Annotated in this window: 199 protein-coding genes, 6 pseudogenes and 1 riboswitch (2 of these 206 only partly in view); of the genes and pseudogenes, 127 read left to right on the plus strand and 78 right to left on the minus strand. The window is 71.2% G+C overall.

Features of this window, described 5'->3' with window-relative positions; genetic code table 11:
* A protein-coding gene (locus ACFYZZ_RS00250) for a hypothetical protein (protein WP_389169519.1) crosses the window boundary here: on the plus strand, positions 1-257 show its 3' end. 889 nt of this gene lie to the left of the window's left edge; 257 of the gene's 1,146 nt are visible here — the last part of the coding sequence; the start codon falls outside the window, past its left edge; it ends in the stop codon at positions 255-257.
* Positions 258-796: 539 nt separating this feature from the next.
* Here the strand turns inward: ACFYZZ_RS00250 and ACFYZZ_RS00255 are convergent.
* The 3 genes from ACFYZZ_RS00255 to ACFYZZ_RS00265 form a co-directional block, all read right to left on the minus strand.
* Complete coding sequence (locus ACFYZZ_RS00255; protein ID WP_389169521.1) at positions 797-1,243, minus strand: hypothetical protein; 447 nt, start codon at positions 1,241-1,243, stop codon at positions 797-799.
* A gap of 72 nt (positions 1,244-1,315) precedes the next feature.
* Complete coding sequence (locus ACFYZZ_RS00260; RefSeq protein WP_389169523.1) at positions 1,316-1,945, minus strand: protein-L-isoaspartate O-methyltransferase; 630 nt, start codon at positions 1,943-1,945, stop codon at positions 1,316-1,318.
* A 171-nt stretch (positions 1,946-2,116) separates the two neighbouring features.
* Entirely contained in the window at positions 2,117-2,590 is a 474-nt protein-coding gene (locus ACFYZZ_RS00265; protein WP_389169526.1) for a DUF2267 domain-containing protein, read from the minus strand.
* A 17-nt stretch (positions 2,591-2,607) separates the two neighbouring features.
* Between ACFYZZ_RS00265 and ACFYZZ_RS00270 the strand changes: the two genes are divergently transcribed.
* Entirely contained in the window at positions 2,608-3,180 is a 573-nt protein-coding gene (locus ACFYZZ_RS00270; RefSeq protein ID WP_389169529.1) for a YceI family protein, read from the plus strand.
* Between the two features lie 567 nt (positions 3,181-3,747).
* Here the strand turns inward: ACFYZZ_RS00270 and ACFYZZ_RS00275 are convergent.
* Both ACFYZZ_RS00275 and ACFYZZ_RS00280 read right to left on the minus strand, forming a co-directional pair.
* Entirely contained in the window at positions 3,748-4,455 is a 708-nt protein-coding gene (locus tag ACFYZZ_RS00275; RefSeq protein ID WP_389169532.1) for a rhodanese-like domain-containing protein, read from the minus strand.
* A gap of 83 nt (positions 4,456-4,538) precedes the next feature.
* Complete coding sequence (locus tag ACFYZZ_RS00280; RefSeq protein ID WP_389169534.1) at positions 4,539-5,228, minus strand: hypothetical protein; 690 nt, start codon at positions 5,226-5,228, stop codon at positions 4,539-4,541.
* Positions 5,229-5,526: 298 nt separating this feature from the next.
* Between ACFYZZ_RS00280 and ACFYZZ_RS00285 the strand changes: the two genes are divergently transcribed.
* From ACFYZZ_RS00285 to ACFYZZ_RS00300, 4 genes and pseudogenes are all read left to right on the plus strand, one after another.
* Entirely contained in the window at positions 5,527-7,521 is a 1,995-nt protein-coding gene (locus ACFYZZ_RS00285) for an aconitate hydratase (RefSeq protein WP_389171929.1), read from the plus strand.
* 177 nt (positions 7,522-7,698) lie between these two features.
* Positions 7,699-8,178 (plus strand): Hsp20/alpha crystallin family protein, encoded by a 480-nt coding sequence (locus ACFYZZ_RS00290; protein ID WP_389169536.1) that lies wholly within the window; start codon positions 7,699-7,701, stop codon positions 8,176-8,178.
* Positions 8,179-8,291: 113 nt separating this feature from the next.
* Positions 8,292-8,408: pseudogene (locus ACFYZZ_RS00295) on the plus strand (hypothetical protein); the annotation flags it as partial.
* Positions 8,409-8,543: 135 nt separating this feature from the next.
* Positions 8,544-8,756, plus strand: coding sequence for a hypothetical protein (locus ACFYZZ_RS00300; RefSeq protein ID WP_389171932.1), 213 nt, complete (start codon positions 8,544-8,546; stop codon positions 8,754-8,756).
* A 23-nt stretch (positions 8,757-8,779) separates the two neighbouring features.
* On the opposite strand, the gene ACFYZZ_RS00305 is transcribed toward ACFYZZ_RS00300, so the two are convergent.
* From ACFYZZ_RS00305 to ACFYZZ_RS00330, 6 genes are all read right to left on the minus strand, one after another.
* A complete protein-coding gene (locus ACFYZZ_RS00305) occupies positions 8,780-9,622 on the minus strand; it encodes a hypothetical protein (RefSeq protein ID WP_389169539.1) in 843 nt (280 codons plus the stop codon).
* 240 nt (positions 9,623-9,862) lie between these two features.
* Entirely contained in the window at positions 9,863-10,492 is a 630-nt protein-coding gene (locus ACFYZZ_RS00310; RefSeq protein ID WP_389169542.1) for an ATP-binding protein, read from the minus strand.
* Positions 10,493-10,777: 285 nt separating this feature from the next.
* Positions 10,778-11,422 (minus strand): hypothetical protein, encoded by a 645-nt coding sequence (locus tag ACFYZZ_RS00315; protein WP_389171935.1) that lies wholly within the window; start codon positions 11,420-11,422, stop codon positions 10,778-10,780.
* A gap of 2 nt (positions 11,423-11,424) precedes the next feature.
* A complete protein-coding gene (locus ACFYZZ_RS00320; protein ID WP_389169544.1) occupies positions 11,425-11,580 on the minus strand; it encodes a hypothetical protein in 156 nt (51 codons plus the stop codon).
* A complete protein-coding gene (gene ligD, locus ACFYZZ_RS00325; RefSeq protein WP_389169547.1) occupies positions 11,577-12,596 on the minus strand; it encodes a non-homologous end-joining DNA ligase in 1,020 nt (339 codons plus the stop codon). Before ligD ends, ACFYZZ_RS00320 begins: the two co-directional genes overlap by 4 nt.
* A 137-nt stretch (positions 12,597-12,733) precedes the next feature.
* Entirely contained in the window at positions 12,734-13,345 is a 612-nt protein-coding gene (locus ACFYZZ_RS00330) for a DNA polymerase ligase N-terminal domain-containing protein (protein ID WP_389169550.1), read from the minus strand.
* Positions 13,346-13,859: 514 nt separating this feature from the next.
* Here ACFYZZ_RS00330 and miaB point away from each other — a divergent pair.
* Genes miaB through ACFYZZ_RS00345 form a run of 3 tightly spaced genes read left to right on the plus strand, consistent with a single transcriptional unit; the run spans position 13,860 to position 16,436 of the window.
* Positions 13,860-15,386 (plus strand): tRNA (N6-isopentenyl adenosine(37)-C2)-methylthiotransferase MiaB, encoded by a 1,527-nt coding sequence (gene miaB / locus ACFYZZ_RS00335; protein ID WP_389169552.1) that lies wholly within the window; start codon positions 13,860-13,862, stop codon positions 15,384-15,386.
* A gap of 35 nt (positions 15,387-15,421) precedes the next feature.
* Entirely contained in the window at positions 15,422-15,712 is a 291-nt protein-coding gene (locus ACFYZZ_RS00340) for a hypothetical protein (RefSeq protein ID WP_389169555.1), read from the plus strand.
* Positions 15,713-15,722: 10 nt separating this feature from the next.
* The gene (locus ACFYZZ_RS00345) at positions 15,723-16,436 is read left to right on the plus strand and encodes a class III extradiol dioxygenase subunit B-like domain-containing protein (protein WP_389169557.1); all 714 of its coding nucleotides are present in this window, start codon (positions 15,723-15,725) and stop codon (positions 16,434-16,436) included.
* 305 nt (positions 16,437-16,741) lie between these two features.
* Here the strand turns inward: ACFYZZ_RS00345 and ACFYZZ_RS00350 are convergent, their stop codons facing one another.
* Together ACFYZZ_RS00350 and ACFYZZ_RS00355 are read right to left on the minus strand one after the other, a co-directional pair.
* Positions 16,742-17,014 carry an antitoxin gene (locus ACFYZZ_RS00350; RefSeq protein WP_389169560.1) on the minus strand — a complete coding sequence of 91 codons (273 nt, stop codon included), beginning with the start codon at positions 17,012-17,014 and terminating at the stop codon, positions 16,742-16,744.
* A 25-nt stretch (positions 17,015-17,039) separates the two neighbouring features.
* Complete coding sequence (locus tag ACFYZZ_RS00355) at positions 17,040-17,315, minus strand: hypothetical protein (protein WP_389169562.1); 276 nt, start codon at positions 17,313-17,315, stop codon at positions 17,040-17,042.
* Between the two features lie 175 nt (positions 17,316-17,490).
* On the opposite strand from ACFYZZ_RS00355, the gene miaA reads away from it, so the two are divergent.
* The 6 genes from miaA (at position 17,491) to hflX (ending at position 25,822) form a co-directional block, all read left to right on the plus strand.
* Positions 17,491-18,429: a tRNA (adenosine(37)-N6)-dimethylallyltransferase MiaA gene (miaA, locus tag ACFYZZ_RS00360; RefSeq protein ID WP_389169565.1), complete on the plus strand. Its 939-nt coding sequence runs from the start codon at positions 17,491-17,493 to the stop codon at positions 18,427-18,429.
* Between the two features lie 108 nt (positions 18,430-18,537).
* Positions 18,538-19,050, plus strand: coding sequence for a hypothetical protein (locus ACFYZZ_RS00365; protein WP_389171937.1), 513 nt, complete (start codon positions 18,538-18,540; stop codon positions 19,048-19,050).
* Between the two features lie 71 nt (positions 19,051-19,121).
* The gene (gene dapF, locus ACFYZZ_RS00370) at positions 19,122-20,021 is read left to right on the plus strand and encodes a diaminopimelate epimerase (protein WP_389169567.1); all 900 of its coding nucleotides are present in this window, start codon (positions 19,122-19,124) and stop codon (positions 20,019-20,021) included.
* A 282-nt stretch (positions 20,022-20,303) separates the two neighbouring features.
* Positions 20,304-22,532, plus strand: a complete 2,229-nt coding sequence (locus ACFYZZ_RS00375; protein WP_389169570.1) for a RelA/SpoT family protein — start codon at positions 20,304-20,306, stop codon at positions 22,530-22,532.
* A gap of 128 nt (positions 22,533-22,660) precedes the next feature.
* Positions 22,661-24,199 carry a M1 family metallopeptidase gene (locus tag ACFYZZ_RS00380; RefSeq protein ID WP_389169573.1) on the plus strand — a complete coding sequence of 513 codons (1,539 nt, stop codon included), beginning with the start codon at positions 22,661-22,663 and terminating at the stop codon, positions 24,197-24,199.
* A gap of 132 nt (positions 24,200-24,331) precedes the next feature.
* A complete protein-coding gene (gene hflX, locus ACFYZZ_RS00385) occupies positions 24,332-25,822 on the plus strand; it encodes a GTPase HflX (protein WP_386575928.1) in 1,491 nt (496 codons plus the stop codon).
* A gap of 66 nt (positions 25,823-25,888) precedes the next feature.
* Here hflX and ACFYZZ_RS00390 read toward each other — a convergent pair whose 3' ends face one another.
* Together ACFYZZ_RS00390 and ACFYZZ_RS00395 are read right to left on the minus strand one after the other, a co-directional pair.
* A complete protein-coding gene (locus tag ACFYZZ_RS00390; protein ID WP_389169576.1) occupies positions 25,889-27,085 on the minus strand; it encodes a trypsin-like serine peptidase in 1,197 nt (398 codons plus the stop codon).
* A 135-nt stretch (positions 27,086-27,220) separates the two neighbouring features.
* Entirely contained in the window at positions 27,221-28,453 is a 1,233-nt protein-coding gene (locus ACFYZZ_RS00395) for a trypsin-like serine peptidase (protein WP_389169579.1), read from the minus strand.
* 290 nt (positions 28,454-28,743) lie between these two features.
* Between ACFYZZ_RS00395 and ACFYZZ_RS00400 the strand changes: the two genes are divergently transcribed.
* From ACFYZZ_RS00400 to ACFYZZ_RS00415, 4 genes are all read left to right on the plus strand, one after another.
* Positions 28,744-30,216, plus strand: a complete 1,473-nt coding sequence (locus ACFYZZ_RS00400) for a diaminobutyrate--2-oxoglutarate transaminase family protein (RefSeq protein WP_389169582.1) — start codon at positions 28,744-28,746, stop codon at positions 30,214-30,216.
* A 166-nt stretch (positions 30,217-30,382) separates the two neighbouring features.
* Complete coding sequence (locus ACFYZZ_RS00405; protein WP_389169585.1) at positions 30,383-32,293, plus strand: IucA/IucC family protein; 1,911 nt, start codon at positions 30,383-30,385, stop codon at positions 32,291-32,293.
* A 66-nt stretch (positions 32,294-32,359) separates the two neighbouring features.
* Positions 32,360-33,169 carry a GNAT family N-acetyltransferase gene (locus ACFYZZ_RS00410; RefSeq protein ID WP_389169588.1) on the plus strand — a complete coding sequence of 270 codons (810 nt, stop codon included), beginning with the start codon at positions 32,360-32,362 and terminating at the stop codon, positions 33,167-33,169.
* 224 nt (positions 33,170-33,393) lie between these two features.
* Complete coding sequence (locus ACFYZZ_RS00415; protein ID WP_389169591.1) at positions 33,394-35,370, plus strand: ATP-dependent DNA helicase; 1,977 nt, start codon at positions 33,394-33,396, stop codon at positions 35,368-35,370.
* A 141-nt stretch (positions 35,371-35,511) separates the two neighbouring features.
* On the opposite strand, the gene lexA is transcribed toward ACFYZZ_RS00415, so the two are convergent.
* Entirely contained in the window at positions 35,512-36,291 is a 780-nt protein-coding gene (gene lexA, locus ACFYZZ_RS00420) for a transcriptional repressor LexA (protein ID WP_094216449.1), read from the minus strand.
* Positions 36,292-36,864: 573 nt separating this feature from the next.
* Between lexA and nrdR the strand changes: the two genes are divergently transcribed.
* From nrdR to ACFYZZ_RS00435, 3 genes are all read left to right on the plus strand, one after another.
* Positions 36,865-37,416 carry a transcriptional regulator NrdR gene (nrdR, locus tag ACFYZZ_RS00425; RefSeq protein ID WP_389169593.1) on the plus strand — a complete coding sequence of 184 codons (552 nt, stop codon included), beginning with the start codon at positions 36,865-36,867 and terminating at the stop codon, positions 37,414-37,416.
* A 162-nt stretch (positions 37,417-37,578) separates the two neighbouring features.
* Positions 37,579-40,473: a vitamin B12-dependent ribonucleotide reductase gene (locus ACFYZZ_RS00430; RefSeq protein WP_389169595.1), complete on the plus strand. Its 2,895-nt coding sequence runs from the start codon at positions 37,579-37,581 to the stop codon at positions 40,471-40,473.
* Positions 40,474-40,574: 101 nt separating this feature from the next.
* Entirely contained in the window at positions 40,575-41,363 is a 789-nt protein-coding gene (locus ACFYZZ_RS00435; protein WP_389169598.1) for a DUF2785 domain-containing protein, read from the plus strand.
* Between the two features lie 3 nt (positions 41,364-41,366).
* Here the strand turns inward: ACFYZZ_RS00435 and ACFYZZ_RS00440 are convergent, their stop codons facing one another.
* A complete protein-coding gene (locus ACFYZZ_RS00440; protein ID WP_389169600.1) occupies positions 41,367-41,966 on the minus strand; it encodes a TerD family protein in 600 nt (199 codons plus the stop codon).
* Between the two features lie 85 nt (positions 41,967-42,051).
* On the opposite strand from ACFYZZ_RS00440, the gene ACFYZZ_RS00445 reads away from it, so the two are divergent.
* The 3 genes from ACFYZZ_RS00445 (at position 42,052) to ACFYZZ_RS00455 (ending at position 44,366) form a co-directional block, all read left to right on the plus strand.
* A complete protein-coding gene (locus ACFYZZ_RS00445) occupies positions 42,052-42,657 on the plus strand; it encodes a YdbC family protein (protein WP_386575916.1) in 606 nt (201 codons plus the stop codon).
* A gap of 128 nt (positions 42,658-42,785) precedes the next feature.
* A complete protein-coding gene (locus ACFYZZ_RS00450; protein WP_386575915.1) occupies positions 42,786-43,445 on the plus strand; it encodes a histidine phosphatase family protein in 660 nt (219 codons plus the stop codon).
* A gap of 12 nt (positions 43,446-43,457) precedes the next feature.
* Positions 43,458-44,366, plus strand: a complete 909-nt coding sequence (locus ACFYZZ_RS00455) for an ADP-ribosylglycohydrolase family protein (RefSeq protein ID WP_389169603.1) — start codon at positions 43,458-43,460, stop codon at positions 44,364-44,366.
* A gap of 169 nt (positions 44,367-44,535) precedes the next feature.
* Here ACFYZZ_RS00455 and ACFYZZ_RS00460 read toward each other — a convergent pair whose 3' ends face one another.
* A complete protein-coding gene (locus ACFYZZ_RS00460; RefSeq protein ID WP_389169606.1) occupies positions 44,536-46,083 on the minus strand; it encodes an MFS transporter in 1,548 nt (515 codons plus the stop codon).
* A gap of 185 nt (positions 46,084-46,268) precedes the next feature.
* Here ACFYZZ_RS00460 and ACFYZZ_RS00465 point away from each other — a divergent pair, with 185 nt between their 5' ends.
* The 3 genes from ACFYZZ_RS00465 (at position 46,269) to ACFYZZ_RS00475 (ending at position 48,377) form a co-directional block, all read left to right on the plus strand.
* On the plus strand, positions 46,269-46,892 hold the full coding sequence (locus ACFYZZ_RS00465; protein WP_389169608.1) for a TetR/AcrR family transcriptional regulator: 624 nt from the start codon (positions 46,269-46,271) through the stop codon (positions 46,890-46,892).
* Between the two features lie 82 nt (positions 46,893-46,974).
* Positions 46,975-47,676, plus strand: coding sequence for a ribonuclease HII (locus ACFYZZ_RS00470; RefSeq protein WP_389169611.1), 702 nt, complete (start codon positions 46,975-46,977; stop codon positions 47,674-47,676).
* Between the two features lie 68 nt (positions 47,677-47,744).
* Positions 47,745-48,377, plus strand: coding sequence for a hypothetical protein (locus ACFYZZ_RS00475; protein ID WP_389169614.1), 633 nt, complete (start codon positions 47,745-47,747; stop codon positions 48,375-48,377).
* A 264-nt stretch (positions 48,378-48,641) separates the two neighbouring features.
* On the opposite strand, the gene ACFYZZ_RS00480 is transcribed toward ACFYZZ_RS00475, so the two are convergent.
* Together ACFYZZ_RS00480 and ACFYZZ_RS00485 are read right to left on the minus strand one after the other, a co-directional pair.
* Positions 48,642-49,262: a hypothetical protein gene (locus ACFYZZ_RS00480; protein WP_386575907.1), complete on the minus strand. Its 621-nt coding sequence runs from the start codon at positions 49,260-49,262 to the stop codon at positions 48,642-48,644.
* A 286-nt stretch (positions 49,263-49,548) separates the two neighbouring features.
* Positions 49,549-51,714: a RecQ family ATP-dependent DNA helicase gene (locus ACFYZZ_RS00485; protein ID WP_389169616.1), complete on the minus strand. Its 2,166-nt coding sequence runs from the start codon at positions 51,712-51,714 to the stop codon at positions 49,549-49,551.
* 176 nt (positions 51,715-51,890) lie between these two features.
* Between ACFYZZ_RS00485 and ACFYZZ_RS00490 the strand changes: the two genes are divergently transcribed.
* From ACFYZZ_RS00490 to ACFYZZ_RS00520, 7 genes are all read left to right on the plus strand, one after another.
* Complete coding sequence (locus ACFYZZ_RS00490; protein ID WP_389169618.1) at positions 51,891-53,447, plus strand: DUF4192 domain-containing protein; 1,557 nt, start codon at positions 51,891-51,893, stop codon at positions 53,445-53,447.
* A gap of 248 nt (positions 53,448-53,695) precedes the next feature.
* Positions 53,696-55,915 (plus strand): glycogen debranching N-terminal domain-containing protein, encoded by a 2,220-nt coding sequence (locus tag ACFYZZ_RS00495; RefSeq protein ID WP_389169620.1) that lies wholly within the window; start codon positions 53,696-53,698, stop codon positions 55,913-55,915.
* A gap of 129 nt (positions 55,916-56,044) precedes the next feature.
* Positions 56,045-56,803 carry an NUDIX domain-containing protein gene (locus ACFYZZ_RS00500; RefSeq protein ID WP_386575904.1) on the plus strand — a complete coding sequence of 253 codons (759 nt, stop codon included), beginning with the start codon at positions 56,045-56,047 and terminating at the stop codon, positions 56,801-56,803.
* Positions 56,804-56,905: 102 nt separating this feature from the next.
* Entirely contained in the window at positions 56,906-59,311 is a 2,406-nt protein-coding gene (locus ACFYZZ_RS00505; RefSeq protein ID WP_389169622.1) for an ATP-binding cassette domain-containing protein, read from the plus strand.
* A gap of 162 nt (positions 59,312-59,473) precedes the next feature.
* Positions 59,474-60,361 (plus strand): FadR/GntR family transcriptional regulator, encoded by an 888-nt coding sequence (locus ACFYZZ_RS00510; protein ID WP_389169625.1) that lies wholly within the window; start codon positions 59,474-59,476, stop codon positions 60,359-60,361.
* Between the two features lie 435 nt (positions 60,362-60,796).
* The gene (locus tag ACFYZZ_RS00515) at positions 60,797-62,338 is read left to right on the plus strand and encodes an RNA polymerase sigma factor (protein WP_389169628.1); all 1,542 of its coding nucleotides are present in this window, start codon (positions 60,797-60,799) and stop codon (positions 62,336-62,338) included.
* Positions 62,339-62,460: 122 nt separating this feature from the next.
* Positions 62,461-63,321 carry a serine protease gene (locus ACFYZZ_RS00520; RefSeq protein WP_389169630.1) on the plus strand — a complete coding sequence of 287 codons (861 nt, stop codon included), beginning with the start codon at positions 62,461-62,463 and terminating at the stop codon, positions 63,319-63,321.
* A 102-nt stretch (positions 63,322-63,423) separates the two neighbouring features.
* Here ACFYZZ_RS00520 and ACFYZZ_RS00525 read toward each other — a convergent pair whose 3' ends face one another.
* A complete protein-coding gene (locus tag ACFYZZ_RS00525; protein ID WP_389169631.1) occupies positions 63,424-63,654 on the minus strand; it encodes a hypothetical protein in 231 nt (76 codons plus the stop codon).
* A 440-nt stretch (positions 63,655-64,094) separates the two neighbouring features.
* Here ACFYZZ_RS00525 and ACFYZZ_RS00530 point away from each other — a divergent pair, with 440 nt between their 5' ends.
* The 6 genes from ACFYZZ_RS00530 (at position 64,095) to ACFYZZ_RS00555 (ending at position 71,060) form a co-directional block, all read left to right on the plus strand.
* Complete coding sequence (locus tag ACFYZZ_RS00530) at positions 64,095-66,218, plus strand: type IIA DNA topoisomerase subunit B (RefSeq protein WP_389169634.1); 2,124 nt, start codon at positions 64,095-64,097, stop codon at positions 66,216-66,218.
* Positions 66,219-66,504: 286 nt separating this feature from the next.
* A complete protein-coding gene (locus ACFYZZ_RS00535) occupies positions 66,505-67,026 on the plus strand; it encodes a DUF1453 domain-containing protein (protein WP_389169637.1) in 522 nt (173 codons plus the stop codon).
* A complete protein-coding gene (locus tag ACFYZZ_RS00540) occupies positions 67,023-68,174 on the plus strand; it encodes a histidine kinase (protein WP_389169639.1) in 1,152 nt (383 codons plus the stop codon). The genes ACFYZZ_RS00535 and ACFYZZ_RS00540 overlap by 4 nt, the downstream gene beginning before the upstream one ends.
* On the plus strand, positions 68,171-68,854 hold the full coding sequence (locus ACFYZZ_RS00545) for a response regulator (protein ID WP_389169642.1): 684 nt from the start codon (positions 68,171-68,173) through the stop codon (positions 68,852-68,854). The genes ACFYZZ_RS00540 and ACFYZZ_RS00545 overlap by 4 nt, the downstream gene beginning before the upstream one ends.
* A 68-nt stretch (positions 68,855-68,922) precedes the next feature.
* Positions 68,923-69,471, plus strand: coding sequence for a DUF485 domain-containing protein (locus ACFYZZ_RS00550; protein WP_389169645.1), 549 nt, complete (start codon positions 68,923-68,925; stop codon positions 69,469-69,471).
* Entirely contained in the window at positions 69,468-71,060 is a 1,593-nt protein-coding gene (locus tag ACFYZZ_RS00555; protein WP_389169647.1) for a cation acetate symporter, read from the plus strand. The genes ACFYZZ_RS00550 and ACFYZZ_RS00555 overlap by 4 nt, the downstream gene beginning before the upstream one ends.
* 49 nt (positions 71,061-71,109) lie before the next feature.
* Here ACFYZZ_RS00555 and ACFYZZ_RS00560 read toward each other — a convergent pair whose 3' ends face one another.
* A complete protein-coding gene (locus tag ACFYZZ_RS00560) occupies positions 71,110-71,802 on the minus strand; it encodes a response regulator (RefSeq protein WP_116128939.1) in 693 nt (230 codons plus the stop codon).
* A gap of 159 nt (positions 71,803-71,961) precedes the next feature.
* Between ACFYZZ_RS00560 and ACFYZZ_RS00565 the strand changes: the two genes are divergently transcribed.
* The 3 genes from ACFYZZ_RS00565 (at position 71,962) to ACFYZZ_RS00575 (ending at position 74,793) form a co-directional block, all read left to right on the plus strand.
* Entirely contained in the window at positions 71,962-72,777 is an 816-nt protein-coding gene (locus ACFYZZ_RS00565; protein ID WP_386575892.1) for an ABC transporter ATP-binding protein, read from the plus strand.
* Complete coding sequence (locus ACFYZZ_RS00570; protein ID WP_389169651.1) at positions 72,767-73,645, plus strand: ABC transporter permease; 879 nt, start codon at positions 72,767-72,769, stop codon at positions 73,643-73,645. The genes ACFYZZ_RS00565 and ACFYZZ_RS00570 overlap by 11 nt, the downstream gene beginning before the upstream one ends.
* An 86-nt stretch (positions 73,646-73,731) precedes the next feature.
* On the plus strand, positions 73,732-74,793 hold the full coding sequence (locus ACFYZZ_RS00575; protein WP_389169654.1) for an ABC transporter substrate-binding protein: 1,062 nt from the start codon (positions 73,732-73,734) through the stop codon (positions 74,791-74,793).
* Positions 74,794-74,814: 21 nt separating this feature from the next.
* On the opposite strand, the gene ACFYZZ_RS00580 is transcribed toward ACFYZZ_RS00575, so the two are convergent.
* The 4 genes from ACFYZZ_RS00580 to ACFYZZ_RS00595 all read right to left on the minus strand — a co-directional run bounded on the left by ACFYZZ_RS00580 (position 74,815) and on the right by ACFYZZ_RS00595 (position 79,558).
* Complete coding sequence (locus tag ACFYZZ_RS00580; RefSeq protein WP_389169657.1) at positions 74,815-75,495, minus strand: response regulator; 681 nt, start codon at positions 75,493-75,495, stop codon at positions 74,815-74,817.
* The gene (locus ACFYZZ_RS00585) at positions 75,492-77,183 is read right to left on the minus strand and encodes an ATP-binding protein (RefSeq protein WP_389169660.1); all 1,692 of its coding nucleotides are present in this window, start codon (positions 77,181-77,183) and stop codon (positions 75,492-75,494) included. The genes ACFYZZ_RS00580 and ACFYZZ_RS00585 overlap by 4 nt, the downstream gene beginning before the upstream one ends.
* Positions 77,184-77,305: 122 nt before the next feature.
* Positions 77,306-78,247 carry a sucrase ferredoxin gene (locus tag ACFYZZ_RS00590; protein WP_389169663.1) on the minus strand — a complete coding sequence of 314 codons (942 nt, stop codon included), beginning with the start codon at positions 78,245-78,247 and terminating at the stop codon, positions 77,306-77,308.
* 54 nt (positions 78,248-78,301) lie between these two features.
* Complete coding sequence (locus ACFYZZ_RS00595) at positions 78,302-79,558, minus strand: citrate synthase (RefSeq protein WP_389169665.1); 1,257 nt, start codon at positions 79,556-79,558, stop codon at positions 78,302-78,304.
* Positions 79,559-79,671: 113 nt separating this feature from the next.
* Between ACFYZZ_RS00595 and ACFYZZ_RS00600 the strand changes: the two genes are divergently transcribed.
* Both ACFYZZ_RS00600 and ACFYZZ_RS00605 read left to right on the plus strand, forming a co-directional pair.
* On the plus strand, positions 79,672-80,835 hold the full coding sequence (locus ACFYZZ_RS00600) for a citrate synthase/methylcitrate synthase (RefSeq protein WP_389169668.1): 1,164 nt from the start codon (positions 79,672-79,674) through the stop codon (positions 80,833-80,835).
* Between the two features lie 123 nt (positions 80,836-80,958).
* Entirely contained in the window at positions 80,959-82,026 is a 1,068-nt protein-coding gene (locus ACFYZZ_RS00605) for a CobW family GTP-binding protein (protein WP_389169671.1), read from the plus strand.
* On the opposite strand, the gene ACFYZZ_RS00610 is transcribed toward ACFYZZ_RS00605, so the two are convergent.
* Positions 82,023-84,482 carry a DNA topoisomerase (ATP-hydrolyzing) subunit A gene (locus tag ACFYZZ_RS00610; protein ID WP_389169674.1) on the minus strand — a complete coding sequence of 820 codons (2,460 nt, stop codon included), beginning with the start codon at positions 84,480-84,482 and terminating at the stop codon, positions 82,023-82,025. The genes ACFYZZ_RS00605 and ACFYZZ_RS00610 overlap by 4 nt on opposite strands.
* 262 nt (positions 84,483-84,744) lie before the next feature.
* Here ACFYZZ_RS00610 and ACFYZZ_RS00615 point away from each other — a divergent pair, with 262 nt between their 5' ends.
* The 4 genes from ACFYZZ_RS00615 to ACFYZZ_RS00630 all read left to right on the plus strand — a co-directional run bounded on the left by ACFYZZ_RS00615 (position 84,745) and on the right by ACFYZZ_RS00630 (position 89,590).
* Positions 84,745-86,157 (plus strand): M16 family metallopeptidase, encoded by a 1,413-nt coding sequence (locus ACFYZZ_RS00615; protein WP_389169677.1) that lies wholly within the window; start codon positions 84,745-84,747, stop codon positions 86,155-86,157.
* Positions 86,154-87,542: a M16 family metallopeptidase gene (locus tag ACFYZZ_RS00620; protein WP_389169679.1), complete on the plus strand. Its 1,389-nt coding sequence runs from the start codon at positions 86,154-86,156 to the stop codon at positions 87,540-87,542. Before ACFYZZ_RS00615 ends, ACFYZZ_RS00620 begins: the two co-directional genes overlap by 4 nt.
* A 222-nt stretch (positions 87,543-87,764) precedes the next feature.
* Positions 87,765-87,928: riboswitch (cyclic di-AMP (ydaO/yuaA leader) on the plus strand.
* A 12-nt stretch (positions 87,929-87,940) separates the two neighbouring features.
* Positions 87,941-88,696, plus strand: a complete 756-nt coding sequence (locus ACFYZZ_RS00625; protein WP_389169682.1) for a M23 family metallopeptidase — start codon at positions 87,941-87,943, stop codon at positions 88,694-88,696.
* Positions 88,697-88,894: 198 nt separating this feature from the next.
* Complete coding sequence (locus ACFYZZ_RS00630; protein WP_386575878.1) at positions 88,895-89,590, plus strand: GntR family transcriptional regulator; 696 nt, start codon at positions 88,895-88,897, stop codon at positions 89,588-89,590.
* Positions 89,591-89,773: 183 nt separating this feature from the next.
* On the opposite strand, the gene ACFYZZ_RS00635 is transcribed toward ACFYZZ_RS00630, so the two are convergent.
* On the minus strand, positions 89,774-90,055 hold the full coding sequence (locus ACFYZZ_RS00635; RefSeq protein ID WP_071381868.1) for an HPr family phosphocarrier protein: 282 nt from the start codon (positions 90,053-90,055) through the stop codon (positions 89,774-89,776).
* Positions 90,056-90,232: 177 nt separating this feature from the next.
* Here ACFYZZ_RS00635 and ACFYZZ_RS00640 point away from each other — a divergent pair, with 177 nt between their 5' ends.
* From ACFYZZ_RS00640 to ACFYZZ_RS00680, 9 genes are all read left to right on the plus strand, one after another.
* The gene (locus tag ACFYZZ_RS00640; RefSeq protein ID WP_389169684.1) at positions 90,233-93,097 is read left to right on the plus strand and encodes a GNAT family N-acetyltransferase; all 2,865 of its coding nucleotides are present in this window, start codon (positions 90,233-90,235) and stop codon (positions 93,095-93,097) included.
* A gap of 18 nt (positions 93,098-93,115) precedes the next feature.
* Positions 93,116-93,529 carry a hypothetical protein gene (locus ACFYZZ_RS00645; RefSeq protein ID WP_389169686.1) on the plus strand — a complete coding sequence of 138 codons (414 nt, stop codon included), beginning with the start codon at positions 93,116-93,118 and terminating at the stop codon, positions 93,527-93,529.
* 1 nt (position 93,530) lies between these two features.
* Positions 93,531-94,127 (plus strand): DUF5998 family protein, encoded by a 597-nt coding sequence (locus tag ACFYZZ_RS00650; protein ID WP_386575876.1) that lies wholly within the window; start codon positions 93,531-93,533, stop codon positions 94,125-94,127.
* Positions 94,127-95,320 carry an alkaline phosphatase family protein gene (locus ACFYZZ_RS00655; protein WP_389169689.1) on the plus strand — a complete coding sequence of 398 codons (1,194 nt, stop codon included), beginning with the start codon at positions 94,127-94,129 and terminating at the stop codon, positions 95,318-95,320. Before ACFYZZ_RS00650 ends, ACFYZZ_RS00655 begins: the two co-directional genes overlap by 1 nt.
* Before the next feature lie 45 nt (positions 95,321-95,365).
* Complete coding sequence (locus ACFYZZ_RS00660; RefSeq protein ID WP_389169691.1) at positions 95,366-96,016, plus strand: thymidine kinase; 651 nt, start codon at positions 95,366-95,368, stop codon at positions 96,014-96,016.
* A gap of 227 nt (positions 96,017-96,243) precedes the next feature.
* Positions 96,244-97,452 carry an ROK family transcriptional regulator gene (locus ACFYZZ_RS00665; RefSeq protein WP_389169692.1) on the plus strand — a complete coding sequence of 403 codons (1,209 nt, stop codon included), beginning with the start codon at positions 96,244-96,246 and terminating at the stop codon, positions 97,450-97,452.
* 395 nt (positions 97,453-97,847) lie between these two features.
* A complete protein-coding gene (locus tag ACFYZZ_RS00670; RefSeq protein ID WP_389169696.1) occupies positions 97,848-98,051 on the plus strand; it encodes a lasso RiPP family leader peptide-containing protein in 204 nt (67 codons plus the stop codon).
* 17 nt (positions 98,052-98,068) lie between these two features.
* Entirely contained in the window at positions 98,069-99,952 is a 1,884-nt protein-coding gene (locus ACFYZZ_RS00675) for an albusnodin/ikarugamycin family macrolactam cyclase (protein WP_389169698.1), read from the plus strand.
* Positions 99,952-100,782, plus strand: a complete 831-nt coding sequence (locus ACFYZZ_RS00680) for a lasso peptide biosynthesis B2 protein (RefSeq protein WP_389169701.1) — start codon at positions 99,952-99,954, stop codon at positions 100,780-100,782. Before ACFYZZ_RS00675 ends, ACFYZZ_RS00680 begins: the two co-directional genes overlap by 1 nt.
* 197 nt (positions 100,783-100,979) lie before the next feature.
* Here ACFYZZ_RS00680 and ACFYZZ_RS00685 read toward each other — a convergent pair whose 3' ends face one another.
* Complete coding sequence (locus ACFYZZ_RS00685; protein ID WP_389169704.1) at positions 100,980-101,138, minus strand: hypothetical protein; 159 nt, start codon at positions 101,136-101,138, stop codon at positions 100,980-100,982.
* Positions 101,139-101,636: 498 nt separating this feature from the next.
* A complete protein-coding gene (locus ACFYZZ_RS00690) occupies positions 101,637-102,428 on the minus strand; it encodes a VOC family protein (RefSeq protein ID WP_389169706.1) in 792 nt (263 codons plus the stop codon).
* A 316-nt stretch (positions 102,429-102,744) separates the two neighbouring features.
* Here ACFYZZ_RS00690 and ACFYZZ_RS00695 point away from each other — a divergent pair, with 316 nt between their 5' ends.
* Positions 102,745-103,596: a sulfurtransferase gene (locus tag ACFYZZ_RS00695; RefSeq protein WP_389169709.1), complete on the plus strand. Its 852-nt coding sequence runs from the start codon at positions 102,745-102,747 to the stop codon at positions 103,594-103,596.
* A gap of 62 nt (positions 103,597-103,658) precedes the next feature.
* Here the strand turns inward: ACFYZZ_RS00695 and sepH are convergent, their stop codons facing one another.
* The 3 genes from sepH to ACFYZZ_RS00710 form a co-directional block, all read right to left on the minus strand.
* The gene (sepH, locus tag ACFYZZ_RS00700) at positions 103,659-104,699 is read right to left on the minus strand and encodes a septation protein SepH (RefSeq protein WP_389169712.1); all 1,041 of its coding nucleotides are present in this window, start codon (positions 104,697-104,699) and stop codon (positions 103,659-103,661) included.
* 526 nt (positions 104,700-105,225) lie between these two features.
* Positions 105,226-106,545 carry a D-arabinono-1,4-lactone oxidase gene (locus ACFYZZ_RS00705; RefSeq protein ID WP_389169715.1) on the minus strand — a complete coding sequence of 440 codons (1,320 nt, stop codon included), beginning with the start codon at positions 106,543-106,545 and terminating at the stop codon, positions 105,226-105,228.
* Positions 106,505-107,743, minus strand: coding sequence for an MFS transporter (locus ACFYZZ_RS00710; protein WP_389171940.1), 1,239 nt, complete (start codon positions 107,741-107,743; stop codon positions 106,505-106,507). Before ACFYZZ_RS00710 ends, ACFYZZ_RS00705 begins: the two co-directional genes overlap by 41 nt.
* Positions 107,744-107,912: 169 nt before the next feature.
* Between ACFYZZ_RS00710 and ACFYZZ_RS00715 the strand changes: the two genes are divergently transcribed.
* Complete coding sequence (locus tag ACFYZZ_RS00715; RefSeq protein WP_389169718.1) at positions 107,913-109,040, plus strand: ferrochelatase; 1,128 nt, start codon at positions 107,913-107,915, stop codon at positions 109,038-109,040.
* Positions 109,041-109,048: 8 nt separating this feature from the next.
* Entirely contained in the window at positions 109,049-109,864 is an 816-nt protein-coding gene (locus ACFYZZ_RS00720) for an inositol monophosphatase family protein (RefSeq protein ID WP_389169721.1), read from the plus strand.
* Positions 109,865-109,953: 89 nt separating this feature from the next.
* Here the strand turns inward: ACFYZZ_RS00720 and ACFYZZ_RS00725 are convergent, their stop codons facing one another.
* Positions 109,954-110,127 (minus strand): hypothetical protein, encoded by a 174-nt coding sequence (locus ACFYZZ_RS00725; protein WP_186581674.1) that lies wholly within the window; start codon positions 110,125-110,127, stop codon positions 109,954-109,956.
* A 413-nt stretch (positions 110,128-110,540) separates the two neighbouring features.
* Between ACFYZZ_RS00725 and ACFYZZ_RS00730 the strand changes: the two genes are divergently transcribed.
* The 4 genes from ACFYZZ_RS00730 (at position 110,541) to ACFYZZ_RS00745 (ending at position 114,093) form a co-directional block, all read left to right on the plus strand.
* Positions 110,541-111,194, plus strand: a complete 654-nt coding sequence (locus ACFYZZ_RS00730; protein ID WP_003993508.1) for a response regulator transcription factor — start codon at positions 110,541-110,543, stop codon at positions 111,192-111,194.
* Between the two features lie 6 nt (positions 111,195-111,200).
* Entirely contained in the window at positions 111,201-112,469 is a 1,269-nt protein-coding gene (locus tag ACFYZZ_RS00735) for a sensor histidine kinase (protein WP_386575860.1), read from the plus strand.
* A gap of 393 nt (positions 112,470-112,862) precedes the next feature.
* Positions 112,863-113,159, plus strand: a complete 297-nt coding sequence (locus ACFYZZ_RS00740; protein WP_005481602.1) for a DUF4193 domain-containing protein — start codon at positions 112,863-112,865, stop codon at positions 113,157-113,159.
* 13 nt (positions 113,160-113,172) lie between these two features.
* Positions 113,173-114,093 (plus strand): hypothetical protein, encoded by a 921-nt coding sequence (locus ACFYZZ_RS00745; protein ID WP_389169723.1) that lies wholly within the window; start codon positions 113,173-113,175, stop codon positions 114,091-114,093.
* A gap of 16 nt (positions 114,094-114,109) precedes the next feature.
* Here the strand turns inward: ACFYZZ_RS00745 and ACFYZZ_RS00750 are convergent, their stop codons facing one another.
* Positions 114,110-114,598, minus strand: coding sequence for a DUF3093 domain-containing protein (locus ACFYZZ_RS00750; RefSeq protein ID WP_389169726.1), 489 nt, complete (start codon positions 114,596-114,598; stop codon positions 114,110-114,112).
* A 112-nt stretch (positions 114,599-114,710) separates the two neighbouring features.
* Between ACFYZZ_RS00750 and ACFYZZ_RS00755 the strand changes: the two genes are divergently transcribed.
* From ACFYZZ_RS00755 to ACFYZZ_RS00795, 9 genes and pseudogenes are all read left to right on the plus strand, one after another.
* Entirely contained in the window at positions 114,711-115,295 is a 585-nt protein-coding gene (locus tag ACFYZZ_RS00755) for a PaaI family thioesterase (protein WP_389169729.1), read from the plus strand.
* A 23-nt stretch (positions 115,296-115,318) separates the two neighbouring features.
* Positions 115,319-115,870: a dUTP diphosphatase gene (gene dut / locus ACFYZZ_RS00760; protein WP_386575952.1), complete on the plus strand. Its 552-nt coding sequence runs from the start codon at positions 115,319-115,321 to the stop codon at positions 115,868-115,870.
* 1 nt (position 115,871) lies between these two features.
* Positions 115,872-116,633, plus strand: coding sequence for a DUF3710 domain-containing protein (locus ACFYZZ_RS00765; RefSeq protein ID WP_386575855.1), 762 nt, complete (start codon positions 115,872-115,874; stop codon positions 116,631-116,633).
* Positions 116,634-117,123: 490 nt separating this feature from the next.
* Positions 117,124-117,917: pseudogene (locus ACFYZZ_RS00770) on the plus strand (hypothetical protein); the annotation flags it as partial.
* Positions 117,918-117,995: 78 nt separating this feature from the next.
* Positions 117,996-118,688 carry an ABC transporter ATP-binding protein gene (locus ACFYZZ_RS00775; protein WP_386575854.1) on the plus strand — a complete coding sequence of 231 codons (693 nt, stop codon included), beginning with the start codon at positions 117,996-117,998 and terminating at the stop codon, positions 118,686-118,688.
* A gap of 126 nt (positions 118,689-118,814) precedes the next feature.
* Complete coding sequence (locus tag ACFYZZ_RS00780) at positions 118,815-121,373, plus strand: ATP-binding protein (protein ID WP_389169732.1); 2,559 nt, start codon at positions 118,815-118,817, stop codon at positions 121,371-121,373.
* Positions 121,367-122,086, plus strand: coding sequence for a response regulator (locus tag ACFYZZ_RS00785; protein WP_389169734.1), 720 nt, complete (start codon positions 121,367-121,369; stop codon positions 122,084-122,086). The genes ACFYZZ_RS00780 and ACFYZZ_RS00785 overlap by 7 nt, the downstream gene beginning before the upstream one ends.
* A gap of 43 nt (positions 122,087-122,129) precedes the next feature.
* Positions 122,130-122,528: an OB-fold nucleic acid binding domain-containing protein gene (locus ACFYZZ_RS00790; RefSeq protein WP_389169737.1), complete on the plus strand. Its 399-nt coding sequence runs from the start codon at positions 122,130-122,132 to the stop codon at positions 122,526-122,528.
* A 3-nt stretch (positions 122,529-122,531) separates the two neighbouring features.
* On the plus strand, positions 122,532-123,299 hold the full coding sequence (locus ACFYZZ_RS00795) for a DUF3159 domain-containing protein (protein ID WP_389169739.1): 768 nt from the start codon (positions 122,532-122,534) through the stop codon (positions 123,297-123,299).
* Between the two features lie 77 nt (positions 123,300-123,376).
* Here ACFYZZ_RS00795 and ACFYZZ_RS00800 read toward each other — a convergent pair whose 3' ends face one another.
* Together ACFYZZ_RS00800 and ACFYZZ_RS00805 are read right to left on the minus strand one after the other, a co-directional pair.
* Entirely contained in the window at positions 123,377-124,045 is a 669-nt protein-coding gene (locus ACFYZZ_RS00800; protein ID WP_389169742.1) for a potassium channel family protein, read from the minus strand.
* Positions 124,045-124,716, minus strand: a complete 672-nt coding sequence (locus ACFYZZ_RS00805) for a potassium channel family protein (RefSeq protein WP_386575848.1) — start codon at positions 124,714-124,716, stop codon at positions 124,045-124,047. Before ACFYZZ_RS00805 ends, ACFYZZ_RS00800 begins: the two co-directional genes overlap by 1 nt.
* Before the next feature lie 436 nt (positions 124,717-125,152).
* Between ACFYZZ_RS00805 and ACFYZZ_RS00810 the strand changes: the two genes are divergently transcribed.
* Together ACFYZZ_RS00810 and ACFYZZ_RS00815 are read left to right on the plus strand one after the other, a co-directional pair.
* Positions 125,153-127,201, plus strand: a complete 2,049-nt coding sequence (locus tag ACFYZZ_RS00810) for an APC family permease (RefSeq protein ID WP_389169745.1) — start codon at positions 125,153-125,155, stop codon at positions 127,199-127,201.
* A 114-nt stretch (positions 127,202-127,315) separates the two neighbouring features.
* Complete coding sequence (locus tag ACFYZZ_RS00815; protein ID WP_389169746.1) at positions 127,316-128,644, plus strand: class I SAM-dependent RNA methyltransferase; 1,329 nt, start codon at positions 127,316-127,318, stop codon at positions 128,642-128,644.
* Positions 128,645-128,718: 74 nt separating this feature from the next.
* Here ACFYZZ_RS00815 and ACFYZZ_RS00820 read toward each other — a convergent pair whose 3' ends face one another.
* The 4 genes and pseudogenes from ACFYZZ_RS00820 to ACFYZZ_RS00835 form a co-directional block, all read right to left on the minus strand.
* Positions 128,719-129,654 (minus strand): hypothetical protein, encoded by a 936-nt coding sequence (locus ACFYZZ_RS00820; protein WP_389169749.1) that lies wholly within the window; start codon positions 129,652-129,654, stop codon positions 128,719-128,721.
* 46 nt (positions 129,655-129,700) lie between these two features.
* Positions 129,701-130,693, minus strand: a complete 993-nt coding sequence (locus ACFYZZ_RS00825; protein ID WP_389169751.1) for a hypothetical protein — start codon at positions 130,691-130,693, stop codon at positions 129,701-129,703.
* Between the two features lie 78 nt (positions 130,694-130,771).
* Positions 130,772-131,344: a DNA/RNA non-specific endonuclease gene (locus tag ACFYZZ_RS00830; protein ID WP_389169753.1), complete on the minus strand. Its 573-nt coding sequence runs from the start codon at positions 131,342-131,344 to the stop codon at positions 130,772-130,774.
* 12 nt (positions 131,345-131,356) lie between these two features.
* A pseudogene (locus ACFYZZ_RS00835) lies at positions 131,357-131,545 on the minus strand (RHS repeat-associated core domain-containing protein); the annotation flags it as partial.
* Between the two features lie 519 nt (positions 131,546-132,064).
* On the opposite strand from ACFYZZ_RS00835, the gene ACFYZZ_RS00840 reads away from it, so the two are divergent.
* Positions 132,065-132,883, plus strand: coding sequence for an SDR family NAD(P)-dependent oxidoreductase (locus tag ACFYZZ_RS00840; protein WP_389169755.1), 819 nt, complete (start codon positions 132,065-132,067; stop codon positions 132,881-132,883).
* On the opposite strand, the gene meaB is transcribed toward ACFYZZ_RS00840, so the two are convergent.
* The 4 genes from meaB to ACFYZZ_RS00860 all read right to left on the minus strand — a co-directional run bounded on the left by meaB (position 132,877) and on the right by ACFYZZ_RS00860 (position 138,476).
* The gene (meaB, locus tag ACFYZZ_RS00845; RefSeq protein ID WP_389169758.1) at positions 132,877-133,878 is read right to left on the minus strand and encodes a methylmalonyl Co-A mutase-associated GTPase MeaB; all 1,002 of its coding nucleotides are present in this window, start codon (positions 133,876-133,878) and stop codon (positions 132,877-132,879) included. The two genes, ACFYZZ_RS00840 and meaB, sit on opposite strands and share 7 nt — an antisense overlap.
* A 5-nt stretch (positions 133,879-133,883) precedes the next feature.
* Positions 133,884-136,058: a methylmalonyl-CoA mutase gene (scpA, locus tag ACFYZZ_RS00850; RefSeq protein WP_389169761.1), complete on the minus strand. Its 2,175-nt coding sequence runs from the start codon at positions 136,056-136,058 to the stop codon at positions 133,884-133,886.
* Positions 136,058-137,863, minus strand: a complete 1,806-nt coding sequence (locus ACFYZZ_RS00855; protein ID WP_389169764.1) for a methylmalonyl-CoA mutase family protein — start codon at positions 137,861-137,863, stop codon at positions 136,058-136,060. Before ACFYZZ_RS00855 ends, scpA begins: the two co-directional genes overlap by 1 nt.
* Positions 137,864-137,972: 109 nt before the next feature.
* Positions 137,973-138,476 carry a MarR family winged helix-turn-helix transcriptional regulator gene (locus ACFYZZ_RS00860; protein ID WP_389169766.1) on the minus strand — a complete coding sequence of 168 codons (504 nt, stop codon included), beginning with the start codon at positions 138,474-138,476 and terminating at the stop codon, positions 137,973-137,975.
* 97 nt (positions 138,477-138,573) lie between these two features.
* Here ACFYZZ_RS00860 and ACFYZZ_RS00865 point away from each other — a divergent pair, with 97 nt between their 5' ends.
* A complete protein-coding gene (locus tag ACFYZZ_RS00865; protein ID WP_389169768.1) occupies positions 138,574-139,089 on the plus strand; it encodes a YceI family protein in 516 nt (171 codons plus the stop codon).
* Here ACFYZZ_RS00865 and ACFYZZ_RS00870 read toward each other — a convergent pair.
* On the minus strand, positions 139,070-140,878 hold the full coding sequence (locus tag ACFYZZ_RS00870) for a hypothetical protein (protein ID WP_389169771.1): 1,809 nt from the start codon (positions 140,876-140,878) through the stop codon (positions 139,070-139,072). The two genes, ACFYZZ_RS00865 and ACFYZZ_RS00870, sit on opposite strands and share 20 nt — an antisense overlap.
* 195 nt (positions 140,879-141,073) lie before the next feature.
* Here ACFYZZ_RS00870 and ACFYZZ_RS00875 point away from each other — a divergent pair, with 195 nt between their 5' ends.
* The 4 genes from ACFYZZ_RS00875 (at position 141,074) to ACFYZZ_RS00890 (ending at position 143,919) form a co-directional block, all read left to right on the plus strand.
* A complete protein-coding gene (locus tag ACFYZZ_RS00875) occupies positions 141,074-141,493 on the plus strand; it encodes a cell division protein SepF (protein WP_389169774.1) in 420 nt (139 codons plus the stop codon).
* A gap of 117 nt (positions 141,494-141,610) precedes the next feature.
* On the plus strand, positions 141,611-142,891 hold the full coding sequence (locus tag ACFYZZ_RS00880) for an AAA family ATPase (protein ID WP_389169777.1): 1,281 nt from the start codon (positions 141,611-141,613) through the stop codon (positions 142,889-142,891).
* A complete protein-coding gene (locus tag ACFYZZ_RS00885; RefSeq protein WP_389169780.1) occupies positions 142,888-143,232 on the plus strand; it encodes a nucleotide pyrophosphohydrolase in 345 nt (114 codons plus the stop codon). Before ACFYZZ_RS00880 ends, ACFYZZ_RS00885 begins: the two co-directional genes overlap by 4 nt.
* Positions 143,233-143,433: 201 nt before the next feature.
* Entirely contained in the window at positions 143,434-143,919 is a 486-nt protein-coding gene (locus ACFYZZ_RS00890; RefSeq protein WP_386575791.1) for a DUF6099 family protein, read from the plus strand.
* A gap of 33 nt (positions 143,920-143,952) precedes the next feature.
* Here ACFYZZ_RS00890 and ACFYZZ_RS00895 read toward each other — a convergent pair whose 3' ends face one another.
* Positions 143,953-144,111: a hypothetical protein gene (locus ACFYZZ_RS00895; protein WP_389169781.1), complete on the minus strand. Its 159-nt coding sequence runs from the start codon at positions 144,109-144,111 to the stop codon at positions 143,953-143,955.
* Positions 144,112-144,320: 209 nt separating this feature from the next.
* Here ACFYZZ_RS00895 and ACFYZZ_RS00900 point away from each other — a divergent pair, with 209 nt between their 5' ends.
* Positions 144,321-145,244 (plus strand): LLM class F420-dependent oxidoreductase, encoded by a 924-nt coding sequence (locus ACFYZZ_RS00900; RefSeq protein ID WP_389169784.1) that lies wholly within the window; start codon positions 144,321-144,323, stop codon positions 145,242-145,244.
* A gap of 124 nt (positions 145,245-145,368) precedes the next feature.
* Positions 145,369-145,893, plus strand: a complete 525-nt coding sequence (locus tag ACFYZZ_RS00905; RefSeq protein WP_389169786.1) for a hypothetical protein — start codon at positions 145,369-145,371, stop codon at positions 145,891-145,893.
* Here ACFYZZ_RS00905 and ACFYZZ_RS00910 read toward each other — a convergent pair.
* From ACFYZZ_RS00910 to ACFYZZ_RS00920, 3 genes are all read right to left on the minus strand, one after another.
* Positions 145,890-146,432, minus strand: a complete 543-nt coding sequence (locus ACFYZZ_RS00910; protein WP_389169788.1) for a GNAT family N-acetyltransferase — start codon at positions 146,430-146,432, stop codon at positions 145,890-145,892. The two genes, ACFYZZ_RS00905 and ACFYZZ_RS00910, sit on opposite strands and share 4 nt — an antisense overlap.
* A gap of 53 nt (positions 146,433-146,485) precedes the next feature.
* A complete protein-coding gene (locus ACFYZZ_RS00915) occupies positions 146,486-146,860 on the minus strand; it encodes a VOC family protein (protein WP_389169790.1) in 375 nt (124 codons plus the stop codon).
* A gap of 174 nt (positions 146,861-147,034) precedes the next feature.
* Positions 147,035-147,964, minus strand: coding sequence for a D-alanyl-D-alanine carboxypeptidase family protein (locus tag ACFYZZ_RS00920; RefSeq protein ID WP_389169792.1), 930 nt, complete (start codon positions 147,962-147,964; stop codon positions 147,035-147,037).
* A 178-nt stretch (positions 147,965-148,142) separates the two neighbouring features.
* On the opposite strand from ACFYZZ_RS00920, the gene ACFYZZ_RS00925 reads away from it, so the two are divergent.
* From ACFYZZ_RS00925 to ACFYZZ_RS00935, 3 genes are all read left to right on the plus strand, one after another.
* Positions 148,143-149,084, plus strand: a complete 942-nt coding sequence (locus tag ACFYZZ_RS00925; protein ID WP_389169795.1) for a hypothetical protein — start codon at positions 148,143-148,145, stop codon at positions 149,082-149,084.
* Between the two features lie 125 nt (positions 149,085-149,209).
* Positions 149,210-150,688: a 3' terminal RNA ribose 2'-O-methyltransferase Hen1 gene (locus ACFYZZ_RS00930; RefSeq protein WP_389169797.1), complete on the plus strand. Its 1,479-nt coding sequence runs from the start codon at positions 149,210-149,212 to the stop codon at positions 150,686-150,688.
* Complete coding sequence (locus ACFYZZ_RS00935) at positions 150,685-153,228, plus strand: polynucleotide kinase-phosphatase (protein WP_389169800.1); 2,544 nt, start codon at positions 150,685-150,687, stop codon at positions 153,226-153,228. Before ACFYZZ_RS00930 ends, ACFYZZ_RS00935 begins: the two co-directional genes overlap by 4 nt.
* 50 nt (positions 153,229-153,278) lie before the next feature.
* Here ACFYZZ_RS00935 and ACFYZZ_RS00940 read toward each other — a convergent pair whose 3' ends face one another.
* Entirely contained in the window at positions 153,279-154,169 is an 891-nt protein-coding gene (locus tag ACFYZZ_RS00940; protein ID WP_389169802.1) for a hypothetical protein, read from the minus strand.
* Positions 154,166-155,311, minus strand: a complete 1,146-nt coding sequence (locus ACFYZZ_RS00945; protein ID WP_389169805.1) for an SPFH domain-containing protein — start codon at positions 155,309-155,311, stop codon at positions 154,166-154,168. Before ACFYZZ_RS00945 ends, ACFYZZ_RS00940 begins: the two co-directional genes overlap by 4 nt.
* 143 nt (positions 155,312-155,454) lie before the next feature.
* Between ACFYZZ_RS00945 and ACFYZZ_RS00950 the strand changes: the two genes are divergently transcribed.
* From ACFYZZ_RS00950 to ACFYZZ_RS00960, 3 genes are all read left to right on the plus strand, one after another.
* A complete protein-coding gene (locus ACFYZZ_RS00950; RefSeq protein WP_389169807.1) occupies positions 155,455-156,678 on the plus strand; it encodes an arginine deiminase in 1,224 nt (407 codons plus the stop codon).
* 105 nt (positions 156,679-156,783) lie between these two features.
* Positions 156,784-157,812: an ornithine carbamoyltransferase gene (gene argF / locus ACFYZZ_RS00955; RefSeq protein ID WP_389169809.1), complete on the plus strand. Its 1,029-nt coding sequence runs from the start codon at positions 156,784-156,786 to the stop codon at positions 157,810-157,812.
* 112 nt (positions 157,813-157,924) lie between these two features.
* Positions 157,925-159,370: an amino acid permease gene (locus tag ACFYZZ_RS00960; RefSeq protein ID WP_389169811.1), complete on the plus strand. Its 1,446-nt coding sequence runs from the start codon at positions 157,925-157,927 to the stop codon at positions 159,368-159,370.
* On the opposite strand, the gene ACFYZZ_RS00965 is transcribed toward ACFYZZ_RS00960, so the two are convergent.
* A complete protein-coding gene (locus ACFYZZ_RS00965; protein WP_389169814.1) occupies positions 159,330-159,782 on the minus strand; it encodes an ATP-binding protein in 453 nt (150 codons plus the stop codon). The two genes, ACFYZZ_RS00960 and ACFYZZ_RS00965, sit on opposite strands and share 41 nt — an antisense overlap.
* A gap of 296 nt (positions 159,783-160,078) precedes the next feature.
* Between ACFYZZ_RS00965 and ACFYZZ_RS00970 the strand changes: the two genes are divergently transcribed.
* The 4 genes from ACFYZZ_RS00970 (at position 160,079) to ACFYZZ_RS00985 (ending at position 164,391) form a co-directional block, all read left to right on the plus strand.
* A complete protein-coding gene (locus ACFYZZ_RS00970) occupies positions 160,079-160,906 on the plus strand; it encodes an enoyl-CoA hydratase family protein (protein WP_389169817.1) in 828 nt (275 codons plus the stop codon).
* A 2-nt stretch (positions 160,907-160,908) separates the two neighbouring features.
* A complete protein-coding gene (locus ACFYZZ_RS00975) occupies positions 160,909-163,290 on the plus strand; it encodes a bifunctional salicylyl-CoA 5-hydroxylase/oxidoreductase (RefSeq protein ID WP_389169819.1) in 2,382 nt (793 codons plus the stop codon).
* 49 nt (positions 163,291-163,339) lie between these two features.
* A complete protein-coding gene (locus tag ACFYZZ_RS00980; RefSeq protein WP_389169821.1) occupies positions 163,340-163,843 on the plus strand; it encodes a hypothetical protein in 504 nt (167 codons plus the stop codon).
* Between the two features lie 143 nt (positions 163,844-163,986).
* Positions 163,987-164,391, plus strand: a complete 405-nt coding sequence (locus tag ACFYZZ_RS00985) for a hypothetical protein (protein WP_389169823.1) — start codon at positions 163,987-163,989, stop codon at positions 164,389-164,391.
* 31 nt (positions 164,392-164,422) lie between these two features.
* On the opposite strand, the gene ACFYZZ_RS00990 is transcribed toward ACFYZZ_RS00985, so the two are convergent.
* Together ACFYZZ_RS00990 and ACFYZZ_RS00995 are read right to left on the minus strand one after the other, a co-directional pair.
* The gene (locus ACFYZZ_RS00990; protein ID WP_389169825.1) at positions 164,423-165,265 is read right to left on the minus strand and encodes a PaaX family transcriptional regulator C-terminal domain-containing protein; all 843 of its coding nucleotides are present in this window, start codon (positions 165,263-165,265) and stop codon (positions 164,423-164,425) included.
* A 15-nt stretch (positions 165,266-165,280) separates the two neighbouring features.
* Positions 165,281-166,873, minus strand: a complete 1,593-nt coding sequence (locus tag ACFYZZ_RS00995) for an AMP-binding protein (protein WP_389169827.1) — start codon at positions 166,871-166,873, stop codon at positions 165,281-165,283.
* A gap of 117 nt (positions 166,874-166,990) precedes the next feature.
* Between ACFYZZ_RS00995 and ACFYZZ_RS01000 the strand changes: the two genes are divergently transcribed.
* Together ACFYZZ_RS01000 and ACFYZZ_RS01005 are read left to right on the plus strand one after the other, a co-directional pair.
* The gene (locus ACFYZZ_RS01000; RefSeq protein WP_389169830.1) at positions 166,991-168,127 is read left to right on the plus strand and encodes an acyl-CoA dehydrogenase family protein; all 1,137 of its coding nucleotides are present in this window, start codon (positions 166,991-166,993) and stop codon (positions 168,125-168,127) included.
* The gene (locus tag ACFYZZ_RS01005) at positions 168,124-168,522 is read left to right on the plus strand and encodes a RidA family protein (protein ID WP_389169833.1); all 399 of its coding nucleotides are present in this window, start codon (positions 168,124-168,126) and stop codon (positions 168,520-168,522) included. The genes ACFYZZ_RS01000 and ACFYZZ_RS01005 overlap by 4 nt, the downstream gene beginning before the upstream one ends.
* Positions 168,523-168,537: 15 nt before the next feature.
* Here ACFYZZ_RS01005 and ACFYZZ_RS01010 read toward each other — a convergent pair whose 3' ends face one another.
* Positions 168,538-168,732 carry a DUF5999 family protein gene (locus ACFYZZ_RS01010; protein ID WP_386575767.1) on the minus strand — a complete coding sequence of 65 codons (195 nt, stop codon included), beginning with the start codon at positions 168,730-168,732 and terminating at the stop codon, positions 168,538-168,540.
* A gap of 234 nt (positions 168,733-168,966) precedes the next feature.
* On the opposite strand from ACFYZZ_RS01010, the gene ACFYZZ_RS01015 reads away from it, so the two are divergent.
* Complete coding sequence (locus ACFYZZ_RS01015) at positions 168,967-169,392, plus strand: DUF6299 family protein (protein ID WP_389169835.1); 426 nt, start codon at positions 168,967-168,969, stop codon at positions 169,390-169,392.
* Between the two features lie 67 nt (positions 169,393-169,459).
* Here the strand turns inward: ACFYZZ_RS01015 and ACFYZZ_RS01020 are convergent, their stop codons facing one another.
* The 4 genes from ACFYZZ_RS01020 to ACFYZZ_RS01035 form a co-directional block, all read right to left on the minus strand.
* The gene (locus ACFYZZ_RS01020) at positions 169,460-169,651 is read right to left on the minus strand and encodes an acyl-CoA carboxylase epsilon subunit (protein ID WP_389169838.1); all 192 of its coding nucleotides are present in this window, start codon (positions 169,649-169,651) and stop codon (positions 169,460-169,462) included.
* 11 nt (positions 169,652-169,662) lie between these two features.
* On the minus strand, positions 169,663-171,207 hold the full coding sequence (locus ACFYZZ_RS01025) for an acyl-CoA carboxylase subunit beta (RefSeq protein WP_389169841.1): 1,545 nt from the start codon (positions 171,205-171,207) through the stop codon (positions 169,663-169,665).
* A gap of 32 nt (positions 171,208-171,239) precedes the next feature.
* Positions 171,240-171,674 carry a hypothetical protein gene (locus ACFYZZ_RS01030; protein WP_389169843.1) on the minus strand — a complete coding sequence of 145 codons (435 nt, stop codon included), beginning with the start codon at positions 171,672-171,674 and terminating at the stop codon, positions 171,240-171,242.
* A 122-nt stretch (positions 171,675-171,796) separates the two neighbouring features.
* Positions 171,797-172,582 carry a BTAD domain-containing putative transcriptional regulator gene (locus tag ACFYZZ_RS01035; RefSeq protein WP_389169846.1) on the minus strand — a complete coding sequence of 262 codons (786 nt, stop codon included), beginning with the start codon at positions 172,580-172,582 and terminating at the stop codon, positions 171,797-171,799.
* 411 nt (positions 172,583-172,993) lie between these two features.
* Here ACFYZZ_RS01035 and ACFYZZ_RS01040 point away from each other — a divergent pair, with 411 nt between their 5' ends.
* The 6 genes from ACFYZZ_RS01040 (at position 172,994) to fabI (ending at position 178,252) form a co-directional block, all read left to right on the plus strand.
* Complete coding sequence (locus ACFYZZ_RS01040) at positions 172,994-174,001, plus strand: DUF2156 domain-containing protein (protein WP_389169849.1); 1,008 nt, start codon at positions 172,994-172,996, stop codon at positions 173,999-174,001.
* A gap of 28 nt (positions 174,002-174,029) precedes the next feature.
* Positions 174,030-174,179 (plus strand): hypothetical protein, encoded by a 150-nt coding sequence (locus ACFYZZ_RS01045; RefSeq protein ID WP_386575759.1) that lies wholly within the window; start codon positions 174,030-174,032, stop codon positions 174,177-174,179.
* A 316-nt stretch (positions 174,180-174,495) separates the two neighbouring features.
* The gene (locus tag ACFYZZ_RS01050) at positions 174,496-175,611 is read left to right on the plus strand and encodes a fatty acid desaturase family protein (RefSeq protein ID WP_389169852.1); all 1,116 of its coding nucleotides are present in this window, start codon (positions 174,496-174,498) and stop codon (positions 175,609-175,611) included.
* A gap of 151 nt (positions 175,612-175,762) precedes the next feature.
* The gene (locus tag ACFYZZ_RS01055; RefSeq protein WP_389169854.1) at positions 175,763-177,130 is read left to right on the plus strand and encodes an MFS transporter; all 1,368 of its coding nucleotides are present in this window, start codon (positions 175,763-175,765) and stop codon (positions 177,128-177,130) included.
* Between the two features lie 28 nt (positions 177,131-177,158).
* The gene (gene fdxA / locus ACFYZZ_RS01060; protein WP_386575755.1) at positions 177,159-177,488 is read left to right on the plus strand and encodes a ferredoxin; all 330 of its coding nucleotides are present in this window, start codon (positions 177,159-177,161) and stop codon (positions 177,486-177,488) included.
* Positions 177,485-178,252 (plus strand): enoyl-ACP reductase FabI, encoded by a 768-nt coding sequence (fabI, locus tag ACFYZZ_RS01065; protein WP_389169857.1) that lies wholly within the window; start codon positions 177,485-177,487, stop codon positions 178,250-178,252. Before fdxA ends, fabI begins: the two co-directional genes overlap by 4 nt.
* A gap of 14 nt (positions 178,253-178,266) precedes the next feature.
* Here fabI and ACFYZZ_RS01070 read toward each other — a convergent pair whose 3' ends face one another.
* The 13 genes and pseudogenes from ACFYZZ_RS01070 to ACFYZZ_RS01130 all read right to left on the minus strand — a co-directional run bounded on the left by ACFYZZ_RS01070 (position 178,267) and on the right by ACFYZZ_RS01130 (position 191,336).
* Positions 178,267-178,830, minus strand: coding sequence for a dihydrofolate reductase family protein (locus ACFYZZ_RS01070; protein ID WP_389169860.1), 564 nt, complete (start codon positions 178,828-178,830; stop codon positions 178,267-178,269).
* Positions 178,831-179,000: 170 nt separating this feature from the next.
* Positions 179,001-180,278: a serine--tRNA ligase gene (serS, locus tag ACFYZZ_RS01075; RefSeq protein ID WP_389169863.1), complete on the minus strand. Its 1,278-nt coding sequence runs from the start codon at positions 180,276-180,278 to the stop codon at positions 179,001-179,003.
* Positions 180,271-181,758 (minus strand): APC family permease, encoded by a 1,488-nt coding sequence (locus ACFYZZ_RS01080; RefSeq protein ID WP_389169866.1) that lies wholly within the window; start codon positions 181,756-181,758, stop codon positions 180,271-180,273. Before ACFYZZ_RS01080 ends, serS begins: the two co-directional genes overlap by 8 nt.
* Before the next feature lie 101 nt (positions 181,759-181,859).
* Positions 181,860-183,080, minus strand: coding sequence for a beta-ketoacyl-[acyl-carrier-protein] synthase family protein (locus ACFYZZ_RS01085; RefSeq protein ID WP_389169869.1), 1,221 nt, complete (start codon positions 183,078-183,080; stop codon positions 181,860-181,862).
* A complete protein-coding gene (locus ACFYZZ_RS01090; protein ID WP_020942802.1) occupies positions 183,080-183,310 on the minus strand; it encodes a phosphopantetheine-binding protein in 231 nt (76 codons plus the stop codon). Before ACFYZZ_RS01090 ends, ACFYZZ_RS01085 begins: the two co-directional genes overlap by 1 nt.
* Before the next feature lie 67 nt (positions 183,311-183,377).
* Positions 183,378-184,385, minus strand: a complete 1,008-nt coding sequence (locus ACFYZZ_RS01095; RefSeq protein WP_389169872.1) for a beta-ketoacyl-ACP synthase III — start codon at positions 184,383-184,385, stop codon at positions 183,378-183,380.
* Positions 184,386-184,567: 182 nt separating this feature from the next.
* Positions 184,568-185,536, minus strand: a pseudogene (locus ACFYZZ_RS01100) (VlmB-like protein); the annotation flags it as partial.
* Positions 185,533-186,081 carry a flavin reductase family protein gene (locus ACFYZZ_RS01105; protein WP_389169874.1) on the minus strand — a complete coding sequence of 183 codons (549 nt, stop codon included), beginning with the start codon at positions 186,079-186,081 and terminating at the stop codon, positions 185,533-185,535. The gene ACFYZZ_RS01105 and the pseudogene ACFYZZ_RS01100, both read right to left, overlap by 4 nt.
* On the minus strand, positions 186,078-186,611 hold the full coding sequence (locus ACFYZZ_RS01110) for a hypothetical protein (protein ID WP_386575742.1): 534 nt from the start codon (positions 186,609-186,611) through the stop codon (positions 186,078-186,080). Before ACFYZZ_RS01110 ends, ACFYZZ_RS01105 begins: the two co-directional genes overlap by 4 nt.
* A 19-nt stretch (positions 186,612-186,630) precedes the next feature.
* Positions 186,631-187,113, minus strand: a complete 483-nt coding sequence (locus ACFYZZ_RS01115; protein ID WP_389169877.1) for a type II toxin-antitoxin system RatA family toxin — start codon at positions 187,111-187,113, stop codon at positions 186,631-186,633.
* A gap of 2 nt (positions 187,114-187,115) precedes the next feature.
* Positions 187,116-188,420 (minus strand): aspartate aminotransferase family protein, encoded by a 1,305-nt coding sequence (locus ACFYZZ_RS01120; protein WP_389169879.1) that lies wholly within the window; start codon positions 188,418-188,420, stop codon positions 187,116-187,118.
* Between the two features lie 114 nt (positions 188,421-188,534).
* Positions 188,535-189,677, minus strand: coding sequence for an acyl-CoA dehydrogenase family protein (locus ACFYZZ_RS01125; RefSeq protein ID WP_389169882.1), 1,143 nt, complete (start codon positions 189,675-189,677; stop codon positions 188,535-188,537).
* A 27-nt stretch (positions 189,678-189,704) separates the two neighbouring features.
* Positions 189,705-191,336: an aldehyde dehydrogenase family protein gene (locus tag ACFYZZ_RS01130; protein WP_389169883.1), complete on the minus strand. Its 1,632-nt coding sequence runs from the start codon at positions 191,334-191,336 to the stop codon at positions 189,705-189,707.
* A 161-nt stretch (positions 191,337-191,497) separates the two neighbouring features.
* Between ACFYZZ_RS01130 and ACFYZZ_RS01135 the strand changes: the two genes are divergently transcribed.
* From ACFYZZ_RS01135 to ACFYZZ_RS01190, 12 genes are all read left to right on the plus strand, one after another.
* Positions 191,498-191,797 (plus strand): acyl carrier protein, encoded by a 300-nt coding sequence (locus ACFYZZ_RS01135; RefSeq protein WP_097251870.1) that lies wholly within the window; start codon positions 191,498-191,500, stop codon positions 191,795-191,797.
* An 11-nt stretch (positions 191,798-191,808) separates the two neighbouring features.
* A complete protein-coding gene (locus tag ACFYZZ_RS01140) occupies positions 191,809-197,496 on the plus strand; it encodes an SDR family oxidoreductase (RefSeq protein WP_389169886.1) in 5,688 nt (1,895 codons plus the stop codon).
* A gap of 53 nt (positions 197,497-197,549) precedes the next feature.
* On the plus strand, positions 197,550-199,154 hold the full coding sequence (locus tag ACFYZZ_RS01145) for a fatty acid--CoA ligase (RefSeq protein ID WP_389169889.1): 1,605 nt from the start codon (positions 197,550-197,552) through the stop codon (positions 199,152-199,154).
* 157 nt (positions 199,155-199,311) lie between these two features.
* Positions 199,312-200,304, plus strand: coding sequence for an LLM class flavin-dependent oxidoreductase (locus tag ACFYZZ_RS01150; protein ID WP_389169892.1), 993 nt, complete (start codon positions 199,312-199,314; stop codon positions 200,302-200,304).
* A gap of 29 nt (positions 200,305-200,333) precedes the next feature.
* Positions 200,334-201,101, plus strand: coding sequence for a thioesterase II family protein (locus ACFYZZ_RS01155; RefSeq protein WP_389171943.1), 768 nt, complete (start codon positions 200,334-200,336; stop codon positions 201,099-201,101).
* 149 nt (positions 201,102-201,250) lie between these two features.
* Positions 201,251-202,720 (plus strand): MFS transporter, encoded by a 1,470-nt coding sequence (locus ACFYZZ_RS01160; protein WP_389169894.1) that lies wholly within the window; start codon positions 201,251-201,253, stop codon positions 202,718-202,720.
* Positions 202,721-202,877: 157 nt separating this feature from the next.
* The gene (locus tag ACFYZZ_RS01165; RefSeq protein ID WP_389169897.1) at positions 202,878-204,071 is read left to right on the plus strand and encodes a cytochrome P450; all 1,194 of its coding nucleotides are present in this window, start codon (positions 202,878-202,880) and stop codon (positions 204,069-204,071) included.
* A 345-nt stretch (positions 204,072-204,416) separates the two neighbouring features.
* The gene (locus ACFYZZ_RS01170; protein ID WP_389169899.1) at positions 204,417-205,625 is read left to right on the plus strand and encodes a cytochrome P450; all 1,209 of its coding nucleotides are present in this window, start codon (positions 204,417-204,419) and stop codon (positions 205,623-205,625) included.
* Positions 205,626-206,006: 381 nt separating this feature from the next.
* Positions 206,007-206,132, plus strand: a complete 126-nt coding sequence (locus tag ACFYZZ_RS01175; RefSeq protein ID WP_389169902.1) for a hypothetical protein — start codon at positions 206,007-206,009, stop codon at positions 206,130-206,132.
* A gap of 200 nt (positions 206,133-206,332) precedes the next feature.
* Positions 206,333-207,283, plus strand: a complete 951-nt coding sequence (locus ACFYZZ_RS01180) for a diacylglycerol/lipid kinase family protein (protein ID WP_389169905.1) — start codon at positions 206,333-206,335, stop codon at positions 207,281-207,283.
* A 62-nt stretch (positions 207,284-207,345) separates the two neighbouring features.
* Positions 207,346-207,714 (plus strand): nuclear transport factor 2 family protein, encoded by a 369-nt coding sequence (locus ACFYZZ_RS01185; RefSeq protein WP_386575725.1) that lies wholly within the window; start codon positions 207,346-207,348, stop codon positions 207,712-207,714.
* Positions 207,715-207,811: 97 nt separating this feature from the next.
* Positions 207,812-209,380: an MmgE/PrpD family protein gene (locus ACFYZZ_RS01190; protein WP_389169908.1), complete on the plus strand. Its 1,569-nt coding sequence runs from the start codon at positions 207,812-207,814 to the stop codon at positions 209,378-209,380.
* Between the two features lie 20 nt (positions 209,381-209,400).
* On the opposite strand, the gene ACFYZZ_RS01195 is transcribed toward ACFYZZ_RS01190, so the two are convergent.
* Entirely contained in the window at positions 209,401-209,805 is a 405-nt protein-coding gene (locus ACFYZZ_RS01195; protein ID WP_389169911.1) for a hypothetical protein, read from the minus strand.
* Positions 209,806-210,045: 240 nt separating this feature from the next.
* On the opposite strand from ACFYZZ_RS01195, the gene ACFYZZ_RS01200 reads away from it, so the two are divergent.
* Together ACFYZZ_RS01200 and ACFYZZ_RS01205 are read left to right on the plus strand one after the other, a co-directional pair.
* Positions 210,046-211,941 (plus strand): galactose oxidase-like domain-containing protein, encoded by a 1,896-nt coding sequence (locus tag ACFYZZ_RS01200; protein WP_389169914.1) that lies wholly within the window; start codon positions 210,046-210,048, stop codon positions 211,939-211,941.
* Between the two features lie 116 nt (positions 211,942-212,057).
* Positions 212,058-214,370, plus strand: coding sequence for a Dyp-type peroxidase (locus ACFYZZ_RS01205; protein WP_389169917.1), 2,313 nt, complete (start codon positions 212,058-212,060; stop codon positions 214,368-214,370).
* A 4-nt stretch (positions 214,371-214,374) separates the two neighbouring features.
* Here the strand turns inward: ACFYZZ_RS01205 and ACFYZZ_RS01210 are convergent, their stop codons facing one another.
* Together ACFYZZ_RS01210 and ACFYZZ_RS01215 are read right to left on the minus strand one after the other, a co-directional pair.
* Entirely contained in the window at positions 214,375-215,667 is a 1,293-nt protein-coding gene (locus ACFYZZ_RS01210; RefSeq protein ID WP_389169920.1) for an NB-ARC domain-containing protein, read from the minus strand.
* A complete protein-coding gene (locus ACFYZZ_RS01215) occupies positions 215,667-216,431 on the minus strand; it encodes a GntR family transcriptional regulator (RefSeq protein ID WP_389169923.1) in 765 nt (254 codons plus the stop codon). The genes ACFYZZ_RS01210 and ACFYZZ_RS01215 overlap by 1 nt, the downstream gene beginning before the upstream one ends.
* 325 nt (positions 216,432-216,756) lie before the next feature.
* Here ACFYZZ_RS01215 and ACFYZZ_RS01220 point away from each other — a divergent pair, with 325 nt between their 5' ends.
* The 9 genes from ACFYZZ_RS01220 (at position 216,757) to ACFYZZ_RS01260 (ending at position 226,838) form a co-directional block, all read left to right on the plus strand.
* Entirely contained in the window at positions 216,757-218,037 is a 1,281-nt protein-coding gene (locus ACFYZZ_RS01220; protein WP_389169925.1) for an extracellular solute-binding protein, read from the plus strand.
* A gap of 91 nt (positions 218,038-218,128) precedes the next feature.
* Entirely contained in the window at positions 218,129-219,127 is a 999-nt protein-coding gene (locus ACFYZZ_RS01225; RefSeq protein WP_389169928.1) for a carbohydrate ABC transporter permease, read from the plus strand.
* Entirely contained in the window at positions 219,124-219,954 is an 831-nt protein-coding gene (locus ACFYZZ_RS01230; RefSeq protein WP_386575717.1) for a carbohydrate ABC transporter permease, read from the plus strand. The genes ACFYZZ_RS01225 and ACFYZZ_RS01230 overlap by 4 nt, the downstream gene beginning before the upstream one ends.
* 8 nt (positions 219,955-219,962) lie before the next feature.
* The gene (locus tag ACFYZZ_RS01235; protein ID WP_389169930.1) at positions 219,963-221,450 is read left to right on the plus strand and encodes a glycoside hydrolase family 3 protein; all 1,488 of its coding nucleotides are present in this window, start codon (positions 219,963-219,965) and stop codon (positions 221,448-221,450) included.
* Between the two features lie 191 nt (positions 221,451-221,641).
* A complete protein-coding gene (locus ACFYZZ_RS01240) occupies positions 221,642-222,661 on the plus strand; it encodes a phytanoyl-CoA dioxygenase family protein (RefSeq protein ID WP_389169932.1) in 1,020 nt (339 codons plus the stop codon).
* Positions 222,658-223,956: a DUF6271 family protein gene (locus ACFYZZ_RS01245; protein WP_389169934.1), complete on the plus strand. Its 1,299-nt coding sequence runs from the start codon at positions 222,658-222,660 to the stop codon at positions 223,954-223,956. Before ACFYZZ_RS01240 ends, ACFYZZ_RS01245 begins: the two co-directional genes overlap by 4 nt.
* Positions 223,953-225,161: a type III PLP-dependent enzyme gene (locus ACFYZZ_RS01250; protein WP_389169937.1), complete on the plus strand. Its 1,209-nt coding sequence runs from the start codon at positions 223,953-223,955 to the stop codon at positions 225,159-225,161. The genes ACFYZZ_RS01245 and ACFYZZ_RS01250 overlap by 4 nt, the downstream gene beginning before the upstream one ends.
* 1 nt (position 225,162) lies before the next feature.
* Positions 225,163-225,666: a GNAT family N-acetyltransferase gene (locus ACFYZZ_RS01255; RefSeq protein WP_389169940.1), complete on the plus strand. Its 504-nt coding sequence runs from the start codon at positions 225,163-225,165 to the stop codon at positions 225,664-225,666.
* Complete coding sequence (locus tag ACFYZZ_RS01260) at positions 225,666-226,838, plus strand: MFS transporter (protein WP_389169942.1); 1,173 nt, start codon at positions 225,666-225,668, stop codon at positions 226,836-226,838. The genes ACFYZZ_RS01255 and ACFYZZ_RS01260 overlap by 1 nt, the downstream gene beginning before the upstream one ends.
* 54 nt (positions 226,839-226,892) lie before the next feature.
* On the opposite strand, the pseudogene ACFYZZ_RS01265 reads toward ACFYZZ_RS01260, so the two are convergent.
* Positions 226,893-227,066, minus strand: a pseudogene (locus ACFYZZ_RS01265) (helix-turn-helix domain-containing protein); the annotation flags it as partial.
* A gap of 17 nt (positions 227,067-227,083) precedes the next feature.
* A pseudogene (locus tag ACFYZZ_RS01270) lies at positions 227,084-227,220 on the minus strand (TfoX/Sxy family protein) (its annotated part continues 46 nt past the right edge of the window); the annotation flags it as partial.

Below are 227,220 nucleotides of genomic sequence, written 5' to 3' on the forward strand. Positions count from 1 at the left end.
CGCCGCTGCGCTCGGTGTGCTTCCCGCTGCTCGGCTCCGGCCGCGGCGGACTGACGTACGACGTCAGCCTGGCCGCCGTATGGGCCGCCGTGGAGGCGGAGTTGGCCCGTGGGGCCGGGTGGGACGTCCACTTCCTGGTGCGTACGCCCGCGGCGGCGGCGCTCGTGGAGCGCATACCCGCCGGGATCCGACCACCCCACGACCCACGGCCGCCCGGCCGCCCCGATGGAATGGGAGAAGACCCCCGCTCCGCATGAGGGGTGCGGGGGTGGGCGAGCGGGTGCGAGGGGGGAGCCCGCTCGCCCGAAGTTCCGCTGTGGAAGGCTGCCCTTGGCGCCGTGTGGCATGGCCCTTGTCGTTCAGAAAGGTGACATTCAGTTATATTCGTGTCATAACAAGATTTTCAGTGCTCTCTACGTTTGCCTCTTCACATCTCCCTTGATCGCACACGCGTGACGGAAGGTGTGATGGCTTGTGATGCGAAGGATTGCTGTTTCATCGCTTGTGCTGGGAGCGGTGAGTCTTGGTCTGGCGTGTCAGTTGTCGGGGCCCGTAGCTGCAGCTCAGGAATCAACGGGCGCCGCACTGTCAGGAAGTACGTCCGCGAAAGTGCAGCGGAACGTGTCCCCGGCCGGGGTTCGCGGGATTGTCAGGGCGAGGAACGGCTTGAGTATCCGCGCCCAACCGACGAGCCTCTCTGCCGAGTTGGGCCATTACTCATGGGACGACCGGATCAGCATTGACACCGGGGCCACCGGGGCACGCGGGAGGTCTCACCCAAGGCGGGGGGACGGCCTCACCGCGCCAGTGTGTCGGCCACCTCCAGGTCCGGCAGGTCGAGCGAGCAGATCCGTTCGGCCTCGTCGGCGGGGATGCCGAACTGGCGCAGGAGGCCACGGACGACCAGGCCCGCGGACGTCGCGTCGTCGCGGTCGGGCTGCGCGTGCAGCAGCGCGCCCAGTGCCAGCGCGGCGCCCGCCGTCACCGCCGGCGCGAGGTCCAGGTCCTCCACCTCGAAGCGGCCCGCGTCCACGGCGGCGCGGATGTCGTGGAACGCGCGGGGCGCCAACCCGCGGTCGGACTGGGTCAGTTCGAGTCCGTGGTGCAGCAGGATCCGGCTCAGCTCCGGATGCCGGCGGTGCAGCCGGCCGGTCATGCGGAAGCTCTGGGCGACCTCGTCCTCGTCCGCCCCGACCAGCACGTGGCCTGGCGCGGAGACGCTCCGCCCGCGGACCCGCTGCACGTCATCGACCGCATCCGGGGCGCCCACCACTGAGCAGGCAACAGCGGGCCTTCCTCGGCTCCCTCCACGTCCTCAGCGCAATTCCGCATCGTCCAGTGCGAAGCCGTACCGTCCCTGCAACCGGACGAAGCGCGCAGAGGTCACCACCCGCGGCTGCTCAAGACCCGACGCGGTGCGTTCGAAGCACACCACCTCCTCGTGCCCGCCCGGCCCGATCGGCTGTACGAGGCGGCCGCCCTCGCGTACCTGCGCGACCAGCGGCGGGGGCACCTCCGGGAACGCGGCCGACACGAGGACCGCGTCGTACGGAGCCAGGTCCGGCACGCCCGCGCTGCCGTCGCTGACCCGCAGCTCCACGTTCCGTACGCCGTGCCGGGCGAGATTCGCGCGCGCCTGCCGGGCGATGCTCGGCCGCACCTCGACGCTGACCACGTCGGCGGCCAGCCGGGCCAGCAGCGCGGTCTGGAAGCCGAGGCCCGTACCGACTTCGAGGACATGCTCGTTCCCGGCCAGACCGAGGCTCTCGATCATCATGGCGGACAGCGACGGCTGCGTGGTGACCTGGCGCTGCCCGATCGAGACAGGGACGTCCCGGTAGGCGGCGGCCACCTCACCGGCCGGGACGAATCCCGCACGGGGCGTCGTGCCTACGGCTTCGAGCAGTCGCTCGTCCCTGATCCCGGCGGCTCTGAGGGCTCGCACGAGATCGTCGGGCCCCCTCGGACCGGACACAGAACTCATGGGCGGATCACCACCACCAGGCTAGGCGCCCGCTCCGGGAAAACAGCGGGCAAGGGGATGGAGACGAGGCCCTCGGACTCGGGGTTGCCGTTCTCGGCGCCACGGCGATCTCATCGCAAGGAGTCGCCGGGGTCACCGCGGTGCGAAGCCGGCTTCTTCGATGCCGACCACCGGCCAGTGGACGACACGGCCCGGCGGTGCGTCGAGGTCCTCGCACAGCAGCACAAGTTCCGTCGCCCCGTCCGGAACACCGGACAAGTTCAGCGGTGGTGGACACGTTCCCCGCGTCCTCGGTGTACCAGGGCGGAAGACGGTGATGGTCCGTCCTGGAAGACGGGGCTCTCCAGCGTTCGGCGATCTCGTACGGCAGCTGGGCGGCGAGCTTTCCGCCGGTCCGGCGGGGATGCACTCGGCGAGCGTTGCAAGAGCTGCGCTCGTCGCCCTTTCTGCAGCGCCACGACTGTCCAGCCGCGCCCGTGCCTGCACCCGGCCGATGAACTCCTCGTGGCGCCTGTCCCGCCACCTCCTGCCCGGATCCGCGCGACCCCGCCATTGCGGGTAACCAGGGGCGCCTTCCGTTAGGCGGGTCCCGAAACCCAGGATCATCACGTAAAGTCACTAACGTGACAGTGAGTGATGGCGTGTACGCCTTCGGGCCACCGACCGGCCGCCTGACGATCAGGACCAGCCGTGCCGGGCTGGGGCGGAGAGCGGGACACGACCTTGCGATCGAGGCCACTCGTTGGGCCGGGGACGCGGTGGTCGTCACCAGCGATCCAGGGAAGTCGTCGGTGACCGTGACGGTCGAGACCGGGTCGCTGAACGTACGTGAGGGAACGGGGGGAATCAAACCGCTCACCGACGCCGACCGCGCCGAGATCAAGCAGACACTTGAGAGTGAGCGGCTGCTGCACGCCGCGGACCACCCGACCATCACCTTCCGCTCCACCGCCATCACGGGAACGCCCGACGACTTCGAGATCACGGGGGACCTGACCATCAAGGGCCGAAGCCATCCGGTCACGGTGCACGGCGGCAGCGACGGCGATGGCCAGGTGTGCGGCTGGGCCACGCTCGCCCAGTCCACCTGGGGGATCAAGCCGTACACCGCGTTTATGGGTGCGCTGAAGGTGGCCGACGAGGTCCGGATCGAGTACGCGGTGACCGAGCTGCAGCCGCCACCCGGGCCGGCGTAAGGGGCGTGGTGGGAAGCCCGGTTCGATACGGCAGCTCCATCACTGCCAGGCGCAGGCCAGGTGCCTGCCGGCCGCAGAGTTCGCTGTACGGTGGCGCGGCTCGGGGCATGGTCGCCCCGCCGATGGCGGCGGCGACCCGGGTCCTGCCCTGGTGCATGGCCAGGATCTCCTCCGCCGCGTGCGCCAGGCTGCCCGGGTGCTGCCGCAGTTGCCGTCACGAGCAATGTCCCGGGACGGTGCCTTGGCCAACTGACGCCACTCGCCCCTCCAGTTCCTCTTCGACGGCTTCGGGCCGGGCGGCCACCTCGTCGACGAAGCCCCAGAAACCGCTCGTGCTCCTCCGGCTGCGGCAGTGCTTGCATCCGATGACGAGACGGCGACTGCGGTTGCCGTCGGAAGGCTGACGGATTACGAAGTAGCGCCGGACGTCCTCGATGTCCGCCGGACGTCCTCGATGTCGTGGACCTGCTCCTGCTCGACTCGGGGCGGTACGCGATGTAGATGTCACCTCGCTCGATGACGTCGTTCCCCATGTGCACGCCCGGTTTGCCGAGGTCGCGGTGCCGGTCAAGCCGTCATGGCGGGGTGGGCGCGGACCGCTTGCTCGCCGGACGTGCGGTCCATCAGTCCCAGCAGGCGTCCTTCCGGGTCGGTGACGACGATGGTGTCCACTCCGGCCTTCGCCATGCGCTCCAGGAGCGGACCAAGCGGCTCGTTGGCCCTTACGGTCGCGGGTCCCGGGCGCATCACCTGCTTCACGCCGACACCCGGGTGAGCCTCGGCCTCACGGCGCCGCAGCAGACCGGTGACCACCTGGTCGTCATCCACCACAACGCCCACGGCCTGCCCCGCCTCACGCATGCGGTCCAGCACCAGACCAGCCGGCGCATCGGCCCGGCAGGTGACCACCGTGCGCCGTGCCACGTCCCCCGCCGACAGACTCTCTGCCGCCGGGCCTTCGGTGGGCAGTCCGGCCGCCAGCCAGTCCGCCTTGCCCGGAACATAGTCGTAGACCTGGCGGAAGCCGAGCTGTTCCAGCTGAGCGGCGGCCCGTGGGCTCATGTCGCACAGCCAGTCCCAGCAGTACACGACCACCGGCCGGTTCGGATCCAGCCGGTTCCGTGCCTCGCGGTCCAGATCCCGCAGCCACAGGTGTACCGCCCCGGGCAGGTGCGCCTGCTCGTATTCCTCGCGTGGCAGCACCTCGACCAGCTGCGCCTGCTCCTCCTCGACGAGCCGGCGCACCTTCTGTCGATCCATCACACGTGTCGGCATCGCTCCCACCTCCTCGGTTTTCGGCTCCGTGGTGACCGTCGACCGCGGTCGGCCGTTGTCCAGGCCGCACCGAAGGGTGAGGATCATCGCTTCCCGGGGACGGCAGGCCGCTCTGGGCGCGTGATGTCCTGCGGCGACGCCGCACTGTCCGCCTCATGGCCGAAGCGCAGCGAGTACATACGGCCTTCTACGCCCCATTCTCCGCCGGCCGGCTTCAGTCCGGCATCGATCGCGCGCAGGCTGGGGCGCCCGATATGGGCGTAGACCAGGCGCCGCACCCCCTGCTGTGCGGCCTGCTCACCGATGGCGCGGACGCTCGCGTGGCCGCCCACACCGCCCCGGAACCGTATGGGCCGGTCCCAGGCGGCTGCCTCGGCGAACATCAGGTCGGCCCCCGTGGCCCAGGCCGGAAATTCCCAGAACTCCGGTGCCCAGACCACCACCACGTCTCCGGCTTGGATGCGATATCCGTACGCGGGGTGCGAGGTGTGGACCACCGGACGGCAGCGCACCAGCACCTCTCCGACCCGCAGGTCGCCTGCGCGTATGCGGACATCACGCATGGCCGCCCGTCGGCGCAGTACCGACCGCAACTCGGAACTCTCGTCGGTGACCAGCCACGCGTCCAGCCGCCCGGGGGGCGGTTCGGCCCCGGGTCCGCCGTCGAAGGCCACCCGGTGCCCCGCGCACCGCAGCAGCAGGCCCGCCGGGGCGAACCGGGGCGAGTTCATCGCTCCCACACCGGGGAGCGTCAGCCGCAGCCAGTGGTACATGAAACCTCCCACGCGCGCCCAGGCCATGCCCGTGGTTGCGGGTGCCGGGCCGAAGGCGGATGCAGCGACTTCACACGGCTGACCAGGTCGTCGAACTCGGCCAGTGATCGGCCAGTGAATCGTCGAGTACCCATTCGGGTGCTGCTCACGCTGTACGAGAGACGAGGGCGTCGCAGTCGGCCGAAAGGTGCGCGTCGGCTTGCCGCTTCCTGGTGGGGCGAGCAGCCTGGGCGTTGTGACGCTCTCGCACGGCACGCTGTCCCACCGGCTCATCGCTGATCATCTCGTCGACGGTGTGATGGAGCCGGGCCAGGAGATCGGGCTGCGGATCGACCAGACGCTCACCCAGGACGCTACTGGCACCCTCGTGATGCAGGAGCTGGAGGCTCTCGGTCTGGACCGGGTCCGTACCGAGGTCAGCGTCCAGTACGTCGACCACAACCTGCTCCAGGCGGACGAGCGCAACGCCGAGGACCACGCGTTCCTGCGCTCCGCCTGCCGCCGCTTCGGCATCTGGTACTCCAAGCCCGGCAACGGCGTCTCCCACCCGACCCACATGCAGCGCTTCGGCATCCCCGGCAAGACGCTCGCCGGATCCGACTCGCACACCTGCGCCGCCGGGTCGCTCGGCATGCTCGCCCTGGGCACCGGCGGCCTGGAGGTCGCGCTCGCCATGGCCGGACGGCCCCTGTGGGTGACCATGCCGGAGATCTGGGGCATTCGCCTGACCGGCCGGCTGCCGGAGTGGGTCAGCGCCAAGGACGTGGTGCTGGAGCTCCTGCGGCGCCACGACGTCAAGGGGGCGGTCAACAGGATCCTGGAGTACCACGGCCCCGGCATGGAGCATCTGTCCGCGATGGACCGGCACGTCATCGCCAACATGGGCGCCGAGCTGGGCGCCACCACCTCCGTCTTCCCCGCCGACGACGCAGTGCGCGCATTTCTGCGCGCCGAGGACCGCGAGGCCGACTTCCGTGAGCTGGCCGCCGAGCCGGACGCCGTCTACGACCTGACCGACGAGGTCGACCTCGCCACCCTCCAACCGCTCATCGCCCGCCCCACCTCGCCCGGCAACGTCGTCCCGGTGCGCGAGGTCGCGGGCGAGCCCATCGGTCAGGCCGTCATCGGCTCTTCCGCCAACCCGGGGCTGCGTGACTTCGCCATCGCCGCTGCCATTGTCGCCGGCCGCCAGACCCACCCGGCCGTCAGCTTCGACGTCAATCCGACAGGCCGTGAGATCCTCGCCGACCTCACCAGGATGGGCGCCACCTTCGACCTGATCGCCGCCGGGGCCCGTATCCACCAGGCCGGCTGCCTGGGCTGCATCGGCATGGGCCAGGCCCCGGCCCCCGGCCGGAACAGCCTGCGCACCTTCCCGCGCAACTTCCCCGGCCGCTCCGGCACCGAGGAGGACGCCGTGTGGTTGTGCTCCCCGGAGACCGCCGCCGTCTCCGCCCTCACTGGCACGATCACCGACCCCCGCGCGTGGGCGGCCGCGGAGGAGATGCCATACCCGGACCTGCGGCTGCCCGAGCACGCCTCCGTCAACCGCGCCATGCTGGAGCCCCCGCTGCCGTCCCAGGACGCTGCTCAGGTCGAGCTGGAACGCGGCCCCAACATCTCCGGGCTTCCCGACTTCGACCCACTTCCCGACGAACTGACGGGCCCGGTCCTCCTCAAGTGCGGTGACAACGTCTCCACCGACGAGATCTCCCCGGCCGGAGCGAAGGCGCTGCCGTACCGCTCGAACATCCCCAAGCTCGCCGAGTTCACCTTCACCCGGATCGACCCCGACTACCCCCGGCACGCCGCCGACCTGGCCGCCGACGGCAGACCCGGCCACCACTTCGTCATCGGAGGGGAGAACTACGGCCAGGGCTCCTCCCGCGAGCACGCCGCCATCACCCCACGCCACCTCGGCCTGCGCGCGGTCATCGCCAAGTCCTACGCCCGCATCCACTGGCAGAACCTGGCCAACTTCGGCGTCCTGCCACTGGAGTTCACCGACCCGGGCGACTACGACCGCATCGACACCGGCGACCGGCTACGGCTGGCCGGCCTCCACACCGCCCTCGCCCCGGGAACCGAGCCTCTGCTGCTGTTGCACAACACCAACAAGGACGAGACCTACCAGGTCCGGCACCGCCTCTCCGACGGCCGGCGGCGCACCATACTCGCCGGAGGAACGATCGCGGCCCTCGCCCGCGAGGAACAGCAGAACCCGGGAGACACCGGCGCCGACACCCTGGCCACGACGACGGAGCCGGGCGACCTCAGCAACAGCGGCGGCTGAATTCCTCTCCTGATCCCACCTTTCCCACGGCGTGTCAACAGGTGCAGACAGTCCTGTGGCGAGCACGAACACGAAGTCCATGAATGCGGTGCCGTACTCGCCGTGGCGGACCTGACCGTCGTCCTCCGACGTCGGCGGAGAGAACGCGTATGGCCCACTCACCGGAGGTGAACCGCGATGACGCTGCCCGTACGACGTCGGTCCGGAAGCCTGTTGGACAGGCCCTTCGCCGGCTTCGGCTGGGGTGAACCCATCGCTGCCGAGTTCGAGGATCTGTTCGAGCGCATGAACAGGCTGCTGCAAGGTGCCGCCGCCGCTCCTGGCGCCGCACTGGCCTGGTCTCCTGCGGCGGACATGCGAGAGACCGACGACGCCTATGTGATCGAGGCAGAACTGCCCGGGATCAGGCGGGACGACATCGACATCGAGATGAGCGAGCGGGAGCTGCGCATCACTGGGGAGTACAAGGAGCGGGAGCGTGAGGGTGTCCTGCGTCGCACCACCCGCCGCACCGGCCGTTTCGAGTACCAGAGCCTGCTGCCCGCCGATGTCAGGGCGGAGGAGGTCAGCGCCACCCTGCACGAGGGCGTGCTGACCGTCACCGTGCCCAAGACACAGGCTGTCAAGCCGCGGCATATCGAGATCACCGAGTCCTGACCCCGCCCGGTGCGTGTCGCGAAGCCGCCGCACGGCGGGTCCGTGTCTGGGCGGGGTCGGCCCCGCCGTGCGGCGGCCGATCTGCCGGCACAGGGAGGCGCGACCACTTGCTGATGCCCCACGTCAGGACCGCGGCCGCTGCGCTGCGCGCCCACCGGTCCGCATGGGCCGGTCTGCTGCGGGATCCGCTGAGCTCGCTCAGCTACCGCCGGCTCGACGACGCCGCGTACACGCTCTGCCGCTCTGCGCGGCAGTGGGCTTATGGTGGTCAAAGGGACTTTCCTCGGGCAGCGAGCCGAGCAGTCGTGTACGCATCGTGTACGCCGCTTCACCTGCTTGCCCTGCTTGCCGGTCTGCGGGGCGTCATGCGAGTCGAACTGATCCAACCCGCCGCCAACGTGCTCTTCGATGTGCCGGACGAGACGCACGCGGAGATCATCGCGCTCATCGACGCGGTCACCGAGGACGCGCAGACCCGGGCCCCGGACCTGGCGGCAGCGTTCGGCGAGTGGTGCTGGCTCGTCTACACGGTCCACGGCGACGTGATCGAGGTACTGGACGTCGGTTGCGCATGGTGAGCCCCTGATCGGTCGCGTGACTGTCACCGCGTATCGGGCCGGGACTCGTAGTGCAGGCTGTGGAAACGACCGGCCTTCTCGCGCCCTGCGGGGTCGCCGCCCAGCGCCCGTACCGCCTCGATCGCATACCGCTGTTCCCGCTCGCCGGTGAAGAGGCGCTGCGGATAGGTGCGGGAGACATCGACGGTGGTGCTCAGACCGTGCGCGGCCAGTGCCCGGACGATCGGGTGGTACGACACGGTCCGCAGAACGAACGCGCTGACCCACACCGGCCTTCGGGCGCCCTCCAGCAGTGCCGTGAATGTGCGGGCGGTGACATAGCTGTCGCCGCCTGTCAGCGTGACGAGGCCGACCTCAGCGAGCGTGCGCCTCAGACCGGGACTGGGTGGGGCCTGTTCCAGGTCGTCGGTGAAGGCGGCGTCCAGGAGCCCCACCTCCAGCGCGTAGTGCACGGCGGGTGCCGCGACGTCCAGGCCGAAGACGGGTACCGCGTCCGGTCGGCGTCGCTCGGCGTAGAACTCCTTGTCCTGTGCCGCGAGTTCCGCCGTCGACATGGTCTGGCGGTCGGGGGAGGAGTACCGCTCGTACATCTTCGCCAGCGTGACGTCGTGGTTGAGCAGCGCGGCGTTGATCCCGTACGAACAGCACACGTCCAGCACCGCCGGCCTGCCGGGGCGGCCGTCGTCGAGCGCGGCCCGGTTGGTTGCTGCCTGCCGGAAGACCGGCTGGGCATGATGCGGGATCTCGTACTCGAGCGGGGCAAGCCGCCGGAAGTAGGCGCGGGGGTCCGGACGGTCGTAGATGTCATCGAACCGCGACTTGCCGCCCACCACGCCCTCGGTATCGCCAGGGCCGGATTCGGCCATTCTGTACTCCTCCTCCTGGAACATTGATGTACATCCATCATGTCCCGCCTTCCGTGCCGGGGACGTCTGCCGCGCACGGCCGAGCACGGGGCACACCGGGGCGTCCACGTCCACCCACTGACACCGGCGGCGTTCGACGCGCGCAGGCCGGCATGAGCGGCTCAGCAACGGGGGACACGGTGGGCATGGAAGGCGCACCTGTGACTGTGCAGCCGCCGGGCCCTGACGGTGGTCGGCGGGTCACGATCCGCGGTGAGTTCGTCGGCACCGCATACCACCTGCTTGATGTCGTGGAGTTTCTGCGTCAAAAGGGCCTGCCGGAGACGGATACGACGGTCGAGGACCCAGACCTGATCGAGTGGCGCGGCGGTGGGCCGACAGTTTGGGCGGCGGATGAGTGACCCAAGGGCATCGGAGCCTCGTGCTCGGCTGCCTGCCGGTCGTCCTGCCGGAGCTGCCGAGCCACCGAATGATCTCCTGACAGCTGGCGATCACGATGCGCTCGGCGAGCAGGTTCTGTTCCAGCATCGTCCGCAGGTCCGTGCGGGGCGGAGTGGTGGAGTCGGTGTGCGTTCGCTCAGCCGGCGTCGCCGGATCGAAGAGGCCGCCGTCGTAGAGTTCCGCCACTTCGGCAACGGAGCGCAGCCCGCGGTCGGCCACGCCGACGAGGAGGTCGTCGCGGTCCAGGGCGAGATGGACAGCCACGGTCGTGGAATCGGCACCGGCGTGGCGTATCGCGTTGGCGACCGGTTCGCTGACGGCCAGCAGCGCCGCGTCGACCAGTGCGGAACCCGGGGCGACCACAAGCTCCACGAGAACCTGCTGTGTGGCGACCCGTGCCGTGCACACCGACGCCGATGCCGTGCTCACCGTCACCACATGCGCTGACCACCCGCAGCATGCCGCCGCGTACCTCGGCTTCGGCGGCGGCCCAGTCCGCGGCCAGCCGGCTGTGCGGAGACGTCCGGCCGGCCTGGACCAGTCGGCTGGGCCTGCGCAGAACCGACCTGGAGCCCGCTCGTCGAACAGCGGAGGATCGTCGCCCGCGATCGCGTCGACGTCCAGCTCCTCCTGGAAGGGCGCCCCGATCTCTTACGGACCACCACCACATCGAGCGGGGCCTGCAGCGCCGCAGCCACTTCCCACCGATGGCGCTCACGCAGCCTCGTCTTCGACGAGGGTGTCGAGCTGCCGTCTGGCGCGGGTGAGGGAGCGACGGCAGCGGCTGAGCCCCTGCCATGCGTTGCCCCGGACGGAGAGGCGATCCTGCAGCGTGCGCAGTGTCCATCGTTGCGGACCGAGTTCCGGGTCGTCGAGTTCGTCCCAGCTGATGGGGGTCGCGATGGGGGCGTGGAGGCGGGCGCGCACGGCGTAGGGGGCGACCGAGGTCTGGGCGTAGGCGTTGCGTTGGGTGTCGAGGTAGAGCCGGCCGCGGCGTTTGTCCTTGCGGGGCGCTGTGGTCAGCTTGTCGGGGTGGCGAGCGGCCAGCAGCTCGGCGGTGCTGCGGGCGAACGCGCGTGCGGTGTCGAAGTCGGTGCGACGGTCGAGCAGGACCAGCAGGTGCAGACCGCGGGAGCCGGTGGTCATCACCGCGGGCGCCAGCCCGAGGTCGGTGAGGAAGTCGCCGAGTTGCCGGGCGGTCCATCGGACGATCTCGAAGTCGTCGGCCGGAGGGTCGAGGTCGAACACCAGCCGGTCGGGGCAGTCGAGACGGTCGGCGCGGCTGAGCCAGGGGTGCGGGGTGATGCACGCCTGGTTGGCGAGGTAGGCGAGGGTGGCGGCGTCGTCGCAGACCACCATGGTCACTGTGCCGCCCTCCTTGGGGACTTCGCGGCGCGGTAGTAGTCGACGAACTCGGCCTTGGTGATTCCGTCGTCGGGAAAGAGTTCCTTGTCCGGGTTGGACAGCGGCACACTGCGCCCGCCGATACGGATCTCCTCCTTCGCTGTCCGGCTCATCCCTTCCCTCCTTTCGGCCGTTCCCTGACCACGTGGGCGGCCGGCTTGTCGGCCCGTAGGCCGAGATACCGCGGGTGGCGCAGCTTGCCGTCGCCGGTCCACTCGGTGAAGCCGATCTCGGCGACGAGTTCCGGCCGGACCCAGTGGGCGCCGCGTTCGCGTACGTCGTCTCCCGCGAACGGCTGGTCGTCGTGTTCCAAGGAGTCCAGCCGCTTGCGCAGGCGCGTCAGGGTGTTTCTGTCGTAGCCGGTGCCGACCTTTCCCGCGTACACCAGGCGCCGGCCTTCGTAGTGGCCGACCAGCAGGGCGCCGAATCCGACGCGCTGCCCCTGCGGCTCGGTGAAGCCGCCGATCACCAGTTCCTGCCGATGGCCGCATTTGAACTTCAGCCAGTTGGTTGACCGCCGGGAAATGTACGTGCTGTCGGCTCGTTTGGCGATCAGTCCCTCCCAGCCGCGCTCGCACGCCTGGTGCAGATACGTCTCGCCCGTCCTGTTGCGGTGGGGGGTGAAGCGGAGCGGAGAGGTGTAGGTCAGGGCGCGGCGGAGCAGGGCCTTGCGGGTGCGCAGCGGCAGGCCGGTGAGATCCTTTCCGTCCAGGCGCAGCAGGTCGAAGACGTAATAGGTGATCGCGATCCGGCTGGCCCGGGCCTGGTTTTCATCTGTGACGCCCAGGCGCTGCTGGAGCCGGGTGAAGCTGGTCCGGGTGCCTTCGAAGGCGACGACCTCGCCGTCGACCAGGAAGTCGTGGCAGGACTGGCGGGCGAGGGCGTCCGCCGCTTCGGGGTAGGTCGCGGTGAGTGTCTGGCCGCTTCGGGAGAGCAGCCGGGCTTCTGCCCCGTCTCGCAGTCCGAGGCACCGTTCGCCGTCGAGTTTCCGCTCGTAGATCCAGGCGGGATCGGAGAACGGGGTGTCGGTCAGCGTGGCCAGCATCGGCTTCGGGCTGCGTGCCGTCGCCGGACGCAGCAGCCTGCGTTCCTCCCCGGACAAGTCGTCCAGGAGGCTGTCAGCAGGCACCTTGAAGCCCCCTTCCAGGTGCGCCCGAGTCGCGGGGACGGCTCTCTCCTGCCTCGTACCGCCCCTCTTGTGTCCCCCGTCGGGACGGCAGCAAACGCCGTCAGCCGTGGGTGGGCGCGCCCCGGCTTCGTCCGCCGCTACTGGCGTGGCGCGGAGCCTGAAGCTATCTGCCTCAGCGTGCGCCCGCTACGCGTGGAGCGCGCCCGGGACGGTGCGGGCGCGTCCCGGTCGGCGACCCGATGGTCAGCCCGCTTGACCAGCAACCAGGCCTCATCCCCGCCGTCCTCGCCCTTCCGGAAGCGGGTGAGGGCGTAGCCGCCGTGCAGCTTGGCTCCGTCCAGCCAGAAGGACGCGTGGCCGTGTTCCAACGCCTCGCCCATGGGTGTCTCGCGGCCCTTGCTGTCGGGCAGCGGGTGATAGGTGCCCTCGTCCCAGATGAGTACCGTGCCCGCGCCGTACTCCCCTTCCGGAATCGTGCCCTCGAAATCCTGATATTCCAGCGGGTGATCCTCGGTGGGCGTGGCCAGCCGCTTGTCGTGCGGGTCGCTGGAGGGCCCCTTGGGGACCGCCCAGGACTTGAGCACCCCGTCCACCTCAAGCCGGAAGTCGAAGTGCATCGTGCTGGCGTCGTGCAGCTGGATCACATACCGGCACTCATCCCTGGCTCGGCGGTTACCGCCTCCAGGCTCCTTGGTCTTGGAGAAATCGCGCTTGCGGTGGTATTCCGCGAGGGCATCTTTCGCGTTCATGGCCTCCTCCCTGGCCATTGCCGATGCCTGCCGCGCTCGGCGGACGGCCCTCGTAGGAGTCCCTCGTAGGAGTCCGCCCGTGAGCGCGTTGTCCGGGTACCCAGGTGCCGTTGATACCTTCCTGGCAGGAGCGCCGGAGTCTCCGCCCGGGAGTTCCGGCCGTTCATCGAGTTCCTCGGCCATCGCCACGACGCGTGGGCCGTCGACCTTCCGGCCGGCCGGCGCGCGGGACTGGCAGCGTACGGCCGCCCGCGCAGGCAAGATCGGCCTTCTGACCGGCGTGGATGCCGCCGCATACCCACGCGACTTCGCCGGCTTCGTCCGCTCGCACCAGGAACTGAGCAAGATCCGCACCCGCTATCCGCTCCCGCTGCCGCTCGACGCCGCCGGCGCGGCCACGGCACTCACCGCCCGAGACGAGATCGTCTGGCGTCCGATGTGTGCGAACCGAGCCTGCGATGACCGGACAGGAGGGCCGAAACGGCGGTCTCCGCGAAGCGCCTACCCTTGACCCATGACCATCAGCAGCGACCGGAGCCCCGCAGTGGACGTAGCAGCACCCAAGACCTACGAAGTCCGTACCTACGGGTGCCAGATGAACGTCCACGATTCCGAGCGATTGTCCGGGCTGCTCGAAGACGCCGGGTACGTGCGCGCCCCCGAGGGGTCGGACGGGGACGCGGACGTCGTGGTCTTCAACACGTGCGCGGTGCGCGAGAACGCCGACAACCGGCTCTATGGCAACCTCGGTCGCCTTGCCTCCAAGAAGGCGAGCCACCCCGGTATGCAGATCGCGGTCGGCGGCTGCCTTGCGCAGAAGGACCGCGACACCATTGTGCAGAAGGCGCCCTGGGTGGACGTCGTCTTCGGCACGCACAACATCGGCAAGCTGCCCGTCCTGCTGGAGCGCGCCCGCGTCCAGGAAGAGGCGCAGGTCGAGATCGCCGAGTCCCTGGAGGCGTTCCCCTCCACGCTGCCGACCCGGCGCGAGAGCGCCTACGCGGCCTGGGTCTCGATCTCCGTCGGCTGCAACAACACCTGCACCTTCTGCATCGTCCCGGCCCTGCGCGGCAAGGAGAAGGACCGCCGCACCGGCGACATCCTCGCCGAGATCGAGGCCCTGGTCGGCGAGGGCGTCTCCGAGATCACGCTGCTCGGCCAGAACGTCAACGCGTACGGCTCCGACATCGGCGACCGCGAGGCCTTCAGCAAGCTGCTGCGCGCCTGCGGGAACATCGAGGGCCTGGAGCGTGTCCGCTTCACCTCCCCGCACCCGCGCGACTTCACCGACGACGTGATCGCCGCCATGGCCGAGACGCCGAACGTGATGCCGCAGCTGCACATGCCGCTGCAGTCCGGCTCGGACACCGTCCTGAAGGCGATGCGCCGCTCCTACCGGCAGGAGCGCTACCTCGGGATCATCGAGAAGGTGCGGGCCGCCATCCCGCACGCCGCGATCACCACCGACATCATCGTGGGCTTCCCGGGGGAGACGGAGGAGGACTTCGAGCAGACCCTCCACGTCGTCCGCGAGGCGCGCTTCACGCAGGCGTTCACCTTCCAGTACTCCAAGCGGCCCGGCACCCCCGCCGCCACCATGGACGACCAGATCCCCAAGGAGGTCGTCCAGGCGCGCTACGAGCGGCTCGTCGCCCTCCAGGAGGAGATCTCCTGGGAGGAGAACAAGAAGCAGGTCGGTCGCACCCTGGAGCTGATGGTCGCCGAGGGCGAGGGCCGCAAGGACGGCGCCACCCACCGCCTGTCCGGCCGCGCCCCCGACAACCGCCTGGTCCACTTCACCAAGCCGGAGCAGGACGTCCGCCCCGGCGACGTGGTCACCGTCGAGATCACGTACGCCGCCCCGCACCACCTCCTCGCCGAGGGCGCTGTCCTCGCCGTGCGCCGCACGCGCGCGGGCGACGCGTGGGAGAAGCGCAACGCCGCTCAGGCCGCCAAGCCGGCGGGTGTGATGCTGGGGCTGCCGACGATCGGGGTGCCGGCGCCGCTGCCGGCCGCCACGAGCGGCTGCGCGCTGGACTGAGCGCACCTGGAACCGAGGGGCAGGGGGGGCGGAACATGGCGCACTGGGTGGTTCTCGCGCAGTTCGGTCACGGGGACGAGTACCGCAGCGATGAGGCGGCGCGCTTCGAGGGCACCCTGGAGGAGGCCCGCGCCCGCCTCTACGAGCTGGCCTGCACCCATCGCCCCCGCCACGGGCTGCGCCAGCAGCGCCGTGCCGTCTACCGGATCGGGGACGGGGACGCCTACTACGCGGACATCGAGGGTCTGGTCTCCACGTTCCGCGTGATCTACCGGCTTGCCGAGCTGGTGTGGAGCTCCGACCCGGTGCCACCCCCCTGGCAGTAGGCTCCCGATCATGCTTGTCGCCGCAGCCGTCTGCCCCTGCCCGCCGCTGCTCGTGCCCGAGGGCGCCGCGGGTGCCGCACCCGAAATGGACACCGCGCGCGCGGCGTGCACTGACGCGCTCGGCGTGCTCGCCGCCGCCCGCCCCGACCTGCTGGTGGTCGTCGGGCCCGCCGAGCAGAGCGGGCGCGGCCGGCACCCGCAGGGCACCCCGGGCTCGTTCCGGGGCTTCGGCGTCGACGTGGACGTACGCCTCGGCCCGGCCACGGACGCCGCACCCGACCGTGAGCTGCCCACGTCGCTGGCGGTCGGCGCCTGGCTGCTGGAGCGCACCGGCTGGGCGGACGCCCCGATCGAGGGTCTCGGCGTCGGGGAATCGCTCGCGCCCGAGCGATGCGTCGAGGCCGGACGGGACATCGCCGCCCGGGCCGGGCGGGTGGCGCTGCTGGTGATGGGCGACGCCAGCGCGTGCCGCACACTCAAGGCACCGGGATACCTGGACGAGCGGGCGGCGCCCTTCGACGCCGAGGTCGCGCGTGCGCTGGGAGCGGCGGACGTGGCGGCCGTCGAGGCGCTGGACGCCGAACTGGCGCACGAGCTGAAGGCCTCCGGCCGCGCGCCCTGGCAGGTCCTCGCCGGCGCGGCCGAGGACGCAGGCCTGAGCGGGGCACTCCTCTACGACGACGCCCCGTACGGCGTCGGGTACCTGGTCGCCACCTGGTCCTAGGGGCCGCCCGGCGGTGGAGCGGTCTTGGGCGTCGTCCGGTGGTGCGGGAGTCCGAGGTGTTGTCCGGTGGCGAAGAAGCCTGAGGCGTCGCCCGGCGGTGCAGGAGTCCGAGGTGTTGTCCGGCGGCGGAGAAGTCCGAGGGGTCGCCCGGCGGCGGAGAAGTCCTGGGCGTCGTCCGGCAGCGGAGGTGCTCTGGACGTCGTCCGGCGGTGCAGATGCCCCAGGCGTCACCCCGCCGCGGAGACGAAACGGCGGACGGCCGGGAGCGTTGGTGCTCCGCGGCCGTCCGCCGATCCGCGTGTCCGTCAGGAAGCCGGTGGCGGGCCCTCCGGCCGGGTCGGGGTCGCGGCGTCGCCGGTCTCCGGACCCTCCTTGTGCGCCAGGCGGTCCATCGCCCCCTTCGCCTTGTCCGTACCGGCGTGGATCTTGTCGCTGTACTTGCCCTTGGTCCGCTCGTCCACGGCCTTGGCGGCCTTGTCGAGGCTGTGCTGGACCTTGCCCCCGTGCTTCTGGGCGAGGTCAGACACCTTGTCCCTGGCCGGGGCGAGCTTGGCCTTCACGTTGTCCATCAGACCCATGGTCCACCTTCCCTCACGGGGACAGTCATGTGCGGGCGCCCTCACCGGCCTCGCTGTCGGCGGCCTCGTCCGCGGACTGCTGCTTGGGGATCTCGGCGCTCTCGGCCGCGCCGGACTCGGCGGCCTTGGCCTCCGCCGCCTCGCCCTCGCGCCCGTCCTCGGCCGGCCCCTTCGCCTCCGCTGCCCGATCCGCTTCCGCCACCGCCTCGGCCGCTCCCGACTCGGTGCCGGTCTGCACCTCGTCGGGCGCCGCCTCCGGCGTCGTCTTCGACCTGCCGAAGAGCCGTGCAAAAACGCCCATATCCACTCCTTACGTTACTCGTGCGGGCGAAATCCCGCGTCACCCGGTGCGTCCGTTTGCGCCGCCCGGGTCACCGTGTCCGGTGACCGGCGGGCACCTCGGTGCAACGACGCGGGATGCGCACCGTCACGTAACTCGTTCGAGGCGCGGTCGTGAGGTTTGGGAGACTGGTGCGGTGAGCAGTGCATCTTCCGCCCCCCGCGTCATCGCCGTCGTCGGACCCACAGCAGCCGGAAAGTCCGATCTGGGCGTTTTCCTGGCCCAACGACTCGGCGGCGAGGTCGTCAACGCCGACTCCATGCAGCTCTACCGAGGGATGGACATCGGCACCGCCAAGCTGACGCCCGAGGAGCGCGGCGGCATCCCACACCACCTGCTGGACATCTGGGACGTGACCGTCACCGCCTCCGTCGCCGAGTACCAGAAGCTGGCCCGCGAGCGGATCGACGCCCTGCTCGCCGAGGGCCGCTGGCCGATCCTGGTCGGCGGCTCCGGCCTCTACGTCCGCGGAGCCGTCGACAACCTGGAGTTCCCCGGCACCGACCCCGTGGTCAGGGCCCGTCTGGAGGAGGAGCTGGTGCTGCGCGGCTCCGGGGCGCTGCACGCCCGCCTGGCCGCCGCCGACCCCGAGGCCGGCCGCGCGATCCTGCCCAGCAACGGCCGCCGTATCGTCCGCGCCCTGGAAGTGATCGAGATCACCGGGCAGCCCTTCACGGCCAACCTTCCCGGCCACGACTCCGTCTACGACACCGTCCAGATCGGCGTGGACGTCGCCCGCCCCGAACTCGACGAGCGCATCGCGCGCCGTGTCGACCGGATGTGGGAGGCGGGCCTCGTCGACGAGGTGCGCGCCCTGGAGGCGCAGGGGCTGCGCGAGGGCATCACGGCCTCGCGCGCGCTGGGCTACCAGCAGGTACTCGCTGCGCTCGCCGGGGACTGCACCGAAGCGGAAGCACGGGCCGAGACCGTACGCGCCACCAAGCGCTTCGCGCGCCGCCAGGATTCATGGTTCAGGCGCGACCCGCGGGTGCACTGGTTGAGCGGGGCCGCGGCGGACCGCGGGGAACTTCCGCGGCAGGCCCTGGCGTTGGTCGAACGACCGGTCACAGCCTGATCACGTGATGGCATCGGGATGCGCCGCCGGTCATCGGGGCGTGCGGCGCCGTGCCATCATCGTGCTTCGATCGACCAAGTGGAGTCCTAGTTGGGAGGGCGCGTGGCGATGGAGGCCGGCCCTCGCGACACCGCACAAAGTGCCGAGCACGTCACTACAGACGGTGACGAGCCGGACCAGCGCGAGGACTCTCTGACCGACCTGACCGACGACGGGCCCGACGAGACCCCGGGCGGCGTGACCGCCGACGGGCCGGAGCCCGAGGAGATGTACGCGAGCGGTCCGGAGGTCGAGGTCGAGCTGCGCCCGCAGCGGCGACTGCGCATCTGGCAGCTCGCGCCCATCGTGGCCCTGGCCGCGGGCGGCTCCCTGATGTTCGCCTTCCCGCTCGCCTTCGACTTCGGCGACAGCGGCGCGGTGATCGCCATGCTGGGCCTGCTGATCTGCTCCTGCGCAGCGGGCTGGGGGATGATGGCCGCCCGCCGAGTGGGCTACACATGGCCGGGCCTCCCGGCCCGCGGCTCGGGCCGCCGCCCGGACTGGCGGGTGGTGCTCGGGTACATGCTGCTGGTGGCCGTCGTGGTCACCCTTGCCGTCTGGCGCGTGGCAAGGCTCCGCTGAGGCACCCGGTCCCGCCCCGTCGGTCCCCACCGACCCGCGGCTCGACCACGCCCTTCCCTTACGATCGAGGAATGAGCACGCGCGCGCGGATCCCCTTCCTCAAGGGCCACGGCACCGAGAACGACTTCGTGATCGTCCCGGACCCCGAGAACACCCTCGACCTCACGCCGGAGGCCGTCGCCGCCCTGTGCGACCGCCGCGCCGGCATCGGCGGCGACGGGGTGCTGCACGTCGTACGGTCCGCCGCGCACCCGGAGGCCCGGGAGATGGCCGCCGAGGCGGAGTGGTTCATGGACTACCGCAACGGCGACGGCTCGATCGCGGAGATGTGCGGCAACGGCACCCGGGTGTTCGCCCGCTACCTCCGGCACGCCGGACTCGTGGGCGAGGGCGACCTCGCGATCGCCACGCGCGCGGGCGTGAAGAGCGTGCACATCGCGAAGACTGCGCCCAATAGCGGCTCGGCCGCGGGTGACGTCACCATCGGCATGGGCAGGGCCCGCCTGCCCGAGGGCGAGGTCTCCGTGAGCGTCGGCGAGCGCAGCTGGCCCGCGCGCAACGTGAACATGGGCAACCCGCACGCCGTCGCCTTCGTCGAGGACCTCGCGCACGCCGGCGACCTGTACGCCCCGCCGCCGGTCAGCCCGGCCGCCGCGTACCCGGACGGGGTCAACGTCGAGTTCGTCGTGGACCGCGGCCCGCGTCACGTCGCGATGCGCGTGCACGAGCGCGGCTCCGGCGAGACCCGCTCCTGCGGCACGGGCGCGTGCGCGGTCGCCGTTGCCACCGCCCGGCGCGACGGCGCCGACCCGGCCGTCACCGGCACGCCGGCGACGTACACCGTGGACGTGCCCGGCGGGCGCCTCGTCATCACCGAACGGCCCGACGGCGAGATCGAGATGACCGGACCCGCCGTGATCGTCGCCGAGGGCGAGATCGACTCCGAGTGGCTGGAAAACGCGCTCCGCTGACTGGGGAAAACCGTGCAGCGAGCGGCTCCTGACGCCGGGTTCGGTGATTTCCGGCGGCCGGGACCGTTCGAAACCGCGGCCGAGTGCAGGGCAGGTGACGCAAACTCTAAACCTCCTCGTCGTCGCTCAATTGGGTGATCCGTTTCACGCTCGGCGAGAGGCGGTCAGTCGCACGCGGTGGGCTCGGTAGCATCAAGCACCGGCACGGACGGGGGAACGTCGCCATCCCTGAGCCGCGCATGCCCTGGGCTCCGTCCGCCGGTCGACGAGCCGGAGGTGCCCATGAGTGCGGAGGCCACGAACCCTGCGACCCCTGGCCCGGTAGCGCCCACGGCGCCCACAGTGGCCCGCAGGAAGTCCCGGGCCCGGATCGACCTGCGCAGACTGGGCCGGGCCGCGCTGCTCGGCCCCGCCGTTCGCGGCAGGCTGCCCGACGCGATCAGCCACGTCGTGGACGCGCACCGTGCCCACCACCCCGACGCGGACCTCGAACCCCTGCGCCGCGCCTACGTCCTGGCCGAGTCCTCGCACCGCGGCCAGATGCGCAAGAGCGGCGAGCCGTACATCACGCACCCGCTCGCCGTGACCCTGATCCTCGCCGAACTCGGCGCCGAGACCACCACCTTGACGGCCTCTCTGCTCCACGACACCGTCGAGGACACCGATGTGACGCTGGACCAGGTGCGGGAACAGTTCGGCGAGGAGGTGCGTTATCTGGTCGACGGCGTCACAAAGCTGGAGAAGGTCGACTACGGAGCGGCCGCCGAGCCCGAGACCTTCCGCAAGATGCTTGTCGCCACGGGCAGCGACGTGCGCGTGATGTCGATCAAACTCGCCGACCGCCTGCACAACATGCGCACCCTCGGCGTGATGCGCCCCGAGAAACAGGCGCGGATCGCCAAGGTCACCCGCGACGTCCTCATCCCGCTCGCCGAACGCCTCGGCGTGCAGGCCCTGAAGACCGAACTGGAAGACCTCGTCTTCGCCATCCTCCACCCCGAGGAGTACGCGCACACCCGGGAGCTGATCGCCGCGAACGCGGCCCGCACCGACGACCCCCTCGCGGAGATCGCCGACGAGGTCCGCGGAGTGCTGCGCGAGGCCGACATCCCGGCCGAAGTCCTCATCCGCCCCCGCCACTTCGTCTCCGTCCACCGCGTGGCGCGCAAACGCGGAGAACTGCGCGGCGCCGACTTCGGCCGCCTGCTGGTGCTCGTGAACGAGGACGCGGACTGCTACGGCGTCCTCGGTGAACTGCACACCTGCATGACGCCGGTCGTCTCGGAGTTCAAGGACTTCATCGCCGTACCGAAGTTCAACCTCTACCAGTCCCTGCACACCGCGGTCGCCCGCGCGGACGGCCAGGTCGCCGAAGTCCTCATCCGCACGCATCAGATGCACAAGGTCGCCGAGGCCGGCGTGGTCGCCCTCGGCAACCCGTACGCACCCGGCTCCGACGACCCGGCCGACGGCGAGCGCGCCGACCCCACCCGTCCCGGCTGGCTCTCCCGCCTCCTCGACTGGCAGCAGGCCGCTCCCGACCCGGACACCTTCTGGTCCACCCTGCGCGAGGACCTCGCCCAGGACCGCGAGATCACCGTCTTCCGGCCCGACGGCGGCACCCTGGGCCTGCCCGAGGGCGCCACCTGCGTGGACGCCGCCTATGCGCAGTACGGCGAGGACGCCCACGCCTGCATCGGCGCCCGCGTCAACGGCCGCCTGGCGACTCTCAGCACGGTCCTGAGGGACGGCGACACGGTCCAGCTCCTCATGGGCCAGGACCCGGCCTCCGAACCCTCCCGCGAGTGGCTGGAGCACGCCCACACCCCGGCCGCCCGCATCGCCATCCAGCGGTGGCTGGCCACGCACCCGGCCGCGGATGCGGAGGGCGGGGCCGAGGGGGCGGACGGGACCGTCGCGGCCGCGGCGAGCGGCGCGGAGGGCGAGTCCGCCAGAGCCGGCGCGAGCACCGCGGGCCCGGGAGGCGGCGCGGCCGCGGCGAGCGGCACGGCCGTCCGGTCCGCCGGGACCGACAGTGCCCCCGCGGGCCGCCCGCGCGGCGCCGACGTCCTGGTGGACCGCCCCGGGGCCGCCGTACGCCTCGCCGGGTGCTGCACGCCGGTACCGCCCGACGAGATCACCGGCTTCGCCGTACGTGGGGGAGTGGTGACCGTGCACCGCGTGGGATGCGCGGCGGTGGCGCACATGAAGAGCCGGGGGCGCGCGGAGATCGGTGTGCGCTGGGGTGACACCACCGCATGCCGGGTCACCCTGGTCGCTGAATCGTTCGGCCGCCCCCATCTGCTCGCCGACCTCACCGAGGCGATCGCCCTGCAGGGCGCCGAGATCGTCTCCGCGACCGTGGAACCGCCGAGCCAGCAGCGGGTGCGCCACACCTACACCCTGGAGCTGTCCGACGCGGCCCACCTCCCGGCCCTCATGCGCGCGATGCGCGACGTGGCCGGGGTGTACGACGTGAACAGGGCCCAGCACCAGGCGCCGGCTTCCTGAAGCGCCACCGGGCGTCCCGAGGGAAGAGCCGCCGGGCTTCCTGAGAAAGGAGCTCCGGACCAACCCGTTCGGGTGGGCCGGGCGCGCGTCGCCGCCGTGGCGCTCGCGCGCGCTGGTAGCGGTGTTGCATGCCGCTCACCCCCCGCCCGCGCGCGAACCACCGGCCCCTGCGCCGCCGGACGGCTGCCCTGCTCGCCTCCGCCGTCTCCGGCTGCCTCCTCGCCGCCGCCGCACCCGCCCAGCCTCTGGGCATCGGCGACCGCCTCTTCCCGTACCTGGGCAACCCCGGATACGACGTGGCGTCGTACGACCTGTCCTTCACCTATCCCGGCTCCAACGACAAGCCGCTCCAGGCCGTCACCACGATCGACGCCCGGACGACCACCGACCTGGACCGCGTCAACCTCGACTTCGCGCACGGCAAGGTCGCCTCCGTCGAGGTCGACGGCCGCCGCGCCGGCTTCACCGGCACCGGCGAGGACCTGGTCGTCACACCGGACCGCCCCCTGCACGAGGGGCACTGGACCCGGATCGTCGTGAAGCACACCAGCGATCCCGTCGCCGGCAAGGACGGGGACGGCGGCTGGGTGCGCACCTCCGACGGCCTCGCCATGGCCAACCAGGCCGACGCCGCCCACCTGGTCTTCCCGTGCAACGACCACCCGTCCGACAAGGCGATGTTCACCATCCACGTCACCGCCCCGAACGGGTACACCGCCGTCGCCAACGGCGTACCGGCCGGAGCGAACCGGGTCGGCACCACCACCACCTGGACCTACCGCACCGAGCACCCCATGGCCACCGAACTCACCCAGGTGTCCATCGGCCGCTCCGCCGTCCTGCACCGTGAGGGACCGCACGGGCTGCCGGTCCGGGACGTCGTGCCCAGCGCCGACCGCAAGGAACTCGAACCCTGGCTCGCGAAGACGCCCGACCAGATCGCCTGGATGGAGAGCAAGGTCGGCACGTACCCGTTCGAGACGTACGGCGTGCTCATGGCACAGGCCTCCACCGGATTCGAACTGGAGACGCAGACCCTCTCGCTCTTCGAGAAGCGCCTGTTCACCGAGCCCGCCTACCCCAAGTGGTACCTCGAGTCGGTCATGGTGCACGAGCTGTCCCACCAGTGGTTCGGCGACAGCATCAGCCCGCGCACCTGGTCCGACGTCTGGCTGAACGAGGGCCACGCCACCTGGTACGAGTCCCTCTACGCGGACGAGAAGGCGCACAAGCCCATGAAGGACCGGATGAAGGCCGCCTACAGCGCCTCCGACAGCTGGCGCGCCTCCGGCGGCCCGCCCGCCCGGCCCAAGCCGCCCGCGCCCGGCCAGAAGATCGGCATCTTCCGACCCAACATCTACGACGGCGCCGCGCTCGCCCTGTACGCCCTGCGCCAGGAGATCGGCGTACAGGCCTTCGAGCGCCTGGAGAAGCTGTGGGTCAAGCAGTACCGGGACTCCGCCGCCACCACCGCCGACTTCGTCCGCCTCGCCTCGACCGTCGCCGGCCGCGACCTGAGCGGATTCCTCAAGGACTGGCTGTACGGCGAGAAGACCCCGCCGATGCCCGGCCACCCGGACTGGAAGAGCATGAAGCCGGCCAAGGACGCCAAGAACGTCAAGAAGCCCGAAGGCGCCCGGCACAGCAAGGGCCCGGCCCGGAAATAAGGCGGTGACGAGACGGGCCGTACCGTGCGACCATCTTCAGGTCGGCGCGGCACGGACACGGGAATCTCCCGGGGTGCCCACGCGTTCTCCCTATGACCGCCGAACCGGCATTCGCATCGACGTAAGGATCCAATGACCTCCTCTTCTTCCCCTTCCCAGGACACCAAGCGCCTCGCGCACGACTATCCCGAAGGTCTTCGGGCCGATGCCCTGATGGAAGAGGACGTCGCCTGGAGCCACGAGATCGACGGCGAGCGCGACGGCGACCAGTTCGACCGCTCCGAACGCGCGGCGCTGCGCCGTGTGGCGGGCCTCTCCACCGAGCTCGAGGACGTCACCGAGGTCGAGTACCGACAGCTCCGCCTGGAGCGGGTCGTGCTCGTCGGGGTGTGGACCACGGGAACGGCACAGGACGCGGACAACTCCCTCGCGGAGCTGGCCGCCCTCGCCGAGACCGCGGGCGCGCTCGTGCTCGACGGCGTGATCCAGCGCCGCGACAAGCCCGACGCGGCCACCTACATCGGCTCCGGCAAGGCGCTGGAGCTGCGCGACATCGTCCTCGAAACGGGCGCCGACACCGTCATCTGCGACGGTGAGCTGAGCCCGGGCCAGCTGATCCAGCTCGAGGACGTCGTCAAGGTCAAGGTCATCGACCGTACGGCCCTGATCCTCGACATCTTCGCCCAGCACGCCAAGTCCCGAGAGGGCAAGGCGCAGGTCGCGCTCGCGCAGATGCAGTACATGCTGCCGAGGCTCCGAGGCTGGGGTCAGTCGCTGTCCCGCCAGATGGGTGGCGGTCGCGGCGGCCTCGCCACCCGTGGCCCCGGTGAGACCAAGATCGAGACGGACCGGCGACGGATCCGCGAGAAGATGGCGAAGATGCGCCGGGAGATCGCGGAGATGAAGACCGGCCGCGAGATCAAGCGCCAGGAGCGCCGGCGCCACAAGGTGCCGTCCGTCGCCATCGCGGGCTACACCAACGCCGGCAAGTCCTCCCTGCTCAACCGCCTCACCGGCGCGGGCGTCCTGGTCGAGAACGCCCTGTTCGCGACCCTGGACCCGACCGTCCGCCGCGCGGAGACCCCGAGCGGCCGCCTGTACACCCTGGCCGACACCGTCGGCTTCGTCCGGCACCTGCCGCACCACCTGGTCGAGGCGTTCCGCTCCACCATGGAGGAGGTCGGCGACTCCGACCTGATCCTGCACGTGGTGGACGGCTCGCACCCGGCCCCGGAGGAGCAGCTCGCCGCCGTGCGCGAGGTGATCCGGGACGTCGGCGCCACCGACGTACCCGAGATCGTCGTGATCAACAAGGCGGACGCGGCCGACCCGCTGGTGCTCCAGCGGCTGCTGCGCGTCGAGAAGCGCTCCATCGCGGTCTCGGCCCGCACCGGCCAGGGCCTCGAGGAGCTGCTCGCGCTGATCGACACCGACCTGCCGCGGCCGTCGGTCGAGGTAGAGGCGCTCGTGCCGTACACGCACGGCAAGCTCGTCGCCCGCGCCCACACCGAGGGCGAGGTGATCTCCGAGGAGCACACCGCGGAGGGCACCCTGCTCAAGGTCCGGGTGCACGAGGAACTCGCGGCCGACCTCGCGCCGTACGTTCCGGCGCAGCTCGCCTGAGCCTCCCAACACAGCCGGAAGGCCCGCCCCCTCGCGCGAGGGAGCGGGCCTTCCGCCGTGTCCGGGTCACCGGCCGCCGTACGTCTTGCTCATGTTCTCGTAGAGGGCCTGCGCCTCCTGGCCCAGCTGCGGGCCGGCGAGCCAGGTGTTGTTCGTCGGGCCGATCGACGTGTTCGAGACCAGCTCCGTCTTGCCGTTCACCACACGGAACCAGCCGCCGCCGGAGGAGCCGCCGGTCATGGTGCAGCCGATCCGGTACATCGTAGGCAGCGACGAGCTGAGCGACAGCCGGCCGGGCCGGTCGAGGCACTTGAACATCTTCAGCCCGTTGAACGGCGGCGCCGCCGGGTAGCCCCAGGCGCCCATGGTCGCCACCTCGGTCGCGGACGGCGCCGAGAAGTCGACGTCGAGGGCCGCCCCGACCGTCTCCTCCAGCGACTTCGCCCCGGACTCGGGCTTCACATGCAGCACCGAGTAGTCGTACGCCGCACCCGCGCCGCCCGTCTCCGAGCCGCCCTGGATCCACTCGTTCGAGGTCGAGGCCCAGTCCGCCCACCAGGTGCCGTACGGGGCGACCTCCGAGGTCGTCGCGTTCGCCAGCTCCGACTCCGGCTTGCCGAGGTCGTTGTACGACGGCACGAAGGCGATGTTGCGGTACCAGCCGCCCTCCTTGCCGGCGTGCACGCAGTGACCCGCCGTCCACACGAGGTTGGACTTGCCCGGGTGGTTGACGTCCTTGATCACCGTGCCGGAGCAGACCATGTGGCCCTCGGGCGAGTCGAAGAAGACCTTGCCCACGGGGGCCGCGTTCCGGTGGTACGGCGTCTTCTCCGCCACGGCCCGGACCGGCTGCGGCTCCGGGTCGCTGACGCCCTGGTCGGCGGCGGCGTCCTTGGTGGACAGCGTCTTGTTGGCCTCCTTGGCGGACTTCATCCGCTCCGGCTTCCACAGACCCTGGATCACCGGGTTGACGAAGTCCTTGGCCTCACTGAGCCACTTGTCCTTGTCCCAGTTCTTCCAGCCGCCGTCCTGCCACTTGTCGACATCGATGCCGTGCTTCTTGAGCTTGTCCTTGATGTCGTCCGGGATGTGGACCTTGCCGTCGTCGGTGGCCTGGGAAGCGCCGGCGCCGGCCCGGCTGCCCGCCTTGTCGTCGTCGGAGCCGTTGCAGGCCGTGGCCGTGAGCGCCAGGGCGGCGACCAGGCCGGTCGCAGCGAGGACGGTACGGCGACGGCCCGTCGAGGACCTACGTGCGGAACGCATTGGTGCGATAACCCCCGTTGAAGCTTTTGATGACATCCCACTATGCCCGTGGGACTGGGGACGGACGGCGGCGAGACGGTGAAGGTTCCTGTCAGACGCCTCGCCACCGCCCATGCCAGGGCTGTGCCCGCGGACCTACCGCCCGGCGAACTTCTTGCTGACCGAGTCGTACACGCCCTTGGCCACCTCACCCAGGCGGGGACCCGCAAGCCAGCCCGAAGTCACCGGGCCGATGGACGTGTTGGACACCAGGGCCGGCTTGCCGTCCGCGCCCGTCTCCACCCAGCCGCCGCCGGAGGAGCCACCGGTCATCGTGCAGCCGATGCGGTACATCGTCGGGTCCGGCTTGCTGATCGACAGCCGGCCCGGCTTGTCCTGGCACTGGTACGCCAGCTGACCGTCGAACGGAGCCGCCGCCGGGTAGCCGGTCGCCGTGATGCTCCGCACCTTCGGCACGGCAGGGGCGTTGAAGTTCACCGGGAGCGCGCCGCCGACCGTCTCCTCCAGCGACTTGCCGGCGTTGCCCTGCTCCGGCGTCACATGGATCACGGAGAAGTCGTAGGAGGCACCGTTGCCGCCGGTCGCACCGCCCTGGTCGATCCACTGCTGCGAGGTCTTCGCCCCGTCGGCCCACCAGACGCCGTACGGCGCGACCTCTTCCCTGCTGACGTTCTGCAGCTGGTCGGCCGACTTGGCCGCGTTGTTGTACGACGGCACGAAGGCGATGTTGCGGTACCAGCCGCCGTTCTTGCCGGCGTGCACACAGTGACCCGCCGTCCAGATGAGGTTGGACTTGCCCGGGTGCGCCGGGTCCTGCACGACCGTCGCCGAGCAGACCATGGTGCCCTCGGGGGAGTCGAAGAAGACCTTGCCCGACGTGGCCGCGTTGGTGTGGTAAGGCGGCCGGACCGCCTGCGCCTTCACCGGCGCCGGGGTCGGGTCCGTCACGCCCTGGTCACCGGAGATGTCGTTGTCGTCGACGCCCTTGTCCTTGTCGGGGTCGTTGGCGCCCCGCATCCGGTCCGGGTCCCACAGGCCCTTGATGATCGGGTTGATGAAGTCGTTGGCCTCGCGCAGCCAGTCGTCCCTGTCCCAGTTCTTCCAGGCGCCGTTCTTCCACTTGTCGATGTCGAACCCGTGCTCCTTGAGCTTGTCCTTGATGTCGTCCGGGATCTGGATCTTTCCGTCGCCGGTCCCGTTCGCCGTCGCACTGGCGGTCGGCTTGCCGTCGGCGTGGTCGTCGCCGTTGCAGGCGGTGGCGGTCAGCGCCAGCGCCGAAGCGAGGGCGACCGCCGCCAGCACGGGGGAGGTTCTGCGGGACGCGCCCCTCCCGCGGCGAACGGTGAACGACGGCCGTATGGATCGCATGCTCTTGACTCCCCCTGCTGTAAAGGAATTCGGCGCTTCGGCCACGGCACCGGCCAGGAACTCATGGGGAGTTCATGACGGTCTCACGGCCTTCTGGGAACGGGACCACACACTATGCGCTCGCTGTGGGGGACTTCCGACGGAAGCGCAACAGTTCCGTCACGGCAAGGATCTTGAGGCAACCCGTAACCCGCAGGCCCGTGAGCTGTTGGTAGCGGTGGGGGTCCTGCTGCCTGTGCCCGGTCCCCGTGGATCAACTCGCCTCTGGACAGCGTGGAGGACAGCGAGCCGTGGCCGTGACCGAATCGGTGGCTGAAGGGGCGCACGGGGGAGCGCGTGCCGTGCACGAGGGCATCCTCAGGCGCCAGTCGGCGCGCGAGTCCGCCGCGCGCACCTACGCACGGGCCCTGCCCATCGTGCCCGTGCGGGCCCGGGGGCTGACCATCGAGGGCGCCGACGGCCGCCGCTACCTGGACTGCCTCTCCGGCGCCGGAACCCTCGCCCTCGGCCACAACCACCCGGTCGTGCTGGAAGCCATCCGCCGCGTCCTCGAATCCGGTGCCCCGCTCTCCGTCCTCGACCTGGCGACCCCCGTCAAGGACGCCTTCATCACCGAGCTGTTCCGCAACCTGCCGCCCGGGCTCGCCGACCGCGCCCGCGTCCAGTTCTGCGGACCGGCCGGCACCGACGCGGTCGAGGCCGCCTTCAAACTGGTCCGGGCCGCGACCGGGCGCACCGGCATGCTCGCCTTCACCGGCGCCTACCACGGCATGACCTCCGGAGCCCTGGCCGCCTCCGGCGGCGCGGGCGACGTACGGGTCGCCCGCCTGCCCTACCCGCAGGACTACCGCTGCCCCTTCGGCGTGGGCGGCCCGTCCGGCGCCGAACTCGCCGCCCGCTGGACCGAGTCCCTCCTCGACGATCCCAAGTCGGGCGTGCCGCTGCCCGCCGGGATGATCCTCGAACCCGTCCAGGGCGAGGGCGGGGTGATCCCGGCCCCGGACGACTGGCTGCGCCGCATGCGGCAGATCACGGCCGACCGGTCCGTCCCGCTGATCGCCGACGAGATCCAGACCGGCGTCGGCCGCACCGGCTCCTTCTGGGGCGTCGGGCACAGCGGTGTCACGCCCGACGTCATGGTCCTGTCCAAGGCCATCGGCGGCAGCCTCCCGCTGGCCGTGGTCGTCTACCGCGACGACCTCGACGTCTGGCAGCCCGGCGCCCACGCGGGCACCTTCCGCGGCAACCAGCTCGCCATGGCCGCGGGCACCGCCACCCTGGCCCACGTCCGTGAGAACGGCCTCGCCGAGCGGGCCGCCACCCTCGGCTCCCGAATGCTGTCCCACCTGCGCGAGCTCCAGACGGAGTTCCCCTGCGTCGGGGACGTCCGGGGCCGCGGCCTGATGATCGGCGTCGAACTGGTGGACCCGGAGGGCGAGGGGACGGGGCCGGGTGAACCCCCCGGCGCCGGCGACCACCACGTCACGATGAGCGGGCTGGAACCCACCCGCACGCCTCGCCCCGCCGACCCCGAACTCGCCGCGGTCGTCCAGCGCGAGTGCCTCGACCGCGGCCTCATCGTGGAGCTGGGCGGCCGCCACGACAGTGTCGTACGGCTCCTTCCGCCGCTGACCATCAGTGACGAGCAGGCGGCAGCCGTGCTGGACCGCCTCGCCGACGCGGTGGCCGCCGCGGCCCGCCATCAGCAGCACCGCGGCCGCCGCCAGGGCCGGCAGGACGGCCCTGCCCAGGGCACCGGCTAGAAACCGCACACCGGCGCCCGCACCGCCGAAGCTGCAGAGCCCGACACGGCCCGCACCACACCCCCTCGCCACCAGGACGCCCCACCGACCACGGCACGACGACCGAGCGTGCCCGACCGAACGAGAACAGTCCCGCCCCACCCCAGACCACCCCCGAGGAGCCGTCTTGAACGCCACCCCCACACCCGACGGCAGGTCCGGCAGCCCGGACGACCAGGGGGACTCCGGCACCCAGCCCTCTCCGGTACCGCTCGCCGAGTCGGTTCCCCCGCAGAAGAGGCGAACCCCGGACGGCACGCGTGCGGGAGAGCTGGGCGCCGATCCGCTGGACGACCCCGACCCCCGCACCGCGGCCCAGGCCGCCGCCGTGGAGAACCTTCTGCGCTGCTGGGTACGGGAGACGAACCTCGCCGCACCCGCGACCAACACCCTGCGCGTGCCGCTGCCCAGCAGCGGCACCGCCCTGATCGCAGCGATCCGCCACTGGTCCCCGACGGGCTGGCACCGCTTCGGGCCACCCCGTCTCGCCGGCGTCCTCGAAACGGCCCCACCGGTCGACGCGGTCACCCTCGCAGCGCTGCTCGCCAGGGAGACACCCGGGGACAGGGAAGGCGCCGACCTGGTCGCCAGGGTGGCCGACTCCCTGCGCCACACCGCGATCTTCATCCGCGACCGCCGCGCACACCCGGCGGACGGCCCCGACCTGTTCCTCGGCGCTGAGCAGACCCTTCTCCTCGGACACCCCCTGCACCCGACCCCGAAGAGCCGGGAGGGCCTGACCGAGGCCGAGGCCCGGCTGTACTCGCCGGAGCTGCGCGGATCCTTCCCCCTGCACTGGATGGCTGTCGCCCCCTCTCTGCTCGCGACCGACTCGGCCTGGACCGAGCGCGGCCGTCCCGTCCCCGCCGACCACCTCACGCAACGACTCGCCGGGACCGCCCTGCCGCTGCCCGACGGATACTGCGCCCTGCCCCTGCACCCCTGGCAGGCGCGCGAGATCCGGCACCGTGAACCGGTCGCCGCCCTGCTCGACTCCGGCGCCCTCCGCGACCTCGGTCCGCTCGGCTCCGACTGGCACCCCACCTCCTCCGTACGCACCGTCCACCAGTCCGGCGCCCCGGCGATGCTCAAGCTGTCGCTGGGCCTGCGCATCACCAACTCCCGTCGCGAGAACCTGCGCAAGGAACTCCATCGCGGAGTCGAGGTGCACCGACTGCTGCGCAGCGGCCTGTTCAAGCAGTGGCAGGCCGTGCACCCTGGCTTCGACATCGTCCGCGACCCGGCCTGGCTCGCCGTCGACGACCCGGACGGCCGCCCCGTGCCCGGCCTCGACGTCGTGATCAGGCACAACCCGTTCGCCCCGACCGACGACGTCGGCTGCGTCGCCGGTCTCGTCTCGCCCCGGCCCCTTTCCGAACCCGGCACCAACGCCGCACCGGTGCACGGCCCCTGGTCCCACCGGTCCCGACTGGCCCAGCTCGTCGCACGGCTGTCCGCCCACACCGGCCGTCCCGTCGGAGCCGTCGCCGCGGAGTGGTTCCTGCGCTACCTCGAACAGGTCGTCCGGCCCGTGCTGTGGCTGGACAGCGAGGCCGGCATCGCCCTCGAGGCCCACCAGCAGAACACGCTGCTTCTGCTCGACCGCGACGGCTGGCCCGCCGGCGGCCGCTACCGCGACAACCAGGGCTACTACTTCCGCGAGTCCCGGCGAGCCGATCTCGACGCCCGGCTGCCCGGCATCGGCGAGCTCAGCGACACTTTCGTCTCGGACGAGGTCACCGACGAACGCTTCGCGTACTACCTCGCCATCAACAACGTGCTCGGCCTGATCGGCGCGTTCGGCTCCCAGCGCCTCGCCGACGAGCGTCTGCTGATCGCGGCGTTCCGCCGTTTCCTCACCGACGTCGCCTCGGGCCCCGTCGCCCCGCGCTCCTCGCTGCCCGGCCTCCTGCTCGACTCACCCGTCCTGCGCTGCAAGGCCAACCTGCTGACCAGGCTGCACGGCCTAGACGAACTCGTCGGCCCGGTCGACACCCAGTCCGTCTACGTCACCATCGCCAACCCCCTTCACTCCTGAACGAACCGCACCGTCTTCCGTCATCTCCGAGGGCCATCCCCCTTCGTCTCCTGAGAGGAGCGCTCCGTGCCTCCCACCGACGCGAGCGCCGGCACCGGCCCCGGCTCCGTCCCCCTCCACCCGGGCGGCGCCGTGCCCTGGGACATCCAGGGCGCCTGGGACAAGAGCGCCGGGGACAAGAGCGCCGGGGACAAGAGCGCCCGGGACACCGCGTCCTTCGGGGACGGCGAGGACACGCTGGACCTGCGCCTGCCCGACGAGTTCGTCACCCAGTTCGTCGCGCCGCGCCTTGCCGACGGCCTGGACGACCTGCTCGACCACGTCCCCACCTGGGGGCCGACCCCCACACCCGTGGGCATGTTCCAGCTGGTGCCGGTGCGTCTCGAACACGACCTGCCGCTCGTCCGGCGCTGGATGAACGACCCCGCCGTCGCCCCGTTCTGGGACCTGGCCGGGTCCCACAACAAGACGGAGAGCCACTTGCGCGCCCAGATCGACGGCGACGGACGCAGCACTCCCTGTCTGGGCGTGCTGGACGGCACCCCCATGAGCTACTGGGAGATCTACCGGGCGGACCTGGATCCACTGGCCCGCCACTACCCGGCCCGTCCGCACGACACCGGGATCCACCTCCTCATCGGCGGCGCCGCCGACCGAGGGTGCGGACTGGGATCCGCCCTGATCAGAGCCGTGGCCGATCTGGTCCTCGACCGTCGCCCCGCCTGCGCTCGAGTCGTCGCGGAGCCCGATCTGAGCAACACCCCCTCCGTGGCCGCCTTCCTGAGCGCAGGCTTTCGGTTCGCGGCCGAGGTCGACCTGCCCGGGAAGCGGGCTGCCCTCATGATCCGGGACCGAGTCCTGCGCGGTCTGATGTAACGCCACGTGACGGCGCGTTCACATGTTGTACGTCCGGCGGGCCGCTGTGGTTCCCGCTCGTCCGGAACGAATTTCGGAGCCCGCCGAACGAGCCGAACGAGCCGAACGTGCCGCCCGCCCCCGCCCCGAGCCCGTCCCGTCCCAGGAGCCCCGGCCGTGATCCCACCCCTCGTACCAGCCTTGATCGCCCGTTTGTCAGTGCCGGGCCGTAGGGTGGTCGGGCTATGACGAAGCCCTCACTCCCCGAACTCCTGCATGCCGCTGTCGCAGCCGTCGGCGGCACGGAGCGCCCCGGCCAGGTGACCATGGCCGAATCGGTCGCCGAGGCGATCGACGACGGATCCCATCTGCTGGTCCAGGCCGGCACCGGCACCGGAAAGTCGCTGGGCTATCTCGTGCCCGCGCTCGCGCACGGGGAGCGTGTGGTCGTCGCCACGGCCACACTCGCGCTGCAACGCCAGCTCGTGGAACGGGACCTGCCCCGCACCGTCGACGCCCTGCACCCGCTGCTGCGCCGCCGCCCGGAGTTCGCCATGCTCAAGGGCAGGTCGAACTACCTGTGCCTGCACCGCCTGCACGAGGGCGTGCCGCAGGACGAGGAGGACGGACTCTTCGACCAGTTCGAGGCCGCCGCGCCCACCAGCAAGCTGGGCCAGGACCTGCTGCGCCTGCGGGACTGGGCCGACGAGACCGAGACCGGCGACCGGGACGACCTCACGCCGGGCGTCTCCGACCGTGCCTGGTCCCAGGTATCGGTGTCCTCGCGCGAGTGCCTGGGCGCGTCGAAGTGTGCCTACGGCGCCGAGTGCTTCGCGGAGATGGCCCGCGAGCGGGCCAAGCTCGCCGAGGTCGTCGTCACGAACCACGCGCTCCTGGCCATCGACGCCATCGAGGGCGCCCCGGTACTCCCGCAGCACGAGGTGCTGATCGTCGACGAGGCGCACGAGCTGGTCTCCCGCGTGACCGGCGTCGCCACCGGCGAACTCACGCCCGGCCAGGTCAACCGTGCCGTGCGCCGAGCCGCCAAACTCGTCAACGAGAAGGCCGCCGACCAGCTCCAGACCGCCGCCGAGGGCTTCGAGCGGCTGATGGAGCTGGCCCTGCCGGGCCGTCTGGAGGAGATCCCGGAAGATCTCGGCTATGCCCTGATGGCGCTGCGGGACGCGGCCCGCACGGTCATCTCCGCGATCGGTGCGACCCGTGACAAGTCCGTCCAGGACGAGGACGCGGTCCGCAAGCAGGCGCTGGCCTCGGTGGAGACGGTCCACGACGTGGCAGAGCGGGTCCTGAACGGCTCCGAGTGGGACGTCGTCTGGTACGAGCGCCACGACCGGTTCGGCGCCTCCCTGTGTGTCGCCCCCATGTCGGTCTCCGGGCTGCTCAGGGAAAAGCTCTTCGCGGACCGCAGCGTCGTCCTCGCCTCGGCGACCCTCAAGCTGGGCGGCGACTTCAACGGTGTGGGTGCCTCCCTGGGGCTGGGTCCCGAGGGTGTGGAGGGCGAGGATCTCCCGACCTGGAAGGGCATCGACGTCGGCTCGCCCTTCGACTACCGCAAGCAGGGCATCCTCTACGTCGCCAAGCACCTCGCCCGCCCCGCGCGAGACGGCGAGCGCACCGACATGCTGACCGAGCTGACCGAGCTGATCCAGGCGGCCGGTGGCCGCACCCTCGGACTGTTCTCGTCGATGCGGGCCGCCCAGCTCGCCGCCGAGGAGCTGCGCTCCCGGATCCCCGAGTTCCCGATCCTGCTCCAGGGCGAGGAGACCCTCGGCGAGCTGATCAAGAACTTCGCGGCCGACCCCAGGACCTGCCTCTTCGGCACGCTGTCGCTGTGGCAGGGCGTCGACGTCCCGGGCCCCAGCTGTCAGCTGGTCGTCATGGACAAGATCCCGTTCCCGCGCCCCGACGACCCGCTGATGAGCGCCCGCCAGAAGGCGGTGGAGGAAGCGGGCGGCAACGGCTTCATGGCGGTGGCCGCGACACATGCGGCCCTGCTCATGGCCCAGGGCGCCGGCCGCCTCGTACGGGCCTCCGGGGACCGCGGTGTGGTCGCCGTACTCGACCAGCGGCTCGCCACCGCGCGGTACGGCGGCTACCTCAAGGCCTCACTGCCCGACTTCTGGTTCACCACGGACCGCAACCAGGTGCGCAGGTCGCTCGCGGCGATCGACGCGGCCGCGAAGCAGACGGAAGCCCAGTGAGCCCCTCCCACCTGGGCCGTTAGGACCAGGTGGGCTGCACGGCGGCTCTGGGCTGAGCCGAACGCACAGGGCCCCGGAACCGGCGCAGGGGTTCCGGGGCCCGGTCAGGGAGCGGGCCGCCCGGCCCGTCCGCCGCAGCGGTCACACGCGCCGCAGCACGGCGACGACCTTGCCGAGGATGGTCGCGTCGTCGCCGGGGATCGGCTCGTAGGCCGAGTTGTGCGGGAGGAGCCAGACGTGGCCGTCCTCGCGCTTGAAGCGCTTGACTGTGGCCTCGCCCTCGAGCATGGCCGCCACGATGTCGCCGTTCTCGGCGACCGGCTGGCGGCGGACGGTGACCCAGTCGCCGTCACAGATCGCGGCCTCGATCATGGAGTCGCCGACGACCTTGAGGACGAACAGTTCGCCGTCACCGACGAGCTGCCGGGGGAGCGGGAACACGTCCTCGACCGACTCCTCCGCGAGGATCGGGCCACCGGCGGCGATACGCCCGACCAGCGGGACGTACGACGCCGCGGGCTTGCCGGCAGTGTCCGTGGGCTGCACGGTCACGGCCTGGTCGGAGCCGCGCACCTCGTAGGCGCGCGGGCGGTGCGGGTCGCGGCGCAGGAAGCCCTTGCGCTCCAGCGCCATCAGCTGGTGGGCGACCGAGGACGTGCTGGAGAGCCCGACGGCCTGGCCGATCTCGCGCATCGACGGCGGGTAACCGCGCCGCTGCACGGAGTCCCTGATGACCTCGATCACCCGGCGCTGCCGGTCGGTGAGTCCGGAGCTGTCCGCCCGGATGCCTGGAGGTCGGCCCGGCAGGGAGCGCTTGTGCCCCTCAGGATTCGTGGCTTCGTTCATCGCATGTACCGGCTCGACTCGGCCCTGGGAGCGGTCCTGGGCAGTGATGGTGGCACTGTCTGCGGTGGTGGTCACGTCGGCCCCTCTCGATGGTCTCCCTGCTGGACAACGGTAGTTGCTTTCGAAAGGTTGCGCCAAACACACGTTCGAGTGAAAAAGTGCGATTCACCTGACGCGATCATGTGTCCGGGTGTATGGCTAACGCGACCTCTGGCCGACTCCGGCCGACAAAAGCGCCCATTGTTGTACGCTTCACCGCCGGGGTGGATCACCTCGTGGGTTGCTTCCCCAGTCTGCCACCCGGAACCCCGTCAACCGGGATCCGGGTCCCTTCGTACCGGAGTCCTACGCGTCCTCCGTGCGGCGCCCACGCTATCTCCGCAAGTGTCCTGGCGGTACGTCCGCACGCGCGTGTTTTCACAGGTGGCGGGGTGACTGGGCCGTACGGGTGTGTACGTCCGCGACACGCGCGAGCTGTCGATGTATCAGCCAATCCCCACATCTAGTGGTTGGATTGCTACAGCAGCCCACAAGTTGTGGTCCCCCGGGTCCGAGAGGCCTCTGCGATCGCCTATGCTTGGGGCTGCTTCGAGAGGCCCCTGAGGCCTCTGGGGGCTGTTTAGTCTGCTGTGAGGAGGGTTGGAGATCATGCACTGCCCCTTCTGCAGGCACCCCGACAGCCGCGTGGTCGACAGTCGTACGACCGACGACGGCACGTCGATCCGCAGGCGCCGCCAGTGCCCGGACTGCTCCCGTCGTTTCACGACCGTGGAGACGTGTTCGCTCATGGTGGTCAAGCGGTCCGGAGTCACCGAGCCATTCAGCCGTACCAAGGTCATCAACGGCGTGCGCAAGGCATGCCAGGGGCGGCCTGTCACCGAGGACGCACTCGCCCAGCTGGGTCAGCGGGTCGAGGAGGCGGTGCGGGCCACCGGAAGCGCCGAGCTGACCACCCACGACGTGGGCCTGGCCATACTCGGCCCGTTGCAGGAGCTCGACCTCGTCGCCTATCTGCGATTCGCCTCCGTCTACCGGGCGTTCGACTCGCTCGAGGACTTCGAGGCCGCCATCGCGGAGCTGAGGGAAGCGACGCGAGGCCCCGCCGCGGACGACGAAGACGCGGGAGCGGGGAGCCAGGAAGACGATCGCGGGCCCGGCGGGACCACCCAGGTCCCCGTGCCCGCCCACGCCGCCGACTGACCGGCGGGCCGGAACCCGACGGAGACCCGGGTTCCGGCCGGGAGGCGGCGAGCCAAGGCCTGTTGCGGGTGGATCTGAGGGTGCCTGCAACACAAGACAGAACACCGTGTCACGGGAACATCGTGGCACTTCAGGGCGTTTTAGCCCGTAGAGGGAGGCGGCATGACAGAGACGGCGAGCGGTCCGGCACGAGGTTCCCGAGCGAAGGGCGCCAAGGCCACCAAGGGGCTGCGTATCGAGCGCATCCACACCACCCCTGGCGTACACCCGTACGACGAGGTCGAGTGGGCGCGCCGTGACGTCGTCATGACCAACTGGCGCGACGGCTCGGTCAACTTCGAGCAGCGTGGCGTCGAGTTCCCCGACTTCTGGTCGGTGAACGCGGTCAACATCGTCACCAGCAAGTACTTCCGGGGTGCCGTCGGCACCCCGCAGCGCGAGGTCAGCCTCAAGCAGCTGATCGACCGCATCGTGAAGACGTACCGGAAGGCCGGCGAGGACCACAAGTACTTCGCCTCGCCCGCCGACGCCGAGATCTTCGAGCACGAGCTGGCGTACGCCCTCCTGCACCAGATCTTCAGCTTCAACAGCCCCGTCTGGTTCAACGTCGGAACCCCGCAGCCCCAGCAGGTCTCCGCCTGCTTCATCCTGTCCGTCGACGACTCCATGGAGTCGATCCTCGACTGGTACAAGGAAGAGGGCATGATCTTCAAGGGCGGCTCCGGCGCCGGCCTGAACCTCTCCCGCATCCGCTCCTCCAAGGAGCTGCTGTCCTCCGGCGGCAACGCTTCCGGCCCGGTCTCCTTCATGCGCGGCGCCGACGCCTCCGCCGGCACCATCAAGTCCGGTGGCGCCACCCGCCGGGCCGCCAAGATGGTCATCCTGGACGTCGACCACCCCGACGTCGAGGACTTCATCGAGACCAAGGTGAAGGAAGAGGAGAAGATCCGCGCCCTGCGTGACGCGGGCTTCGACATGGACCTCGGCGGCGACGACATCACCTCGGTCCAGTACCAGAACGCCAACAACTCGGTCCGTGTGAACGACGAGTTCATGAAGGCGGTCGAGCAGGGCGGCAAGTTCGGCCTGCGTGCGCGCATGACCGGCGAGGTCATCGAGGAGATCGACGCCAAGTCCCTGTTCCGGAAGATGGCCGAGGCCGCCTGGGCCTGCGCCGACCCGGGCATCCAGTACGACGACACCATCAACCACTGGCACACCTGCCCGGAGTCCGGCCGGATCAACGGCTCGAACCCCTGCAGCGAGTACATGCACCTGGACAACACGTCCTGCAACCTGGCCTCGCTGAACCTGATGAAGTTCCTGAAGGACGACGGCAAGGGCAGCCAGTCCTTCGACACCGAGCGCTTCCAGAAGGTCGTCGAGCTGGTCATCACCGCGATGGACATCTCGATCTGCTTCGCGGACTTCCCGACCCAGAAGATCGGCGAGAACACCCGCGCCTTCCGCCAGCTCGGCATCGGCTACGCCAACCTCGGCGCCCTGCTGATGGCGACCGGCCACGCATACGACTCGGACGGCGGCCGCGCCCTGGCCGGCGCCATCACCTCCCTGATGACGGGTACGGCCTACCGCCGCTCCTCCGAGCTGGCCGCGGTCGTCGGTCCGTACGACGGCTACGCCCGCAACGCCGATGCCCACAAGCGCGTCATGAAGCAGCACGCCGACGCCAACGGCGTGGCCGTCCGCATGGACGACCTGGACACCCCGGTGTGGGCCGCCGCCACGGAGGCCTGGCAGGACGTGCTGCGCCTCGGCGAGCAGAACGGTTTCCGTAACTCCCAGGCGTCCGTCCTCGCCCCGACCGGCACCATCGGTCTGGCGATGTCCTGCGACACCACCGGTGTCGAGCCCGACCTCGCGCTGGTGAAGTTCAAGAAGCTCGTCGGCGGCGGCTCGATGCAGATCGTCAACGGCACCGTCCCGCAGGCTCTGCGCCGCCTGGGTTACCAGGAGGAGCAGATCGAGGCGATCGTCGCCCACATCGCCGACCACGGCAACGTGATCGACGCCCCGGGCCTCAAGCACGAGCACTACGAGGTCTTCGACTGCGCCATGGGCGAGCGCGCCATCTCCCCGATGGGCCACGTCCGCATGATGGCCGCGATCCAGCCCTGGATCTCCGGCGCCATCTCCAAGACGGTCAACATGCCGGAGACGGCGACCGTCGAGGAGGTCGAGGAGATCTACTACGAGGCCTGGAAGCTCGGCGTCAAGGCGCTCGCGATCTACCGCGACAACTGCAAGGTCGGCCAGCCGCTCTCCGCCAAGAAGAAGGAGGACGAGAAGGCCGAGGTCACCGCGAAGGCCGAGGAGACGATCCGTACCGCGGTCGAGAAGGTGGTCGAGTACCGCCCGGTCCGCAAGCGCCTCCCCAAGGGCCGCCCGGGCATCACCACGTCCTTCACGGTCGGTGGCGCCGAGGGCTACATGACCGCCAACTCCTACCCGGACGACGGTCTCGGCGAGGTCTTCCTGAAGATGTCCAAGCAGGGCTCGACTCTCGCGGGCATGATGGACGCCTTCTCCATCGCGGTCTCCGTCGGCCTTCAGTACGGCGTGCCGCTGGAGACGTACGTCTCGAAGTTCACGAACATGCGCTTCGAGCCGGCCGGTATGACGGACGACCCGGACGTGCGGATGGCGCAGTCGATCGTCGACTACATCTTCCGCCGCCTGGCGCTGGACTTCCTGCCCTTCGAGACGCGCTCCGCGCTCGGCATCCACTCCGCCGAGGAGCGTCAGCGTCACCTGGAGACCGGCTCCTACGAGCAGTCCATCGACGAGGTCGACGTCGAGGGCCTGGCCCAGTCGGCGCCGCGCGCCCAGGAGCTGAAGGCCGTCGCCACCCCGAAGGTCGAGGCCGAGGTGGCCAAGCCCGCCCCGAAGCAGGCGCACACCAGCGCCGAGCTGGTGGAGATGCAGCTGGGCATCCAGGCCGACGCCCCGCTGTGCTTCTCCTGCGGCACGAAGATGCAGCGCGCCGGCTCCTGCTACATCTGCGAGGGCTGCGGCTCGACCAGCGGCTGCAGCTGATGACACGCGGTTCCTGAGGTAAGGGGCGCCGGCCATGGGCCGGCGCCCCTTACTTTTGCGGTTGTTTCTCCGGGGTGCGCGGGGCGCCGTAGCCTCCGTTCATGACCACACCTCAGCGGTACGACGCCGACATCCGCGACCTCTCCGAGGCGGACCGGGCCATGGCCCTCGACACCCTGGCCGAGGACCTTCGTTCACCCGATCCCGTGGTGCGCGACGACGGCGCCTACCTCGCGGCCGTCCGCTGGACACCCGCGCTCCGCTCCGGGGAGCGTGGCCGGCTGGGCGACCGTATGACCGTTCATCTGAAGGACCCGGTCGTGCAGGCGCGCAGTTTCGCGCCGCTCGTCCTCGCCCGGATCGTGGAGGCCGGCGACTGGCGGCCGCAGTGGTGGGACGCCTTCGCGGACTGGTACCCCAGAGAGGCGGATCTGCGCGGTCATGATCCGGACCTGGGCTGGGTGCACGCCGCCGCTCACGGAGCGGATCTCCTGGCGGTACTCGCCCGGCACCCCGGCCAGCCACCCCAGCCGCTCGCCGAATTGGCCACCGCCCGGTTGCTGGCGCCCACGGATCACCTCTTCGACGCGCAGGAGGACGACCGCCTCGCCTACGCGCTCGCGCAGATCCTCGCCCACCCCGCCCTCACCGAGGCCGACTCGGTGCGCTGGCTGGCTCCGGTCGCAGCGGCCTTCCGTACCGGCGAGCCCGGCCCGGTGCCGGCCTGGGCCTCCAACGCCATGCGCACCCTGCGGATGCTCTACGTCCTGGCCGACCGCGGGGTGAGCAGGCGCAACACGGACGAGCTGCCGCGCTCGCCCACCCACCGCGAGGCCCTCCTGGAGGAACTGGCCCGGACACTCGCGATCGTGGCCCCCTACACGGCCTGAGTGTCAGGACTGGTTCGCCCTGCCCATGACCCGGGTGAAGGTTGCCGGATCCTCGTCGAAGCCGTGGACACCGGCGCGGAAGTTCCACCCGCCGGACTCGTCCCGCACGAACTCGGCGATCGTGGCCGCCGTGGCCCCGAGGACCGAGCCGAAGTCGTCCTCGGCGAGCACGGTGTAGCCCTCACGCACGCGCATGGCCGGGTTGAGCACATTGACGAACGTCCTGGGCCCGGACTGCTGTTGGATGACGACACCGATCACCACGCGCGCGTACCGGCTGTCGAGCCGGTCCAGTTCGAGCGTCATGACCTCGTCCCAGCCGAATCCCTTGCCGTCCGTGCTGTCCCGGTTGAGGAAGATCGTGCCGTCCGGCGAGCGGCTGCCATGGTGCACCAGATAGGCCGGAGTTCCGTACGGGTCACCGGACACGAAGGTCGCGGCTACGACGTCGAGGTCTGTGGGCGGCTGACCCGCAGGACTGGGGTCCCACTTGAGGGCGACCTCGATCTTGCGGTTTCCCTTGCTGAAGCCGGTCACCGGGCTCCCTTCCCCCCTGAAGATCCTTCTTCCCCAACTTCCTTGGAGCCGGGGTTCCTTGTTCATCGTGCCACGCGCGCGGGGGCGCACGCGCGGGCGATCTCCGCCGGAGCGTGACCGGCGCCACGCCCGGTGGCCTTACGATGGCGCGGTGCTGGTCAAGTGGATTCGCTGCACCGTGGTGGACCGCCGCGGCTTCGAGCGGGGGCAGCGGAAATGGGCGGGGCTTCTGGGAGAGCCGGGTTTTCGGGGGCAGGGTGGAGGCTGGAGCCGGCAGCGGCCGGGAGTGGCGCACATCTTCGCCTTCTGGGAGAGCCGTGCCTTCTACGACTCCTTCATGGCCCGCTCCCACGACCGCCTGGCGACCGCCCAGTCCGGCACGTTCAAGGACGCCCAGGTCAAGCTGTTCGAGTACCGCTTCGACGTGAAGACCGGCTTCGAGCCCCGGTTCACCGACTCGGATCTGATCCGCGTGGCCCTCTGCCGGGTGCACGAGGAGCGCGTCGAACACTTCACCCTCATGCAGGAGAAGGTCTGGAACCCCGCGATGGCCGGCTCACCCGGCATGATCCGGGGCATGTTCGCCGAGGCGCCCGAGCACGAGTTCATGGTCCTGTCCATGTGGCGGTCGGCGGCCGAGCACGGCAAGTACCGCACCGAACGGGTGGAGCGCCTTGCCCTGCGTGCCCAGACGGAGGCGGACATCGCCGCCCTCTCCGGAGACATCGTGGAGCTGGAACCGTCCTGGACGGTCTGAGACAGTTGGAAAATCCAACGTATGAATGGCATGCCGGGAGCGGTTCCATCCACGGGATTCGTGTGACCTACGCCGTATGGGACCCGTTCGAGTGCTCGACCGTCCCCGGCACGATCTAGGGTTTTGGCATGGCACGACCACGGCGCATCGTCCTTGTCCGGCACGGCGAGTCAACGGGCAATGTTGATGACTCCGTGTACGAGCGGGAGCCCGACCATGCTCTCGCGCTGACCGAACGCGGCTGGCGGCAGGCCGAGGAGACCGGCAAGACGCTTCGGGAACTGTTCGGCCGGGAGCGCGTGAGCGTGTACGTCTCCCCGTACCGCCGTACGCTCGAGACCCTGCGCGCCTTTCACCTCGACCCCGACCTCATACGGGTGCGGGAGGAACCCAGGCTGCGCGAGCAGGACTGGGGCAACTGGCAGGACCGCGACGACGTACGCCTGCAGAAGGCGTACCGGGACGCGTACGGCCACTTCTTCTTCCGTTTCCCGCAGGGGGAGTCCGGCGCCGACGTGTACGACCGGGTCGGCGGCTTCCTGGAGAGCCTGTTCCGCAGCTTCGAGGCCCCCGACCATCCGCCGAACGTGCTCCTGGTGACTCACGGACTCGCGATGCGGCTGTTCTGCATGCGCTGGTTCCACTGGACGGTCGCGGAATTCGAGTCGCTGTCGAACCCCGGGAACGCCGAGATGCGGATGCTCGTTCTCGGGGACGATGACAAGTACACCCTCGACCGGCCCTTCGAGCGCTGGCGGGACCCGGTGCCGAACTGGGTCACCGGATAGAGTGGCAGAGCGATGACCGCTGATTCCTCTTCTTCTCTCCGGCGCCTGGAGCGCGCCCTGGCCAGCCTGCGCGGACTTGCGGTGGGGGACGCGCTGGGCTCGCAGTTCTTCGTTCCGGTGAACTACCCCCTGCTCAAGAGCCGCGAGGCGCCCGTGGGCCCCTGGCAGTGGACCGACGACACGGAGATGGCCTGCTCCGTGGTGGCCGTCCTGGCCGCCCACCAGCGCCTCGACCAGGACGCACTGGCCCGCTCCTTCGCCGAGCACCACGACTTCGACCGCGGCTACGGCCCCGCCGTCAACCGGCTGCTCCGCCTCGTCCGGGAGGGCCAGGACTGGCGTGAGCTGGCCGCGGGGCTCTTCAACGGACAGGGCTCCTGGGGCAACGGCGCCGCGATGCGCATCGCACCCCTGGGTGCCTGGTACGCGGACGATCCGGAGCAGGCGACCCACCAGGCGGAGATCTCGGCCTATCCCACGCATCAGCACCGTGAGGCCGTGGTCGGCGCGATGGCCGTCGCGGCAGCCGCCTCGCTGGCCGCCTCGCCCGACGGACCGCCCAGCCCCGAGGCGCTCCTCGACGGTGTCATCGCCCTGGTGCCGAAGAGCGCCGTCGGCGCCGGGCTGCGCCGTGCCCGGGACATGCTCGACTACGGCGACGCGGGCACGGTCGCCGCCGTTCTGGGGTGCGGACGCCGTACGAGCGCCCATGACACCGTCCCCTTCGCGCTGTGGTCCGCGGCGCGGTCCCTCGCCGACTTCGAGACGGCGTTCTGGACGACCGCCCAGGTGGGCGGAGACGTGGACACCACCTGCGCGATCGTGGGCGGTGTGCTCGCGTCCGGCAAGGCGGGGGCGCCGCCCGCTCAGTGGGTCGAGCGGACCGAGGCGCTGCCGGACTGGGTGCCCGCAGGTCTCTGAGGGCCCTTCCGGTCTCTGCGACTCTCCGTGCCTGCCGGGAACTCTGCGTGACTGTCGCCCGTTGTCCCAGTATCCGCCGCCCGCGTCGAGCCGAACGAGGCTCGGCTCGGGCAGGCGGCGGACCAGGATCGGGAGGGTATGGGCAGTGCCGGTCGTCGTTGTGCTGGGGTCAGCCCATTCCCGGGCCCGCCGTCCCGGCGAGGGCTTCGAGGTCGCTCCTGCGGACCTTGATCGCCATCCAGGCGGTGAGGAACGCGAGTCCGGCCATCGCCACGGCCGGGATGAAGGCGATCGAGATGCCGTGGGCGAGCACCTCGCTCCCCCAGGGCGCGGGCAGCTGGTGCGTCTTGGCGAACTGCGCCTGCTGCTCCGGCGTGCCCTGCGCGAGGAACTTCGGCAGCTGCTTCTTCGCCTCGTCCGTGCTCGCCGAGCCGAAGACGGTGGTCAGGATGGAGAGGCCCAGCGAGCCGCCGACCTGCTGCGTGGCGTTGAGCAGTCCGGAGGCCGCACCCGCCTCGTGCTGGGCGACACCGGAGACCGCCGTGACGGTGACCGTCACGAAGTTCAGGCCCATGCCGAAGCCGAAGATCAGCATCGGGCCCAGGACCCCGCCGACGTAGGAGCTGTCAGGGGTGATGAAGGTCTGCCAGAACAGCCCGATCGCCACGAGCGCCGAGCCGGTCATCATGAACGGCTTGGGGCCGAGCGTGGGCAGGAACCGCTGAGACAGACCCGCGCCGACCGCGATGGCGACCGTCACGGGGAGGAAGGCCAGACCGGCCTTGATCGGGCTGTAGCCGAGCACGTTCTGGACGAACAGCACGATGTAGAAGAACATGCCGAACATCGCCGCCGCCAGGCTCAGCATGACCACGTAGGTGCCGGAGCGGTTGCGGTCGCGGAACATCTTGAGCGGGGTGATCGGTTCCTTCGCCCGCAGCTCGGTGAAGACGAAGGCCAGCAGAAGCACCACCGCCGCGCCGAACGAGCCGAGGGTGAGACCGTCCCGCCAGCCGTCCTCCGAGGCGCGGATGAACCCGTACACCAGCGAGGCCATGCCCGCCGTCGACGTCAGTGCTCCCGCGATGTCGAACCGCCCCGGGTGCCGCTGGGACTCGCTGATGTACAGCGGAGCGAGTGCGGCGATCAGCACGCCGATGGGCACGTTGACGAAGAGCACCCACCGCCAGTCGAGCCAGTCGGTCAGCATGCCGCCCGCGAGCAGGCCGATGGCACCGCCGCCCGCCGACACCGCGGCGAACACACCGAACGCCCGGTTGCGCTCGGGGCCTTCGGGGAAGGTGGTGGTGATCAGCGCGAGCGACGTGGGCGATGCGATCGCGCCTCCCACACCCTGCAGGGCTCGCGCGGCCAGCAGCTGCCAGGGTTCCTGGGCCAGGCCGCCCAGCAGCGAGGCGAAGGTGAACAGCAGGATGCCGGTCATGAACACTCGACGCCTGCCGAGGATGTCGCCGGCCCGCGCGCCGAGGAGCAGCAGACCGCCGAAGGTGAGCGTGTAGGCGCTGACCACCCAAGTGAGGTCCGTGGTGCTGAACTTGAGCGCGTCTTGAATGTGCGGGAGCGCGATGTTCACAATCGTCGCGTCGAGCACCACCATGAGTTGGCAGGCCGCGATGACGGTGAGCGCTATGCCGGGATGCCCCTCCCGGCGGGCCGCTCCTGGTTTCTGTTCCTGGATGAGCTGAGAGGTTGTCACTATGGGTCCCCCACAAAGGCGTTAGTGAACGCTCGCGTTCACTGTCGCGTCAACGGTAGTGAGTCCCCAACAGTGAACGCAAGCGTTCACTTAATCCTGTGTCGCGTATCGCGTCCCCCTTGCTGCGGCGCGACGCAGCCCCGCCCCGGAACCCCCGCTTCCCCTTGTCTGCTGGAGAAACTCAGATGGTTACCTCGCGCTGGACGGCCGCCCCTGCTCGGGCGGCTTCCCCTCGTCGGCGCGGTGCGGTGCTCGAGCGCGCGATCCTGGACGCCGCTCTGGAGCAGCTCAGCACGGTCGGCTGGAACGGCCTGACGATGGAGGGTGTCGCGGCCGGCGCCCAGACCGGCAAGGCCGCGGTCTACCGTCGCTGGCCCTCCAAGGAGGATCTGGTCGCCGATGCGCTCGAGGCCGGACTGCCCCGCTTCGAGGGGGTGCCCGACCTCGGCAGTGTGCGCGAGGACCTGCTGGCCCTGTGCCGGCGAGCGCGGGACGCCATGTTCTCGCGCCCTGGTTTCGCGTTGCGCGCAGTGATTCACGAATGCGATCCGGCGCAGGCTGAGCGCTTCCATGGTGTGATCTTCGAAGGGGTAGTCGAGCCGACCCTCAAGCTGCTGCGCGAGGTCGTCACCCGTGGAATAGAGCGAGGGGAGGTGCGGTCCGACGCGGCCAATGGCTACGTCTTCGACGCCATCCCGGCGATGATGATGTACCGCTCGAAGATGTGCGGCTGCGAATGGAATGAGCAGGATCTGGAAGAGATGATCGACCAGCTGATGCTTCCGCTGTTGCGGCCGCACGGCGCCTGATTCCGGCCGCCGGTGACCTCCGTGCCGACCGGGGGACCTGGGGTGTCGCGCGAGGATCCAGGCGGCGTACGCTAAGGGCGCCATGCCGTACGAACCGCCCACCCATACCGTCGAGCGCTCCCTGCGCGCCACGACCGGAGCGAAGGTCATTGCCGGTGTCGACGAGGTGGGGCGGGGCGCCTGGGCAGGGCCCGTCACCGTCTGCGCGGCGATCACCGGACTCCGCCGGCCGCCCGAGGGCCTGACCGACTCCAAGCTGCTGACCGTCAAACGGCGCATGGAACTGGCCGAGATACTGCAGTCGTGGGTGACGGCTTATGCCCTGGGGCATGCTTCCCCCGAGGAGATCGACGACCTGGGCATGACCGCCGCACTGCGGCTCGCCGCCGTCCGTGCCCTGGACGCCCTGCCGGTCCGCCCCGACGCCGTGATCCTCGACGGGAAGCACGACTACCTCGGTGCCCCGTGGAAGGTGCGCACGGTGATCAAGGGCGACCGGTCGTGCGTGGCCGTTGCAGCGGCGTCGGTGATCGCCAAGGTTCAGCGCGACAAAATGATGGCCGAACTGGGTATCGACCATGCAGACTTCAGGTTTGCGGACAACGCCGGGTATCCGTCGCCCGTGCACAAGGCCGCACTGGAGGAGCGGGGACCCACCCCGTACCACCGCTTGTCGTGGGCGTATCTTGATGCGCTGCCCCAGTGGCGGCACCTCAAGAAGGTCCGCAGCTGGGCGGACGGAGGCGCTCCGGAAATCGAGGGTCAGCTCGGCTTCGATTTCTGACGGTTCCGCTCGCACTGATGTGCCACCCGGTCACCCGCGCCGCACCAACGTTTGATAGATATCAGCTCATGCCTCTCATTCCCGAGGAGCCTCAGATTCACGAGAGTGCCCAGGGTCCCCGCGCCACGCCCGCCAGCGGCCGTACCGCGCCGACCCCTCGCCCCGTACCCGGCCCCCGCCCCGCGGCTCCGTCGCGCCCCGGTCGTCCCGGCCCTCAGCGGCCCACGCCGCCGGTGCAGCGGACGCAACGTGACGTGGCTCCGGCCAAGCCAGGCCCGTCGGGCCCCTCCGCTGCCGCCGCCCCGGCGGCTACCCCGCAGATCCAGCTGATCCCGGCCTCGGCCGAGGGTGCGCTCGACGCAGCCGACGAGGCAGTGGACCTGCTCCTGGACTCGGGCCGTGCCCCCGCGGACGTGCTGGTGATCACCACCGGTTCCCAGCACCCGTGGGCCGAGCACGAACTGTCCTTCGGTGAAGCCTCCTACTGGGCGCAGCATGACGCCGGTGACGACGTGTTCTACACGGACGCCGCCCTCGCTTCCCGTGCCGCGTCCCGCCCCGTGGTCGTCGTGGCCGTCAACGGCGGTTCCGCCGCCGCTGCCGCCACCGCCCTTCCGCTGGCCCACTCCCGGGCCGGTGCACTGCTGATCGTCTGCGGTGACCCGCAGCAGATCAACTCGGTGCTGGGCGCGAGCGTCTGAGTCCCGCCCGGCACCTAGGGGTGCCGGGGCGGCGAAGGCAGCTCCGAGGGCATCCGCACGGTGCTGCTTTCGGCATGCCCGGATGACTGGCGGTGGCCGTTCCTCCTCCGGGGACGGCCGCCTGTCGGACCGTCCGGGCGGTCGTGTGGAGGCTGTGCGTCCGGGTGCCGGGCGGACCGCGCGGGTGTCGTGCGGACCGTGCCGCACCGCGTACGAGCCTCGGTGTCGCGTGACTCGTACGCGGCCGAACCCGGAGCCGAGCCTTCAGCGAGCAGCCGCGCGGCGCAGCACCTCGGAGACCGGGCCGCCGGTGCGAGGTGCCGGGGCCGGGACTTCCGACATGGCGAAGGGCTCCGGCTGCGAGTGGGTGCTGGGCCGGCGTCCGCCGCGCCCCTCGCCGAGCACCTGCCAGCCGTCACCGGTCAGCGTGATGTACGCCCCGCAGCGCAGCCCGTGCAGTGTGCAGGCGTCGCGCAGCCCCCACATCCAGGCACCGTCCTCCTCGGTCCAACGCGCGTCGCCCTCACGGCAGTAGAGCAGCACGGCGGTGCGCACCGGGGTGCGGCGGCGCAGGTCGTGCGGAATGACCCGGCGCAGCTGGGCGAGCAGCGCGTTGCGGAACATCCAGCCGTCGGCCGGCGCCGGACGGCGCAGGAACGAGGCGCTGGCGCACAGCCGTTCGTCGGGGTCCAGCACGGCCACGATCGCCATGGACGGCTTGGGACGATGGCGGGCGTGCAGCCCGCTGACGACCTCACGGGGATTGCGCAGCAGGGGGATTCCGGCGGCTGCCCACTCCGCGGGCTCGAGCAGGCGGCTGGCGGAAGCGGCGGACGCGGACGTCGACAATGAGGCCGCCGAGGACGAGGCGAATCCGAAGGTCACGTTCCTCCCTTCGGCTACGCGCCCACACTGCGGGCGAGGTCGGATTCGGGGGACCGCGCACCGCAGCAAAGCCCAGCCGGATCACGGACGAGCCGTGCGGGGAGCGGACTTCAATTCTTCCTGTCGAACTTGGATGCGGCAACGAGCAATTGGGGCCACCGACTGTTATCTGGCGGTGCGTGGCTTATATCCCTACCCATGAGTGCCCCTGATGACCCCTGTGGCGTTCGACCACGGCACGTGCGTGCGTCGGTCCGGGCGCCGACGCCCCACGCGCCACGCCTGGTCAGCCCTGGACGGCCAGCACCAGGGGCAACACCCCGTCGGCGCCGGCCCTTCTGAGTAGACGCGCCCCGACCGCGAGGGTCCAACCGGTCTCCGTGAAGTCGTCCACCAGCAGGACCGGACCACGGGCCTCGGCGAGCGCGGAGGCGAGGGCGGGCGGCACGGTCAGCGAGCCGTCGAGGGCCTTCAGACGCTGGGCGCTGTTGCTGCGTGACACCCGTGACGCGTCACCGGCGTACTCCACGGAGCCCAGCAGGGGCAGTCGGCCGATCTCGGCGATACGGGTGCCCAGGGAGTGGATCAGCGTCGGCCGGGTGCGGGAGGCGACGGTGACCACACCCACGGGCCGGGCCTGCGCGCCGGCCGCCCCGGAGGCCCAGCCGCCGGGGCCCTTGGCCCAGTCCGCCAGCACCTCCACCACGGCTCGCGCCACGTCGTCCGGCACGGGCGCGTCCGCGGCCTGGGGTGCCAGCAGGGGCCGCAGCCGGTTGCCCCAGCCGATGTCCGACAACCGACCCAGAGCCCGCCCGGACGAGGCCTGTTCGCCGACCGGAATACGCCCCTTGAGGTCGATGCCGATCGCCGGGAGGCCGGTCGGCCACATGCGGCGGGGCTCCACCTCGACCCCGGCACGGTCCAGGTCCACGCGCGCGGCGTCCACGGCCGACGCGGACGTGTCGGCCGCGAAGCGCGGTCCCGCGCAGTTGTCGCACCGGCCGCAGGGCTTGGCGTCCTCGTCGTCGAGCTGGCGCTGGAGGTACTCCATCCGGCAGTCCGTGGTGGCGGCGTACTCGCGCATCGCCTGCTGCTCCGCCTTGCGCTGCCGCGCCACCCAGTCGTAACGCTCGGCGTCGTACGACCATGGCTGCCCGGTCGCGGTCCAGCCGCCCTTGACGCGGTTCACCGCTCCGTCCACGTCGAGGACTTTCAGCATCGTCTCCAGCCGGGAACGACGCAGTTCCACCAGGGGTTCGAGCGCCGGCAGCGACAGGGGCCGGTCCGCCCGGGCGAGAACGTCCAGCGTGCGGCGCACCAGATCCTCGGAGGGGAAGGCGAGCGACGCGAAGTACTCCCAGATCGCCTCGTCCTCCCTGCCCGGCAGCAGCAGCACCTCGGCGTGCTCGACGCCACGGCCCGCGCGGCCGACCTGCTGGTAGTAGGCGATGGGGGAGGACGGCGACCCCAGGTGCACGACGAATCCGAGGTCCGGCTTGTCGAAGCCCATGCCGAGCGCGGAGGTGGCGACCAGCGCCTTGACCCGGTTGGCGAGCAGATCGTCCTCCGCCTGCTGCCGGTCGGCGTTCTCGGTCCGGCCCGTGTACGAGGCGACGGCGTGCCCGCTCTGCCGCAGGAAGGCGGTGACCTCCTCGGCGGCGGCCACGGTGAGGGTGTAGATGATGCCGGAGCCCGGCAGGTCGTCGAGGTGGTCGGCGAGCCAGGCCATCCGGTGCGCGGCGTCGGGCAGCCGCAGCACACCGAGGCTCAGGCTCTCCCGGTCCAGCGGCCCGCGCAGCACCAGGGCGTCCGAAGAGCCGCCGGTGCCGAGCTGCTCGGCGACGTCGGCGGTCACGCGTGCGTTGGCCGTGGCGGTGGTGGCCAGCACCGGGACACCTGGCGGAAGCTCACTGAGCATGGTGCGCAGCCGGCGGTAGTCCGGGCGGAAGTCATGCCCCCAGTCGGAGATGCAGTGGGCCTCGTCCACCACGAGCAGTCCGGTCGCCGCGGAGAGCTTGGGCAGGACCTGGTCGCGGAAGTCGGGGTTGTTCAGCCGCTCCGGGCTGACGAGCAGCACGTCGACCTCGCCGGCCTCGATCTCGGTCTGTACGGCCTCCCACTCCTCGGTGTTGGAGGAGTTGATGGTCCGGGCGTGGATACCGGCCCGGGCCGCGGCCTCCACCTGGTTGCGCATGAGCGCGAGCAGCGGGGAGACGATCACCGTGGGTCCGCCGCCTCTGGCCCGCAGCAGCGAGGTCGCCACGAAGTACACCGCGGACTTGCCCCACCCCGTGCGCTGCACGACCAGGGCCCGGCGCCGGTCGGCGACCAGCGCCTCGATCGCCCGCCACTGATCCTCGCGCAGCCGGGCCGTGCCCGTGGTGTCCCCGACGAGCCGGGCGAGGACGGCGTCGGCCTGTGCCCGGAGGTCCGCGTTGCTCGTGTGCTCCATGCGTCCCATACAACAGGACGCGACTGACAATCGGGTGGGCACCGGTCGCGAGCGGACGACCGCGACGGTCCAGCCGTGGACGGAGCGCCAACGGCCGAGGCCGGCCTTGTCGTGTCCCTGATTCGAGTTATCCACAGGCTCAACCGGAATCTCGTGATCCGCGAGATCGTCTGCGCATGACGAATCACAGCGAAACGACCGGACCCTTCGAAAACGGCGACATCGCCGGACGAGAGCCGCTGAACGAGCAGTCCGCGCACGACACCCAGGTCACTCTGCGCACCCCGGCCGAGCTGGCCGACGCCCTGCCCTACCTGCTCGGCTACCGACCCGAGGACAGCATCGTGCTGGTCGCCCTGCACGACCGGGAAGGCCGCGGCAGGTTCGGCGGCCGGGCCCGGCTGGGCATCCCCGCGAGCACCGAGGACTGGGAGGAGGCCGTGCAGCAGCTGGTCCGGGGGCTGGTGGCCAGCAGCGAGCGACGGGGTAGGCGGCCCGAGCAGATGGTCGCCTACGTCTGCCAGGAACCGGGCCAGGGCGAGACCGGCCGGGACGTGATGCTCCGGCTCGAGCCACTGATCGCCCAGCTGCGCACGGAATGCGGCGATCTCGGCGCACCCGTGGTCGAGGCCTTGTGTATCTCGGACGGCCGTTTCTGGTCCTACAGCTGCGCGGTGGAGGGATGCTGTCCTGACGACGGAACACCGATGGGCCTGCCCGGCACCTCGGTGCTGGCCGCCGCGGCCGCCTATGCAGGGATCCAGGTGCGCGGCACCCTCCGTGAGCTGCGGGCCAGGCTGCTGCCCTGGGAGACCAGTGCCGCCCTGGAGCAGGAGGTCGCCCTGGACGCGGCCGGGATGTCCCTGGTGCCCCGCATCCTGGACGACACGGCCCGGCAGAGCGTGGCAGAGGAAACGCTCGATCTCGCCGAGCGGATCATTCACAGGTTCGCCGCGGCGGCGCCGGTGTCCGGCACGCACCCGGCCGACCTCCGCGACGACGAACTGCTCACCCACGACGAGGCGGCGACGCTGATCCTCGGGCTCCAGGACCGCACGACCCGCGACCGGGCGGCCGCGTGGATGGAGGACGACGAGGCCGGTCCGGCTCTGCGGCTCTGGCGCGCACTGTCCCGCCGCTGCGTGGGGCCGTACGGCGAGCACGCCGCCGCCCCGCTCACCCTGGCGGGCTGGGTCGCCTGGTCCTCCGGCGACGAGCTGGAGGCCCGAGAAGCCCTCGCAATGGCACTGGGCGCGGACCCCGACTACCTCTTCGCCCGCCTCCTCCACCAGGCCTGCAACGAAGGACTCGACCCCGAGTCGGTCCGCCGCTGCCTGCGTGCGGAACGCGCGGGGCGCGCCCGGACGGACACCGTGGAGCAGGCAGATTCGGCAGCGGAAGTGACCCCGGGCGCCCCTTCGGACACGGTCGTCGCAGGCCCTGGAGCAGCCGCCCGGACGGACAGTCGCCAGGGTGAGCGCGCCTCGCGGACAAGCGGTTCTCGGCGCCGTCGCCGAACGCGGGCCGCGGAAGGCGGCGACCGCAGCCCTCGTCCGCCGCGGGGGGAGGACGTACGGCGGCGGTCGACCGGCTCCCACCCTGAACCGCCGGCCGGCGGACCTTCGCGTCCGGGCAGCACGAAGCCGGGCGGCATGCGCGCGCGTTCCGGTGAGAGCCCGAGCCGCGACACCGCGGCGGCGGGCGGTCAGCGGGAGACCGAGGGGGACGGATGAGCGCCGGGACACAGGGGCGGGGGATGAGTCCCTCCTTCCGCGCAGGTGCCTTGCCGGGCTTCCGCCCGCCACGCCGCCATTCGGTCGGCTTGCCGGATGCGAGGCGTGACCAGGAGGAGTCCCTCTCCGTTCACCTGAGTGGCGGAGCGCCTGGACGGGCCATGCCGCTCTACGACCCTTGTCCCTCCGGGCGCTCCACCCCGCGCGCAGCGCGTCCGAGGCGCACCGAGCGCAGAAGAAGCCATCGCATGCATCAGCAGCAGACTCGGCTCTCCGCCGTCGACGAGAGCCACCCGCCCGACGTCGGGCACACGCCCTTCCCGCAGCCCGCTGCCGGGAACACCACACCGGAAAGCATCGGTGTCCCCAGGCCACCGTCGCCCCCAGGCACGTCTCCGATTCCCCCAGCCACCGACGGCCGGCACCGAGGCTCGGCCCAGCCCACGAGCCGGCCGCGCCGCCCCACCACCGCACCGACTCCCGGCGCTTCCCCGCGCACGCCGTACCCGACGCCCCGGCCGGCTCCCGACCTGCCACCCACACACGCCGCCCTGATCTGCGTCGCCCTGCCGGGTCTCGCCATCTGCGGCGAACAGGGACAGCTGGCCGGCCAAGGACTGGAGGGGTTCTACCGGGGCGGCCGGCGCCTGCTCTCGCGGTGTCAGGTCCGCATCGCCGGGCGGGAACCGCTCGCGGTGCAGGCCAGGATGACCGGGGCGGACCGGGCTCGCTTCGTCGGGACGCTGCGTGTCTCCCCGGGGGCGGGTCCGGATCCCGACGTCGTCGTCGAGCGGACCCGCAGCGCCGACGGAACCGAGCGCATCACACTCCAGAACGCCTCCCCACGCCCCCTCCGCCTCCCGCTCGAGGTCGCCCTCGGCACGGACCTGGCGGACCTCGGCGCCATCGCCTCCGGCAGGACAGGCCCCGAACTCCCGGCCACCGTCCATGACTCGGGTCTGCGCTGGTCCTCGGCCGGTGGCGGCGCCAGTGTCACGGCGCACCCCGCGCCCGCCGACGCACTGGCCTCCGCAGGCCTGCTGCGCTGGGAGCTGGAACTGCCTCCGGGCGGAACGGCAAGCGTGGAACTACGAGTACGCCCGGACGGTGCTGGACCGCTGCGCGCCGTGGGCCAGGCCGCGACGAGCCCCTTCGCGGCCGCCCGGGCGGCAGGCGACGATCCGCGGGCGGCTGCTCTGCTCCGGGCCTCCGCCGACGACCTCCAGGCTTTGCTGCTGCGCGACCCCGCGCACCCCGCCGACACCTACCTCGCGGCGGGCGCGCCCTGGCGCTGCGGCATGGCCCCGGCCGAGGCGCTCGCCGCGGCCCGGATGGCGCTGCCCCTCGGCACCCGGCTCGCCGCGGGCACGTTGCGCACCCTCGCCCGCACCCAGCTTCCGGGCCCGGGCCCACAGGCGGGCCTGATCCCCGGTCCGCGACGCGACGCCGGAGCCCTCCTCCCGCCGGTGTGCACGGGTACCGAGGCCACGCTTCTCTTCCCCGTCCTGCTCGCCGAGGCCCGCCGCTGGGGGCTCCCCGAGCAGGAGACACAGGAACTGCTGCCCGCCGCCGAACGCTGCCTGGCCTGGCTGCGGACCACCGTCGGTGAGGGCACCTACCTCCCCGACCCTCAGCCGGGAGGCCCGGTCCGCTGTGAGACGCAGGCCCACGCTCATCGCGCCGCTGTCCTCGGCGCCGATCTCCTCGATGCGTACGGCAGGCCAGGGGGCTCGGAGTTGAGACAGTGGGCCCAGGACGTCCGGAACGCGTTCCGCACGGACTTCTGGGTCGAGGACCGCGGCGGGCGCCCGGCTGCGGCCCTGGCGGCGGACGGCCGGCCCTTTCCGCACCTCGGCTCCGCTGCCGTGCACCTGCTCGACACCGGTCTGCTCGGTGCCGGGCGGCTCGCCACCGGCCTGCTCGACAAGGTGCAGACCGAACAGCTCGCCCGGTTGCTCGGCGGCCCGGCGATGGACGCGGGCTGGGGACTGAGGGGTCTCGGGACGAAGGAGGCCGGACACAATCCGTTCGGCCACCGGACCGGAGCCGTGCGGGTCCACGAGACCGCACTCGCCGTCGCCGGACTGGCCGCCTCCGGTCATGAGAAGGAGGCGAGCGGCCTGCTGAGGGGGCTGCTGGAGGCAGCGGAGCACTTCGGCCACCGGCTGCCGGAGATGTTCGCGGGTGAGCAGCGCGCTGCCGGGAGCGCTCCTCTCCCGCACCCGGCGGCCTGCCGCCCGGCGGCCACCGCCGCGGCCTCCGCGGTCCTGCTCCTCACCACGCTGGCGGGCATCCGGCCCGACGCCCCCGCCCGGACCGTCACCCTGCGCCCGGTGCAGAGCGCTCCCCTCGGCGAGATCGGTCTGACAGGGTTGCGCGTCGCGGGCGCTCCCTTCGCCGTGCGGGTCAGCCGACTGGGACTCGCCATGGTCGAGGAGGCGGCGGACGGTCTGCAATTGGGCGTGTGACCTCGTACGACGCGACCGGCACGAGGAGCGGGAACCCACCGCGTGCCCCATACCGGAACGAAGCGGACCGCTGCCTGCGCGGTCGACGAAGGGAGTGTTTATCGTCAGGCAGACGACTATGATCGCCGCATGCCCTACGACCCGTCAGCCTTTCCGCCCTTCGCCGTCACCGTGGACCTGGTCGTGCTGACCGTGCGCCGCCATGCCCTGTGCGCGTTGGCGGTACGCAGGGGCGAGCCGCCGTTCCAGGGGCGCTGGGCGCTGCCCGGTGGCTTCGTGCGGGCCGACGAGGACCTGTCCCAGGCGGCGGCGCGTGAGCTGGCCGAGGAGACCGGGTTGCGCGCCCACGACCCTTCGGCTCCGGCGCAGGACAACGGCGCCCACCTGGAACAGCTCGCCACCTACGGCGACCCGAAGCGGGATCCCCGGATGCGGGTCGTCAGTGTCGCGCACCTGGCCCTCGCCCCGGACCTGCCCGCACCGCGGGCCGGCGGCGACGCGAGCAATGCGCGCTGGGCGCCGGTCGAGGAACTGCTCCAGCAGGGCGGATACGGCCGCGACGGCGAACCGGTGGCGCCGCTCGCCTTCGACCACGCCCAGATCCTCGCCGACGGGGTCGAGCGGGCCCGTTCCAAGATCGAGTACTCGTCGCTGGCCACCGCCTTCTGCCCGCCCGAGTTCACCGTCGGCGAGCTGCGCCGGGTCTACGAGGCCGTGTGGGGCGTGGCCCTCGACCCGCGCAACTTCCACCGCAAGGTCACCGGAACGCCGGGATTCCTGGTTCCGACAGGCGGTACGACCACCCGCCAGGGCGGGCGGCCGGCCCAGCTCTTCCGAGCCGGCGGTGCAACCCTGCTCAACCCTCCGATGCTCCGTCCCGAGGTCTGATCCATCGAACGGGGGACAAAAGCCCCCTCCGGCTTGCGCGCCACCGAAGAACAGATCAGGTGATACCCGAAAAACCGGACACTCCGCGCTATCTTGCTGCAGGTGATCCAGGCTTTCGGACTGACCAGCAACCCCCGCAAGGGTCACCCGCCTGCCGTCGACGACGTCTCCTTCGAGGCGCCCGCCGGCCGTGTCACCGTCCTCCTCGGGGCAAAGGGCGCGGGCAAGACGACCGCGCTCAGACTGATGCTCGAACTCCAACAGGGTCGCGGCATCACCTATTTCAAGGGTCGGCCCCTGCACCAGATCGCCCACCCGGCACAGGAAGTCGGCGTGCTCCTCGGCGACGTACCCGGTCATCCGGCCCGCTCGGTCCGCGGGCATCTGCGCATGCTGTGCGCGGCGGCGGGAGTCCCCGCCCGGCGCGCCGACGAGGTCCTCGAGGTCGTGGGCCTCACCAGCCTCCGCGAGGAACGCCTCGGCACCCTGTCGCGGGGCATGGACCGCAGACTCGGACTGGCCTGCGCCCTCCTGCCCGACCCGCACACGCTCGTGCTGGACGACCCCGCCGACGGCCTCTCCGCCCGCGAGGCGCGCTGGCTGCACGGCATGCTGCGCGCACACGCGACTCAAGGCGGCACCGTCCTGTTCACGACTGCCGACTCCAAGGAGGCCGCACGCGAGGCCGACCGGGTCGTCACCCTCGACGACGGCAGGATCGTCGCCGATCTGGAGGCCAAGGAGTTCGCCCGTACCCGGCTGCGTCCGCGCGTGGCCGTCCGCAGCCCTCACGCCGCCCGCCTCGCGGCCCTGCTCACCAAGGAGGCCCGGACCGACCAGCGGTCCGTCGAGGTCGTGCGGGAGGGCGGCAACCGCCTCTTTGTGTACGGCAGTACGACCGCCGACATCGGCGAGACCGCCTTCCGGCACGGCATTCTCATCCACCAACTCGCCGACGAGGTCGGGGACATGGGGCCGAGCGCGGAAGCAGGAGCCGGGGGCGAGGCGAGAGCGGCCGATGAGGAGGCGGCGGCCGGGCCGGAACGGACGGAGGTGGACCACTCGCCGGAGGGGCCGGTGCGAGCCGCGTCCGGCTCGTCGCCGGAGGATCGGGCCGCTCCAGCCGTGCAACCAGTGTCCGATCGCGTGTCCGTGGACCAGGAGCTGGTGGTGTCCAGCGTCTCGACGCCGGAGCGGGGGCGGGAGCCGGAGTCGGGTGAGGTCGTCGGCGACGAGTGGCCGCCGCTCGGGCGTGTCTCCCTGTCGAGCCGCACCAGGATCGCCGACGGCACCCCGGCCGAGGGGCCGTCGCAGGCCGACACCGTCTCGGGAACCGGCCGTACGTCCCTCGGCGCTGCTCCTGGAGCCGACCGTACGTCCTCGAGTGTGGCCTCCGCTGCGGCGGCCGGAGTGGCCGGCGGTGCCGAGGCGGCGGCTCCCGCCGGTGCGCCTGTGATCGCCGCCGACATCCGCCCCCTCGCGGCCGCACTCGAGGTCGACTCCCCGGAGGCCTCCACGGAGCCGGGAGTAGAAGCCGACACCGCGAGCACCACCACGGTCGGCACGCTGGCAGTCGGCACGACCGTCCCCGGCGCTCGGAATCCGGGCACAGGGAGACCCGGCGGCCCCCAGCCCCGGACCGGGCAGGCCGGCCGACCGGCGCGCTCGCGCGCCGACGCCGCCCCTGCCTCCGACGACGCTCTGTCCTCCCTCCCACCCTCCATCTCGGTCCGCCCCGCCCGCAGTCCGCTGCGCCCCCTGCGCTACGAACTCCGGCGCGCCACCGGGATCGGCACCGGATTCCTCACCTGCGGAGTCGTGCTGGTGGTGTCCGCGCTCACCGCCGTACTCCTGGCGAGGCTCGGCCACGCCCCGCAGGCGCGGCTCTTCGCGGCATGGCCGCGGGAGCTTCCCCTGCCGCCCACGGCGCTCGCGGCGGGGCTGCTCGGTGCGCTGGCCTTCGGAGACGAGTTCCGCCACCCCGCGCTGGCGGCGGACCGCGGGACCGTCCCCCGCCGGCTGGGGCTGCTCACCGCGAAACTCCTCGTCTCCGGAGCCGCCGCCCTGATGCTGGCCTTCCTCACCGTGGGCTGTGACGCCGAAGCGCTCTATCTCGTCTACGGACGGGAGCTGACACGAGTTCCCTCGGACTGGCTCTCACTCAGTGCGAGTTGGCTCGGGCTGCTCGTCGGCTGCGCGTGGGCCGGTGTCCTGGCGTCCGGCGTCTTCCGGTCCACGACGGCGGGTCTCGCCGCCGTCCTCGCCGTACCCGTCCTCGTCGTGCCCGCCGTGCACCAGGCGCTACAGGGGCCCGCCGTGCGGACGGCGGCCGGCTTCCCGGTGCGGATGCGGGAGGTCTTTCTGGTGCAGTGGCCCTTCGGAGGGGAGCGGTATGTGCGCGCCATGGCCCGGGTTGTCGCCCAACCCGTGGGTGGCGCACTGACGTTGTCGCTGGCGGCCCTGCTGTGCGCGTATATGGTCACGACGCTTCGCGCCAGGGTCCGATGACGACCGTCCGTACGCTTGCGGTCCTGCTGTGCGCACAACTCCCCGGAGAAAGCCCGTTTCTTTCCGATAAGGCGTCAATTGCGACGGGGTGAGCGATCACCCTTTCGTGTGCTTTTCACCAAAGACCTCAAGGGAGTTGGAGGCGGCGCCGACAAAGGATCCGTGAGTACCCTTGCGCACACCATGATGACCGCCGCCCGCTCCGCAGACTCTGGTCTGACCGGCCCGGGCGATCTCGACCGCTACCCCTACGCCGAGGCCCCGGTGGCCGACCGCGTCGGAGCACCCGCCTGGGACGGAGCGGACCCCGAGCTGGGCCGCGTGGGCCGGCGCGCCGCGGGCAGCCGCGGACGCGGACTGCACGGCCAACTCGTCCAGCAGCTGGGTCAGATGATCGTCTCCGGCGACCTGGGGGCGGACCGCCCGCTGGTGCCCGAGGAGATCGGCCAGCGCTTCGAGGTCTCCCGCACCGTCGTCCGCGAGTCCCTCCGCGTCCTGGAGGCCAAGGGCCTCGTCAGCGCCCGCCCGAACGTCGGCACGCGCGTGCGTCCCGTCAGTGACTGGAACCTCCTGGACCCGGACATCATCGAATGGCGCGCCTTCGGGCCGCAGCGCGACGACCAGCGCCGCGAGCTGAGCGAGCTGCGCTGGACGATCGAGCCGCTCGCCGCCCGCCTCGCCGCCGGGCACGGACGCGAGGAGGTGCAGCAGCGTCTGTCCGACATGGTCGAGATCATGAGCCATGCCATGGCCCAGGGTGACGCGCTGACCTTCTCGCGCGCCGACACGGAGTTCCATACGCTGCTCATCCAGATCGCGGGCAACCGCATGCTGGAGCACCTGTCCGGGATCGTCTCGGCCGCCCTCCAGGTCTCCGGTGGGCCGGTCACGGGATGTGACCGGCCGAACGAGGCCTCGCTCGCGCTTCACGCGCGGATCGTCGACGCGCTCGGCACCGGCGACGGTACGGCGGCGGAGTCGGCGATGCGGCAACTGCTCACCGTCCACCCCGAGGTGGAGCGCGTGGTTCCCGCCCCGCGCGAGCACTGACCCGTACCGAAGGCGGTGCGGTCGCCAGTGTGCCGCGTTCTCGTGGTTCTCGTGGCGGCGCCGGGCCTGGGAACCGGCCGTCGCCGGACCCCGCCGGATCCTTGGGAATCCGGCGGGGTCCGGCGACGCGGCCGGCCGCCCATGCCGGCGGAGCTGTCCTGGTCGGCACAACAGTGATCTCCTCTGTCCATGTCTGACTGCTTTTGACCGCTTACGGGGTGTGACTCGGGCCACGCAGATTGGGCGTAACGCTCGCGGGAGCAGCGCGATGACCTAAGAGGTGACAGCCGCGGAGGGAATACGGACGCCATGACAGGCGCTGTGCATCTTCCCGGCCCCCGCCCGCTCCGTCGGCCCATCCCCAGGCCGGTGGTCGGCTCCTGTCCGATGTGGACGGGGCCGGAAGCCGTTTTCCAACGTTCCGAGAGGTTGTTCGTGTCGGCCAGCACATCCCGTACGCTCCCGCCGGAGATCGCCGAGTCCGTCTCTGTCATGGCGCTCATTGAGCGGGGAAAGGCTGAGGGGCAGATCGCCGGCGACGATGTGCGTCGGGCCTTCGAAGCTGACCAGATTCCGGCCACTCAGTGGAAGAACGTACTGCGCAGCCTCAACCAGATCCTTGAGGAAGAGGGTGTGACGCTGATGGTCAGTGCAGCAGAGCCCAAGCGCACCCGAAAGAGCGTCGCAGCGAAGAGCCCGGCGAAGCGCACCGCCACCAAGACGGTCGCGGCGAAGACGGTGACCACCAGGAAGGCCACCGCCACCACGGCCGCCCCGGCCGTGCCCACCGCCCCGGCAGCCGACGACCCCACCGAGGAAGTCGCACCCGCCAAGAAGGCAGCAGCCAAGAAGACGACCGCCAAGAAGGCGGCCGCGAAGAAGACCGTCGCCAAGAAGACGGCCGCCAAGAAGACCGCGGCCAAGTCGGACGACGTCGAGCTGACCGAGGACGAGGTCCTCGAGGACACCAAGGTCGCCGACGAGCCCGAGGGCACCGAGAGCGCCGGCTTCGTACTCTCCGACGAGGACGAGGACGACGCTCCCGCCCAGCAGGTCGCCGCAGCCGGTGCCACCGCCGACCCGGTCAAGGACTACCTCAAGCAGATCGGCAAGGTCCCCCTGCTCAACGCCGAGCAGGAGGTCGAGCTGGCCAAGCGCATCGAGGCGGGTCTGTTCGCCGAGGACAAGCTGGCGAACTCCGACAAGCTCGCCCCGAAGCTGAAGCGCGAGCTGGAGATCATCGCCGAGGACGGCCGCCGCGCCAAGAACCACCTCCTGGAGGCCAACCTCCGTCTGGTGGTCTCCCTGGCCAAGCGGTACACCGGCCGCGGCATGCTCTTCCTGGACCTCATCCAGGAGGGCAACCTCGGTCTGATCCGCGCGGTGGAGAAGTTCGACTACACCAAGGGCTACAAGTTCTCCACGTACGCCACCTGGTGGATCCGTCAGGCGATCACCCGCGCCATGGCCGACCAGGCCCGCACCATCCGTATCCCGGTGCACATGGTCGAGGTCATCAACAAGCTCGCGCGCGTGCAGCGCCAGATGCTCCAGGACCTGGGCCGCGAGCCCACCCCGGAGGAGCTGGCCAAGGAACTCGACATGACCCCGGAGAAGGTCATCGAGGTCCAGAAGTACGGCCGCGAGCCCATCTCGCTGCACACCCCGCTGGGTGAGGACGGCGACAGCGAGTTCGGTGACCTCATCGAGGACTCCGAGGCCGTCGTCCCCGCCGACGCCGTCAGCTTCACGCTTCTGCAGGAGCAGCTGCACTCCGTTCTGGACACCCTGTCCGAGCGCGAGGCCGGCGTAGTCTCCATGCGTTTCGGTCTCACCGACGGTCAGCCGAAGACCCTCGACGAGATCGGCAAGGTGTACGGCGTGACGCGTGAGCGCATCCGTCAGATCGAGTCCAAGACCATGTCGAAGCTGCGCCACCCGTCGCGTTCGCAGGTGCTGCGCGACTACCTCGACTAGGTCCCGGTCGCACGACGACGAAGGCCCGGCTCCCCTCGCGGGAGCCGGGCCTTCGTGCTGCGCGCAGTCGTGCGGTGGCTGACTCTGGGTGTTCCAGCACCACCGCAGAGTGAGGAGCATGTATGCGCCGTTCCATTGCCCGGGCCCTGATCCGGCCCCTGGTCCTGGCGGCCACCATGACCGCCATACCCCTGATGGGAGCTGCCCCGGCGGCCTCCGACAGCGTGGTCGTAGGGGGTTTTCCGATAGAGATTTCGCAGGCCCCGTGGACCGTGGCGCTCTCCAGCCGTGACCGGTTCGGGGGTACGCGCGCGGGGCAGTTCTGCGGCGGGGTGGCGGTCTCCCGGACCACCGTGCTCACCGCGGCCCACTGCGTGGACGAGGAGGTCCTGGGAGCGCCTCCGAACGAGACGCGCGACCTCAAGGTCATCGCGGGCCGTACGGACCTGCTGTCGAGTGAGGGTGAGGAGATCGCAGTCCAGAGCACCCGGGTGAATCCGCGCTACAACCCGGTCACCAACTCCGGCGACTTCGCCGTGCTCACGCTTGCCACGCCGCTGCCGCAGAGCGCGGTCGTGGCCATGGCCTCGGCGGGTGACCCGGCGTACAAGGCGGGGACACAGGCTCTGGTCTCCGGATGGGGTGACACGACCGGCGGCGGTGCCTATGCGCATCAGCTCCATGCCGCACGTGTGAGTGTGCTGGCCGACGATCTGTGTGCTCGTGCCTACCCGGGCGGTCTGGACGGCGCCTACCGGGCCGGCTCCATGCTGTGTGCCGGAGAGGCCGCGGGCGGTCCGGACGCCTGTCAGGGCGACAGTGGAGGCCCTCTGGTGGCCTCAGGGCGGTTGATCGGGCTGGTGTCCTGGGGGAGCGGCTGTGGGCGCCCCGGCAGCCCCGGTGTCTACACGCGTGTGTCGGACGTCCTGCGCACGCTGCAACCGGCCTTCGCTGGTCCGCAGAGGCCCCACAAGGGCATCTGAGGGACTGCGTGGGGGCATGACACGGGCGGCCGCTCCTGGTGGTGAGGAGCGGCCGCCCGTTCGCTGGCCTGTGCCAGGGCTGGCTCGTCGTGGTGCGAGATGTCAGCGCTCTTCGTCGGAAGCGGAGCCAGGAACGGTCGTCAGCCGCTCGGTCTCGTCCTGTATCTCAGCGGCGATCTTCTTGAGTTCCGGCTCGAACTTGCGACCGTGGTGGGCGCAGAAGAGCAGTTCTCCGCCGCTGAGCAGGACCACGCGCAGGTAGGCCTGGGCGCCGCAGCGGTCGCAGCGATCGGCGGCCGTCAGCGGGCTCGCGGGGGTCAGAACAGTAGTCACGTCGCCTCTTCTCTAGCTCGACGAGCTGTCGTACCAGGGTCAACATCCAACCAGCCCGAAAACGTTCCCGCTCGTGGCTTTTCCTCGAAAAAATCTTTCCGGGGCTGCTGTCTGCTGCCGGTTGGCGGCGAATGTGCCGTAGTGCGTGTCTTGCGTGCTTACGGTTTCGCGCTGTCTTAGGTTCACGTCCTCCCGGCGGGGTTGCCGGTTGTTCATGAGGACGTGCCCGGAGCCTAAATGGTTCATGCCTCCAAGGGAACGTGATATGTACTTCACTCCATCGAGGGATCGAACGTGTATGCGAGCCTGGACTAGGCTGACTTCCCGACGAGGGTGGCGTTACAACGGCTCTACCAGGCCTCGGTACCCTCTGAGCGGCAACCGAAGCCGCCCCCTTACCCAAAAGGGGGTCACCTGAAATTCAGCGAGGAGCGAACCGCGTGACCGCCGATACGTCCGTGCCGTCCACAGCGCTGCTGGCAGGAGCAGACCGGGACGGTTCCAACTACACCGCGCGGCACCTGCTCGTCCTCGAGGGCCTCGAGGCCGTGCGCAAGCGCCCGGGAATGTACATCGGCTCGACCGACAGCCGCGGCCTGATGCACTGCCTGTGGGAGATCATCGACAACTCCGTGGACGAGGCCCTCGGTGGCTACTGCGACCACATCGAGGTGATCCTGCACGACGACGGCTCCGTGGAGGTGCGGGACAACGGCCGCGGCATCCCCGTGGACGTGGAGCCCAAGACGGGCCTGTCCGGCGTCGAGGTCGTCATGACCAAGCTCCACGCCGGCGGCAAGTTCGGCGGCGGCTCCTATGCCGCCTCCGGTGGTCTGCACGGAGTCGGCGCCTCCGTGGTCAACGCGCTGTCCGCCCGTCTCGACGTCGAGGTGGACCGCAGCGGCCACACCCACGCCATCAGCTTCCGGCGAGGTGTGCCGGGGGCCTTCCGGGGAGACGGCCCGGACGCGAAGTTCGAGGCCAAGAGCGGTCTGGCCAAGGGCAAGAAGATCCCCAGGACCCGTACCGGTACGCGTGTGCGGTACTGGGCCGACCGGCAGATCTTCCTGAAGGACGCCAAGCTCTCCCTGGAGACGCTGCATCAGCGCGCCCGGCAGACCGCCTTCCTGGTGCCCGGCCTCACGATCGTCGTCCGCGACGAGTTCGGCCTCGGCGAGGGCGGCAGCAAGGGCGAGGAGTCCTTCCGCTTCGACGGCGGCATCAGCGAGTTCTGCGAGTACCTGGCCAGCGACAAGCCGGTGTGCGACGTCCTCCGCTTCTCGGGGCAGGGCACGTTCAAGGAGACCGTCCCGGTCCTGGACGAGCACGGCCAGATGACCCCTACCGAGGTCACGCGTGAGCTGGGCGTGGATGTCGCGCTGCGCTGGGGCACGGGCTACGACACCATCCTGAGGTCCTTCGTCAACATCATCGCCACCCCCAAGGGCGGCACCCACGTGACCGGCTTCGAGCAGGCCATCACCCAGACGCTGAACGACGTGCTGCGCGCCAAGAAGATGCTGCGTGTGGCCGAGGACAACATCGTCAAGGACGACGCCCTCGAGGGCCTCACCGCCGTCGTCACCGTGCGCCTGGCCGAGCCGCAGTTCGAGGGACAGACCAAGGAGGTCCTCGGCACCTCGGCGGCCCGCCGCATCGTGAACAACGTGGTCGCCAGGGAGCTGAAGGCGTTCCTGACCGCCACCAAGCGTGACGCGGCCGCCCAGGCCCGGGTCGTCCTGGAGAAGGCGGTCGCCGCCGCCCGTACGCGTGTCGCCGCCCGCCAGCACAAGGACGCCCAGCGGCGGAAGACCGCTCTGGAGTCCTCGTCCCTGCCGGCCAAGCTCGCCGACTGCCGCAGCGACGACGTCGACCGCAGCGAGCTGTTCATCGTCGAGGGCGACTCCGCGCTCGGCACGGCGAAGCTGGCCCGGAACTCCGAGTTCCAGGCGCTGCTGCCGATCCGGGGCAAGATCCTCAACGTGCAGCGGTCTTCGGTGACCGACATGCTCAAGAACGCCGAGTGCGGCGCGATCATCCAGGTCATAGGAGCCGGGTCGGGCCGTACGTTCGACATCGACGCGGCCCGCTACGGCAAGATCATCATGATGACCGACGCCGATGTGGACGGCTCCCACATCCGGTGCCTGCTGCTGACGCTGTTCCAGCGCTACATGCGGCCGATGGTCGAGGCGGGCCGGGTCTTCGCCGCGGTGCCGCCGCTGCACCGCGTCGAGCTGATCCAGCCGAAGAAGGGCCTGGACAAGTACGTCTACACGTACTCGGACCGTGAGCTGCGCGACAAGCTCATGGAGTTCCAGAGCAAGGGCATCCGGTACAAGGACTCCATCCAGCGCTACAAGGGTCTGGGCGAGATGGACGCCGACCAGCTGGCCGAGACCACGATGGACCCGCGCCACCGCACCCTGCGCCGGATCAACCTCTCCGACCTGGAGGCCGCCGAACAGGTCTTCGACCTGCTCATGGGCAACGACGTCGCGCCGCGCAAGGAGTTCATCTCCAGCTCGGCGGCGACACTGGACCGGTCGCGGATCGACGCGTAACCGCTGAGCCGGGCTTCGGCCGACCGGGCCGCTCACCATGAGCGGGCCGGTCGGCCGGTGCGCGTGGCCGCTCCGTGCAGTGACACATCGCGCTCGGCCGGCCGCCCCGACCTCGTGACCACCGCCCCACCGCAGGTCTCTCCACCCGTGGGTGGAGGCTGCCCGGTCGCCGGATTCCACCCGCGATCCACCCCTGCTCCGATCTCCTGACCTGCGAATTTCCGTAACTTCGAAGGCGTCGGCAGCACTCGCTCCCGACACCACCTTCTCGCTTACGGAGGCCGTGATGTCCGGGCTCGTCAACGTGTTGATGATCGTGGCCGTCGTCGCCGTGGTGGTCGTGCGGCAGTTCCGGGCCCGCGCGATCGACACCGACCGGCGCTGGTGGCTGCTGCCCGTGATCCTCGCGGTCCTGGCGCTGCGCGAGCCCGGCATACTCGACGCCCACCACCGCGCCGGATCCGCCGTGCTGCTCGCCGTGGAAGTGCTCATCGGTCTGGCCACGGGCGCCGGCTGGGCCTGGACCACCCGGATCTGGACGGCGCCGGACGGCGTGGTGTGGACCAAGAGCACCAGGGCCAGCGTCGTCGTATGGCTCGTCGGCATAGCCCTCCGGGTCGGTGTCCTCGCCCTCGGCGCGGCGTTCGGCGTGCACCAGGACAGCTCGGCGCTGATGCTCGGCCTCGCCGGCACCCTGCTCGTCCGCGCCGGGGTACTGGTCTGGCGGGCCCAGTCCTTCGGCTCCGCGAGCCGCCCGGCCCCGGCGTACGGTGACGGCATGCGGTCGGCGTGGAAGGAGCGGGTGTGAGGGACAACGCCTGGACGCGCTGGCCGTCGCGCGAGGCGCTGGGCCGGGAAGGGACCAGCCGGCCCCGACGCATGATCGCCTGGGCCGTCAGGCTGCTCGTGATCGCCCTGCTCCTGTGGAGCGCCTTCAGCCAGAAGCACGTCGGCGTCTGGGGCGCGCTCGCGGCCGCGTCGGGAGTCGTGCTGGCCGGCGTCGTCTCCTGGGCCTTCTTCCGCACGACCTACGAACACCGGCTGCTGCCGTCCCTGGGACTCATCGGCGTGCTCCTGGGGATCGCGCTCGCGGCTCAGGCCACCGGGTTCAAAGGACCGGCCCTGGTGATCTGGTGCGGCTGCGGGGTCGCCGCTCTGGAGAGGCTGCCCATCGGGGCCGCCCTGCCGGTGACGTCGGTGGCACTGGCCTCGTACTCCGCGTCCAACAACGACGTGTGGCTGACCACGGCCGCCACGGTGGCGGGCATGGCCCTCGCCGGATACGTCCTGCGACTGGACGCGGAGGCCCGGGGCGGCGCGCAGCGGCTGCTCGCCCAGGAGCGGGCCGCGAGGGCCGCCGAGGCGGAGTCGGCGGCGCTGGGCGAGCGGGCGAGGATCGCCCGGGAGATCCACGACGTGCTGGCCCACAGCCTCTCGGCTCAGCTGGTCCACCTCGAGGCGGCCCGGCTGCTGATCGAGCGGGGCGCCGACCGGGAGCAGATCCTGGAGCGCGTGGTGGCCGCCCGGGGCATGGCCCGCGACGGCCTCGCCGAGACCCGGCAGGCGCTGTCCGCGCTGCGCGGCGAGCTGACCCCGCTGGAGGACTTCCTGACCGAACTCGTCAGCGGCGCCGACGGAGCCGAGGTCACCGTCACGGGTGAGCGCAGACCCCTGTCGGCCGAGGCGTCCCAGGCCGTGCGCCGGGTGGCGCAGGAGGCGCTGACGAACGTCCGCAAGCACGCCCACGGCGCCAAGGTGCACCTGCGGCTCGACTACGGCCCGCGCGAAGTGACCCTGGACGTACGGGACTCGGGCGGCCCGCCGGGCGAACTGACCGGGTCCGGCGGCGGGTACGGTCTGCTGGGAATGCGTGAGCGCGCCGAACTGCTGGGCGGCTCGCTCGATGCGGGGCCGGACGAGGAGGGGTTCCTGGTGACGTTGAAGGTGCCGGTATGACGGAGGCGGAGGGGGAGAAGAAGCCTGCGCGGGTGGTCGTCGCGGACGACCAGACCGTGGTCCGGGAGGGCATCGTGATGCTGCTCGGGCTGCTGCCCGGTGTGGAGGTCGTGGGTTCCGCGGGGGACGGCGAGGAGGCCGTGCGGCTGGTCGGGGAACTCGCCCCCGACGTGGTCCTGATGGACCTGCGGATGCCCCGCTGCGACGGCGTGGAGGCCACGCGGCGGATCCGGGCCCGCTACCCGCGGACCCAGGTCGTGGTGCTCACCACGTACGCGGACGACGAGTCGCTGTTCCCCGCGCTGCACGCGGGAGCCCGGGGCTATCTCACCAAGGACGCGGGTGGCGACGAGATCGTGCGCGCCGTGGAGAGCGTCCTGTCGGGGGACGCGGGACTGTCGCCGAGCGTCCAGCGCCGGCTGCTGGAACGGCTGTCGGAGCCCGAGCCCAAGCCGGCCGAGGCCGAGGTGCCCGACGGGCTCACCGCGCGGGAGACCGAGGTCCTGGTGCTGATCGGCGAAGGGCTGAGCAACCAGGAGATCGCCCGGAAGCTGCATGTCTCCACCGCGACCGTGAAGACACACATCAACAACCTCTTCGCCAAGACGGGCCTCAAGGACCGGGCGCAGGCGGTGCGGTACGCGTACGGGAAGGGCCTGGTGCGGCCCCGCGCGGATTGAATCACCTGATGGGGTGAGAGCCGAGGGAAGAAGAGTCAGGGATCTTCCCGATCTGTCCATCCTTGGGCATGCAGTCAAGCAACGGTCGTGCCCGAGGGGCCGGGGACGGTTCCGGGGACCCGGCCCAGAGCCAGGAAGACCCCGGCGCGGTGTCCCGCGACGCGAGGTACGAGGACCCTTGGTACGACGCGCTGGCCACCGGCTGGGGCGAGCTGGACGGGGCCGGTGTGCCGGCACGGGCGGTACCGTCCGCGCGCGGGGAGCAGGACGCGTCGGATCTTCGCGCTCGCAACGTATACGTCGAGGTGCAGCGCAGCGAGGCCTTCCAGGAGGTGCGCAGCAGGTACCGGCGGTTCGTGGTGCCGGGGGTCGCCGCCTTCCTCGCGTGGTACGTGGGGTACGTGGTTGCGGCGACGACCGCTCCCGGACTCATGGCCCGTCCCGTGATGGGAGCGGTGAACGTGGCGATGCTGGCGGGACTCGGGCAGTTCCTGACCACGTTTCTGTTCACCTGGGCCTACGCCCGGCATGCGCGGCTGCGCCGGGACCGGGCGGCGCTGGAGCTGCGCTGGGACACCCAGGAACTGACACGCGGAGTCCAGGGAGGCGCCTCGTGACCGGCGATCACCAGATGCTGGCGCTGTTGCTGTTCAGCGGCTTTGTGGCCGTGACCCTGGGGATCACCACATGGGTGAGTCGCAGGCGGCAGGGTTCGGCGGAGGAGTTCTACGCCGGCGGGCGGCTCTTCTCCCCGATGGAGAATGGTTTTGCCATCGCGGGCGACTACATGTCGGCCGCCTCCTTCCTGGGGGTCACCGGGCTGATCGCGCTGTTCGGCTACGACGGGCTGCTGTATGTGGTGGGCTTCCTTGTCGCCTGGCTGGTCGTGCTGTTCCTGGTGGCGGAACTGGTGCGCAACTGCGGGCGGTTCACCCTGGCCGATGTGGTGGCCGCGCGGATGAGCGAGCGGCCGGTGCGGATCGCCGCGGGAACTTCCTCGGTCACGGTGTCCGTTCTGTATTTGGTGGCGCAAATGGTGGGCGCGGGCAGCCTGGTGGCGCTGCTGCTGGGGCGGACGAGCGGGGCGGCCCAGGCCTGGACGGTCATCGGCGTGGGCGCGCTGATGGTGATCTATGTGTCCCTGGGGGGCATGCGGGCCACCACCTGGATCCAGATCGTGAAGGCGGTTCTGCTGCTCAGCGGGACGGTCGCGCTGACCGTGCTGGTGCTGGTGCGGTTCCACGGCGACTTCGACCGGCTGCTGGTCACGGCCGCGGAGCGCAGCGGCCACGGGAGCGCGTTCCTGGCACCGGGGCTGAAGTACGGCGGGAGCTGGACGGCCCGTCTCGACTTCATCAGCCTGGGGCTCGCGCTGGTGCTGGGCACGGCAGGGCTGCCGCACATCCTGTCCCGGTTCTACACGGTGCCGACCGCGCGGGCGGCCCGTCGCTCGGCGGTGTGGTCCATCGGGCTGATCGGCGGCTTCTACCTGATGACGATCGTCCTCGGCCTGGGGGCCGCCGCCGTGGTGGGGCCGGACGTCGTGAGCCGCTCGAACGCGGCCGGGAACACGGCGGTTCCCCTGCTGGCGCTCGATCTGGGCGGCGGCGCCGGTTCCACCGGTGGAACGGTTCTGTTCGCGGTCGTCGCGGCCGTCGCCTTCGCGACGATCCTCGCGGTGGTCGCCGGGATCACGCTCGCCTCCTCGGCGGCCGTGGCGCACGATCTGTACGCGTCGCTGCGGCGGCGGCACGTCAAGGCGCGCAGTGAGGTGGCGGTGGCGCGGATCGCGGCGGTCGGCATCGGTGTCGTGGCGATCGCCCTGGGCCTGCTGGCCCGGGACCTCAACGTCGCCTTTCTGGTGGGCCTCGCCTTCGCCGTGGCCGCGTCGGCGAATCTGCCGGCGCTGCTGTACTCGCTGTTCTGGCGTGCCTTCACCACGCGTGGTGCGGTGTGGGCCGTATACGGCGGGCTGATTCCCGCGCTCGGCTTGGTGCTCCTGTCCCCGGTGGTGTCCGGCAGCCCGGACTCGCTCTTCCCGGACGTCGACTTCCAGTACTTCCCCCTGCAGAACCCGGGCATCGTCTCCATCCCGCTCGGCTTCCTCGCCGGCTGGCTGGGCACGGTCACCTCGGACGAGTCCGCGGACGAGGCCAAGTACGCGGAGACCGAGGTGCGCTCGCTGACCGGGGCGGGAGCCGTCTAGCCGACGGCGTCCGCACGGCCGTTGCCCGGCAGATGGCTGCCCGGCCGCCCTATGGCGCCACCCACGCGTAGCGGTGTTCCGGGCGGCCGGTGTCGCCGTACTTCAGGGAGAGGCGGAGGCGGCCCGCCTGTTCCAGGTGGCGGAGGTAGCGCTGGGCCGTGGAGCGGCTCAGGCCGGTTCGGGCGGCGACCTCGTGGGCCGACAGGGGCTGGTCCGCACGGTGCAGGACGCCGCAGATGAGGTCCGTCGTGGGCTCAGAGTGGCCGCTGGGCAGGCCCGGCGCGGACGGCGCGGGGGAGGTGCGCAGGGCGCCGAAGATCCGGTCGACCTGTTCCTGGCCCGTCAGACCCCGGCCGCCCACCCGGTCGACGGTGCGGCGCAGGGCCGCGTAGGAGTCCAGCCGGGTGCGCAGGGCGGCGAAGGTGAAGGGCTTGACCAGGTAGTGCAGGGCGCCCAGGCGCATCGCCTGCTGCACGGTCGTCACATCGCTGGCCGCCGTGATCATGATGACGTCGGTGCCGTGGCCCTGCTCCCGCATGCGGTGGACGAGTTCGAGGCCGGTCCGGTCCGGCAGGTAGTGGTCGAGCAGGACGAGGTCGATGGCGCCGCGTTCGACGGCGGCCAGGGCCTGGGCGGCGCTGTGCGCGCGGGCGGTCACCCGGAAGCCGGGAACCTTCCCCACGTATTTGGCGTTTATCTCAGCGACGCGGAAGTCGTCGTCCACCACCAGGACGTCAATCATCAGGCCTCTCCTTCAAGGCCGGCGAGCGTTAAGCCCGTGTTTCGTGCTCCGCAGTTGTAGCGCGAGCAAAATGAGCACAACAGGCTCTTGCGAGCAAAAGAACGGCTTGTGCTCACAAGACTGCAGCTGTGGCCGGGGCCACACCTACCGTCCCGGCCCATGAGCACAGACACCAGCCCCGCCATCGAGCTACGGGGCGCGAGCAAAACCTTCAGGACCCCGTCGGGGGGTCTGCACACGGCCGTGCGCGACCTGGACCTCACCGTGCGGCGTGGCGAGTTCGTGGCCGTCGTCGGACCCACCGGCTGCGGGAAGTCCACCACGCTGACCCTCGTCAGCGGCCTGGAGGAGCCCACCGAGGGCGAGGTGCTGGTGGCCGGGCAGCCGGTCGACGGCGTCGGCGACAAGGTCGGCTTCGTCTTCCAGCAGGACGCCACCTTCCCCTGGCGGACGGTCCTGTCCAACGTCATGGCCGGCCCCCGCTTCCGGGGCGTGCCCAAGGCGGAGGCCAGGCAGAAGGCCCGCGAGTGGCTGGCCCGTGTCGGACTCGCGGCCTTCGAGGACCGCTACCCGCACCAGCTCTCCGGCGGCCAGCGCAAGCGCGTCGCCCTCGCCGCCACCTTCGTCAACGACCCCGAGATCCTGCTCATGGACGAGCCGTTCTCGGCGCTCGACGTGCAGACCCGCGCGCTGATGTCGGACGAGCTGCTGGAGCTGTGGGAGGGCACCGGAGCCTCCGTCGTCTTCGTCACCCATGACCTGGAGGAGTCCATCGCGCTGGCGGACAAGGTCGTCGTGATGACCGCCGGGCCAGCGACCGTGAAGCAGGTATTCGACATCGACCTGCCGCGGCCGCGCAAGGTCGAGTCGGTGCGCCTGGAGCCGCGGTTCATCGAGATCTACCGCGAGATCTGGGAGTCCCTCGGCGAAGAGGTCCGCATCACCCGCGAGAGGGGTGCCGCGAATGTCGCCTGACGTCATGCCCGAGGCTCAGGTCGCGCTGACCATGACCGAGCCCGGCAACAAGACGGACCGCACGCAGTCGCGCGCGCGTGCCGCCCGCAGACGCAAGGTCGTCGTCATGGGCGCCCGCGTACTGCTCCTGATCGCCGTCCTCGGCCTCTGGGAGGCGCTCTCCCGGGCCAAGACCATCGACCCGTTCAACTTCTCGATGCCCTCGAAGATCTGGGACCAGATCTCGACCTGGGTGATGCACGGGACCGCCCAGGGTTCGCTCGGCGAGCAGATCTGGGCCACGGTCCAAGAGGCGCTGCTCGGCTGGGTGCTCGGTGTGGTCGCCGGTGTCGTGTTCGGTATCGCCCTCGGGCGGATCACCTTCCTCGCCGACGTCCTTGGTCCATACATCAAGGTGCTCAACTCGATCCCCAGGATCGTCCTTGCCCCGATCTTCGTGATCTGGTTCGGACTCGGCCCCGCCTCCAAGGTCGCGTCGGCCGTCGTGCTGGTGTTCTTCCCGGTGTTCTTCAACGCCTTCCAGGGCGCCCGCGAAGTCGACCGCAACCTGGTCTCCAACGCCCGGATCCTCGGCGCGAGCGACCGCAGGGTCACGCTCCAGGTCGTCATCCCGTCGGCCACCTCGTGGATCTTCACCAGCCTCCACGTCAGCTTCGGCTTCGCCCTCATCGGCGCCATCGTCGGCGAGTACATCGGCGCGACCAAGGGCATCGGCCTGCTCGTCGCACAGTCGCAGGGCACCTTCAACGCGGCCGGCGTCTACGCCGCGATGGTCATCCTCGCCGCCGTCGCCCTCGTCGCCGAAGGGCTGCTCACCTTCGCCGAGCGCCGCATCTTCCGGTGGAAGCCGGCGGGCTCCGACAGCTGAACGCCCCCGAACCACCCCCCTTTCGCACGCTTCTCCGAGCCACCCCCCTTTCCCCGCACCGCCCTCTCACAAGGACGTGAACCGCCATGCGCAAGTCCGCCAGATACACCACCCTGGCCGCCGCCGGTCTGCTCGCCCTCTCCTCCCTCACCGCCTGTGCCAATGACGCGGCGAGCACCGCCTCGGCCGGCTCCGGCAGCAAGGGCGACGGCAAGGGCACGAAGGTCAAGATCATGGTCGGCGGCCTCGACAAGGTCATCTACCTGCCCGCGATGCTCACCCAGCGGCTCGGCTACTTCGACGCCGAGGGCCTCGACGTGGAGCTGCTGAGCGAGCCCGCCGGCGTCCAGGCCGAGACCGCGCTCGTCTCCGGCCAGGTGCAGGGGGCGGTCGGCTTCTACGACCACACCCTCGATCTGCAGACGAAGGGCAAGGCCGTCGAGTCCGTCGTGCAGTTCTCTCAGGCGCCCGGCGAGGTGGAGATCGTCTCCAACAAGGCGGCGGGCGACATCAGTTCGCCCAAGGACTTCAAGGGGAAGAAGCTCGGCATCACCAGCCTCGGTTCCTCGACCGACTTCCTCACCAAGTACCTCGCGGTCAAGAACGGTGTGAAGATCAACGAGTTCAGCCCGGTCGCCGTCGGCGCTGGACCGACCTTCATCGCCGCTCTCCAGCAGGGCTCCATCGACGCCGGCATGACGACGGACCCGACCGTCGCCAACGTCCTCGACAAGAAGCTCGGCAAGATCCTCCTCGACATGCGGACGCCGGAGGGTTCCCAGAAGGCGTTCGGCGGCCCGTACCCGTCGTCGAGCCTGTACATGCAGACGGACTGGGTCAACAGCCACAAGGACACCGTCCAGAAGTTGGCCAATGCATTCGTCAAGACGCTCAAGTGGATGTCCACCCACGGCGCGGACGAGATCGCGGCCAAGATGCCCGCCGACTACTCCCAGGGCGACAAGGCGCTCTACGCCGAGGCCATCAAGAGCTCGCTGCCGATGTTCACCAAGGACGGCGTGATGCCCGCCGACGGCCCTGAGACCGTCGAGAAGGTCCTCAAGGCGTTCAACCCCAGCATCAAGAACACCAAGGTGGACTTGAGCAAGACGTTCACGACCGAATTCGTCGAGAAGGCCGCCAAGTGACGCCCGCTCGCTGACGCCCGCTCAGGCGCGGGTCGCCCACACGTAACGGTGTTCCGGGCGGCCCGCGTCGCCGTATTTGAGGGTCAGCCGGGCTCGTCCGGTGCGCTCCAGGAGCTTGAGGTAGCGCTGGGCGGTCTGGCGGCTCACCCCGGTCCGCTCGGCGATCTCCTGGGCGGACAGCGGCCCCTCCGCGCTCATCAGGGCCTGGCGCACCAGCTCGGCCGTGGTGGGGGAGTGCCCCTTGGGCAGCGCCGGCTCCGACGGCGCCGACAGGGCGCCGAAGATGCGGTCCACCTCGGCCTGTTCGGCCTCGCCGCCGCCGTCCAGCGTGCGGCGCAGCTGGGCGTACCCCTCCAGCTTGGCCCGCAGCCCGGCGAAGGCGAACGGCTTCACCAGGTACTGCAGGGCGCCGTGCCGCATGGCCGCCTGGACGGTCGACACGTCCCGCGCGGCCGTCACCATGATCACGTCGGTCTGGTGGCCGCGCCGGCGCATCTCCTGGACGACCGCGAGCCCGGTGTCGTCGGGCAGGTAGTGGTCCATGAGGACCAGGTCGAGCCGCGGGAGCGTCTCCAACTGGCGCAGCGCCTCGGCCGCGTTGTGCGCCTCGCCGGCCACATGGAAGCCGGGCACCTTCTCGACGTAGGCGGCGTTGACCCGAGCGACCCGTACGTCGTCGTCCACGACCAGGACCTCGATCATCGCGCCTCCTCCTCGGCAGCGGTGGGGACATCTCCGGGGGGCGGTTCCCCGGATCCCGTGAGGGCCGGCTCCAGTTCCGGCTCGGTCAGTGCCTCGGGCAGGACGACCGTGAACTCCGCGCCTCCGCCGTCCGCGGCGCCCACCCTCGCGCTCCCGCCCTGCCGTTCGGCGAGCCGGCGCACCAGCGAGAGCCCGAGGCCCCGCTTGCCGTGCGCGGGCGGCTTCTTGGTGGACCACCCCTCCGTGAAGATCAGCTCACGTTGGTCCTCCGGGATCCCGGGCCCGGTGTCGTGCACGCGGAGGACGACCGTACGGCCCTCGGCGCGCAACTCGACCTCCACGCGCGCGTGTGGAGTGCCCGCGACCGCGTCGAGCGCGTTGTCCACGAGGTTGCCCACGACCGTGACCAGACCCCGGGGGTCGATCAGCCGGTCCGGGAGCCGGGTGCGCTCCGACACCCACAGGGCGACCCCTCGCTCGGCCGCCACGGTCGCCTTGCCGACCAGCAGGGCGGCGAGCAGCGGGTCCTGGATCTTCTCGGTGACCTGCTCGGCGGTGACCCGGTGGTCCCCGACGACCTCGCCGACGAACTCCACGGCGTCGTCGTACATCTCCAGCTCCAGCAGCCCGAGCAGGGTGTGCATGCGGTTGGCGTGCTCGTGGTCCTGGGCGCGCAGGGCGTCGATCAGGCCGCGCGTGGAGTCGAGTTCGCGGCCCAGTTGCTCCAGTTCGGTGCGGTCGCGCAGGGTGGCCACGGCGCCGCCGTCGTCCGTGGGCATGCGGTTGGCGACCAGGACGCGCTGGCCGCGTACGGTCAGCAGGTCGGTGCCGGTCACCCGCCCGGCCAGGACGTCCGCCGTACGACCCTCGCCCAACGCCTCGTCCAGGGACTTGCCGACGGCCTCGTCGCCGATGCCCAGCAGCCGCCGTGCCTCGTCGTTGAGCAGCCGGATGCGGCCGCCGCGGTCGAGGGCGACCACGCCCTCCCGGATGCCGTGCAGCATCGCCTCGCGCTCGGCGAGCAGCGCAGAGATGTCGGAGAAGGCCAGGTCCCGGGTCTGCCGCTGCACCCGCCGGGAGATCAGCCAGGCGGCCAGCGCGCCCACCGCGAGAGCGCCGCCGGCGTAGGCGAACAGCCCCGGGATCGCGCCGATCAGCCGGGCGCGCACGCTGTCGTACGCGATGCCGACCGAGACCGCCCCGATGATCCGGTGGTCGGCGTCGTACAGGGGCACCTTGCCGCGGGCCGAGCGGCCCAGGGTGCCCTTGTCGATCTCCATGACCTCCTTGCCGCGCAGCGCGTCGCGGGGGCTGGTGGACACCCGGTGGCCGATCTCGCTCGGGGTGGGGTGAGACCAGCGGATCCATCGCCGGTCCAGCACCACGATGTACTCGGCGTGCGTGGCCTTCCGGATCCGCTCGGCCTCCTGCTGCACCGGTCCGCTGCGGGTCGGCGGGGTGTGCTCGACGCCCTCGGCGATCTGCGGGTCCTGTGCCGTGGTCTGGGCGATGGCCAGCGCGCGGCGCATCGCCTCCTGGTCCAGCTGCTTGCTCAGCGGAGCCAGGAAGAGCCCGGTCGCGAGCACCGCGACCCCCGCGGCGATCGCCACCTGCATCAGCAGCACCTGCGAGAAGACCCGCCGCGGCAGACCGAGGCGCAGGCGGCGTGCGGGGGGAGTGGGGCTCATACCCACGACGGTACGTGGGGGGACGTCGGTCGCCGTAGCGGGTGTGGCGTGGATCTCTTGACCGTTTCTTGAAGAAGTGGGTGCGGGGGATCTTGAAGACGCGGCCGCGGGAGTGGGCCGGATCAGCTCGCCAGCGCCGTCGTCCGCAACTCGCGCACGGCCACCACGTCCATCCGCGCCGGCGTCCCGAGCACCGCCGCGCCGCAGCTCTCCGGGCGCGGCGGCAGGGACGCGCCCTGGGCCACGGTGACGAGCCAGTGGCGGCCGTCGGTGTGGGCGACCACGACCTCCCAGCGCGGCGCCCTGCCCTCGGTCCGTACGACACTCAGCGCGCCCGCCGCGTACTCGCCCGCCGCCGAGCGCACGGCCAGCTCGGCCGCCTGGCCGGGCCGGTCCCAGGCGGAGCACCCGCGGCACCCCTCGACCACCACGTGGCCCTCCTGGACCCCGTGCAGGGCCTCCTTGATGGTGTGTGCCTCCGCGCGGCCGTAGGCGTAGCCGTACGGCAGGACGAGGACCGTGGGCGCGAAGCGATGACCACCCAGATGGGTGACCTCCCAGACGCCCCGAACACCGGACGAGGCCAGCTCGGCGGCGAGGGGGCGGCCCAGGAGTGCGCAGCAGCGGTCGCGCTTGCCGTTGGTGCACACGAGCGCGAGCGGGTCGCCCGTGTGCGGCCTGCCGTCCAGCGCCGCGCCGAAGGAACGGTGGTCGCCCGCGCCCAGAGCGGCGAAGTCGAGGCCGAGCAGCCGGTGCGGATCGCGGGTGGTGGCGCTGTGCAGCCAGACGTTCCCGGGGACGGTGTGGGCCACGTACACCTGCCGGAGCGCGGGCGTGCCCGGGTCGGCGTGGCGGCCGGGGCGCCGGATGAGCGCGACGCGGACGCCGGTTCCCTCGGCGGCGGCCTCCAGGGCGCGGCCCAATGTGGGGTCGAGATGGCTCGAAGTGAGCGCCTTGACGCCCCACGGGCCGGGCTGTTCCAGCAGCAGCCACGTCGTCGCCGTGGCAGCCGTGCCGGAAACGGGCTCGTCGAGGCTCCGGGAGACGGTCGCGCACCTACTCACAGAGGTGAGCCTAACCTGACTTTCCCCGGGGCGACTTCCGGCCGTGCCCGTGCGCTACTCCGGGAGGGGCTGCGGAGGGCGCGGACCGACGTAGTGACCGCTGGGGCGCATGCGCAGCGGACGCTCGCCGTACTCCTCCAGGGCGTGGGCGATCCAGCCCGCCGTCCGGGCCACGGCGAAGATGGTCTCGCCGGCCGTGGCGGGCATGCCGCAGGAGGCGGTGAACACCGCGAGGGCCAGGTCGACGTTGGCGTGCAGCGGGGTGTGACGGGCGGTCGTGGCGACGATGTCACGGGCCGCCAGCAGAGCGGGTTCTGCTCGCGGGAGCTGTTCCAGGAGGCCGAACAGGACCCGCGCGCGCGGGTCTTCGCCGGGGTAGAGCCGGTGACCGAGTCCGGGGATACGGCGTCCCGCGCGCAGCTCGTCCGCGATCACCGGGACGGCGGTGCCCTGGTCGAGGACGTCGAGCAGCATCCGGTGGGCCAGGCCGCTGGCGGCGCCGTGCAACGGGCCCTCCAGGACGCCGAGTCCGGCCGAGACGGCCGCGTAGGCGTGCGCGCGGGCCGAGGCGGCGACCCGGACGGCGAGCGTGGAGGCGGCCAGGTCGTGGTCGACGAGCAGGGCGAGGGCGGTGTCCAGGACGCGCAGTGCCGCCTCGTCGGCGGGGCGTCCGGTCAGCCGGCCCCACAGTCGGTGGGCCAGCGGGCCGTCGTCCTTGGGGGCGTGCAGGACCGGCGGCAGCGCGGCGACGAGCGTGGGGATGAGGGTGCGCGCCGTGCTCAGCACGGCCTGCTCGGACAGGTCGAAACGCAGCGGGTCCTCGGCCGCCGCGGCGATCGCCGCCACCCGCAGCCGGTCGGTGGGGGAGGTGTGCTCGGGCAGGGCGCGCACGGCGTGGCGGGCGACCTCGACGGTCTCCTCGGGCGCGGTGAAGGTCACGCCCCGCGTCATCCGGCCCGTCCACAGCCACTCCGCGACCTCCTCGTAGGAGTGGCGGGCGGCCAGCTCCGTGGCGTCGACGCCACGGAAGTAGTACCGGTCCTTGTCGATGAAGGTGAGCCGGGTCCGGACGGACAGATCCCCGCCGGAGCCCGGACTCCCCGCCGCTTCCCGCCGGTTGCGCCGGGCCAGGGCCTCGACTTCGCGTGCTTCGAAGGTGCTGGCGCGGCCGCCCGGCTCGCGCCTGCTGCTGAGCAGGCCGCGGCTCACGTAGGCGTACACCGTCTCCGGCTTCACGCCGAGCAGTTCGGCGGTCTCCTTGGTGGTCAGCCTTTGCCCGGGACGGTCGGGAGCGGGTTCGTGATCGCGCATGGAGGTCACCGTAGCCGCCCCTGCACACCTTGATAGCCATGCATTGATTGGATCAACATTGACACGAAAGTCATCAAGCATGGACAGTCGGATCAAGTCCAGGGAGGAACATGATGTCCATCAGCAGGACCGCACCCCGTGTCGACGTACCGCGCGGCCTCGCCGGAGTCGTCGTCACCGACACCGAGATCGGGGACGTACGGGGGCTCGAGGGCTTCTACCACTACCGCCAGTACTCGGCCGTCGAACTCGCGCGGACCCGCGGCTTCGAAGACGTCTGGCACCTCCTCGTCCACGGCACGCTCCCGGACGCGGAGCGCCGCGCCGCCTTCACCGCCGAGACCGCGAGACTGCGCCGGCTGCCCGAGGAGGTCCGCGCTGCCCTGCCCGCCATAGCGGCGGCGAGCCGCATCTCCGGACCGCTGGCCGGGCTGCGCACGGCGCTGTCGCTGCTGGGCGCGGCGCAGGGGTTCCGGCCGGTGTACGACATCGACGCCGACCGGCGCCGCGCGGACACCGTCGCCGTCTGCGCGGCCGTACCGACCCTGCTGACCGCGCTCCACCGGCTGGGGCAGGGCCTCGACGCGGTGGAGCCACGCGAGGACCTGTCGTACGCGGCCAACTACCTGTACATGCTCACGGGTGAGGAACCGGACGTTCGGCGAGCCCGTGCCGTCGAGCAATACCTGATCTCAACCATTGATCACGGATTCAATGCATCAACCTTCACCGCGCGGGTCATCGCGTCCACGGGTGCCGACGTGGCGGCCTGCCTGGTCGGGGCCGTGGGCGCACTGTCCGGGCCGCTGCACGGCGGGGCCCCCAGCCGCGCCCTCGACACCCTGGACGCGATCGGAACGCCCGACCGCATCGACTCCTGGATCCGGGAGCGGGTGCTCGCCGGCGACCGGATCATGGGCTTCGGGCACGCCATCTACCGCACGGAGGACCCCCGTTCGCGGATGCTGCGCGAGATCGCCCAGGGCTTCGGAGGCGCACGCGTCGCCTTCGCCGTCGAGGTCGAGCGGCAGGTCGAGGCGATCCTCGCCGAGCTGAAGCCGGGCCGCGAACTGCACACGAACGTCGAGTTCTACGCGGGCGTGGTCATGGAACTGTGCGGCCTGCCCCGGGAGATGTTCACCCCCACCTTCGCGGCGGCCCGGGTGGTCGGCTGGAGCGCCAACATCCTGGAACAGGCGGACGACTCGAAGATCATCCGGCCGGTCGCGAAGTACGTGGGCCCGGAGCCGCCGGCCGCGGTGCCGGCACAGCCCTGAGAGACCCCCGCGAGCCGCCGGCGCCCGGCCCGATGCGCACGCGGGCCCCGGCGGCGCCCCTCCCCACGAGGCCCCGCTCTTTATCCTGGTCCGGCAGTCGGTCCACGTGAGAGAGGGCGCCCGTTGGGCAACAGCCGCACCCCGCAGCAGATCCCCGTCGTCGTACTCGCCGGATTCCTCGGCTCGGGGAAGACCACGCTCCTCAACCACCTGCTGCACCGCAGCGGAGGCAGCCGCATCGGGGCGATCGTCAACGACTTCGGCGCCATCGAGATCGACGCCATGGCCGTCGCCGGCGCCCTCGGCGACTCGACCGTCTCGCTCGGCAACGGCTGCCTGTGCTGCGCGGTCGACGCGAGCGAACTCGACGTCTATCTGGAGCGGCTCGCCGCGCCCGCCGCCGGCATCGACGTCATCGTCATCGAGGCCAGCGGCCTTGCCGAGCCGCAGGAACTCGTGCGGATGGTGCTCGCCAGCGAGCATCCCGGCATCGTCTACGGCGGCCTCGTCGAGGTCGTCGACGCCGCCGAGTTCGACGGCACCCGAGCCCAGCACCCCGAGATCGACCGGCACCTCGCCCTCGCCGACCTCGTCGTGGTCAACAAGCTCGACCGGGCGCCGGACGCCGACCGCGTCCTGCGGTTGGTCCGCTCGCTGACCGAGCGGGCAGCCGTCGTCCCCGCCACCTACGGCCGCATCGACCCGGAGTTCCTCTTCGACTGCCGCCCCAGCGAGGAGCGCATCGGGCAGCTGTCCTTCGACGACCTGCACGAGCACGGCGGCGACGACGACCATCACGGCCACCTGCACACCGGCTACGACAGTCTGTCCTTCACCTCCGACGTGCCGATGGAGCCCCGTCGGCTGATGCGGTTCCTGGACAGCCGTCCGCAGGGGCTGTACCGGATCAAGGGGTACGTGGACTTCGGGCCGTACGACGCCGTCAACCGGTACGCCGTCCATGCCGTCGGCCCGTTCCTGCGCTTCCACCCCGAACCGTGGCCGCCCGCCGACGCCCGCCGCACCCAGCTCGTGCTGATCGGCTCCGGCATCGCGGCGGACGCCCTCGGCAAGGAGCTGGAGGGGTGCAGGAACGACGCCCCACACGCCGACGAGCACGGCATGTGGGGCGTCCTGCGGTACGTACAGGGCTCCGAGGAGGAGCCCGACGCAGTGGCGTACGTGGGCTAGAACACCGGTCCCGCGACCACTGACACCGTCTTCGCCAGCGATGTGCCCGAGCCGTCCCGGCGCGGGTCCGGCTCCGGCAGCTCCACCGGGGTGCCGTTCTTCTGCGCCGCCCGGGCCGGGACGGGACCCGCCCAGGCCAGCGACAGGCAGTCCTCGCCCTTCAGGAACCGCTGGCAGCGCACGCCGCCGGTGGCCCGGCCCTTGCGCGGGTACTGGTCGAACGGGGTCAGCTTGGCCGTCGTCTGCACGGAGTCGTCCAGCGTGCCGCGCGAGCCCGCCACCGTGAAGACCACCGCGTCGGCGGCCGGGTCGACCGCCGTGAACGAGATGACCTTCGCGCCCTCGGTGAGCTTGATGCCCGCCATACCGCCGGCCGGGCGGCCCTGCGGGCGGACGATGGAGGCCTGGAAGCGCAGCAGCTGCGCGTCGTCCGTGATGAACACCAGGTCCTCCTCGCCGGTCCGCAGCTCCACCGCACCGACGATCCGGTCGCCCTCCTTGAGCGTGATGACCTCCAACTCGTCCTTGTTGGACGGGTAGTCGGGCACCACACGCTTCACGACACCCTGCTCGGTGCCGAGCGCCAGACCCGGGGACGACTCGTCCAGCGTGATCAGGCAGACCACCGTCTCGTCGTCCTCCAGGGAGACGAACTCCGCCAGCGGCGCCCCTCCGGCGAGGTTAGGCGCCGTCGCCGTCGCGGGCAGCTGCGGCAGGTCGACCACGTTGATCCGCAGCAGGCGGCCCGCCGAGGTCACCGCGCCGATCTCACCGCGGGCGGTCGCCGGGACCGCCGAGACGATCACGTCGTGCTTGGCGCGCCTGGCGTCGGCGTCCACCGTGAACGGTTCGCTGTCCGCCGTACGGGCCAGCAGACCCGTGGAGGACAGCAGCACCCGGCACGGGTCGTCGGCGACCTGGAGCGGGACGGTGGCCACCGGGGCGCCGGCCGACTCCAGCAGCACCGTGCGCCGGTCGGTGCCGAACTGCTTGGCGACGGCGGCCAGTTCGGCCGAGACCAGCTTGCGCAGCTCCGCGTCCGAATCCAGGATCCGGGTCAGCTCCGCGATCTCCGCGGTGAGCTTCTCCTTCTCCGCCTCCAGCTCGATGCGGTCGTACTTGGTGAGCCGGCGCAGCGGCGTGTCGAGGATGTACTGCGTCTGGACCTCGCTCAGCGAGAACCGCTCCATCAGGCGCTCCTTGGCCTGCGCGGAGTTCTCGCTGGACCGGATCAGCCGGATGACCTCGTCGATGTCGACCAGCGCGGTCAGCAGACCCTCGACCAGGTGCAGACGGTCACGGCGCTTGCCGCGGCGGAACTCGCTGCGGCGCCGCACGACGTTGAAGCGGTGGTCGAGATAGACCTCCAGCAGCTCCTTCAGGCCCAGGGTGAGCGGCTGCCCGTCCACCAGGGCCACGTTGTTGATGCCGAAGGACTCCTCCATCGGAGTGAGCTTGTACAGCTGCTCCAGGATCGCCTCCGGCACGAAGCCGTTCTTGATCTCGATGACCAGACGCAGGCCGTGCTCGCGGTCGGTGAGGTCCTTGACGTCGGCGATGCCCTGGACCTTCTTCGCGTTGACCAGGTCCTTGATCTTCGCGATCACCTTCTCCGGACCGACCGTGAACGGCAGCTCGGTGACGACCAGGCCCTTGCGGCGGGCGGTCACGGTCTCGATCGAGACCGTCGCGCGCATCTTGAAGGTGCCGCGGCCCGTCGCATACGCGTCCCGGATGCCGTCCAGGCCGACGATCCGGCCGCCGGTGGGCAGGTCGGGGCCCGGGACGTGCCGCATCAGCGCGTCCAGGTCCGCGTTCGGGTGCCTGATCAGGTGGCGGGCAGCCGCGATGACCTCGCGCAGGTTGTGCGGCGGCATGTTCGTCGCCATGCCGACCGCGATGCCCGAGGAGCCGTTGACCAGCAGGTTCGGGAAGGCGGCGGGCAGTGCCACCGGCTCCTGCTCCTGGCCGTCGTAATTGGGCGTGAAGTCGACCGTGTCCTCGTCGATCGACTCCGTCATCAGGCTCGTCGCCTCGGCCATCCGGCACTCGGTGTACCGCATGGCGGCCGGCGGGTCGTCGTTGCCCAGCGAGCCGAAGTTTCCGTGGCCGTCGACCAGCGGGAGGCGCATCGAGAACGGCTGGGCCATGCGCACCAGGGCGTCGTAGATCGACGCGTCGCCGTGAGGGTGCAGCTTGCCCATGACCTCGCCGACGACCCGGGCGCACTTCACGTAGCCGCGGTCGCGGCGCAGGCCCATCTCGTTCATCTGGTAGACGATGCGGCGGTGCACCGGCTTGAGGCCGTCACGGGCGTCCGGCAGGGCGCGCGAGTAGATGACCGAGTACGCGTACTCAAGGTAGGAGCCACGCATCTCGTCCACGACGTCGATGTCGAGGATCTTCTCCTCGTACGAGTCGTCGGGCGGCGGGGTCTTCGTGCTGCGGCGGGCCATCGCTGCCGGCTCCTTGCTACTGAGGCGTTTGATGGATCTGACGCGGACCATTGTGGACCGAGGCACTGACAAGCCGTGCCATGACCCGGTCCCAGCGGGATTCCCGCACCCGCGGAGCCGGGTCCGGCGCAGGCTACGCGATCCGCTGTGGGCGTACGTCCGGCGGGAACTTCGCCGAGGCCTCGCACGCTTTGCATACAGTGGCAGGACCGGCAGGAAAACAGCGGTTTCGACGACCGCCTCCGCTCGCGAAGGGACGTACATGCCCATGGGTCACACGACCACAGCCGAGGCAGGCTCCGGGGGCCTGACAGCGACCGAGCACCGCCTGGCCAACGGTCTGCGCGTGGTGCTCTCCGAGGACCACCTGACCCCGGTGGCGGCGGTGTGCCTCTGGTACGACGTCGGCTCCCGCCACGAAGTCAAGGGACGCACCGGCCTGGCTCACCTTTTCGAGCACCTGATGTTCCAGGGGTCGGCGCAGGTCACGGGCAACGGCCACTTCGAGCTGGTGCAGGGCGCCGGCGGCTCCCTGAACGGCACCACCAGCTTCGAGCGCACCAACTACTTCGAGACCATGCCCGCCCACCAGCTGGAGCTCGCCCTCTGGCTGGAGGCCGACCGCATGGGCTCCCTGCTCACCGCCCTGGACGACGAGTCCATGGAGAACCAGCGGGACGTGGTCAAGAACGAGCGCCGCCAGCGCTACGACAACGTGCCCTACGGCACCGCGTTCGAGAAGCTGACCGCCCTCGCCTACCCGGAGGGCCACCCCTACCACCACACGCCGATCGGCTCGATGGCGGACCTGGACGCGGCCACCCTGGAGGACGCGCGCCAGTTCTTCCGCACCTACTACGCGCCGAACAACGCGGTGCTCTCCGTGGTCGGCGACATCGACCCCGTGCAGACCCTCGCCTGGATCGAGAAGTACTTCGGGTCGATCCCCTCCCACGACGGCAAGCCCGAGCCCCGCGACGGCTCCCTGCCCGAGATCATCGGCGAGCAGCTGCGTGAGGTCGTCGAGGAGGAGGTCCCGGCGCGCGCCCTGATGGCCGCCTACCGGCTCCCGCAGGACGGCACCCGCAAGGCGGACGCGGCCGACCTGGCCCTGACCGTCCTCGGCGGCGGCGAGTCCTCCCGCCTGTACAACCGGCTCGTGCGCCGCGACCGTACGGCCGTCGCGGCCGGCTTCGGCCTGCTGCGCCTGGCCGGCGCGCCCTCGCTCGGCTGGCTGGACGTGAAGACCTCCGGTGACGTCGAGGTGCCGGTGATCGAGTCCGCGATCGACGAGGAGCTGGCCCGGTTCGCCGAGGAGGGCCCCACGGCCGAGGAGATGGAGCGCGCCCAGGCCCAGTTGGAGCGCGAGTGGCTGGACCGGCTCGGCACGGTCGCCGGCCGCGCCGACGAACTGTGCCGGTTCGCCGTCCTGTTCGGCGACCCGCAGCTCGCCCTGACCGCCGTCCAGCGCGTCCTCGAGGTGACCCCAGAGGAGGTCCAGGAGGTCGCCAAGGCCTGCCTGCGCCCCGACAACCGCGCGGTCCTCGTCTACGAGCCGCTGTCCGCCGAGTCCGCCGAGCACACCGAGGAGGCGGGGCGCGGCGAGGACCCGGAGCAGGAAGCGACCGTAGAGGCGGGCGCCGACCAGAGCGACAACGAGGAGACGGCCAAGTGACCGAGCTCGCCACGATGGACTTCCACCCCCAGCCGCAGCCGGGCGAGGCCAGGCCGTGGGCGTTTCCCGCTCCCGAGCGCGGCACGCTGGACAACGGCCTGACCGTGCTGCGCTGCCACCGCCCCGGCCAGCAGGTCGTCGCCGTCGAGGTCCTGCTGGACGCGCCCCTGGACGCCGAGAAGCCCGCTCTGGAGGGCGTCGCCACGATCATGGCGCGGGCCTTCTCGGAGGGCACCGACAAGCACTCCGCCGAGGAGTTCGCCGCCGAGCTGGAGCGGGCCGGCGCCACGCTCGACTCGCACGCCGACCACCCCGGCGTCCGCCTCAGCCTGGAGGTCCCGGCCTCCCGCCTGGCCAAGGGCCTCGGCCTGCTCGCCGACGCCCTGCGCGCGCCCGCCTTCGACGAGAGCGAGGTCGAGCGGCTGGTCCGCAACCGCCTGGACGAGATCCCGCACGAGCTGGCCAACCCGGCCCGCCGCGCCGCCAAGGAACTCTCCAAGGAGCTGTTCCCGGCGAGCTCGCGCATGTCGCGGCCGCGCCAGGGCACCGAGGAGACGGTCGAGAAGATCGACGCTTCGGCCGTCCGCGCCTTCTACGACCGCCATGTGCGGCCCGCCACGGCCACCGTGGTCGTGGTCGGCGACCTCACCGGCACCGACCTGGACGAGCTGCTCGCCGACACCCTGGGCGCCTGGACGGGCACCCCGGGCGCGCCGCGGCCCGTGCCGCCGGTGACCGCCGACGACACCGGCCGGGTGGTCATCGTCGACCGGCCGGGCGCCGTCCAGACCCAGCTGCTCATCGGCCGGATCGGACCCGACCGGCACGACCGCGTGTGGGCCGCCCAGGTGCTCGGCACCTACTGCCTCGGCGGCACCCTCACCTCCCGCCTGGACCGCGTCCTGCGCGAGGAGAAGGGCTACACCTACGGCGTGCGCTCCTTCGGGCAGGTCCTGCGCTCCGCGCCGGACGGCACGGGCGCCGCGATGCTCGCGATCAGCGGCTCCGTGGACACCCCGAACACCGGTCCCGCGCTGCAGGACCTGTGGACGGTGCTGCGCACGCTCGCCGCGGAGGGCCTGACCGACGCCGAGCGGGACGTCGCCGTGCAGAACCTGGTCGGTGTGGCGCCGCTGAAGTACGAGACCGCGGCGGCCGTCGCGAGCACGCTGGCGGACCAGGTCGAGCAGTACCTGCCCGACGACTTCCAGGCGACTCTGTATCAGCAGCTCGCCGGCACCGGCACCGTGGAGGCCACCGCGGCGGTCATCAACGCCTTCCCGGTGGACCGCCTGGTGACCGTCCTCGTCGGTGACGCGGCCGAGATCAAGGCGTCGGTCGAGGCGCTCGGCATCGGCGAAGTCACCGTCGTGGCAGCCGAGTAGCGGCTTACGGCGCACCGCGCGCGTGGGGCCCTGACGATCCGACGGGTCGTCAGGGCCCTTTGCCGTGCGGAGCCCTTCCCCAGATGTCCGAATTGGGGCAGAGGTTGCCTGTCTGGCCTGTGGGATGCGCTACAAAAGCCCGGATCCGTTTGGGGATCGAAAGTCGGGCCGCATAGCGTCGACCGGGCTGTTCGTCAGGCAGTGCGCCGCGCCCGCGGCACCGGACAGTCATCGCCGAGTCCCCCCACGGCGCGAGCCAGGGGAGCCGGGGACCCACCGCAGTCCCTGGGGTGAATCGGACGCCCGCGCACCGGCGAGGGGGTCCGTAGGAGACCTTCCTGCTCCGAACCCGTCAGCTAACCCGGTAGGCGAGAGGGAAGGAAAGGACCAGCCACTTCATGGCGTTCATGTACGCCACCGGGAAGCACCGCAAGCCCGGCCGGGTCAAGCGCACCACCGTTCAGGCGGCCGGTGTCGCGGCCCTCACCACCACCGGTGTCGTCGGCACCCTGGCGGCCGGCCCGGCGCTCGCCGCGGACAACTCCGTCGAGGACACCGGCCTCACCCCGGTCATCACCGAAAGCGACTCGGTCGCCGAGCAGATCGACGCGCAGGCCGAGGCCCAGCTGGTGGCCGCCCGGCAGAAGGCGGCCGAGGAGGCCGCGGCCAAGGTGGCCGCGATGGAGGCGAAGAAGGAGCGCGAGGCCCAGGCCCGCGCCGCGCGAGAGGCCGAGCGCAAGCGCCTGAACGCCTTCGTCGCCCCGATCGCGCACTCGTACGTCTCCACCGGCTACAAGGCCAGCAGCTCCCTGTGGTCCTCCGGTTCCCACACCGGCATCGACTTCCACGCGGCCAGCGGGACGTCCGTCCACGCGGTCGGCTCCGGCACGGTCGTCTCCACCGGGTGGGGCGGCGCGTACGGCAACCAGATCGTGATCCGGATGGCCGACGGCATGTACACCCAGTACGGACACCTGTCGTCCATCGGCGTCGTCGTGGGCCAGAAGGTCCTCCCGGGCCAGCAGATCGGCCTGTCCGGCGCGACCGGCAACGTCACCGGACCGCATCTGCACTTCGAGGCCCGCACGACCTCCGAGTACGGTTCGGACGTCGACCCGATCGCCTATCTCCGCCAGCACGGCGTGAACGTCTGACGCTCCGGCGCACGACATCCCGAAGCCCCGGCTCACGAGCCGGGGCTTTCGCCGTTTTTCGCAGTGCCTGCGGCATCCGCTGTCCAAAAAATATCCATGGATTCCGGCCTGCCGTCGGAAATTCCGGCTCATTGCAATAGAGTCACGGAACATGCGTCCATCGTCGACGTTTCACGGGGATTAAAGCGGAGGTCGGTCATGCGTATTCCGGCGCACTCGGTGTGCACGGCGATCCGGGACGACATCGTCGCGGGTGTCTACGAGCGCGGCGGCCGCCTCACCGAGGAAGTCCTCGCCCGCCGCTACGGCGTCTCGCGCGTCCCTGTCCGTGAGGCCCTGCGCACCCTGGAGGCGGAGGGCTTCGTGGTGACCCGACGGCACGCGGGCGCGTGCGTGGCCGAGCCGACCGAGCAGGAGGCCGCCGACCTGCTGGAGATGCGCACGCTCCTGGAGCCGCTCGGCGCCTCCCGGGCCGCCCAGCGGCGCACCGAGGCCCATCTGAAGGTGCTGCGAGGGCTGGTCCGGCTGGGCCAGGAGCGGGCCAGGCGGGGCAGCAGCGACGATCTGCGCTCGCTGGGCGGCTGGTTCCACGAGACGCTGGCGCAGGCCTCCGGAAGCCCCTCGCTGTCCTCGATGCTGACCCAGCTGCGGCACAAGATCGCCTGGATGTACACGGTGGAGGCGCCGCCGAGTCCGGTGGACTCCTGGGCGGAGCACGGCGCGATCGTGGACGCGGTGGCACGCGGCGACAGCGAGCGCGCGCGGGCGATCACGGCGATGCACACGGAGCGCTCGACGGGCGCGCACCGGCTGCGGTTCACCTCGGGCGGGGACCGCTCCGAGCGTGTGAGGAACTCGCAACATGCCGTAAACATGCAGAGCCTGCGGCATTAACACGGGCGCCGTATACAAAGAGGAGATATTCGATGGGCGGGTATTTCCGCTGCCCTTTTCCCGGTGCGCCGTGAATTCGCGGTCGCGTGCCTTCGGTGTGCCTGTGGTGAATTCCCCGGACCGGGTGCAAAGAATGCGGAAGCCGCGCCACCCGGAAAGGGTGACGCGGCTTCCTGGCATGCCTCAGACGGTCTCGGGGAGCTCTTCCAGCCCCTCGGAGACCAGCTTGGCCAGACGGTCCAGGGCGATGTCCGCGCCCTCGGCGTCGGAGGCGAGGACGATCTCCTCGCCGCCCTGGGCGCCCAGGCCCAGGACAGCCAGCATGGAGGCCGCGTTGACGGGGTTGCCGTCAGCCTTGGCGATCGTCACCGGGACACCTGCGGCCGTGGCGGCCCGGACGAAGATGGATGCGGGGCGGGCGTGGAGGCCCTCGGCCCAGCCGACGTTGACGCGGCGCTCAGCCATGTGTTGCTGCCCTTCGGTGTTCAGGGTTGTCTAGACCAGTTTCCCATATCGCAAAGCGTGCCCGGAACGGTCCTTCGTCCCGCTCCGGTGTGCCGTCGGACCGCGGCCTCGGTCCGACTTCCGTCCTGCACAGACTGCCTCGCGCCGTTGTCGTACGCGAGCCTTACTCTGGGGCCCATGCAGAGCCCGGCGGACCGGCAGGACCGGCACGAGTACCCCGCCCACTGGGAGGCGGACGTGGTGCTGCGCGACGGGGGTACCGCGCGCATCCGGCCCATCACCGTTGATGACGCCGATCGCCTCGTCAGCTTCTACGAGCAGGTCTCGGACGAGTCGAAGTACTACCGCTTCTTCGCGCCGTACCCACGACTCTCCGCCAAGGACGTCCACCGCTTCACGCACCACGACTTTGTGGACAGGGTGGGACTTGCCGCCACGATCGGCGGCGAGTTCATCGCCACCGTACGCTATGACCGCATTGGTGCCGACGGTCTGCCCGCCTCCGCTCCCGCCGACGAGGCCGAGGTCGCCTTCCTGGTGCAGGACGCCCACCAGGGCCGCGGGGTCGCCTCCGCCCTCCTGGAACACATCGCCGCCGTCGCCCGCGAGCGCGGGATCCGCCGCTTCGCCGCCGAGGTGCTGCCCGCCAACACCAAGATGATCAAGGTGTTCACGGACGCCGGGTACACGCAGAAGCGCAGCTTCGAGGACGGCGTCGTACGTCTGGAGTTCGATCTCGAACCCACCGACCGCTCCCTCGCGGTGCAGCGCGCGCGGGAGCAGCGCGCCGAGGCCCGCTCGGTACGGCGGCTGCTGGCACCCGGCTCCGTGGCGGTCGTCGGTGTCGGCCGCGCGCCCGGCGGGGTGGGCCGCAGCGTCCTCGGCAACATCCGGGACGCCGGCCATCCCGGCCGTCTGTACGCCGTGAACAAGGCCTTCCCCGAGGACCTCAAGGAGGTCGACGGGGTGCCCGCGTACCGCTCGGTGCGGGACATCGAGGGCCCGGTGGACCTCGCCGTCGTCGCCGTACCGGCCGAGCACGTGCCCGCGGTCGTCTCCGAGTGCGGCGAGCACGGGGTGCAGGGACTGGTCGTGCTGTCCGCCGGGTACGCCGAGAGCGGGCCGGAGGGGCGCGAGCGGCAGCGGGCCCTGGTCCAGCTCGCGCGCGCGTACGGCATGCGGATCATCGGCCCGAACGCCTTCGGCGTCATCAACACCGCGCCGGGCGTCCTGCTGAACGCCTCGCTCGCCCCCGAGATGCCCCGCCCGGGCCGTATCGGCCTGTTCACCCAGTCCGGGGCCATCGGCATCGCGCTGCTGTCCCGGCTGCACCGGCGCGGGGGAGGCGTCACCGGGGTCACCGGGGTGTCCACCTTCGTGTCCGCCGGGAACCGGGCCGACGTGTCCGGCAACGACGTCCTCCAGTACTGGTACGACGACGCGGAGACCGACGTCGTCCTGATGTACCTGGAGTCCCTCGGCAACCCGCGCAAGTTCACCCGCCTCGCCCGGCGCACGGCGGCGGCGAAGCCGCTGGTCGTCGTGCAGGGGGTCGGCTCCGCGCCGCAGGGGCACGCGGTACGGGCCACCCGGCTGCCGCACGCGACCGTCTCCGCGCTGCTGCGGCAGGCCGGCGTGATCCGGGTGGACACGATCACCGAACTGGTCGACGCGGGGCTGCTGCTCGCCCGGCAGCCACTGCCCGCGGGGCCGCGCGTGGCGATCGTCGGGAACTCCGAGTCGCTCGGCGTGCTGACGTACGACCGCTGTCTCGCGGAGGGGCTGCGGCCGTCGCCGCCGCTGGACCTGACGACCGGGGCGACGGCGCAGGACTTCCATCGGGCGCTGTCGCGGGCGCTGGCGGACGAGACGTGTGACGCCGTCGTCGTCACGGCGATCCCGGCGATCGGAGAGGGGTCGCCGGGGGACGCGGAGCTGGCGGAGGCGCTTCGGTCGGCCGCGGCTGCCGTTCCGGGCAAGCCGGTGCTGGTGGTGCACGTGGAGCTGGGAGGGCTTGCGGAGGCGTTGTCGGCTGCGGCCAGTACGTCACCCCAGGCCCTCGCGAAGGCACCCGGCGTCGAGGACGGTGCCCCCCCGTTCCACCCCGCGGACCGACTGCCCACCACAGCGGCAGCCCCTCCTGAAAGCCCTGTGGACCCCACCCCGGAAGGCGCCGACTCCCGCCTCATCCCCGCCTACCCCGCCGCCGAGCGGGCCGTCCGGGCCCTTGCCGAAGCCGTGAAGTACGGGCAGTGGCGGCGGGAGGCCGCCGATCCGGGCAGGGTGCCGGAGTACGACGACATCGACGAGAAGGGGGCCGCCGAGCTGATCGGAGGGCTGCTGGAGCGTGGGCAGGGGCTCACGATCGGGCAGGCGGGCACCTGCGAGCTGCTCGAGAAGTACGGCATCCACGTGCGCCGGGCGCTGGCCGCCCCCACCCCGGACGCCGCCGCCGAGGCCGCCCGCGCCCTCGGCTACCCCGTGGCCCTCAAGGCCACCGCCCCGCACCTCAGGCACCGGGCCGACCTGGGCGGCGTACGCCTCGACCTGGCGGACGAGGAGCAACTGCGCAGGGCCTACGCCGAGTTGACCGAGCTGTTCGGGCAGCCCGAGGAGCTGCGGCCGGTGGTGCAGGGGATGGCACCCCGGGGTGTCGACACGGTTGTACGGGCGGTGATCGATCCGGCCGCCGGGGCCGTGCTGTCCTTCGGCCTCGCCGGGGCCGCCTCGCAGCTGCTCGGGGACATGGCGCACCGGCTGATCCCGGTCACCGACCGCGAGGCGACCTCGCTGGTGCGGTCGATCCGGACGGCGCCGCTGCTGTTCGGCTGGCGCGGCTCCACGCCCGTGGACACGCCCGCGCTGGAGGAGCTGCTGCTGCGGGTGTCCCGGCTGGTGGACGACCACCCCGAGGTCGTCGCCGTCACCCTGGAGCCGGTCGTCGTCGCCCAGCACGGCGTGAGCGTCCTCGGCGCCACCCTCCGGCTCGCCCCGCCCCCCGCCCGCGACGACCTCGGCCCGCGCACACTGCCGGCCTACTGAGGGGGGAGGGGGGACCGCATGGAGATCGCCGGCCACCGGCTGCCCGTCGGCAGCTGGTGGGACTGGGAAGTGATCGTCTGGGACGGCGGGCAGCTGCGGCTGGCCGCCGGTTACGACCTCACCCATCACCACGGCCTGGAGCTGGTCTTCGTCGACGCGGTCTTCGTCTCCTGTCCGCACAGCTTCCAGGACCCCGTCTTCCGTGCGCCCACGGCCGAGGAGACCGCGCGCCTCGTGCGCGCCCTGGGCGAAGCGCCGCCCGTCGTCGTCGCGTTCGAAGCGGATGCCGGCGGGCCCGACCCCGCCTCCTGCCTGATCGCCGCCGAGCGCCTGGACATCCTGTCGGGGTTCGTCCCGCGGCACTCGCGCACGGGTGCGAAGGCCGCCACAGGTGCTCGCAACTGGCCCGGACCCCCCTTGCCCACGGATTAAGATGGACGCCATGGCCAAGACCAGTACGACGACCCAGGGGCTGCGCACGGCGATCGAGCGCAGCGGCTACTACCCGGCCCTCGTGTCCGAGGCGGTGGAGGCCGCTGTGGGCGGCGAGCCGATCCGGTCGTACCTGGTCCACCAGGAGACGACGTTCGACCAGAACGAGGTGCGGCGCCATGTGACCGTGCTCGTCCTCACCGGCAACCGGTTCATCGTCAGCCACACCGACGAGCAGGCCGCCGACAGCACCTCCCCGACGCCGTACGCCACGACGTCCACGGAATCCGTGAAGCTCGGCCGGATCTCGTCGGTCGTGGTCAGCCGGGTCGTCGCGAACCCGGAGCAGTACACGCCGGGCACGCTGCCCCGCGAGGTCGTGCTGACCATCGGCTGGGGCGCGGTCAGCCGCATCGACCTGGAGCCCGCCGCCTGCGGCGACCCCAACTGCGAGGCCGACCACGGCTACACGGGCAACTCCACGGCGGACGACCTCAGCCTGCGCGTCAGCGAGGCCGGGGACGGCCCGGAGACGGTGCGCCAGACGCTCGCCTTCGCGCAGGCCATCTCCGAGGCGACCGCGGACCTCACGCGCTGATGGCCCAGCCCTTGTCCTCCTGGGACCACCCGGAACCACTCGCCCTCGACAGCGCACCGCTGCCCGAGTACGGCAGTGGCTCCCTCGCCGACCTCCTGCCCACCCTGGCCGCCGGTCTCGGCGTCCCCGGTATGACCGCGACGATCGAGGAACTGACCCCGGCCGACCGGGCCTGTGTCTTCCTGGTCGACGGGCTCGGCTGGGAGCAGCTGCGGGCGCACCCCGACGAGGCCCCCTTCCTCACCTCGCTGCTCGGCAGCTCGCGCGGCGGCACCGGACGCCCGCTCACCGCCGGCTACCCGGCGACCACCGCGACCTCCCTGGCCTCCGTCGGCACCGGCCTGCCCCCGGGCGCCCACGGACTGCCCGGCTACACCGTCCGCAACCCGGCCACCGGCGCGCTGATGAACCAGCTCCGCTGGCAGCCGTACACCGACCCCCGCCCCTGGCAGCCGTACCCCACGGTCTTCCAGCTGGCCCACGAGGCCGGGGTGCACTCCGCCCAGGTGTCCTCGCCGACCTTCCAGCACACCCCGCTGACCAAGATCGCGCTCAGCGGCGGCACCTTCCACGGACGGCTCACCGGCGAGGACCGCATGGACCTCGCCGCCGAGCAACTGGCCGCCGGTGACCGCTCCTTGGTGTACACGTACTACGCCGAGCTGGACGGCGCCGGACACCGTTACGGCGTCGCCTCCGACACCTGGCGCGGACAGCTCATGTACGTCGACCGGCTCGCCCAGCGCCTCGCCGAGCAACTGCCCCCGCGCAGCGCGCTGTACGTCACCGCGGACCACGGCATGGTCGACGTCCCCTTCGACGAGCAGCACCGCATCGACTTCGACGAGGACTGGGAGCTGCGCGCCGGAGTCGCCCTGCTCGGCGGGGAGGGGCGGGCGCGGCACGTGTACGCGGTGCCGGGCGCCGAGAACGACGTACTGACCGTCTGGCGCGAGGTGCTCGGCGAGCAGTTCTGGGTGGCCTCGCGGGACGAGGCGATCGCGGCGGGCTGGTTCGGGCCGCAGGTGGACGACCGGGTGTACGCGCGCATCGGGGACGTGGTCGCGGCCGCGCACGACGACGTCCTGATCATCGCCTCCGAGCAGGAGCCCAAGGAGTCGTCGCTGGCCGGCAACCACGGTTCGATGACCCCTGCCGAGCAGCTGGTCCCGCTGCTCGAAGTACGCTCCTGAACCGCCCCGCCCTGTGACCACTCCCCGAAAGGTGCTCAACTCCTCATGCCCGAGCTGGTGTTCTTCTCCGGAACGATGGACTGCGGGAAGTCGACACTGGCTCTGCAGATCGAGCACAACCGCTCCGCGCGCGGCCTGGCCGGCATGATCTTCACCCGGGACGACCGGGCGGGCGAGGGCAAGCTGTCCTCCCGGCTGGGCCTGGTCACCGACGCGGTGGAGGTCGAGGACGGCCAGGACCTGTACGCCTACCTCGTCGAGCACCTCTCGCGGGGCGGGCGCGCGGACTATGTGATCGCGGACGAGGCGCAGTTCCTCGCGCCCGAGCAGATCGACCAGCTCGCCCGCGTGGTGGACGACCTCGGCATGGACGTCTTCGCCTTCGGGATCACCACCGACTTCCGTTCCAAGCTCTTCCCGGGCTCCCAGCGGCTGGTGGAGCTGGCCGACCGCATCGAGGTGCTGCAGGTCGAGGCGCTGTGCTGGTGCGGCGCCCGCGCCACGCACAACGCCCGCACGATAGGCGGCGAGATGGTCGTGGAAGGCGCCCAGGTGGTCGTCGGCGACGTCAACCAGTCCGCGGGCGAGGTCGGCTACGAGGTGCTGTGCCGCCGTCACCACCGGCGCCGGTTGACCGCAGCGGTGGCCCGCGCGGCGACGCTGTCCCCGGACGTCCTGCCGGTGTCCTCGGTCTAGGCTCCGAGAACGAGGCCCGCCCTGGCTGATCTTTTTCCGCTTGCGAAACTGGCATTTTCGGTCAGTTTCAATCGGCATCATTGATTGTTTTCGTATGCCGGACGTCGCATGCCCGTAATGGTCGTCGAACCAATTGAAGTCGTCCCACCTTCGAATCGAAGATCCACCTGCTACGGTCGGGGCAGGGAAAGTCAACCTGCGGGGGCAGGCGACGACCGGGGGGCGCCATGGCTGACATTCGTGAAGTCTTCGACCGGTTACCGGGGTCGGCCACACGGAGCGCCAACCGGAGGAAAGTCTTTCTGGCCGTCGCGATCAAAGCGGACACCCAGGTCGGCATCGCACGGCGCACCCACCTCTCCCAGGCGACGGTTTCCGCCGCGGTGAAGGAGCTCGAAAGGGCCGGCCTCGTGCGCGGCGCCAAAACCGATGGGAAAGGGCGCGGCGGCAAGGTTTTCCTCATTCCCACAGAACAGGTGGGAGTGGGCGTGCACCTAGGGTTCAACCACGTCACGGTGGTTGCCCGCAGGCTCGACAAGGTATTCGACGACGTGGCGGTCCGGGTGAACGCCGAAGGGGTCGCGAGAGGCTGGAACCGGGCCCTTCCCGTCGTCCGGGACATGATCCTCGACGTGATCGAAGCGACCGGGCGTGAGCGGAGCGACGTGTTCTCGCTCGGTGTCGCCGTACCCCGGATGATCGATCCGCGCACGAACGAGTTCACCCGGCCCGTCCTGCATCCCTGGCGGCCGGGGGACAACCCCGCAAAGGACCTGGGGGACCTCCTGGGGGTCCGTGCGGTCATCGACAACGACGCCAACCTCGGCGCGCTGGCCGAGCAGACCTACGGCACGCGCGAGCACGCCGAGACCGTGGTCTACGTGAAGGTGTCCACGGGTGTGGGAGCAGGGATCATCGTCCACAACAGCGTGCTGCGGGGGCACCGCGGGATGGCCGGGGAGATCGGCCACCTCACCGTGGACCCGGACGGCGCGATGTGCCAGTGCGGCGGACGTGGCTGCCTGGAGACGGTGATCGGCGCCGAAGCGCTCGTGCAACAGGTCCGGTTGGCACGCCCCAGGGCCGGCGCGGACTTCGAGCACCTGGAGGATGTCATCCGAGCCGCCAAAGAGCACGACGCTGTCTGCACGCGGGTGATCAAGGACGCGGGCCGGACCCTGGGTCGCTTCCTCGCCCAGCTGTGCAACCTCTTCAACCCTGACGTCGTCGTGGTGGGTGGCCAGCTGGCCGAGTGCGACCTGCTGCTCGACGGCTGCAAGGAGTCGCTGTACCGCTTCGCTCTTCCCGGCGCGGTCGACGCCGGCTCCGGGTTCGATCTCACGTTGAGCGAGCTGGGAACACGCGCGGAGGCACAGGGAGCGCTCGTCCTGGGACTGCGCGGGCAGGAGAACCCGGCGAGCACCGCAAAAGGTTGAGACGTCCGGACGGCCGGCCGGGGACGGCGGCGGCTCGAGACATGACACCGCTGCGCTGCTGATAGCCGTGACGCCGTTTCCGCGATGAGTCTTCTTCGAAATGACGAGCAAGCGGAGGCGAGTACCGATCCTCGGCTTCGAATAAGCGAACCCCGTTCATCGACCAGGAAGAGGGGCGCGCCAGGAGACGTGCCGGACACGACGGACCTGAGCCGACACACCGCAGGGTTATGGCAAAGTGCCAGGCCAGCGGGGCGTCGACGACTTTCCGGTTCACGACCTTGCGGGACGGGCGAGTGGCTACACTGCGGGGGCGCGCTCGAGTGGCCTGAAGAAGCCATTCGAGCCATCCATTTTTTTCCGAGGCAGTCGCGCCCTTGACTCAAGGCGGCCCGATGACACATGACGCATTCTCCGAATTCCTGTCCGACCATGTGGAGGACGGCCGGCAGGGAAAGCACCCCGACGGGGCGCCCTCTTCCGGTGAGAGGCTCGCCTACGTGCCACCGGAGCTCATCGACCTCGGTCATGTCCGTGAGGTGACCTTGGGCAGTTCGCCCAACGGCAACGCCGATGCCAATGCGCAGTACTACTGGTAGAGGTCTTCGTGGCCGCCATGCCCGTCCCTCCGTGCACCGACCGTCAGCCGGTCAGGGACGGTCGTCACGAGGTTCGTCTGCCGCGGGGGCCGGCCCTCGCCGGGGTCCTGCCACCGGGCCCCGCACTGCCGCCTCCGGCTGCCCAAGTCTGGCCCGAAGAGCCAGTGCTGTGGTCCTGGGGCTCCTGGCACGACGGTGAGGTGCGCACCGTCGAGTGCCCGCAGGCTCGACTCCTCGCGGTCGGTCAGTGCCTGGCCGACACGGAGCGGATGCGGCACGATCTCGTGCGTTCGACCCGGGACGGTCACTGGGAGAGACTGACCCGATGGCCGGGTGCCTATCTGCTCCTGGTGCTGGAGGACGGTGGTCACCTCACCGTCTACACCGACCTGGCCGGGCAGTTCCCGCTCTACTACACACGGTGCGACGGCCGCACGATCATCTCCACGCTCGCGACGGCAGTGGCAGCGATGGCGGGTAGGGACAGCGCCGTCGACACGACAGCGCTCGCCGCACACATCTTCTGCCCCTCGGTACCCGAACTCGCCGAGGGGCAGTCGGCGTTCGCGGGCGTGCGTCGTCTGCAGCCGGGAGAAGCATTACGGATCGACTCCTCGGGCGCCGTCACACATGGCCCGTACGAACGGCTCGAAGCCGACAGCGGTGCCCGCTTCGAGGAGAGCGCGGCCCGCCTGCGGACATCTCTGCAGCGGGCCGTCGCACTGCGCGCTCATGGCGCAGGCCGGATCAGCTGCGATTTCAGCGGAGGAATGGACTCCACCGCCCTGGCCTTCCTCGCCGCCGAGGAGGCCGCGGAACCGCTGGACGCCTTCGTCTATCACCACCCCGACGCCCCGGCCGGCGACCTGGAACACGCCGTTCGGTACGCCGGCCAGTCATCCGGAATCCGGCTCCATGTCACGCGGGGCGGCGACGCGTCACTGCCGTACCGCAGCTTGGAGTCACGGGGAGCCGCAGACCAGCCCGATCCGTCCACCGCCGCCGTGGCGCGATTGCGGTTGCGTCTCGCGCACATCGCGCAGCAGGGCGCGGGAGCCCATCTGACGGGGGAAGGCGGTGACGCCCTGCTGACCGCGCCGCCCATCCACCTAGGCGAAGTGGCGGCCTCGGGCGAACGGCTCCGGCTGGCGCACGACGCACTTGCCCTCGGTCGACTGCGCCGCGTCTCCCCGGCAAGCATCGCGTGGCGGGCACTGCGCCTGGCTCGCACACCCCTGGACCGGATGCTGCAGGAACTGGCCGTCCAGTTGGAGAACCCCCAGCCGCATCCGCCGCAATGGCTGGACGCGATCGCCTGGTGGCCGAGCCCAGGGCCGGAGGCCTCCTGGTTGACACCTCGTATCCGCCGCGACCTCGCCGAGCTGGCCGCCGAGCGCGCCGCGCAGATCCGTCGGGACGGGGCACGGCCGAGCCCCGGCACTCGCGCCGCCCTGTGCGATCTGAGGGCCTCCGCAATGGTGCAGAGCCAACTCGTGGCAGTGGGGCGTTCGTACGGAGTGTGGACACAGGCACCCTTCCTCGACGGGGACGTCGTGCGTGCCTGCATGAGTCTGCCGGCGCCGCGGAAGGCGGACCCGTTCACCGCGAAGCCACTGCTGGCGGCCGGACTGAACGGGTTGGTCCCCGACGCCGTGCTGCACCGGCGCACCAAGGGTGACTACGCGGCCGAGGACTACCTGGGTGCCCGCTTCTCCGCGTCGGCGCTCCGGGCCCGCCTCACCGGGTCGCCGCTCGCCGATCTCGGCATCGTGGAACCAGCGCGGGTCATCGCGTCACTCGACAGAGCGGTGACCGGGCTCGCCGCGCCCTTCCCGGCGTTCAACCGCCTGCTGGGCGTGGACGTGTGGTTGCGGACCCACGCCGGGGGTGAGGAGACGTGATGACCCGGTTGGACGTGCCCGGCCACGTACGCGAGAGCCAGGGAGCACACGGTGGCGCCGTGTTGCTGGACGTGCGCTCGGGTCACTGCTTCGCCATGAACTCCGTGGCGAAGGTCCTGTGGCAGGAGTGGCGGCGCAGCCGGGACTTCGATGCCGGAGTACGCGTGACGGCACAGCTCTTCCCGGAGGCTTGTCACGAGCGAATCCAGGAGGACGCCCGGGAACTCGTCGATGCTCTCGTGAGCCGGGGGCTGCTCGCCACCGGCTGCCACGACACCGAACGTGAGGGATCGGCATCGGCCGGTTCGACCGGCGCACGGGCAGTGGAAACAGGGCACCGCCCCCCCGACCGTCCCGGTGCGGCCCGAGCAGTGCACAACCCCGTCAGCGCGGAAGTCCCCATGGCCGCCGCTCCGTTACGGCCGCGCCATACCGGCGGTGGTGCGCGCACCATCGCCCTCGGACTACTCGGACTGCTCGGACTGTTGGGCGCGCTCCTGCTGATCCGCCTGCCGTTTCGGACCGTCCTGCGCGTGGTGGAGTGGACCGGACGCCGTTGGTGCCGAAGGGAAGCAACTCCCTCGCAGGGGGCGGCTTCGCTGGCGGCGGTACGCCGTGCCGCCGTGCTGTACCCGGGGCGTGCCGCCTGCCTGGAAACCTCCCTGGCCACTTTCATGATGCTCGCACTCGGCAGGCGCAGGACGGATTGGTGCATCGGAACGGCCGTCGACCCCTACCGTTTTCACGCCTGGATCGAGGCCCAGGGGACTCCCGTCAGAGCACCCGACGACTACGGCGCGGAAGCATTTCGCAGAATTCTCTCCGTGTGATCTTGACGTGCCCGTACCGTGCCTTCGATTCGCACAATCACGGTCGCCGACCGCGGAGTTACCGGGCGGTTCCAAGACGGATTTTCGAGTGGTGACGGAAATACCTTCAACTGTCGCTGGTCCTGCGCTAGCCTGACCATGCGATGGGGCGGCCGCCGGTTCCGGCAACCGCCCCCCGCGAGGGATCACAGCCTCCCTCAGAACTGATGCATCAGCGCATCGATCGGCGTCGTACCGCCGTGTCCCTGAGCCGGCACGCTCCAGAGCACGAGGACGATGACGATGATGACCATCCGCACGTGCCACCACCGCACGGAGATCGAGCAGCGGGTGGTCATCGTCATTTTCATGCCCATGTCCGGTCACCTCCTTCCCGATGGGAGCCCGGTGCCCCGGTCAGCTGATCCGGAATTTCGGCGCCGCCTCCATCGCGATCCAGTGTTGTCTGCAACCGGCTTTAATTCAACGGCACTTCGATGCTTACGGCGTGCTTACATCCAGCATCTGAAGGCCACTTGTCGCGGTCTGTCATTCAATTCGCAGAAGTCTTGCCCGGAAAGTGCCATGCTCCGAGGGGAATTGAAATGTGCAGCCACTTCCCAACGGATCCCCCTGCTGTCCGCCACGACCCGGTCGGGCAGAGCCCTGTCGGCGCGGTCCGCGGCGGCAAGTGGGAACTCCGAAGGGGTGCCGGAGGCCCCGGTCGCACCAAATCGAAGGCGCACGGCCGGATGGCACCCGCCCCCGCCGCGAATGCAGCTTCGGGTGGACAGCTCAAGAGGCTTTGCTGCGGCCGGAGAGGGCCCGATTCATGTCATGTGATATGCGTCACATGGGTGGTGTGTGGTCGAGCGTCAGCGCGGCTCCTGGACCACCGAGAAGACCGCCCCCTCCGGATCCGCCACCGTGGCGACCCGCCCGTGCTCGCTGTCATGGGCCGGCCTGAGCACCCGCCCGCCCAGCTCGGCGACCTGCCGCAGCGTCGCGTCGGCGTCCGCGACCTCGAAGTACGTCAGCCAGTGCGGTCCCCGGTCCCGGGGCAGACCGTGGCCGACGCCGTGGATGCCGGCCACCGGACGCCCCCCGATGCGCAGGGTCAGGTAGTCGAAGCCGGCGGACAACACCGGCTCCTCCTCGTAACCGAACACCACCTCGTAGAACTTGCTGACGCTCTCCGTCTCGAAGGTGAGCAGCTCGTTCCAGGCGGGGGTGCCGGGGGCGCCGCTGAGCGACGTGCCGAAGTGGGCGGCCGCCTGCCAGATCCCGAACACCGCGCCGGTGGGGTCGGCCGCGATGGCCATCCGCCCGGCCTCGGCCGCGTCCAGCGGTCCGACGGCCACGGTGCCGCCGCACAGCCGCACCTGGTCGGCCGTCTGGTCCACGTCGTCCGAGGCGAGGTAGGGAGTCCAGGCGACCGGCAGCCGGCGGTCCGGCGGCAGCTGGCCGATGCCGGCCACCTCGTGCCCGTCCAGCAGCGCCCGCACGTAGGGGCCGAGCTGCTGCGGGCCCGGCCGGAACTCCCAGCCGAACAGCTCCCCGTAGAACTCCTCGGTCGTGGCCAGCCCGTGCACCATCAGGCTCACCCAGCAGGGCGTACCCGGCGTGCGCCGCGCGTGCGGACCGGCCGACTCCCGTGCCTCGGTCATCGATCACTCTCTCCCCGGCCCCTCGCGGTGGCCGTGTCGCTTCCGCTCCCCGGAAGGGGTGTGCCGCTGGCGCGTGCACGCCCGTGCCGGTACCGCATCCTCCGGCGTGCCGCACACCGTGCGCCGACGCCCGGGCGGTACCCCTGGGAGGATGTCCGATCTGCCGCCTTGGGACGCTTCCTGACGGTGGCCGACGGGTGTCCGTCAGCTGTACAGCGTGTGCCCGATCCCGTACGCCTCGTGATCGAGCCTGCCCGGCGGAGCAGAGTAGCCGGACCTGGACGCCTCGGCCACCCCTGACGTAAGGATGGACCCCATGACAGCCATCATCACCGCAACCGAACTCGCCGCCGGCCTGGCCGGGGGGCGCCCGCCCGTCCTGCTGGACGTCCGCTGGCAGCTGACCACGGCCAAGGCGGCGGGCGCCCCCGCGTTCGACGGCCGGGCCGAGTACACGGCCGGGCACCTCCCCGGCGCGGTCTTCGTCGACCTGGACCGGGAACTGGCCTCGGCCCCAGGCGAGCACGGTCGCCATCCGCTGCCCGACCTCGAGGAGTTCGGCGCGGCCATGCGCCGCGCCGGCGTGTCGGCCGGCCGTCCGGTCGTCGTCTACGACGGCGGACAGGGCTGGGCGGCGGCGCGCGCGTGGTGGCTGCTGCGCTGGACGGGCCACCCGGACGTGCGGGTTCTCGACGGCGGGTTGCCGGCCTGGCAGGGGCAGCTGTCGACGGACGTGCCCGACCCGGCGGAGGGTGACTTCGAACCGGCGCCCGACGCGGCCGGGTTGCTCGACGCGGACGGGGCCGCCGCCCTGGCCCGCTCGGGCGTGTTGCTCGACGCGCGCGCGGGGGAGCGGTACCGCGGCGAGGTGGAGCCGATCGACCGGGTCGGCGGCCACATCCCGGGCGCGGTGTCGGCGCCGACGAACGAGAACGTGGGCCCGGACGGCCGTTTCCTGCCCGCGGCGGACCTGCGGGACCGCTTCAAGGCCCTGGGCGTGTCCCAGGAGGCGCCGGTGGGCGTCTACTGCGGCTCGGGCGTCTCGGGCGCGCACGAGGTGCTGGCCCTCGCGGTCGCGGACATTCCGGCGGCGCTGTACGTCGGCTCCTGGTCGGAGTGGTCCTCGGACCCGTCCCGCCCGGTCGCGGTGGGGCCGGACCCGCAGTAGGCGACAGGAAAAGTGGGGGCACGCGCGCGCGTGCCCCCACTTCATACGGCCGTACGGCCGGTTTACTCCTGCTTCTTGCGCCGGGTCCCGAACACGATCTCGTCCCAGCTCGGTACCGCGGCGCGGCGGCCGGGGCGGACGCCGTCGGCCTCGGCCTGGCGGTCGGTGGCGCCGATGAGCCGGTCTCGGTGGCTGCCCACCGAGCGGGGCATGAGGACGTCCGCGTAGGCGGAGCCGGCCGAGGCGGCGGGCGCCGGGGGCTCCTCGGCCACGGGTTCCTCGGCGGGCTCCTCCGGGGACTCCGCGGGCCGTTCCGGGACCACCAGGTCGCCCCGGAAGCTCGGCACCGCCTCCAACAGGCTGGTGAGCGAGTCGCGTTCGCCCGTGCTCTCCTCGGCGGGCTCGGACGACTGGGCCGGCAGGCTCGGCCGCTCCCGGTCGCCCCGGTCGAGGGCGCGGTCCATCGAACGCTCGCGCGGCAGCCTGGCGATACGCGGGACGAACGGGAAGCTCGGCTCCGGTACGGCGAGGTCGTCGGACTCGCCGATCAGCGAGCGCGCCTCGTCGTCCACGGCCTGGACGAGCCGCCTGGGCGGGTCGTACGTCCAGCTCGCCGAGTGCGGTTCGCCCGCGACCCGGTAGACGAGGAGGACCTCCCAGGTGCCGTCGTCGCGGCGCCAGGAGTCCCACTGCACGGTGTCCTTCTCGGCACCGCGCAGCAGCAGCCGCTCCTGGACGGCCTCGCCGAGCAGCGGGCCGGAGTTCTCGCCGGGGCGGCGGACCGGGGTCTTGCGGGCCCGCTCGGCCATGAAGGCGCGCTCGGCCAGTACCGGACCCTCGAAGCGCCGCACCCGGTCGACGGGAATGCCGGCGAGCTGTGCCACCTCTTCCGCGGTGGCACCCGCACGTATACGGGCCTGGATGTCGCGGGGGCGGAGATGGCTCTCCACCTCGATCTCGATCTGACCGAGGCGTGGCCGGTCGCCGCGCACGGCGGCGCGCAGCCGTTCGTCGATCGGAAGCGTGTACTCCGTAGAGTCGGCAGCCTTGAGCACCAGTCGTGTGCCGTCATTCGAGACGGCCACGACACGCAGTTCGGGCATGGGGACCTCCCGGGTGGTGCCTGCCGACGTCACGTGCGTCGCTGCTTCCGCTAGTCGAGTGTGGCCTGCCCGGGTGCAGCCTGCCACAACCTTGCCGAGTTGCCCGGCGTGTCGGGCACGGGCCCTGGGTCGCCGTTATGGCACGGTTACCTATTCGCAACGCTAAGTGACGAACTCCATCACCCTGTGCAACAAGCCCCCTCCCGGCGGTCCTGCAAGGCCGCGGACACCCTGGTGGGAGACCGGACCCAGGGCTCGCAACAGTACTCCATTTGGACCACGTGCGTGGATTGGCGCGCCGCCCAACTTCTCGTAAGGGCTGCGACTTGGCCGTACGCAACCCGTTTTGCCGATCATGAACGTGGCGAACTTCACGCAATCCCCAGAAACGGAACGAATGGTTTCGTCCGTACTCCCCGAAGTCCGGTGAGCGCACGGCCCCTTCGGCCCCTTCGATCCACTCGTCCTATTCGGACGTGCCGTCGACGGGTGTCGATGGCGGCGGCGCTGCGACCCACGGCGACGCCTACGCCCCCAGAACCCTCCGCAAGTAGTCGTTCTGGAACAGCCGTTCCGGGTCGAGCCGGTCCCGCAACGCGGTGAACTCGCCGAAGCGCGGGTACACCTCGGCGAAGTACTCAGCGTCCCGCGTGTGCACCTTGCCCCAGTGCGGCCGGCCCTCGTGCGCCGTGAAGATGCGCTCGGCGGCGGTGAAGTAGGCCTGGTACGGCGTGCCCCGGAACATGTGGACGGCGATGTACGCGCTGTCCCGGCCGGAGGCAGTGGACAGGGTGATGTCGTCGGCCGGGGCGGTGCGCACCTCGACCGGGAAGCTGACGCGCAGACCGGAGCGGTCGACCATGGCCTTCAGTTCGCGCAGCGTGTCGGTCAGGGCCGCGCGCGGGACGGCGTACTCCATCTCAACGAAGCGCACGCGGCGCGGAGAGGTGAAGACCTTGTACGGGATGTCGGTGTACGTTCGCGCGGACAGCGCCTTGCTGGAGATCCGGGCGATCGCAGGAATGGTCGCGGGGGCGGCGCGGCCGGCCCACTGGGCCACCTGGAAGACGCCGTTGGAGAGGAACTCGTCCTCGAACCACCCGGCCAGCTGCCCCACGGGCTGCTCGGGGCCCGCGCTGCGGTTGTTCCGCTTGGTGTTGGTGTTGCCGGTGTGCGGGAACCAGTAGAACTCGAAGTGCTCGTTCTCGGCCCACAGTTGGTCGAACTCGGCCAGCACCTGCTCGAAGGGCATCGGCTCCTCGCGCGCGGTGAGCAGGAAGAGCGGCTCCACGGCGAAGGTGATCGCGGTGACGATGCCGAGCGCGCCGAGACCTATCCGGGCGGCCGCGAAAACCTCCGGGTTCTCCTTTTCGGAGCAGCTGAGCACCGAGCCGTCGCTGGTGACGAGTTCGAGCGCCTTGATCTGGGCGGCGATGGAGGCCGACTCGCGGCCCGTGCCGTGGGTGCCGGTGCTGGTGGCTCCGGAGACGGTCTGCTCCATGATGTCGCCCATGTTGGTGAGCGACAGGCCCTCGCGCGCCAGGACCGCGTTGAGTCTCTTGAGCGGGGTGCCCGCCTCGATCGTGACGGTCATGGCGTCCCGGTCAATGTTGCGAATGCCGGTCAACAGTTGAGGGCGGATCAACACACCGTCGGTGGCGGCGATGGACGTGAAGGAGTGCCCGGTGCCGACGGCCTTCACCTTCAGACCGTCCTCGGCCGCCCTGCGCACGGCCGCGGCCAGTTCCTCCACCGAGGCCGGCTCGACCTGCCGGGCGGGGCGGGCGGCGACATTGCCACCCCAGTTACGCCAGGTGCCGTTCTTCGCGCTCGCTGTGGTGCTCAACGGTGCCTCCCCGACCCGCGGCCGGCCTGCGAAGCCGGCGGTACCCGAGGAAACCGACCGCGACCGCGACGGCTCCGGACACGACCGGAACCCCGTACCCGGCACGCGCGCCGACTGCGTCGATCACCCAGCCGGCCACGGAGGAGCCGAGCGCGACACCGACCGCGAGGCCGGTGCTCACCCAGGTCATGCCCTCGGTCAGCTTCGCGCGAGGTACGTGCTTTTCGATGAGGGACATCGTCGTGATCATCGTCGGTGCGATGGACAGCCCCGCAACGAACAGCGCCACGGCCAGAAGCGGCAAGTTTCCGACCAGTAGGAGGGGGATCATACTCACGGCCATCGCCCCCACGCCCAGCAACCAGCGACGTTCCGGGACTCCCGAGAGGCGCAGCAGCCCGAAGACGGCACCCGCGACACAGGAACCGGCCGCGTACAGCGCCAGCACCACGCTCGCGGCCGCCTTGTGGCCGTGCTCGTCGGCGAAGGCGACGGTGACCACGTCGACCGCCCCGAAGATCGTCCCCGTGGCCACGAAGGTCGCCACCAGGACCTGGAGCCCGGCCGAGCGCAGCGCGCTGCCGCCGTCGTGCCGCTCGCGCGGGTGCGGCTCCGGCTCGGTGGCGCGCTGGGCGGTCAGCCAGAAGACGCCGACGGCCAGGAAGCAGCCCGCCAGCAGGGGGCCCGCCTCCGGGAACCAGGCCGTGGACAGGCCGATGGAGATGATCGGCCCGAAGACGAAGCACACCTCGTCCACCACCGACTCGAACGAGTAGGCGGTGTGCAGCTTCGGCGTGCCCCGGTACAGGGCCGCCCAGCGGGCCCGGATCATCGCGCCCAGGCTCGGCACCGTGCCGATGCCGGCCGCGCAGCCGAACAGCACCCAGTCCGGCCACCCGAGATGCGCGGTGAGCAGCAGCCCGGCGGCCGCCAGGAGCGCCATCAGGGTCGCGGGGCGCAGTACCCGGCGCTGGCCGTGCCGGTCCACCAGCCGGGATATCTGCGGCCCGACCGTGGCGGCGGACAGGGCGATGGTGGCCGACAGTGCGCCCGCGAGGCCGTAGCGCCCGGTGAGCTGGGAGACCATCGTGACCACGCCGATGCCCATCATCGACAGGGGCATCCGGCCGACGAAGCCGGCGGCGGAGAAGCTCTTGGTGCCGGGCTCGGCGAACAGGGCGCGGTAGGGGCTGGGCACGTGGTCTCCGGGCATCGGTAAGGCGCTAATGCGGCTGATACAGCTTACGAGTTAGGTGACCCTAATTGCATCAGGAATGACAGCCGGAAATACCGGACTAAACCGGCTGGAACTCGACTCTTCACCCCGCTGTTGCCCGGCCGTCAGAGCCGGGTGGCAGGATCGACCCATGCCAGACGCGCTCGATGCCACCCCGTACGACGCCCTGCTCCTGCTCTCGTTCGGCGGCCCCGAAGGCCCCGACGACGTGGTCCCGTTCCTGGAGAACGTCACGCGTGGGCGTGGCATCCCCAAGGAACGGCTCAAGGAAGTCGGACAGCACTACTTCCTGTTCGGCGGGGTCAGCCCGATCAACGACCAGAACCGCGCCCTGCTGGACGCCCTGCACAAGGACTTCGCCGAGCACGGCCTGGACCTGCCGGTCTACTGGGGCAACCGCAACTGGGCGCCGTACCTGACGGACACCCTGCGCGAGATGGTCGCCGACGGCCGGCGCCGCATCCTGGTGCTCGCCACCAGCGCCTACGCCTCCTACTCGGGCTGCCGCCAGTACCGCGAGAACCTCGCCGACGCGCTGGCCACCCTGCAGGCCGAGGGCCTCGACCTGCCGAAGATCGACAAGCTGCGGCACTACTTCAACCACCCCGGCTTCGTCGAGCCCATGGTCGACGGCGTGCTGCGTTCCCTGGCCGACCTCCCCGAGGACGTCCGCGACGGCGCCCACATCGCCTTCAGCACCCACTCCATCCCGATCTCCGCTGCCGACACCTCCGGCCCGGTCGAAGCCCACGGCGAGGGCGGTGCGTACGTCGAGCAGCACCTGGACGTGGCCCAGCTGATCGCCGACGCGGTCCGTGAGCGCACCGGCGTCGACCATCCCTGGCGGCTCGTCTACCAGTCCCGCTCCGGCGCCCCGCACATCCCCTGGCTGGAGCCGGACATCTGCGACCACCTCGAGGAGCGGCACGCCGCCGGCGCCCCGGCCGTCGTCATGGCGCCCATCGGCTTCGTCTCGGACCACATGGAGGTCCTCTACGACCTCGACACCGAGGCCACGGCCAAGGCCGGGGAACTGGGCCTGCCGGTGCGCCGCTCGGCCACCGTGGGCGCCGACCCGCGGTTCGCCGCGGCGGTCCGCGAGCTGATCCTGGAGCGGGCCGCCGTGGAGCGCGGCCAGGAGGTCACGCCGTGCGCCCTGGGCGCGCTCGGCGCGAGCCACAACCTCTGCCCGGTCGGCTGCTGCCCGGGCCGTGCCCCCCATCCGGCCGTCGCGGGCGCCGACAGCCCCTACGCGTGAGGAGACCCGTGACCGACGCCCTGCACAGGGAACTGCTCGACCTGGCCCAGGAGGCCGCCCGCCGCGCCGGCGAGCTGCTGCGGGACGGCCGTCCCGCCGACCTGGCGGTGGCCAGGACCAAGTCGAGCCCGATCGACGTCGTCACCGAGATGGACATCGCGGCGGAGAAGCTGATCACCGGCCTGATCTCCGACCGCCGCCCGGCCGACGGCTTCCTCGGCGAGGAGGGCGCCGACACCGAGGGCACGAGCGGCGTCCGCTGGGTGATCGACCCGCTCGACGGCACCGTCAACTACCTGTACGGGCTGCCGACCTGGGCCGTGTCCATCGCGGCCGAGCTGGACGGCGAGACCGTCGTCGGGGTCGTCGCGGCACCGATGCGCGGCGAGACGTACCACGCGGTGCGCGGCGGCGGTGCCTGGGCCACGGGTGCGTGGGAGGGCGAGCGGGCGCTGTCCTGCCGCCCCGCGCCCCCGCTGGACCAGGCGCTGGTCTCCACGGGCTTCAACTACGTCACCGAGGTCCGCGCCCACCAGGCCGAGGTGGCCGGCCGGCTGATCCCGCTGCTGCGGGACATCCGGCGCAGCGGATCGGCCGCGGTCGACCTGTGCGACGTGGCCTGCGGCCGCCTGGACGGGTACTACGAGCGGGGACTCAACGCCTGGGACTTCGCCGCCGGGGATCTGATCGCGCGGGAGGCGGGCGCACTGACCGGCGGACGCGCCTCGGAGCGCCCGTCACGTGATCTGACGGTCGCGGGTACACCGGGCGTCTTCGAGCCCCTTCAGCGCCTGCTGGAGGACTTCGGGGCCTGGCACGACTGACCGGGCTGATGCCTGCGCAGGACGCGAGAACGACGGAACCCCCCGGCGCTGGATTCGCCGGGGGGTTCCGCTGTTGTGCTGCGGGCCGATCAGACGCGTGACGCGCCGACTTCCACACCGTGTTCGGCGGCGAGGCGGCGCAGGTCGTCGAGCTCGGCCTGCTCCACTTCGGCGAGGAAGTCGTCGCCCTCGTCACGAGCCCGCGACAGGTCGGACTCGGTCGCCCTTATGCGCTGCAGAAGTCCTGCGGTGAATGCGTCCATGCTGCGCCCCCTCGTCCTGGGTCGTGGGTCGGTGGCACGGGGGTGTGCCGTTCGGAAGGGGCGATCACGCCTTGCGCAGGTGCCCAGCGCTGCCCTGCCGGGCGGCCACGGTGCCGGACACCCACGCCCGCTCTGCGGAAGCGGATGGTGATGTACCGCATGGTGTTGCGGCACATGCAGAGCGTGATCGCGGGGTGTAAAGCCGTCCTCCCCCCACGTCCTTCCGCGGAAACCTCAACCGCCAGAGAAAATCCCGCATTCCCGCCCCGGGAGCCGCATCCCTGCGGTCCGGACCCCGCCTTACAGCCGACTTATGGCCGAAAAGGGCAGGATGGAGGTCACATCCCACGGACACCCCTGCCCGCGTGCGCTCACTGAGTGCTACGCGGGTGGACACAGGAAGGACAAGCGACGTGCGCGTACTCGTCGTCGAGGACGAGCAACTGCTCGCCGATGCGGTGGCCACCGGACTGCGCCGGGAGGCCATGGCCGTCGACGTCGTGTACGACGGTGCGGCCGCCCTGGAGCGCATCGGCGTCAACGACTACGACGTGGTCGTCCTCGACCGTGACCTCCCGCTCGTGCACGGCGACGACGTCTGCCGCAAGATCGTGGAGCTGGGCATGCCCACGCGCGTGCTCATGCTCACGGCGTCCGGCGACGTCAGCGACCGTGTCGAGGGCCTGGAGATCGGCGCCGACGACTATCTCCCCAAGCCGTTCGCGTTCAGTGAGCTGATCGCGCGTGTGCGCGCCCTCGGACGCCGTACGAGCGTGCCCCTGCCCCCGGTCCTGGAGCGCGCCGGCATCAAGCTCGACCCCAACCGCCGCGAGGTCTTCCGCGACGGCAAGGAGGTCCAGCTCGCACCCAAGGAGTTCGCGGTCCTGGAGGTGCTGATGCGCAGCGAGGGCGCGGTCGTCTCGGCCGAGCAGCTGCTGGAGAAGGCCTGGGACGAGAACACCGACCCGTTCACCAACGTGGTCCGTGTCACGGTCATGACGCTGCGCCGCAAGCTCGGCGAGCCGCCCGTGATCGTCACCGTGCCCGGCTCCGGCTACCGGATCTGATCCGCCGTGGCCACGACACCCGCGCCCGCCCAGGCGCCCCCGAAACCCACCTGGGACCCCCGGCGGCCGCAGCCCCCCTTCCCGTGGCTGCGCCCGACCATCCGGATACGGCTCACGCTGCTGTACGGCGGCATGTTCCTGATCGCCGGCATCCTGCTGCTGTCGATCATCTACCTGCTGGCCGCGCAGGCGATCACCACGGGCAACATGCCGCCGTTCAGGATCGTCAGCTTCTCCCAGGGCTCCAAGCTGCAGATCACCAGCGACTACTGCCCCGCGATCAACATGGCCGGGAACACGTCCGGTCTGTCGCTCCAGGACTTCAACGACGCGATCAGCCACTGTGTCGACCTGCGGCGCCAGTCGGCCCTGGACGACCTGCTCAGCCGCTCGCTGCTGGCCCTGCTGGGCCTCGCCGTGATCGCCTTCGCGTTCGGCTACGCGATGGCGGGCCGCGTGCTGTCCCCGCTCGGCCGGATCACCCGCACCGCCCGTCAGGTGGCCGGATCCGATCTGTCCCGCCGGATCGAGCTGGACGGCCCGGACGACGAGCTGAAGGAGCTGGCGGACACCTTCGACGACATGCTGGAGCGGCTGGAGCGCGCCTTCACGGCCCAGCAGCGCTTCGTCGGCAACGCCTCCCACGAGCTGCGCACACCGCTCGCGATCAACCGCACGCTCCTGGAAGTGCACCTGTCCGACCCGAACGCCCCCGTGGAGCTGCAGCAGCTCGGCAGGACGCTGCTGGCCACCAACGAGCGCAGCGAGCAGCTGGTGGAGGGCCTGCTGCTGCTCGCCCGCAGCGACAACCAGATCGTCGAGCGCAAACCGGTCGACCTGGCCGAGGTGGCCGGCCAGGCCGTCGACCAGGTGCACGCCGAGGCGGAGGCCAAGGGCATCGAGATCCGCGGTGAGCGCAAACCCGCCGTGGTGCAGGGCAACGGAGTGCTGCTGGAGCGGATCGCGCTGAACCTGGTACAGAACGCCGTGCGCTACAACGTGGCCAAAAACGGCTGGGTGGAGGTCACCACGGAGGTGGAGCACGGGCAGGCGGTGCTCACCGTGTCGAACACCGGGCCGGTCGTGCCGGCGTACGAGATCGACAACCTCTTCGAGCCCTTCAGACGGCTCCGTACGGAGCGCACGGGCAGCGACAAGGGTGTGGGCCTCGGCCTGTCCATCGTCCGGTCCGTGGCCCGCGCGCACGGCGGCCACATCGCGGCGCAGCCCCGCGAGGGCGGCGGCCTGGTGATGCGCGTCACGCTGCCGTTGTGACACAGATCCGACACACGCGGAGGATGTTCGCTTTGCGCGGAATTTTCTGGGCACCTGATCAGGTTGACCCTGTGTGATCGATCACATGGGCGGATTTCCGGCCATGTACTCTCCGTGATCATGACAGGAGACGTAAAGCCGGGAAAATCCTGGTTTTCAGGGCTCTTGATCACGGGAAGTACACGGTGAGGCGCCTTTGAGGTGCGGCATTCGAACCGTGTACGGTCCTCACCGCCATCCAAGCCGATCACTCTTGAGGTGTCGGGTTGGGTGTCGATTGAGTAACAGACCTTGATGTGAGGCAAAATCTCCGCCTCAGGTCGGGCACAAGTCCGGCCTCTCACGCGTTACGTGCGCTGGAGACACCGCAGACACCCAGAGGGGGAGAGCGACATGGCAACCGATTACGACACTCCACGCAAGACCGACGACGACGTCGACTCGGACAGTCTCGAAGAGCTGAAGGCCCGTCGGAACGACAAGTCCACCTCCGCGGTGGACGTCGACGAGTTCGAGGCCGCAGAGGGCCTCGAACTGCCGGGCGCCGACCTCTCGAACGAGGAGCTGGCCGTCCGTGTGCTGCCCAAGCAGCAGGACGAGTTCACGTGCATGAGCTGCTTCCTGGTGCACCACCGCAGCCAGCTGGCCCGGGAGAAGAACGGTCAGCCGATCTGCCGCGACTGCGACTGAGGACGGGTCGGCCGTGACTGGCTCGACCCCTCCACGGAAGCGCCGCTTCCCCCTGCCGGGAGCGGACAAGGGGCCGTACGACGGCCCGCAGGGCGCGCGTGACGACGAGCGGGGCTCACCCGGTGTGGGAGCCTCGCTCGAACCGGCGTCGGGCCCAGAAGGCCCGCCGGCGCCGGCGCGGCGGCCCGCGCCTGTCGCCAGGCGACGGGCCGCGGTGATCGGTGACAAGGCTCGGGTTCTGGCCCGGGAAGGCGTCCGTATGGGCAGCAGCCGCGCGAAGGCGGGGCTGGCGTACATCACGGACCGGATCATCGAGATCGCCCCGCGTGTCCCCGTACGCGACCTCGCGACGCTGCGCAGGCAGTTCCCGGGCCTCGGGCCCGAGGAGATCGCCGACAAACTCGTGGCGGGCGCGGCCGGCGCGACCTCCACGGTCGGGGCCGGGATCGGGGCTGCGGCGATGCTGCCGGTGCCGCCGGCCATGCCGACCGAGCTGGCCGCGGAGATCACCGGGGTCGCGGCGATCGAGCTGAAGCTGATCGCCGAGCTGTACGAGGTGTACGGCGTGCGGCCGCCGGGGAACGTGATGGCCCGCAGTACCGCGTATCTGTCCTCCTGGTCGGGGGAGCGCGGGATCGACGTGATGAAGCCGTCGACGATCAACACGGCGCTCGGGGGCCAGATGAAACGCGAGCTGCGTCAGCAGATCATGAAGCGGATGGTCCGGGACCTGCCCAACCTCATGCCGTTCATGGTGGGCGCGGCGGTGGGCGCGGTCATGAACCGCCGGGACACCAGAAAGCTCGCCGGGCGGGTCCGGACGGACCTGCGGAAGATCCAGGTGCCCTGGGACGCACTGCCCGAGCTGCCGCCGCTGGAGAAGCCCGCCAAGCCCCTGAACCTGGACGAGCCTCCCGAGGACTGGGGGGACTGACGTCCCCCGCACCCGGTTACGCCTGCTGGTCCTTCGCCTGGTCGCTCGCCTGCTGCTTTGCCGCCTCGATGGCCGCCGCAAGCCGCTCCGGCTCGCGCGTCGACAGGTACAGGTACGGCGTCGGGTCCTGCGGGTCCGTGACCTCCACGCGCAGGGCCCTCGGGATGTAGGCGCGCAGCAGCAGGAACGCGCGGGTGTCGGCCTTGTACGTGCGCCAGGCGCGGGCCTCCTCCGGGTCCAGGATCTCCGAGTCGCCGAGCGCCGACACCGGGATCTTCGCCTCGCCCGCTATCAGGGCGTCACCCACGACACGGATGCGCAGGGAGCTGTAGGCACTGGCCACCACCGCGGCCGCGGCCGTACCGCCGACCAGGCCGCCGAGCAGCGGCAGGGTGCCGAACGGGAGCAGGATCAGGGCGAACGAGACGCCCACGAGGAAGCTGATCAGCCACCACGAGCGGGGGGCGGTGAGGCGTTCTTCGTAGGGGGCGGCGGAGAGCTGCATGGGGCCAAGCTTGGCACGGTATCCGGTTATTGCCAGAGTCGGGGCAGCCGGCGCGAAGCGCTGTCGGGTAGGGCGGTGGTGGGTGACGGGCGGGCGGGTAAGGTCTGCGCCTGTGAGTGGTAGTTCCGCAGCTCTTCAGCCCCCCGCCGACGCCGTGCAACCGGTACGGCACCCCGATGCTCCCGCACCCGGGGAGCTTCTCGGCGCCCACTACGAACACTGTTTCGGTTGTGGTCCCGCACAGTCGCACGGCCTGCACCTGGAGGCGCGTGCCGGTGAGGGTGTCTCGCTGACCGCCGAGTTCACCGTCCAGCCCGCCCACCAGGGCGCCCCGGGCCTCGCCCACGGCGGAGTGCTGGCCAGCGCCCTGGACGAGACCCTCGGCTCGCTGAACTGGCTGCTGCGGACCATCGCCGTCACCGGCCGGCTGGAGACCGACTTCGTGCGGCCGGTCCCGGTGGGCACCACGCTGTACCTGGAGGCGGAGGTCACCGCCGTGGCCGGGCGGAAGATCTACTCCACCGCCACCGGTCGGATCGGCCGTCCCGACGGGCCCGTCGCCGTCCGCGCGGACGCCCTCTTCATCGAGGTGAAGGTCGACCACTTCATCGACCACGGCCGCGAGGAGGAGATCCAGGCCGCCATGAGCGACCCGGACCAGATCCGCCGCGCCCGCGCCTTCGAGGTGAACCCGTGAGCTTCGAGCACTCCCTCGGCCCGCTGCGCCGCGATCCCCTGAACGTGCTGATCCGCCGCGTCGACCCGGACGTACCGCTCCCGGCGTACGAGCACCCCGGGGACGCCGGAGCCGATCTGCGGACCACCGAGGCCTGCGAACTCAAGCCCGGTGAGCGGGCCGTGCTGCCCACGGGAGTGTCGATCGCCCTCCCGGAGGGGTACGCGGCCTTCGTGCACCCGCGTTCCGGGCTCGCCGCCCGCTGCGGTGTCGCCCTCGTGAATGCCCCGGGGACGGTTGATGCCGGGTACCGTGGGGAGATCAAGGTGATCGTGGTGAATCTCGACCCGCGCGAGGCAGTGCGGTTCGAGCGCTTCGACCGGATTGCCCAACTGGTCGTCCAGCAGGTCGAGAGGGTCCGCTTCCAGGAGGTGGCGGAACTTCCCGGCTCGGCGCGGGCCGAAGGGGGCTTCGGGTCCACCGGTGGCCACGCCTCGGTGGGCGACGAAAGCGGCACAAGCGGTCCGGCCGCCATGGGCGGCGGGACGGGTGGGAATCGATACGCTTCGGTCGTATCCGACCGGGAAGGACAGTGACGTGTTCGGACGTCGCAAGAAGAAGGGTGCCGCCGAGGACGCGGCCGGCGAGGCCGAGCAGGTCGTCGACAGCGTCGACACCGAGGCGGACGAGGAAGAGGCCGAGCGCGAGCGCGTCCGGCTGGAGCCCGAGCCCCGGCCCGACGGGCCGTGGGACAGCAGCGAGGTGCGCGATCCGGGCGAGGGCCGCGTGGACCTCGGCGGCGTTTTCGTGCCGGGCGTCGACGGCATGGAGCTGCGGGTCGAGGTCGCCGGTGACGCGATCGTCGCGGCGACCGTCGTGCTGCGCGACAGCGCCATCCAGCTCCAGGCCTTCGCCGCGCCCAAGCGCGAGGGCATCTGGGGCGAGGTCCGCGAGGAGATCGCGGGCGGCATCACCCAGCAGGGCGGCATCGTCGACGAGGTCGAGGGTCCGCTGGGCTGGGAGCTGCGTGCCCAGGTGCCGGTGCAGCTGCCGGACGGCACCGGCGGCTTCCAGGTGGTGCGGTTCGTCGGTGTGGACGGCCCGCGCTGGTTCCTGCGCGGTGTGATCTCGGGTCAGGCCGCGGTGCAGCCGCAGGTCGCCGGCCTGCTGGAGCAGATCTTCCGGGACACCGTCGTGGTCCGCGGTGAGGGCCCGATGGCGCCCCGCGACCCGATCGTCCTCAAGCTGCCGAACGACGCCCAGATGGTTCCCGAGGGTGTCCAGCAGGAGGAGGGCTCGCGCTTCTCCGGCGGCATGGGCCAGCTGCAGCGCGGACCGGAGATCACCGAGGTCCGTTAGTAGGACGCGAGGAGGGCCGCATCCGGAACGGGGTGCGGCCCTGGGCGTCTGAGCTGCGGGCTGAGGGTACGGCTCGCGGTCGAGGACGGGCGTGTCGGCTGTGGCGCGACCACGGACGTCCCCGACCGCGAGCTGCTGGGCGTCGTTACGCCCTCGTAGGGCTGTGCGGCTCCTACTCCAACCGTTCCTGAACGCCTTGACTGGCGGGAGCGCCCCGAACGGTCTTGGGCGCCCTGGTTCCCCGCTTTCGCGCCCCGGCGGCGACACGTGTCCTGCACGTGGTCCGACCCGAGGCGGGCAGGGTCCCTGACGTGCCAGGACCCTGGCCCGAGCCTGAACGCTCCGATGCCCCGCACCATCGCTCCGGTGGCGCGGGGGCGGTGACGTCCGACGCTCAGGCGAGAGAGCCTCGCACGTGAGCGACGTTATCGATGATCGCGGGCAAGTCGCGCTCCCTGGCCAGGATTTCACCCGGTCCAGTGAACGCCCGCTGGTGGACGCCTGGTCCGCCGTGATCCAGGACCACACGAACAGCAACCCCTGCAGACCGGCTGGGCGGGCTCCTCCTGGCCCAGGGCCGCCGAGATCATCAAGTACACGTATCCGGGCGGCTGGGCCGACCAGGGCCGTTTCGCGACCATGCTCCGCAACGTCTATCTGCCGGTCGTCATCAAGGGCTCCAACTCCAACGGCAACTGGGAGCTGTCGATGATGGAGGCCGCCGTCGGCATCTCCGTCTTCCTGGAGGACAAGGCGTCGTACGACACGGCCATGGCGAAGTTCCGGACCCGCACGGCCGCGTACGTGTACCTCGCCTCCGACGGCTCCGTGCCGAAGACCGTGCCCAGCCAGAACCTCGACACCACCGCCAAGATCGTCTCCTACTGGCAGGGCCAGTCCACCTTCGTCACCGGGCTCACCCAGGAGACCTGCCGGGACTTCGTGCACACCGGGTACGGCATCTCCGCGATCTCGCACGTCGCCGAGACCAGCCGGATCCAGGGCCAGGACCTGTACGGCACCGACGTCGGCGAGCGGCTGCGGCAGGCGCTCGGCTTCCAGTCCAAGTACCAGCTCGGCGCGGCCGTCCCCGGCTGGCTGTGCGGCGGCTCCCTGAAACTCGGGCTCGGCCCGGTCACCGAGGTCGGCTACAACGCCCTGCACAACCGCCTCGGCGTCGCCATGACCAACACCCAGGCGCTGACCCTGAACAACCGCCCGGCCGGCAGCAACAACCTCTTCGTCGCCTGGGAGACCCTCAGCCACGGCGACAACCCGAACTGAACCATTGAACGGCCGGGCGTCCCCCGGCGATACTGGCGCCCGGCCCACGGGCGACACGGGGGACACGGGGGAGGCGTTGTGAGTCAGGTGCTCACCGAGACCATGGTGCGCGTCGAGGACGTCCACAAGTCGTACGGGCACGGCGCCGCCGCCGTCCACGCCCTGCGCGGGGTCTCCTTCGAGGTCCCGCGCGGCGAGCTGGTCGCCCTCAAGGGGCGCTCGGGCTCCGGCAAGACCACCCTGCTGAACATCGTCGGCGGACTCGACACCCCCGACCGGGGGCGGGTCGAGGTCGACGGGCAGGATCTGGCCGGGCTCGGCGAGGGCGGGCTGCTGGAGCTGCGCCGGGACCGGATCGGGTTCGTCTTCCAGTCCTTCGGGCTCATCCCGATCCTCACCGCCGCCGAGAACGTCGGCGTACCGCTGCGGCTGCGCCGGGCCGACCCGCGCGAGCGCGAGGAACGCGTCGACCTGCTGCTCTCCCTCGTCGGACTCGCCGACCACGCGGCCCAGCGGCCGGGCGAGCTGTCCGGCGGCCAGCAGCAGCGCGTCGCCATCGCGCGCGCCCTCGCGAACCGCCCCGCCCTGATCGTCGCCGACGAGCCCACCGGCCAGCTGGACGCCGAGACCGGCCACGCGGTCATGGAGCTGCTGCGGGCCGTCGTCCGCAGCGAGGGGGCCACCGCGCTGGTCGCCACGCACGACGCGACCCTGCTCGACCTCGCCGACCGGGTGCTGGAGCTGCGGGACGGGGAGATCGTCGAGCACTGAGAGCCCCGGCCGCCATCAGAGTTGCGTCAAAGACCCCGGTTGACCGGGCCATCGTCCCGTTTGTCCGCACCGTTGGCCGTAAGGTCGACGCTGCGTACGCAGCAGTTACCGGAAGACAATGGGGCCATGGCACGCGGCAAGCTTCGGATCTACCTCGGCGCGGCACCGGGCGTGGGCAAGACCTACGCCATGCTGTCCGAGGCGCACCGCCGGGTGGAGCGGGGCACCGACTGCGTGGTCGCCTACGTCGAGCACTACGCCCGGCCGCGCACCGAGGTGATGCTGCACGGCCTGGAGCAGATTCCGCGCCGGGAGCTGGAGTACCGGGGCGCCACCTTCGGCGAGATGGACGTCGAGGCGGTGCTGCGCCGGGCCCCCGCCGTCGCCCTGGTGGACGAACTCGCCCACACCAACATCCCCGGCTCCCGCAACGCCAAGCGCTGGCAGGACGTCGAGGAGCTGCTCGCGGCCGGGATCGACGTGATCTCGACCGTCAACATCCAGCACCTGGAGTCCCTCGGCGACGTCGTGGAGTCGATCACGGGGGTGCGGCAGCGGGAGACGGTGCCCGACGAGGTCGTACGGCGGGCCGACCAGATCGAGCTGGTCGACATGTCGCCGGAGGCGCTGCGCCGCCGTATGGCGCACGGCAACATCTACAAGCCGGACAAGGTCGACGCGGCTCTCTCGAACTACTTCCGGCCCGGGAACCTCACCGCCCTGCGTGAGCTGGCGCTGCTGTGGGTCGCCGACCGGGTCGACGAGTACCTGACCGAGTACCGCACCGAGCACCGGGTCTCGAAGATCTGGGGTTCGCGCGAGCGGATCGTGGTCGGCCTGACCGGCGGCCCCGAGGGACGCACCCTGATCCGGCGCGCCGCACGGCTCGCCGAGAAGGGCGCAGGCGGCGAGGTCATGGCCGTCTACATAGCCCGCAGCGACGGTCTCACCTCGGCCTCCCCGAAGGAGCTGGCAGTCCAGCGCACCCTCGTGGAGGACCTGGGGGGCACCTTCCACCACGTGGTCGGCGACGACATACCTGCCGCGCTGCTGGACTTCGCCCGCGGCGTCAACGCCACCCAGATCGTCCTCGGATCCTCGCGCCGCAAGGCCTGGCAGTACGTCTTCGGGCCCGGCGTCGGCGCCACGGTCGCCCGGGAGTCCGGCCCCGACCTCGACGTGCACATCGTCACTCACGAGGAGGTCGCCAAGGGCCGCGGACTGCCCGTGGCCCGAGGTGCCCGGCTCGGCCGGACCCGGATCATCTCGGGCTGGCTGGTCGGTCTGGCCGGCCCGGCGATCCTGGCGGTGCTGCTGAACACCGTCGGCCTCGGCCTCGCCAACGACATGCTGCTGTTCCTGGCCGTCACCGTCGCCGCGGCCCTGCTCGGCGGTCTGCTGCCGGCCCTGGCCTCGGCGGCCCTCGGCTCGCTGCTGCTGAACTACTACTACACCCCGCCCCTGCACCGGCTGACCGTCGCCGACCCCAAGAACATCGTCGCCATCGCGATCTTCTTCGGGGTCGCCGTGTCGGTCGCCTCGGTGGTGGACCTCGCCGCCCGGCGCACCCACCAGGCCGCCCGGCTGCGCGCGGAGTCCGAGATCCTCTCCTTCCTCGCCGGCAACGTGCTGCGCGGCGAGACCGGCCTGGAGGAGCTGCTGGAGCGGGTCCGCGAGACCTTCGGCATGGAGTCCGCCGCCCTGCTGGAACGGGAGAGCGACGTCGAGCCGTGGACCTGCGCGGGCCGCGCCGGATTCGGGCCCACCCTGGAGCGGCCCGAGGACGCCGACGTCGACATGCCGATCGGCGACCACATGGCGCTCGCCCTGACCGGCCGGGTGCTGCCCGCCGAGGACCGCCGGGTGCTCGCCGCGTTCGCCGCGCAGGCCGTCCTGGTGCTGGACCGCCGGCGCCTCCAGGAGGAGGCCGACCAGGCCCGGGCGCTCGCCGAGGGCAACCGCATCCGCACCGCCCTGCTGGCCGCTGTCAGCCACGACCTGCGCACCCCGCTCGCCGCGATCAAGGCCGCCGTCTCCTCGCTGCGCTCCGACGACGTGGCCTGGTCCGAGGAGGACCAGGCGGAGCTGCTGGAGGGCATCGAGGAGGGCGCCGACCGGCTCGACCACCTCGTGGGCAACCTGCTCGACATGTCCCGGCTGCAGACCGGCACCGTCACCCCGCTCATCCGCGAGATCGACGTCGACGAGGTGGTCCCGATGGCGCTGGGCGGCGTACCCGAGGACAGCGTCGAGCTGGACATCCCCGAGACGCTGCCCATGGTCGCCGTCGACCCCGGCCTGCTGGAGCGGTCGGTGGCCAACCTGGTGGAGAACGCCGTCAAGTACAGCCCGCTCGGAGAGCGCGTCCTGGTGTCCGCCAGCGCCATAGTCGACCGCGTCGAGGTGCGGATCGTGGACCGTGGCCCCGGTGTTCCGGACGAGGCGAAGGACCGTATCTTCGAGCCCTTCCAGCGCTACGGCGACGCCCCGCGCGGCGCCGGGGTCGGCCTCGGCCTCGCGGTCGCGCGCGGCTTCGCCGAGGCCATGGGCGGCACCCTGAACGCCGAGGACACGCCGGGCGGCGGGCTCACGATGGTGCTCAGCCTCCGTGCGGCACGATCGCGTCCCGAGCCCCTCCCCCTCGGGGAGTCCAGCACAGAACCAGAAAGGCAGACCCAATGCTGAGCCCCACTGGGGGGACCCCCCAGACCCCCACGAGGGTGCTCGTGGTCGACGACGAGCCGCAGATCGTGCGCGCGCTCGTGATCAACCTCAAGGCGCGCAAGTACGAGGTCGACGCGGCCGCCGACGGCAGGACCGCCCTCGAACTCGCCGCCTCCCGCCACCCCGACGTGGTCGTCCTCGACCTGGGCCTGCCGGACATGGACGGCGTCGAGGTGATCAAGGGGCTGCGCGGCTGGACGCGTGTCCCGATCCTGGTCCTGTCCGCCCGCCACTCCTCGGACGAGAAGGTCGAGGCGCTGGACGCGGGCGCCGACGACTACGTCACCAAGCCCTTCGGCATGGACGAGCTGCTGGCCCGGCTGCGGGCCGCCGTACGCCGGGCCGAGCCGGTCGGGCCGGGCGACGACGACGTGACGACCGTGGAGACCGAGGGCTTCACCGTCGACCTGGCCGCGAAGAAGGTCAACCGCTCCGGCAAGGACGTCCGGCTCACCCCGACCGAGTGGCACCTGCTGGAGGTGCTGGTCCGCAACACCGGCCGCCTGGTCAGCCAGAAGCAGCTGCTGCAGGAGGTGTGGGGGCCGTCGTACGGGACGGAGACCAACTACCTGCGCGTCTACATGGCCCAGCTGCGCAGAAAGTTGGAGACGGACCCGTCACACCCGAAGCACTTCCTTACGGAGCCGGGGATGGGGTACCGGTTCGAGAGGTGAGCTGCGCTACGGCGGTGTCGGTGGGCCCCGGTACGCTTCAGATATGACTGCTGTTCCTCGTTCCCCAAAGCCGGCCGGCCGGTTCCGGCGGATGCTCGACCGGCTCTCCACCTCGCAGGAGGATCTGGAGTCCGAGGAGCTGCGGGAAGACGCCGAGACCGCGGGATGCACCCGTATCGGTGACTGCCTGGACCGCGAGATCGTCACCGTAACTGGTACCTTGCGCACGGTCACCCTGCGGCCGCGCGCCGGAGTCCCGGCCCTGGAGGCCGAGCTGTTCGACGGCTCGGCCGCGCTGGACGTGGTGTGGCTCGGCAGGCGCTCCATCGTCGGCATAGAACCGGGGCGCAAGCTGATCGCATCGGGCCGGATCTCCATGAGCCGGGGCCGCCGGGTGCTGTTCAACCCGAAATACGAACTGCGACCCCTCGGACGGGAGTAGCCGGTGACGTCCCTCGACAAGCGGACCGAAGACACCGAACAGACTCAGTCGGACGATGCCCGCGCGGTCACCGAGGCCGCCCTGTTCGAGGCGTTCGGCGGCGTCCGCGGCATGGTCGAGACGGTCCTGCCCGGTCTCCTCTTCGTCGCGATCTTCACGGTCAACAAGGACCTGCACGTCTCGGCGATCGCCGCGCTGGCCCTGTCCCTGGTGCTGGTCGTGGTCCGGCTGGCCCTCAAGGACACCGTCAAGCACGCCTTCAGCGGTGTCTTCGGCGTAGGCTTCGGCGTCCTGTTCGCGATGTTCACGGGCAACGCCAAGGACTTCTACCTCCCCGGCATGCTCTACACGCTGGGCATGGCGCTGGCCTACATCATCACGACCCTCGCCGGTGTCCCCCTGATCGGTCTCATCCTCGGCCCGATCTTCAAGGAGAACCTCTCCTGGCGCACCCGCAATCCCGGCCGCAAGAAGGCCTATGCGAAGGCCAGTTGGGCCTGGGGCCTGATCCTGCTCGGCAAGTGCGCGATTCTCTTCCCGCTGTACTGGTGGGCCAACACGGCCCAGCTCGGCTGGGTGCTGGTCGCCCTGAAGATCCCGCCGTTCCTGCTGGCGGTCTGGCTCACCTGGGTCTTCCTCGCGAAGGCGCCCGCGCCGATCGACGTGTTCGCGGAGATGGAGGCGGAGGAGAAGGCCGAGCAGGAGCGCAAGGCCGCGCTGGCCGCCGAGGGCGGCGAGTCCACGGGCGGACGGCACCGCCGGGACGCGTAGCCGGCCGTCGTACGACGAGAAAGGGCGCCCTGGGTTTCCAGGGCGCCCTTTCTCATGGGTTCAGCTCCCGCGTGGGTTCAGCTCTCGCGCCGCACCGACAGCAGCTCCTCCAGCTGCTCCTCCCGGGCCTGGGCGGCCACGAAGAGGAGTTCGTCGCCCGGCTCCAGGGAGTCCTCCTTGGACGGGGTCAGGACGCGGGTGCCGCGGATGATCGTGACCAGCGAGGTGTCCTGCGGCCACTCCACGTCGCCGACCTGGGTGCCGGCCAGGGCCGACTCCTCCGGAAGGGTCAGCTCGACGAGGTTGGCGTCGCCGTGGCTGAAGCGGAGCAGACGGACCAGGTCGCCGACGCTCACCGCCTCCTCGACCAGGGCGGACATCAGGCGCGGCGTGGACACGGCCACGTCGACGCCCCAGGCCTCGTTGAACAGCCACTCGTTCTTGGGGTTGTTCACCCGGGCGACGACGCGCGGAACGCCGTACTCCGTCTTCGCGAGCAGCGAGATGACCAGGTTGACCTTGTCGTCGCCGGTCGCGGCGATCACCACGTTGCAGCGCTGCAGCGCCGCCTCGTCCAGGGACGTGATCTCACAGGCGTCGGCCAGCAGCCACTCCGCCTGCGGCACCCGCTCCACCGAGATGGCGGTCGGTGCCTTGTCGATGAGCAGGACCTCGTGGCCGTTCTCCAGCAGCTCGCCCGCGATCGAGCGGCCGACGGCGCCGGCTCCGGCAATGGCGACCCTCATCAGTGACCGCCCTCCTCTTCCGGGCCCGCGGCGAATGCCGCTTCGACCTTGTCGACGTCGTCCGCCCGCATCATCACGTGGACGAGGTCGCCCTCCTGCAGCACCGTCTGCGAGGTGGGCAGGATGGCCTCGCCCAGGCGGGTCAGGAACGCCACGCGGACGCCCGTCTCCTCCTGCAGCTTGCTGATCTTGTGGCCGACCCACTTCGGGGAGGCGTGCACCTCGGCGAGCTGGACGCCGCCGGTGGGGTCGCGCCACAGGGGCTCGGCGCCCGAGGGCAGCAGACGGCGCAGCATCTGGTCGGCCGTCCAGCGGACCGTGGCCACGGTGGGGATGCCCAGGCGCTGGTAGACCTCGGCACGGCGCGGGTCGTAGATACGGGCGGCCACGTTCTCCACGCCGAACATCTCGCGGGCGACGCGCGCGGAGATGATGTTGGAGTTGTCGCCGCTGGAGACGGCGGCGAAGGCGCCGGCCTCCTCGATGCCCGCCTCGCGCAGGGTGTCCTGGTCGAAGCCGACTCCGGTGACCCGGCGGCCACCGAACCCGGGGCCCAGTCGGCGGAAGGCGGTGGGGTCCTGGTCGATCACGGCGACCGTGTGTCCCCGTTGTTCCAGGGTCTGGGCAAGAGCGGAACCCACTCTTCCGCAGCCCATGATGACGATGTGCACGACCGTCCTTCCGGTGTCCAAAAGTTACTGCTCAGCATCAGGGTCTCAGACCGACGCCCAAAGCTACACACGAGTGGTTCGGGGCGGGCACCCCTGTGCCCAGGTTTCCCGCGATCACCGAATGTGATCATCTGGTGACTGCCATCCGGCGTCCCTCACCTGCGGGTGGCCGACGGCGCCGACCGGCGAGTGATGCTGCGCACGCTGAACAGGGTCAGGATTCCGAGGCCCACCAGGGCGACCGTGGCCCCGATCAGCTCTGCGGTCGCGGGCATGGGACCTCCGAAGTGCGATGACAGGCGGGGTCTGCCATCTAGACACGGAGGGCTTGCGAACCACGGAATCCGCACTTCCGTGCGCCCGTGATTTCACTCATGAGGCAGAACCGGGATGCCGGGTGGGCGGCTGCCTGTTCGAAGGCCTACCATCCTCTGTCGTGTCCAAACTGACCGACGTGCCCAAACGGATCCTGATCGGGCGCGCACTGCGCAGTGACCGGCTGGGCGAAACGCTCCTGCCGAAGCGCATCGCACTCCCCGTCTTCGCCTCCGACCCGCTGTCCTCCGTCGCCTACGCGCCGGGGGAGGTCCTGCTGGTCCTGTCCATCGCGGGCGTGTCGGCCTACCACTTCAGCCCCTGGATCGCGGTCGCGGTCGTCGTGCTGATGTTCACGGTCGTCGCCTCGTACCGGCAGAACGTCCACGCCTACCCGAGCGGCGGCGGTGACTACGAGGTCGCCACCACCAACCTCGGCTCCAAGGCCGGCCTCACCGTCGCGAGCGCGCTCCTCGTCGACTACGTCCTGACCGTCGCCGTCTCGATCGCCTCCGGCATCGAGAACCTCGGCTCGGCGGTCCCCTTCGTGGTGCAGCACAAGGTGCTCTGCGCCGTCGCCGTGATCGTCCTGCTGACGCTGATGAACCTGCGCGGCGTGAAGGAGTCGGGCAAGCTCTTCGCGATCCCGACGTACGTCTTCGTCGGCGGCGTCTTCATCATGATCGCGTGGGGCGCGTTCCGGGGCCTGGTCCTCGGCGACACCATGCTGGCGCCCACCGCCGACTACCACATCAAGGCCGAACACCAGGGCCTCGCGGGCTTCGCCCTCGTCTTCCTGCTGCTGCGCGCCTTCTCCTCCGGCTGCGCCGCTCTCACAGGTGTGGAGGCCATCTCCAACGGCGTCCCGGCCTTCCGCAAGCCCAAGTCGAAGAACGCGGCGACCACGCTGGCGATGATGGGCCTGCTGGCTGTGACCATGTTCTGCGGCATCATCGCGCTCGCCATGGTGACCAAGGTCCGCATGGCCGAGAACCCGGCCACCGACCTGATCCACAACGGCGTCGCGCTCGGCTCGGGCTACGTCCAGAACCCGGTGATCTCCCAGGTCGCCGAGGCGGTGTTCGGCAAGGGCAGCTTCCTGTTCATCGTGCTCGCGGCGGCCACCGCCCTGGTCCTGTTCCTGGCGGCCAACACGGCGTACAACGGCTTCCCGCTGCTCGGCTCGATCCTCGCCCAGGACCGCTACCTGCCGCGCCAGCTGCACACCCGCGGCGACCGCCTCGCCTTCTCCAACGGCATCGTGCTGCTCGCCGGCGCGGCGGCCCTGCTGACGGTCATCTACGGCGCCGACTCCACGCGCCTGATCCAGCTGTACATCGTCGGCGTGTTCGTGTCCTTCACGCTCAGCCAGACCGGCATGGTCAGGCACTGGAACCGCCACCTGGCGACGGAGCGCGACCAGGCCAAGCGCCGCCACATGGTCCGCTCCCGCGCGATCAACGCGTTCGGCGCCTTCTTCACCGGCCTGGTGCTGGTCGTCGTCCTGGTCACGAAGTTCACGCACGGCGCCTGGGTGGCCCTGCTCGGCATGTGCATCTTCTACGCGACGATGACCGTGATCCGGAAGCACTACGACCGCGTCGCCGAGGAGATCGCGGCCCCCGAGGGCCCGACCGACGACAGTGTCCGCCCCTCCCGCGTCCACTCGGTCGTCCTCATCTCCAAGATCCACCGCCCCACCCTGCGGGCCCTGGCCTACGCCAAGCTGATGCGCTCGGACACGCTTGAGGCGCTCACCGTCAACGTCGACCCGGCGGAGACCAAGGCGCTGCAGGAGGAGTGGGAGCGGCGCGGCATCGACGTACCGCTGAAGGTCCTCGACTCGCCGTACCGCGAGATCACGCGGCCGATCATCGAGTACGTCAAGGGCCTGCGCAAGGAGTCCCCGCGCGACGCGGTCTCCGTGATCATCCCCGAGTACGTGGTCGGCCACTGGTACGAGCATCTGCTGCACAACCAGAGCGCCCTGCGCCTGAAGGGCCGCCTGCTGTTCACGCCCGGCGTGATGGTGACCTCCGTCCCCTACCAGCTGGCCTCCTCCGAGGCGGCCAAGCTGCGCGCCCGCAAGCGGCAGGAGTGGAACGCACCGGGCGCGGTGCGGCGTGGTCCGGCGGCGGAGCGGCCGAAGGAGCCGGCGGTCAAGGACTGAGCGTCCTTTGGCGTCAAAGGAAGGCCGTAGACTGGTGGGCTGTTGTCAGACCCACCGGCTACGGCCGCTTCCTTTTCCTCCCCGAAGTCCTTCCCGATCTGGAGTCACCCCACCATGCAGGCAGAACCGACCAAGTCTCTGGTGGGCGAGGAGTACGAGGTCGAGATCGGCCCCGTCGCCCACGGCGGCCACTGCATCGCCCGTACCTCCGAGGGCCAGGTGCTGTTCGTCCGGCACGGGCTGCCCGGCGAGCGGGTGGTGGCCCGGGTGACCGAGGGCGAGGAGGGCGCGCGCTTCCTGCGGGCGGACGCCGTCGAGATCCTGGAGGCCTCCAAGGACCGCGTCGAGGCTCCCTGCCCCTTCGCCGGCCCCGGCCGCTGCGGCGGCTGCGACTGGCAGCACGCCAAGCCGGGCGCCCAGCGCCGGCTGAAGGGCGAGGTGATCGCCGAGCAGCTCCAGCGGCTCGCGGGCCTCACGCCCGAGGAGGCGGGCTGGGACGGCACGGTGATGCCGGCCGAGGGCGACAAGCTCCCGGCGGGTCAGGTCCCGCAGTGGCGGACGCGCGTGCAGTACGCGGTCGACACCGAGGGCCACGCGGGCCTGCGCCGCCACCGCTCGCACGAGGTCGAGCGGATCGACCACTGCATGATCGCCGCTGCCGGTGTGACCGAACTGGGCATCGAAAAGCGCGACTGGACCGGCATGGAGTCGGTGGAGGCGATCGCGGCGACCGGCTCGCAGGACCGCCAGGTGATCCTGACCCCGAGGCCCGGCGCCCGCCTCCCGATCGTCGAACTGGACAAGCCGGTGTCGGTGATGCGGGTCGACGAGAAGGACGGCGGCGTGCACCGCGTCCACGGCCGCCCCTTCGTCCGCGAGCGCGCCGACGGCCGCACCCACCGGGTCGGCAGCGGCGGCTTCTGGCAGGTCCACCCGAAGGCGGCGGACACCCTGGTGACGGCGGTCATGCAGGGCCTGCTGCCCCGCAAGGGCGAGATGGCCCTGGACCTCTACTGCGGCGTGGGCCTCTTCGCCGGCGCCCTGGCCGACCGCCTCGGCGAGAAGGGCGCGGTCCTGGGCATCGAGTCCGGCAAGCGCGCGGTCGAGGACGCGCGCCACAACCTGGCCGACTTCCCCCGGGTCCGCATCGAACAGGGCAAGGTCGAGTCGGTCCTGCCGCGCACCGGCATCACCGAGGTCGACCTCATCGTCCTCGACCCGCCCCGCGCCGGCGCCGGCCGCAAGACGGTCGAACACCTCTCCTCCCTCCGCGCCCGCCGCATCGCCTACGTCGCCTGCGATCCCGCTGCGCTGGCCCGGGATCTGGCGTACTTCCGCGAGGGCGGGTACCGGGTGCGGACGCTTCGGGCGTTCGATCTGTTTCCGATGACGCATCATGTGGAGTGCGTGGCGATCCTGGAGCCTGCCGCAAAGGGCTCTTGACCTGCGCTTATCGCCCGTTCACTGGCTGACGAGCCCAAGTGGATGCTGCCGGTCGCGGGGACATACGGCGATCGTCAACGTGCCGCGGCCCGGCGAGACCTCCGTGGGGTCGTTGGCCACAGGGTGCCTGAGTCGTGCTGGTCCTCGAACGGGATCCAGCTGGTGGTGCTGGGATCCCATTCATACTGAGCAGCCGTCAGGAGCGGGGTGAGTTCCGTACCGCAGGTGGAGCAGAGCAGCGGTCGCGGGCCGGTGAGGTTCCAGGCGATGTAGCCGCCGGTCTTCCAGCCAGGAGCCGTGGACAAGTCCGAGATGTACCGGTCGCCTCCGTCCTCCGGTCCTGCCCACACCGCGATGCGATCCTGCAGCTCGAGGTCGAGGGTCATCAAGTAGGGGTGCTCGACAACCTCCTCGGGGTGCAGCACACAGGGATTCGGGACGAGTTCTTCGCGACCGACGACCTCGGGGGCCGGCTGCTCGGTCAGTGGTGTGCCGACGTCCGCGGAACGGCGCCAGCGAAGCTGTACGTGGAGGTCGTGGCGGGTGTCGCCGTGCCGTTCGAAGCCGCACCAGAACACCTGGAGCAGGTCGTCCTCCCCGGTCCAGGGCAGGTCGGGGACGTCACGGCGGTACAACTGGGCCACGGCGAGCAGGGGGATGGGGTTTGTGTCGGCGAGGTGTGGGGCGTGTCGGGCTCGCTTGAACCCGGTGAGTTCCTCGCGCTCTTCGGCGTTCGGCCCGGATCGTGGATCGCGCTGCCGGGCCCGGTCCAGGATCTCGCGCTTGCGCGTCACTTCGGGGTAGCGGTAGCCGCTTCCCCGCTTGTGCGGGATCGTGCAGACCGGCCAGGGCTCGTCGGCGGGCCACAGCAACGGGCCACCGACCGAGCTGTCGTGCACCGTGGGGGCGCCACGCCGGGGGTGCAGCCGGGTGGCGGTCCGGCGCATCGCGGCCAGTTCGGGGAAGGCCGCCTCCACGTCTACCGGGCGGGGCGGGGTGGTACGCGCCATGAGCCGGGGCTCCCGGTGTTTCCTCTGTGTTTCGTCGACTCAGGTATCACTGGCTGACGAGTCCCAGTGGATGGTGCGGGTCGCGGGGGCATAGGGCGATGGTCAGGCGGCCGCGGCCGACGGACACACGGGTGGGGACGTTGGCGCCCGGGACACGGGCGTCCTGCTGGTCCTCATACGGGGTCCAACTGGCCGTGCCGGGGTCCCATTCACGTTCGTCCGCCGTCAGGAGTGGGGAGAGTTCCGTGCCGCAGACGGAGCAGTCGAGTGGCTGCGGTCCCGTGAGGCGCCAGGAGATGTACCCTCCGACCTTCCAGCCGGGTGCCGTGGACAAGTCGTAGATGTACTGCGGACCTTCGTCCTCCTCCGGTCCCTCCCATGCGTCGATGCGGTTCTGGAGGGCGGGGTCGAGGGTCATGAAGTACGGGTGCTCGACGACCTCCTCGGGATGCAGGACGCACTGGTAGGGGATGAGTTCGGGGCGGCCGATGACCTCAGGGGTGGGGGGCTCGGCCAGCGGCGTGCCGATGTCGCCCGAGTGATGCCAGCGCAGCTGTACATGGGGCTCGTACCGGGACTCGCCGTGCCGTTCGAAGCCGCACCAGAACACCTGGAGCAGGTCTCCTTCGCCGGTGTCGGGCAGGGCGGGGACGTCACGGCGGTACAGCTGGGCCACGGCGAGCATCGGGATGGGGTCCGTGTCGGCGAGGTGGGGCGCGTGCCGACCTCGCTTGAACCCGGCGATTTCCTGGGCCTCCTCGGGAGTCGTCCCTCGCGGGTTGCGCTGCCGGGCCCGCTCCCGGATCTCCCGCTCGCGCAGCACTTCGGGGTAGCGGTAGCCGCTTCCCCGCTTGTGCGGGATCGTGCAGACCGGCCAGGGCTCGTCGGCGGGCCACAGCAACGGGCCACCGACCGAGCTGTCGTGCACCGTGGGGGCGCCACGCCGGGGGTGCAGCCGGGTGGCGGTCCGGCGCATCGCGGCCAGTTCGGGGAAGGCCGCCTCCACGTCTACCGGGCGGGGCGGGGTGGTACGCGCCATGAGCTAGGACACTCCTGGAGGGTCGCGTGCGGGATCGGAGGGAGCAGTGGCGAAGGCCGGGTGGGGACTCTACACAAGTCAGGACCGCCACCCCGGTATGGCGGTACGCACCCCGCCGGCAGGGTTGTCGAGCCAGCCAGTCAGCTGGAATCCCTTGTTGCCGTACGCGGAGTACTCGAAACGGATGGGGATGGGATTGGTCCCCGCGTCTATTGGCGTGACGTCGTACTGGACCACCTCGTCGTTGTCCTCGTTGGCCACGGCCCTGTACACCTTGTCCTCGATCATGTCGCGCTGGTACGGAGAGTTGGTGTGCAGCTGCGTCTGGGTCACGAGGTTGTGCTTGGCGTTGTGATGCGTGCCCGCACCGCCGAGGCGGTCGGCAAGGAGGTGGCCGCGGGCCTCGTTGAACGCGGTCCCATGGCCGCGCCAGCCGGGTGGCGTGATCTTGCCCGCTTCGGTGCCGGTGTCGAGCATCTCTCGGCGGATGCAGGCGGAGATACCGGTCGGACGGCCGAGGTGATCCAGCGGCTTGTACCGGACGCTGCCGCCCCGGCCGTTGGCGCCGTCGGTCCACGTGTAGTGGTCCTTGCGGCACGGCGCCAGGCCCACCGGGTCGTACAGGTCCAGCGGGTTGACGACGTAGGCCACCGGGTTGGGCGCCGGCAGCAGGCCCAGTGGGTCGGGGGTGACGTACCGGGCGGTCTCCGGGTCGTAGTGGCGGAAGTAGTTGTAGTGGAGTCCCGTCTCGGGATCGGCGTACTGGCCGGGGTGGCGCAGGGGTGTGTGGGCGGTGGCGTCCGGATTGACGGCCGTGGTGCCCCAGACCGTCGCGCGGGTGCGCCAGGCGATCGTGCCGGTCTCGTCGACGAGTTCGGTCGGGGTGCCCGCCCGAGTGGTCCGACACCGGTCAGGCGGTGTGGCTCGACAGCAGGCACGCCGGCCTCATCAACTCCGAGCACGCCCTCAAGCAGCTCAGGCGCGTCTGCGACGGCCTCGAACCGGCCGGGGTGCTGAGTACCGGGGAGCCCGTCGGCGTCGAGTTTCCCGACTTCGCCCGGGCCGGAGAGCCCTTCGAGGTGTGGGCGACGAACGCCGACACCGCGATGGGGCTGCGGGTCCGCCGCCTCGGCTCGGACGGCAGGCCCGTGGCGGACGAGGCGATGCGGCCGTGCGAAGACGGGGACTTCCGCGCCGAACTGCGTGCCGAACCGGGCCGGTGGACCCTGGAGGTCTACTCGAAGGCTGTCGAGTACTCGTGCCGGGACGTGCTGTTGGTTGTCCAGCCGTACCTGCCCGACCTCCGCATGATCCACGGACAGGCCCTAGGCTCGGATGCCGTTGGTGATCTCGACGGAGGGCTGAACTGCGGTGTCGGACAAGCGCGTTGTCATCGTGACCGGCGGAGGTACGGGCATCGGGGAGGCCACCGCCCGGCTGCTGTGCGAGCAGGGCCACCAGGTGGTCGTCTCCGGCCGGCGGACCGAACCCCTGCGGCGCGTCGAGCGCGAGACCGGAGCCCTCGCGCACCCCTGCGACGCCGGGGACCCCGAAGCGGCAGAGAGCCTCGTCCAGGCGGCCCTGGCCGCTTACGGACGGCTCGACGGGCTGGTGCTCAACGCGGGTATCGGGCGCGGCGGAGCCGTGGGCGACCTGTCCCTGGCGGACTGGGACGAGGTGATGCGCACCAACGTCACCGGTCCACTGCTCCTGCTGCGCGCCGCGATCCCGCACCTGCTGGAGAGCAAGGGGGCCGTGGTCGGCGTCGCCTCGGTCTCCGCGCTGCGCAACGGCACGAGCAACGCCCCGTACGCCACCTCCAAGGCGGCCCTGCTCCAGCTCTGCCGTTCCGTCGCCGTCGACTACGGGCGGCAGGGGGTGCGGGCCAACATCGTGTGCCCCAGCTGGGTACGGACCGAGATGGCCGACCGGCGCATGGCGCGCTTCGCCGAGGAGGCGGACCTGGGCGACGGGGGCCTGGATGCCGCCTACGAGGAGGCGACCAGGCTGCTGCCCATGGGACGGCCCGGTGAGCCGCGGGAGATCGCGGAGGCCATCAGCTGGCTGCTGTCCCCGGCGGCTTCGTACGTCAACGGCGCCGTGCTCACCGTCGACGGCGGCGCGACGGCCCTGGACCCCGGGACACACGCCTTCGACTTCCACATCGCGCCGCGCGATCTCCGTCAGTGAGCTGCGGAACCCGGCCCTTCCTCGAACGCGGCCAGAATGCGTTCCGCCGCCAGGGTCGCCGTCAACGTGCCATCCCTGACCTGCTGTTCGAGGGCGGGGGCGGCCGCGCGTACCGCGGGGTGTGCGTGCAGGCGGCCCAGGAGTTCGTCGCGGACCATCGACCAGCTCCAGTCGACCTGCTGGTCCCGCCGCTTGGCGGTGAGCCGGCCGGTGGAGTCGAGGAGCGTGCGGTGCTGTTCCAGCCGCTCCCACACCACGTCCAGGCCGGCGGACTCACGGGCGCTGCAGCTCAGCACCGGCGGGGTCCAGAACGCGTCCTTGCCGTGCATCAGCCTGAGCGCGCCCGCCAACTCCCGTGCCGCCGCACGCGCGTCACGCTCGTGCGGGCCGTCCGCCTTGTTGACGGCGATGACGTCGGCCAGTTCCAGGACGCCCTTCTTGATGCCCTGGAGCTGGTCGCCGGTGCGGGCCAGCGTGAGCAGCAGGAACGAGTCGACCATGTCGGCGACCGCGGTCTCGGACTGGCCGACGCCGACGGTCTCGACGAGGATCACGTCGTAGCCCGCGGCCTCCATGACCACCATCGACTCGCGCGTCGCCTTCGCGACCCCGCCCAGCGTGCCCGCGCTGGGGGAGGGGCGTACGAAGGCGTTCGGGTCCACCGCCAGGCGTTCCATACGGGTCTTGTCACCGAGGATCGAGCCGCCGGTCCGGGTGGAGGACGGGTCCACGGCGAGTACGGCCACGCGGTGGCCCAGCGAGGTCAGCAGCGTGCCGAACGCGTCGATGAACGTCGACTTGCCCACGCCCGGCACCCCGCTGATGCCGATCCGCCGCGCCCGGCCGCTGTGCGGGAGCAGCTCGGTGAGCAACTCCTGTGCCAGCGCCCGGTGCTGGGGGCGGGTGGACTCGACGAGCGTGATGGCGCGGGCCACCAGGGCCCGCTTTCCGTCGAGCACACCCTTCACATACGTGTCGAGATCGATCGCTGCCATGCGGATCAGAGGTCGTGGCCGAGGTCGGCCGACAGCCGCTGCACCAGGTCGTACGCCGCGTCCGGGATCACCGTCCCGGGCGGGAACACGGCCGTGGCGCCCATCTCCAGCAGGGTCGGCACGTCCTGCGGCGGGATCACCCCGCCGACCACGATCATGATGTCCTCCCGGCCCTCCTCGGCGAGCGCCTCGCGCAGCGCCGGTACGAGGGTGAGGTGACCGGCGGCCAGCGAGGACACGCCGACCACGTGGACGTCCGCCTCGACGGCCTGGCGGGCGACTTCCTCCGGGGTCTGGAAGAGCGGGCCGACGTCGACGTCGAAGCCGAGGTCGGCGAAGCCGGTGGCGATCACCTTCTGGCCGCGGTCGTGGCCGTCCTGGCCCATCTTGGCGACCAGGATGCGCGGCCGGCGCCCCTCGGCTTCGTCGAAGGCGTCCACCAGGGCACGGGTGCGGTCCACGGACGGGGACTCCCCTGTCTCGTTGCGGTACACGCCGGAGATCGTACGGATCTGGCTCTGGTGGCGGCCGTACACCTTCTCCAGGGCGTCGGAGATCTCGCCGACGGTGGCCTTGGCGCGAGCCGCGTGCACGGCCAGCTCCAGCAGGTTGCCGTTGCCGTCGGCGGCCCGGGTGAGCGCGTCCAGCGCGTCCCGGCAGGCGGTCTCGTCCCGCTCTTCGCGCAGCCGCCGCAGCTTCTCGATCTGCTGGGCGCGCACCGAGGAGTTGTCGACCTTGAGGACCTCGATCGCCTCGTCGTTCTCCACCCGGTACTTGTTGACGCCGATCACCGGCTGGCGGCCGGAGTCGATACGGGCCTGGGTGCGGGCCGCAGCCTCCTCCACGCGCAGCTTGGGAATGCCGGCGTCGATGGCCTGCGCCATGCCGCCCGCCTGCTCGACCTCCTGGATGTGCGCCCAGGCCTTGCGGGCGAGGTCGTACGTCAGCTTCTCGACGTAGGCGCTGCCGCCCCACGGGTCGATGACCCGGGTGGTGCCGGACTCCTGCTGGATGAGCAGCTGGGTGTTGCGGGCGATGCGCGCCGAGAAGTCGGTCGGCAGGGCGAGCGCCTCGTCCAGGGCGTTGGTGTGCAGCGACTGGGTGTGGCCCTGGGTCGCCGCCATCGCCTCCACGGCCGTACGCGTGACGTTGTTGAACACGTCCTGCGCGGTCAGCGACCAGCCCGAGGTCTGCGAATGCGTGCGCAGGGACAGGGACTTGGAGTTCTTCGGCTCGAACTGGGAGACCAGCTTGGCCCACAGCAGCCGGGCCGCCCGCAGCTTGGCGATCTCCATGAAGAAGTTCATGCCGATCGCCCAGAAGAAGGAGAGCCGGGGCGCGAACGCGTCCACGTCCAGGCCGGCTTCCCGCCCGGCGCGGATGTACTCGACTCCGTCCGCGAGGGTGTACGCCAGCTCCAGGTCGGCCGTCGCGCCCGCCTCCTGGATGTGGTAGCCGGAGATGGAGATGGAGTTGTAGCGGGGCATCCGCTGCGAGGTGTACGCGAAGATGTCGGAGATGATCCGCATCGACGGCTTCGGCGGATAGATGTAGGTGTTGCGGACCATGAACTCCTTCAGAATGTCGTTCTGAATGGTTCCGGCCAGCTTCTCGGGCGGTACGCCCTGTTCCTCCGCCGCCACGATGTACAGCGCCAGCACCGGCAGCACGGCGCCGTTCATCGTCATCGACACGGTCATCTTGTCCAGCGGGATCCCGTCGAACAGCTGCCGCATGTCGTAGATCGAGTCGATGGCCACGCCCGCCATGCCGACGTCGCCGGTCACGCGCGGGTGGTCGCTGTCGTAACCCCGGTGCGTGGGCAGGTCGAAGGCGACCGACAGGCCCTTCTGACCGGCCGCCAGGTTGCGCCGGTAGAACGCGTTGGACTCCTCGGCGGTCGAGAAGCCCGCGTACTGGCGGATGGTCCAGGGCTGGTTGACGTACATCGTCGGGTAGGGGCCGCGCAGGTACGGCGCCATGCCCGGGTAGGTGCCGAGGAAGTCCAGGCCCTCCAGGTCACGGCCGGTGTACAGCGGCTTGACCCCGATGCCCTCCGGGGTCTCCCACACCGGTGCCTCGCTGCCCGTGGCGTGCTTGACGGCCGTACGCCATTCCGCGTCACCACCCTCGGCGACGGGGGTCCCCAGCTCGATGCCGGAGAAGTCGGGGATTCCCATCAGGACACTCCCATGCGGTCGAGGGTCGCGGACAGCACGTCCACTGCGTCGCAGCCCGCGAAGACGTACGAGTCGATGCCGGCGTAGTCGCCCCGGCCCGCGAGGACCACGTGCCGGGCCCCGGCCGCCTTCAGCGCCCCGGCCGTCCGCTCGGCCTGTTCGGCGTACTGCGCGTCGCTGGAGCACAGCACGGCCTCGGTGGCGCCGCTGTCCTCGAAGCGGCCCTCGGCCACCGGCTCGATGCCGCCCGCCTGGAAGAGGTTGGCGGCGAAGGTCGAGCGCGCGGTGTACTCGGCGGCCGTGCCGAGGGTGGCCAGGTAGATCCGGGGGCGGGCGCCGGTCGCCGCCAGGTGGGCGTCGGAGCGGGCACGCAGCGCCTCGTACGCCTCGTCCCGGCGCACCCGGGGCAGCCCGCCGGACGGCGGCTCGGGCGCGGGCTCGCGCTCCAGCGGCTTCTCGGACAGGAGCGGGAACTCGCTGACGCCGGTGATGGGTTCGCGCCGCTTGGCGAGCTTCTTGGAGCGCTCCGCCCAGGTCGTCGCCAGGTCCGTGCGGATCCGGCCCGAGCGCAGTACGGCCGCCTGGCCGCCGTCCCGCTCGATCGACCGGAAGAACTCCCAGGCCGCGTGGGCGAGTTCGTCGGTGAGCTGCTCGACGTACCAGGAGCCGCCCGCCGGGTCGATGACCCGGGCCAGATGGGACTCCTCGACCAGGATCGTGGAGGTGTTGCGCGCGATACGGCGGGCGAACGCGTCCGGCAGGCCGAGCGCGTGGTCGAAGGGCAGCACGGTGACGGAGTCGGCACCGCCCACCCCGGCGGCCAGCGTCGCGACCGTCGTACGGAGCATGTTCACCCACGGGTCGCGGCGGCTCATCATCACCGGCGAGGTCACCGCGTGCTGCACCTGCGCGCCCGCGCCGGGCGCCCCGGACACCTCGGCGACCCGCGCCCACAGCCGGCGCGCCGCGCGCAGCTTGGCGATGGTCAGGAACTGGTCGGCGGTGGCCGCGTACCGGAACTCCAGCTGCGCGCAGGCCGCTTCGACCGTGAGACCGGCCGCGGTCAGCTCCCGCAGGTAGGCCACGCCGGTGGCCAGGGAGGCGCCCAGCTCCTGCGCGGCCGAGCCGCCCGCCTCGTGGTACGGCAGCGCGTCCACGGTCAGCGTGCGCAGGCCCGGGTACTGCCCGGCGGTCTGCCGGGCCAGCGCGGCGAGCGGAGCGAAGTCCTGCGCCTCGCCGGTGCGGGCTTCGTACCCCAGCGGGTCGCCGCCGAGGCTGCCGCGCACGGCCTTCGGGTCGACGCCCCGTTCCTCGTACAGCCGCAGCAGCTCGGCCGCCGCAGCCTCCACGTCACGGCCGGCGTCCAGGACCACCGGGGCCAGGTCGAGGTAGACCCCGTCGAGGGCGCGTGCGAGCGCGGACACGGGCATGCCGCCCTGTCCCACGACCAGCCAGAGCGAGGTGACGCCGTTCTCCAGGTCCGTCAGGACCGCGCCGTCGGCGAGCGTCGCGTGCCGCTGCCGTACGTCCCAGCCGCCCGCGGTGTTGCCCTCGGGGCGGCCGCCGCGCACGAACGGCGCGAAGCCGGGCAGGCCGGGGTCGGGCGCGCCGTCGCGCGCGGTGTACAGCGGCCGGGTGCGCAGCCCGTCCTCGAGCGTGGTGGACAGAGCGTCCTCAGCTGCCGCGCCCGAGACTTCCTTGCCCGACTTGCGCAGCACACCCTCGACCAGGCGTTGCCACTGCTCGTGTGTCGCGTCAGGGAACTCGGCGGCCAGTGAGAGCCCGTCGTCAGGCAGGACCGTCATGCTCGGATGTTAGGTCAGGGCGCTCAAGTGACTGCAGAGCGTGGGCCTGTGACCTTTCCCTCGTTACGGCTGTGACCTGCGCCCCTCGGGGGTCCGGAGGCCCCTTTTCCTACGGTTGGTCCGGCTCCTCGGCGAGGTCCGGCACCAGCGCGCACAGTGCCTCGCGCTGCTCGGCGCCGACGAACTGGGACAGCGCCTCGCGGACCGTCTCCGCGAGCGCGCCGGAGGCCTCCCGGAGGAGTCGTCGGGCCTTGTCGGTGAGGGCTACCTCGATGCCGCGTTTGTCGCCGCACACGGACTCGCGGGTGACCAGGCCGGCCCGTTGGAGGCAGGCGATCTGGTAGGTGAGCCGGGTCTTGGGGCGGCCGAGGAGGTCGGCGATCCGGGTCATGCGCAGGCCGCCCCGCGGCTGCTCGGCCAGCAGGCACAGGATGAGGAACTCGTCGTGCGAGACGTCGAGGGTCTGCTTCACGACCGACCGCAGCCGTTGCTCCACCGCTCCCGTCGCGGCCAGCAGGAGCATCCAGGCGCGCAGCTCGCCGGGGAGCAGTCCGCCGCCCGCGGCGGAGAAGCAAGGGGGCTGGTCGGCGGGGTGTTCGTCGGGGGCGGCCATGGCTTCGAGTCTACCTGTTGTCCAAATTTGGATATTGGGCTAGCGTGAGGTCATCCAAATTTGAACGACAATTTGTCAACGAAAAGGGAGGACGGCCATGACCGTCGCCGTGGAAACAGGCACCTGGCAGCTCGACCCGACCGCGTCCACCGTGGGCCTGAGGCACAAGACCTTCTGGGGCCTGGTCACCGTCAAGGGCACCTTCGCCGCCGTCACCGGCCACGGCGAGGTCCGCCCCGACGGCTCGGCGACCGGCACCGTGACGCTGGACGTGGCCTCCCTGGACACCAAGAACGCCAAGCGGGACGAGCACCTGCGCTCGGCCGACCTCCTGGACGCCGGCAACCACCCGGAGATCACCCTCGCCGTCCGCGGCGCCGACCGCCTCGACGGCGACAGCGTCCGGGTGACCGGTCAGCTGACCGTGCGGGGCGTCAGCAGGCCGCTGAACCTCACCGCACGCCTGACCTCGGCGACGGCCGAGGCGCTCACCCTGGAGACCGAGTTCACCGTGGACCGCGAGCAGTTCGGCGTGACCTGGAACCAGCTCGGCATGATGCGCGGCCTGACCACGGTGACGGCCGCCCTCAGGTTCAGCCGCGCCGCGGCCTGACACCCAGCTCGGCCGGCCGCAGATCCCGGGTGGAGAGCGTCTGCGGGTTCCCCGTGAAGGCACGCAGCCGGATGTGGGCGCTCTTCTTGTCCGGCAGCGGGAACCGGCCGGAGGGCGCGCGCAGTTCGACGGTCGCCGTGGTGTGCGCCGGGATCGTGGCCGGGCCGCGCACCAGGGACCAGTACCTGCTCATGCCCTGCCCGGTCGTCAGCATGTAGTGCGGGGTGAGCGGGTCGCCCCCGGTGTTGGTCACCCGCAGGGTCAGCGCGGCCAGCGACTGCCTCGTGGCCTGCCGCGCCGACGCGATGGCCATCCGCAGCGGCGGCCGGCCCGTCACCGCCAGGGTCGCGCTCACCAGCGCGGGCAGCACCAGCAGGACCACCGCGCCCACCAGCGCCGGGCGGCGGCGCGGCCCCGTCAGCCACCGGGGGCGCGGCTGCCAGGCCCGGGCGAAGTCCGACAGCGGCACGGTGATCGCCGCCGCGAGCCACAGCGGGGTCATCATCAGGTAGTAGCCGTCCTGGGAGCGCGTCGCCAGGTAGAAGGCGCACCAGGGCAGCACGGTCGCCGCCGGGCCCAGCCGCCGCACGAACAGCACGAACAGCGCCAGCAGGGCGGCGGCCAGCAGCACGCTCGCGTGGCCGTACCAGTCGAGCCGGTCGCTGCCGTGCGTGAAGTACAGCGAGATGTCCACCAGGCCCTGACCGTGCAGCACCGCGCCCTGCGTCAGCGGCAGGGCGATCCCGCCGAGCCAGGGGCCCGGCTCGTGCACGACGAAGTACGCGTTGATCAGCAGCCAGGTCGCCGCGGCGACCCCGAGGATCCGCAGCACGACCAGCCAGGCCGCACGCCCGCCCAGTTCACCCCGGCGTACGGCGTAGATGCCGGCCAGCAGGAACGGCGTCACGAACCAGGGCAGTTGCTGCGCCGCGCACGCCGCCCCGAGGCAGACGGCCCGAGCGACGCCCGCCGCGCCGAGCCTTCCGCCGGCGCCGATCCGCGGCCAGCGCACCACCACCGGCACCAGCAGGGCCAGGGCGACGATCGCCGGGTAGCCCTGGCGGGCGTACGTCGGCAGGAAACTGAAGCCCAGACAGAGCATCGTCGCCGTCGAGCGCCACGGCATCGGCAGCATCCGCCACAGCACCACCGCGGCCGCGATCAGCGCGAGCGTCGCCATCGCCGTCGCCGGAGCGCCGCCGTGGCCCAGCCACAGCAGGGGCGCGGTCAGCAGCGGCGTGAGCGGGGGATAGCCGTACGTGAGGTCGTAACCGCCGTCTATCGTCGCCGTCAGCGCGACGCCCTTGGTGTGGAACAGCCAGGGCCACGGCTGCCCGTAGACCGGGTGTCCGGCCACCATTTCCCGCGCGGCCTGGGTGGTGAGGACCGCCTCGTCGCCGCCGGCGTGGTTCAGCGCCCAGGTGCACAGGGTGAGCGTGATCGCGGTCAGCAGCACCACCAGGTCCAGCCGGGCCAGCGAGCGCGCCCGGCGGACCGTCAGCGTGAGAACGCCGCTGATCAGGATCGAGGCGTAGCAGACGGAGATGACCGCCGCGAGGACCAACCGGTGGCTGGCCGCCTGGTTCCAGACCGAGCGGGTGCCGATGAAGAGGCTCGCATCGGCGAGCAGCGTCAGGACGCGGTGCCACTGCGCGGGGCTGCCGAGGTCTACGGGGCTGCCGAGGTCTACGGGGCTGCCGAGGTCTTCCGTGCGGCCCCCCGGGGTGGCGGACACCGCCGACTGCGTCCGCCGGCCGGGTGCCACCTGCTGTGTTTCTGCCAAGTGCACGGCACCGGACGCTAGTGGCAGCCGGTGAGCGGGGCGTCGTGGCAGGTGAAGAGTCCGGTGTGAGGGCGGTAAGAAACGGGCGTTTGCGTACATGTGCCTCGTGCCGGGCGGGGGAAGTGGCGGACGGACCTGTCGCGCTTCGTGTCGTTGTTGGGCCGAACGGGTGACTTGGCGTAAGAATTGGCTGGTGCAGGCATGGAGTGCGAGTCAGGTCGGGGGGAGCCGGTGAGCCGTTACGACGTCACCGATGAACAGTGGGAAGGGCTCGCCCAGGTCGTGCCGCTGCGTGGCCGGGACGCCTGGCCGTCGGCGGTGAACCACCGCTCGCTGCCGGACGCGGAGACCGAGACGCGACGCCGTTTCGTCGTCCTGCGGGTCAACGTCTTCGCGGACGCCCGCGAGGTCGCCGAGACACTGATGGCCGGGGTGCCGGTGCTGCTCGACCTCTCCAACGCGGAGGGTGAGGTCGCCAAGCGCGTCCTCGACTTCAGCACCGGCGTCGTCTTCGGCCTCGGCAGCGGCATGCACCGGGTCGACCGGAACGTGTTCCTCCTCACCCCGCCCGGCACGGAGGTCAGCGGGTTGATGGAGGGGGCGGGGATGTCCGAGGGCTGAGGCGCGGGGCTTTCGGGCGAGCCGTCCGGCCGGTTTCACGTCGGCCGGTCCCCCGATCGTAGGAAGGTGCCGCCGGCAAAACGGTTCGCCGTGGCGGTGGAGGCCTACCGTCCGGATATGGCCGTGCCTTCCGCGTCCGCCGCGTCCGCCGAGTCCTTCGCGTCGTCCGGGTCCTTCGCGGCCCCTGACCTCTCGGCGTCCAGCGAGCCTGTCGTGCCGGCGCAGTCGGCCCGTAGTCCGGAGTCCGTCCCGACGGACCCGGTCTCCACCGGACCCGCCGCCGTCGACGTACGCGCCCGGATCACCGAGTTGCGGCTGTCCGCCTTCGCCGGGCACCGGCGGGCCGCGTTTCCGCTGGGGGCCGTCACCCTGTTCGCCGGGCCCAGCGGTGCGGGGAAGTCGACCGCGTTCGGGGCGTACGAGGCGCTGGCGCGGCTCGGGGGAGGAGTCCGGCTCGCCGAGGTGTTCCCGGATCCGGTCGCCTGTGTGCCGGAGCGGGCGCGGCCCGACGCCGAGGGGCGGCGGGGGTTCCGGATCGGGTGCACGGCCGACGGTGCCGAGGGCCCGGTCCGGCTCGACGTCGCCGTACAGGCCGAGCCGCAGCTGCGGATCGTGGGCGAGCGACTGACGGCACGGGGCGTGGTCCTGCTGGAGACCGCCCTGCGCGACCCCGGCCGCCGGACCGTACAGGCCGCCTGGCACACCGCCGGCTCCGCCCCGGTGACCCGTGCCCCGCTGCCCGACGACCGCCTCGGCACCGCCCTGCTGCCGCTGCGGGTGGCCGGCAAGACGGACGGGCAGCGGCATGTGCTGGCCGCCGCCGAGCAGATGGTCGTCGCGCTGCGCTCCGTCTTCGTCTGCGACCCGCGCCCCGAGTACATGCGCACCCCCGTGCCGACCGGCACAGGGCGGCTCATGCCCGGCTGCGACAACCTCGCCGACGTCCTGTGGCGCACCCGGTTCGAGTGCGGCCGCCGGCACTCCGCACTGGTCGAGGCGCTGCGCGCGGGCTGCGCGGGGCCGGTGACCGACCTGGTCGCCGAGCCGCTCGCCGACGGCACGGTCCGGGCGCTGCTCGACCGCGGCGACGGCTTCCGCACCGAACTGGCCCGGCTCGGCGACGGCGAACTGCGCTATGTCGCGCTGGCGCTGGTGCTGCTGACCGGACCCGGCGTACTGGACATGGACACACCGGGCGAGGTACCCGACGCCCTGCGGACCCTCACCGTGCTCGCCGACGGCTTCGACCGCGGCCTCGACCCCGGCCAGCGCCGCGCACTGCTGGGGTTGGCGGCCCGGATGGGCGAGCGCGGCCACATCCGCTGCGTCGGCGCGGTGAGCGACGCCTCGTGGGCGGTCGGGACCGAGGGCGTCACAGTGGTACACCTGAACCCGTGACCGAACACCCTGACCTGGCCGGACTCCAGCGCAGGCTCGCCGAGTTCGCCGCCGTGCGCAACTGGCAGCCCTACCACACCCCCAAGAACCTCGTGGCAGCCCTCAGCGTGGAGGCGTCCGAACTGGTCGAGATCTTCCAGTGGTTGACCCCGGAGGAGTCGGCTCGCGTGATGGACGATCCCGACTCCGCGCACCGGGTCGCGGACGAGGTCGCCGACGTGCTCGCCTATCTCCTCCAGCTCTGCGAGGTGCTCGGCATCGACCCGCTGTCCGCCCTGTCGGCCAAGATCGACCGCAACGAACAGCGCTTTCCGGCCCCCGGTACGGACGACATCCCCTGACGTCGCCCGCGACCCCGACTCCCGGACTGCGGGGCTCCGTTATTACTCTTCGCAGTCAAATTTCCCGCCGAATCCGAATTGTTGTCCACAGATTTCGGACGACCTCTGGCTTTTCGCCCTACGGGGTTTCACGCTGGGTAGTTAACAAGGGAGTTCAAGCGGACGTGCGAGGACGCACGACAAGTGGGACGGGGGCAGCGCATGGATGCGGTGCGGCTCATTGTGACGAGCAGGCGGGCTCTGGCGGGAGGCGCCGACATACCCGAGATCATGGCCGAGGTGTGGCAGGCACAGGCCCTGGCCCAGGCGATCGGCAGTCGCCTCGCGGTGTCCGGCCCCCCGGAGCTGCGAGGCGAGGCACTGGGCCTGACCGAGCTGGCGGGCCGGGGCTGCGGCGTCCTGGACCCTCCCGAACTCGACCCGGGCGACCTGCGCGCCGCCCAGCTCACCGAGCTGGACGACGCCCGGCAGACCCTTCTCTTCCTCGGCGGTCTGCTCGGCGAGGTCGGTATCGCCCTGGTCGGCATGGCCAGTTCAGCGGCCGACGAGACGACCTACTGGCAGTGCATGGAGGCCATCGACGCCGCGGACGAGTCCCGGGACCGGGTCCTGGAGATGCTGCGCAAACTGGCGGCGCGGGAGGAGGTGTTACCCGAGGAGGCGAAGGACAGCCCGTCCGGCGTGTGAGGCGAACGCTGCGCAAGCCCGCTGTGCGGAGCGTCAGACCGGCTCGCCCTCTTTGGCCGACGCCCGCTGCAGATCCGCGTCCAGGGCCGACAGATCCGCGTTCAACGCCGCCATCAGCTCCTCCATCTGCTCCAGCAACCCCTTCGGCTGACCGGCGGAGCCACCCCCAGAGGGAATGGGCTCTTCTGACATCACGGCCTCCTCGGCCCGACACGCGACGGCGACGACCGTCCGGCGCGGGTGCCGGACGGTCCGGCTCCGACGGGCCAACGATCACCATCGGGGGTCACTGGCCCACGCCTCACCCGGCGCGCACGTGGGACGTTTTCACCCGACCGGGGACGGCCGCGCCAGGCGTCACCAGTGAGGTTGACGGGGCAGGTGGCGTGCAGGATGGATGTATGGACCTTCGAATCTTCACCGAGCCCCAGCAGGGGGCGACGTACGACACCTTGCTCACCGTGGCGAAAGCCGCCGAAGACCTCGGATTCGACGCGTTTTTCCGCAGCGACCACTATGTGCGGATGGGCAACGTGGACGGCCTGCCCGGCCCCACGGACGCCTGGATCACCCTGGCCGGCCTGGCCCGCGAGACCCGGCGCATCCGCCTCGGCACCCTGATGACGGCCGCCACCTTCCGGCTGCCCGGCGTACTCGCCATCCAGGTGGCCCAGGTCGACCAGATGTCCGGCGGCCGCGTGGAACTCGGCCTGGGCGCGGGCTGGTTCGAGGAGGAGCACAAGGCGTACGGCATCCCGTTCCCGAAGGACAAGTTCGCGCGCCTGGAGGAGCAGCTGGAGATCGTCACCGGACTGTGGGCGACCAAGCTCGGCGCGACCTTCGACTTCCACGGCCGGTACTACGACCTCACCGACTCGCCCGCGCTGCCCAAGCCGGCCCAGGAGAAGATCCCGGTGCTCATCGGCGGGCACGGCGCGACCCGTACCCCGCGCCTCGCCGCCCGGTACGCCGACGAGTTCAACATCCCCTTCGCCTCCGTCGAGGACAGCGAGCGGCAGTTCGGCCGGGTGCGCGCCGCCGCCGAGGAGGCGGGCCGCAGGGCGGACGACCTGACGTACTCCAACGCGCTCGTGGTGTGCGTCGGCAGGGACGACCAGGAGGTCGCCCGGCGGGCCGCGGCGATCGGCCGCGAGGTGGACGAGCTGAAGGCCCACGGTCTGGCCGGCTCGCCCGCCGAGGTGGTCGACAAGATCGGCCGGTACGCCGAGATCGGCTCCCGGCGGATCTACCTCCAGGTCCTCGACCTGGCCGACCTCGACCACCTGGAGCTGATCTCCGCTCAGGTCCAGTCGCAGCTGTCGTGACACGCCCCGCACCGGCCCCTCTCGGCCCGAGGCCGGAGGGGGCCCGGTGACCTGTGACGACCTTGTGACCGGAACTATGGCCTCCGTCACAGCCGGATCGGTGCCGCCCTGATGATCTCGTCCGATGGGTGAATCGGCGCTGGGCTCCTTCTTCTTTCTGCTGAGCATTCCCGCCGCCCTCGCGGTTCCGGTCTGGGTGGTCGTGGTCGCCGTCAAGCTCATCTCCGTGGCGGCGCCCGGCCGGCGCCCGGACTGGCGGCGGGATCTGCTGCGCTGGTCCGCCTGGATGGCGGGCTGGGGCGCGGTGATCCTCTATGTGCTCGGTGCCGGGGCGGTCGGGCTCGCCGTGCACGAGTCCTCGTCCGGCGCGGACTCCACGCCGGCCCACGAGTGCCGCGACGACTACCGGGTCGACCACCTCGTCGGGCAGACGGCCTCCTATCTGCCGCTGCGGTTCGACTGCGTCCTGGACGACGGCGGCACCTACCCGAGCAGCCCCGCCTACTTCTGGATCAACACGGTGGTCGCGGTGCTGGCCCTGGCCTCGATCGCGCTGGTCGTGACGAACGGGTACGCCGCGGAACGCCGGGCGGCGGCTCAGGGCCTGTCCGGCACTGCGGTCCGCTCCCGGAAGCCGGACAGGCCCTAGCCCTTCGAGTCCGGCTTCCAGTCCTGGGCGAGGAGCCCGAGCAGGACCTCGTCCAGGAACTCGCCCATCACCCAGGCCGAGGAGCGCAGCACGCCCTCGCGGACGAAGCCGTTGCGCTCGGCGGAGCGCAGCATCGCGGCGTTGTCCGACAGCGTCTCGATCTGCAGCCGCTGCAGGCCACGCACGACGAAACCGTAGTGGCACAGCACCGCGACCACGTCGGTGCCGTAGCCCTTGCCTCGGCAGGATGGCAGCAGCCCCAACCCGATGTGAGCGGACCGGTTGTGGTTGTCGATGCCCCACAGCGTCGCGGTGCCGACCAGCGTGCCGCCGTCCAGCTCCACCACGGAGAACGGGACGTGCCCCTGCTCCTTGTCGTCCACCACGAGCCGCGGATCCTTCGAGCCGGGCGTGATCGGCCGCCACGGCCCGCCTTCGGCCCGCGAGGCGTTGACCACGTCGTCATAGAGCTCGGCCCGCAGGACCGGGATGTCGTCCTCGTGCCGGGCCCGCAGCCCGACCTTGTTGCCCCTCAGCATGCAAGCTTCCTATCCGACCGGCCTGGCCTGCGGCAAACGAATAGAAGGCCGGCTCAGTGGAGGCAGAGGCAGAACGGATGGCCGGCCGGATCCGCGTAGATCCGCCAGTTGGCCTCCGGGCGGAGCTGGTCCGTCCGCTCCAGCACGGTCGCGCCGAGGGCGAGCGCCCGCTTCTCCTCGCCGTCGAGGTCGTCCACGTCGAAGTCCAGGTGGAGCTGCTGCGGGCGCTCCTGGCCGGGCCATTCGGGCGCTCGGTAGCCGTCCACCCGCTGGCAGGCCAGCGGCGTCCCCTCGAACCCGTGTACCTCGACCCAGCCGGGATCCTCCGGATCCGCGACCACCCGCCCGCCGAGCAGATCGGCGTAGAACTCCGCGAGCCGTACCGGATCGGCGCAGTCCAGCGCGACCGCCTGCAGCTTTCGAATCACTTCCGACACTCCTCGCTCTTCGGCCGCTTCCGCGACGCCCCCGTACGGGAGGGGTCGTACCCGCCGCGGCGGGGCGCATGCGCGTACCGGTTCCGCTGTCGGGTGAGAGGGCCCAGGTGCCGACGGGCGCCGGGCGGACCGCTGCCCGCCCGGCCCCCACCGTCCCTCCCTTACTCAGCCGCGCTGCGCGAAGCCGTAGTCGAGGATCTTCTTCGCGTCGTTGAGCCGCTCGTCCACCGACGTGTCCGCGAGCACCGTGCCCACGACCGTCCTGCCGCCCCGGGTCGCCGCGAAGACCAGGCAGAACTTCGCCTCGGGGCCGGAGCCGGTCTTCACGCCGATCGCGCCCCGGTAGGTGTCCAGCAGCTTGTTCGTGTTCTCCCACGGCGCCATCGCGTGCGTTCCGCCACCGGGCCGGTAGGACTTCATGTCGTCGTACACCTTGGTGCCGACGACCTTCTTGAACGTCTTGTTCTTCAACGCGACCCCGGCCAGCTTGGCCAGGTCACGGGGGGAGGCGTGGTTCTTGCCGTTGGACACCCCGTCGAAGGAGTCGAAGTGGGTGTGCGTCAGGCCCAGTTCACGCGCCTTGCCGTTCATCTTCGCGATGAACGACTTCGTCCGCTGGGCCGTCGTCGACCCCGACCCGTAGGTGTCCGCGAGCGCGTACGCCGCGTCGCACCCGGACGGCAGCATGAGCCCGTACAGCAGGTCCCCCACGCTCATCGAGTCGCCCAGGATCAGCTTGGCGCTGGAGTACCGCGGGGCGCCGGTCTTCGGGTCGATGACGTAGTCCGTGTACTCCTTCTTGATCTTCACCTTGCGGCCGAGGTCCACGTTCCGCTGCGACAGCACGACGAGTGCCGTCATGATCTTCGTTGTGGAGCCGGTCCGCAGCTCGGTGTCCGCCGCCTTCCCGAACAGCGTCTTCCCGGTGGCCGCGTTCATCGCGTACGCACCCTGGGCCGACACGGTGGGCGCCGGCGGCGCCGACGGAGCGGCCTGGGCGGGAGCGGCCGCGAGAACCCCCGTGGAGAGCACCACGGCGGCCGTCGCCGCGATCGCGGCCCGTCTGCGCATGGGCACACCGGTGTCGATGGTCATTGCCATCCCCGTTCTGTCAGTGGTCAGTTGACGGTGGATCACTTCATCAGGTCGCGTCCCGGAGAGCCATGGCGAAGATCACAGGAAGAGGTGCGATGTGGTCACGGTGTGGACTCCCTGTGCCGGAACTGTGGGCTCCGTCACGGCGTGCATGATCCGGACCTGATCGGATGACCGGGTGCGTAAAGTCCTCCCTCTCGCAGTCACCGGCCTGCTGGCCCTGTCGGCCTGTCAGTTCGCCGGCCAGGACGACGCCGCAGGCGACGCCCACCACCTCAACACCATGGAGTCGCTCCCGCTGCACGCCTACCTGCCGGACCCGTCGTCGGACGGGGGGAAGGTCATCGGCAAGGCGCAGTGGATCCTCGCGAAGAAGTGCATGGTCCGGCTCGGCTTCTCCGGCTTCGCGGCACTCAACACCAAGGCCGTGGAGTCGACGTATCCGGTCCGGCAGGGAAGCCTCGCGAGCCGCAGCACGGCCGGTGACGACAGCCTCTACGGGGTCGACGACCCCGATCTGGCCACCGAGCACGGTTACCACAACCGCGCTCAGGACCAGGAGGAGTCCGAGCAGCCCCAGGAGTGGCCGGCCGACCAGTACGTCGCCCTCACCGGCACGTTCGACTCCGGCGACAGCCACCGTGCCCAGGGGAACCCCATTCCCGAGGGCGGGTGTCTGGGACAGGCGACGCGGCAGATCTACGGCCCTGCGCCCAAGACGGCGAAGGTGGGCGGCCTGAAGCTCACCGGCTACTTCTCGCTGCCCCTCGAACTCTGGTACGAGTCCCACAAGAAGGCGCGCAAGGACCCGGCCTGGAAGAAGGCCGACCGCGCATGGTCGGCCTGCATGAAGGAGAAGGGCTTCCACTACCCCGACCCGGACGAGGCATCGGCCGACACCGCCTGGTACCGGACCGGGAAGCCGTCGGGCAAGGAGAAGAAGACGGCGTCCGCGGACGCCCGGTGCAAGCTCGACACCGACTACATCGACACCGTCCACGGCATCGAGTCCCGCGTCCAGAAGAAGGTCATCGGCGAGCGCAAGAAGGACCTGGACGCCATGCGCGCGGCGAACGAGCGGGCTGTCGGGAACGCCCGGACGATCATCGAGAAGGCGTAGGACGGCGCCCGTCGGCGGCATCGGCGGGCGTCGGCGGCACCGGCGGGCGTCGGCGCCGCTCTGAAACCGATGGTCAGATCTAAAACCGATGGTCAGAGCGCGCCGTACGCGGGAGACTCGGACGTGTGTTCCTGACGATATCCACGAGCGGCACCGCCGCCCTCCCCGCCACCGACCTCGGGTTCCTGCTGCACAAGCATCCCGACAAGGCGCAGAAGTTCTCGACCTCCTACGGCACCGCGCACGTCTTCTACCCGGAGGCGGACGCCGAGCGCTGCACGGCCGCGCTGTTGCTCGAGGTCGATACGGTCGCGCTGGTCCGGCGGGGCAAGGGCAAGGGCCGTGGCGGAGCACCCGACGCGGCGCTCGCGCAGTACGTCAACGACCGCCCCTACGCGGCCTCCTCGCTGCTCGCGGTCGCACTGAGCGGCGTGTTCTCAAGCGCCCTGCGGGGCGTGTGCAACGCCCGCCCGGAGCGGGCCGCCGAGCCCCTGCCGCTGCGCATCGAGGTGCCCGCACTGCCCGCCCGAGGCGGCCCCGACCTCGTACGACGGCTCTTCGAACCGCTCGGCTGGGCGGTGACGGCCGAGCCCGTCGCCCTCGACACCGAGTTCCCCGAGTGGGGCGATTCGCGCTACGTCCGCCTCGTCCTGGAGTCGGAGAAGCTGACCCTCGCCGAGGCGCTGCGCCATCTGTACGTGCTGCTGCCCGTCCTCGACGACGCCAAGCACTACTGGGTCTCCTCCGAGGAGGTCGACAAGCTGCTGCGGGCCGGCGAGGGCTGGCTGCCCACGCACCCGGAGCAGAAGCTGATCACGAGCCGGTACCTGTCCCGTCGCTGGTCGCTGACCCGGCAGGCGATGGAGCGGCTGGAGCTGGTGCGCCTGGCCGAGGCCGACGACAGCGAGGTCGAGTCGATCGACAATGCCGTGGCGGAGGAGTCGGAGGCCGAGGAGAAGCCGACCCCGCTCGCCGTGCAGCGGCGCGAGGCGATCCTCGCCGCCCTGCACGCGTCCGGCGCCGCCCGGGTGCTCGACCTGGGCTGCGGGCAGGGCCAGTTGGTGCAGGCACTGCTCAAGGACGTGCGGTTCAGCGAGGTCGTCGGCGTCGACGTGTCCGTGCGGGCCCTCACCATCGCCTCGCGGCGGCTGAAGCTCGACCGGATGGGGGAGCGGCAGGCGGCCCGCGTCAAGCTCTTCCAGGGCTCGCTCGCCTACACCGACAACCGGCTCAAGGGCTACGACGCCGCCGTGCTCAGCGAGGTGATCGAGCACCTCGACCTGCCCCGGCTGCCCGCCCTGGAGTACGCCGTGTTCGGACACGCGCGCCCGCGCACGGTCCTCGTGACCACCCCGAACGTCGAGTACAACGTCCGCTGGGAGACCCTGCCCGCCGGACACGTACGGCACGGCGACCACCGCTTCGAGTGGACCCGCGAGGAGTTCCGCACCTGGTCGGCGGCCGTCGCCGAACGGTACGGCTACGAGGTCGGGTTCGAGCCGGTCGGGCCCGACGACCCCGAGGTGGGGCCGCCCACCCAGATGGCCGTGTTCCACCGCGACGAGAACCTGGGCGACACTCCGAAGGAGGCGAAGGCAGCATGACCGAGACGCAGAACAAGGGACGGGCTCTCCCCGTCACCGACCTCTCCCTCGTCGTCCTGGTCGGCGCCTCCGGCTCGGGCAAGTCCACCTTCGCCCGCCGGCACTTCAAGCCCACCGAGGTGATCTCCTCCGACTTCTGCCGCGGTCTCGTCTCCGACGACGAGAACGACCAGAGCGCGAGCGGGGACGCCTTCGACGTCCTGCACTACATCGCCGGCAAGCGGCTGGCCGCCGGCCGCCGTACCGTCGTCGACGCCACCAGCGTGCAGCAGGACAGCAGGCGCCAGCTCATCGAGCTGGCCAAGAAGTACGACGTGCTGCCCATCGCCATCGTGCTGGACGTGCCCGAGGAGGTCTGCGCGGAGCGCAACGCGGCCCGCACCGACCGCGCCGACATGCCCCGCCGGGTCATCCAGCGGCACATCCGCGAACTCCGCCGCTCCCTCAGGCACCTGGAGCGCGAGGGCTTCCGCAAGGTGCACGTCCTGCGCGGGGTCGAGGAGGTCGACGCCGCCACCGTCGTCACCGAGAAGCGCTTCAACGACCTGACCCACCTCACCGGCCCCTTCGACATCATCGGCGACATCCACGGCTGCGCCTCCGAACTGGAGTCCCTGCTGGCCAGGTTGGGCTATGCCGACGGCGTGCACCCGGACGGCCGTACCGCCGTCTTCGTCGGCGACCTGGTCGACCGCGGCCCGGACAGCCCCGGCGTGCTGCGCCGGGTGATGTCGATGGTCGGGTCCGGGAACGCGCTGTGCGTGCCCGGCAACCACGAGAACAAGTACGGCCGTTACCTCAAGGGCCGCAAGGTCCAGCACACCCACGGGCTCGCCGAGACCATCGCGCAGATGGAGGGCGAGAGCGAGGAGTTCAAGGCGGAGGTACGCCGCTTTCTGGAGGGGCTGGTCAGCCACTACGTGCTCGACGGCGGCAAGCTGGTCGTCTGCCACGCCGGTCTGCCCGAGAAGTACCACGGCCGCACCTCCGGCCGGGTGCGCTCGCACGCCCTGTACGGCGACACCACCGGCGAGACCGACGAGTTCGGGCTGCCCGTGCGCTACCCGTGGGCGGAGGACTACCGGGGCCGCGCGGCCGTGGTCTACGGGCACACCCCGGTCCCGGAGGCCACCTGGCTGAACAACACCATCTGCCTGGACACCGGCGCCGTCTTCGGCGGCAAGCTGACCGCGCTGCGCTGGCCGGAGCGCGAGCTGGTGGACGTACCGGCGGAGCAGGTCTGGTACGAGCCGACGAAACCGCTGCGCAGCGAGGCGCCCGGCGGGCACGACGGGCGGCCGCTGGACCTGGCGGACGTGTACGGCCGCAGGGCCGTGGAGACCCGGCACGCGGGCCGGGTCGCGATCCGCGAGGAGAACGGGGCCGCGGCCCTGGAGGTCATGAGCCGCTTCGCGGTCGACCCGCGCCTGCTGCCGTACCTGCCGCCGACGATGGCACCGACGGCGACCTCGCAGGTCGACGGCCACTTGGAGCACCCGCAGGAGGCCTTCGCGCAGTACGCGGCGGACGGGGTCGCGCGGGTCGTGTGCGAGGAGAAGCACATGGGCTCGCGGGCGGTGGCCCTGGTGTGCCGGGACGCGGACGCGGCGCGGGAGCGGTTCGGTGTGGACGGCCCCACGGGATCCCTGTACACCCGTACCGGACGGCCGTTCTTCGACGACGAGCAGGTGACCGAGGAGATCCTCGGCCGGCTGCGCTCGGCCGTCGCGGACGCGGGCCTGTGGGAGGAGCTGGACACGGACTGGCTGCTGCTGGACGCCGAGCTGATGCCCTGGTCGCTGAAGGCCTCGGGTCTGCTGCGCAGCCAGTACGCGGCCGTGGGTGCCGCCTCCGGTGCCGTGTTCCCCGGTGCGCTCGCCGCACTGGAGGCCGCGGCGGACCGTGGCACCGACCTGGGCGGGCTGCTGGACCGGCAGCGTGACCGCGCAGCGGACGCGGCCGCGTTCACCGACGCCTACCGCCGTTACTGCTGGACGACCGACGGCCTGGACGGGGTCCGCCTGGCCCCCTTCCAGATCCTGGCCGTCCGCGGGCGCAGCCTGGCCGCGCTGCCGCACGACGAGCAGCTGGCCCTGCTCGACCGGCTGGTCGAGCACGACGGCACCGGGCTGCTGCAGACCACCCGGCGGCTGTACGTCGACACGGGCGACCCCGAGTCGGTCCGCGCCGGCGTCGACTGGTGGCTGGAGATGACCGGCCGGGGCGGCGAGGGCATGGTCGTCAAGCCGGTCGGGGCGGTGGTCCGCAGCCCGGAGGGCCGGCTGGTCCAGCCCGGCATCAAGTGCCGGGGCCGGGAGTACCTGCGGATCATCTACGGTCCCGAGTACACCCGGCCGGACAACCTCGCCAAGCTGCGGCAGCGGTTCCTGAACCACAAGCGGTCGCTGGCGATCCGCGAGTACGCCCTGGGCCTGGAGGCCCTGGACCGGCTCGCGGACGGGGAGCCGCTGTGGCGGGTGCACGAGGCGGTGTTCGGGGTGCTGGCCCTGGAGTCGGAGCCGGTGGACCCCCGTCTGTGAGTCAAAGCCTGTCGTCGAACTCCCGCCGGCCGCGACTTCGACGACAGGCCCTACCCCGCCAGCCGCAGCCGCTGCCCGCACACCCCCACCCGGACCGTCTGCCCCCAGGTGAGCTGGAGCGCGTCCGTCTCGATGCCGTCGCCGAAGGCGATGAGCCGGTCGGACTCCACGGTGACCGTCAGGGACGCCGAGGCCGCGAGTTCGCCCGCCACCAGGGTCGTACCGGTGGCGGGTGACGGCCAGGCCTCCCGGACGAACCACACCAGCCGGTCCTCGGTGGGGGAGGGCAGCGGGAGCCGGCTGCCCCGCTCCTGCCACACCGAGCGCAGCCAGCCGGTCGCGCCGGTGCCGGTTCCGACCAGCACCCCGGAGGAGGCCTGGGCCTCGACGGCACCCCCGTCGTCGTCGAGGCCCAGGCGGTAGCGGGCGGTCTGGTGGCCCGGTGTGCCGAGGTAGATCTCGTTGAGCGCCACCAGCCGCTGGGTGTCGTCGGCGACGGCCTCGACCATGGTGAGTTCGTCCACCGTGGCCTGCGCCGCCGACAGGAGCTTCGCCGCGTCCTGCGGGCGGTGCCGTACCAGCACCCCGGGGTTGCGGCCCGGGTCGGTGTCGATACCGATCACCGGCTGGCCGGTCAGGTACTTGGCGACATTGGCCACCAGCCCGTCCTGGCCGACGACCACGACCACGTCCTCCGGTGCGAACAGGAACCGGTCCAGGTCCGCCCGCTCCACCTGTGCCTGACGCCAGGTCAGCGGCACCGCCGAGGTCACCTCGGCCAGGGCGCCGCGGGCTCGGCGGTGGCGTTCGGCGACCTCCTCGATGTCCCGGCCCCGGGAGGCGAGGAAGAAGGCGGCCTGGCCGTGCGTGCCGTGCCGGGCCACCAACTCCTCGTACTCCGTGGTGCGATGGACCAGCACGGCGCGCGGCGCGAGGCTCACTCCGCAGCCCCCGGGGACAGCCTGGTGAGCAGCCCGGTCAGCACGTCCGGCGAGACGGTGACGCTGTCGATGCGCGGCAGGTTCTCGGCCAGCCGGGTCGCGGTGAGCGCCTGCAGGGTCGTCGTCCCGTCGATCCCGGCCTCCGCGTGCACCCGTAGCCAGGCCGCCTGGGCCTGCGCCCGCGCCTCGCCGACCTCACGCGCGCCCTCGGCCTCCGCGCGGGCGACCCGCTCGGCCCGCGCGGCCTCGGCCTCGGCGAGCCGCAGGGTCCGCGCCGCCTCCGCCTCGGTGAGCTTCACCGTCCGGGCCGCCTCGGCCTCCGCGAGCTTGACCGACCGCGCGGCCTCCGCCTCGGCCAGCTTGACCGACCGGGCCGCCTCCGCCTGGGCGCGCACCGCGTCCGCGGCCGCCTGCTCCTCGGCCTCGCGGCGCGCGTTGGTGCCCCGCTGCTCCACCAACTGCTCTTCTCTGCGGGCGAGTTCGATCCGGCTGGCCAGTTCGTTCTCGGCGATGGTCCGCTCCCGCTCGACCGCGACGGCCCGCCGCTCGTAGGTCGCCCGGTCGGCCTCCTGCTGGATCTGTTCCCGGGCCGGGGTGCGCAGCGCCCGCTCCACCTCCGGTTCCGGCCGCAGCGCCATCACCCGTACCGCCACCACCTCGATGCCGGTGGCGGGCAGCCGCGGCTCGCCGCCGAGGCCCGCGGCGACCCGCTCGCGCACCGCCGCGACGCCGTCGACCAGCGCCGCCGAGAGCGGCGTACGGGCGAGGACGTCCAGCGCGTGCTGCTGGGCCGTCTCGGTGAGCAGGGTGCCCAGCTGCTCCAGCGGGGTGCCGCGCCAGGCGCCGGTGTCGGGGTCGATCGAGAAGTCCAGGCGGGCGGCGGCCACGGCCGGGTCGGCGATCCGGTAGGTGACCGTCGCCTGCACCGCCACGTCCTGGAAGTCGGAGGTGCGGGCGTGGAAGGTCATCGCCAGTTCCCGGTCGTCCACCGGCACCTCGGACAGGGCGGCGGTCAGCGGGCGGAACCAGAAGCTGAGCCCGGGACCGTCGTGGACCAGCGTGCCGGAGCGGTGGTGCCGGATGTGCGCCGTGGGCGCGCCGCGCAGATGACGCCAGCCCAGGCGCCGGGTGATGTCGGCCATGAGTCCCCCTCGTTGAACCCCTCGCTTTTCGTCATGGCGACGATAATCGCACCTTCCGCTTCTCGTCAAGAGGACGAAAACAGGAAGGGACGGAAACGGCCAAGAAGGGCGTGAAGACGGGCAGCAATGGCCAGGATGGTGGCATGGCATATCACGTCGACTCCGAGGCCGGGCGGCTGCGCAGCGTGATCCTGCACCGGCCCGACCTGGAGCTCAAAAGGCTCACTCCCAGCAACAAGGACGCCCTGCTGTTCGACGACGTGCTGTGGGTGCGCCGGGCGCGCGCCGAGCACGACGGGTTCGCCGACGTCCTGCGCGACCGCGGGGTCGCCGTCCATCTCTTCGGTGATCTGCTCGCGGAGGCGCTGGAGGTCCCGGCGGCCCGGGCGCTCGTCCTGGACCGGGTCTTCGACGAGAAGGAGTACGGCCCGCTCGCCACCGACCATCTGCGAGCCGCCTTCGAGACCCTGCCCGCGCGCGAGCTGACCGAGGCCCTCGTCGGCGGGATGACCAAGCGGGAGTTCCTGGCGGCGCACGAGGAGCCGACCTCCGTGCGGTTCCACGTCATGGACCTCGACGACTTCCTGCTCAGACCCCTGCCCAACCACCTCTTCACCCGTGACACCTCCGCCTGGATCTACGACGGCGTCTCCATCAACGCCATGCGCTGGCCGGCGCGGCAGCGCGAGACCGTGCACTTCGAGGCGATCTACCGGCACCACCCGCTCTTCCGCGACGAGCTGTTCCACATCTGGTCCGAGGGGCAGGCCGACTACCCGTCCACCATCGAGGGCGGCGACGTCCTGGTCATCGGCAACGGCGCGGTCCTCATCGGCATGAGCGAGCGCACCACCCCGCAGGCCGTCGAGATGCTCGCGCACAAGCTGTTCGCCGCCGGGTCCGCGCAGACGATCGTCGCGCTGGACATGCCCAAGAAGCGCGCCCTGATGCACCTCGACACCGTGATGACCATGGTCGACGGCGATGTCTTCACCCAGTACGCGGGCCTCGGCATGCTCCGCTCGTACACCATCGAGCCGGGCGCCGCCGACAATGAGCTGAAGGTCACCGACCACCCGCCGGAGCACATGCACCGCGCGATCGCCGCCGCCCTCGGGCTCAGCGAGATCCGCGTCCTGACCGCCACCCAGGACGTCCATGCGGCCGAGCGCGAGCAGTGGGACGACGGCTGCAACGTGCTCGCCGTCGAGCCCGGTGTCGTCGTCGCCTACGAGCGCAACGTCACCACCAACACCCATCTGCGCAAGCAGGGCATCGAGGTGATCGAGATCCCGGGCAGCGAGCTGGGGCGGGGCAGGGGCGGCCCGCGCTGTATGAGCTGTCCCATCGAACGCGAGGCGGTGTGACCGAGCAGGTGTGACCGAGCCGGTGTGACGAAGCGGGCTGTATATAAATGCTGACTGTCGTATAGAATTCCAAAGTCCGTGCACCCGTATCCCTGGAGCGCCCCCATGGCGACAGTCCCGACCGCCCTCGCCGGCCGCCACTTCCTCAAGGAACTGGACTTCACCGAGGAGGAGTTCCGTGGTCTGGTCGAGCTGGCCGCCGAGCTGAAGGCCGCCAAGAAGGCGGGGACCGAGACGCAGTACCTGCGCGGCAAGAACATCGCACTGATCTTCGAGAAGACCTCGACGCGCACCCGCTGCGCGTTCGAGGTCGCCGCCGCCGACCAGGGTGCCCACACCACCTACCTCGACCCGTCCGGCTCGCAGATCGGACACAAGGAGTCCGTGAAGGACACCGCCCGTGTCCTCGGCCGGATGTTCGACGCCATCGAGTACCGCGGACACGGCCAGGGCGTGCTCGAGGAGCTGGCCACCTACGCCGCGGTCCCCGTCTACAACGGCCTCACCGACGAGTGGCACCCCACCCAGATGCTCGCCGACGTGCTCACCATGACCGAGCACAGCGACAAGCCGCTGACCCAGATCGCCTTCGCCTACCTCGGCGACGCACGGTACAACATGGGCAACTCCTACCTGGTCACCGGCGCCCTGCTCGGCATGGACGTCCGTATCGTCGCCCCCAAGCTGCTGTGGCCGGACGAGACGATCATCGAGGTGGCCCGGCAGCTCGCCACCGCCTCCGGCGCCCGGATCACCCTCACCGACGACGTGAAGGACGGCGTACGCGGCACCGACTTCATCGCCACCGACGTCTGGGTGTCGATGGGCGAGCCCAAGGAGGTCTGGGACGAGCGCATCGCGCTGCTCGGCCCGTACGCCGTGACCATGGACGTGCTCCGCGCCACCGGCAACGACCAGGTGAAGTTCCTGCACTGCCTGCCGGCCTTCCACGACCTCGGCACCGCCGTCGGCCGCGAGATCCACGAGCGGCACGGGCTGACCGAGCTGGAGGTCACCGACGAGGTGTTCGAGTCCGAGCACTCCGTCGTCTTCGACGAGGCCGAGAACCGGATGCACACGATCAAGGCGGTCCTGGTGGCCACCCTGGCGGGTGCGTCACACAGCGTTGCCTGACCCACCTCACCAGGCCTTATCCTGACCGGCGGCCCGGCACCACCCCAGCCATGGCCGCCGCAGCGATCGACCAGTGATCGCGCCCGCACCACCAGAAACGAGCACCACCCGCATGCCCGCTCCTCGCATCAAGTCCCCCGGCGCGCTCATAGCCGAGTCCGGCGCCGACCGTGAAGGCCACGGCCTCAAGCGCACGATGGGCCTCTTCCAGCTCATCTGCTTCGGCGTCGGCGCCATCGTCGGCACCGGCATCTTCGTCGGCCTCTCCGACTCCGTCGCCCAGGCCGGCCCCGCCGTGGTCGTCTCCTTCGTCCTCGCCGCGATCACCTGCGTCTTCACGGCCCTCTCCTTCGCCGAGCTGGGCGGCGCCATCCCGGTCTCCGGCTCCTCGTACTCCTTCGCCTACGCGGGCCTCGGCGAGTCCACCGCCTTCCTGGTCGGCTGGTGCCTGCTGCTGGAGTACGGCATCTCCATCTCGGCGGTCGCCGTCGGCTGGAGCCAGTACGTCAACGAACTGCTGCACAGCCTCACCGGCTGGCAGCTGCCCGCCGCCCTCTCGGCCGGTCCGGGCGACGGCGGCGTCGTGAACCTCCCCGCCGTGATCGTCATCGCGATGGCCTCCCTGCTCCTGGTCCGCGGGGTGCGCGAGAGCGCCCGGGCCACCGCCGCCATGGCGGCCGTGAAGCTCGTCGTCCTCCTGGCCTTCTGCGTCATCGGCTACAGCGCCTTCAAGGACGGCAACCTCACCCCGTTCTCCCCGGCCGGCCTCGGCGGCATCGGCGCGGGCACCACCGCCGCCTTCTTCTCCTACATAGGCTTCGACGCGATCACCACGGCCGGCGAGGAGGCGAAGAACCCCCGCCGGGACATCCCCGTAGCGATCCTGGTCTGCATGGGCCTGGTCACCCTCCTCTACTGCGCGGTCGCGCTCGCCGCGATCGGCGCCATCGGCGGCAAGCAGGTGGCCGGCCGCCCCGCAGCCCTCTCCTACGTCGTCAACCAGGTCACAGGCTCGGCCATCGGCGGCGGTGTCATCGCCTTCGGCGCGGTCGTCGCCATCGCCTCCGTCGTCCTCGCCGTGATGTACGGCCAGACCCGCATCCTGATGTCGATGTCCCGGGACGGCCTGATCCCGCGCGTCTTCGAGAAGGTGTCGCCCCGGACCTCGACCCCGGTGGCCGGCACCCTCATCGTCGCGGTCGTCTTCGCCGTCCCGGCGGCCTTCGCCTCCCTCGACGCCGTGATGAACCTGTGCACCATCGGCACGCTCGCCATCATGGCCGTCGTCAACATCGCCGTGATCGCCCTGCGCCGCCGCGAGCCGGGCCTCGCCCGCAGCTTCCGGGTGCCGCTCTACCCCGTCGGCCCGCTGCTCGGCGTGGGCTTCTGCCTCTACCTGATGTACGAGACCGGCTGGCAGACCTGGATCCAGTTCGCGGTGTTCCTCGTGGTCGGACTGCTCGTCTACGTCGCCTACGGGCGCCGGCACTCCACGCTGGCCCAGCCGGCCGCCGAGGTCACGCCGGACGCCGCTGACCGGGAACCACAGGCAGTCTGAACCACACCGCCTTGCCCGACGGGGTCGGGCGGTGACCGCAGGACGAACTGAGGGCGCGGATCAGCAGCAGACCGCGCCCTCCCTCCTGCCAGGGGTCGGGCTCCTCGATCACCGGACGGGTGAGATGGCCGGGCGGTGCCGGATCCGGGTCGTGCACCTCGACCTGGCAGCCGCTCGGCAGCAGCTCGACGACCAGCTCGATCGGGCCACGCCCGTCGGTGTGCTCCACCGCGTTGGCGACCAGTTCGGCCGTGAGCAGCTCGGCGGTGTCGGGATCGGCTGCGTGCTCCACCTCGGCGAGGGCCGTACGGACCAGGGCGCGCGCCACGGGCACCGCCGCTGCGGTGTGCGGCAGCGCGATGCGCCAGGAGGCCGGTTCGGTGGGGCGTTCGTGCAAGGCGAGTCCGTTCATGGAGCAGGCTGTCCTGCTTTCAACCGTAGGAATGGTACGGGCCCGGCCACAGAGACCGTCGTCGGGCACCGCTCGGGACCTTCGGCCCCGGTACCGGGCGGCTTACCCGGCCGAACGCCCTGCCTCGCGCGGCTGTGCCCACTGTTACGACGCTGTGGACGATCGGTGACGCGCGTGACGGGACCCGGCCATCCCAGGACAGCGCTGTCGCGCCATCGTGACGGCAGTCACAAAGACGTGTTAACTTCGTCGGGTAGCGCTGCGTGAGGCACCGCCCCCTTAGGAGGCCGCACGTCATGAGTCCTTTCACCGGCTCCGCCGCCCGCACCTCCGACTGGGAGCACCTGCGGGTCCAGCTGGCCGACGGGGTCGCCACCGTCACCCTCGCCCGCCCCGACAAGCTCAACGCGCTCACCTTCGGCGCCTACGCCGACCTGCGTGATCTGCTCGCCGAGCTGAGCCGCGAGCGGTCGGTCCGCGCCCTCGTCCTGGCCGGCGAGGGCCGCGGCTTCTGCTCCGGCGGCGACGTGGACGAGATCATCGGCGCCACCCTCTCCATGGACACCGCCCAGCTGCTCGACTTCAACCGGATGACCGGGCAGGTGGTACGGGCGATCCGCGAATGCCCGTTCCCGGTGATCGCCGCCCTGCACGGCGTGGCCGCCGGCGCCGGCGCGGTCCTGGCCCTCGCCGCCGACTTCCGCATCGCGGACCCCTCGGCCCGCTTCGCCTTCCTCTTCACCCGCGTCGGCCTCTCCGGCGGCGACATGGGCGCGGCCTATCTGCTGCCCCGGGTCGTCGGCCTCGGCCACGCCACCCGCCTCCTCATGCTGGGCGAGCCGGTACGCGCCCCCGAGGCAGAACGCATCGGCCTGATCAGCGAACTGACCGAGGAGGGCGCCGCGGACGAGGCGGCCCTCACCCTGGCCCGCCGCCTGGCCGACGGCCCCGCCCTGGCGTACGCCCAGACGAAGGCCCTGCTCACGTCCGAGCTGGACATGCCCCTCGCGGCATCGATCGAACTGGACGCCTCGACCCAGGCCCTCCTGATGACCGGCGAGGACTACGCGGAATTCCACACGGCGTTCACGGAGAAGCGCCCGCCGAAGTGGCAGGGACGGTAACCATGGAAGCTGACCTGAGGAACGAAGGGGCGCGGGGCCCTGTCGATTTGCGGCTCCGCCGCGGGGCGCGACAAGCCACAACGCACCCGCAGCCGCCCACGACGACGAATCACCCCCAACGCATCGCGATCATCGGCGGAGGCCCCGGCGGCCTGTACGCCGCAGCGCTCCTGAAACGACTCGACCCCACCCGGGAAATCACGGTCTGGGAACGCAACGCCCCCGACGAAACCTTCGGCTTCGGAGTGGTCCTCTCCGACGAAACCCTGGGCGGCATCGAACACGCCGACCCCGAGGTCTACGAGGCCCTACAACGCGACTTCACCCGCTGGGACGACATCGACATCGTCCACCGAGCCACCCGCCAAACCTCCGGAGGACACGGCTTTGCGGCACTCGGCAGGAAACGCCTCCTGGAAATCCTGCACGACCGCTGCCGCACCCTCGGCGTGGACATCCGCTTCCGCACCGAAGCCTCCGACCCCCACCACCTCTCATCGACCCACGACCTCCTCGTCGCAGCCGACGGAGTCCACAGCGCCACCCGCAAGACCTACGCCGAGGTGTTCCGCCCCCAGGTGACCGAACACCGCTGCCGCTACATCTGGCTCGCCGCGGACTTCCCCTTCGACGCCTTCCGCTTCGAGATCGCCGAGACCGAGCACGGCGTGATGCAGCTGCACGGCTACCCGTATGCGCCCGACGCCTCCACCGTGATCGTCGAGATGCGCGAGGAGGTCTGGCAGGCGGCGGGATTCGACGAGGTCACCCCGCAGGAGTCCATCGAGCGCTGCGCCAAGATCTTCGCCGACGCGCTCGGCGGCAGGCCGCTGCGCTCCAACAACTCCGCCTGGACCACCTTCCGTACGGTGGTCAACGACCGCTGGTCGCACGGCAACGTCGTCCTCCTCGGGGACGCGGCCCACACCGCCCACTTCTCCATCGGCTCCGGCACCAAGCTCGCCGTGGAGGACGCGCTGGCCCTGGCGGCCTGCCTGGAGGAACAGCCCGATGTGCCACGGGCGCTCGCGGCCTACGAGGAGGAGCGCAAGCCCGTCGTCGCCTCCACCCAGCGGGCCGCCCGGGCGAGCCTGGAGTGGTTCGAGAACGTGCGGCTGTACCTCGACCAGCCGCCCCGCCAGTTCGCCTTCAACCTCCTCACCCGCAGCCGCCGCGTCACCCACGACAACCTGCGGCTGCGCGACGCCCGCTTCACCGAGGCCGTCGAGCGCGAGTTCGGCTGCCCGTCCGGCACACCGCCGATGTTCACCCCGTTCCGGCTGCGCGGCCTGACCCTGCGCAACCGGGTCGTCGTGTCCCCGATGGACATGTACTCCGCGGTCGACGGCGTCCCCGGCGACTTCCACCTGGTCCACCTCGGCGCCCGTGCCCTCGGCGGGGCCGGCCTGGTGATGACCGAGATGGTGTGCGTCAGCGAGGAGGGCCGGATCACCCCCGGCTGCACCGGCCTCTACACCGGCCGCCAGGCGGAGGCCTGGAAGCGGATCACCGACTTCGTGCACGCCCAGGCACCGGGTACGGCGATCGGGGTGCAGCTCGGGCACTCCGGCCGCAAGGGCTCGACGAAGCTGATGTGGGAGGGCATGGACGAGCCGCTGCCCGACGGCAACTGGCCGCTGACGGCCGCCTCCCCGCTGCCGTACAAGCCGGGCAGCCAGACCCCGCGCGAACTCACCCGGGCCCAGCTCACCGACATCCGCGAGCAGTTCGCCGCGTCCGCCTGGCGGGCCGCCCGCGCCGGCTTCGACCTGCTCGAACTGCACTGCGCCCACGGCTATCTGCTCTCCGGCTTCCTCTCCCCGCTCACCAACCGGCGCACCGACGCCTACGGCGGCTCGCTGGAGAAGCGGCTGAGGTTCCCGCTGGAGGTGTTCGACGCCGTACGCGCGGTGTGGCCGGAAGAGAAGCCCCTGACCGTGCGCATCTCGGCCACGGACTGGGCCGAGGGCGGCACCACTGCCGAGGACGCGGTCGAGACCGCCCGGGCCTTCGCGGCGCACGGCGCCGACGCCATCGACGTGTCGACGGGACAGGTGGTGGCCGAGGAGCGGCCGGAGTACGGGCGGTCGTACCAGACGCCTTTCGCCGACCGCATCCGGCACGAGGCCGGCGTCCCCGTGATCGCGGTCGGTGCGATCTCCTCCTGGGACGACGTGAACTCCCTGATCCTGGCCGGGCGCACGGACCTGTGCGCGCTGGCCCGGCCGCACCTGTACGACCCGCACTGGACCCTGCACGCGGCCGCCGAGCAGGGCTACGAGGGTCCGGGCGTCGCCTGGCCCGCGCCCTACCGGGCGGGCAGCCGCCGTCCCCAGACCGGCCGGACCGATGCCCCGAAACCCCGCCTGACGCTCAGCCACTGAGGCCCGTCTGCTGTACTCGCGTGCGAAACGGCGAGACGACGGAGAGACCATGAGCGTGGTGTACGACTACTTCTGGGCGGCCGACCAGGCGACGGCGGTCGACTGGGCGATCGGCCCGGACGGGGACTGGCTGCGCGGAGGGTCGCTGGACGCGATGTGCGCGGACCGGCTGGAGGTGAAGGGCCTGGACCCGAATGTCGTGCTGGGCAAGTTGGTCTCCTTCGCCGCCGGCATACCGTTCGACAGCGTCGTGGACCCGGAACTGGTCTGGCCCGACCCGGTGGAGTGGCCGTACGGCCGACAGGCGCCGCCCGGCACGGCGTCCCCCTGGGACAGCGGCCTCATCCTCCAGAGCCTTCCCGACAGCTGGCGGGACACGCTCGCCGGGGTCGTCGAGGACGCCGTGTCCCTGCTCGCCCTCCAGTGGTTCGACATCGAGGAGATCCGCTTCGCCGACTACCTGGACGCGCAGGACAGCGTCCGCATGTTCGTCGGAATGGCCCGCCGGGCCAGGTCGGCGGATGCGCGGATGTACTGCTCCTGCATCGTGTGACCCGTCCCGGCCCCCGGACAGCCCGCCCGTCGCTCGGTCACACGCCCTCCACGCGATTCGCACGGTTCCTGGACCGACCTGTTATCGGCGGCTGCCTAGGTTCTTTCGAGCCATTCGGAAGAATCACAGGGATCGAGACTGAGATGACTGACACCAGGCCGCTGCCTGAGCCACCCGGATACGGCTACAGCCATTCTCCGGACCCGGGCCCGCCGTACCCGGGACCCGCGGTGCAGCCTGCCAGGCCCGCTCGGCAGCGGCGTCCGGACGGCTCGGGCACCCGGCGTGCCGCGCTGGTCATCCACACGATCGCCGACGTCGCGGCGGCGTTCCTGGGGCTGTGGATCCTGCTGTACCTGCTGGAGGCCAACCATGCGAACGTCTTCGTGGGGTTCGTCGAGGACGTGGCCGACGCGCTGGCCTGGTGGTCGCAGGACATCTTCACGATGGACACGGAGAGCCTCCGGGTCCTGCTCAACTACGGTCTGCCCGCGGTGATCTACCTCGGGGTCGGGCACGGCATCGCGATGCGCCTGCGGCGATTCTGAGTCACGGGCCACTCATCTTGGGTTCCACCGGTCACTCACCCGCTGAGCCGCCGGCCGTTCGCCCCACCCCCACGAACTCCGCCCCGGCGTCCCGCAGCCGCTCGTGCAACCCCCGGAACACCTCCGCCGAGCGGACGCCCGGCCAGTCGGTGGGGAGGAGGTGGGTGGGGAGGCCGGGGTCGGTGTAGGGGAGGTGGCGCCAGGAGTCGAGGGCCAGGAGGTAGTCGCGGTAGGCCTCCTCGGGCGGGGTGTCCGTGCGGTGCTCCCAGGCGCGCAGGACGGGGCCGTGGGCGTCCAGGAAGCGCTCGTGTTCCTTGGCGATCGCCGTGAGGTCCCACCAGCGGGTGACGGCCTCGGGGGTGGGCGCGAAGCCGAGGTGCTCGCCGCGGAAGAAGTCGACGTACGGGTCGAGGCGGAGCCGGCGCAGGGTGTGCTGCGTCTCCTCGTGCAGGCGGGCGGGGGCGATCCACACCCCGGGGGCCGCCGTGCCGAAGCCCAGGCCGGCCAGCCGGGAGCGCAGGACGTGCCGCTTCTGCCGCTCCGACTCGGGGACGGAGAAGACCGCGAGGACCCAGCCCTCGTCCTCGGGGGGTACCGTCGCGTAGATGCGGCGGTCGCCGTCCTCCAGCAACTGGCGGGCCTCCGGGGACAGCGCGTACCCGGCCGCGCCGCCCTCCGTGCGGGCCGGCACCAGCAGACCGCGGCGTTTGAGCCGGGACACCGAGGAGCGCACGGAGGGGGCGTCCACCCCGACCGCGGCCAGGAGCCGGATCAGCTCGGCGACGGGCAGGGGGCCGGGCATGAAGCGGCCGTACGCGCCGTAGAGCGTGACGATGAGGGACCTGGGGGCGTGCTGCTCGGACACGTTGATCATTTTAAGTCTTCGGCATCACTGCTGGTCACCTCCGGTGCGCAACCGGAACCGCTGCAGCTTGCCGGTGGCCGTGCGGGGCAGTGCGTCGAGGAAGACGAACTCGCGCGGGCATTTGTAGGGCGCCAGTTCGGACTTGAGGAAGGTGCGCAGGGACTCCGGATCCGGCCGCACTCCGTCCCGCAGCACCGTGTAGGCGACCACCACCTGGCCGCGCGCCTCGTCGGGGCGGCCGACGACTGCCGTCTCGACCACGTCGGGGTGGCGCAGCAGCGCGTCCTCCACCTCCGGTCCGGCGATGTTGTACCCCGCGGAGATGATCATGTCGTCGGCGCGGGCCACATAGCGGAAGTAGCCGTCGCTCTCGCGGACGTAGGTGTCGCCGGTGATGTTCCAGCCGCCGCGCACATACTCCCGCTGCCGTGGGTCGGAGAGGTAGCGGCAGCCGACCGGGCCGCGGACCGCGAGCAGGCCCGGCTCGCCGTCGGGCACCGGGTCCCCGTCGGCGTCCTGGACCCGCGCCTGCCAGCCCGGCACCGGGACGCCCGTCGTGCCGGGTCTGACCCGCTCGTCGGCCGCGGAGATGAAGATGTGCAGCAGCTCGGTGGCGCCGATGCCGTTGATGATGCGCAGCCCGGTGCGCTCCTGCCAGGCCCGCCAGGTGGCCGCGGGCAGGTTCTCGCCGGCCGACACACAGCGCCGCAGGGACGAGGTGTCGTACCTGGCCAGGTGGTCCAGCATCGCCCGGTAGGCGGTCGGCGCGGTGAACAGGACCGAGACCCGGTGCTCGGCGATCGCGGGCAGCAGCTGGCGGGGGCCGGCCTGTTCGAGGAGCAGGGAGCTGGCGCCGGCCCGCATCGGGAAGATCACCAGTCCGCCCAGGCCGAAGGTGAAGCCGAGCGGGGGACTGCCGGTGAAGACGTCGTCCGCGTGGGGGCGCAGCACATGTCTGGAGAAGGTGTCGGCTATGGCCAGCACATCCCGGTGGAAGTGCATGCACCCTTTCGGGCGACCCGTGGTGCCTGAGGTGAACGCGATCAGGGCCACGTCGTCGGAGGCGGTGTCGACCGCCGGGTAGGGGGTGCCGGGCGCCGGGCGGTGCAGCAGGTCGTCGGCCGCGTCACCGCCGTACGCGGTGATACGCAGGCCCGGTACCTCGGCCTTCGCCAGGTCGTCCAGGGCCCGGATGTCGCACAGCGCGTGCCGGACCTCGGCGATCTCGCACACCGTGGCCAGCTCGTGCGCGCGCTGCTGGGCCAGCACGGTGACCGCGACCGCGCCCGCCTTCAGCACGGCCAGCCAGCAGGCGGCCAGCCAGGGGGTGGTGGGGCCGCGCAGCAGGACCCGGTTGCCGGGTACGACGCCGAGTTCGCCGGTGAGGACATGGGCGATGCGGTCGACGCGGGCGCGCAGGTCACCGTAGGTCCAGCTGGGGCCGTCCGGGGTGTGGAAGACCGGGCGGCCTGGGTCGGCGTGTTCGAGCAGCTCGACGGCGCAGTTCAGCCGTTCGGGGTAGCTCAGCTCCGGCAGCTCGAAACACAGGTCGGGCCACTCGTCCGGCGGCGGGAGGTGGTCGCGGGCGAAGGTGTCGACGTGGGCCGAGAGATGCATGGCGCCCCCTTGCCTGATGGGCTCGTGGTGGCCTCGCACAAGGAGCGTATCGTGTTGGTGACGACAGTCAATGGAGCGCGATACGGTCGGGTGACAGCACGGGAGAGGGGACCGGCGATGCCTGCATTCTCACTCGGACCGGAACAAGTCGCCTGGTGTGCCGAGCTGCGCACCCTGGCCGCCGAACGGCTGCGCCCGCTCGCCGAGAAGGCCGAGCCGGGCCGGGTCGACCGGCCACTGGTCGCGGAACTCGGCCGGCTGGGCCTGCCGGCCCGGCTCTTCACCTCCGGTGCCCTCGGCCTCTGCCTGATGCGGGAGTCCCTGGCCTACGCCTGCACGGAGGCCGAGACCGCCCTCGCCCTGCAGGGCCTCGGCGCCCACCCCGTCCACGCCCACGGCACCCCCGCCCAGCGGGAGCGCTGGCTGCCCCGCGTGACCGACGGCACCGCGGTGGCCGCGTTCGCGCTCAGCGAGCCGGGGGCGGGGTCGGACGCGGCGGCGCTGGCCCTGCGGGCGGATCCGGACGGGGCGGGGCGCTGGCAGCTCACCGGGCAGAAGTGCTGGATCTCCAACGCCCCCGAGGCCGACTTCTACACGGTCTTCGCACGGACCACCCCCGATGCCGGCGCCCGTGGCGTGACGGCCTTCCTCGTCCCCGCCGACCGGCCCGGCCTCACCGGCTCCGCCCTGGAGATGCTCTCCCCGCACCCCATCGGCAGCCTCGACTTCGACGCCGTCCCGGTGACCGAGGACGACGTGCTCGGTGAGGTCGACCGCGGTTTCCGGGTCGCGATGGGCACGCTCAACCTGTTCCGGCCGAGCGTCGGCGCCTTCGCCGTCGGCATGGCCCAGGCGGCGCTCGACGCGACACTCGCCCACACCGTCCGACGGGACGCCTTCGGCGGCAAGCTGATGGACCTTCAGTCCGTCGCCCACCAGGTCGCCGAGATGGCCCTGCGCACGGACGCGGCCCGCCTGATGGTGTACGCGGCGGCGACGGCGTACGACGAGAACGCCCCGGACGTGCCCAAGCGGGCCGCGATGGCGAAGCTGCTGGCCACCGAGACCGCGCAGTACGTCGTCGACGCGGCCGTCCAACTGCACGGAGCCCGGGCGCTGGAGCGGGGCCATCTGCTCGAACACCTCTACCGCGAGGTGCGCGCCCCGCGGATCTACGAGGGCGCGAGCGAGGTCCAACGGGGCATCATCGCCAAGGAGTTGTACGCCACCGCCACTCGGGAGGAGCACCCGTGACGACCGAGCGCGTCAACCCGCCCGAGCTGTCCCCGCCCACGGGCTTCTCCCACGCCGTCGTCGCCGCCGGCTCCCGCGTGGTGTTCCTGGCCGGCCAGACCGCCCTCGACACCGACGGCAAGGTCACCGGAGCCACACTCCCCGAGCAGTTCGAGAAGGCACTCACCAACCTCCTCACCGCCCTCGCCGCGGCCGGCGGCACCCCCGCCGACCTCGCCCGCGTCACCGTCTACGCCACCGACGTCGCCGCCTACCGCGCCCACGCCCGCCAACTGGGCCGCATCTGGCAGCAGTTGGCGGGCCGGGACTATCCGGCGATGGCGGTCGTGGAGGTCGTACGACTGTGGGACGAGCAGGCGCTGGTGGAGCTGGACGGCTTCGCGGTGCTGTCGTAAGGGGTGTCTTCTGGATCAGGCCGCCACGGCGAGCCGGTCGGCGGGGACCCGGTGGGGCGGGACCACGCTGCCGTCCGGGAGCAGCTCCCCGCTGTCGTCGAAGCGGATCGAGCCGTCGCAGAGCAGGGCCCAGCCCTGTTCCGGATGGGCAGACACGGTGTGCGGGGTGCCGGTGCCGGACGCGGCGCACGAGATTTCACAGGAGCACATGGCGCACCTCCACATCGGATGTGAGGGGGCGGGCCGGTTCGGCCTTCGCCCGCCATGCATAGACCATGCTCCCGCCATGAACGCACCGGAACCGGCCGCCGTGAAGCGTGACAACATGCGGACAACTCCCGGACGGTTCCATGACGCGCCACCGATGGGGTGACGATCACGTCCGGCGGCACGGCCACCCGGTACCAGTGGAAGCCCCCACCCCATGGAACCGGGAGGTATCCCATGCCCGTACGCCCCGCCCTGGCCACCGTCCTCGGCGCAGCCGCGCTGCTGTGCTCCGCCGTCGGCCCGGCCACCGCCGACGCGGGAGAGAGTGTCACCGTCGCCCTCACCGGACGGATCGCCGCCGACGGCACCGTCACCCTCTCCGGCACCTACCGCTGCACCGGCAACACCGGACCGGTCTTCGTCAGCTCCTCGGTCAGCCAGGGCGACCTCCGGCTCAAGCACGGCATCGGCGGCAGCAGCGCCCAGTGCGACGGCGCCGAGCACCTCTGGCAGAACTACGGCAAGGTCGCGGCCGGTTCGCTCGTCCCCGGGGCGGCCCATGTGGAGGCCACCGTCATGGAGCTGCGGCCCTCGGGCATTGTGCCGCTGCCCCACTTCCACGCGGTCCAGGAACAGGACGTCACCCTCGTCCAGGACTGACGCCCACGCCGAGCGGCCCGGCACACGTACCTGGCGTGTGCGGGGCCGCTCGGCGTGGCGGCGGTCGTCAGGAGCGCTGCCAGCTGTGGGGGGCGTGGAAGGCGTGCGGGCGCCAGGACGTGGTGCCCGGGGAGGCGGGCTCGGCGCCGGACCCGGCGAGCGCGGTGCGGCTGAGCAGCAGCACCGCGAGGGCGGCCAGCTCCTCCTGCGTGGCCTCGCCCTTCTCGACGCGGATGGGGGCTGTGGGGGATACGGACATGGGGACCTCCGTCACTGAGGGGGGTTGCCGTGCTTGCGGGCGGGGCGCTCGGCGTGCTTGGTGCGCAGCATCGCCAGCGCGCCGATGAGGACGTGGCGGGTGTCGGCGGGGTCGATGACGTCGTCCACCAGGCCGCGCTCGGCCGCGTAGTACGGGTGCATCAGCTCGGCCTTGTACTCCTTGACCAGCTCGGCACGCTTGGCCTCGGGGTCGTCGGCCTCGGCGATCTGGCGGCGGAAGATGACGTTCGCGGCACCCTCCGCGCCCATCACGGCGATCTCGTTGGTGGGCCAGGCGTAGGTGAGGTCGGCGCCGATCGACTGGGAGTCCATGACGATGTAGGCGCCGCCGTAGGCCTTGCGCAGGATCAGGGAGATGCGAGGCACGGTCGCGTCGCAGTAGGCGTAGAGCAGTTTCGCGCCGTGGCGGATGATGCCGCCGTGCTCCTGGCCGACGCCCGGCAGGAAGCCGGGCACGTCGAGCAGGGTGACGATCGGGATGCTGAACGCGTCGCAGAGCTGCACGAAGCGCGCCGCCTTCTCGGACGCCTCGATGTCCAGGACGCCGGCCAGGCTCTGCGGCTGGTTGGCGACGATCCCGACCACCTGGCCGTCCAGCCGGGCCAGCGCGCAGATGATGTTCCGCGCCCAGCGCTGGTGGACCTCCAGGTACTCGCCGTCGTCGACGATCTCCTCGATGACCCTGGCCATGTCGTACGGCCGGTTGCCGTCGACCGGCACCAGGTCGGCCAGCGTCTCGCAGCGGCGGTCGGCCGGGTCGTCGCAGGGCACGGCGGGCGGGTTCTCGCGGTTGTTGCGGGGGAGGAGGGACAGCAGATAGCGGACCTCCTCCAGGCAGCTCTCCTCGTCGTCGTAGGCGAAGTGGCACACCCCGCTGGTCTCCGCGTGGACGTCGGCGCCGCCGAGGCCGTTCTGGGTGATCTCCTCGCCGGTGACCGCCTTGACCACGTCCGGTCCCGTGATGAACATCTGGGACGTCTCGCGGACCATGAACACGAAGTCGGTGAGCGCGGGACTGTAGGCGGCACCTCCGGCGCACGGGCCGAGCATCACGCTGATCTGCGGGATGACACCGGACGCCGCCGTGTTGCGCCGGAAGATGCCGCCGTAGCCCGCGAGGGCGGTGACGCCCTCCTGGATGCGGGCGCCCGCGCCGTCGTTCAGGGAGACCAGGGGCGCGCCCGCCGCGATGGCCATGTCCATGATCTTGTGGATCTTGGCGGCGTGGGCCTCGCCCAGCGCACCGCCGAAGATCCGGAAGTCATGGGCGTAGACGAAGACCGTCCGGCCCTCGACCGTGCCCCAGCCGGTGACGACACCGTCGGTGTACGGCTTCTTCGCCTCCAGGCCGAAACCGGTCGCCCGGTGCCGGCGCAGCGGTTCGACCTCCTGGAAGGAGCCCTCGTCGAGGAGCAGGCCGATCCGTTCGCGCACGGTGAGCTTGCCCTTGGCCTTCTGGGCTGCGGTCGCCTTCTCACCGGGGCCGGCGAGAACGCTCTCGCGTATGCCGGCCAGTTCCTCGACGTGGGACCTCATGTCTCCCCCTACTTCGCTGAAGTGACGGAACGTCAGTTTCCGAGCCGGCGCAGCCCGCTCGACTGGAGCGCGGCGAACGCCCCCACGACCGCTGCCTGCAGCACGGTCCACACCGTGCCGACGGTGTTCGGGCCGAACCACCCGAACACCGCGGTGGCGAGGGACGCGACCGCCCACAGCGCGTTGGCCTCGATGACCGCCTTGGTGGCGGCCGTGCTCGGCACCGGACGGCTCGCCAGCAGCGCCACGAGGCCGCCGTACACCGTGAGGAACACGCCGATGCCCCGCAGGAACCCGGCGTCGAGGCCGAGCAGATCGCCCACCGGGCCCGCGGCGAGCAGGTAGATCAGGCCGTTGGCGGCGGTCACGGCGGCGTCCAGCGCGAGGAAGGTCCGTAACGGGCGCGCCGCGGCGGCACGGGTCGGCGTATGCGTCGCCGCGTGTGCCGGGGTCTGGCTCGTGGTCATGGGGCCTCCAAAGGTAGGGGGTTTGATTCCACTTGCCCGTCGAGCGTGCCAAGGCGGACTGACCGGTGACTGACGGGCCGCTTACGCGGTCCGACTCGCACCTCCCCCAAGTCCACCGATCCTCAGGCCGGTTGGAGGCGCAGGTCGCCGGTCAGCGCGGGGTCGTGGGAGAGGATCGCGCTCTCCACCCGGCGCAGGGCGGGGGAGGGCTGGATGCCCAGCTCGTCGTCGAGGTGGCGGCGCATCCGGCGGTAGACGTCGAGGGCGTCGGCCTGCCGTCCCGAGCCGTACAGGGCGATCATCAGCTGCTCGCAGAAGCGTTCCCGCAAGGGGTGGTTGGTGTGCGCCTCGGTCAGCTCGGCGAGCACGGCGGCATGCCGGCCCAGCCGCAGCTCGGCGTCGAAGCGCAGCTCCATGGCCCGCATCCGGTACTCCTCGTAGCGGGCACCTGCCAGCTGGCACAGCGTTCCGCCGGCGAACCCGCCGAAGGCGGGGCCGCGCCACATCCCGAGCGCGTCGCCCAGCAGCCGTGCGGTGCGGGCCGCGTCGTCCGGCGCCGCGGACTCGGCCAGCCGCACCGCCCGGATGAACTCGGCCGCGTCCAGCTCGCCCTCCCCGATGCCGAGCCGGTAGCCGGAGGGGTGCATGGTCACCCGGGAGGCCGGCCGGTCCGGCTCCAGATCACGGAGCCTGCGGCGTAACCGGCTGACATGGGCCTGGAGGGCGTTGGCCTGGTTGTCGGGGACGGCGTCCCCCCACATCTCCTCGGCCAGGCTCTCCCCGGACACCGGCTGGCCCTCGCTGACCAGCAACGTCTGCACGAGGGTGCGCTGCAGATCGCCGGATATGTCCGCCGGGCCGAATGCGGTGAGTATCTGCAGGGCCCCGAGAATGGAGAACCTCAGCATGTCTTCCCCCCTGGGTGAAAATTCCTGGCGAAGGTGTTTCTGTACGGGGTCGTGCTGCGGTGAAAAGACAGGGTGGCCGAACGCGCCACGCCCCGGCGGGCGTCTGCTTCCTGGACGGCCCGCCGGGGCGGTTGCTCCGCCGGGACGGGGGGCGGCCGGCGGTCCTGGGGGACCGGTGCCGAGCCGCCATTGGCGCAGCACCGGGTGGGAAAAGTTGGTTCCGCGCGTCGACTGGTGAATTCGTGGTCACCGCGTACGGAATTCCGGTCTGGTGCCACAGTGGCACCGCTCGCTGACGGAATGCTGACACGCTTCTGACGCCGGTAATGAATTCCTTGTGGCCCTTTTCCCCGGCATCCTCTCGGTGCTGTACTCCCTTCGATGGAAAACGCTCCCGAAAGGGGTACGGGAATGACCGCGACCACCACCGAAACCAGCACGGACAACCCGATTTTCGAGGCGATACGCGCCCACACGGCAAGCGAGAACCCGAGTTCGTTCCTGGCGCTCAACAGCGGAAACAGTGTCTTCACCGTCCCGGACGCGGACGGTGTCGTCGTCTACCGCCGCACCGGCCGCCGCGCCGTGCAGTTCGGCGGCCCCTTCGCCGCCGAGCAGGACTACGGCACCCTCCTGGAGGCCTTCCGGAAGTACGTCCGCGACGAGGGCCTCACCCTCGTCGGCGTCCAGCTCCAGCGCACCGACGCCGAGCGGTACGCCGCGCTCGGCTTCACCGTCAACCAGGTCGGCGCCTCCTGGGCGGTGAGCCTGGCCGAGTTCACCCTGCGCGGCACCAAGTTCATGCAGCTGCGCAACAAGATCTCCCGCGCCCACCGCAACGGTCTGCAGATCCAGGAGGTCGACGCGGGCGATGTGCAGGACGCCATCGCCGCGATCGACCAGGCCTGGCTCGGCTCCAAGGGCGGCGCCCAGCAACTGGAGTTCCTCGTCGGCCAGATCGGCGGCGCGGCCCAGGCACACCGCCGGCTCTTCACCGGCACCATCGACGGCGCCCCGGTCGCCTACATCTCGTACTCGCCGGTCTACGGCAGCCGGGCCGGCTGGATGCACGACCTCAGCCGCCGTGTCCCCGAAGGCTCCCCGGGCCTGATGGAGGCCATCAACGCGCACGCCATCGAGGTGTTCCGGGCCGAGGGCGTCGAGTGGCTGCACTTCGGGTTCACGCCGTTCACCGGCCTGGACGCGAGCCACGAACTCGACGGCCACAGCCCCGCGTTCCAGTGGCTGATGCACGCCCTGTGGGCCGAGGGCGCGGCGCTGTACCCGGCGCAGACGCAGCTGTCGTACAAGCAGAAGTGGGCCCCCGACGTGCTCATTCCCGAGTACGTCGCCTTCGACGGGCCGCAGGCCTCGCTGCCCGGCTTCGCGCACATCTTCCGTGCCTGCAACGCCTTCTGACCCACCCTCACCCGAAGGAGACGACGACATGAGCCAGTCCACCGAAGAACTCCAGCACGCCATGGTCGAGCAGCTGATGGCCGTCATCGGGGCCCCCGACGACCAGGCGGTCGCCGAGGCCGCCGACGCGGTCGTCCGCGCCCTGGACGAGCGGATGAGCACCGGGGCGGCTGCCTGAACCGGCACGGAACGCCCGATCAGAGGGACATCAGTGCCACATCAGCGCTCCACGGAACGCTGGACACACGTTCGCCCGGCGGTCCGGGCCCGGGAGCACCGCACTGTGCTCCCGTCTCCTCGGTCCGCCGGGCGGATCTCAGGCCCTGTCGTCGGACTCCCGCCTGTCCTCCGGGCGGACGACGGGAGTCCGACGACAGGACCTGACCCGCGACGGTGACCGCACGCGGGAGCCTTGTCGACTCGCGGCGCCCGCAGGTCCGCGGGGCAGCGGCGCCGCCGCCCGATCCGGGCACTTCTCCCAAGGAGAGCTACGCATGCAGCGTCCGCACATACAAGAAGCCGGGGCACTCGCCACCGGTGGAGGCGCCGGCGCCGGGCAGCGCACCGGCGCCTCGGCGACCTTCGCCGAGCTGCTCAAACGGGTCAAGGCCGAGGGCCTCCTCGACCTCGACCCCCGGTACTACGTGGGCAAGCTGGCCCTCAACACCACCCTGCTGCTGATCGGGTTCGCCGCCTTCTTCGAGCTGGGCGACTCCTGGTGGCAGCTGGTCACGGCCCTGTGGATGGGCCTGTGCGGCGGCCAGTCGGCGTTCATGTGGCACGACGCCGGCCACAAGGCTATGTTCCGCAGCAAGAAGGCCGCCTCCGCGGTCGGCTACATCCACGCCAACCTGGTCAACGGGGTCAGCTACGGCTGGTGGGTCAACCACCACAACCGGCACCACAGCAACCCCAACCACCTGGACATGGACCCGGACATCGGCCGGCGCACCGCCATCTTCGACATCAAGCAGTACCCGAGCCGCAAGGGCACCCAGAAGTTCGTCGTGCGCTACCAGAGCGTGCTGTTCTTCGTGCTGCTGGTGCTCGAAGGCTTCAAGATGCTGAAGACCGCGGTCCTGTCGATCGTCCAGGGCAAGACCAAGCGGCCCGCCCTGGAGACCTTCCTGATCCTGCTGCGCGCCGCCGTCTACCTCGGTCTCGTCTTCACCGTCCTGTCCCCGGGCCTCGCGGTCGCCTTCATCGTGGTCCAGCACGCCGCGCTCGGCGTCTACTTCGGGATGATCTTCGCCCCGAACCACAAGGGCATGGACGTCCGCGACGGCGCGGAGGAGACCCTCGACTGGCTGGAGCGCCAGGTCCTCACCTCCCGCAACATCCGCCCCAACCGGCTGGTCGACTTCCTCTACGGCGGCCTCAACTACCAGGTCGAGCACCATTTGTTCCCGGCCATGCCGCAGAAGAACCTCGGCCGCGCCCGTGAGCTGACCATGGAGTACTGCGCCGAGCGCGGGGTGCCGTACCACGAGGTCGGGTTCTGGGCCTCGTACCGCGAGGTCGCCTCCTACCTGCACGAGGTCAGCGCGCCCGTGCGGCGCGGTGACGTGGAGGAGCAGCTCCGGCGCCGCGCCATGGAAGAAGCGGCCTGACATCCCCGTCTCCCTTACTCACACCGCCACTTCCCCCACACCCCCACACCCCGGCCCCCGGGCCGCACGCCCGGGCCCGCCGGTGGCCCGGGCGGTTCCTTCCCAGGAGCGACGGGGGCGTTCGCAAGGAGTCCCCAAAGGAGCCAGCCCCATGTCCCAGACCACCGCCGCGGCGGGCGGTGTCACCGCTCCCGCCCCGATCGGGGTCCGCCTGGACCGCATGCCGATCACTCCCCTGCACCGCAGACTCACCGCGGTCATCGGCGTCGGCCTGTTCTTCGACACCTTCGAGAACAACCTGTCGGGCACCATCGGCAAGGTGCTGCAGAGCGACTTCGCCTTCGGCGCCACCTCGCTCAAGCTCGTCCTGGCCTCCGTGTTCGTCGGCCAGTTCATCGGCTCGCTGACGCTCGGCCGGATCGCCGACCGGTTCGGCCGGCGTCGGGCCTTCCTCGTCAACCTCGCCATCTACTCGGTGTTCTCGCTGCTCGGCGCCTTCTCCCCGAACGCCACATGGCTGATCGTCACCCGTTTCCTCGCGGGGATCGGCATCGGCGCCGAACAGGCCCTGTCCGACTGCTACCTGGCCGACGTGCTGCCCGCGAAGAAGCGCGGCCGGTTCATCGCCGGGGCCTACACCCTCGCCTTCTGCGGAGTGCCCGCGGTGGGCTTCGCTGCGCTGTGGCTGGTGCCGCTGACCCCGCTGGGCGTGGCCGGCTGGCGCTGGCTGTTCGTGCTCGGCTCGCTGGGCTCGGCCGTGGTGTGGGTGCTGCGCCGGCAGCTGATCGAGTCCCCGCGCTGGCTGGCCGCGACGGGCCGGACCGCGGAGGCCGAACGGCTGGTGGCTCGCATGGAGGCGGAGGCGGCGGGTCGCGGACTGCCGCTTCAGACGCCCGGGCCGCAGACCGAGGAGGCCGTGGACCACTCCCGGCTGCGGGACGTCCTGCGCCCCGGCATGCTCCGCCGCACCCTCGTCCTCTGGCTGTTCTGCGTGCTGTCGGTCGTCGGCTACTACGGCTTCGGCACGCTCGCCCCGCAGATCGTCGCCGCCAAGGGCTACGGCGTCGTCGCCGGACTGGGCTTCACGGCGCTGTCCTTCCTCGGCTACCCGGTGGGCTCCGCGCTCGCCCTGCCCGTCGTGGACCGCGTCGAGCGGCGCACCCTGATCGCGCTGTCGGCGGCCGCGATGGTCCTGGCCGGACTCGGCTTCGCCTGCGCCGACTCGGCCGCACTGATCGTCACCTGCGGATTCGCCTACACCCTGTGCAGCAACGTCTTCTCCAGCGTCTCGCACGTGTACCTGTCCGAGCAGTACCCCACCGCGATCCGGGCCACCGCCTCCGGAGCCGCCTACTCGCTGTCCAAACTCAGCGCCGCCGCACTGCCGTTCGCGCTGCTGCCGGTCCTGGAGGCGCACGGCCCGGGTGCCCTGTTCGGCGTCATCGCCGCCGCCATGGCCGTGCTCGCCGGCACCGTGCTGACCCTCGGCGAGCGCACCACCGGCCGCCCCGTCCGGTGAACCCATCGACCCCCAGAAGGAGTTGAGCATGGCCTACGTCATCGGACTGCCCTGCGTCGACGTCAAGGACCGCTCCTGCATCGACGAATGCCCCGTGGACTGCATCTACGAGGGGCAGCGCGCCCTGTACATCCATCCGGACGAATGCGTGGACTGCGGCGCCTGCGAACCGGTGTGCCCGGTCGACGCCATCTACTTCCAGGACGACCTGCCCGAGGAGTGGGGCGACGACCACGCGGCCTCCAACGCCGCCTTCTTCGACGGCCTCGGCGAGCCCGGCGGAGGCAGCGCCCTCGGCCCCCAGGACCATGACTCCCCGCTGGTCAGCGCCCTGCCGAAGGGGGTGTCGGTGGCATGAGCGGCATCCTCGCCGGCAAGCGGATCCTGGTGACCGGGGTGGTCACGGACGCCTCCATCGCCTTCCACGTGGCCCGGATCGCCCAGGAGGAGGGCGCCGAGGTCCTGCTGACCGGCTTCGGCCGGCTGACCCTCATCGAGCGCTTCGCCTCCCGCCTGCCCAAGCCCGCCCCCGTCATCGAGCTGGACGTCACCGACCAGGGTCACCTGGACACCCTCGCCGACCGCATCGGCGAGCACGTCGACTCCCTCGACGGCATCGTCCACTCCATCGCCTACGGCCCCCAGGGCGCCTTCTCCTTCCTGGACGGCACCTGGGACGACGTGTCGACGGCCGTGCAGGTGTCGGCGTACTCCCTGAAGTCCCTCACCACGGCCTGCCTGCCGCTCCTGGAACGGCGCGGCGGCTCGGTCGTGGGCCTCACCTTCGACGCGACGGTCGCCTGGCCGCACTACGACTGGATGGGCGTGGCCAAGGCCGCCCTGGAGTCCACCAGCCGCTACCTCGCCCGCGACCTCGGCCCCCGCGGCATCCGCAGCAACCTCGTCGCGGCCGGCCCGCTGCGCTCCATGGCCGCCAAGTCCATCCCCGGCTTCTCGCAGCTGGCCGACGTCTGGGAGACCGAGCGGGCCCCGGCCGGCTGGAACCTCACCGACCCGGACCCGGCCGCCCGCGCGGTCGTGGCCCTGCTGTCGGACTTCTTCCCGCGCACCACGGGCGAGATCGTCCACGTGGACGGCGGGGTGCACATGATGGGCGCGTGAACGACGGTCTTGAGCTAGCGCGCCACGCGATAGCGGAGGTACACGAATTTCGAACTGAAGGTGCGGGTCTCGACGAGTTCGAGATCCACCCGGCGCTCGTGCCGGGGAAAGAACGGAATGCCACCGCCGACCAGCACCGGGTGGACCACCACCCGGTACTCGTCGATCAGACCCGACGCGGCCGCCTCGGCGGCGAGAGTCGCGCCGCCGATCGCGATGTCGCCCTCCCCCGGCTCGGCCCGCAACCGCTCGATCTCCTCCGCCAGGCCGCCGGAGGCCAGGCGGGCGTTGCCCTGCACCGCCGACAGCGTGGTGGAGAACACCACCTTCGGGAGCGGATTCCAGAGCGCGGCCCACTCCAGCTCCGAGTCGTCGAGCGATGGATCCTGGTCGGCGGTCTCCCAGTACAGCATCGTCTCGTACAGCCGTCGTCCCAACAGGTGAACGCCCACCTCTCGGATCTCGTCGATCCAGAAGCGAAAGACCTCCTCGTCGGGTGCTGACCAGTCGAAGGTGCCGTCCGGCCCGACGATGTAGCCGTCGAGCGAGACGTTCATGGAATAGGTCACGCTGCGCATCAGAAGTCCTCCTCGGTAGCGGCTTCGACAGTACGACCGCCGAACGCCGCAGGACTCATCGCGGCTCGCGGGTCAGGGTCGCACTCCAGAACGCCCCTCCCGTCGAGGCCCGGAAGCCGCGATGGGAGGGGCGCAGACGCCTGTTCCGGCCTTCCCAAGCCTGGACAGGGCTACTCGGTGACCCCGTCCGGCAGGATGCGCCGGAAGCCCGTGTACGGGACCAGCGCCTCGGGCAGGGCCACCGACCCGTCCTCCTGGACGCCCTGCTCCAGCAGCGCGGCGACCGTGCGGCCGATCGGGAGGGCCGAGCCGTTCAGGGTGGCCGCCGGGGTCTTGCGGCCGTCGGCGCGCTTGACCCGGATGTCGGCGCGGCGGGCCTGGAACGTGCCGCAGTCGGAGACCGAGGAGATCTCCCGGTAGGAGCCGCCGCCCGGCAGCCAGACCTCGATGTCGTACGTCATCCGGGCGGAGAAGCCCATGTCGCCCGCGGGCAACAGGACCGTACGGAAGGAGAGTTCGAGGCGGCGCAGGCACTCCTCGGCCTGCGAGACCATCAGCTCCAGCTGCTCCTGGGCCTCCTCCGGGGCGCAGATGCGCACCAGCTCCACCTTCTCGAACTGGTGCAGACGCAGGACGCCCCGGGTGTCACGGCCGTACGCGCCCGCCTCGGCGCGGAAGCAGGGCGTGCGGGCGGTGAACGCGTACGGCAGCGTCCGGGCGTCCAGGAGCTGTCCGGCCACCAGGTTGGTCAGCGGGACCTCGGCGGTCGGGATCAGGAACAGTTCGCGGTCGCCGACCTGGGTGCGGAACAGGTCCTCCTCGAACTTGGGCAGCTGCCCGGTGCCGGTCATCGCGTCGCGGCTGACCAGGAACGGCACCGACTGCTCGGTGTAGCCGTGCTCGCGGGTGTGCAGGTCGAGGAAGAAGTCGCCGAGGGCCCGCTCCAGCCGGGCTCCGGCGCCGTGCGAGACGCTGAAGCGGGCGCCGGAGAGCTTGGCAGCCGCGGGGGAGTCGAGGACGCCGAGGGCCTCGCCGATCTCCGCGTGGTGGCGGGCACCGGCCGAGGGACGCGGGTCCGGACCCCCGCGCCGTATCTCCACGGCCTCCTTCTCCGAGTCGCCGTCCGGGACCGTGTCCAGCGGGAGGTTGGGGATGCCCAGCAGCAGCTCCGTCAGTTCGCCGGCGGCCGTGCGGGCGGCGCCCTCCGCCTGCTGCACCTCGGTGCGCAGCGCCCGCGCGGCCTCCTTCTCCGCCTCGGTGGGCGGGCCGGAGCGGCGGGCCTTGGCGGTGCGGTTCAGCTCCGTGCGCAGCCGGGTCACCTCGGCCTGCGTGGCCGAGCGGGCGTGCAGCGCGGTGCCCAGGGCGTCCAGGTCGAGCTGGTGGCGGCGGCGGGCCAGGCGCCGTACGGCGTCCGGACCGGCCTCGATCAGCTCGTGGGGATCATGCATGGCGGTCTCCTGACAGGGCGGGGGAGGAGGCGGGGGACTGCTCCGCAGCGGCGGTCGCGGTGTGCCGGGTGCCGAGGAGGCGGTAGCGGAGCGGGTGGGCCGAGCGCAGGCGGGCCGCGTACAGCAGGCCGCCCAGGGCGACCAGCGGCAGCAGCCAGGGCAGCGCGGCGATGACCTTGGACGGGGAGCCGGTGAGCATGTCGAAGTTGCCGGCCACCAGCCACACCGAGGCGGCGAGGCCGGCGAAGCCCAGCAGCGGGGCGAGCAGCTCCCGCCACCAGTGCCCGCCGCCGCCCCGCAGCCGCAGCCGCAGCCCCAGCACGGACAGTGCGGCCAGCGCCTGGAGGGCGACGATGCCCAGGGTGCCGAGGCCCAGCATGCTGGTGGTCAGGTCGGCGTACGGGTCGAGGCCGGCGAGGGCGAAGCCGGCCACGACCAGCGTGGTCAGCGCGCTCTGCGCGAGGCTGGCCCGGTGCGGGGAGCGGTGCCGCGGGTGCTCGGCGGCCAGGCCCCGCGGCAGCAGACCGTCCTCGGCGAGCACCTGGGCGTAGCGGCCCGCGGCGCTGTGCAGGGCCAGCGTCGCCGCGAACAGGCTGGTGCAGAGCAGGACCTGGAGCCCGGTGCTGCCCGTCTTGCCGAGGAAGTCGTCGCCGAGGACGAAGAACAGGTCGCCCATCTGCTTGCCCGCGACCTCGCGCACCTTGTCGCTGCCGACCGCGCCCACCGCCAGCCAGCTGGTGAGGGCGTAGAAACCGGCGATCAGGACGACGGCCGCGTAGGTGGCCCGGGGCACGCTGCGCCGCGGGTCCTTCGCCTCCTTGCCGTACAGGGCGGCCGACTCGAAGCCGATGAAGGAGACGAACGCGAACATCAGCGAGACGCCGACGCCGTGCCCGGCCGCGACGTGCGGGGAGAACGAGGCGGTGGGCAGCGCATGCAGTCCGTGCCGGGCCAGGATCGCCACGTCCAGGGCGGCCAGCACACCGATCTCGCCGAGCATCAGCAGAGCCAGCACCCGGGCGCTGAGCGCGATCTCCCGGTAGCCGAGCACGGCCGTCAGCACCAGCCCGACGGCCGCGCACCACTCCCAGGACACCGTCATCCCGTGGGCGGCGAACACCAGGTGGGTGAAGTAGCCGAGCGCGCCGGCGAGGCCGATGGTCGCGCAGTTGTAGGAGAGCAGGGCGACATAGCCTGCGGCGACCGCGGGCGGCCGGCCGAGCCCGTCGGCCACGGAGGCGTAGAAGCCACCGGAGCCTGCGGTGCGGCGGGCGCTCACCGCGTAGCCGACCGAGAAGCACAGCAGGGTGACCCCGGCGAAGAGGAACGCCGCGGGCACACCGGCTCCGTCACCGAAGGCGAACGCGAGCGGAACGGTGCCGACCATGGCGGAGAGCGGGGCCGCGGCGGCGACGATCAGGAAGAGGATGTGACCGGTACCGAGCCGACCGGCCTGGGGTGGAGAACCGCTGGTGGACATGGAGAACTCCTGGGCTGCTCAAAGAGGTTGGGGAGGGAGACGTGCAACAGCCGCCCGCGGAGGACCGACGGACGGCTGTCTGGCGCTGGCGTCGTACTGCGTCAGGCGGGAGCGATCGCCAGTGCCGTGTTCTGCCCACCGAATCCGAGCGAATTGCTCAGTGCCAGATCGATCGGCATCTCGGTGGCGGTCTGAGCCAACTTGACCTCGATCCGGGGATCGGGCATGACCAGGTTGGCGACGGGCGGAATCAACTCGTGCTCCACGCTGAGCACGGCGAACGCGGCCTCGACCGCGCCGGCGGCACCCAGCAGATGACCGGTGACTCCCTTCGTGGAGGTGACCAACGGATCCCCACGCAGGGTCCGCCGGATCATCCGGGCCTCGGACAGATCGTTGAGCGGCGTCGACGTACCGTGCGCGTTGACGTGCTGGACCTCGTCCGGATCGGCACCCGCATCGGCGAGCGCCGCCCGCACCGCGGCCTCGATCCCCGCACCGTCGGGATGCGGCGACGTCATGTGGTGCGCGTCGGCCGTCGCGCCGTACCCGACGATCCGGCCGTGGATGTGCGCACCGCGGGCGCGGGCGTCCGCGACACGCTCCATCACGAGGATCCCCGCGCCCTCACCGGCGACGAAGCCGTCGCGGTCCACGTCGAACGGGCGGGACGCGGCCGCCGGATCGTCGTGCCGCTTGGACAGCGCGCCCATCTGGGCGAACCCGGCCATGACCAGTGGGGTGATCATGGCCTCGCTGCCGCCCGCCAGCACGATGTCGCACCGGCCGAGCGCCAGCAGGTCCCGGGCGGTCCCGATGGCGGTCGCGCCCGAGGCACAGGCGGTGGCCACCACCAGGTTGGGCCCGGTCGCCCCGAACTCGATGGCCGTCTGACCGGCCAGCATGTTCGGCAGCTGCATGGGCAGCAGGAGCGGCGACACCCGGTCGGCGCCGTGCTCGCGCAGCACATGGTGCTGTTCCTCGACCGTGCCCGGACCGCCGTCGGCGCAGCCCAGCACGACGCCCACGCGTGCGCCGTCCCAGGTCTGCGGGTCGAGGCCCGCGTCGGCCACCGCCTCGTGCGCGGCGACCAGCGCGAACTGTACGAACCGGTCCAGGCGGTGCGCCCGCCGGGCGCTCAGCAGGGTCTCGGGTTCGAAGTCGGGTACTCGGCAGGAAATCTGTACGGGGTTGTCCGCCAGCACCGGATCGAGGGCGGCGGCCGGCCTGCCGTCGCAGACCGCCGCCCAGCTCGGCCCGACCCCGATACCGCCCGGGGTGACCAGGCCGAGCCCGGTGACGGCGATGTCCATCCCGGCCATCAGACCTTCGCGCTCCGCTCCTCCATGAGCCGGACCATGTCGCCCACGGTCTCGGCCTCCAGGAGGTCGTCGTCGCTGATGTCCAGGTCCAGCTCGGACTTCAGCAGCAGCGACAGCTCCACCACGGCCAGCGAGTCCAGCTCGATGTCCTCCCGGGTGGCCTCCGGAGTGATCGACTCGGGCGACACCTTGAGCTTGTTGGACAGGATTTCCTTGAGCTGCTCCAGCATGTCGGTTCCTTTCGAAGGTGTACGCACCCCGCGTACCGCTGAATCGATATGAGTGACTGACGATCGGTCAGATGGTTTGCAGCTCCGGCCAGATGACGGTGCCGGCACCCCAGGACAGGCCCCCGCCGAACGCGGTGAGCAGCACCCGGTGGCCCGCGGCGAGCCGGCCCTCGGCGGCGGCCTCGGCGAGCAGCAGCGGAATCGAGGCGGCGCCGGTGTTGCCGACCCGCGCGATGTTGCTCAGCTGCCGCTCGGCGGGGATGCCGAGCCGGTCCGAAACCGCCTCCAGGATCCGGGCGTTGGCCTGGTGCGCCACGAACCGGTCGACGTCGTCCAGCCGCCAGCCGGCCCGCTCGGCCGCCTCCGTGGACGCGGCGGTCATGTGCTCCACCGCGTGCCGGTAGGTGTCCCGGCCGAGCATCTGGAAGTAGTGGTCCTCCGGGGCGACCGGCCGGTCGGTGGAACGCTGCCGGGAACCCCCCGCCGGGACCTCGATCAGATGGCTCAGCTCGCCGTCGCTGCCGAGCACCAGCGGGCCGATCGCACCGGGTTCACCGGCCGAGCCCGCGCGCAGCACCACCGCGCCCGCGCCGTCCGCGAAGATCACCGCGGTGGTGCGGTCCTCGGGGTTGATGATCGTGGTGAAGGCGTCCGCCGCGATCATGAGCACCCGGTCCGCGATCCCGGCCGCGATGAGCCCCGCGGCCGAGGCCAGGCCGTACAGGAACCCGGAGCAGACGGCCGCCACGTCGAAGGCGGGCACCTGCCCGAGCCCCAGCCGCGCGGCCACCTGCGGTGCGGTGGCCGGGCAGGGCTGGTCCGGGGTGGTGGTGGCCAGCACCACCGCCCCCACCTCCTCGTCACCCGCCGACTTCAGCGCCCTCAGACCGGCCTCCACCGCCAGATCGCCGGTGGAGGTGCCCGGGGAGATGAAGTTCCGCTCGGCGATCCCGGTGCGCGACCGGATCCAGGCGTCGGAGGTGTCGAGGCGGGCGGCCAGGTCGTCGTTGGTCACCACGTTGGGCGGGACGTACGACCCGATGCCGGTGACGACCGCGGCCCGGCCGGTGCTCATGCGCCGTTCTCCGAGGCTGGTGCCCCGGCAGGTGACGTTTGCCCGTTAAGGAGCGGCGTCCGGTGCGTGCTCTCGGCGTGCCGGCCGGAAGTCCTCGTACTGGACGTACTTGGGCTTTCGGCCGGTGCGGCGAGAGTGCGTGCCGGGCGTCGCGACGGGGCGAACGTCGCCTGTTGGGGCGCCAGGACGCCGACGGGCAGGCCCATGTAGGCCATGCGGACCTCGGCCATCTCGTCGGTCCACTGCTCGGCCATGTCGTAGCGCTGTTCGGCGGTGGTGTCGAGCAGCCGGACGCCCGGCCAGATCTCGTAGTCCCCGATCTTGTCGGCGTGCTGGAACATGCCCTCCTGGAACAGTTCCTCGCGGTGGATGACGAACTCCCGGTCCGGGATCTCGTCCCACAGCTTCACGCCCGCGCGCAGGATCTCCAGCAGCCGTGGCTTGTACTCCGGGTGCTCGATCACATGGTCGCGCAGGATGGTGCTGGCCACGGTGAGGTGGCGGATCTCGTCGATGGCGGTGCCGCGCGAGATCTCGCCGGTCGCCGGGGACAGCGGGGTCCACTTGCGCTCGCTCAGCTCGGCCGCCGGGGCGAGCACACCCTCGATGATGATGGCGAACACGGCGACCCCGCCGGGGAAGTCGGCCTGGTCGCGGACGATGTCCAGGGTGAAGTCCACCACCGGGTCCAGGACCCGCTTGCGGTACTCCCGGGCCATCTCGTCGATGTCCTTGAGCAGCGTGGTCGCCGGGATGCCCAGCTCCACCAGGTGCTGGCGGAAGACCCGGGCGTGCCGGGCCTCGTCGATCAGCTGGGTGGCGTAGAACTCCATCTGCGGGATGCCGGGCGCGACGGACACGTAGTGGCCGAGCAGCCGGGTGGCCAGCTCCTCCGCCAGTGCCCGGAAGCCGAACTCCAGGACCAGCGCCTCGCGTAACGGGCCGGGCGCCTTGAGGAAGTCCGGTGTGATCGCGTTCTCGTGGTGGCCGGTCACCCCGCGCTCGCGCAGCGTGCCCTGGGCCACCGAGGTGATCCAGTAGGCGAGGTCGCACTCCTCGGGGCCCAGGGTGAGTTCCTTCGCGCCGTCCAGCAGACCGGGTGCCTTCTCCCAGTCGGCTTCGGGGGCTACGAGTACCGGATATTCAGTCATGATGCGGCGGCCTCCTTCGCCGGGCGCAGGGAGCCGGCGAACAACCCGCCGGCGTAACTGAACAGGGGGAGCCGCCCGTTGTCGGCGGTGGCGCGGACGACGTACCCGAGCAGCAGCTCGCTGTCGCCCGCCTCGTGGGCGGAGTGGAACCGGCAGACGTAGTGGGCGAGCGCGCCCGCGATCAGCGGGGCGTGCGCGTACCGGTCCGCCGTCCAGGCCAGGCCCGCGAAGGCCGCGTCGCCGTCGGGCCGACCGCTGTCGGCGAACCGCCGGGCCAAGTCGGCCTGGTCGCCGCCGAGCACGTTGACCGCGAACCGGCCCTCGGCGGCGGCCAGCCGGGCGAAGGACGAGCCCGCCCGCAGCACCACACCGACCAGCAGGGGGGAGCGCGAGACCAGGGTGACCGTGCTCGCGGTGGTGCCGTGCATCCGGTCCTCGGGCCCGGTGGTCAGCACCGACACCGGGGACGCCAGGTGGTACAGGGCCCGGCGGCGCTCGGCCGGGTCCTGCCGGACCGTGCGCCGGACGCCGGTCGCGGTGGTCATCGCACGGCCTCCGTCTCCCGTACGACCGGCCGCGCCGGGACGTGCCCGACCGGCACCGGGTCCATGGCGTGCCCGACCGGCTTCGGGTGGGGCAGGCCCAGGTCGTCCAGCAGCCGCAGATAGCCCTCCTGGCGCACCGGCTCGAAGGGCAGCGCGAAGGACTTCATGAAGTTGCCGAACAGACCGCGGTCGCCGAACAGATGGAACGGCAGCACCAGCAGCGCCCACTCGGGCTTGACCAGCCAGCACCACAGCGCGGCCACCGCGCCCTGCGTGATGAGGCTGTGCATGACGTTGTAGAGGACGTAGTACGCCTTGTGGATCGGCCGGCCGCCGCTCTTCTTGAACGCGATGGCGCCGGGGATGTAGCCGATCAGGTCGATGTAGAGGAACAGTCCGAGCGCCGGCAGCCAGCGGATGTCGCCGAAGTGGTAGACGATCAGGCCGGTGGTGACGGCGAGGCCCACCAGGTACTCGGCGCGGTGCAGCGAGTACGTGCGTGGTGTCTCGAACGGGTTCGCCTGGTCCATGTCAGCTCCTCGGCACTTCCTAGGCGCCGACCGCGGCGGGCTCGGTGAGTTGGATGCCGCCCTGGATCCGCACGGCCGGGTACAGCCCGGTCAGCGCCCAGGCGACGGTCTCCTTGATGACCCGCTCGGCGATCGGGTCGAGGATGCCCTCCAGGCTCGGGATGCCGAAGTCGAAGTCGGCGTCGAAGCGCACGGTGACGTCGGCGCCGTCCTGCTGCACCGACCAGGTCCCGGAGAAGGAATCGAAGTCGCCGTCGGACTGCTCGAAGCGGATCTCGCCGCTCTCCGGCAGCACGGTGTCGTCCTCGGTCCAGCGCAGCAGGCCGCTGCGGAAGTGCAGCTCCCAGCTGGAGGAGGCCTTCGGGTCGGGGTAGGAGGCGTGCACGGTGGTCGCGTTGACGTGGGGCGCGAGGTCCGGGTACTTCTCCCAGCGCCGTACGGCGTGCAGGACCGTTTCGGCCTGCTCCGCGGGTATCAGGGCATCGAGTTCGACGTGCCGCACGATCAGTTACCGCCTTCCGGCATCTTGGCCGCGCCCCGGATGAGGTCGCGGGTGGCCAGGTCGAAGGAGTTGACGAGGAAGTCCACGTCGGTGTCGTCCAGCACGGCGGGCGGCGTGAACCGCACCACCGAGCTGCCGTTCATGGAGTGGTTGGCGACCACGCCGTTGTTGAACAGCTCGATCAGCAGCTCGCCGGCCAGGCCGGCCTCCACGAGCTCCACGCCGATGAGCAGACCCCGGCCGCGCACGTCCACCACCAGCTCGGGGATGTTGCGGTGGGCGACCTCCGCGATCCGCGGCAGCAGCCGGGCACCGAGGTCCATGGCCCGAGTGACCAGGCGCTCCTCCTTGACGGCCCGGATCGCGCCCTGCACCGCGGCCATCAGCACCGGCTGGCCGGAGAAGGTGGCGGTGTGGACGTAGGGGTCCTTGTCGAAGGGGCGGAACGCCTTGCGGGTGGCTACGGCCGCCGACACCGGCATCACCCCGCCGCCGAGCGCCTTGCCGGTGAGCAGGACGTCCGGGACGACGCCCTCGATGTCGGCGCCCCACCACTCGCCGAGCCGCCCGAAGCCGGACTGCACCTCGTCGAGGATGAGGAAGCCCTCGTACTCGCGGACCAGCTCCTCGACCCGCTTGAGGTAGCCCTTCGGCGGGATGACGACCCCGCCCTCGCCCTGCACCGGCTCCAGGATCACGCACACCTCGCCCGGGTGCGCCCGCAGTTCTGCCTCCAGGGCGTCGGCGTCACCGAACGGCAGGTGCTGGAAGTCGGGCACGAGCGGGCGGAACGGCGCCTGGTAGACGTCCTTCGCGGTCGCCGACAGGGCGCCCAGCGTCTTGCCGTGGTAGCCGCCGCGCATCGAGATGGTGCGCTTGAAGCCGTTCGCGCGGGCCAGCTTCAGACCGGTCTCCACCGCCTCCGCGCCGGACAGCGCGAAGTGCACGCGGTCGAGTCCGGGCGGCAGCACCGAGACCAGGGCCTCGGCGGCGCGGGCCACCGTCGGCTCCAGCAGGATGCGGGTCGCGGTGGGGTGGGTGCGCAGCTGGCGCTCCACCTCCTCCATGACGATCGGGTGCCGGGCGCCCATGATGAACACGCCGTAGCCGCCCGCGTTCAGGAAGCGCTCACCGTCGCTGGTGGTGAGCCAGGCGCCCTCCGACGCCACCTCCATGTGACTGCCGAACAACTCGGCAAGCGTGGCCCGGCCCTTGCTGAGGTGGGCCCGGTACAGATTGAGGATCTCCGCCTCGTCGACGACGGCCGATGCCGCCGGCGCTCCGGCCGTTTCCTGAATGACGGTCACGTGTCGCTCACTCCAAAAGGTTGGGTGGGGGGAGCGCCCCCGAAGGGGCGCGGGGAACTGCGCGACCAGCCACGACGGACCTGCTGTCGCCCACTCAGATCTGCCTGCCGAGCTCTACGTCAGAACCAGCGGCCCCCCGCCGAAGTACGCGAGCAACGGCTCCGACGCGGCGATACGGGACGGCGGATGAAACGCCAGCGCCCGAGTAGCGGCAGCGACCTGCGCACTGGCAGCGCTGCTGATGAAGTCCAGCCCCCCGAGCAACTCCAGCGCCCGAGCCACAATGCCCGGCAGCGCGTTCTGCACCGCGTACCGAGCGACCAGCACCCGCGCCACCGACTCCTCGTCACCGGGCTCGGGACCGGTCCCGCGGGCCACGCCCTCCAACAGAGCGAGGGTGGCCTCCATGTCGACGGCGAGAGCCGCCCGCTCCTCGGCGCTGCCCCGCTGCCGCTCCAGCACCTGCTCCACCAGCGCGGCGGCGGAGCCCGCGTACCCGGCGGAGATCAGCATCTCGAACCAGACGAAGCCGGCCGACTGCAGGTCGTCGAGGCGGGTGGGGTCGTCGGCGCCGGCCCGGACGACCATCTCGGCCGGGACGAACACGTCCTCCAGGCGCACCTCGTCGCTCTCCGCGCCGGCCAGCAGGTCGTTGCCCCAGAACGGGTGCACGGACATGCCGGGCGCGTCGGCCGGCACCAGCGCGAGCGCCAGCTCCGGCTCGCCGCCCTCCTCGCCGTGGATGGCGGTGGACGCGGTGAGCAGGCTCATCGAACGGGACAGGCTGCACGGCTTCTTCGAACCGGACAGCAGGAACCCGCCCTCGACCGGACGCGCGGTCACGGCCGGCTTCAGGATGTTCTGCGCGGTACGGCCCTCGGACCAGCCGGAGGCCAGCACCTGCTGGTCCGGCACGATCCGGTGCAGCAGCTCGGTCTGCGCGGCGGTGAGCCGGCCCGACTTGACCGCCAGCGAGTACAGCATGGCGGCGGTGAAGTGGTGCATGGACACGGCCGCGACCAGCGAAGGGGAGACCGCGCCGAGGGCGAGCTGGACCCGCAGCGCCTCCAGCGGGGCGGCGCCGTGGCCGCCGTAGGCCTCGGGTATCAGCAGACCGACCCCGCCGTGGATGCGGAACAGGTCGATCACCGGACTGCCGGGCCGCTCCCGCTCGGCATACGGAATCTGCTCCAGCTCCTTGAGCAGTCCGGGGTGGAACCGCTCGCAGACGGTCCGGGCAGCATCGAGGGAACGCACGGGAAACCTCCGCAGGACTGGGTGTGGTCAGGCGCCGAAGACCGCGTCGTACGGGCTCACGTCGCGGGCGATGCTGACTCCCTGGACGTGGGAGGTCTTGAGCATCGGGTAGTTGGCCTCGCCGAAGGCGCCGCCGGTGCGGCCGGTGCCGCCGTGGCTCGGCAGGTACGGCAGGAAGCCGATGTGGGAGTCGTTGACCTTGAGCAGGCCGCCGTTGACCACGCGGCGCACGAAGGTCTCGATGACGTGGTCCGAGCGCGACCACAGGGAGTTGCGCAGCCCGTAGGCGTTGCTGTTGACGAACTGCAGGAAGGACTCCAGCAGGGCGTCGTCGTTGTCGCGTTCGGCGACCACGATCGGGATCAGCGGGAAGAACGTCTCCTCGCGGACCACGTCGTAGGTCCGGGCCCGGTCCAGGCCGTCCACCCGCACCACCGTCGGCTGCAGGAAGACACCCGTCTCGGAGACCGTGCCGTCGACCTCGGTGCGGTTGCCGCCGGTGACCAGCTCGGCGCCGTTGTCCATCGCCTGCCGCAGCAGCCGGAAGAAGCGCTCGCTGCGCCGCACCGGCGACAGCAGCACGTCCTCCTCCTCGGGCAGGCCCGGCCTGATGCCCTTGACCTGCTCCTTGACCTCCGCGATCAGCGCCTCGGCGATCTCGGGGTGGACGAGCACGTAGTTGGGCACCATGCAGATCTGCCCGGAGCCGTAGAACGACTCGGTGATGGCCTCGGCCGCCCACTTCACGTCGGCGTCCTTCCACACCACGATGCCGTCGTTGCCGGCGAGTTCGAGGATCGGCTTCTTGCCGTGGGCCACGCACTGCTGCTCGAAGCGCAGGCCCTCCTGGCTGCCGCCGATGTAGAAGATGTCGTTGATCAGCGGGTCGGCGATCCAGCGGTCCATGGTCTGCTTCGGGTTGGAGCACACCGCGTTGAGCACACCGGCCGGCGCGTCGATCTCCTCCAGCAGCGGGGCGACGACGTCCCGCAGCAGCCACATGGTGGACAGCGCGATGCTGCGGGGCGCCCGCACGACGACGGCGTTGCCGGCCATCAGCGCCAGCACGCACAGGGCGGCGCTGGGCAGCGGGGCGTTCTGCGGCGGGTTGAAGGCGACCACGCCGTCCGGCTGCCGGTGCAGGATCAGCTTGCGGCCGTTGTACTCCTTCTCGACCCGCATCTGCTTCAGGTACCAGCGCAGGGAGCCCGGGGAGTAGATCTGCAGCAGGCAGCTCAGTTCCCAGCGGGCCAGCTTCACGGGGTGGGACTCGGCGACCAGCATCCGCAGGAACTCGTCCTGGTGCTTGATCAGTTCTTCGCGGAAGCGGGTGCCCAGCTGCATCCGCCGCTCCAGCGGTACGGCCGCCCAGTCGGGGGCGGCCGCGGCGGCCGCCTGGGTGGCCAGGTCGATGGCGGAGTCGTCCGCGATCGCGCAGCGCCCGACGACATAGGGGTGCTTGGCCGCGTCGGATTCGGGGTCCTGTTCGAGCGAGCGCTTCAGGCTGACGCTCGTGAAAACGTCTTCCAGCAGGGAGCGCCCGCTGACGGTGTAGACCCACCCGTCCCCGGCGACGTCCTTGCCCGCGATGTAGAGGTCGTAACTCTTCAATCCGGAAGGTGCCTCAGCACTCTCCTCCTGCGCGGCTTCGCGAAGCATCTTCAGCCTTTCGGATATGGCGTGTGGATTTCTTGAAGCAATGCGAGCCTGACAGCGGAATCTGACCCCGCGCTGACACGTGACTGACCGCGCCGATCAAGCCACGGGAGCGCTCTCTGGGCTGTCAGCGGGGCGTCAGCCGGCCTTGCTTGCATGACCGCATGCCACCTGTCGACAGCACGATCCAGCGGTTGCGCGATCTGCCGCGCAGTGAACTCGCCGAAGAAATCGAGTCAATCGTCCTGAAGAAATTCAAGGCCGTACTGCTCATGGACGATTCCGAGGATCTCCCCCTCGACGTCAGCTATTTCGATCTCGGCCTCACCTCGCTGCGGCTGACCGAGATACGACAGAGCCTGGAGCAGCTCCTGGACCTGTCGATCAACGTCAACGTGCTCTTCAACGAGCCGACGATCGCCCACCTCGTGGACCACCTGACCCAGGCCATCCAGGAAGCTTGAGGAGTCGCTCCATGCCGCGTACGGAATCAGAGCAGGCGCCCGAGCCGGTAGCGATCGTCGGAATCGGTCTGCGGTTCCCCGGCGGCAGCGGCTCGCCCGACGAGTTCGACGCCTTCCTGCGGGAGGGTCGCAGCGGAATCGGCCCGATCCCCCGGGACCGCTGGGACGTCGACGCGTTCACGCCCGAGGGCCCCGACGACAAGGGCAAGATCCGCGCCTCGGCCGGCGGGTTCCTGGACCGCATCGACCTGTTCGACGCCGGCTTCTTCAACATCTCCCCGAAGGAAGCCCGGTACATGGACCCCCAGCAGCGGCTGCTGCTGGAGACCGCCTGGCAGGCCCTGGAGCACGCGGGCATCGACCCGGCGCCGCTGCGCCGCGGCAACGGCGGCGTGTACATCGGGGCCAGCTCCATCGACTACGCACTCGAACTGGACTCGCTGCCCTACGAGGAGCTGGACGGCCATCTGGCGTCCGGCATCACCATGTTCCCGCTGTCCGGCCGCCTCTCCTACTTCCTCGGCTGGCGCGGCCCGAGCATGAGCGTCGACACGGCCTGCTCGTCCTCGCTGGTCGCGCTGCACCTCGCGGTGCAGGCGCTGCGCGCCGGCGAGAGCGACATCGCGCTGTGCGGCGGCGTCAACGCCCTGCACCACCCGCGCATCCCGGTGATGTTCTCCAACGCGCAGATGCTCTCCCCGGACGGGCAGTGCAAGACCTTCGACGAGGCCGCCGACGGCTACGCGCGCGCCGAGGGCTGCGGCATCGTCGTCCTCAAGCGGCTCACCGACGCCGAGCGTGACGGCGACCGGATCCTCGCCCTGGTGCGCGGCACCGCCGTCGGCCAGGACGGCGACAGCGCCGGTCTGACCGTGCCCAACGGCCCCGCCCAGGAGAAGGTCATCCGCAGCGCGCTGGCCGCCGCCCACCTCGCACCCGAGGACATCCAGTACGTCGAGGCGCACGGCACCGGCACCCCGCTCGGCGACCCCATCGAGTTCGGCGCCATCGGCGACGTGTTCGTCGACTCCCACACCAAGGACCGGCCGGTGCTGGTCGGTTCGGTGAAGACCAACCTCGGTCACATGGAGCCCGCCTCCGGCATCGTCGGCGTCATCAAGACCGTGCTGCAGCTGCGCGCGGGCACGATCTACCCGCACATCAACCTCAACACCCCCTCGGGGCGCATCCCCTGGGACCTCTACCCGGTCCGGGTCCCGACGGCCTGCGAGCCCTGGGAGGCCGACGTCCGGCGCGCGGTCGTCAACAGCTTCGGCTTCGCCGGGACCATCGGCGCGGTCGTGCTGGAGCAGGCGCCGTCCGTGCCGGTCGAGCAGCCTTCCGAGGGCGGGGCCGCACCGGTGTTCACCCTGTCCGCGAAGAACGCCGGCGCCCTGCGTGAACTGGCCGCCAAGTACCGGAAGTTGGTCGAGGAGCAGCCCCTGTCGGCGCTCTGCCACAGCGCCAACACCACCCGTACCCACCACCCCTACCGCATCGCCGCCCCCGTCGCCGACCGCGCAGCCCTCGCCCGGTTCCTGGACCAGGCCGCCGAGGCCGAGCACGAGGGGCCCACCGGCATCCGCAAGACCGCGTTCATGTTCACCGGCCAGGGCTCCCAGTACGCCGGCATGGGCGCCGCCCTCTACGCGGCCCTCCCCGTCTTCCGCGCCCAGGTCGACGCGTGCGACCGGCTGTTCGCCGAGCGCCTCGGCCGCTCGGTGCGCGAGCTGCTGCTCGGCACCGCCGCCGACCCCGAGGCGATCGACCGCACCGAGTACACCCAGCCCGCCCTGTTCACCCTGGAGTACGCCCTCGCCCAGCAGTGGATGGCCTGGGGCGTGCGCCCCAACGTACTCGTCGGGCACAGCATCGGCGAGGTCGTCGCCGCCGCCGTGGCCGGCCTGTTCAGCCTGGCCGACGCGGTCACGCTGGTCGCCGCCCGGGCCCGGCTGATGCAGGCCGTGCGCACCGAGGGAGGCATGGCCGCCGTCGCCGCCCCCGTCGAGGAGGTCGCCCCGCTGCTGGAAGGCCGCGCCGACCTGGCCCTGGCCGGGGTCAACGCCCCCGACCAGACGGTGATCTCCGGTGCCACCGCCGCGCTGGACGAGGTCGTGGGCATCCTGAAGGACAGGGGCGTCCGCGTCGACCGCCTCAAGGTCTCGCACGCCTTCCACTCCCCGCTGATGGCCGAGGTCTACGACGACTTCCGCGCCGCCCTCGACGGCATCACCTTCCACGAGCCGAAGATCAGCCTCATCTCCAACGTCACCGGACGCCTCGCCCGGTTCCGCGAGATCGGCGACCCCGACTACTGGGTGCGGCACATCGGCGAACCCGTCCGCTTCCTCGACGGCATCCGGGCCGTCGCCAAGCGCGGCCGGCACGCCCTGATCGAGGTCGGCCCGCAGGCCGGGCTCACCGCGCTCGCCCGGCGCGGGATCACCGTCGAGGACCACCTGTGGCTGGCCAGCCTGCGCCGCCGCGACACCACCACCACGACCACCCTCACCGCACTCGCCGACTACTACGCGGCAGGCCTCGGCGTCTCCTGGACCGACTACCACGCCGGTCACCCCGCGCCCGCCCGCGTGGACCTGCCGACGTACGCCTTCCAGCGCAAGCGCTACTGGCTGCCCACCGCCACGCCCCGCAGGGCAGCTGCGAACGGCACCGCCCGGCACCTGCTGCTCGGCGTCGAGGAGCGGTTCGCCAGCGGAGTGCGGGAGTTCAACGCGGAGTTCACCACCGAGGAACTCGGCGCACTCGCCGACTTCGCCGACGGCGGCCGTACCGTCCTGCCCGCCGGCGCCTACGTCGACCTGCTGCTCGCCGTGCAGGACGCGGTCCAGGGCCACGCCCGCTCCGCCGTCCGCGACCTGAAGCTGCTCGCCCCGCTGGAGCTGCCCGCCGAGACCGTGACCGCGCTGACTACCCGCTGGCGGCCGCGCCCCGGCGGCGGTGCCGAGGTCGAGGTGTTCACGGTCGTCGGCGGCGAGGAGAACCTGCACGCCACCGCCGTCGTCGCCGCCGACCGCGAACCCCTGGTCCCCGTCTCCGAGCTGGCCGAGCTGGACGCCACGCTGGCCCCGGCCGGACAGCAGATCGACGACGAGGACATCTACACCGACCTCGCCTCCGTCGGCCGCCCGCAGGGCCCGAGGATGCGCCTGCTGCTGCGCGCCGCCCGGCACGGCGACGGCCTGGTGACCGGTGAGCTGACGGGCCGCGACGCCACCGCCGTCGAACACGTCCCGGCGGAACTGCTGGAGGCCGCCGTCCAGGCCCTGGTCGTCCTCGACCCCGAGGGCCCGGTGTTCGTGCCGCGCGAGATCGCCTCCGTACGGCACTTCCGCAAGCCGCGCGGTGAGAACCTGCGGGTCCTCGCCCGGGTCCGCGGCGAGCAGGACCGGCGCCTGGCCGACGTGCTGCTGCTGGAGAACGGCGATCCGGTCGCCGAACTGCTCGGCGTCCGCATGGCCCGGCCCGAGGGCCGCGGTGGCCGCCGCCAGTTCCTGCACCGCCCCGACTGGGTGCGCCGGGCGCTGCCCGCCAAGGAGCACGCACCGGCCCGGCACGTCGTCCTGCTCGACCCGTCCGCGGTCCGCGCCGCCGAACTCGCCGCCGAGCCCGGTCTGAAGGTCACCTGGCTGCCCGACCTCACCGACCTCAAGGCCGCCCTGGAGGACCCCACCGTCACCGACGTCTGCCGGATCTGGCGGCAGCGCCCGGCGCCGATGTCCGACGGCCGGCTGCGCGTGGAGTGCGAGGACAACTACCGCGAACTCCTCACCCTCGTCGGCGCGCTGGACGCCTCCGGCGCCGCGCGGCCGCCCCGGCTGTGGCTGGTCACCGAGGGCGCCCAGTGGCTGCCCGGAGACCCGGCCGGCGACGGCGGGCACCTCGGCGCCGCCACCCTGTGGGGCTTCGGCCGGGTGCTGCTGACCGAGTACCCGCAGTACCGGACGACCCTGGTGGACCTCGCGCCGGGCAGCGGCCTCGCCCCGCTCGCGGACGAGTGGCGAGGCGAGCCGCCCGGCGAGTACCAGATCGCCCACCGCCCCGGCCGCCGCTATGTGCGCCGGCTGCTCGCCGGTGACTCGACGCTCACCTGGACCGGAGGCTTCGAACTGCGCGCCCCCGACTCCGGTGACCTGTCCGACCTGGCCCTGGCCTCGGTCAGCGAGCGGGCGCCCGAGGCCGAGGAGGTCCAGGTCCGCGTGCACACCGTCGGCCTGACCGCCGAGGACGCCCGCACCGCCCTGGACACCGGACGCGCCGAACGCGCGGAGGAGGAGGGCGTGGAGGAACCGCCGCCGCTGCTCGGCCAGTTGGCCCGCGGCACGGTCCTCGCCGCCGCCGACGGCACCGGCTTCGCGGCCGGTGACGAGGTCCTCGTGCGGCACGACGGCACCTTCCGCTCCACGCTCACCGTGCCCGCGCCGGCCGTCGTCCACGCCACCGGCTCCGACGACAGCGCGCCCCGCTTCCGGCTGGACGAGACCGGCGAGGCCCTGCGCACCGCCCTGTCCGACCCCGCCGGACGCGCCTGGGTGACGCTCCCCGAGGACCCGGCCGAGGAGCAGACCGACCAGGTCGACGAGGGCCCGGCCGGACTCCGCGCCGACCGCACCTACCTGGTCACCGGCGGCCTCGGCGGCCTCGGCCTGGTCACCGCCCGCAAGCTGGTCGCGCTCGGCGCCCGGCACCTGACCCTGGTCAGCCGCAGCGGCCGGGCCACCGAGGAGGCCTCACCGGTCCTCGCGGACCTGGCCGCCGACGCCGAGATCGATGTCGTACGCGCCGACATCTCCCGCTCGGAGGACGTCCAGCGCCTGGTGCGGCACCTCGCGGCGGGCCCGTACCCGCTCGGCGGGATCGTGCACGCGGCCGGCTCCTACGACAAGAAGCTGATCTCCGAGCTGACCTGGGAGTCGATCGACGCCCAGCTGGCGGCGAAGGCGTACGGCGGCTGGCTGCTGCACGAGGCGGCCGAGGAGTCCTTCCCCGAGCTGGAGTTCTTCGTCACCTACTCCTCCATCGCCTCCGTCCTCGGCGGCGCGACCCAGGGCCACTACGCCGCCGCCAGCGCCGGGCTCGACGCACTCGCCGAGTGGCGGAGCCGCCGCGGGGTGCCGGGGCTCTCGGTCAACTGGGGCGCCTGGGCCCGGGTCGGCATGTCGGCCCGCCTGGAGGAGCACCTCAGCCAGGAGATCGAACGCAGCGGCGTCCGCTTCTTCTCCCCGACCCGGGCCCTGGACACCCTGGCCCGGCTGTGGGGGCGGCCGCGCACCCAGCGGATCGTCGGCGAGTTCGACTGGGACCGCTATGTGGCGGGCAGCGTCACCGGCGACCTGTTCTACGACCGGCTCGCCCGGCAGACCTCCGACGACGACGGCACCGGCCTCGACCTCACGGCACTGGCCGCGCTGCCCGGGGCCGAACGCCTGGCCGCCGTCACCGGCGTGGTCCGCGAGAAGGTCGGCGCCGCCCTGCACCTGGAGGAGGGCGACGAGCTGGACGGGTCCACCGAGTTCGTGTCGCTGGGCCTGGACTCCCTGATGGCCCAGCAGGTCAAGGCCGCACTGGAGCAGACCTTCCGGCTGCCCCTGCCGGCCTCCCTCACCCACGACCACCCCACGGTCCGTGCGCTGGCCCAGTTCGTCGACGGTCAGCTCGCTCCGGTACCGGCAGCGTGACAGAGCTGGGGGGCGTCCTCGACAGGGACGCCCCCCAGGGACGGGAACCCACCATGACTGACATACCGAGGGAGCGCTGGACGCTCCACCACTCCTCCCGGGCCCACGCCGGAAGCCGCCCGGACCACCCGGCGATCATCTGCGAGGGCCGCGTCACCACCTACGACAAGCTCCACCGCGACAGCAACCGCGCCGCGCACGCCCTGCACACCAGCGGGGTCAGGCGCGGCGACCGGGTCGCCTACCTGGGGCGCGAGTCGGCCAACTACTACCTGGTGATGATCGCCTGCGCCAAGGCCGGCGCGGTCCTGGTGCCGGTCAACTGGCGGCTCACCCCGCACGAGGTCGACCACATCCTGCGTGACTCCGGCGCCGCCCTGATCTTCGTCGACGACGAGTTCTGGGACACCGTCGCCACCGTCCGCCACCAGCTGCGCGGACTGCGCAGGGTGATCCGGGTCGACGGCACCGACGCCGACGGCGAACCCGCCCGCGGCGCGGGCCTGCCCGCCTGGGCCGCCGACCAGCCCGACACCGACCTCGCGCCCGGCACCGGCCCGGACGACGCGGTCGTCCAGATCTACACCAGCGGCACCACCGGCCTGCCCAAGGGCGCGGTCCTCGCCCACCGCAGCTTCTTCACGCTGCCGCACGCGAGCCGCGAGCGGGGCGTGGACTGGATCGACTGGCTGCCCGAGGACGTCGCCCTGATCTCCCTGCCGGGCTTCGGCGTGGCCGGCATCGGCTGGTTCCTGCACACCTTCAACGCCGGCGGCACGAACGTGATCATGCCGCAGTTCGACCCGCAGGAAGCGGTACGGCTCATCCGCGCGCACGGGGTCACCACCACCTTCGCCGCCCCGGCCATGCTCCAGGCGATGGCGGCCGAACGCGGCGCGGGCCCCGAGGCGTTCGCCTCCTTGCGCAAGATCGCCTACGGTGCCGCCCCCATGTCCGAGACACTGCTCAAGCAGTGCCTGGAGACCTACCGCTGCGAGTTCGCGCAGATCTACGCCAGCACCGAGACCGGCAGCGTCGCGGTCTGTCTCCCGCCCGAGGCGCACCACCCCGGCAGCACGGTCCTCACCTCGGTCGGCAGGCCCTGCCCCGGCAACGAGGTCAAGGTGATCGACCCCGACGGCGAGACCCTCCCCGCCGGCGCCATCGGCCAGATCTGCGTCCGCGCACCCTCCCGGATGCTCGGCTACTGGAACCTGCCCGAGGCCACCGCCCGCACTCTGGTGGGGGAGTGGCTGCACATGGGCGACGCCGGCTACCTCGACGCGGACGGCTATCTCCACCTGTGCGACCGCATCAACGACACGATCATCGTCGCCGGGCAGAACATCTACCCGGCCGAGGTCGAGAAGGCGCTCGCCGCGCACCCGGCCGTCGCCGACGCGGCCGTCGTCGGCCTCCCCGACGACCGCTGGGGCGAAAGCGTGCACGCGGTGGTGGTCCTCAGGCCCGGCACGACCGCCACACCCCGCGAACTCCTGCTGTCCCTGCGGGGCCACATCGCCGACTACAAGATCCCGGGCACGTACCACTTCGCCGAGTCCCTCCCGCGTAACCCGTCGGGCAAGATCCTGCGCCGCGCGGTGAGGGAGCAACTGACAGCGCCGACCAGGGACGTACTGAGGGCAACGGTCGTCTGACAACACCGATCAGCTTCGGAAAGGAAATTGACCCATGCCTTCCAACTCCGCTGGCGGCAACCCCCCAGGGGCGCGGGGCCGTGCTGATATGCGGCTCCGCCGCGGGGCGCGAGCAACGACAACGAACCCGCAGGCCGCAGACGATGCGAACCCCCCTTTGCAGATCGGCATCCTCCTCCCCACCCGAGAGCAAGCGATCAACGGCACCTACGCGGCAGCCCCGCTGCTCGACTTCGCCAGAACCGCGGAAGCGCTCGGCTTCGACTCCTTGTGGGCCGGGGACTCCCTGACCGCCCGCCCCCGCCTGGATCCCCTGGTCGTGCTGTCGGCCGCGGCCGCCGCCACGAACCGCATCACTGTCGGCACCGCGGCCCTCACCCCCGCCCTGCGCCACCCCCTCATCGGCGCCAACATGATCGCGAGCCTCAGCCATGTCGCCGCCGACCGGCTGATCCTCGGCCTCGGCTCGGGCTTCCCCATGCCGGAGACCGAGGAGGAGTTCGCCTCGGTCGGCGCCTCCTTCCAGGGCCGCGTCGGCCGCCTGGACGAGATCACCGCCCTGTGGCGGACGGCGTGGCGGTCGGGCGAAGAGGGCGAACCGGCCGAGTTCCAGGGGAAGTTCTGGCTGGCGGAGAACCTGGACCGGCTCCCCTCGCCCGCGATCCCGGGCGGCCCGCCGCTCTGGCTGGCCGGCAGCGACACCCCCAAGGTCCTGGCCCGCGTGGCGACCCGCTACGACGGCTGGCTGCCCTTCCTCCCGGACGTCGACGCCTACGCACGCGCCCGCCGTCGTATCGCCGAACTCGCCGAGGAGGCGGGCCGGGGAGCCGACGCGGTCGTCCCCGCGCTGTACGCCACCGTCACGGTCAACGCCAGTGAGAGCGCGGCCAAGGCCGAACTGGAGCACTACATCAGCCACTACTACGGCCGCTCCCTGGAGCAGATGAGCAGCATCCAGGCCTACGCCTGGGGCAGTGCCGAGAAGTGCGCCGAGTGGCTCGGCGGTTACGTCCGCGCCGGTGCCCGGCACCTGGTCGTACGGATCGGATCCCTGGACCCCGAGCCGCAGTTGAAGGAGATCGCCGAGGTGCTGCTGCCCGCGGTACGCGCCCTCGGCCCGTCCACCACCGTTGGGAGTACGCAGTCGTGACCACCGCCATCGGCACCGTCGGCAGCCAGATGTCCACCGAGGGGCACTGGTTCCACCCCGTGGACCCCTCGCCCGACGCCTCCATCCGGCTGTTCCTGCTGCCCCACGCGGGCAGCGGCGCCATCATCTACCGCGACTGGGAGAGCCTGCTGCCCCCGGACATCGCGCCGCAGGCGGTGACCCTGCCCGGCCGCCACAACCGCCGGGAGGAGACGACCTACGAGAACTTCTGGCCGCTGCTCGACGCCCTGCACGAGGCGGTCCTGAACGACCTGGACGAGCGGCCGTTCGCCTTCTTCGGCCACTGCCTCGGCGCCCAGCTGGCGTTCCGGCTGGCGATCAGGATGGAGGCGGAGGGCGGGCCGGCTCCGGTGATGGTCGGCATGTCCGGCTGGTCGCCCGTGGGCTTCTTCCAGCCGACGGAGGAGCAGAGCCGGATGCCGGAGCCCGAACTGGTCGAGTGGATCAAGAAGTTGGGCTCGTTCCCGGCCGAGATCTACGACAATCCCGAGATGCTCGCGCTCGTCGTGCCCGCACTCCGCGCCGACCTCAGGGTCGCCGGGGACTACGAGGACGACGGCGCCGGCGTCACCTGCCCGCTCGCCTCCTACGGCGGCCGCAGCGATCCGCTGCAGGAGGCCCCCGACGCCATGACCCACTGGGCCGGGCGCACCCCCGCCTACCTCGGCCACAACGAGTACGAGGGCGGCCACTTCTACATCGACACGCACGCCCAGGCCGTCACCGCGCACTTCGCGCACCGACTGCAGCGGACCGTGGCCAAGGCCGCGGGCTGAGCCCGAACACCGCGTCAGCGCCGTGTCAGCGGGGCGCGGGACAGTGGCCCGATGACTGTGTTCCGGGCGCTGTCCCGCGCCCCGCAGTGCGTCGCGGACCCGCGCGGCCCGCAATCGACCGGCACGAAACGACCTAGGGAGGGTCGTCCATGACCACCGAAGCGGAACTGACCGGCAGCGCGGCTTCGGCCGCACCGCCACCGGACATCGAGGAGGCCGCCGGAGCACCCGCCTGGGGCGCGCTTCTGGTCGTGCTGGCCGGCCTGTTCATCACCAACCTCGACTTCTTCATCGTCAACGTGGCCATCCCCTCGCTGCAACAGGGGATGCACGCCACCTCGGCCGAGATCCAGCTGGTCGCGGCCACGTTCAACATCGGTCTGTCGGCCATGCTGATCACCGGCGGCCGGCTCGGCGACCTCTACGGCCGCCGGCGGATCTTCTCCATCGGCCTGGCCCTGTTCACGCTGGCCTCACTGGCCTGCGGCATCGCGCCGAACATGGGCGAGCTGATCGCGGCGCGCGCGGTGCAGGGCGCCGCGGCCGCGCTGGTGATCCCGCAGGTCCTCGGCATCCTGACCACGACGTACGCGGGCAAGGCCCGGGTCGCCGCGTTCAACGCCTACGGTCTCACCCTCGGCGCCTCGGCCGTCTTCGGGCAGCTGATCGGCGGCCTGCTGATCAAGGCGGACGTGTTCGGCTGGGACTGGCGGACCATCTTCCTGATCAACGTGCCGATCGGCGCCGTCGTCCTGCTGCTGACCCCGAAGCTGGTGCCCGAGTCCCGCGCCGACGGCCACACGGGCCTCGACCTGACCGGTGTGGTCCTGGTGACCGCCGGGCTCACCGCCGTCGTGCTGCCGCTGGTCGAGGGTCGCGAGCAGGGCTGGCCCACCTGGACCTGGGAGTGCCTGGTGGCCGCCGTACCGCTGCTGGCCGCCTTCTGGTACACCCAGCGCCGCAAGGCGGCCCGCGGCAGGTCGCCGCTGGTCAACCCGAGCCTCTTCGAGGACCGCGCGTTCGGTGTGGGCGTGGTCTCCCTGCTGGTGTTCTTCGCCGCGATGGCCTCCTTCTTCCTGGTCCTCGCGCTGTATCTGCAGGAGGGCCGCGGTCAGTCCGCGCTGCGGTCCGGGCTGCTGTTCATCCCGCTCGGCCTCGGCTTCTTCGTCGGCTCGGTGCAGGCGCCGAAGGCCGCGGCCAAGCTGGGCAAGCAGGTGCTGGCCCTGGGCGCCCTGCTGCTGGCGGCGGGTGACCTGGCGCTGGCCGAGACCGTGTGGCACCTGGACAGCAGCGGTTCCGTGGCCTGGTGCATCCCGGCCATGGTGCTCGGCGGGTTCGGCATGGGCTTCGTCGTCGCCCCGCTCACCTCGCTGGTCCTGGAGGGGGTGGCCCCGCACCACGCGGCCGCCGCGTCCGGTGTCTTCTCCACCGCCCAGGAGATGGGCAACGCCATCGGCATCGCGGTGATCGGCGTGGTCTTCTTCAGCGCGGCCGGGCACCGGATCGACGCCCACTCCTACGGCCACGCCTTCGGCACCAGCCTGCTGGTCCAGGCCGGGTTCTGCGTCCTGGTGGCGGCACTGGTGCAGCTGCTGCCGCGCAGGGCGGAGGCCTCCTGAGCCTTCGGGCAAGGGGCAGACACAAGATCTCACCCGACGGGCACACGGAAGCAAAGAGTCCGTGTGCCCGTCAGTGGTGTATCAGAAACAGGTCAGTCACCTCGTCCACGATGGCCGAAACAACCAGCCCTGTTTCAGCCGACCAACGGAGGACACCGTGGCCGAATCCTGCGAACCTCTCCCAGCCTGGCCGATGCCCCGCTCCTGCCCGTACGCGCCCCCGGACGCCTACGAAGGTCTGCGCAAGGACCCCCCGCTGAAGGTGCGCATACGCGGCGGCGAGGCCTGGCTGGTCACCCGGCACGCGGACGTCCGTCAGGTGCTCAACGACAACCGCTTCAGCGCCGACGACCAGCAGCCCGGCTTTCCGATCCGGATCCAGCTGCCGCCGGAGCCCGGTGTGATGTCGTTCAACCGCATGGACGACCCCGAGCACGGCCGGCTGCGCCGGATGGCGATGACCGAGTTCACCGCCCGCCGTACCCGCGCCCTGCGCCCCGAGGTCGAACTCCTCGTCGGGCAGCTGCTCGACGAGCTGGAGCAAGGGCCGAACCCGGTCGACCTGGTGGAGAACTTCGCCGTCCGGCTGCCGTCGCTGGTGATCGCCCGCATGCTCGGCGTCCCGGAGGAGGACGAGGCGACGTTCACCGAGCAGAGCCGGGTCATCCTCTCCCAGGACGCGACGCCCGAGGAGACGTACGGCGCGTTCGTGGAGATGACCCGGTTCCTGGACCAGCTGGCCGCCCAGCGCACCGCGGAGCCGCAGGACGACCTGATCAGCCGGCTGGCCACCCGCTATGTGGCGACCGGCGAGCTGAGCCACCAGGAACTCGTCGCCATGGCCCGGTTCTTCCTGGTCGCCGGGCACGAGACCTCGGCCCACCAGATCAGCCTGAGCGTCCTCAGCCTGCTGCGCGACCCGGCCCAGCTGGCCGAACTCCGCGCCGACCCCGCCCTGTTCAAGCCGGCCGTCGAGGAACTCCTGCGCTACTGGTCCATCTCGCAGGACAACCAGGTGCGGGCCGCGGTGGCCGACGTCGAGCTGGGCGGGGCACACATCCACAAGGGCGAGGGCGTGATCGTGGCGATCCCCGGCGCCAACCACGACGAATCGGTCTACCCCGACCCGGGCCGCCTCGACATCCACCGCAACGCCTCCGGCCACCTCGCCTTCGGCTTCGGCGCGCACCTGTGCCCCGGCGCCTCGCTGGCCCGCATGGAGCTGGAGGTCTGCCTGAGCCTCCTCTTCGCCCGCTTCCCCGGGCTCCGCCTGGCCGTCCCCCTCGACGACGTGCGCTTCCGCGAGAACACCCTCGTGTACGGCCTGGAGGAACTCCCCGTCACCTGGTGACGGCCGCTCACCCGCGGGTGACAGGAGGGCCGTGCCCCCACCACGGCCCCGCCCCCCACGCTGCCGGCCGCCCGCCCGCGGCCCCCGTCAGCCCGCGATCAGCATCGGGTCAGTCTTCCTGGGCAAGGTCATTACTCACCACCGACTCACACGGGCCCTTGCGGGGACCCGTGTCAGCGCTGTGTCAGGGGCACCGCCCGAAGGTGGCGTACGTCGTCAGAGCACAACCCGGAGGCAAAGATCCCTCTTCTGCGCGTCCCCCAGGCCCGCCCCCTTCACCGTGTCCCACACAGAAAGAGAGTCGGTGCCGAGGATCACCTTTGCCCCCGAACACGGAGGACGAACATGTCGCTCGCGGACCACACCGACATCCTGGACTGGCCCTTCGCACGGACCGAGGACGGCGACCCACCGCCCCTGCTGGCCGAGTTGCGCAAGGCACCCCCCTGCGCGGTGCGCATCCCGGCGGGAGCCGCGGAGTCACGACTGGCCTGGCTGGTGACCCGGTATGCCGACGTACGCCAGGCCCTGGCCGACCCGCGGCTGAGCGCCGACGAGACCTTACCCGGCGCCCCCGTGCGCTTCCAGGTGCCGCCCGAGGGCAACCCCAGCTCGTTCCTTCGCCTGGACGACCCCGAGCACGCGCGGCTGCGCGGCATGATCCAGACCGAGTTCACCGCCCGCCGCGTCAAGCGGCTGCGCGAGCCGGTCCAGCGGCTGGTGGACGAGCTGCTGGATGAACTGGCCGCCCAGCCGCAACCCGCCGACCTGCACGCCGTGTTCTCCCGGGCACTGCCCACCCTCGTCATTGCGCGATTACTCGGTGTCCCGGAGGAGGACTCCCCGTTCTTCGTCGAGAAGACCCGCGTCACCATGTCCCAGGAGGACCCGGCCGTCGCCCAGGCCGCCTTCGTCGAGATGTCCGAGTACCTCGTCAAGCTGGCGCTGCGCAAGCTCACCGACCCCGGGGACGACCTGATCAGCAGACTCGCCGTCAACCACCACGCGACCGGCGCCCTCACCCTGGACGAACTCGTCGGCATCGCCCGCCTCGTACTGGTCGCGGGCCACGAGACCACCACCAACCAGATCGCCCTGAACGTCCTCGCCCTGCTCCGCGACGACGAGCTGCGCGCCCAGGTCGCCGCCGACGACGGCGCGATCATTTCGGCATTTGTCGAGGAGTCGATGCGGTACTGGTCGATCTCCCAGGACGCCATGGTCCGCCTCGCGATCGAGGACATGGAACTCGGCGGCGTGGCGATGGAGAAGGGCGACGCCGTCGTCATCTCGGTGCCCGCCGGCAACCACGACGAGTCCGTCTTCGCCTGCCCGCACCGCATCGATCCGCACCGCGACACCAGCGGCCATCTGCAGTGGGGCTTCGGCCCGCACTACTGCCAGGGCGCCCCGCTGGCCCGGCTCGAGATGGAGCTGGCCCTGCGCTCCCTGCTGCGCCGCTTCCCGGACCTCCGACTCGCGGCCGACCCGCGCACGCTGTTCCGCCGCGGGACGGTCTTCCACGGGGTGACCCATCTTCCCGTGACCTGGTGACCGGAGGAATCCGCCGGTGTACCGGAGGTTCTCGCCCGGCACACACCGACTGCAGCGCCTCGGGACGCTCCGCACCGCCGTGCTCGGCAGGCGATTCCTCCCCCGGCCTGAGCGCTGTTCATGGTGGCAGCTTCGCGCCCTCGGTGACCGTGCTCGTGGTGGCCCGGATCGCCCAGGGCGCGTCCGCCGCGCTGATGGTGCCGCAGGTTCTGGGGATCATCGGCACGGTGTATACGGGCGAGGCCGCGACCGCGCCTTCAATGTCTAGGGCCTGGTCATCGGACTCGCCGGATTCTTCGGCCAGTTCATCGGCGGCGCGCTGATCTCGGTCGACGTGGCCGGCCTGAGCCGGCGCACGATCTTCCTGATCAACGTCCCGCTGTGCCTGCTCTCCCTCGCCTTCGTCCCGGCAGCAGGCTGATCACCTACGAGGGCGCGGCGCACGGCATGTTCGCGACCCACGCGGACCGGCTCAACGCCGACCTGCCGGCGTTCGTCAAGGAGTGACGCCCGTCGCGACCACCGCGTCCGGCCCCTGTGACCGACAGGACCCAGGGGCCGGACGTTCGCGTTCCCGCCCCTGCGTGCCGCGTCAGCGTCGTGTCAGCCCCGCGACAGCGCCCCTCGGCAGAGTGGAGATCGCCGCGCCGCCGGGCGCACAGCCGGCCCGGTCCGCGGGTGCCGTCCGACGAAGGAGTACGCCCCTCATGGCAGACACCGCAGCCCCGGCTCCCACCCGGGCCCTCGTCCTGGGCAACCCCGCTTCCGGCAGCCACTCGCCCGAACTGGTCCAGGAGGTACGCCAGTTGTGCGCGTCCTGCCTGGAGCGCGCCGAGGTGCACCTCACCACCGGACCGGGCGACGCCACCGTCGCCGTGCGCCGGGCACTGCAGCGGCCCACCGGGGCGCCCGACCTGATCGTCGTCATCGGCGGCGACGGCACCGTCCGCGAAGCCGTACAGGGCCTTGTGCCCGTCACCGGCGACGCCACCCTCGCGGTGGTGCCCGGCGGCACCGGCAACTCCGGCTACAAGATGCTCTGGGGCGAGCGGCCCTGGAGCGAGTCCCTGAAGGCGGTCCTGACCGACAACGGCATCGGCGGCAGCGCCCGGCTTCGCCGGCTGGACCTGGCCCGCCTCGCCGAGACCCGCAACTACGTCTATCTGGGTGCCTGTTCGGGCGTGATCGCCGACGCGCTGATCACCGCCCGGGAGCTGCCCCTGACCGGACGGGAGCGCTACGCCCGCGCCTTCGCGGACACGGCCGACGGCTACCCGCCGTACCCGGGCCGGGTCACCGTCGACGGCCGGGTCGTGCACGAGGGCCCCACGGTCCTCGCCAACGTCGGCGGCGGCCGGTACCGCGGCGGCCGGTTCCAGGTGCTGCCGGACTCGCTGCTCGACGACGGACTGCTCGACGTCTGTGTCATCGGCGGCGGGATCGCCGCGGCCGACGTGCCCGAACTGACCCTGAACGCCGCGCACATGGACCACCCGGCGACCGTGTACGCGCGCGGCCGCAGGATCACCGTCGAGCGCACCGACGGCCTCCGGCTGCCGCTGGAGCACGACGGCGAGTACCAGCACGGGATCGGCGCCTCGGCCACCTTCGAGGTGCTCCCGGGAGCCCTCCCGGTCTGGGCGCCGGCCATCCCCTGAAGCCCGTACGAAGCCACCTGTCAGAAGAACAAGTCAAGCAAGTCACAGAGGAGAACGCCCGCATGAGCGACCTGACCACCACCGTCTCCCGTTACCTCGACATCTGGAACGAGGCGGACGCCGACAAGCGCGCCGCGGCCATCGCCGAGCTGTTCACCACCGACGCCCCGTACATCGACCCGCTCGCGGCGGTCGAGGGCCACGAGGGCTTCGGGGCCGTGGTGGCCGGTGCCCGCGACCAGTTCAAGGGCCTCGCCTTCGAGCTGCACGGCGCCGTCGACGCCCACCACGGCCAGGCCCGCTTCCAGTGGGGCCTGGTGACCGAGCCGGGCGCCGAGCCGATCGCGATCGGCTTCGACGTGATCGTCACCGACGCCGAGGGCAAGATCAAGGCGGTCTACGGCTTCCTCGACAAGGTCCCGGCCGCCTGAGCCACACCCCCAACACCGCGGGAGCACCGGGGCGACGGTGCTCCCGCGGTGGTGTTCCCACCCGTGACGCACGCACGGCAAGGAAGGTAGTCGCCTCATGACCGCTGTCCTCGGGGAGAGCGTCGCCCGGGCACTGTGCGCCGACTGGGCCGAGCAGGCACACACCCTGCCCCGGGCCGGCCGCGGCCGCGCGCCCGCCGACACCCCGTTGCGCGAACTCTCGCACTGGGCCGCGACCCTGCGCCCGCAGCACATCCCGTGCCGGGTGCTGAAGCTCGCCGCGAGCCAGGTGCTGTCGCAGATCGCCTCCATCCGGGCCGGTCTCCAGCACCCCCTCGGCAGAAAGCTGGTGGCCGCCTTCGGGCACCCCATGCAGCGCGACCCGCGGCAGGCCGCCGGCGTCTTCGCCGCGCTCGGCTCCTGGCTGAACCTGGACGACACCGCGTACGCCGGGCACCTGTCCAACTCCACGGTCGCGGTCCCGCTCGCCTTCGCCTACGCCCGCCGGCTGGACGGGCTCTCGCTGCTCACCGCGGTGGTCGTGGCCAACGAGTGCGCGGCCCGCATCACCGCCTCCGCGACCCTCGGCCCGCTGCGCGGCCAGAGCGCCGTGCACACCCATCTGGCCGGCGCGGTCGCGGGCCGCCTGCACTGCGACCGGGCTTCCGCCTCCCTCTTCGAGAACTCCTTCGGGCTGGCCTTCGCGATGCCCAACTGGCCGCTGATGCGCGCCTTCCTCGCCAGTGACGCCCGGCTGTTCAACACCTTCACGCCGGTGCGCACCGCGATGGACGCCTGCGACGCGGCGTACGCGGGGTTGCGCGGGGCGCCCGACATCATGGAGCACAGGGACGGCTTCCTGGCCCGGTTCGCGACCGTGCCGCTGCCGCAGGCGGTGGCGAAGGGTCTTGGCCGCCGCTGGCACACCGACACGCTGTCGTTCAAGATGCACCCCGGCGGGCCCGGCATCGACGCCGCGGTGGACTGTGCCGCCGAGATCCACCGGGAACTCGGCCCGGTCAGGCCCGAGGACGTGGCCGAAGTGGTCGTCGAGGCCTCCCTGTACACGCTGTTCGCGGGGGAGCGGGCCGCCCAGTACGTCACCGGGCCCGGCTCACCGCTGGGCGCGCTGGTCCTCGACGTGCCCTACCCCGTGGCCACCACCCTGCTCACCGGCGAGTTCTCGGTGGACGACTTCTCCGCGCCGTATCTGGACGACCCCGACCGCTGGGCGCTGGCGAAGCGGATCCGGCTGGAGCACGACACGGAGATGACCCGCGAACTGTTCCTGTCCGACGCGCCGTTCGGCGAGGCCGTGCGGGAGGCGGGGGAGCTGGCCGTGCCGTGGCTGCGCGGCTTCGGCGGCGACGAACTCGTTGACCTGATCGGCGCGTTGCAGGCCGACGACCGGGACTTCTCCCGGTCCACCAAGGCCACCGGCGCGCGGGTCACCGTACGGCTGACGGACGGCCGTACGGTCTCCCGCACCCGGCTGATCCCGGTGGGCGCCGCCGGTCCGGAGACCCGGGCGGGCCACGCCGACCTGGTGCGGGAGAAGTTCCTGTCGCTCGGCGGCTCCCAGCAGGTGGCCGACACGGTCGACCGCCTGCACCGGATGCGCCCGCGGGCGGTACGCCGCTGGATCGAGACGGCGTTCCTGGACTGACAGCGCCGCCGCACGGTGCGTCAGGCGCCGTGCGACATCGTCTCGTCGGTGCACACGAGGTGGATCGTCAGGTCGGCCGGGCCGGCATCCTGCCCCAGCACGCCGTAGGGGAGGAACCGCCGAGTGGTCTTGCGCACGGCGAGGATCCAGCCGGTGGCGTGGTCGTTCGGCCGGTTCTCGATGACGTCGGCCGGTACCTCGGAGAGCTTGGTGCCGGTCTTGGCGGTGAGGACGTACCCACCGCTCTCGACGTGCTGCATCCCGGGGCAGAACACCTCGTGACGGCTGCCGTCGGCACCGCCGTGGATGACGGGCGCGGCCGTGTGCTGCGGGGGCTGCGGTTCCGCGGCGGTCGGTGCGGCGGCACAGCAGAGCAGGATCAGGGCGCCAGCGGTCACGGCGAGGGGCGTGCGTGTTCCCGGCATGGTGAGACTCCTCGGAAGAGCGAAGGGGACGGGTTCGGCTCATTGGAGCCCGCTGCCTTTCACCGGGCCGCGCTAAACACGCAGCGTTACCGCCCAACGGGGTAAAACGGTCAATCTTTCGAGCAGACGGTATGAAATCGCTACGGTGTGTGATTGGGTAAGCGCATTCCGTCACTCTACGTGGTCGCCCCATGCTGCCTCATGCCGCCCGCGGCGCCGCGTGTTCCCACGAGGAGTCCCATGTCCCGCAGAGGGATCCCCCGCAAGGGGAGGTGGACGTTCGCGGCCGGCTGTGCCGCGCTCGTTCTGTCCGTCACCGCACCCGCCGCGCTCGGCTCCACCTCGTCCGCCACGCGCGACTTCGGCCCCCGGCCGGGGCCCGTGCGCATCTCCCGCGAACAGATCGCGAAGGAAGTCCGCCCCGAGGAGGTCAAGGCCCTCGGCCGGGCCCGCGCCGAGAACCTGGCCCGGGACCGCATCGGCCTGCGCGCCGTCGACCGCGGCTACCCGCAGCCGATGCGCAACCGCAGCCTGAAGGAGCACACCGACTCGCAGACGGCGACCAACGCGGCGTTCGACCCGGCGACGTACGGGAAGTTCGCCCAGTACATCGACAGCCCGGACTACGGCGACCACGTCGCACTGCTCCCCACCGGCAAGGTCCTGCTGTTCTCCTTCGAGGCCGTCGAGGACAGCCCGAACAAGGAGACGGCGCCCACCGAGGTCATCGGCCGTGACAACGCGGGCCGCGCCTACGTCTGGACCCCACCCGAGAACGGCACGGGCACCGGCACCTTCAAGGCCGTACCACCGCCGGTCCTGAACATGGACGACGGCACGGACGAACCGCGCCCCGCCCCGATCTTCTGCGCCGGACACTCCTACCTGCCCAACGGCATGGTCGGCATCTTCGGCGGCAACCTCGGCGGCAACCACGGCACCGGCGCCCACCTCGCCCTGGTCTTCGACCCCTGGACCGAGACCTGGCACCAGCAGAAGGACATGGCCGAGGGCCGCTGGTACCCGTCGGTCGTCACCGGCGCCGACGGCCGGCAGTTCATCACCTCCGGCCACGGCGACATCGGCTGGGGCAAGCTCTCCCAGTCGATCGAGCGCTTCCCGGCCAAGAACACCGCGGTGTCGTACGACCCGTCGACCACCCCGGTCGATCAGGCACTCGACAAGTGGCCGGTCAAGGCCGAGTACTCGACCGACTACCCGCACCTGTTCTCGCTGCGGGACGGCAGGATCTACGGCTTCGGGCGCACCTACAACGAGCAGTACGTCTTCGACCCGCAGACCGAGACCGAGCAGCCGCTGCGCGACCGCCCCGGCGGCGGCATGCGCAACTACGGCTCCGCGGTGGCCCTGCCGAACAACACCCCGGGCAACGGGCCGGACTCCGTCCTGATCCTCGGCGGTGACCGCAACGACTCGAAGACGTACAAGTTCTCCGGCGGCCGCTGGACCGAGGACAGCGCCCGCGCCTTCGGCCGTACCCAGGACGACACGCTGATCTTCCCCGACGGCCGGCTGTTCACCGTCAACGGCGGCTACGACATCCGCAACTACGGCAACGGCGACTACAACCCCAACGCCGACGACAAGTGGCGGCAGACCGAGATCCGCAGCTTCGACGGCACCTGGCGGACCGGCCCCAGCCAGCGGCTGCCGCGCGGCTACCACTCCAACGCGGTCATCCTGCCCGACGGCCGCATCATGATCACCGGCGACGAGCTGCAGGAGATCGCCAACAACAAGGACATCAAGTCCGGCAACAACGGCACCATCGAGATCTTCGAGCCGCCGTATCTGCACCAGGGCGGCGAGCGGCCCGGGCTGCGCACCGTACCGGACGGGCCGATCGGGTACGACACCGACTTCCAGATCGACACCACCAACTCCAGGCTGGCCCGCAAGGCGGTGCTGATGGCGCCCATCACCTCCACCCACTCAGTCGACACGAGTCAGCGCCGCATCGAGCTGCGGATCAATGCACGGGCCGGCAACACGCTGGACCTGCAGAGCCCACAGTCCGTCAAGGACGCCCCGCCCGGCTACTACCTGCTCTACGTCCTCGACGACCGAGGTGTCCCCAGCATCGGCAGGTGGGTGCAGCTGCGCCCCGGCGCCTGACCGTCCCCGTTCCGTCCCCTGCCGCCGGACTCCCGGGCGGGCCGGTCCACGGGCCGCCCGGGGCCGTCCGGTCACCGAATTCCGTCCCCGTCCCCACACCGATCAAGGGAGCCCCCATGACGCTGCGCGACAGCACCGAGATCCAGGGCGACATCCTCGCCGGATTCAAGAAAGACCACATGACCCTGCTCTTCCTCCGCTTCGGCGACGCGGCCGCCGCCCGGAGCTGGCTGAAGGACCTGGTCCCGCAACTGGCCACGACCCAGCAGGTCGCCGCCTTCAACGCCAAGTTCAGCGAGGCCCGCCATAACTCGATGGGCTCCGACCCGGCCATGAGAGCCACCTGGCTGGGCCTCAGCCTCACCTATCCGGGCCTGACGCAGCTCACCGGCAAGCAGGACCTGCTGCCGGAGAACGAGGGCATCGACGCGGTCGGCGCCTTCGTCCAGGGTGCCGCCCGCCGCGCCCGGCCCCTGGGCGACGTCGACAACAACGAGCCCGCCAACTGGCTGTTCGGCGCCGACCACAACCAGGTCACGCACGCCGTGCTCACCGTCGCCGCCGACGACAAGGACGACCACGACAAGGCGCTCACGCGCCAGACGGATGCGGCCACGCGGGCCGGCATCGTGATCGTCCACGCGCAGCTCGGCGCCACCCTGCCCGAACCCCGGCGCGGCAAGGAGCACTTCGGCTTCAAGGACGGCGTCAGCGAACCGAACGTGGAGGGCATCGAGGAGAAGCCCGAGCCAGGCGCCCGGCTCCTGTCCGCCGACTTCTTCGTCCTCGGTGCCACGGGCAGCGCCCTGCCCGAGGGGGTGCCCGAGTGGATGCGCAACGGCTCCTTCCAGGTCGTACGACGGCTCGGCCAGGACGTGCCCGGCTGGTGGGCGCAGGTGGGCACCGAGCTGAAGAAGCTGAAGGACGCCAAGGTCGTGGGGCCGAAAACGTCGGTGGAATGGCTCGCCTCCCGCCTGGTCGGCCGCTGGCGGTGCGGCGCGTCGGTCCACAACCACCCCGACGCCACACGGGACCCGATCATCGACAACCCGAGCATCAAGCCGGACAACGTCATCAGCTACACGAACGACCCCAACGGCGTGATCACCCCCCTCTTCTCCCATCTGCGCAAGACCAATCCGCGCGACGGGCTGATCGACGGGGAACCGGTGGACGAGAAGGAGTTCCTCGACCGGCGCCGCATCATCCGCCGCGGCATTCCCTACGGCGCCCCGTTCGACCCCGCCTCCCCGGGCGGCGGCCCCGACGAGGAGCGCGGCCTCGTCTTCATCTGCTACCAGGCCGACCTGGTCGACCAGTTCGAGTTCATGCAGCGGAACTGGGTCAACACCCCCGACTTCCCGCCCGGCCGCACCCCCAAGCCCGGCCCGGACCCGATGGTCAGCGGCGCCCTGAGCAAGATCGGGGACGGTGACGTCTCCTTCGAGACCGATGCCGGCGGCGGCAAAACCACGATCACCACGCTGCACTTCCGGCCCTTCGTGCACACTGAGGGCTCGCTCTACGCCTTCACCCCCTCGATCTCCACCCTGCGCAGCCTCGGCGAGGGCCGCCTGGACGGCGCGGCGGTGGCGGGCGGCGGCCGGACCACGACTGAGACCCAGCAGCCCAAGCCGCAGCCGCAGGTCCGGCCCGGCCCGGTCGACGAGATCCTGCCCTGGCTGGACGTCGAGGGCCGGTACTGGGTCTTCTCCGGCAACAAGGTCTGGGTCGTGGGCGCCGTCGCCGAGGAAGTGGACCAGCTCACCACTGGCACGGACGACGCCACGGGGATCGTCTTCGGCGACCCCGTGGACCTGTCCACCTGGCCCGCGCTCCAGGGCGTGGAGCGGGTCGACGCGATCTGGCCGGTGCCGGACGAGCAGAGCCTGAACGGCGAGAGCAGCTACTGGCTCTTCCACACCGTGAACGGCACCCAGGTCTACCGGCGGATCTGGATCGCCCTCAACAGCCGCCACACCAGCCGTACCAGCGGCGGCGACATGCCGCTCACGAACTGGAGGACGGCCTTCGGCGGAGGCACCCGCGTCACCCACGTGGACGCGGTGCTGCGGGTGCCCGACATGCTGCACGTGAACGGCAAGTCGCAGTACTGGCTCTTCCACACCACTCCCGCGGGCCAGCGCTACCGGCTCGTCTCCGTCGCCGAGGAGCCGTACCACACGGACAGCCTCGACCGGGACGACCGCGATCTGGCCCGGTGGCAGTCGCTGAACGGCGTCACCAAGGTGGACGCCTTCGGGTTCGTCGTCGGCAAGTACCAGGTCGGCGGCAAGACCTGGTGCTGGGTCCAGCACGACGGCGGCCAGTACCGCACGATCTCCATCGCCGACGGCTTCGGCCACCAGGACACCCTGGTCGGCGACCGCGGCTCCCGCCCGAACACCCCGTGGTTCCGCAGGGGCTGAGCCGCTACAGGCAGTGCAGGTGCCGCTCCCGCGGCAGTACGGCGCCGCGCGCCACATACAGGCGTACGGCGTCGTACACGCGGTAGCGGATCTGCCCGTTCCGGTCCGGCTCGCCGGCCTGGACCAGCTGGCGGTGCAGCAGCTCCTCCAGCAGGTCCATGGCGAGCCGCCGGGACGGTGCCACCCGGGTCGTCATCTCCTGAACGTCGAAGTCCCCCTGGATGTCGGCCAGTTGGCGAAGAGCGGTGCGTAACGGGGGTGGCAGCGGCCGGTAGTACGCGGTCACGCTCGTGTGCAGGGACAGGTCCCCGACATGCAGCTGGCGCAGCCGTTCGCGCTCGTCCGCCAGCCGGTCCGCGAGGTCGCCGAGGGAGCGGTGCGGGCGTGCCGTGAGCCACAGGCCGGCGATGTGCAGGGCCAGCGGCAGCCCCGCGCAGGACTCCACGACGCTCCGCGCCGCCGGCCGCTCGGCGCGGATGCGGGCGGTGCCCACCAGGTCCGCCAGCATCCGGTGGGCGTCCTGCCGGTGCAGGGCGCCGATCCGGCGGTGGAACCCGTCGGACAGCGCGGACAGTTCACGCCGCGCGGCCACCAGGACCCCGCTCCTGCCCCCGTCCACGAGCAGCGGCCGTACCTGCGCCTCGCTGTCGACGTTGTCGAGGACCACGAGCACCCGCCGTCTGCTGAGCGCGTCCCGCAGCCGGGCGCGCGCCTCCTCCGGGTTCTCGGGGGCGGGAGCGCCGCCGAGGGAGCGCAGGATCCGGCGGACGAGCACGTCCGGGCTGAAGGGGAGGGAGGAGGCGCTGTGCAGGTCGACGAAGACCTGTCCGTCCGGGAAGAGGCCGCGCAACTCGTGGGCGGCCCGCAGGGCCAGCGAGGTCTTCCCTGCTCCGGGCGGTCCGACGACCACGGCGGGCCGGCCGTGACCGGGCTCGGTCCGGGCGAGCAGGGCCGTCAGTTCCGCCGTCAGCGCATCCCGCCCGACGAGCCGGTGGCGGGGGGCGGCGGGCAGTTCCGCCGGTACGGCCGCATCCGGGGGAGTGGGCGGGGACCCGGCGCGGGGCAGCCGGAGTAACCGCCCCGCATCGCGGGACGGGAGCCCGAGCGCCTCGGCGAGGAGCAGCAGCGACTGCCTGCGGGGACGGGCGGTGTGGCCGGTCTCCAGATTGCGGATGGCCCGCACGCTCAGCCCCGACCGCTCGGCCAGCTCGCCCTGGGTGAGGAGGGCCGCCTCACGGGCCTGGACCAGCGCGGCGCCCAGGCTGTCCGGGGCGGCCGCGGCGGGCAGCGGGCTCATCAGCGTGCCGGCCGGCGCAGGGCCGCGACGAACTTGTAGCGGGAGCCCCGGTACACCGAGCGCACCCACTCCACCGGTCTGCCCTCGGCGTCCCGGGAGTGCCGGGACAGCAGCAGCATCGGCAGGCCCACGTCGGTGGCGAGCAACTGGGCCTCGCGCGGCGTCGACAGCGAGGTCTCGATGGTCTCGTCGGCCTCGGCGAGATGGACACCGAACACCTCGGCGAGTGCCGTGTACAGCGACGGGTACGTGGCCAGCGACTGCCGCAGCCCGGGAAAGCGCCGCGCCGACAGATGCGTCGTCTCGATCGCCATGGGGTCGCCGCTGGCCAGCCGCAGCCGCTCGATGCGCAGCACGCGCTCGCCGGCCTCGATGCCGAGCAGCCCGGACAGCTTGGTGTCCGCCGCGACCTCGCCGATGTCCAGCATGTGCGAGGCGGGCTCCAGGCCTTGGGCGCGCATGTCCTCGGTGTGCGAGGTGAGCTGGAGGGTCCGGTACAGCTTGGGCTGGGCGACGAAGGTGCCCTTGCCCTGGATGCGGTCGAGCCGGCCCTCCCCGACCAGTTCCTGCAGCGCCTGCCGGACGGTGGTGCGCGAGGTGCCGAGCCGGACGGCGAGCAGGCGCTCCGCGGGCATGGCGGAGCCGGGCTCCAGCGCCTGCGTCATCTCCAGCACCTGCTGCTTGATCCGGTAGTACTTCGGCACGCGCGCGGCGCGGCCGGGCGCCCCCGTGGGGTGCTGGGCGCTGCTGACGTCGGTGGCCATGCCTGCCTTCCCGGCTGTGTGGATGGGCTCCCGTTATAGCGACCAACTGCCCTATGGTCTAGTCCAACCAGTGCGGGAGGTCTAGTCCAGCAGGCGCGCCGTTGCCGGTCCCCGGAAAAGGGGACGAGCGCGCTCCGGTGACTTTCTCGTAACGGCCGGATCGCCTTACTGAACCACCCTTGACACCTCAAAAGGTCTAGGCCAAGCTCCACCGTACTGGTCTACACCATTAGTGGCCAGGTCCCGAGCCCTACGTGCAACAGCGTCGTACGCAGGTCACCGCCGAGGGCGTGGGGGGATTAGTGGCATCCCTGAGGAGGGTGGCGTGAAGCGCAAGCTTGCTGCCGCGATCGTGATCGCGGGCATGATGGTCTCCGTCTCGGCGTGCGGCGGCGACGACGGGAAGGACACGGGCAAGAACGCGGGTCCTGACAGCTTCAAGGGCCAGACCCTGACGGTCTGGACGATGGACGGCTCGGCTCCGCCGCAGTGGTCCAAGGACGTGCAGGCCGCCTTCGAGAAGAAGACCGGCGCCAAGCTGAAGTTCGAGATCCAGAAGTGGGACGGGATCCAGCAGAAGATCACCACCGCCCTCTCCGAGTCCAACCCGCCGGACGTCATCGAGGTCGGCAACACCCAGACCCCGGCCTACGCCGCCACCGGCGGCCTCGCCGAACTGGGCGACCTCAAGCAGGAGATCGGCTCGGACTGGACCCCGTCGGTCTCCGCGTCCTCCGTGTACGACGGCAAGCAGTACGCCGCCCCGTGGTACTTCGCGAACCGCGTCGTCATCTACAACAAGAAGATCTGGGCCAAGGCCGGCATCAAGGGCACCCCGAAGACCCGGGACGAGTTCTTCAAGGACCTGGACACCATCGGCAAGAAGACCGACGCCGAGCCGCTCTACATGCCGGGCCAGAACTGGTACTTCTTCGACGGCCTGACCATCGGCCAGGGCGCCGACCTGGTGAAGAAGGACGGCGACAAGTACGTCTCCAACCTGGGCGACCCGAAGGTCGCCGCGGCCATGGAGACCTACAAGAAGTACGCCTCCTACTCCAAGGCCCCCAAGGACAAGGACGAGGCCACCCCGCAGCAGGCCCAGGTGTTCGCCAAGGGCAAGACCGGCGCCTTCATCGGCATGGGCTGGGAGGCCGGCACCGCGGTCCAGGCCAACAAGGCCATCGAGAAGGACCTCGGCTACTTCACCATCCCCGGCGCCACGGCCGACAAGCCCGAGGGCGTCTTCCTCGGCGGCTCCAACCTCGCCGTCGCCGAGGGCAGCAAGAAGCAGGCCCTGGCCAAGGAGTTCCTGAAGGTCGCCCTGTCCGACGAGTTCGAGGGCGAGCTGGCCAAGCTCAACGGCGTCATCCCGAACAAGCAGTCCCTGCAGACCAACCTCAAGGGCAACGCCGTCGCCGAGGCCGCCGCGCCCGGTGCCTCGGTCGGTGGCACCACCCCGCTGATCCCCGAGTGGGCCGCGGTGGAGAACACCCCGAACCCGATCAAGTCCTACATGACCGCGGTGCTGAACGGTAAGTCCCCGGCGGACGCCGCCAAGCAGGTCGAGGGCGAGATCAACAAGCGCCTGGCCCAGCAGAACTGATGACCCGCGCCGGGGGCGTCGGCGGACGCCCCCGGCTCAGTCGTTCGTACGGCCGGCAAGGCCGGTACCGCCACGGAAGAGATGGCAACTCATGTCAGTGCAGACCGAAGGCACGGACACGGCCGGGGAGCCCGCTGTCCGCAAGGCCCGGACACCAGGGCCGCCGAGGAGCGAGGACCACGGCTCCGGGTCCCCGTCCCGCCGCGGTGCCGCCGCCCCCTATCTGCTCCTGCTGCCCGCGCTGCTGGCCACACTGATCCTGCTCGGCTGGCCCCTGGTGAAGAACGGCATGCTGTCGTTCCAGAACCTCAACCCGCGGCAGCTCATCCAGCACCTCACCGAGTGGAACGGCGGCGACAACTACAAAGAGGTCCTGAGCGGTTCGGACTTCTGGCACGTCGTCGAGCGGTCGGTGGTCTTCACCGCGGTCAACGTCGTCCTGATCATGCTGGCCGGCACCCTGGTCGGGCTGCTGCTCGCCCGGCTCGGCAAGAAGATGCGGCTGCTGCTCATGCTGGGCCTCGTCCTCGCCTGGGCGATGCCCGTCATCGCGGCCACCACCGTCTACCAGTGGCTGTTCGCCCAGCGCTTCGGCGTCGTCAACTGGGTCCTGGACAAGCTCGGCTGGCACTCCATGGCCGACTACAACTGGTTCGGCTCCCAGCTCTCCACCTTCTCCGTGATCACACTGCTCATCGTCTGGCAGTCGATCCCGTTCGTGGCGATCAACCTGTACGCCGCCACCACCACGATCCCCAGGGAGCTGTACGAGGCCGCGTCCCTGGACGGCGCCGGAGCCTGGAAGAGCTTCACCTCGGTGACCTTTCCGTTCCTGCGGCCCTTCCTGTACGCCACGACGTTCCTCGAAGTCATCTGGGTCTTCAAGGCGTTCCCGCAGATCTTCGCCATCAACGAGGGCGGCCCCGACCACCTCACCGAGACCCTGCCGATCTACGCCTTCGTCGAGGGCGTCGGCAACCAGCACTTCGGCGTCGGCGCGGCGATCTCCTTCCTGACCGTCCTGGTGCTGCTCGTCATCACCTCGTACTACCTGCGCATGGTGCTCAAGCAAGAGGAGGACGAGCTGTGAAGCGCTCGGTCTTCGGCCGTATCTGGCCCAACGCGACCGCCGTCATCCTCTTCGTCGGCTTCGTGTTCCCCGTCTACTGGATGTTCGCGACGGCCTTCAAACCGACCGGCGACATCATCTCCGAGAACCCTGTGTGGTTCCCGACGAACCTCACGGTCGGCCACTTCGGCAAGGCCGTGGACGCCGACCACTTCTGGACCCTGGTCCTCAACTCCGTGACCGTCACGGTCAGCGCGGTGCTCCTGTCGCTCGTCATCGCCCTGTTCGCCGCCTTCGCGCTCGCCCGGATGCGGTTCAAGGGCCGGCGCGGCTTCATCGTGACCTTCATGCTGGCGCAGATGGCGCCCTGGGAGGTCATGGTCATCGCCATCTACATGCTGGTCCGCGACAACGACATGCTGGACAGCCTGGTCCCGCTCACCGTCTTCTACGCGATCATGGTGCTGCCCCTGACCATCCTGACACTGCGCGGCTATGTGGCCGCCGTGCCGAAGGAGCTCGAGGAGTCGGCGATGGTCGACGGCTGCACCCGGACCCAGGCCTTCGTCAAGGTCATCTTCCCGCTGCTGGCGCCCGGTCTGATGGCCACCTCGCTGTTCGGCTTCATCACCGCCTGGAACGAGTTCCCGCTGGTCCTGATCCTCAACAAGGACATCGAGAAGCAGACCCTGCCGCTCTGGCTCTCCCAGTTCCAGACCGCCTTCGGTGACGACTGGGGTGCCACGATGGCCGCTTCGTCCCTGTTCGCGCTGCCCATCCTGATCCTCTTCATCTTCCTGCAACGCAAGGCCGTCAGCGGTCTGACCGACGGCGCCGTGAAGGGATGACACCGCCGATGACAACGCTCGCCACTGGCTCAGAAACCCTCACCCGGAACGCCCTCGCGGTGCTGCAGCCGGGATTCGACGGCACCACCGCGCCGGACTGGGTACGCCGCCGCCTCGGCGAAGGCCTCGCCTCCGTCGCCCTGTTCGGCCGCAACGTCGTCACCGAGGAGCAGGTCACCGCGCTGACCGCCGAGCTGCGCGCCGAGCGCGACGACCTGCTGGTGGCCATCGACGAGGAGAGCGGCGACGTCACCCGCCTGGACGTGCGCACCGGCTCCTCCTTCCCCGGCAACCACGCCCTCGGCGCCGTCGACGACCCCGCCCTCACCCGGGGCGTGGCCCGCGAGCTGGGCCGGCGCCTCGCCGCCTGCGGCGTCAACTTCGACTGGGCGCCGTCCGCCGACGTCAACGCCAACCCCGACAACCCCGTCATCGGCGTGCGCTCCTTCGGGGCGGACACCGCGCTGGTGGCCCGGCACACCGCCGCCTGGGTCGAGGGCCTGCAGTCCACCGGCGTCGCCGCGTGCACCAAGCACTTCCCCGGGCACGGCGACACCAACGTCGACTCCCATCACGCCGTGCCGCGGATCGACGTGGACGCGGAGACGCTGTACGCGCGCGAACTGCCGCCCTTCCGTGCCGCCATCGCGGCCGGTACCCGGGCCGTGATGAGCGCGCACATCCTCGTCCCCGCCCTCGACCCGGAGCGCCCCGGCACCCTCTCCCGGCGCATTCTCACCGAGCTGCTGCGCGGTGAACTCGGCTACCAGGGCCTGATCGTCACGGACGGCATGGAGATGCGCGCCATCTCCGGGACGTACGGCCTGGAGCACGGCGTGGTCCTCGCAATCGCGGCGGGCGCGGACGCGATCTGCGTCGGCGGCGGCCTGTGCGACGAGGCGACCGTGCTGAAGCTGCGGGACGCGCTCGTGGCCGCCGTACGCTCCGGCGAGCTGCCCGAGGAGCGCCTGGCCGACGCGGCCGCCCGGGTGCGGGCGCTGGCGCGGTGGACGGCCGAGACCAGGAAGGACGCCGAAGCCGTCGTACCCGAACCGGAGATCGGGCTCGTCGCCGCCCGCCGAGCCCTCACGGTGACCCGTCACGGCTCGGCCGCGCCGCTCACCGAGCCGGTCCACGTCGCCCAGTTCAACCCGGCCCCGAACATCGCCGTGGGCGACGAGACCCCCTGGGGTGTGGCCGCCGAGCTGCTGCGCCTGCTGCCGGGCAGCACGGCCGGCTCCTTCAGCGGGCCCGACGCGGGCCGCGAGGCCGTCGCGGCCGCGGCCGGGCGCCGGGTCGTCGCCGTGGTCCGTGACGAGCACCGGCACACCTGGATGGGCTCCGCCCTCGACACCCTGCTCGCCGCCCGGCCGGACACCGTCGTGGTCGAGATGGGCGTGCCGCAGGCCCCGCCGCGCGGTGCCCTGCACATCGCCACCCACGGCGCGGCCCGCGTCTGCGGGATCGCCGCGGCGGAGGCGGTCGTCGCGGGCTGAACCCCACCGTCACCCGCTCGGGCCGACACCGGAAATCTCCGGTGTCGGCCTTTGCATTGCTCAACCGGCGGCAGATGTACGGCAGTTGGGCGGCACTTTGACGGGGGTACTGACCGGTAATCGTTGACACCCTCAATTGGTCTAGTCCAGCTTGGGAGGGCGCTTCAGTTCGATCACCACGGAGTGACGGCATGCACAAACCCACCCCCTATCTCCACCGAGCGGCGTCCGGCCGCCCCTACTTCAGTGCGGACGGCGAGACGTACCTCGCCCCGACACCCCTGCGCGACCTGGAGAAGTCCCGGCCCCTGCGGGTGCTGTCCGAGGAGGACTTCGCCTTCTGGCAGACGTACGGCTATGTCGTCGTCCGGGAGGCCATCACCCCCGGCGAGGCGAAGAGCCTGCTCGAATTCGCCTGGGACTTCCAGGGCCTCGACCCCGACCGCCCCGAAACCTGGTACGAGGAACCGGAGTTCCGCTCCGAACTCGACCAGCACCTGTTCATCTACGGCTTCGTGGAGGCGTACCACCACCAGCTGATCTGGGACAGCCGCCAGGCACGGCGCGTCTACGACGCCTTCGTGGACGTGTGGGACTGTGAGGAGCTGTGGGTCACCCTGGACCGGCTCAACCTCAACCCGCCCAACATCCACACGCGTTCGCGCTCCCTGATCGAGCCGACCGACGAGGGCTTCGACATCGAGCTGCACTGGGACGTCGACACCACCCTCGCCGTGCTGCCACAGCGGGTCCAGGGCATCATCGCCCTCAATGACAGCCGGCCCGAACTCGGCGGCTTCCAGTGCGCACCGGAGCTGTTCCGCCACTTCGAGCAGTGGCGCATCGCCCAGCCGGCCGGCCGCGACCCGATCCGGCCCGCGATCGACCGCGCCGAGTTCCCCGTGGTCCGCCCCGACCTCCAGGCCGGCGACCTGCTGATCTTCAACGGGCTGCTGGCGCACGGCGTGGCACCGAACCACTCCGCGGGCGCTGTCCGGGCCGTCCAGTACCTGTCGATGATGCCCGCCCTGGAGGAGCACACGGAGCTGCGGAGGTCGCGCGTCGAGTCCTGGCGCACGCTCGGCACCCCCGACTGGAACGGCACCCTGCTCGGCGACGCGCGCAGGCCGGAGGCCCTCCGGTACGGCCCCGCCGAACTGGACGACCTGGGCCGCAAGCTGCTGGGCCTCGACTCCTGGGCGGCACGGTGAACCGGATCTGCCTGTGCCTGCCCACCAACCGGGCCTGCTCCGCCACCGTCACCGCGATCCACCGGGAAGCCGCCTACGCCGCCGAGCAGTTCGGCGCGGACGTCCAGCTCCTGATCCTCGACTCCTCCGACGACCTCACCCGCGCCGAGCACGCCCGCGTCGCGGCGGCACTGCCCCCGGCGGCGAACGTCACCGTGCACCACCTCGGCGAGGACCCGCAGCGCGACTTCCTGCGCAGGGTGATCCGGCGGGCCGGCCTGGCAGAGCCGGACCGGATGCTGACCCTCCTTCTCCCCTCCGGCGTCTCCTACGGCTCCTGCACCGACCGCGCCTTCCTGCTGGCCACCGCCCTCGGCTGCCACTCGGTGCACCGCAGGGACTCCGACAGCACCTACCAACTCCTGGACGGGCAACCGGTCTTCCCCGTCCACCACGAACTCCCCTGGCTGGGCAGGCCCGCCGGGGAGGCCTCGGCCTCCGTCACCTGCACGGACCTCGACCCGGCCCACGCGGAGCGTCCGGTGTCGCTGGCCGGTGCCTCGTTCATCGGTGAACTCTCCGTCGACATAGCCGAGATACGGCGCCTGGACGAGGGCGTCTACCACGACGTGGTCGGCCTGTGGGCGCCCGCCGACGCGTCGCCGCAGGATCGGCGGCAGCTGGTCGAGGAGTCCTTCACCGGAGCGGGCACGGCCCCCTTCACCGGCGACCACGCCACGCTGACCCTCGTGGACCCGATGCGGGTCGACATGTGCAACATCGCCTTCCACCGCGACGTGTACGAGCGGATCCCACTGCCCCCGGCCACCGACACCATCGGCAGCGACTACTTCCTCATCCACCTCGTCCACGACGCCACGCTGCCCGGCATCCTGCACAACCGGCACATCGAGAACTTCTACACTCCCGAACGCCGTACCGACGCGGGCTTCCTGGCCTACCAGACCCGGTTCGTGAAGTTCCTGCTGTCGATGCACTACTTCCACCACGTCTACGACCGGATGGCCGCCGAGGGCGCCCGGCTCCTCGACGACCGGCAGCACGTACGGGCCGACCGGATCGTGGAGTTCCTGCGCGAGAGCACCACCCTGGACCGCGCCGAGAACGTGTGGCGCCTGGACCGCGTCGACACCGCCTACCGCAAACTCGGCGGCCGCTACGAGGAGTTCGCCGAGCGACTGGCCGGGCGCCGCCTGCAGCTGCTGGCCGAGGCCTGCCGGGACATCGAGGACTTCGCCCTGCTGACCGAGGCCTGGCCGCACCTGGTCGAGGCGGCCGGACACGAGGGCTGGTGAGCGTGGAGATCAGCCCGCGGCTGGCCGCCGCACTGGCAGCCGCCCCGGCGGACCGCATCGTCTACGACCTCGACGGCATCGAGGCCCAGTACGACCGGCTGCTGGCCGAACTGCCCGGCATCCAGGTCCGCTTCGCCCTGAAGGCCTGCCCCGTGGACGAGGTGCTGCGGTGCCTCGCACACCGGGGCGCCGGCTTCGACGCGGCCGGCCCCGCCGAGATCGTCCAGGCCCTGCGCACCGGCGTGCCCGTGGACCGGATCCACTACGGCAACACCGTCAAGTCCGACACGGACATCGCCGAGGCCCACCGGCTGGGCGTGCGCACCTTCGCCACCGACAGCGTGCAGGACGTCCGGGCGATCGCCGAACACGCCCCCGGCGCCCGAGTGTTCTGCCGCCTCGCCACCAGCGGGGACGGCGCCCTGTGGGGCCTGAGCCGCAAGTTCGGCTGCTCGGCCGAGGAAGCCGTCTCGATCCTCACCACGGCTCACGCGTCCGGACTCGTCCCGGCCGGCCTGTCCGTGCACGTCGGCTCCCAGCAGCTGACCGGCGAGGCATGGCAGCAGGCCCTCGACTCGATCGCCGAGGTGCTGGTGACGCTGGACGGGCTGGGGATCGTACCGGACCACGTCAACCTCGGCGGCGGCCTGCCCGGGCTCGGCTACCTCGACCGCGACGGCAACCCCCTCGACCCGCCCCTGGACAAGATCTTCACCGTGATCCGGGAGGGCATGGAGCGCCTGAGCGGCCTCACCGCCGCCCCGCTCGGCTTCGTCCTGGAACCGGGGCGGCACCTGGTCGCCGACCACGGTGCGGTCCGCGCCCACGTGTACCGGCTGACCGGGCGAGCACAGCCGGACGGGACGCACGCCCGCTGGCTGTACCTGAGCGTCGGAAAGTTCAACGGCCTCTACGAGATGGACCAGTTGAGCTACCGGCTGGTCTTTCCCACTCAGGCCGACGAGGACGACTCAGCGGGCGACGGCGAGTACGTCTCCGCCGTCGTCGCGGGCCCGACCTGCGACAGCGACGACGCCTACGGCGGCGGCCGGCACCCGGTGCGCGTCCCGCGGGACCTCGTCTCCGGCGACCCGGTCTGGATCCTGTCCGCCGGCGCCTACGCCACCAGCTACACGACCCAGGGCTTCAACGGCATCCGCCCGCTGCCGTGCGTCTGCACCCGCGGCCCGGAAGGACAACACTGAGATGAGAGACCTCGTACGGGGCATCACCGAGGCCGACTGGCCCCAGGTCACCGCCCTGGAGGCCGGGGCGTACGCGGACACCGCGCTGACGGAGGGCGAGGCCGCGCTGCGGTCCCGGGCCGCGGCGGGCACCTGCTTCGTCCTGGACCTCGACGGCCGGATCGCGGGCTACGTCCTGGCCCTGCCGTACCCGATGTTCCGCTACCCGGACCTGACCCGGCCCGAGCGCGTGGCCCACTACTCGGCCAACCTCCACCTGCACGACCTCGTCATCAGCGCGCCCCTGCGGGGCAGGGGGCTGGGCAGCCGGCTGGTGCGCCACCTGACGGACGCGGCCGGCGCCCGCGGCTTCCGCACCATGTCGCTGATCGCGGTCGGCGGCAAGGAGCCCTTCTGGCGGGCCAACGGCTACCGGGCGCACCGCGAGGCCCGGCTGCCGTCGAGCTACGGCAGCGACGCGGTGTACATGTCGGCCCGGGTGGCCGCCTACCGGGAGGCGAGCTGATGGAGAACTCCGACTTCCGCCGCGCCAAGTGGGCGATCGCGGCACTGTTCTGCTTCCTCGGCTTCCAGTACGCCACCTGGGCCGCCCGGCTGCCCGCCCTGAAGACCAGGCTGGACCTGGGCGCAGGGGAACTCGGGCTGCTGCTGATGGCCTGCGGCGCGGGCGCGGCGGCCTCCTACCCGCTCGTCGCCGTCCTGATGCGCAGACTCGGCTCCCGGCGGCTGTCCCTCGCCTCCGCCCTGTGCCTGGTGGCGCTGCTGGCGGCCCTCTCGGTGGTGCCGAACTACCCCCTCGCCCTCCTCGTCATCTGCGGCGACGGTGTCGCCGTCGGCTGCCTTAACGTCGCCATGAACGCCCAGGGCGCCGCCCTGGAGACGGCGTACGGCCGCACCGCCATGTCCCAGCTGCACGCCACGTTCAGCGCGGGCCTGCTCGCCGCCGCCCTGCTGGCCTCCGGCATCACCGCCACCACGGCGTCCGTTCCGGCCCACTTCGCGGTGGCAGCGGCCCTGTTGCTGCTCCTGCTGGGCTACGCGCGCCCGGGCCTCCTCCCGCACCCGGATGCCGGTCCCGCCGACCCGGAGAAGGCACCGAAACAGCGCGCACGCCTGACCCTGCCGTCCGGAAAGACCCTGCTGATGGGCTGCGCCATGGCGTTCGGCACCATCACCGAGGGCGCCATGAACGACTGGTCGACCCTCTACATGCGGGACGTCGTCAAGGCCTCCTCGACGGTGGCGCCGCTGGGCATCGCGGTCGTCTCGGTGATGATGCTGCTCGCCCGGGTGCGCGCGGACCGCTGGCGCAGCCGCTGGGGCGACGGACGCGTGGTGCGCACCGGCAGCGCCGTGGCCGGCCTCGGCCTGGCCCTCGCCCTGCCGGCCGGCGGGGTGGTGCCCACCCTGCTCGGATTCGCCTGCGTCGGACTCGGCGCGGCCGCCGTGACGCCGTGCGTGTACGTCGCCGCCGCCGAACGCGGCTCGGACGCGCTGTCCCTGGTCGCCGCGATGGGCACGACAGGACTGCTGGCCGGCCCCGCCGTGATCGGCTTCGTCGCGGGCGCGGGCGGTCTGACCCTGGGCATGGCCACGGTCGCGGCCTCGGCCCTGATCGTCACCCTGGCCGCCACCCGCATCCCGTGGCAGGACCGGGTGCCGGTGCCGGCCGGGTGACGTACCGGGGGGCCAGGGGGACCAGGGGGACCAGGGGGACTGGACGGAGTGCCAGAACCGGCTCCGGTACTCCGTCGGCGTCGTGTCGAGCCTGCGGCGGAACACGCGGATGAGCGTGTCGACGGTGTGGAAACCGCAGGCGGACGCGACGCGTTCGAGCGTGTCGTCCGTCGTCTCCGGCCGGTTGCGCGCCGCCTCGACGCGGGCGGACTCGACGTAGGCCGCGGGGGCCGCGACCCCGGCCGGGCCAGGGGCGCGTCGGTGGCGTCCGGGCCGACGCGGACCATGAGGTCGCCGCCGGTCACGCCGACAGCCATGTTGCCCCGGTACAGGAACGCGATCCCGCCGAACATGCGCTTCTCGGCGATGCCGGGATCAGCGC

It is taken from the genome of Streptomyces sp. NPDC001816, assembly GCF_042892235.1.
In the GTDB taxonomy this organism is placed as follows: domain Bacteria; phylum Actinomycetota; class Actinomycetes; order Streptomycetales; family Streptomycetaceae; genus Streptomyces.

Excerpts from the sequence above, each read along its gene's own strand:
- ACFYZZ_RS00265 (WP_389169526.1), bottom strand. The coding sequence starts at position 2,590 with ATGATCCTGGGTTTCGGGACCCGCCTAACGGAAGGCGCCCCTGGTTAC.
- ACFYZZ_RS00275 (WP_389169532.1), bottom strand. The coding sequence starts at position 4,455 with ATGCCGACACGTGTGATGGATCGACAGAAGGTGCGCCGGCTCGTCGAG.
- ACFYZZ_RS00280 (WP_389169534.1), bottom strand. The coding sequence starts at position 5,228 with ATGTACCACTGGCTGCGGCTGACGCTCCCCGGTGTGGGAGCGATGAAC.
- ACFYZZ_RS00285 (WP_389171929.1), top strand. The coding sequence starts at position 5,527 with ATGGAGCCGGGCCAGGAGATCGGGCTGCGGATCGACCAGACGCTCACC.
- ACFYZZ_RS00290 (WP_389169536.1), top strand. The coding sequence starts at position 7,699 with ATGACGCTGCCCGTACGACGTCGGTCCGGAAGCCTGTTGGACAGGCCC.
- ACFYZZ_RS00300 (WP_389171932.1), top strand. The coding sequence starts at position 8,544 with ATGCGAGTCGAACTGATCCAACCCGCCGCCAACGTGCTCTTCGATGTG.
- ACFYZZ_RS00305 (WP_389169539.1), bottom strand. The coding sequence starts at position 9,622 with ATGGCCGAATCCGGCCCTGGCGATACCGAGGGCGTGGTGGGCGGCAAG.
- ACFYZZ_RS00315 (WP_389171935.1), bottom strand. The coding sequence starts at position 11,422 with ATGGTGGTCTGCGACGACGCCGCCACCCTCGCCTACCTCGCCAACCAG.
- ACFYZZ_RS00320 (WP_389169544.1), bottom strand. The coding sequence starts at position 11,580 with ATGAGCCGGACAGCGAAGGAGGAGATCCGTATCGGCGGGCGCAGTGTG.
- ACFYZZ_RS00330 (WP_389169550.1), bottom strand. The coding sequence starts at position 13,345 with ATGAACGCGAAAGATGCCCTCGCGGAATACCACCGCAAGCGCGATTTC.
- miaB (WP_389169552.1), top strand. The coding sequence starts at position 13,860 with ATGACCATCAGCAGCGACCGGAGCCCCGCAGTGGACGTAGCAGCACCC.
- ACFYZZ_RS00340 (WP_389169555.1), top strand. The coding sequence starts at position 15,422 with ATGGCGCACTGGGTGGTTCTCGCGCAGTTCGGTCACGGGGACGAGTAC.
- ACFYZZ_RS00345 (WP_389169557.1), top strand. The coding sequence starts at position 15,723 with ATGCTTGTCGCCGCAGCCGTCTGCCCCTGCCCGCCGCTGCTCGTGCCC.
- ACFYZZ_RS00350 (WP_389169560.1), bottom strand. The coding sequence starts at position 17,014 with ATGGGTCTGATGGACAACGTGAAGGCCAAGCTCGCCCCGGCCAGGGAC.
- ACFYZZ_RS00355 (WP_389169562.1), bottom strand. The coding sequence starts at position 17,315 with ATGGGCGTTTTTGCACGGCTCTTCGGCAGGTCGAAGACGACGCCGGAG.
- ACFYZZ_RS00365 (WP_389171937.1), top strand. The coding sequence starts at position 18,538 with ATGGAGGCCGGCCCTCGCGACACCGCACAAAGTGCCGAGCACGTCACT.
- dapF (WP_389169567.1), top strand. The coding sequence starts at position 19,122 with ATGAGCACGCGCGCGCGGATCCCCTTCCTCAAGGGCCACGGCACCGAG.
- ACFYZZ_RS00375 (WP_389169570.1), top strand. The coding sequence starts at position 20,304 with ATGAGTGCGGAGGCCACGAACCCTGCGACCCCTGGCCCGGTAGCGCCC.
- ACFYZZ_RS00380 (WP_389169573.1), top strand. The coding sequence starts at position 22,661 with ATGCCGCTCACCCCCCGCCCGCGCGCGAACCACCGGCCCCTGCGCCGC.
- hflX (WP_386575928.1), top strand. The coding sequence starts at position 24,332 with ATGACCTCCTCTTCTTCCCCTTCCCAGGACACCAAGCGCCTCGCGCAC.
- ACFYZZ_RS00390 (WP_389169576.1), bottom strand. The coding sequence starts at position 27,085 with ATGCGTTCCGCACGTAGGTCCTCGACGGGCCGTCGCCGTACCGTCCTC.
- ACFYZZ_RS00395 (WP_389169579.1), bottom strand. The coding sequence starts at position 28,453 with ATGCGATCCATACGGCCGTCGTTCACCGTTCGCCGCGGGAGGGGCGCG.
- ACFYZZ_RS00415 (WP_389169591.1), top strand. The coding sequence starts at position 33,394 with ATGACGAAGCCCTCACTCCCCGAACTCCTGCATGCCGCTGTCGCAGCC.
- nrdR (WP_389169593.1), top strand. The coding sequence starts at position 36,865 with ATGCACTGCCCCTTCTGCAGGCACCCCGACAGCCGCGTGGTCGACAGT.
- ACFYZZ_RS00430 (WP_389169595.1), top strand. The coding sequence starts at position 37,579 with ATGACAGAGACGGCGAGCGGTCCGGCACGAGGTTCCCGAGCGAAGGGC.
- ACFYZZ_RS00435 (WP_389169598.1), top strand. The coding sequence starts at position 40,575 with ATGACCACACCTCAGCGGTACGACGCCGACATCCGCGACCTCTCCGAG.
- ACFYZZ_RS00440 (WP_389169600.1), bottom strand. The coding sequence starts at position 41,966 with ATGAACAAGGAACCCCGGCTCCAAGGAAGTTGGGGAAGAAGGATCTTC.
- ACFYZZ_RS00450 (WP_386575915.1), top strand. The coding sequence starts at position 42,786 with ATGGCACGACCACGGCGCATCGTCCTTGTCCGGCACGGCGAGTCAACG.
- ACFYZZ_RS00455 (WP_389169603.1), top strand. The coding sequence starts at position 43,458 with ATGACCGCTGATTCCTCTTCTTCTCTCCGGCGCCTGGAGCGCGCCCTG.
- ACFYZZ_RS00465 (WP_389169608.1), top strand. The coding sequence starts at position 46,269 with ATGGTTACCTCGCGCTGGACGGCCGCCCCTGCTCGGGCGGCTTCCCCT.
- ACFYZZ_RS00470 (WP_389169611.1), top strand. The coding sequence starts at position 46,975 with ATGCCGTACGAACCGCCCACCCATACCGTCGAGCGCTCCCTGCGCGCC.
- ACFYZZ_RS00475 (WP_389169614.1), top strand. The coding sequence starts at position 47,745 with ATGCCTCTCATTCCCGAGGAGCCTCAGATTCACGAGAGTGCCCAGGGT.
- ACFYZZ_RS00485 (WP_389169616.1), bottom strand. The coding sequence starts at position 51,714 with ATGGAGCACACGAGCAACGCGGACCTCCGGGCACAGGCCGACGCCGTC.
- ACFYZZ_RS00490 (WP_389169618.1), top strand. The coding sequence starts at position 51,891 with ATGACGAATCACAGCGAAACGACCGGACCCTTCGAAAACGGCGACATC.
- ACFYZZ_RS00495 (WP_389169620.1), top strand. The coding sequence starts at position 53,696 with ATGCATCAGCAGCAGACTCGGCTCTCCGCCGTCGACGAGAGCCACCCG.
- ACFYZZ_RS00500 (WP_386575904.1), top strand. The coding sequence starts at position 56,045 with ATGCCCTACGACCCGTCAGCCTTTCCGCCCTTCGCCGTCACCGTGGAC.
- ACFYZZ_RS00520 (WP_389169630.1), top strand. The coding sequence starts at position 62,461 with ATGCGCCGTTCCATTGCCCGGGCCCTGATCCGGCCCCTGGTCCTGGCG.
- ACFYZZ_RS00535 (WP_389169637.1), top strand. The coding sequence starts at position 66,505 with ATGTCCGGGCTCGTCAACGTGTTGATGATCGTGGCCGTCGTCGCCGTG.
- ACFYZZ_RS00545 (WP_389169642.1), top strand. The coding sequence starts at position 68,171 with ATGACGGAGGCGGAGGGGGAGAAGAAGCCTGCGCGGGTGGTCGTCGCG.
- ACFYZZ_RS00550 (WP_389169645.1), top strand. The coding sequence starts at position 68,923 with ATGCAGTCAAGCAACGGTCGTGCCCGAGGGGCCGGGGACGGTTCCGGG.
- ACFYZZ_RS00560 (WP_116128939.1), bottom strand. The coding sequence starts at position 71,802 with ATGATTGACGTCCTGGTGGTGGACGACGACTTCCGCGTCGCTGAGATA.
- ACFYZZ_RS00565 (WP_386575892.1), top strand. The coding sequence starts at position 71,962 with ATGAGCACAGACACCAGCCCCGCCATCGAGCTACGGGGCGCGAGCAAA.
- ACFYZZ_RS00570 (WP_389169651.1), top strand. The coding sequence starts at position 72,767 with ATGTCGCCTGACGTCATGCCCGAGGCTCAGGTCGCGCTGACCATGACC.
- ACFYZZ_RS00575 (WP_389169654.1), top strand. The coding sequence starts at position 73,732 with ATGCGCAAGTCCGCCAGATACACCACCCTGGCCGCCGCCGGTCTGCTC.
- ACFYZZ_RS00580 (WP_389169657.1), bottom strand. The coding sequence starts at position 75,495 with ATGATCGAGGTCCTGGTCGTGGACGACGACGTACGGGTCGCTCGGGTC.
- ACFYZZ_RS00585 (WP_389169660.1), bottom strand. The coding sequence starts at position 77,183 with ATGAGCCCCACTCCCCCCGCACGCCGCCTGCGCCTCGGTCTGCCGCGG.
- ACFYZZ_RS00595 (WP_389169665.1), bottom strand. The coding sequence starts at position 79,558 with ATGCGCGATCACGAACCCGCTCCCGACCGTCCCGGGCAAAGGCTGACC.
- ACFYZZ_RS00600 (WP_389169668.1), top strand. The coding sequence starts at position 79,672 with ATGTCCATCAGCAGGACCGCACCCCGTGTCGACGTACCGCGCGGCCTC.
- ACFYZZ_RS00610 (WP_389169674.1), bottom strand. The coding sequence starts at position 84,482 with ATGGCCCGCCGCAGCACGAAGACCCCGCCGCCCGACGACTCGTACGAG.
- ACFYZZ_RS00615 (WP_389169677.1), top strand. The coding sequence starts at position 84,745 with ATGCCCATGGGTCACACGACCACAGCCGAGGCAGGCTCCGGGGGCCTG.
- ACFYZZ_RS00625 (WP_389169682.1), top strand. The coding sequence starts at position 87,941 with ATGGCGTTCATGTACGCCACCGGGAAGCACCGCAAGCCCGGCCGGGTC.
- ACFYZZ_RS00630 (WP_386575878.1), top strand. The coding sequence starts at position 88,895 with ATGCGTATTCCGGCGCACTCGGTGTGCACGGCGATCCGGGACGACATC.
- ACFYZZ_RS00635 (WP_071381868.1), bottom strand. The coding sequence starts at position 90,055 with ATGGCTGAGCGCCGCGTCAACGTCGGCTGGGCCGAGGGCCTCCACGCC.
- ACFYZZ_RS00640 (WP_389169684.1), top strand. The coding sequence starts at position 90,233 with ATGCAGAGCCCGGCGGACCGGCAGGACCGGCACGAGTACCCCGCCCAC.
- ACFYZZ_RS00645 (WP_389169686.1), top strand. The coding sequence starts at position 93,116 with ATGGAGATCGCCGGCCACCGGCTGCCCGTCGGCAGCTGGTGGGACTGG.
- ACFYZZ_RS00650 (WP_386575876.1), top strand. The coding sequence starts at position 93,531 with ATGGACGCCATGGCCAAGACCAGTACGACGACCCAGGGGCTGCGCACG.
- ACFYZZ_RS00655 (WP_389169689.1), top strand. The coding sequence starts at position 94,127 with ATGGCCCAGCCCTTGTCCTCCTGGGACCACCCGGAACCACTCGCCCTC.
- ACFYZZ_RS00660 (WP_389169691.1), top strand. The coding sequence starts at position 95,366 with ATGCCCGAGCTGGTGTTCTTCTCCGGAACGATGGACTGCGGGAAGTCG.
- ACFYZZ_RS00665 (WP_389169692.1), top strand. The coding sequence starts at position 96,244 with ATGGCTGACATTCGTGAAGTCTTCGACCGGTTACCGGGGTCGGCCACA.
- ACFYZZ_RS00670 (WP_389169696.1), top strand. The coding sequence starts at position 97,848 with ATGACACATGACGCATTCTCCGAATTCCTGTCCGACCATGTGGAGGAC.
- ACFYZZ_RS00675 (WP_389169698.1), top strand. The coding sequence starts at position 98,069 with ATGCCCGTCCCTCCGTGCACCGACCGTCAGCCGGTCAGGGACGGTCGT.
- ACFYZZ_RS00680 (WP_389169701.1), top strand. The coding sequence starts at position 99,952 with ATGACCCGGTTGGACGTGCCCGGCCACGTACGCGAGAGCCAGGGAGCA.
- ACFYZZ_RS00685 (WP_389169704.1), bottom strand. The coding sequence starts at position 101,138 with ATGGGCATGAAAATGACGATGACCACCCGCTGCTCGATCTCCGTGCGG.
- ACFYZZ_RS00690 (WP_389169706.1), bottom strand. The coding sequence starts at position 102,428 with ATGACCGAGGCACGGGAGTCGGCCGGTCCGCACGCGCGGCGCACGCCG.
- ACFYZZ_RS00695 (WP_389169709.1), top strand. The coding sequence starts at position 102,745 with ATGACAGCCATCATCACCGCAACCGAACTCGCCGCCGGCCTGGCCGGG.
- sepH (WP_389169712.1), bottom strand. The coding sequence starts at position 104,699 with ATGCCCGAACTGCGTGTCGTGGCCGTCTCGAATGACGGCACACGACTG.
- ACFYZZ_RS00715 (WP_389169718.1), top strand. The coding sequence starts at position 107,913 with ATGCCAGACGCGCTCGATGCCACCCCGTACGACGCCCTGCTCCTGCTC.
- ACFYZZ_RS00725 (WP_186581674.1), bottom strand. The coding sequence starts at position 110,127 with ATGGACGCATTCACCGCAGGACTTCTGCAGCGCATAAGGGCGACCGAG.
- ACFYZZ_RS00740 (WP_005481602.1), top strand. The coding sequence starts at position 112,863 with ATGGCAACCGATTACGACACTCCACGCAAGACCGACGACGACGTCGAC.
- ACFYZZ_RS00750 (WP_389169726.1), bottom strand. The coding sequence starts at position 114,598 with ATGCAGCTCTCCGCCGCCCCCTACGAAGAACGCCTCACCGCCCCCCGC.
- ACFYZZ_RS00780 (WP_389169732.1), top strand. The coding sequence starts at position 118,815 with ATGGCACGCGGCAAGCTTCGGATCTACCTCGGCGCGGCACCGGGCGTG.
- ACFYZZ_RS00785 (WP_389169734.1), top strand. The coding sequence starts at position 121,367 with ATGCTGAGCCCCACTGGGGGGACCCCCCAGACCCCCACGAGGGTGCTC.
- ACFYZZ_RS00790 (WP_389169737.1), top strand. The coding sequence starts at position 122,130 with ATGACTGCTGTTCCTCGTTCCCCAAAGCCGGCCGGCCGGTTCCGGCGG.
- ACFYZZ_RS00800 (WP_389169742.1), bottom strand. The coding sequence starts at position 124,045 with ATGAGGGTCGCCATTGCCGGAGCCGGCGCCGTCGGCCGCTCGATCGCG.
- ACFYZZ_RS00815 (WP_389169746.1), top strand. The coding sequence starts at position 127,316 with ATGCAGGCAGAACCGACCAAGTCTCTGGTGGGCGAGGAGTACGAGGTC.
- ACFYZZ_RS00820 (WP_389169749.1), bottom strand. The coding sequence starts at position 129,654 with ATGGCGCGTACCACCCCGCCCCGCCCGGTAGACGTGGAGGCGGCCTTC.
- ACFYZZ_RS00825 (WP_389169751.1), bottom strand. The coding sequence starts at position 130,693 with ATGGCGCGTACCACCCCGCCCCGCCCGGTAGACGTGGAGGCGGCCTTC.
- meaB (WP_389169758.1), bottom strand. The coding sequence starts at position 133,878 with ATGGCAGCGATCGATCTCGACACGTATGTGAAGGGTGTGCTCGACGGA.
- scpA (WP_389169761.1), bottom strand. The coding sequence starts at position 136,058 with ATGGGAATCCCCGACTTCTCCGGCATCGAGCTGGGGACCCCCGTCGCC.
- ACFYZZ_RS00855 (WP_389169764.1), bottom strand. The coding sequence starts at position 137,863 with ATGACGGTCCTGCCTGACGACGGGCTCTCACTGGCCGCCGAGTTCCCT.
- ACFYZZ_RS00860 (WP_389169766.1), bottom strand. The coding sequence starts at position 138,476 with ATGGCCGCCCCCGACGAACACCCCGCCGACCAGCCCCCTTGCTTCTCC.
- ACFYZZ_RS00865 (WP_389169768.1), top strand. The coding sequence starts at position 138,574 with ATGACCGTCGCCGTGGAAACAGGCACCTGGCAGCTCGACCCGACCGCG.
- ACFYZZ_RS00875 (WP_389169774.1), top strand. The coding sequence starts at position 141,074 with ATGGAGTGCGAGTCAGGTCGGGGGGAGCCGGTGAGCCGTTACGACGTC.
- ACFYZZ_RS00880 (WP_389169777.1), top strand. The coding sequence starts at position 141,611 with ATGGCCGTGCCTTCCGCGTCCGCCGCGTCCGCCGAGTCCTTCGCGTCG.
- ACFYZZ_RS00890 (WP_386575791.1), top strand. The coding sequence starts at position 143,434 with ATGGATGCGGTGCGGCTCATTGTGACGAGCAGGCGGGCTCTGGCGGGA.
- ACFYZZ_RS00895 (WP_389169781.1), bottom strand. The coding sequence starts at position 144,111 with ATGTCAGAAGAGCCCATTCCCTCTGGGGGTGGCTCCGCCGGTCAGCCG.
- ACFYZZ_RS00900 (WP_389169784.1), top strand. The coding sequence starts at position 144,321 with ATGGACCTTCGAATCTTCACCGAGCCCCAGCAGGGGGCGACGTACGAC.
- ACFYZZ_RS00905 (WP_389169786.1), top strand. The coding sequence starts at position 145,369 with ATGGGTGAATCGGCGCTGGGCTCCTTCTTCTTTCTGCTGAGCATTCCC.
- ACFYZZ_RS00910 (WP_389169788.1), bottom strand. The coding sequence starts at position 146,432 with ATGCTGAGGGGCAACAAGGTCGGGCTGCGGGCCCGGCACGAGGACGAC.
- ACFYZZ_RS00920 (WP_389169792.1), bottom strand. The coding sequence starts at position 147,964 with ATGACCATCGACACCGGTGTGCCCATGCGCAGACGGGCCGCGATCGCG.
- ACFYZZ_RS00935 (WP_389169800.1), top strand. The coding sequence starts at position 150,685 with ATGACCGAGACGCAGAACAAGGGACGGGCTCTCCCCGTCACCGACCTC.
- ACFYZZ_RS00945 (WP_389169805.1), bottom strand. The coding sequence starts at position 155,311 with ATGGCCGACATCACCCGGCGCCTGGGCTGGCGTCATCTGCGCGGCGCG.
- ACFYZZ_RS00950 (WP_389169807.1), top strand. The coding sequence starts at position 155,455 with ATGGCATATCACGTCGACTCCGAGGCCGGGCGGCTGCGCAGCGTGATC.
- argF (WP_389169809.1), top strand. The coding sequence starts at position 156,784 with ATGGCGACAGTCCCGACCGCCCTCGCCGGCCGCCACTTCCTCAAGGAA.
- ACFYZZ_RS00960 (WP_389169811.1), top strand. The coding sequence starts at position 157,925 with ATGCCCGCTCCTCGCATCAAGTCCCCCGGCGCGCTCATAGCCGAGTCC.
- ACFYZZ_RS00965 (WP_389169814.1), bottom strand. The coding sequence starts at position 159,782 with ATGAACGGACTCGCCTTGCACGAACGCCCCACCGAACCGGCCTCCTGG.
- ACFYZZ_RS00970 (WP_389169817.1), top strand. The coding sequence starts at position 160,079 with ATGAGTCCTTTCACCGGCTCCGCCGCCCGCACCTCCGACTGGGAGCAC.
- ACFYZZ_RS00975 (WP_389169819.1), top strand. The coding sequence starts at position 160,909 with ATGGAAGCTGACCTGAGGAACGAAGGGGCGCGGGGCCCTGTCGATTTG.
- ACFYZZ_RS00980 (WP_389169821.1), top strand. The coding sequence starts at position 163,340 with ATGAGCGTGGTGTACGACTACTTCTGGGCGGCCGACCAGGCGACGGCG.
- ACFYZZ_RS00985 (WP_389169823.1), top strand. The coding sequence starts at position 163,987 with ATGACTGACACCAGGCCGCTGCCTGAGCCACCCGGATACGGCTACAGC.
- ACFYZZ_RS00990 (WP_389169825.1), bottom strand. The coding sequence starts at position 165,265 with ATGATCAACGTGTCCGAGCAGCACGCCCCCAGGTCCCTCATCGTCACG.
- ACFYZZ_RS00995 (WP_389169827.1), bottom strand. The coding sequence starts at position 166,873 with ATGCATCTCTCGGCCCACGTCGACACCTTCGCCCGCGACCACCTCCCG.
- ACFYZZ_RS01000 (WP_389169830.1), top strand. The coding sequence starts at position 166,991 with ATGCCTGCATTCTCACTCGGACCGGAACAAGTCGCCTGGTGTGCCGAG.
- ACFYZZ_RS01010 (WP_386575767.1), bottom strand. The coding sequence starts at position 168,732 with ATGTGCTCCTGTGAAATCTCGTGCGCCGCGTCCGGCACCGGCACCCCG.
- ACFYZZ_RS01015 (WP_389169835.1), top strand. The coding sequence starts at position 168,967 with ATGCCCGTACGCCCCGCCCTGGCCACCGTCCTCGGCGCAGCCGCGCTG.
- ACFYZZ_RS01020 (WP_389169838.1), bottom strand. The coding sequence starts at position 169,651 with ATGTCCGTATCCCCCACAGCCCCCATCCGCGTCGAGAAGGGCGAGGCC.
- ACFYZZ_RS01025 (WP_389169841.1), bottom strand. The coding sequence starts at position 171,207 with ATGAGGTCCCACGTCGAGGAACTGGCCGGCATACGCGAGAGCGTTCTC.
- ACFYZZ_RS01030 (WP_389169843.1), bottom strand. The coding sequence starts at position 171,674 with ATGACCACGAGCCAGACCCCGGCACACGCGGCGACGCATACGCCGACC.
- ACFYZZ_RS01035 (WP_389169846.1), bottom strand. The coding sequence starts at position 172,582 with ATGCTGAGGTTCTCCATTCTCGGGGCCCTGCAGATACTCACCGCATTC.
- ACFYZZ_RS01040 (WP_389169849.1), top strand. The coding sequence starts at position 172,994 with ATGACCGCGACCACCACCGAAACCAGCACGGACAACCCGATTTTCGAG.
- ACFYZZ_RS01045 (WP_386575759.1), top strand. The coding sequence starts at position 174,030 with ATGAGCCAGTCCACCGAAGAACTCCAGCACGCCATGGTCGAGCAGCTG.
- ACFYZZ_RS01050 (WP_389169852.1), top strand. The coding sequence starts at position 174,496 with ATGCAGCGTCCGCACATACAAGAAGCCGGGGCACTCGCCACCGGTGGA.
- ACFYZZ_RS01055 (WP_389169854.1), top strand. The coding sequence starts at position 175,763 with ATGTCCCAGACCACCGCCGCGGCGGGCGGTGTCACCGCTCCCGCCCCG.
- fdxA (WP_386575755.1), top strand. The coding sequence starts at position 177,159 with ATGGCCTACGTCATCGGACTGCCCTGCGTCGACGTCAAGGACCGCTCC.
- fabI (WP_389169857.1), top strand. The coding sequence starts at position 177,485 with ATGAGCGGCATCCTCGCCGGCAAGCGGATCCTGGTGACCGGGGTGGTC.
- ACFYZZ_RS01070 (WP_389169860.1), bottom strand. The coding sequence starts at position 178,830 with ATGCGCAGCGTGACCTATTCCATGAACGTCTCGCTCGACGGCTACATC.
- serS (WP_389169863.1), bottom strand. The coding sequence starts at position 180,278 with ATGCATGATCCCCACGAGCTGATCGAGGCCGGTCCGGACGCCGTACGG.
- ACFYZZ_RS01080 (WP_389169866.1), bottom strand. The coding sequence starts at position 181,758 with ATGTCCACCAGCGGTTCTCCACCCCAGGCCGGTCGGCTCGGTACCGGT.
- ACFYZZ_RS01085 (WP_389169869.1), bottom strand. The coding sequence starts at position 183,080 with ATGGCCGGGATGGACATCGCCGTCACCGGGCTCGGCCTGGTCACCCCG.
- ACFYZZ_RS01090 (WP_020942802.1), bottom strand. The coding sequence starts at position 183,310 with ATGCTGGAGCAGCTCAAGGAAATCCTGTCCAACAAGCTCAAGGTGTCG.
- ACFYZZ_RS01095 (WP_389169872.1), bottom strand. The coding sequence starts at position 184,385 with ATGAGCACCGGCCGGGCCGCGGTCGTCACCGGCATCGGGTCGTACGTC.
- ACFYZZ_RS01105 (WP_389169874.1), bottom strand. The coding sequence starts at position 186,081 with ATGACCACCGCGACCGGCGTCCGGCGCACGGTCCGGCAGGACCCGGCC.
- ACFYZZ_RS01110 (WP_386575742.1), bottom strand. The coding sequence starts at position 186,611 with ATGGACCAGGCGAACCCGTTCGAGACACCACGCACGTACTCGCTGCAC.
- ACFYZZ_RS01130 (WP_389169883.1), bottom strand. The coding sequence starts at position 191,336 with ATGCTTCGCGAAGCCGCGCAGGAGGAGAGTGCTGAGGCACCTTCCGGA.
- ACFYZZ_RS01135 (WP_097251870.1), top strand. The coding sequence starts at position 191,498 with ATGCCACCTGTCGACAGCACGATCCAGCGGTTGCGCGATCTGCCGCGC.
- ACFYZZ_RS01140 (WP_389169886.1), top strand. The coding sequence starts at position 191,809 with ATGCCGCGTACGGAATCAGAGCAGGCGCCCGAGCCGGTAGCGATCGTC.
- ACFYZZ_RS01145 (WP_389169889.1), top strand. The coding sequence starts at position 197,550 with ATGACTGACATACCGAGGGAGCGCTGGACGCTCCACCACTCCTCCCGG.
- ACFYZZ_RS01155 (WP_389171943.1), top strand. The coding sequence starts at position 200,334 with ATGTCCACCGAGGGGCACTGGTTCCACCCCGTGGACCCCTCGCCCGAC.
- ACFYZZ_RS01160 (WP_389169894.1), top strand. The coding sequence starts at position 201,251 with ATGACCACCGAAGCGGAACTGACCGGCAGCGCGGCTTCGGCCGCACCG.
- ACFYZZ_RS01170 (WP_389169899.1), top strand. The coding sequence starts at position 204,417 with ATGTCGCTCGCGGACCACACCGACATCCTGGACTGGCCCTTCGCACGG.
- ACFYZZ_RS01180 (WP_389169905.1), top strand. The coding sequence starts at position 206,333 with ATGGCAGACACCGCAGCCCCGGCTCCCACCCGGGCCCTCGTCCTGGGC.
- ACFYZZ_RS01185 (WP_386575725.1), top strand. The coding sequence starts at position 207,346 with ATGAGCGACCTGACCACCACCGTCTCCCGTTACCTCGACATCTGGAAC.
- ACFYZZ_RS01190 (WP_389169908.1), top strand. The coding sequence starts at position 207,812 with ATGACCGCTGTCCTCGGGGAGAGCGTCGCCCGGGCACTGTGCGCCGAC.
- ACFYZZ_RS01195 (WP_389169911.1), bottom strand. The coding sequence starts at position 209,805 with ATGCCGGGAACACGCACGCCCCTCGCCGTGACCGCTGGCGCCCTGATC.
- ACFYZZ_RS01200 (WP_389169914.1), top strand. The coding sequence starts at position 210,046 with ATGTCCCGCAGAGGGATCCCCCGCAAGGGGAGGTGGACGTTCGCGGCC.
- ACFYZZ_RS01205 (WP_389169917.1), top strand. The coding sequence starts at position 212,058 with ATGACGCTGCGCGACAGCACCGAGATCCAGGGCGACATCCTCGCCGGA.
- ACFYZZ_RS01210 (WP_389169920.1), bottom strand. The coding sequence starts at position 215,667 with ATGAGCCCGCTGCCCGCCGCGGCCGCCCCGGACAGCCTGGGCGCCGCG.
- ACFYZZ_RS01215 (WP_389169923.1), bottom strand. The coding sequence starts at position 216,431 with ATGGCCACCGACGTCAGCAGCGCCCAGCACCCCACGGGGGCGCCCGGC.
- ACFYZZ_RS01225 (WP_389169928.1), top strand. The coding sequence starts at position 218,129 with ATGTCAGTGCAGACCGAAGGCACGGACACGGCCGGGGAGCCCGCTGTC.
- ACFYZZ_RS01235 (WP_389169930.1), top strand. The coding sequence starts at position 219,963 with ATGACAACGCTCGCCACTGGCTCAGAAACCCTCACCCGGAACGCCCTC.
- ACFYZZ_RS01240 (WP_389169932.1), top strand. The coding sequence starts at position 221,642 with ATGCACAAACCCACCCCCTATCTCCACCGAGCGGCGTCCGGCCGCCCC.
- ACFYZZ_RS01255 (WP_389169940.1), top strand. The coding sequence starts at position 225,163 with ATGAGAGACCTCGTACGGGGCATCACCGAGGCCGACTGGCCCCAGGTC.
- ACFYZZ_RS01260 (WP_389169942.1), top strand. The coding sequence starts at position 225,666 with ATGGAGAACTCCGACTTCCGCCGCGCCAAGTGGGCGATCGCGGCACTG.